The organism is Bacteroides mediterraneensis, assembly GCF_025993685.1.
Classification (GTDB): Bacteria; Bacteroidota; Bacteroidia; order Bacteroidales; family Bacteroidaceae; genus Phocaeicola; species Phocaeicola mediterraneensis_A.
In genome coordinates this window covers 4,203,505-4,413,267 of record NZ_DAJPEN010000001.1, presented here as the reverse complement: position 1 = coordinate 4,413,267, position 209,763 = coordinate 4,203,505, and the positions used below count along the sequence as shown (strand labels likewise).

Below are 209,763 nucleotides of genomic sequence, written 5' to 3'. Positions count from 1 at the left end.
TCATGGTCGTACACAAAGATATTGGCCCCCGCAATCATCTGCCCGTAGAGTTTTCCCCATACGGCCTTTCCCCATCCCGTATCGGCAATAGTGAAATGCAGGCTGTCTTCATGGAGGTTATGCCAGAAACATCCCGTGGCGATGTGTCCCAACGGATACGTGAAATCATGGGCCACCATCTTCGGCTCACCGGTCGTACCCGAGGTGAAGTACATCAGGGAAATGTCGTCGTTGGTATTCACATGAGCCGGACGCACGAAAGGAGGTGCCGCTTCCATCCCTTTATGGAAGTCTTCAAAACCTTCCGGATATTCTGGGCCCACGCTCACCAGCCGTTCCACCGTCGGCGATTCCGGCATGGCGTCCAGAATATGTTTCGTGATGACCGGCTCCCCTGCAGCCACAATTGCCTTGATACCCGCCGCCTGGCAACGGTACACAATGTCTTTCTTGGTCAGCAAATGCGTGGCCGGAATGGTGATGGCCCCGATTTTGTGCAAAGCAATGATGGAAAACCAGAACTCATACCGGCGTTTCAGAATCAGCATCACCTTGTCGCCATACCCGATACCCAGGCTTTGAAAATAAGAAGCCGCCATATCGGTATATTTCTTCAAATCCGCATACGTAAACTGGATGTGCTCGCCCTTGTCGTTGGTCCAAAGCAACGCTTTCTTTTCCGGACGTTCTGCCGCCCAGGCATCCACCACATCATAGCCGAAGTTAAAGTTCTCCGGCACCTTTACCTTAAAATGCGCGATAAAATCCTCCTGCGAGGTAAAATGTGTCTGTTCAACAAATCTTTCTAACATATATCTCTTCAATCTTAATTTCTACATTACAATTGCCAGGAATTTCACGGCCTTCCCGTCGAGGGCCTTCATGCCGTGCGGAAGGGAAGAATCAAAATAAAGGCTGTCGCCCTGCTCCAGAATCAGGTCTCTTCCATTGATGCTGAGCAACATCCGGCCTTCCAACACCATGTTGAACTCCTGACCGTAGTGAGTATTATAATAAATAGGTGTATCTTCCGGCTTCGGTTCCACGGTTACCAGAAAAGGATCGGCCTTGCGGTTCCGGAAACCGGAAGCCAGTGCCTGATATTTGTAAGCCTTCGTACGTTCCACCGAGATGCCGGTTCCCCAGCGGGTCAGAAAATAAGAATTCATCTTGGGCTCTTCCCCGAACATCAGCACATCCAACGGAATGTCAAATTTCCGCGCAATCTGCTGCAAGGTGCTGACGGCAATGTCAAACTCTCCCGACTCAATCTCACGATACTGTTCTACCCGCAGCCCGCAGCGGTCGGCCATTTCTTCCACACTCAGTTCCAAGGCATCGCGCAACCCACGGATGCGTTCCCCTATTTGTCTTATTTGCTCGTCCATAGTTCGATTTTTTAGTTCTTCGCTCAAATTTACGAAAGATTATGAAAAAGCAAGAAAAATATTTCGAACTTTGCAACCGAAAACCTAAAAACCATGATTCGACAAGATTATCTCATACGCATGATCCAGGAAATCTTCGCCGCCATCGCGAACCTGCTGCTCCGCCGGAAACGCATCAGCCAAACGGACTGGGAAGAATATGAAAGCACAGCCCGGCAAATACTGGGAGTGACACCCGAACAATTGGCACAAATGGAATGTGAAGAACTGCTTGACCAATACCACGAAGACAAAGACGGAATCGAGAAAATAGAACTGGCTGCCATGATGATGCTGAAAATGGCGGAAGACACGAAAGACATCGTGCCCAAAGCCCGCCTGCAACAAGAAGGAGTGGCCCTGCTGAAATACGTGCAAGCGCACGGAAACACCTACTCCCTGCCTCGCGAACTGCTCATCCAGTTTCTGGAGTCCAGACACTGATCCGTATTCACCCTACCTAACCTTTCAATCGATGGAAACGCTCAAAATCGCTTATATCGGCATGGGATACCGCGGCAAGCAACTGCTGGCCCTCTGCCGTCACATTCCTTATTTCCAGATTACCGCCATTGCCGACCCGGAAGCCCGGGAAGACGTGTATGGCGTGCCTTGCTACCACCGGGGAGGCGACGATTACCAACGGATGATTGACACGCACGCCCCGCAACTGGTGTTCATTGCCTCACCCTGGCAACTGCATGTGACGCATGCCTTGTATTGCCTGAAGGCCGGTTGCCATGTGGCGCTTGAAATCAAAGGAGGGCTTTCACTACACGAATACCAGCCTCTCCTGGAGGCTGCCGATGCCAGCGGGAAAAAGGTTTTTCCGCTGGAGAACACGCTTTTCCGGCAAGAAGTACTGGCCATGTACAACCTGGTCCGGGAAGGGGCGTTAGGGGAAATCGTACACCTGCGCGGCGGCTACCGCCACGACCTGCGCAACCTCCTGCTGGACGACAAGGGAAATATGGGCAACCGGAAAAAGACGGAGAGCATCTGGCGAAGCAAGTTTTACCTGCAAGAAAACGGGGACCTCTATCCTACCCACGGACTGGCTCCGCTCTGCCTCATCGCCGGCATTCCCCGCAAAGACCGAGTGGTCTACCTGACTTCCTTTTCTTCTAAAGCAGCCGGACTGCACCAGCGCATCCGGGAACTGGGAGGAGACGAACAGCTCACAGTCACTCAAGGAGACATCGTCTTGACACAGCTGGAAACGGCTTCCGGCATACTCATCTCGCTCACCCACGACACGACCTTGCCGCGTCCCCGAAGCCTCGACCTGGAGGTACAAGGCACCAAGGGTATCTGGCAGGGGGAACTGCGACGCATCTACCTGGAGGGCAGGAGTCCACAAGAGACCTGGGAGCCGGATACGCCTTACCTGCAACAATACGCACATACATACTGGAAACGCTGGGGAGAAGAAGCGCTCCGCCTGGACACACACCACGAGGGTATGGACTACATCATGCTCAAGGCGCTGGAAGCGGACCTGAAACAGGAACTCACTTACCCGGCCGACCTGCGCGACCTGGCGCTTTGGACTTCGGTCACTCCGTTATCCATCCAGTCCATCGCCGAACACAAGACCATTTGTCTGGAATGAGGACGATTCAACCTCACTCCAGATAAAGATAGTCATAGTGTACCAGCGGTTTCTGTCCGTGACGGCCGACCAGCAATACGGCCTCGGCAGCATCGGCCGACACGCGGCCTACCCCGATTTGCTGTCCCTGTTCGTCCATAATACGCACGATGTCGTCTTTCTCAAAATCACCGGCCACCCGCGTCACCCCTACCGGAAGGATGCTGGTCGCCTTACTGCCCCTGACGGCCTCTACCGCCTGCCGGTTCAGGTGCAGCTCACCTTTGGCAAAACCTTCACTGTGGGCAATCCATTTCTTGACGCTCGACACCTCTGCCGGAGCCGGGAGGAAACGCGTACACACCGTCGTTTCAGGACGGTACAGCAAATCGAGCAGGATATTCTCTTTCTTTCCGTTGGCTATAATTACCGTAATGCCTTCATCGGCCACCTTGCGGGCAATGGTACTCTTGGTGAGCATGCCTCCTCTGCCGAAACCGGATTTCTCGGTCTGGATGTAGTCGGAAAGGTCTTTCCCCCGCTCCACGGTACGGATGACCGAAGTGCCCGGCTGCGAAGGAGAGCCGTTGTAGATGCCGTCGATGTTACTGAGAATAATCAGTGCCTGCATGTCCATCATCGAGGCAATCATGCCCGAAAGCTCGTCGTTGTCGGTAAACATCAGTTCGGTGATGGAAATCGTGTCATTCTCGTTCACAATGGGAATCACCCCGTTTTCCAGCATCACCCGCATGCAGTTGCGCTGGTTCAGGTAGTGGCGGCGGGTGGAAAAACTCTCCTTGGTGGTCAGCACCTGCCCCACCGTAATACCGTGTTCGCGGAACAGTTCGTAATACCGGTTAATCAGTTTGGCCTGCCCCACGGCAGAAAAGAGCTGCCGCTGGTCCACACTGTCCAGCTTTTTCAACGGTTTCAGCTCGCTTCTTCCGGAAGCCACCGCTCCGGATGACACCAATACCACTTCCACTCCGGCCTTGTGCAGTTCGGCCACCTGGTCAACCAAAGCCGACATACGGGTCACATCCAGTGTGCCGTCACGACGGGTCAGCACATTGCTGCCTATCTTTACGGCAATCCGTTTATATTGATAAGTTCTGTTTTCCATGATTCTTTCTATCTCTACAAAAGTGTTTTTCTGAAATTACTTTCAAACACTCATTATTTTCTTTACTCTGCGCAGCAAATGTAATAAATACATCGGAGAAACAAAACAAATTATCACCCTAAAAGGATATTCGTGTGAAAGGTTGTCTTCCCCCCTGCCCACCGGTTGGAAAAAACGCAAGCCCGTAAATACCAATCTTTCTCTGATTCCTTTACGTTTCCGCACCGGGAAACGTAGGTTTTCCAAAGCGGAAACGTAGGGTTTACGGGTGGGAAACATAGGGTTCCGTCATGGAGAACGTAGAAAACAAATGAAAGGTTAATGATTATCGAACCAAACTTTTCATAATTACAGGCCTTTTTTACGATAAATACAAATGCAAAACAATTCATATTCCAAAGGCTCAAACTTACTTTTAAAGAACAGGAATAAGCTAATAATCAGAATATTACCAATATGATAATTTACTATATACTTTTACCCTTCTATCCAGCCTATACAAAAACGATTTATCTTTGTCGTATCAAATTTTAACCCATTGGGGAAAATAAACTTTCTCACCTGATACTCTACATAACAAAAACACTTTAATATTCTAGATAATATGAATCCCACTAAGTTAATAACTGCAACCCTGATCTCAATATGTATCGGGAGCTGTTCGTTACAAAAGGAAGCACAGCCAGGAATTGTCATTGAGAATAAAATTGACAGTTTGCTAAATCAGATGACCTTGGACGAGAAACTGGGTCAGATGAATCAGTTAAGTCCTTATAACTTTGAGGAACTGGCCACTCGTGTGCGCAAAGGAGAAGTCGGTTCTATCCTGAACGTGGTAAACCCGGAAGAAATAAACAAAATCCAGAAAATTGCAGTAAAAGAATCACGTTTGGGAATTCCTATTCTTGTGGCCCGCGATGTAATTCACGGCTATAAAACCATTTTTCCTATCCCATTGGGACAGGCAGCGACTTTCAATCCGGAAATCGCAGAACAAGGTGCTCGTGTAGCAGCTATTGAGGCCTCAGCCGATGGAATCCGCTGGACCTTTGCCCCGATGATTGACGTATCTCGTGACCCTCGCTGGGGACGTATTGCAGAAAGTTGCGGAGAAGACCCTTACCTGAATGCCGTTATGGGAACTGCCATGATAAAAGGATATCAGGGAGATTCACTGAATGCCCCGACAGCCATTGCCGCCTGTGCTAAGCACTTCGTTGCATACGGAGCAGCAGAAGGAGGTAGAGATTACAACTCCACATTCATACCGGAACGCGTGCTGAGAAACGTGTATCTTCCTCCTTTCAAGGCTGCAGCAGATGCCGGATGTGCCACCTTCATGACTTCATTCAACGACAATGACGGCGTACCCTCTACGGCCAATAGTTTCGTTCTGAAAGACGTACTCCGCAAAGAATGGAAATATGATGGAATGGTCGTAACCGATTGGGCTTCTGCATTTGAGATGGTAAATCACGGTTTCTGCACCGATGGGAAAGATGCTGCCGAAAAATCTGTCAATGCAGGTGTAGATATGGAAATGGTGAGTGAAACGTTTATTCAGAACCTCAAGCAGTCCATAGCCGATAAAAAGGTATCAATGGAAACAATCGACAATGCCGTACGTAATATTCTGCGCCTGAAATTCCGGTTAGGTTTGTTTGACAATCCTTATATTGTAACTCCACAATCCGTAAAATACGCCAAGAAGCATCTGCAAGCAGCCAAAACGGCAGCTGAGCAGTCGGTCATTCTGTTGAAAAATGAAAACCAGACATTGCCGCTTACTGATAAGATAAGAACCTTGGCCATAATCGGTCCCATGGCAGATGCTCCTTATGAGCAAATGGGAACCTGGGTGTTCGACGGTGAAAAAGAACATACACAAACACCTTTGACTGCCATCAAAGAAATGTATGGCGACAAAGTTAAGATAGTCTTTGAAAAAGGACTCGACTACAGTCGCGACAAGAATACTGCCGGTATTTCTCGTGCAGTAAGTACAGCTCGTCAAGCCGATGCTGTAGTGGTATTTGTGGGAGAAGAATCCATTCTTTCCGGTGAAGCGCATTCTTTGGCCAATCTGAATCTTCAAGGGGCACAAAGCCAACTTATCAAAGAACTGGCCGCCACCGGAAAACCGGTAGTTACGGTAGTAATGGCCGGTCGTCAGCTAGCCATTGCGGATGAAGTGAAAGTTTCGGATGCAGTGCTCTATAGCTTTCATCCGGGAACAATGGGCGGCCCGGCCATAGCCGATATTCTTTTCGGAAAGGTAAACCCAAGTGGCAAGACTCCAGTAACTTTCCCACGCATGAACGGACAAGTACCTATCTATTATGCACAGCACAACACAGGCCGTCCAGCCAACCCTACCGAAATGCTGATTGATGAAATTCCTGTAGAAGCTGGACAAACCTCCGTAGGATGCCGTTCTTTCTATTTGGATGCAGGCAATTCACCATTGTTCCCCTTTGGCTACGGACTCTCTTACACAACTTTTGAATACAGTAACCTGAATCTTGCATCAGACAAGCTGACCGCCAAAGATACCTTATCCATCAGTTTTACACTGAAAAATACAGGCAAATACGATGGGACAGAAGTGGTTCAACTTTACGTACAGGATAAGGTAGGGTCAGTCACCCGTCCGGTGAAAGAGCTCAAACGCTTTCAGCGTGTCACTCTGAAAGCAGGAGAATCTACCCAAGTATCCTTGCACCTTCCGGTCTCTGAGCTAGCCTTTTGGGGATACAACATGAATTACACCGTAGAACCAGGCGACTTCAGGCTTTGGGTAGGCACCAGCAGTGCAGAAGGATTAACAAAAGATTTCTCTGTGTCTGCCTTGTAAATTCCAAATGGCCATAGGTTGTCATTAAGCTGAATTTATTCAATCTATCACGCTGTTTAAACCACCTTATAAGTGTGTTTAAACAGCGTTTTGCTCTTTTTTATAGGAAAATCTCTCTCCATACAAAAATTCTGTGTAACTTTAAAAATCCAATCTAAATGTATTTCCCACTTTTATTGAGCCAGTATGATGCCATATAACCTTATAAAAAATCTTACATTATTTAGTGTACTCCTTTTTGGAACCGTCTTCTGTATAGCCGCTCGAAATAATCCACAAGAAGAACAACTTCTCACCGAGCTGGATGCGGCATTATTGAAATACCCAAAATACATCCGCCAGAAAAAAGCTCAGATTCTTGAGCTACACAAATACGAAACATCTACAAGAGACAACGAACAGAAATACTGGATCAATAAGCTTCTTTATGAAGCCTATGTATCTTTTGAAGCAGATTCTGCACTGATTTATGCACAAAAGAACCTGGAATTATCTCAAAGAATGGGAAATAAGGAACGGGAGACATTATGGAAAATCTATAAGACCTATATGGCCGCATCTACAGGTCTAGTGTTAAGTGCCTCCAGCGATTTGGAACAACTCCGCCCGGACATAACCACACCCACTCTCAAAATAGAATATTATGCTCATCAAATATTTCTGGCCGGCCATATCCTGCAATATGCGGCTGCCCCTATTGACTGGGATAAGCATGTGCCGCAAAGTGTGCGTGAACAAGTAAACTATTATGCCCGACAAGAACAAATCTATAGAGACTCACTCGCCTTATGCCTGCAAACAGGAAAAGAGCAAATGTCCTTGTGGTATCAAGGCATGGCATTGTTTGACACAGATTCTCTTTTCTCACTTAAAGATACCTTGGAGAGCGTGGTTCATAAATCACAAATGGACACCCGCCATGATGCCATGAACGCCTACTTGTTATCTAAAATATATCAAAAACAAGGTATTAAGGAAAAAGCTAAATATTATCTTGTACAATCAGCCTTGGCAGATATAAAATCGGCCAATCAAGATGTAGCTTCGCTGGAAGAACTAGCCCAGATAGAATTCCAAGAAGGGGAAATCGAACGAGCTTACCTGTACATTTCCAAATGTCTGGAACTTGCCCAATCGTATTGCAACCGTGTACGTCTCGTAAGTATTTCCAAAACCCAGCATAATATACTGACAGCCTATCAAAATCTTGACAAATCTCAAAAATCAAAGCTAAGAATATCTGTTTTCTGTCTTGGCATTTTAACCTTTTCACTGATTATAACCATCTTCATGTTAAAGAAACAAATAGACAGAATAAACAAATCCCGTATGCAAATCAATCAGACCAATCAACTTCTACATGAACAAGCTATTGAAATGTCGAAAATATATGAAGATTTGGAATATGCTCACAAGAAAGAACAAGAATTGAATGCTTGTTTAAAGGATACTAATCAGAAACTACAGGCTTCTAATCAACTGAAAGAAGAATATATAGCTTATGTACTATCCATCTGTTCCAATTACATAAGCTTGCTAGATAAGTTTAGAGGAAAACTCAAGTGTAAACTCAAAGTGCACCAATATGAAGACGCTTTGGCTCTGGCCAGTAACCAAACAATGACCCAGATGGAACTAAAAGAATTCTATCGCACGTTCGATACAATTTTCTTACACGTGTATCCGTCGTTCGTAGATGAGTTCAACCAATTACTTCTGCCAGAAGAACGCATCACTCTGGCAGAAGGAGAAAAATTAAATACAATGCTACGCATTTATGCCTTGGTCAGACTAGGCATTAGTGAAAGTGTAAAAATAGCTGAATTTTTGCATTGTTCTACCCAAACAGTATACAACATACGCCTTAAAACACGCAATAAACTGATTGTGCCGAAGGATGACTTTCTGAGACTGGTTCAAAATATCGGAAAAGCATAAGCATTTTTAATTCAAGTTTCCACACAAATAAAAAATATCTTCCTTTTTACGTCATACTTGCCGTGATAAAATATACTGGTTCCGTTCAGAAAACTTACTCTTTCAGAATGGAACCCGCAACCATACATCTAATAATCAACACATTACACAACAACAAGACTTACTTTCTGTTTTTACTGTAGATAGTATTCTACTTATAATTACAATAAATTTGTGGCAAGAATTAATGAAGACAATCTTTCTTCATCTTAATCTAAAAAGCATTTTTATTCAATTCACAGTTTCAAGATTATTCATGAAATATAATCAACACTTTAATATATGAGAAACATAATAGGACTATTTGTACTGTTGTTTATGACCATATCGACCAAAGCACAACAGTCACACATTTCAATCGTGAATACCCCTCATGGAAGTACACTGACAGTAAACGGAAAACCTTTCATGATTAACGGTATGAACTGGGATTATTACCCAGTCGGTACAAACTATTCATATAGTTTATGGAACCAGCCGGATGATGTAATCAGAGCCGCACTGGATTCTGAAATGTCCCTGCTAAAGTATATGGGAGTAAATGCCATCCGACAATACTCAGGTGTACCTCCCAAATGGGTTCAATACATCTACGAGAAATATGGCATCTATACCATGATTAATCATTCTTTCGGACGCTACGGACTGACAATCAATGGTACATGGAAACCCAATACAGACTATTCCGACCCTGAAGTACATAAATTATTGATGAAGGAAATAGATGAATTCATTCATACCTACAAAGGAACTCCGGGAGTCTTGATGTATTTACTTGGAAACGAAAACAACTATGGTTTATTCTGGGAAGGCGCTGAAACCGAGAATATCCCTGTAGAAGAGCGTAAATCTACTATTCAGGCAAAATTTATGTACCAGTTGTTCAATGAAGCTGCTGTAAAAATAAAATATATGGATTCCTCGTGCCCTGTGGCTATCTGTAATGGAGACCTTTTGTTTCTAGACATCATTGCCAAAGAATGCCAGGATGTAGACATTTTGGGAATAAACTGCTACCGTGGAGAATCATTCGGTGATTTGTTCAGCAGAGTCAAGGCTGAATATGGAAAACCTGTCTTGTTCACCGAATTTGGTTCGGATGCTTTCAACGCAATCACCAAAAGTGAAGCACAGAAAGAACAGGCAGACATACTGCTCAGAAACTGGCAGGAAATCTACCTGAATGCGGCAGGAGTAGGAAACAGTAACAACTGTATTGGCGGTTTTACTTTCCAGTTCAGTGACGGATGGTGGAAATACGGTCAGACTTCTAATCTTGACAAACATGACAGTAATGCCTCATGGAGCAACGGGGGCTATCTGTTCGATTACACTCCCGGAGAAAACAACATGAACGAAGAGTGGTTCGGCATCTGCGCCAAAGGAACAGCCGACAGCCGGGGACTGTATGAATTATATCCGCGTGCAGCATACTATGCACTCAAAGAAGTACATAAAATCAATCCGTATGCCCAATCCGCCACTGCAGCCTCTATCATCCAGCAGTTTCAAGGAATAAATACCATGGGAGCTGTACTCTCTGCAAGAAGTGACAAGTCTACCCTGTTTGGTGAAATTTCCAAACGCATCAGCTTAAGTGAATTAAGGGGAGAAATTTCGACATTCTATACTGGTGGGAAAAACACAACCACCCCCAGCGAAAAACCCGAAAATCCGACTTCATTCCCTAGTTCCAAAGGATTCGACAATATGGAATCCTTCTATATTGGAGTGACCGCCAAACCTGCCGAAAATGTGCAGGCAGATGTAATGGTCAACATCCTGGGAAATGTTGCGGAAAACCCAATTGATGAAGTCTTCTATGAAAACAGAGGACGAAGCAGAAACATCGTAGATGAGAACGGTGAACTGGTTGATCTTTCTCCACTGGAAAGAGTAAAACTATACAGTGCAAGCTTCGACTGGGACGGAAAGTTTTTCCACATGAATACATTCTTTCGTAAAGGACATTATCACTGGGGATACGAAGGTGACTTCTTCGGGCTTTACCCCGAAGCAAACTATGGTCCGAACATGGACATCTACAACGGAGCTGCTCCTTTTGGATCTGAAATTGAAGGGAAAAAGTTTCTGAAAGGACTAAAAGTGGCATTTGGTCCGGAACTATGGTGGGGAGCTAATCCAGCCATATTGATCAAATACCAGCGAAACATTGGAAAATTCAATGTAGCAGGAATCTTCCACCACGACATTGCTAAACGGGAAGAGACGACTAGCTCATACGCCATCCCTGTCCCTAAAAACACCAGAGCCTCACTGGCTGTCTCAAGAACATTTGGTCGCTGGGGAGTACAGGTAGGAGGATTATGGTCGGGTACCACACAAGTAGGAAGAAGTTTTCAGGCTACCACAGAGGATGCCCCGGATGCTACAGTGTATTCCGATGTCATAAAAAACTCGGACACATTCGGTGGGAAAATGAAAGTTACCTATACTGGAGGAAAATTCAACGTATATGCACAAGGAGCCTATATGGGACTGGTGGCCAACGGTGGAGCTGACTTCACCCAGACTTTCACCGGCTGGAAACTTAAAGACAGCGGAAGCGGCAACCAGACTAATTTCCTCGCAGGATTTACATGCCAGTTAGGAGATTTTCAGATTGCCCCTAACTTCCTTTGGCAAAAACCCCTCGTCGGCCCCATGCCCCAAGGTATCAATGCTCCGGGCAGACTCCGTAACATCCTTGACGACCCGTTCGCAGTAAGAAGCAACAGAGAAACTACTGCCGGTGAGTTATTGCTGACCTACGACCCAACCCCAGAAACATGGATGTATAGCTGGGACAGCGACGAAAAAGAAGATGCACCCTTTGCAGCCTCTCTTGGATTCATCTACCGTCACCACCCTACTTCACAGGATGCTGCTATCGGCATCATGGCCAACGGACGTACCATCTTCGCCTTTCCTGGAGCAGCCCCTGCACACGATTTGTGGGAAGCAAACTTAAAAATTGCATCCAGAGTTTCTAAAGATTTTGGTATCATCTCAAGTATCTATGGAGGAACCGGACAGGCTAACGGAAGTGATGCACGCCTCATAAAAAGAATCGGCGGAGAAGCACGAATGATTTACAAACATATAAAGCTGAATGCCGCCTTGAAATTCAATGACTGGGGACCGTATGACTATCATAGAGACTTTAACCTGACATTCCCTTTCCAAGGAATCATTGATTTGTCCACCACTCTCAACAAACCGAAGTTCCTTGACTTCGTAACAACGTGTGTGGGTATCAGGGGTACATACAGAACACTCAATCAATATTCCCCTCGTTATACCTCAGGAAATATTCCCGACGGCGCAGGAAATTTTGAACCGGGTACAGACATTATCGGAGCCGGCTATGGCAACGAATGGGAAATAAGAACCTACATCACTTTCAGTCTCTTTTAATATAAACCATTAAACCAAAAACCTCATGAAGAGTTTTCTATATAAATTAACCTGCCTTTCCATCCTGTCGCTTACTGTAGCAGGATGTGAAAGAGAAATCAATACCGAAAACCTGGCCTCTTTTCCAGAAAATCCGGATGTATTTATTGACGAATTTACCTCCGACCTGCAATATGCAGCATGGGGAAAAGTAACCAGCTTCGATGTCGACCAAAAAGAGGTATACAGCGGTACGGCTTCCATGCGTATTGATGTGCCTGACCCCAACGATCCGATGGGAGACTATGCTGGCGGAAATTTCTACTCCACTACAGGACGAAACCTTTCGCAATATAATGCTTTAACTTTTTATGCAAAATCCACAGTCGCTACAGAAATAGAAGTGGGGTTAGGTGATGGCGGTCAATATAGACTAAGTCTGACTGGACTAAAATTAAACACGAGTTGGAATAAATATATCATTCCTATTCCCAACTCAGCCAAACTGATTGCAGAAACAAGTCTATTCTATTATGCAGCAGGTGCCGTTGACGGAAAAGGATATACCATCTGGTTTGACGAGGTTCGTTTTGAGAATCTGGGAACCTTGGCTCATGCAAAAGTTGGAGACATGGAAGTAGCTGGATTTCCGGGTAACTTGCCAATCGGTAATCTTACCTATACCGTAAATCTGCCCAATGCCACCAATCAGCAGGTAACAGCCTCCGCTTCTTATTTTACATTCGAATCTTCCAATCCGGAAATTGCCTCAGTGGCAGACAATGTAATCACCGTACATGGGAATGGAGAAGCAACAATCACTCTCAAAGAAGCGGAAGGTACAATAAAGGTGAATGGTGTGGACCTGGCTCCAACACCAGAAATTGCTCCTGAAAAGGTCGTTTCGCTATTTAGTGACATATATAACAATGTAACCACAGCCAACTGGAACCCTCGTTGGGAATATTCCACTACCGAATATGCAGAAATAAATGCAAATGGCAATAAAATAGTACATTATACAAATCTGAATTTTGTAGGAATTGTATTTGACTCATCCATCAACTGCAGCCACATGAACACACTGCATTTCGATGTCATGACACTTAATGAGATTCTGCCCGACTCAGAACTAAAAATAGAAGTACACAACATGCCTGTCGGAGAGGCTTCCAACTCAATCAGTTATAGTCTGGCTCCTTCTACTCACGAGAATTTACAGAAAGGCGTATGGACTTCAGTGGATATTCCCCTGATTTCTTTGAACAAGAAAGAAGACATTGCACAGCTGGTACTTTCCTCTGTCAACATGTCGGATGTGTACATTGACAACATATTTTTCTATCAAGATGAAAGCACTGTTGCTAATGAACCTAATATCCCCGCACCAACCCCCACACACGCAGCAGACAAAGTAGTATCTATCTATAGTGATGCATACGATAACGTACCAGTCGCTACCTGGTCAGCCGACTGGGATATGGCTGATGTAAGCGATACACAAGTAACTGGAAACCCAGTAAAGAAATATACCCTCAACGGATTCTCCGGAATAGAGCTGGCAAGTCCTTTCGCGGATGCAGGAAACATGTCTCATTTCCACCTAGATGTGTGGGTTCCAGAGCAAATAGCCGGAAACTTAAACATTAAACTGGTTGATTTTGGAGCAGACGGAGTCTATGGTGGAGGAGATGATGTGGAACATGAACTCACACTGCCTGACATCATCCCGGAAGAATGGAACTCTATAGATATCCCTTTCACTGATTTTACCAATCTTACAACCAAGAATCATTTAGCACAGATTCTTCTTATTGGGAATGTGACTACTCTATATTTAGACAACCTATATATGTATAGTGATAATTAAAAAACAAAAAACGACCCATGAAACAACATAAGATTTTCTATCTCGCTTTATCAGTTTTTACCTTGCAATTATTCACAAGTTGCGAAAAAATGGAAACAGTGGACAATACAGCCTGGGTATTGACATGGTCAGATGAATTCAACGAACCCACTCCAGACAACCGGCCGGACCCCAATAAATGGATGTATGATTTAGGACACGGAGAGAACGGATGGGGAAATAATGAATTACAGAACTATACCGACAAAGTGGAAAATGCCTCCTATTCAGAACATGAAGGAAGAAGCTGCCTGAAGATTACCGCTACAAGAACTGGAACCGGTTATGAATCGGCCCGAATAAAAACCAAAGGAAAATTCGAACAACAATACGGACGCTTCGAGGCTTGTATGAAGTTGCCCTACGGAAAAGGTTACTGGCCTGCCTTCTGGATGCTCGGAGCAGACATAGACCAAAACCCCTGGCCTGCTTGTGGTGAAATAGATATCATGGAGAATAAGGGGTATCAGCCTAATATCGTCTCGGGTGCATTACACTTTCCCGGACACTCGGGAAGCAATCCCATTACTCACTTTTATGGATACGAAGACAAGCGATTTGATACCGATTTCCACCTGTTCGCTATAGAATGGGATGAGGAAAAAATTGATTTCTTCGTGGACAATGTGCTATACAAAAGAGTCAAAGCTAAAGATGTGACTGACGGAGAGTGGGTGTACAATCACTCTAATAAACCATTTTTTATCTTACTCAACCTGGCTGTAGGAGGTAATTTCGGTGGCAATCCCAATGATAATACCGAATTCCCGCAAAGCATGTATGTGGACTATGTAAGGGTCTATAAAAAAGTAGACTAACCCCTCACTTACTTTTTCAGAACAATTAATATTAAGAAGGAATATGGAAATGTCTCAACAGTTTCCATATTCCTTTTATTCCTTATCTTTGCACGGATTTTTAATGCACAAGACAAATGATAAAAGCGATATTCTTTGACATCGACGGCACACTGGTTTCTTTCCAGACCCACACCGTACCAGCCTCCACCCGCAAGGCCTTGCAACTTTTAAGAGAAAAAGGCATCAAGGTATTCATTGCCACCGGACGCCCCAAATCGTTAATGATGGAGGCCGTGGGCGACCTCGACTTCGACGGATACGTCACCCTGAACGGAGCCTACTGTTTCACCGCCGACCTGCAGGACATCTACAAAGGCTGTGTACCGCAGGAGGACATCGAGCGCCTCATCCGCTACCAGCACACTCATCCGGAAATGCCTTTCGTCTTTGTGCACGACAATACCTGGTTCCTGACCCACGAAAACGAGGCGGTCCGTGAGATTGCCCGACTCATCCACATCGGCATTCCGGAAATCCTCCCCATTGAAACAGCCAGAGACAAGGAAATCCTGCAAATCATGGGCTACTTCCCGGAAGATAAGGACGAAGAGATTTTCGGCACCGTACTTACGCACTGCGAACCGATGCGCTGGCATCCGCTCTTTGCCGACATCATTGCCCGGGGAAACAGCAAAAGCCACGGCATCGACCAGATGCTGGCTTTCTACGGCATCGACCTGCAAGACACCATGGCCTTTGGAGACGGCGGCAACGACATCCCGATGCTGAAACACGTAGGCCTGGGAGTTGCCATGGGAAATGCAGCCCCTCATATTCAGGCGGTAGCCGACTACGTAACCGCCTCTGTCGATGACGCCGGCATCCTGAAAGCCCTGCAGCATTTCCATATTTTATAAAGTACACACTACTGTAATTCGTTCTGTCACAGGATATGCAGGCCTGCAATACCCATAAGTAGGTATTTATACGCTGTCTAAATTACCCACTTTTGGCGATTGCCTTCTCCGCACAACCAAGCTAATTTTGCAGGCAGAAAATTAGTGCGAAACAACAAACACGAATTACAGAAAATGAGAAATTCAGCATTTTCGCGGGGAAGCGAAAACTTAAAATGGGGTGTATTCTTTGTATTGTGCTGGTGCATCGGCGTGGGAGTTTCTGCCCAAGGCCGTGCCTTGCTGTCCGGAAAAGTGCTTTCCTCGGACAAAAGCATCATCGACTTTGCCACTGTGTACTTGAAAGGTACGCAATACGGTTGTACGACCAATGAAAAAGGCCTGTACCACCTGAAAGCACCCGCCGGAAAATATACATTAATCGTTTCGGCCATCGGTTTCGAAACGGCAGAAAAGGAAGTGGAAATTCTTGCCGACGGACGCAGCCGGCAAAACATGGTGCTGAGGCCTTCCGTCACCGAACTGGACGAAGTAGTGGTGGTTTCCAACGGAGTGGGACGCGTCAAGCGTTCGGCCTTCAATGCAGTGGCCGTAGATACCAAGGAACTGCAAAACTCCACCCAAAACCTGAGTGAGGCGCTCCAGAAACTTCCGGGAATGAAACTGCGTGAATCGGGCGGCGTGGGTTCGGACATGCAACTGATGCTCGACGGCTTCAGCGGCAAGCACGTGAAGGTGTTCATCGACGGCGTACCACAGGAGGGAGCCGGAACCGCATTCGACCTGAACAACATTCCGGTGAACTTTGCCGAACGTATCGAGGTGTACAAGGGAGTGGTACCCGTAGGCTTCGGAACCGATGCCTTGGGAGGAGTCATCAACATCGTGACCAACAAACAGAGACGGAACTGGTTCCTGGACGCATCGTATTCCTACGGTTCCTTCAATACACACAAATCGTATGTCAATTTCGGACAAAGTTTCAAAAACGGACTGACGTATGAAATCAATGCATACCAGAACTATTCGGACAACAATTACTACATTGACAACTGGGTGGAGGAGTTCAACCACGAAAACAATACGTCCATCAGCGACGAAAGCCACATCCAGCATGTAAAGCGTTTCAATGATACTTTCCACAACGAGGCGGTCATCGGAAAAATCGGCGTGACAGGCAAGAGCTGGGCCGACCGGCTGATGTTGAACGTGGCCTACTCGCATTTCTACAAAGAGATACAGAACGGCGTGTACCAGGAAATCGTGTTCGGACAGAAACACCGTCACGGCTTCTCGGTCGTACCTTCAGTGGAATACCGTAAAAACAACCTTTTCACCAAAGGACTGGATGTGACGGTGACGGCCAACTACAACCATAACCTGACCACCAACGTGGATACGGCGATGTACAAATACAACTGGTTGGGCGACCGCATCCCCCGTTCGACCGCCGGCGAACAGAACCACCAGTTCAGTGAGCAAATCAACACCAACTGGAACGCCACCTTTACGGCTGTGTACCGACTGGGCAAAATACATTCTTTTACGTTCAACAATGTGTTCAGCACCTTCCGCCGTACAGGCCGGAGCCTCATCGAAAAGAACTCGGTGCTGGAGGACTTTGACGACCCGACCAAAAACCGGAAAAACATTGCCGGTCTCTCCTACCGCCTGATGCCTTCGGAAAAGTGGAACTTGTCGGCCTTCGGAAAACATTACAGTTCCTACAGTGAGGGTACGGTACAGATAAGCGACAACAGCGTAGGAAACAACACCCGGGTGTCACAAAGTGTCCGTTCCTTCGGATATGGAACGGCCGGCACGTATTTCCTGGGGAAAGATATCCAGCTGAAACTGTCGTACGAGAAGGCACTGCGCATGCCCAGCACCCAGGAATTGTTTGGTGACGGCGACCTGGAAGCGGGAAAGGCCGACCTGAAACCGGAACGCAGTGACAATGTGAATCTCAATGCCAGCTACAGCAAGCAATGGGGCAAACACGGACTGTATGCAGAAGGAGGACTGATTTACCGCAACACGCAGGATTACATCAAACGTGACCTTTCTACCGTAGGTGGAACCAGCTACGGCAGCTATACCAATCATGGCCGGGTAGAAACCAAGGGATTCAATGTGTCCCTTCGCTACAGCTACAGTAACTGGTTCAGCATGGGCGGCACCTTCAACAACCTGGACATCCGCGACAAGGAAAAGAAACGGGCGGCCAGCAGCGGACAGAATGCCCTGACTTACGGACAACGTATTCCGAACCTGCCTTACCGTTATGCCAACCTTGATGCCAATTTCTACTGGCACGACCTGTTTGCCAAGGGAAACACCCTTACATTGGGGTGGGACTGCTTCTATCAGCACGATTTCCCCCTGTACTGGGAAAAGTTCGGTGACCCTACCACGAAAATCCGGGTACCGGAACAGCTTTCACACAACCTGTCCCTGAGCTACAGCATCCGCAACGGACGCTACAATCTCTCGCTGGAGTGCCGGAACCTCACGGATGAGAAGCTGTACGACAACTTCAGCCTGCAAAAAGCCGGACGGGCCTTCTACGGCAAATTCCGGGTATATTTTGGAAATTAATGACCATTCATCATCAAAAATACAAGTATATGACCACAAAAAACTGGATGCTGGGCCTAGGCATGTTCTGCATGGCAGGCCTGTTCACAGGGTGTCAAAAAGAAAACAATGACCCCACCTTCAACAACCACAACAACTTCAAGGGGAATTATGTCATTCCGGTCACTGCCGGAGGAACTTCCTACCTGCTCACGGCAGAAAGCCTGGATGAAGGAAAAATCTCGGTGCTCAACAACGGAAAAGAGTTTCAGGAACAGATTTCCTATTGGATTTTCTATGACCAGAATTACTTTTTCGGCATCAAATACAACGACGGTTCGCAAGGTACCGGAGGCTGCTATTACCTGGATGCGAACAACGTACCCCAGAAAAAATACAGCTATACCTTCAACCGCTTCACGACTTACGGCACCTGGGGCGACAACGTGATTACCGTATCGACCGGCAATACCAAACAGACCGACAGCAAGGGCAATGCGGCCCAAGGCTTCCTGTTCAACTACCTGAATGCCAAGAACGGTACGACCAGCACCAATCAAAAAGACATCCTGGCAGAAAATTATCTGGGCAACGGCGAGAAAGTGACCATGGCCGGATTCGTGGAAGCCAACGGAAAATTATATACATCCATCATCCCGATGGGAATGAGCCACTACGGAGTGAACACCTGGCCCGACAAGGTGCTGAGCCAGGATTATGTGGCCACCGGTGACGGAGGCTCAGGCAGCGGTAAATACACCGCCGGACAAATTCCATCGACCCAGTACCCGGACAACGCCTACATTGCCATCTACAGCGGAAGCAGTTTCGATGAAACCCCTGTCATAGCCCAGACGGATAAAATCGGTTTTGCCTGCGGACGCATGCGTTCCCAATATTACCAGACCATCTGGAGCGACGACGACGGCAACCTGTATGTATTTTCCGGGGGATACGGACGCACGGCCACCCAGCCGGCAGCCGACGCCAACCTGAAAGCCAAGGTGCAAGGCAAACTACCTTCGGGAGTGGTCCGCATCCCCGCCGGAAGCACCCGCTTCGACGAGTATTACTGCAACCTGGAAACCATGGAAGGTGCCAGCGGACACCCGCTGTTCCGCTGCTGGCATGTGGGTGGCGACTATTTCCTGCTCAACAACTACGGATGCAGTATAGAAGAAGTAGCTACATTAGGTACCAGTGCACCCAAAAATGAACTGGTCCTCTTCAAGGCCAGCGAAAAGAAACTGATTTCTATCACAGGACTGCCCGACAAGAGCCTGATTTCTTCTTTCGGCAATTCGCCTTATCTGGAAAATAAGTATTTTTACATCCCAGTACTAACCACTGAAGAAGGTGCCACTCCTACATTCTATAAAATCAACCCGGAAACAGGAGAAGCCGTAAAAGGGCTGGAAGTAGAAGCTGACGAAATCACCACGGTAGGCAAAATCGCATTAACCGCGCAATAACATAAAAAAATGAGAAAATTATTTGGAAAAATACACCGCTGGATTTCCATCCCATTGGGAATCATTCTTTCGGTCATCTGTTTCTCGGGGGCCACACTGGTCTTCGAGAAGGAAATCACCCAGTGGTTGAATCCCCATATATATAAGGTGAGCATTCCCGAAAAAGGTGCCGCCCTCCTGACTCCGTCGGAGCTGGTAGCCTGTCTGAAAACACAGGTCGCCGATTCGTTGAGGCTGAGCGCCCTCCAATACGGGGGTACAGCCGACGAACCCATCATGGTCACCTTCCAAAATGCCGGAAAGAAAAACCTAAGTGTGAATCCCTATACCGGAGAAGTGAACGGATGGACCAAAAGCTATCCGTTCTTCCAGACCATGCGGAAACTGCACCGCTGGCTGTTGAACCCTCCTCCTCAAAAAGGGGCTTCTTCTGTCGGAAAAATGATTGTCGGCATCTCCACCTTACTGATGGTTGTGATTCTGGTAAGCGGGCTCGTTATCTGGTGGCCACGTAGCCGGAAGGCCCTGCGCAACCGACTGCAAGTGTCCTGCACCAAAGGCTGGCGCCGTTTCTGGTACGACAGTCACGTAGCCCTGGGGTTCTACTCCACCCTTTTCCTGCTGGTCATGGCCCTTACCGGTCTCACCTGGTCGTTCGGATGGTACCGCTCGTTTGCCTACGGGCTTTTCGGAGGAACCCCCTCCTCGTCTGCCCACGCAAGCACCTCTTCTTCCCAGCCAGTCCCCCACGGCGCCCATACAAAAGGAAAGACGAAAACAAAAACAGACTATACGGCATGGGATAAAGCGTTCCAGCACGTACAGACCCAGTATTCCGATTATGCCTCCCTACGTATCGAAAAAAACAAGATACAGGTGAACCAAGGCAACTACCTGCGGCGTACGGATACCGTAGAATTCAACCCGGCAAACGGGGAACCTACACGGGTCATCTCCTCTGCGGAAACACCCCGTTCGCAAAAACTGAAGGGCTGGTTCTATGCCTTCCACACCGGAAGCTGGGGTGGAACCTACACCAAGGTACTCTACTTTCTGGCCGCCTTTATAGGAGGTGTACTTCCACTTAGTGGGTATTACCTCTGGTGGAAAAAGAAACGAAGAGCTACAAGGTAAGTCGGGCCAGGTAGTCGTAATGACTGCCTTCCTTCACAAGCTCGGCCTTGAAGCCATATTGGGAAGCATACAGACGCAATGTATTGAAATCCACATACAGCCAGTCGAATGCTTCCCCTTTTATTTGTTTGTACTGCATCCGGAAGTCCAGCTGTCCGTAATAATCGGCCGCCAAATCCACCACGAAACTCCCGTCCTCTTCCTCAAACAGGTATCTCAGGTCACTGGAATCCATCAGGATGGAACCTCCGGGATTCAGCAGCAGCTTTATCCGCTGGAAGAAAGTCCCGAAATTTTCCACCCGTCCAATGATGCCCGAACCGTTCATCAGCATCAGGATGGTATCAAAACGCTCCACAAAATGCGGGTCGAACAAATTCACCAGCCGTGCATCCACTCCGCGGGCCTGCATCACCTCCACCGAAAGCGGCGAAATATCGATGGCCACCGGCTTCTTTCCCATTTCCTGCAAAGCCAGCGAATGACATCCGCTGCCTGCACCTACATCCAGAATCTTTCCTTCCGCCAGTTCCAAAGCCGTCTGCTCCAGCAGAGGCATGTGGTCATACGTGCGGAACAATTCCTTCACCGGAATCTCATCTTCTTCGAACTGGGAAGAAAATACCCTCAATTTTCCGGCTTTTCCGGTCTTGAAATACTCGTATATGGCAGCCCCCATCGGGTCTTTCTCTTTTGGCAAAATTGCAGTATTCATTATTGTCTTCTTTTCTATAAACTGCACAAAGATACAAAACAAAATCCATTGTGGTTATTTATTCATTATATTCATGCATTTTTCAGAAAAATCGCATAAAAAAATAAGAATTTATGCATGATATTCAAAATATATCCGTATTTTTGCAGCCGTAAAAGAATAATTATACAATGAAGAACAAGAATAGCAGACTTGATTCCATTAAAATGATCATCTCCAGCAAGGAGATTGGAAGTCAGGACGAACTCTTGCAAGAGTTGACGAAAGAAGGATTCCAATTGACACAAGCCACTTTGTCACGCGACTTAAAACAGCTGAAGGTGGCCAAAGCCGCCAGCATGAACGGAAACTATGTGTATGTACTTCCCAACAACACGATGTACAAACGCATGACCGAACCGCAGAAGGCCAGTGAAATGCTGCGCCACAATGGCTTCATCTCTATCGAGTTCTCCAACAACATCGCCGTAATCAAGACTCGCCCCGGTTATGCCAGCAGTCTGGCTTACGACATTGACATGCACAACTTTCATGAAATCATCGGTACCATTGCCGGCGACGACACCATCATGCTCGTGATTCGCGAAAACTGCAGCCGTACGGAAGTCAAGCATGCTCTTTCTACTATCATCCCGAATATAAACCAACTATAATAACCGAATAAGAACAAGAATGGAACCTACTAAACAAATTGATGTAATGGTAGCCGACGCCTCACACGAGGTTTATGTTGACACAATATTGGACACGATTAGAGAAGCAGCCAAAGTCCGCGGTACGGGAATTGCCGAACGTACACATGAATATGTGGCTACCAAGATGAAGGAAGGGAAAGCCATCATCGCCTTGTGCGGCGACGACTTTGCCGGATTTACTTACATCGAATCATGGGGTAACAAACAATATGTGGCTACCTCCGGACTGATTGTCCATCCGAAATACAGAGGTCTGGGACTGGCCAAACGTATCAAACACGCTTCGTTTACACTGGCCCGCCTGCGATGGCCGAAAGCCAAGATTTTCAGCCTGACTTCAGGAGCTGCCGTCATGAAAATGAATACGGAACTGGGATATGTACCGGTCACCTTCAATGAACTGACAGACGATGAATCGTTCTGGAAAGGATGCGAAGGCTGCATCAACCATGAAATCCTGATGGCCAAGAAGCGTAAGTTCTGTATTTGCACCGCCATGCTCTACGACCCGGCCCTGCACACAGATGACAAAGTAAACAATTTCTAAAATACAAAAATAACTGAAGACGAAGCCTTCTTCTCCTGAACACCAGTCTGGAAGACTTCTCCCAAATAAAGATAAGCACCATGGAAGAAAAGAAAAAAGTTGTCGTTGCTTTCAGCGGCGGATTGGATACATCCTTTACCGTGATGTACCTGGCAAAGGAAAAAGGATATGAAGTATATGCGGCATGTGCCAACACCGGCGGATTCAGTCCCGAACAGCTGAAGAAGAACGAAGAAAACGCATACAAGCTGGGCGCCGTAAAATATGTCACACTGGACGTCACACAGGAATACTACGAAAAGAGTCTGAAATACATGGTATTCGGTAATGTGCTCCGCAACGGAACCTACCCTATCTCTGTAAGTTCTGAACGTATCTTCCAGGCACTGGCCATTGCCCGCTATGCCAATGAAATCGGTGCACACGCCATTGCACACGGTTCTACAGGTGCCGGAAACGACCAGGTTCGTTTCGACATGACCTTCCTGGTAATGGCTCCGGGAGTGGAAATCATCACTCTGACCCGCGACATGGCTTTGAGCCGTGACTATGAAATCAACTACCTGAAAGAACACGGATTTGAAGCCGACTTCACCAAACTGAAATACTCCTACAACGTAGGTATTTGGGGAACTTCCATCTGTGGCGGCGAGATTCTGGACTCTACACAGGGATTGCCGGAAAGCGCTTACCTGAAACAGGTGACCAAAACAGGCAGCGAACAGCTGAAACTGGAATTCAAGAAAGGTGAGCTGTATGCCGTCAATGGAGAAGTTTTTGAAGATAAGATTAAAGCCATCCAGAAAGTGGAAGAAATCGGTGCGGCTTACGGTATCGGACGTGACATGCACGTAGGCGACACCATCATCGGTATCAAGGGACGTGTGGGCTTCGAAGCTGCCGCTCCGATGCTGATTATCGGCGCCCACAAATTCCTGGAAAAATATACCCTGAGCAAATGGCAGCAGTACTGGAAAGACCAGGTGGCCAACTGGTATGGCATGTTCCTGCATGAAAGCCAGTACCTGGAACCTGTGATGCGCGATATCGAAGCCATGCTGCAGGAATCACAGCGTAACGTGAACGGAACTGCCATTCTGGAACTTCGTCCGTACTGCTTCTCTACCGTGGGCGTAGACTCTAAAGACGACTTGGTTAAGAACAAATTCGGTGAATATGGTGAAATGCAGAAAGGATGGACGGCTGAAGATGCCAAAGGTTTCATCAAAGTGCTTTCCACTCCGCTTCGTGCGTATTATGCAAACCATAAAGACGAGGCCAATATATGATTAAAGTAGGAATTATAGGAGGCGCAGGATATACGGCAGGCGAACTGATTCGCCTGCTCATCAACCACCCGGATGTAGAAATCAAATTCATCAACAGTTCCAGCAATGCCGGCAACAAGATTACCGATGTACACGAAGGACTGTATGGGGAAACCGACCTGGTATTCACCGATGAACTTCCGCTCGACACCATCGATGTGCTGTTCTTCTGTACGGCACACGGAGATACAAAGAAGTTCATGGAAAGCCACAACGTGCCCGAGAACTTGAAGATTATCGACCTCTCCATGGACTACCGCATCAAGTCGGACGACCACGACTTCGTATACGGTCTGCCGGAACTGAACCGCCGGACTATCTGCCAAAGCAAGCACGTGGCCAATCCGGGCTGTTTTGCCACTTGCATCCAGCTCGGACTGCTGCCGCTGGCCAAACACCTGATGCTGAACGACGACATCATGGTCAACGCCATTACGGGAAGTACCGGAGCCGGTGTCAAACCGGGAGCCACCAGCCACTTCAGCTGGCGCAACAACAACCTCAGCATCTACAAACCGTTTGCACACCAGCACGTACCGGAAATCAAACAGTCGCTGAAACAGTTGCAGAACAGCTTCCATTCTGAAATCGACTTCATCCCTTATAGAGGTGATTTCCCGCGCGGCATCTTCGCCACCATCGTGGTGAAAACGAAAGTGGAACTGGAAGAAATCGTGAAAATGTACGAAGAGTACTATGCAGAAGATTCTTTCACCCACATCGTGGACAAGAACATCGACCTGAAGCAGGTAGTCAACACCAACAAATGCCTGATTCACCTGGAGAAACACGGTGACAAGCTGCTCATCGTTTCCTGCATCGACAACTTGCTGAAAGGAGCCAGCGGTCAGGCAGTACACAACATGAACCTGATGTTCAACCTGGAAGAAACCGTGGGACTGAAACTGAAACCGAGTGCATTCTAAATCAATGAATAATAAATAATGAATAATTAAAAATGAATGCCCAAACAGAATCCGTTGATTCCGTCTTTTAATTATTCATTTTTAATCTTAATATGAGTATGAAACTATTCGATGTATATCCCCTCTTCGATGTCAACATCGTCAAAGGAAAAGGCTGTCATGTATGGGACGACAAAGGCCAGGAATACCTCGACCTCTACGGAGGCCATGCTGTAATCTCCATCGGTCACGCACATCCCCACTACGTGGAAGTCATCAGCAAACAAGTAGCCACATTGGGATTCTATTCCAATTCTGTCATCAACAAACTGCAGCAGGAAGTAGCCGACCGTCTGGGAGCCATCAGCGGCTACGACGATTACCAGCTTTTCCTGATTAACTCCGGCGCAGAAGCCAACGAAAATGCCTTGAAACTGGCTTCTTTCTACAACGGACGTACCCGCGTCGTTTCTTTTGCCAAAGCGTTCCACGGACGTACTTCATTGGCGGTAGAAGTGACCAACAACCCGAAAATCATTGCTCCTATCAATGACAACGGTCATGTCACCTACCTTCCGCTGAACGATACCGAAGCTTTGAAAGCCGAACTGGCCAAAGGTGACGTCTGTGCCGTGATTATTGAAGGAATCCAGGGCGTAGGTGGTATCCAGGTACCCGACACCGATTTCATGAAAGCCATGCGCCAGGCCTGCGACGAGACCAATACCGTGATGATTCTCGATGAAATCCAATCCGGTTACGGACGAAGCGGTAAATTCTTCGCCCACCAGTACAACGGCATCCGCCCGGACATGATTACCGTAGCCAAAGGTATCGGCAACGGTTTCCCGATGGCCGCCGTATTAATCAGTCCTAAATTTACCCCGGTGTACGGACAGCTGGGAACCACCTTCGGAGGCAACCACTTGGCTTGTGCAGCCGCCATCGCCGTACTCGATGTGATGAAGGAAGAGAATCTGGTAGAGAATGCAGCCAAAGTCGGTGCCCACCTGCTGGAAGAACTGAAAAAGTTCAAAGGCATCAAGGAAGTACGCGGACGTGGCCTGATGATTGGACTGGAATTTGAAGAACCTATTAAGGAACTCCGCAAGCAATTGCTGTTCGAACAGAAGGTATTTACCGGAGTCAGCGGCACGAACGTCATCCGTCTGCTTCCTCCGCTCTGTCTGAGCATGCAGGAAGCCGATGACTTCCTGACCCGTCTGCAACACGTCATGAAATAAGAAACAAAAAAATCTCCTTATTCTGCCGAAACCGCACGAATAGGGAGATTTTTGTTTTAACTCCCTTCAAATTATTCCCAATCATCCGTACGGAACGGATACAAAGGAAGCTCACGCAGATTGGCCACGTTACCCGGCTGGAAGTCACGGAAACAATAACGCACGGCTACGGGCTGTGCCACTTTGTCGCAGGTCACCTTTATCTGCAGGTTGTTGAAAACTTCCGCTTTGGCCGGATAGAACACCTTGTCGCTTCCGGCCACTTCAAAACCTTCCATCCCCGACAAGCGGTTGAAGCCCTCCCCCGCATGCTCAAACGAGAGAATCACCGCCCCGTCTTTCACTTCCATCGACTTATAAACCGGTCCGTATGCCTCAATTCCCGGCACATGATACGTCTTGTTCAGCGCCATATAAGCCAGACGCTTTCCGACATCCGTCTTGTTTTTCGGATGAATGTTCTTCATCTCATAAGGTTCCACCAAATCGTTGGTTGAAATCATGCCACTGTTCGGGATGAGCGCCTGTGCCTTGAACTGTGCTTCACGCAACAAGGCACAATCTGTCGTCTCCGTAGAATTGAACGGAGCAATCTCCACATAATAGAACGGAAGCTCTCCCAGCCCCCATTCCTTGCGCCAGAGTTCCACCATGGTTTTCAATCGCTCCCCATACGTCTTGTGCTTTCCGACATTCGATTCGCCCTGATACCACAGGAAACCTTTAATCGTATAATTCTGCAACGGCTTGAGCATACCGTTATACATCAACGTCGGACTCAGGTAATGCCACCAGTCGTGTCCGTCTTCCTTACGGATATCCTTCTTCAAATCAATATCGGGATACTGCGACACGATTTCACGGGGCAACCAGCCTTCTACTGTCGACCCGCCCCAACTGCAATTGATAATGCCCACCGGAATATCCAGCACCTGGTTCATCATCATGGCAAAATTAAAAGCCGTGGCACTGAAGGCAGGCGCATTTTCCGGACTGCTCACCTTCCAGCTGCCCTTACACGCATCAACGGGTTGCAATTGTCCGTTCTTTTCCACGGTGGCTACCCGGATACCTTTCCACTTCGAGGCAGTAGCAATGGTTTCATTGGCTCCGGCTATCGGGCAGTTCCAGAACCCCCGGAGAGGCATCTCCATGTTCGACTGTCCCGAGCAAAACCACACTTCCCCCACCAGCACATTGTTCAGTTTCACTTCCTCTCCATCGGAAATAGAAATCGTATAAGTCTGGTAACTGGCCGTCGGTGTCTGGATTTTAACCACCCATTTCCCTTCCGCATCCGCGGTCACCTTATATACCTCCCGGTTCCACGACGGACGGACGCTCACTTCGGCATTGGCATCCGCCTTTCCCCACAAACAAGCCTCGGTCTGCTGCTGCAGCACCATATTGTCACTCACAATGTCGGGCAACACAACCTTGCCCCATGCACCTGCCTGCATCAGCAACAGGCAAGCACTTACCATCCATTTCTTCGTTTTCATGATAGATTCATTCAGGTTCTCAATCTCGATATGTATCCGCAAAAGCAAGCGCCCGCTTTCGGGATAGCCTGACAAAGTTAAAGCTTCTCATGAGATAATGACCATACTTTTCACTAAAGTTTTCCCTACCGGGCAAAGAAATGACTACGCCTCCCCGACTGTGAATCAAGTCTCACCGAATGACATTTTCCAGACACCCCCTTCCAATTCTCTATTTCTTCCTGCATTTTCTACGTTTCCCGAAGCGAAGACATACATTTCCCGGTACGGAAACATACGTTTCGGCCAAGGGAAACGTACGTTTTCCTCAAGGAAAACATAAAAAACCAACGGGAAATCACGTAGAAATGACCGTATGTTTCACAAAATGGCGACGTTACTTCCCCCAAACAGCCAAAATAAATTCCATTATATAGCCAGACTCCCATTTTTAATTATAACTTTGCGGATATAGAACTCAAACTTGAAAAATATGAAAGTAGCAATCATCGGAGCCGGAAACATGGGAGGTGCCATTGCCCGTGGTCTGGCCAACGGACATTATATTCAGGCACAACAGATAGCGGTATCCAATCCCAGTGCCGGAAAACTGGAAGCGCTGAAAGCGGAATTTCCCGCCATCCACGTAACTCATTCCAACAAGGAAGCGGCAGAAGATGCCGACATCGTCATTATCGCAGTAAAACCCTGGAAGGTGGAAGAAGTGCTGAAACCCTTGAGACTGCGGCAACCCCAGGCACTGGTGTCCGTAGCTGCCGGACTGACGATTGAAGACCTGGCCCACTTCGTGGACCCGGAAATGCCGATTTTCCGCGTCATCCCGAACACAGCCATCTCGGAAGGAGCCAGCATGACCCTGATTGCCGCACGCAATGCTTCGGAAGAACAGGTGGCAGGCATGACTGCCTTGTTCAACGAGATGGGGCGTTCCATGCTGATTGACGAAAAGCTGTTTGCGGCTGCCACCTCACTGACTTCCTGTGGCATTGCCTACGTGCTGAAATACGTGCAAGCCGCCATGCAGGCAGGAGTGGAACTGGGCATCAAGCCCCACGACGCGCAGACCATGCTGGCACAGACACTGGAGGGAGCCGCCCAACTGCTGCTGAACAACGAGCATGCACATCCGGCTACCGAAATAGAAAAGGTAACCACTCCGGGGGGAATCACCATCAAAGGCATCAACTCACTGGAACACGACGGCTTCACATCGGCCATCATTCGTGCCATCAAGGCCAGTTTATAAACGAATTCTACAGGGGGCTTCGTGCTCCCTGTTTTCCTCACCTAACCTGAATCGACATGAAAAACAACATTCTTATCACCATGGGCATCCTGGTATTGCTGGGTGTGGCCATACAAGGCTTGTTCGGAATCGTGGCAGGCGTCTTCCTTTCCGCTATCCTGGGCATTGTGTACGGGGCTGTCAAAAAGAACAAGCGGTTCCTACGCTGGTCGGTCATCGCACTGACCATCGACATCATCTGCATCATCCTTTTCTATCTCTACCTGATGTGACGCCCGGTGCAGACCTTTTTTATCTCACAAACCCCTTCTTGGCCCACTTCAGACTGTTCCAACGTTTCACAAAGATAAGGGCACGGATATTCTCGTCGAGCAGGAAGGCACACCACATACCTACCAGTCCCCATCCCCAATGGATACCGAACAGATAGCTCAAGCCCACGGAAACCGTCCATTGCACGACCAGTCCCACATAGAAAGGGAAATTCACGTCGCCCGCCGAACGCAGAGCATTCGTGGCATAAATGTTCACGGCACGTCCTATCTCCACAATGACATCGACAATCAGGATGGTCACACCCAGGCGGATGATGTGCTCGTTATCGGTGAGCAGGCTGAAAATGGTATGGCCGAAGATAGCCCAGATGCACGAAAGCCCCAACGACACCAGAATGGACAGGCGCATCACGTATTTTCCCAGCAGATAGGCCGCGCGAATCTTCTTCTGTCCCACCAGATGCCCGATACTGATGGCTCCACCCTGTGCCATGGCGATGGCAAACAAGTAGACGAACATGGTGGTATTCACCGTATAGGTACGGGTAGCCAGCGAATCGTTTCCCAGGATATTAATCAGATAAGTAATCACCACCTGCGAGAAACTGTACGACATATTCTCGCCTGCCGAAGGCAATCCTACTTTCAACAGATTTTTCAACTCTTTCCACGGGAAAGGACGGAACAGGGCCAGCGGGAAAGAAGGAATATGTTTTCTGAACAGGATGACAAACAACACAATCATGCTGACGCCTCGGGCAATGGAGGTAGAAATAGCCGCTCCTTCAGCTCCCATGGCAGGCAGACCGAACTTACCGAAAATCAGGGAATAGTTTCCGATGATGTTCATCACATTGACCAGCACGGTGACCAGCATGGGATAGATGGCCTTGTTCGCACTACGGAGCGAAGCGGAAATGGTCAGCGAAATAGCCTGAAAGAAGGCAAAGGCTCCCACAATCTCCATGTAACCGATACCGTACTTCAACAGTTCCGGACGCAGCCCCATCCAGCCCAGCAAGGTGGTAGCCCCATAATGCAGAATGGCACTGACCAGGATACCTACCACCAGGTTCAGCAACAGAGACACCCCGACCACCTGCACCATCTTGTTCTTCAGTCCGGCACCCAGATACTGCGAACACAGCACCGACGTACCGATATTGATGACCTCGAAAATGAGGAAAGCAAACATTACAATCTGGTTTACCACACCTACCGCTGCCACACTCTCGTCGGAGTACTGGCTCAGCATGATGGTGTCTACTGCCCCCAGCATCATAATCAATAAAGTCTCAATGAAGATAGGAATCACAAGCTTCGTCAAGCCCTTCCGGATGTTCGTCTGTTGAATTGTCTGTTCCACGTGTTAACTCTCTAAAAACATTGCAAAAATACGATATTTGCCTTAGAGAGTGTCTTGACATAAATCAATTTCAAGTAGCAAGCCTAATAATGCACTATTTTCCCCCTTTTCTTGACTATTTTCCCCCTTATATTACGTATAAAATATGAATTTTGTAACACTTAAAAATGAATATTATGAAAACCAGACGATTTCTACTTCTCATTTTAGCATGTGTTTGTATTCCATTCAGCCTGTTATGGGCCAATCCTGTTGACGGACTTCTGGAAAGAATCTGTCCGGGAGCATCCCACAAGTTTATCATACAATTGCAGAAAGGCGGAAACGACTTTTTCGAGCTTGACCAGAAAGGAAACAAGGTCGTCATCCGGGGAAACAATTACGTGAACATTGCCACCGGACTCAACTGGTACCTGAAATATTACGCAGGTATCCATCTTTCCTGGAACGGGATGACTGCCCAGCTGCCGGAAAGTCTGCCGAAAGTAGACACACCGGTCCGTAAGGAAACCAACCTCTCACTGAGATACGATTTCAACTACTGCACCTACTCTTATACCATGGCATTCTGGGACTGGAACCGTTGGGAAAAGGAAATCGACTGGATGGCATTGCACGGCATCAACCTTCCGCTGGCAGCCGTAGGTCAGGAATGTGTGTGGAAGAACATGCTGGCCAAATTAGGTTACACGAAAGAAGAAATCAACAAGTTCATCGCAGGGCCGGCCTTCCTCGCCTGGTGGGCCATGAACAACCTGGAAGGATGGGGCGGTCCCAATCCGGACAGCTGGTATACACAGCAGGAAGCCTTGCAGAAAAAAATTCTGAAACGAATGCGTGAGTACGGCATCGAACCGGTATTCCCCGGTTATTCCGGAATGGTACCCCACGATGCCAACCAAAAACTGGGACTGAACGTGACAGAACCGAAGTTATGGAACGGATTTACCCGCCCGGCGTTCTTGCTGCCCACCGACTCCCGCTTCAAGGAAATTGCCGCATTATACTATAAGGAACAGGAAAAACTGTTCGGCAAAGCCAACTACTACTCCATGGACCCGTTCCATGAACTTGAAGATGCAGGAAGCGTAGATTTCGATGCTGCCGGAAAAGCCGTGCTTCACGCCATGAAGGCAGTCAATCCGAAGGCCACATGGGTCATTCAGGGATGGACAGAAAATCCGCGTCCGGAAATGATCAAGAACCTGAACAACGGCGACATCCTGATTCTGGATTTGTTCAGCGAATGCCGCCCGATGTGGGGTATCCCTTCCATCTGGAAACGTGAAAAAGGTTATGAACAGCACGACTGGCTGTTCTGTATGCTGGAAAACTTCGGAGGCAACATAGGCTTGCACGGACGTATGGACCAGCTGCTGAACAATTTCTATCTTACCAAAAACAATCCGTTGGCGACCCACCTCAAAGGTATCGGCCTGACCATGGAAGGCAGCGAAAACAATCCGGTGATGTTCGAACTGATGTGCGAACTTCCCTGGCGTCCGGAGAAATTCACCAAGGAAGAATGGCTGAAAGGCTACATCAAGGCCCGCTACGGCACGTACGATGAAACGGTGGCCAAAGCATGGGACATCCTGGCAAACGGCATCTATAACTGCCCGTTCGGCAACAACCAGCAGGGTACTCACGAATCCATCTTCTGCGGCCGTCCGAGCCTGAACAACTTCCAGGCTTCCAGCTGGTCAAAAATGGAAAACTATTATGACCCGACTACCACGGAAGACGCTGCCCGCCTGATGCTGGAAGTGGCCGACAAATACAAAGGCAACAACAACTTTGAATACGACCTGATAGACATTGTCCGCCAGTCCTTGTCCGACAGAGGACGTATCGTCTACAACCAGACGGTAGCCGACTTCAAGAGCTTCGACAAGAAAAGCTTTGCCGCCCACTCTCAGGAATTCCTACACATTCTACTGGCGCAGGACCGTCTGCTGGCTACCCGAAGCGAGTTCCGCGTGGGACGCTGGATTGAACAGGCCCGCAACCTCGGAACCACTCCGGAAGAAAAAGATCTGTACGAATGGAACGCCCGCGTACAAATCACCACCTGGGGCGACCGTGTATGTGCCAACGACGGAGGTCTCCGCGACTATGCCCACAAAGAATGGAACGGGATACTGAAGGATTTCTACTACAAACGCTGGGCAGCCTATTGGCAGACACTTCAGGATGTATTGGACGGAAAACCGATGGTAGAACTGGACTATTATGCCATGGAAGAGCCTTGGACACTGGCTCACAATCCCTATCCGGCAAAAGGAGAAGGAGATTGCATTACTGTAGCAAAAGAAGTTTTCAACAAGGTATTTAAAAATAAATAAAGAATCGGGAAGTAACCTTAAAACAGAAAAACACCATGAAACGACTCTTGTCACTCGATGTATTACGCGGCATTACGGTATGCGGCATGATTCTGGTAAACAATGCCGGAGGCTCCGTTTCGTATGCCCCGTTGCGCCACTCCGTATGGAACGGCCTGACTCCGTGTGACCTGGTCTTCCCGTTCTTCCTGTTCATGGTAGGTATTTCCACTTACATTTCTCTTCGGAAATTCGACTTCAGGCCCTCGCACGAAGTCGTCAAAAAGATTTTCCGGCGGACTTTCCTCATCATTCTCATCGGACTCGGCATCGAATGGTTCGGCTATGCCTGCAAAGGAGAATTTTTCCCGATAGACACACTTCGCATCCCCGGTGTACTGCAACGTATCGGTTTGTGCTACGGAATTGTATCACTGATGGTCATCTACATCCGCCACAAATATCTCCCTTGGATTGCGGGTGGTTTGTTGGTAGTTTATTCCATTCTCCTGCTGGTGGGAAACGGCTATGCCTGCGATGACACCAACATTCTGGCCGTTGTCGACAGAGACATTTTCGGAGAGGCCCATCTTTATAAGAAGAGTCCGGTCGATCCGGAAGGACTGATGGCCACCCTGTCCGCAGTAGCCCACACCCTCATCGGCTTTTTGTGCGGCAAGCTGTTATTGGAAAAGATTCCCGTAAGCCAACGGGTTGTCAAACTCATCACAGTGGCAGTGATGATGCTGGCAGCCGGTTATATCCTTTCCATCTGGATGCCTCTCAACAAACGGGTCTGGTCTACGAGTTTCGTCTTCGTAACCTGTGGATGGGGTTCCTTGCTGCTTGCCTTGCTCATGTATGTAATCGACGTAAAGGAAGTGAACAAAGGCTGGACTTTCTTCCTGGTTTTCGGCATGAATCCGCTCTTTCTCTACGTGCTTAGTGAAGTGGTAGCCATCGCCTTTTCCGAATGGGGTATCCGAAAAGTAATTTATCAGAGCATTCTGGTCGTATTTACGGATCCATATTTTGCCTCTCTCATCTATGCGTTGCTTTTCTGCTCCCTCATGTGTATCACGGGCTACATCCTACATCGGAAAAAAATATATATCAAGATATGATTTTAAAAACTAACCTTTTAAAAATCTAAGTTTATGTGTAAAGTACAATTGAAAAATGCAAGACTAAGGCCATTCGTTTTATTTATGGCTCTTTTTCTGATGAATGTCTCATGGGCATTCGCGCAACTCACAGTTACAGGACGTGTACAGAGCAAATCAGGCGAACCACTGATTGGCGTAAACGTCATTGAAAAAGGTACCACCAACGGTACGGTTACCGACTTGGATGGTAATTACTCTCTTCGAGTAGAGAAGGGTAAAACACTTGTATTCTCTTATATTGGTTTCGTGGCACAAGAAAATGTGGTGAAAGGTGCCAGAATGAACGTAACTCTTCTGGAAGATACGGAAACCTTGGATGAAGTGGTAGTCATCGGTTACGGTAGCATGCAGCGCAAGGATGTGACCAGCTCCATCACTTCCGTCAAGGCGGAAGACCTGAACGTGGGTGTCGTAACCAGCCCTGCACAGATGCTGCAAGGTAAAGTTCCGGGACTGACAGTGGCCAACACCAGTGACCCGAACGGTTCGGCTTCCATCTCTTTGCGTGGTGCTTCCTCACTGCGTGCAGGTGAAGCCATGGAGCCGTACTATGTAATCGACGGTGTGCCCGGTGCCAGCCTGTCACTCATCGCCCCGGATGACATCGAAAGCATCGATGTGCTCCGCGATGCCTCTGCCACCGCCATCTACGGTTCGAAGGCTGCCAACGGTGTAATCATCGTGACAACCAAGAAAGGAAAGAAGGACGGACATACCAGCGTAAGCTACAGCGGCTACGTGGCATGGGACAAGACGATGAACACTCTCGACATGATGTCGGCAGACCAGCTGCTGGACTTTGCAAGCAAGAACAACATCGACCTGTCTCCGTATTATGACGTCAACAACCCGGCCAATACCAACTGGCAGGACGAGGTGCTCCGCACCGGTTTCAGCCACAACCACAACGTATCCATCAACGGAGGTAACGAGAAGACCAGCTACAGCGCCTCCATCAACTTCATGGACCGTCAGGGTGTGGTACGCGGCACCAGCATGGACCGTCTCAACGCCCGTTCTTTCGTACAGACAAAGGCTCTGAACGACCGCCTGGAACTGGCCTTCAGCGTCAATGCCAGCGTACGTAACAGCTCTACAGGTCCTACCGGCGGACAAGGCCAGAGCGTATTGGATGCCATGTACTACTACAGCCCGCTGGTTCCCGTGAGAAACGCGGACGGTTCCTGGTACGGCAACACACAGATTTCACAGAACTTCAACCCGGTCCGCATGATCAGCGAAGACCGTTATGACACGAAAGAGAAGCTGCTGCAGGGAACGGCACAGGCCACACTCCACATCCTCGACGGTCTGGACTGGAACCTGAACCTGTCTTACCAGAACCAGCAGTACATCTACAGCAACTACAACAGCAGCAAGACTGAATTGCCGAGCGTGGCTTCACGTAACGGACAGGCCGACCGCAGCACACTGGAAAACACCCGCAAGCAGATGGAGACCTATCTGAACTGGAATCATACCTTTGCCGATGCGCACAAGGTGGGCGTCATGCTGGGTTACTCCTGGGAACAGGCCGACAACAGCGACGGTTTCGGCTTGAAGGTGTACAACTTCTACAACGATGACCTGACTTATCACAATCTGGGCGTGGCCAACAACATCTCCATCAACGATGTGATCAGCAACAACCTGTCCACCCTGCGTATGATTTCCTTCTACGGACGTGTCAACTACAGTTTCAACAGCAAATACCTGTTGCAGGCCACTGTACGTCGTGACGGTTCTTCCGCATTCGGTGTCAACAACCGCTGGGGTACCTTCCCCTCTGTATCTGCCGCATGGCGTATCACGGAAGAGGAGTTCATGAAGAGCCAGAGCGTGTTCGACGACTTGAAGCTGCGTGTCGGCTACGGTGTCAGCGGTAACTCACTGGGATTCGATGCCTTCTATTCACGTCCTATCTACGGTTCTACCGGCTGGTTCACTTACGTGGATGCCAACGGTACTTCCTCACAATACCGTATCCTGGGTGCTACCCGTAACTCAAACCCGGATTTGAAATGGGAAACCACCGGCATGTTCAACATCGGTGTGGACTTCGGCTTCCTGAACAACCGGCTGACCGGTACCATCGAATATTATGACAAGCGTACCAGCGACCTGATTTTTGACTATGCGGTTTCCACCAACCGTTATCCTTACGGATGGATGACTGCCAACGTAGGTGACATCAGCAACAAAGGTGTGGAAATCACCATCAACGCCGTTCCGGTGAAGACACACAACTTCACATGGAGCACCACGCTTAACCTGTCTCACAACAAGAACGTGGTAGAGAAACTTTCAAACGACACATATTCTGTAGAATACAGCGACCGTGCCAATCCGGATGTAGGTGGTTACACCAGCACACAGGTACAGCGTATCATGGAAGGTGCCCCGCTCGGACAGTTCTACCTGTACGAATGGGCCGGCTACGATGAAAACGGAGGCTCCATCTTCAACGACTACGATGCCGACGGCAACCTGATCGGTACTACAGACGCTCCGGCAGACGAAGACCGCCGTCCTCACGGATCAGCACAGCCGAAACTGACTTACGGATGGAACAACGACTTCACATGGAAGAACTGGACGCTGACCGCCTTCTTCCAGGGTGTGGCCGGTAACAAGATCTTCAACGCCACCCGCTGCTACTACAACAACGTGAGCCTGGTAAGCAACGGTAAGAACGTGCTGGCAGAAGTGGCTGAAGGACAGAACGCACACGACTCACGTGCACAGGCTCCGTCTGACCGCTACCTGGAAAACGGTTCCTACCTCCGTCTGTCTACCTTGACCTTAGGCTATAACTTCGGCAAACTGGGCAACTGGGTCAACAACCTGCGCCTGTATGCCACTTGCAACAACGTATTCACCATCACCGGTTATAAAGGTGTAGACCCTGAAATCAGTCTGGGCGGCCTGGAACCGGGTATGGACTGGCGTAATACCACTTACCCGCGTACACGTACCTTCATGGTGGGCGTAAACGTGAATTTCTAACCCTTAACACAGGAGATTTTAAGATATGAAAACAAGAAATATATTGACTGGTGCCTTCCTGGCACTTACCGCATTCGGTTGTACCGATCTGGACGTTAATATTGAATCCCAATACACCGAGATGCCCAATTCGGAAATCGCCATAGAGGCCCAGATGAGCAACGCTTTCTATGGATTCCGCAACGCCATCGGCCGCCGTTTCGACGAGGGCGTGTCCTGCAACTCGGATGAGTATACAGCCGTCAGCTTCGACGGTGACTACCTGAACGGCCGTGATATGGCAAACTTCTCACTGCACATGATCGACCCGACCAACTCAAAGAACCAGCTGAACGTGTTCGATGAGCTGCAGAGTGCCATCACCAACTGTAACCGTGTCCTGTTCGACCTGAAAGATGCCGGAGTTGCAACTGATGAGGATTTGGCACCAGTACGTGCTGTACGAGCTTTCTATACATTCATGATTATGGACCACTGGGGTGATACTCCTATCATCGACCACCTGCTGGCCGACGACGAAAAGATTGACCGTTCCCCGCGTGCCGACGTGGCCAAGTGGATTGAATCGGAACTGCTTGCCGTACGCGACAACTGCTACGAGAACGTGGATGCCTCCACTTATGGCAAGCCGACCCGCTGGATGGTGGATGCCCTGCTGGCCAAGCTGTACATCAACTGGAACGTCTATACCAAGGACGTGACCAGTTCAAGCTGGAACGCCAATGACAAGAATGAGAAACTGAATGAGTGTATTAAAGCCTGCGACCGTGTCATCGCTTCCGGCCATTTTGACCTGAGCGACGACTACAAGACCAAGTTCATGTATACCAACGGCTCACAGATCAAGGACTTCATCTACGCCATGCCGTATGATGCCGAAACAGTGCAGGGCATGACCTTCGCCCGTTTCCGTACATGGCGCCGCGGTCAGAACAGCAACGGTTTCTACAGTATCGAGATGAGCAACTCCGTGGGTGGCAACATGGCACTGACTCCGGAATTCGTCGAACTCTTCTGCCTGCCGGGCGACCGTCGTAACGACGTGATTGCCGGTAGTACCGGTGAGAACATCGGCCTGCCTTCCTTCGACGTGTACCAGTATGACAATGCCACCGGTGACCCGACCAACATCCGCAACACGTATGGCGGTGAGAACGTGACTTTCACCAAGGCCATCACCTTGAAGGAAGACCTGACAGCCAATCCTCCCGTCGTGCCTAACGCCGACCTGAACTGCGGTGCGGACCTGAAGGGCTGGACACAGGGCTACCGTTCCATCAAGTTCTTCCCGGACATCAACGACTATAACAACTTCAGCCGTAACCAGGATAATGACGTGCCCATCTTCCGTTATGCCGATATCATCCTGATGAAGTGTGAGGCCATCGTACGTGGTGGAACAGCTACCAACGGGGATACTCCGATGAGCCTGTTCAACCAGATCCGTGCGTACGTGAACGCTCCGCTGCTGGACCACGACCCGAGCCTGCAGGAAATCCTGGATGAACGTGGACGTGAATTCCTCGACGAGCACTGGCGTCGTAACGACCTGATTCGTTTCGGAAAATTTGAAGAGCCTTGGGGCTTCAAGGATCAGTTTAACCCGAATGCAAGGAATCCTCAATACCGCTTGTGGCCGTTGAGCATCGATGCGTTGAACAACAATACCAACTGGAAACAGAACCCGGGTTATTGATCACTTTATAAAATATCGGTGAGGGCCTTCCCTCACCGATATTTTCCATTCATTTTATCATTCAGTTTTCAAAGGTAAATTCTATAACAAAATATATAGATAATGAGTTGAATAGTCTTAAACCCATACAAATCATATAATTGCTATGCTTATTTTTGCAGAAAAATAGCAATCACGTAGATTTAAGATTCATGAAGACACATTTTACTACATTACTCAAATCCCTGATTTATGGAGCGGTTGCTCCATTCATTGTTTCGTGCGCTAACGGTCATACTTCCGAAAACTTGTTGTCGTACATTGACACAAGGATAGGTACTGCCGCCAGCACGACTCATACTGCCGGTATGTTTGGCAAGCACACCGAAGAATACGGACAAACCTTACCTGCCGTACTGGAACCCAACGGCATGAATTTCTGGACCCCACAGACACAAGACACTGAACTGAAATGCATCGCACCATATTATTATCGTGATTCCTTGTTTCAAGGATTCCGCAATTCTCATTGGATTGTGGGAGGATGCACCCAAGACTATGGCTCCATGACACTAACGGCTTCGTTCGACACTTTACGATGCCTGCCGGAAAAAAGAGCCACCCGATTCTCACACGAGCAGGAAACTGCTACTCCATCTTATTATGCTGTAACTTTGCCTGACGAACATCTTCAGGCTGAAATGACAGGCCGTTCACGGTCGGCCATTTTCCGTTTTTCCTACCAAAAGGAAGGAAAGGCTTATCTCATCGTCAATCCTAACAGTGACGAAGGAGAAGGATATATCGAAATTGATACCCTTCAGAAACGTATTTACGGCTACAATCCCGTACATCGCATTTATCAAGGCTGGGGAGAACCAGCCGGATACAGCGGACATTTTATTATAGACTACCAGAAAGATCCCTGCGACTTTGGAACTTTCCGGGAAGACAGTCTGTTCCCTGGACAGACCAAAATCGGTCATGAAAAAAATATCGGAATCTATATAGGCTTTCACGTAAAAAGCCATGAACAAATATTGGTCAAAGCGGCTTCTTCCTTCACCGATAGAAAAGGAGCCGAACAAAATCTGCAACAGGAAATTCCACACTGGAATTTCGACCAGACCCGAAAGGAGCTTACCGCAATCTGGGAGAAGCATCTCTCGGCCATCAAAGTGGAAACACCTGACCAGGAAGCCAAAGAGAAATTCTACGGAGCCTTCTATCGGGCTTCTTTCCTTCCCCGCACATTCAACGACGTGGATGGAAGATACCCGGCTTTTGCACAGAAAGATTCCATTCTCCAGCTGGCCCAAAACGAAACTTATTATGATGATTTCAGCATGTGGGATACCTACCGTGCCTTGCATCCGCTCATCAACCTATTATACCCCACGCGAGGAGGCCAGATGATGCAGTCGCTCGTCCACAAATACGAGCAGGGTGGCTGGTTGCCCATCTTCCCGTGCTGGAACAGCTATACGGCAGCCATGATTGGCGACCATTGCATAGCAGCCATAGGGGATGCCTACGTGAAAGGTATCCGCAACTTTGACATCGAAACGGCCTATAAGGCCATGCGGCAGAATGCTTTTGAATCGCCCGTCCAGGAAGCAGACTACCGGAACGGGATGGGACGCCGGGCCTTACAGTCATACCTGGAATACGGCTACATCCCACTGGAGGACAGTGTACCCGATGCCTTCCACACCAAAGAGCAGGTGTCGCGTACCTTGGAATATGCCTACGATGATTTTGTTCTTTCCCAAGTAGCCAAACTGCTTCAGAAAGAAGAAGATTACAAATTATTGGCTGCCCGTGCCCTGAACTACCGTAACGTCATCGACCCTGCTACAGGATATGCACAGGGACGGCATGCCGACGGCACTTTCCTGAAAGAGGCAAACGCCTTCCAGTTTGCCAAGTTCATCACCGAAGGGGCACCCTGCCATTATACCTGGTACGCGCCACAGGACCCGTATGGACTCATGGAATGTATGGGCGGACAACCGCATTATGTGGAGAAACTGGACTCCATGTTCAGCGCACAAAGATACTGGCACGGCAACGAACCTTGCCATCAGGTAGCTTTCATGTTTAACTATGCAGGCGAACCATGGAAGACCCAGCAGACCGTACGTCACATCATGGAAACGGAATACCTGAATGCCCCCGGAGGCTTGTCGGGCAACGACGATGCGGGACAAATGTCGGCCTGGTATATTTTTGCCTCTTTAGGTTTCTATCCGGTTTGCCCGGGCTCCCCCTATTATGCGCTGGCCAGTCCGTCTTTCTCCAAGGCGACGCTGCACTTGGAAAACGGCAAGACTTTTACCCTACAAGCTGAAAAGGCCTCCAAGGAGAACATTTACATACAACAAGTAACCTTGAACGGAAAGCCTTATACCCGAAACTACATTACGCATAAAGATATTATGGAAGGAGGCAAGATGGTATTTGTCATGGGAAATACGCCCGATAAGACATGGGGAAGTGCTCCGGAAGACTGTCCCCCTTCACTGATTGAAAAATTCTGAATAAGAACATAAATCCCATATACATTATGAAAACAAAAAATATTCTACTTGCACTACTCAGCATCTTCCTTCTCGGAGCATGTCACTCGCAGCAAACGGGGATTTACAACATTATGGACTACGGGGCTACCGGTGACGGGGAAACGGACGATGCCTCAGCCATCCAAAAAGCTATCAACGCCTGCTCGGAAGCCGGAGGTGGTACGGTTCTCGTACCTTCAGGACATACCTTCCTTTGCGGACCGTTCAAACTGGCTTCTTACGTGGAATTACAGCTGGCCCCCAATTCCCGGCTGCTGGCGAATCCCGATGAAAGCATCTATACCGAGAGCGCTTTTGGTGCCAACCGGGGAGAAGGTATGATGTGGATCAGCGGAAAAGACCTGAAAAACGTGTCCATCACCGGTACGGGAAGCATCGACGGCAACGGAGTGGCCTTCATGGGCAAGGAGCTGGACGATTCCTACGAGCTGAAACCGGTCACAGACTTTGACCCGCGCCCGCATGTACTCACCCTGACCAATATCGAGAAGCTGGTGATACGCGATGTGAACATCTGCAACAGTGCCTACTGGACAGTCCATCTGATAGGCTGCCGCAACGTCATGATTGACGGTATCAGTATCCTCAACAACCTCAAAATCCGGAACGGTGACGGCATCGATGTAGACCATTCAAAGGATGTGCGCATCTCCAACTGTTTCATTGAATCGGGCGATGACTGCATCTGTCTGAAAAACCGAAGAGAATTTGAGGAGTATGGAAGCTGCGAAGATGTGGTCGTGACCAACTGCACCATGACTTCACGTTCCTGCGCCGTAAAAATCGGTTCGGAAAACATGGACAAAATCAACAACGTTCTGTTCAACAATTGCATCATCAAGGACAGCAACCGGGGAATCGGCATACAGAACCGTGACGAAGGTACGGTGACCAACGTGATTTTCTCGAATATGATTGTCGATTGCCGCTTCTTCTCCGACGTATGGTGGGGCAAGGCTGAACCCATCTATGTCACCTCCTATCCACGTGCTGTAGGCAACCACAAAGATGCGGGATGGCGTTTCCCGAAAGGAGCCGTGAAAGGTGCCTGCGGGGAAGTAAGCCGCATTTATTTCCACAACATCAAGTGTACGAGTGAAAACGGAGTCTTTGTGGGTGGCGATACCCCCGACAAAATCAACCGGATTTACTTCGACCAGGTAGAAGTGAACCTCCACAAACGGACTACTTTCGAAGGAGGAATCTACGACAAACGCCCGTGCGACGGAGAAGGTTTCCTGAAAGGCAAGACCTACGGATTCTTTATCCACACGGCTTCTGACATTCAGATGGAAGACTGCATGGTAAACTGGGGAGACACACGACCCGACTATGCCGCAGAAAACGTACACCTGGAAAATACAGCCAGAATCACCCAAAAATGACACTAGCTTAGTGCTCATAAACCCGTTGTGAAACGGTACATTTCTAAATTTCTTTTTTTAAGCCGGGACTCCGCAATACCTTGCGGGTTCCGGCTTCTTCTTTTCAGATTCAGGAATGTCCTACCGAACTTGGCAGGCAACCGAAACGCTGCTTGAAACATTTCGTGAAATACTTAGGGTCGTTGAAACCTACCGCATAAGCTACTTCCGATACATTGGCCTCTCCTTTTCCCTGTTCCAGCAACTGATATCCCATATCCAAACGGAAATTTTTCATGAACTGCCCAATCGGCATCCCGGCCAGATTCTGCATTTTCTGGTTTACCAGTGTCTTGCTATATCCCATATCGCGGATAAACGCATCCAATCCATACTCGGAATCGGCATAATGCCGCTTCATCAGCTCCATCGCCTTATCCATGAATGTCTTGTCTCTGGACTCTTCAATCAATCCCAGCTCACTCACATCTGCCAGTGCAGCGGGTTTGGAGAATCTTTCCCGATACCCCCGACGCAAAGCCAGAATGTTACGGATACGATACTTGAGCACCTCCGCATCGAAAGGCTTGCACAAATATTCATCCACCCCTACCGAGTAACAAATCTTTTCATTCTCTTCCGAACGGACAGCTGTCAGAATCAGGAAAGGAATGTGACTGGTTTCCAGATTCTCCTTCACCCGTTTCGACAATTCCAGTCCGTCCATCTCCGGCATGAGCAGATCGCTGATAATCAAGTCTACGGAATGTTTCTTTATCACCTCCAAAGCCTTCACTCCGTTTTCGGCTTCCAGCAGCTTATAGTCTTTTTTCAGAAGCGAACGGATGTAACGACGCATGTCATGGTTGTCGTCCACAATCAATACAGTAGCCTGTGCTGCCGAAACAGCCTCAGCCGAAGAAGCATTTTTATCGGCAGCCTCCGTTGCTGAAGCGGATAGTTCATCTGCCGGCATTTCCTTCATAGGCAGCTGAATACGGAAAGAAGAGCCTCCGGCACGATTGTTACGAGCATAAATCACCCCACCGTGAAGGGCAACAATACGCTTGCATACGTTCAAGCCGATGCCCGTTCCACTCTGGCCGAATACCGGATAGACCACTTTGTTTTGTGCCTGGAAAAAACTGTCGAAAATCTGAGGAAGGTCTTTTTCCGGAATACCACACCCTGTATCGGACACGGACAGATAAAGCTGTACCTTCCCCTCCTCGTCCACCAGTCGGGCCGCATACAGGCGGATGGTTCCGCCGTCGGGCGTAAACTTCACCGCATTGGCCAGAAGATTCGTCAATACCCGGTGAAGATACTGAGGGTCGGCACTGACAGAAAGTCCCTGCAAGTGATAATAAGTCTGCAAGGTAATATGGCGGTCTTTCACAAAAGCAATGAAAGGCAACAGCAAATCTTCTATCATGGCCACCAAATCGAACGGATGCACATTCAACTTCACCTTTTCCGTATCGAGTTTCCGGAAATCCATCAGTTCATTCACCAAGGAAAGCAAATCCTCCACATTCCGTTCGGCGATTTGCAGCTGCTCTTTCACCTCCTCATCGGAAGTGAGCGACAAAGCCTGCTCAATGGGGCCGTGAATCAACGTGACCGGCGTACGGAACTCATGGGTGATGTGCGTAAAGAAACGGATTTTTTCCTCGGCCATTTCTTCCACATGATGCGCCATGACCTCCAGGCTGTGATTCTGTACCTCCAGTTCGTGTGTACGCTGTGCCACCAACTGTTCCAAAACAACCTGCCGGCGTTTCAGCCGACGTACCTTATAACGATAAAAGGGAACAGAAAGAGAACCTGCGGCCAGAAGAATCAGCGACCAGAACCACCACGACTTATAATAATACGGACGTACCTGCAAGTCCAGCCTCAGCATCTCCTGCTGCCATTCTCCCTCCTGATTAGTGGTCTGTATTTCCAGCCGACAGTTTCTCGACGGAAGCGAGGGCAGTACCACCACTGGATTCTGTACCGGAAGTTCCGTCCATTTTCCACCGTCTTCCTCCACTCTGTAACGGATACGGACCGTCTCATTGTAGCCATATTCATGCGTCGTCAGAGCCAGTTCCAGTTTGTCTCCCTCCTCCAGGCCGTCTACACATTTCCGGGTCCAATACTCCCATTCTCCGTCATTGATACGGCATGAAGAAATAGCGATTGAACGTTCGTTGGCATGTGGGGGAATTCGTTTAAGGGATACCTCATACAAGCCATGATCTTTCCCACAATATAAACGATTGTGTCTCAACGAAAAATACAAGGTGTTCACATCATAATCACTATCCACGAGACCGTCGGACTTGCCGTAGGAGACAAACGTGCCTTCCGCTACCCGCAAACGGGACAGCCCGTTGTCCGTCGCAATCCACAGGTTCCCCTTGCTATCTTCCGACAATCCATACACCGAATTCTCCGCAAAGCCCTCTTCTTTGCCATAATGTTTGAACCGGAAACGGTTTCCTTCATCCGAAACCAAGCGATACAGTCCCGTACCCTTTCCTCCCAGCCAGATTCTTCCCTGACTGTCCTGAAAGACCACGTTGATTCGTTCTACTTGCGTAGACTTTGCATCATCAAGTTTATAGCGCAAATAAATATAATTGAAATGTCGACGAGAACGTGCAAAAGAAAACAAGTCCACCACAAACAGCCCCTCGGAAGTACCTACCCACAGGCGTCCCTTGTAATCGACACACAACGAACCGATTGACTTGAACTCTGACACCTCGGCATGAAAATCCACCCGGCGGAACCGCTCTTGCCCTTTGTCATAAAAGACCAGCCCGTGCGTGGTGCCAAACCAGATACCCCGGTTGATGGAATCTTCGGCCGCACTCATGATAAAATCATCCTCCAGACCAGGCACCTTTCCATTGGAGTGCTGACGGAACGACGGTTGCGGCTTATTCAAATCCAGCTCACTGATACCCGCTCCCCACGTATATACCCACAGGTGATTGTCTCTGTCAATCAAGAGTCCGTTCACATTGTTCGAAAGAATAGACGCCGGATTCTGCGGTATGAAAGCATAATGCCTTACAGCCTCTGTCGCCGGATTCATCTGATAAAGGCCTCCTTCAATCGTTCCCACCCACAAGTCTCCCGTTTTGTCTTCCGTGATGGCACTGATTTGAGGAGTACGCCCTTCCGACAATTTCCAGGGAATATCCCCCAGTCGGGATACCCCCAGCCTGCGCGAACGGTACAAGAAATTCACGCCCCCGTCCTGTGTACCGGCCCAGATGTCCTGTCCGTCGATAAACAGACAGGCAATGATATTAGAGTTCAATCCGCCCTCATCCGGAGCCTCCAGACGACGGATAAAGGAAAACGAGTCGGAAGCCCGGTTATACACGTTCAGACCGTTAAAGGTAGCGACAATCAGATGCCCGTCCGATGTCCGCTTGATGTCTGTAATGTAAGCCTGACTGAGCATCCCTTCCCGGTGTGACGAATATCGATAACGCTTCAGGCTCCTTGTCGCCCGTCCGTAGCGGAAAAGTCCGCGGTTACTTCCTATCCACAGGAAATCGCCATCCACCTGCAAGCAGGAAATACGCCAGTCGTCGCTGAAAGGCACGATGTCGTCCGAAAGCAACTGCTTTTCGAGCACACTGCCTTCCTTTTTCATGATCCAGTAAAGCTGGTTCCCGATACCGGCACAAAGCCCTCCTTCCAGTTCTGCAATGGCGGAAATGGAATTATCCGTCTGTCCCTGCATCCGATAACATCCTGTTATCTTCCCGCCGTCACCCAATTCCAGGCACCACAGCATCTTGTCGGTTACCACCCAGATATCTCCATTCGAAGCCTGCACGACAGAACGTACAAACGAAGCAAACAATGAGGAAAGTCCCGGAAACTCCTCTCCACCCAAATGAGACAAAGGCAAAGGAATCCCCGTCTGCAAGTCAATCAAATCCAGTCCGGCATCCGACCCCACCCACAATCTTTTGTAACGGTCCTCACACACGGTGTACACATAATCTCCTTTCAGAGGATACAACGCCTTTTCCGCCCCATAACTCAGGAAACGGTAGCCGTCGTAACGTGCCAGTCCATCCTGAGTGGCAATCCAGATATAACCGAACGAATCTTTTATCACGGAAGTCACCGAGTTATTGGGTAAGCCCGACTCTTCCGTAAGATGATAAAAATTGTATTGCGAGAAGAAATTATCCTTTGCCTCCAGACGAAAAGGATATCCTCCGAGCCATATTATCAAAGTCAACAAAAGCAATCTCATAGTATATTGTTTTATGATACAACCGTATCTGTCGTTTTTCTTTTCAGAAGGCACCTGCGCTCCCGCCTGATATACCAGGTGACGCAAATCCATCCCAAGGCCACCACAAAGACTCCTACCAGTGCCGGATAGCGGTAACCCAGTCCGGCATCAATCGGCAGTCCTCCGGCGTATGCTCCTACCGCATTTCCCAGATTGAACGCAATCTGCACGCAGGCGGCTCCCATCATCTCACTTCCCCGGGAATTCTGCAACAGCAACAGCTGCTGGGGAGGTGACACGGCAAACAGGGCAGCCGCACAGACGAACATCAGCAAGACGGAAAGCCACGGCACTCCCGCAAAGAGGAAAGTACCCAGCAAAGCCAGCATCATGAACACTTGCGTGAACTGTACCACAGGGGCCAGCCCGTACAAATCACCGCAACGTCCGCCAATCAGGTTGCCGAGGGTCATTCCCAGTCCGGCCAGCATCATAATCCACGTCAGACTTTCCGGCTGGAACCCAGCTTCGTGCAGCATCTGCGGAGTAACATAGCTGAACCAACAGAACACCCCTCCGTTGCCGAACATCGTGGTCAGAATGATAAGCCACGGAGCCAGATTACGGAGAAAGCGGAACTGTCCTTTCAGTCCCGTATCGGGCAAAGCCGGCAGCGAAGGAATCCACTTCCACACCAGATAGAACACCAGCAGTCCCCAACACGTGTTGAACAAGAAGGGGAAACGCCAGGAGAACAATGTGCTCAGCAACGTGCCGAAAGGCACACCGAACAAATTGGCTATGGTCATACCCGCAATCATCAGTGCCACAGCCTGCGAAGTCTTTCCCTTATCGGCCACCTTCTCGGCTACAATGGACCCCACTCCAAAGAAGGCTCCATGGGGAAGTCCCGACACGAAGCGCATCAGCAACAGCATCCAATAGCCCGGCGAAAGTGCCGCACAGAGATTTCCTATCACATAAATGGCCGCCAGCCCCAGCAATATCTGCTTCAGGGGCCGTGTACGGGCAATCAGCACCGTCAACGGAGCACCCACACACACGCCGATGGCATACGCCGAAATAAAATGTCCCGCCTGGGGAATACTAATACCTAAATCACGAGCTACATGGGGAAGGATTCCCATCATGACAAATTCGGCGATGCCCAGTCCTAACGTACCGGAAGCCAACGCCAGCAAACTCTTTTTCATTCAAACAATCTTTTTTACCTAACCTTTTCCGATGCAAATTTACATCAAAAAAGTGTATAAAAGACACAATATCCCTTCTTTTTAAATGTCTCAAAAAGAAGGATGAAACCGACGGAGTTCCGCACGCAGACGCAAGGCCTGTCCCGCCGTCATATCGTTCAGCAGTTCCCAGAAACGGGGACCATGGTTCATCTCCCTCGTGTGGGCCAGTTCGTGCAGGATGACATAATCAATCAGGTGAGAAGGTACCAGCATCAGATAGCAAGAGAGACTGATGGTGCGGGCCGACGTGCAACTGCCCCACCGCGAACGGGCACCCGTAATCCGCACCTTCCGGTAGGTGAGGCCGAAACGTTCGGCCCATACTTTCAGCAAGGGAGGCAGAAATTCTGAGGCCACTTTCTTCAGGGCCCGCACAATGGCTGCCCGTACCAGCTTCTGCACGGCCTCATCCGAAAAATCGGTGTGTGCCGGACAAAATACGGTCACCTCGCCCGAGGGCCGTAGCCGCACGGTAAAACATTTCAGCTGGCTGGGTTCCAGCGACAAGCGGAAACAATCGGCTTCTATCCGGAAATTAAAGTCCAAGGTCTGCTGGGCCACCCGGCGGAAACGCTCCAGCAAATCAGCCCGGAACTGTTCCAGCGTAGCCAGCACTTTATCGGTCTTGCTGTAAGGCGGCACCGTAAGATACAGGCCGTCGGGCTTCACACGCATCGTGATGTTTCTTGCCCCGCGGCGGGTGGCAATCACAATGCGACGGAAATCTTTATCTTCTATCACTCGTTTAGTTGACATAGCCTTGCAAAGATAACAAATAAATTATCAATAGAATAAGTACAAGGAAACAATAAAAGCCGTAACTTTGCACCCCGAAAAAAGAAGAATCCGTAAAAACAAGTTCAGAATATGGAATTACCCAAAGACCCGATGATGCTGTTCAGCTTCATCAACATGAAATTGAGAGACTATTACCCTTCACTCGACGCACTCTGTGCCGATTTGAACGTGAGCAAGGAAGATATCGTGAACCGTCTGAAAGCGGTGGGGTTCGAATACAACCCCTCGCAGAACAAGTTCTGGTAAAAAAGAACGCAAACAAATGAAAAGGCTGCCTCCCGAAAGGAAAGCAGCCTTTATTCATTTTATCAGGTGTGATAAGTATCAAACACGATTAGCACTGAGCCAACTTGTTGTCAGAACCCAATACGTTGATGATTTTGTGCTTGTAAAGTTTTTCCATGTTGTCACGAGCCGGGCCCAGGTATTTACGCGGGTCGAATTCAGCCGGTTTTTCAGCGAATACTTTACGGATAGCAGCAGTCATAGCCAGACGAGAGTCTGAGTCGATGTTGATCTTGCAAACTGCAGATTTAGCAGCCTTACGCAACTGGTCTTCAGGAATACCGATAGCAGCTTCCAGCTTGCCACCATATTTGTTGATAGTGTCCACTTCTTCCTGAGGAACTGATGAAGATCCGTGAAGAACGATAGGGAATCCCGGAAGTTTTTCCATTACAGCGTCCAGTACAGCGAATTCCAATGGAGGAGGAACCAGACGACCAGTAGCCGGATCTACGTGGCACTGTTCAGGTTTGAACTTGTAAGCACCGTGAGAAGTACCGATTGAGATAGCCAATGAGTCGCAACCTGTACGAGTAGCGAAGTCGATTACTTCTTCAGGGTTAGTATAAGTGTGGTGTTCTGCAGAAACTTCATCTTCTACACCGGCCAATACACCCAGCTCACCTTCAACTGTTACGTCGAACTGATGTGCATAGTCAACTACTTTCTTAGTCAAAGCTACGTTTTCTTCGTATGGCAGATGAGAACCGTCGATCATTACTGAAGAGAATCCCATGTCGATGCAAGACTTGCACAGTTCGAATGAATCTCCGTGGTCAAGGTGAAGCACGATTTCAGGATGTGCACAACCCAGTTCCTTTGCATATTCTACAGCACCTTCTGCCATGTAACGCAACAAAGTCTGGTTAGCATAGTTACGAGCACCTTTAGAAACCTGGAGAATTACCGGAGATTTTGTTTCTACAGCAGCCTTGATGATGGCCTGCAACTGTTCCATATTATTGAAATTGAAAGCAGGGATAGCATATCCACCTTTGATTGCTCTGGCAAACATATCTCTTGTGTTCACCAAGCCTAACTCTTTGTAATTAACCATTTTTGTAAGTTTTATAATTGTTAGTAATTAATTCCATCTGCAAAAGTAACAATATAAAAAGAATTAGCAATATCCTGAATCGGAGATTTTCTGTCTTTTCTTGAGGCAAATCAATTTTAACCGGAATATTTACCAAAAGATGCGGCAAGGATGCAAAGTAGATGTGACAAAAACCGCCCACCTATATTATAAAAGCCTTTGACTGACAGAATAATTTTTTCGGCTATTTCTTTTTAGTTTCAAAGAAATAGCGTATCTTTGCAACCCGAAATAGACCATTACACACTTTATCGGTGTTACCACATATTTATTTGTCAATAATAACAACAAAAAGTATATACTAAAATGAAAAAAGGCATTCATCCTGAAAACTACCGTCCGGTAGTATTTAAAGACATGTCAAACGGCGACATGTTCCTGTCTCGTTCAACTTGTGCTACTAAAGACACAATTGAATTCGAAGGAGAAACTTATCCGTTGGTTAAGCTGGAAATCTCTAGCTCATCTCACCCGTTCTACACTGGTAAGTCTAAACTGGTGGATACTGCAGGACGTGTGGACAAGTTCATGAGCCGTTATGCAAACCACAAGAAAAAATAATTGATTATTTTTCGGGAAAAATAAAGAAAAGCCTTTCCATCGCGACGATGGGAAGGCTTTTTTTGTAGACTTTCGTCGACCTCTGAAGACTTTTGACATCCCGCCAAAAACGCCTTTACGTTTCGGTCAAAACGCACTTGTGTTTTCCTTCAAACGCACTTGCGTTTCAAGTCAAACGCAAAGGCGTTTTTTTCACCCCTTTTTTCCATGTTTCAGGCCAAGTTTTTGCCCGTACGGGATTTTCTTAATAACTTGCGGTTGTTAATTTTCTTTATTCACACATACACTATGAAAAGTTTTTCTATCCGTAAATGGAAGGGCATTGCGGTAATGACCTGTACCATTTCATTACACGCATTCTCACTTTCCGCACAAAACCGGCTGGTGCTGCACTACGACCGGCCGGCGGAATATTTTGAAGAGGCTCTGGTCATCGGAAACGGTACGATGGGAGCCATTCTTTACGGAGGCACGGACAAGGATGTCCTCTCCCTGAACGACTTGACACTATGGACCGGCGAACCCGACCGGAAAGTCACTACTCCCGATGCCCACAAGGCAATTCCCGAAATACGGGCCTTGCTCGACAAGGAAGACTACCGCGGCGCCGACCTTGCCCAACGAAAGGTGCAGGGACATTACAGCGAAAACTACCAGCCCTTGGGGCAACTCTCCCTCACGTATCTGGACGAACCGGCACAGGTGACCGGCTACCAGCGGAGCCTGGACATCCGGCAAGCCCTCGCACGGACCAGCTACCAGCGGAACGGCAAAGCTTTCTCCTGCGACTATTTCGCCTCGGCTCCCGACTCCGTGATTGTGCTCCGCCTGCAGACAGAAAGCGAAAAAGGCATTCAGGCACTTCTCTCTTTCACCTCACTCCTGCCCCATGCCACCACGGCTTCCGGCAATGAAATCTCGGCCGAAGGCTACGCAGCCTACCATTCGTATCCGGTATATTTCGATGACGTGAAAAACAAGCACCTGTACGACCCGGAACGGGGTACGCATTTCCGCACGCTGATTCGGGTCATCGCCCCGGAAAGCCAGGTAAAGAGCTTCCCGTCGGGGGAACTGAAGATAGCGGGCGGAAAAGAGGCCCTGATTCTGGTAGCCAACGTGACCAGCTTCAACGGTTTCGACAAGGACCCGATGAAAGAAGGCCGTGACTACCGGAACCTGGTGGCACAGCGTATGGACCGGGCGGCACGGAAATCGTTCGAGACACTCGAAAAGGCGCATGTGGCCGACTACCAGTCGTTCTTCAACCGCGTAGAGCTGAACCTCGGAAGCACGGACAAAGCCATCGCCAACCTGCCCACCGACGTACAGCTCCTGCAATACACGGACCAGTCGCAGAAGAATCCGGAACTGGAAGCCTTGTATTTCCAGTATGGCCGCTACCTGCTCATCTCCAGCTCGCGCACACCGGGTGTGCCGGCCAACCTGCAGGGATTGTGGAACGAACGGCTCCTTCCGCCCTGGAGCTGCAACTATACCAGCAACATCAACCTGGAGGAGAACTACTGGGCTGCCGAGACAGCCAACCTGAGCGAGATGCACCGTCCGCTGATGGAATTCATTGCCAACCTGCAACATACGGGAGAAGCCACAGCCAAGGCGTATTACGGTGTACAGAAGGGATGGTGTCTGGGACAGAACACGGACATCTGGGCCATGACCTGCCCCGTGGGACTGAACGTGGGCGACCCGTCGTGGGCCTGCTGGACCATGGGAGGCGCCTGGCTGTCGACTCACATCTGGGAACGTTATGCCTTCACACAAGACAAGGCGTTCCTGCAACAATATTATCCGGTGCTGAAAGGGGCGGCTGAATTCTGCTTGAACTGGCTGATTGAGAAGGACGGCAAACTGCTCACCTCACCGGGCACTTCGCCGGAGAACAAGTTCGTGACACCTGACGGGTATGTCGGTGCCACATCCTACGGCTGTACGGCCGACCTGGCCATGACCCGCGAATGCCTGATTGATGCCGCCAAGGCTGCCGAAGTGCTCGGTACGGACAAGGACTTCCGGAAACAGATTGACAAGACCCTGGCCCGTCTGCTGCCCTACCGGGTAGGAAAGAACGGCAACCTGCAGGAATGGTTCCACGACTGGAGCGACGAAGACCCGCAACACCGTCACCAGTCGCACTTGTTCGGTCTGTATCCCGGTCGCCATCTGTCGGTAGAAAACATACCCGACCTGGCCAAGGCTTGTGCCCGTACATTGGAAATCAAGGGCGACAACACCACCGGTTGGAGCACCGGTTGGCGTGTCAATCTTTATGCCCGCCTGAAAGACGGCAAGAATGCCTACCACATCTACCGCCGTCTGTTGCGTTACGTCAGCCCGGACGGTTACAAAGGGAAAGATGCCCGCCGCGGAGGAGGAACTTATCCGAACCTGCTCGACGCCCACTCTCCGTTCCAGATTGACGGCAACTTCGGAGGTTGTGCCGGCGTGATTGAGATGCTGATGCAGTCGTCCGAAAACAGTATCACCCTGCTTCCGGCTCTTCCGGAAGAATGGAAAGACGGCAGCGTGAAAGGAATCTGTGCCCGTGGAGGTTTCGTGGTCGACATGGAATGGAAAGACGGCAAGGTGACTTCCCTGTACATCCAGGCCCGAAAAGGAGGCAAGACAAAAGTCTGCTTCAACGGAAAGGCCCGAACCGTCAACCTGAAAGCGAACAAAGGTATCCAGCTCTTGTAAGCTGAAAGTATCAATACGCAGAAAGCCGCACTGGAATGTCCAATGCGGCTTTCTTTTTATCTTTTGAGAATGATTTCTCTGACAGATATATCTTATCAAGCTTTTACACGACCTACGTATGAACCGTCACGAGTATCCACTTCGATAATTTCGTCCTGGTTGATGAACAACGGCACACGTACAGTAGCACCTGTTTCTACAGTAGCCGGTTTGGTAGCGTTGGTTGCCGTATCACCTTTCAGACCCGGTTCAGTGTAAGTCACCTTCAACTGTACTTTTACCGGCAGTTCAGCGAACAAAATAGTTTCAGTAGAAGCATCAGAAACCACTTCCACCACCATTTCTTCTTTCAGGAAATCCACACCTTCAATCAGGTCGTGAGCGATGGGCACCTGTTCGAAAGTTTCCTGGTTCATGAAGATATAGTCTTCACCTTCTTTATACAGATACTGGTAAGGACGGCGTTCTACACGTACATCTTCCAGTTTTTCACCGATGTTGAAACGACGTTCCAATACGTATCCGTCTACCACATCTTTCAGCTTTGTACGCATGAAAGTGTTTCCTTTACCCGGTTTTACATGCAGGAAGTCAATGCAGAAATACAATTTGCCATCCATACGGATAGCGGTTCCGATTTTAATGTCTTGAGCATTAATCATAACTTAAATCCTTTTATTATTATGTTATAGTTGATTTATTCTCTGAATACGGTTGCAAAATTAATCTAAATCACGAAAAAACGCAAAAAGATTTGTCTAAAAATGATTTAGCACTTTGATTATTAAAAAAAAGTCACTAATTTTGCAGCCCGAACGCATGGAATAATAACATAAATAGTATATACGAAAATGAAAAGAACATTCCAACCCTCTAACAGAAAGAGAAGAAACAAACACGGTTTCCGTGAAAGAATGGCTACCGCTAACGGTCGCCGAGTATTGGCAGCACGTCGCGCTAAAGGCCGCAAGAAATTAACTGTATCTGACGAATACAACGGAGTTAAAGCTTAATCAAGCGCTCTGTTTGACAGAAAAGCCGCAAAGTAATCCTTTTTTTTTTACTTTGCGGCTTTTTATTTTCTTTCCTGTCAGATTCCGGCAAGAAAACAACCGACAGTCTTCCAGGCTATACATTTGTACGTTCTCCTTCTTCTACCCTGTTTCCGCGAAAAACCATATCGCCCACACTCATCAGGCAAGAACCGCACATCGCCTCCAGAACGGTGAACCATCCACTGCTTCCGCTATCCTTTCCCCATCCACAAAATCTCATCAGGCATACGGTGTGACCACAAGGCATAAAAAAACGGACTCCACCACTTTTCCGCAGTGAAGCCCGACTTTTTATCTGATTCTCTTGAGGATTCCCAGACAGCTTATTTAATCAGGTCATGACCTGTCATTTCTGCCGGCTGAGCCATACCCAGAATGTGCAGGATAGAAGGAGCTACATCGGCCAATACACCGTTTTCTACCTTGGCATTCTTGTTTTCAGTTACGTACACAAACGGAACCGGGTTCAAAGAGTGAGCTGTGTTCGGTGTACCGTCAGCGTTCAAAGCATGGTCGGCATTTCCGTGGTCGGCAATGATAATCACTTCGTAACCGTTTGCCTTGGCAGCTTCTACTGTATCTTTCACACAGTTGTCGATGGCAACTACTGCTTTTTCGATGGCTTCGTAGATACCTGTGTGACCTACCATATCACCGTTGGCATAGTTTACTACGATGAAATCATATTTCTGTGTACCGATGGCTTCTACCAGTTTGTCTTTCACTTCGTAAGCACTCATTTCCGGTTTCAGGTCGTAAGTGGCTACTTTCGGAGACGGAACCAGAATACGGTCTTCATTGGTATATGGAGTTTCACGTCCACCGTTGAAGAAGAAGGTAACGTGTGCATATTTTTCTGTTTCGGCAATGTGCAACTGAGTCTTACCGTTGTTGGCCAGGTATTCGCCCAGTGTGTTCTGTACATTTTCCTTGTCGAAAAGAATGTGTACACCTTTGAAAGAAGCATCATACGGAGTCATACAGTAGTACTGCAATCCCGGGATGGTCTTCATGCCTTCTTCCGGCATATCCTGCTGAGTCAATACGATAGTCAGCTCTTTCGCACGGTCGTTACGGTAGTTGAAGAAAATCACTACATCGCCTTCCTTGATGGTACCGTCGAAGTTGGCATTGACAATCGGTTTGATGAATTCGTCGGTCACACCTTCGTCGTATGATTCCTGCATGGCCTGTACCATGTCAGTAGCCTTCTTACCGATACCGCTTACCAGCAAGTCGTATGCTTCTTTCACACGTGCCCAGCGTTTGTCACGGTCCATCGCATAGAAACGTCCTACGATAGAGGCAACCTTTCCGGCTGATTTCTCACAATGCGCAGTCAGCTGTTCGATGAATCCTTTACCGCTCTTCGGGTCAGTGTCACGACCGTCCATGAAGCAGTGGATGAATGTATTTTCCAGTCCGTATTCTTTAGCAATGTCACACAATTTGAACAAGTGATCCAAAGAGGAGTGAACGCCTCCGTTAGAAGTCAGCCCCATGAAGTGCATGTTCTTGCCATGCTCTTTTGCGTATGAGAAAGCAGACACGATTTCTTTGTTCTTCAGGATACTGTTGTCGGCACAAGCACGGTTAATCTTCACCAAGTCCTGATATACGATACGTCCGGCACCGATGTTCAGGTGGCCTACTTCAGAGTTACCCATCTGTCCGTCGGGAAGACCTACATTTTCACCACTGGCCTGCAGCTGTGAGTGAGGATAGGTAGCCAGCAGACTGTCCCAGTAAGGAGTCGGAGTATTGAAGATTACATCATCTTTCTGATGGTCGCCACATCCCCAACCATCCAAAATCATTAAAAGCGCTTTCTTTGCCATAATCTATTTTGTTTAAAAGTTAGAATTTCATTCTATGTTTTCCGACAGCAAAAATACAAAATATCCAGCTTGAAAGATTACTTTTCCTGATAATAATCAATAAAAAACGGCTGCTTGAAACAAACAGCCGCAAAACAAATCGGGCATGCAAAACTGCATGCCCGAAAAAGGATATCGAATAATGATTATTCAGCACGTAAAGTGAAACGCTTGAATTCTGTAATAGCCAATTCAGGATCAGCTTCCTTCAATACATCAGCTACAGTCTTCTTCGGTTCCATGATGCTTTCCTGGTTCAACAGACAAACTTCTTTCAAGAATTTGCCCAGACGACCTTTCGCAATGTTCTCAATCATAGCCTGCGGCAGGTTGGCAGCCTTTTCAGCAGCTACAGTTTCTTTGATTTCCTTAGCCTTAGCTACGTCTTCAGCAGAAATCCAGCCCTTTGCCATGTTGCTTTCCATGTGCTCTTCGCTGTCTACGTGAGCCGGGTTGATACCAGCTTTCTTCAAAGCAGCTTCTACAGCCTTCTGAATCTGTTCAGCTTTAGTCTTTTCAATAGCCACGTTGATTTCTTCCTGTTTTACAGCTTCAGGTACACCGGCTTCATCGATAGCAATCGGGTTCATAGCTGCAATCTGCATACAGATTTCGTGAGCGATTTTTTCGTCACAAACCTTGTTGAAAGCTACGATAGTGCAAAGCTGGTTCTTGTTCATGTGGTTGTAAACAGCTGTACAAGCGCCAGATACAAAGTTATAGCCATCCAATTCAGTTTTTTCACCTGTGATACCGCTGCGTTCTACGATTGCGTCAGCAATTGTACCGCTACCCATCGGCAGAGCTTTTACTTCATCCAAAGTCTTGCATTTGTTAGCGATAGCCGCATCCAGGATAGCCTGAGTCAGCGCTACGAAATCAGCATTCTTAGCCACGAAGTCAGTTTCACACTTCAAAGCAATCATTGCCGCATAGTTGCCAGTTGATTTAGCCAGCACGCAACCTTCTGAAGTTTCACGGTCAGAACGTTTTGCAGCTACAGCCTGTCCTTTTTTACGGATAATTTCTACTGCTTTGTCGAAATCGCCTTCAGCTTCTGTCAAAGCATTTTTACAGTCCATCATACCAGCTCCCGTCATTTTACGAAGCTTGGTGATATCAGCCATACTTACAGCCATAATAATATCTTTATTTTGAGTTAATAATATGCATAAAAACAAAGTTGAGAATTGAGAATTGAGAATCGAGAATACAGTCTTCCCAATTTTCAATTTTCAATTCTCAACTTACTTTATATTAAGCTTCTTCTTCGTCCTTGTTCATGAAGGCAGCTGCTTTAGAAGCGTTGATGGCTTCTTCTTCAGCCTTGTCCATGCGAGCCTTAGTAGATTTTTTCTTTGCAGCTTTCGGTGCGTTTTCACCAGCAGCTTCCATATCTACTTTTTCAGCTTTTCTTTCTTCCAGACCTTCTGCCATTGCAGCGCAGCAAGCATCCAAGATAACTTCTACAGACTTAGTAGCGTCATCGTTTGCCGGAATAACGAAATCAACGTTTGTCGGATCAGAGTTTGTATCTACAATAGCAAATACAGGAATACCCAGTCGGTTAGCTTCGCGAACTGCGATATTTTCTTTCATTACGTCGACTACGAACAATGCAGACGGCAGACGAGTCAAATCAGCGATAGAACCGAGGTTCTTTTCCAATTTAGCGCGCTGACGAGAAATCTGCAGGATTTCTCTCTTTGACAAGTTAGAATAAGTACCATCGTTAGTCAGTTTATCGATAGTAGCCATTTTCTTCACAGCCTTACGGATTGTCGGGAAGTTTGTCAACATACCACCCGGCCAACGTTCGATAACGTACGGCATGTTTACAGAAGCAGCTTTCTCAGCTACTACCTGTTTAGCTTGTTTCTTAGTAGCAACGAACAGGACTTTCTTTCCTGATTTTGCGATTTGTTTCAAAGCTTCAGCAGCTTCATCAACTTTGGCAACAGTTTTGTTCAAATCAATGATATGAATACCGTTGCGTTCCATGAAAATATAAGGAGCCATTGCAGGGTTCCACTTTCTTTTAAGGTGTCCGAAGTGGCAACCAGCCTCCAATAATGTATCAAAATTTACTCTTGACATTGTTTTTAATTTTAATCGTTTACTTTCTTTTTTGTTTATTGAACCAACTGTCCGGTAGTCTTTCCGACAAATGCTTGCAGGAAGAATCCTGGCAGTTTAGATACTAAACGCTTCTTTAGGTGTCGAGGTATCAGTTGACGAGGCAACAAGGAAATAATCCATAAGAGAGTATCCTTGCCAACTTGTCCCTTATCCAACTTGTCCCCTCGTTAACGTTTACTGAACTGGAATCTACGACGTGCTTTCGGACGTCCCGGTTTCTTACGTTCAACAGAACGAGAATCGCGAGTCATGAAGCCTTCTGCACGAAGAGCTTTCTTGTCTTCGGGGTTGATTTTAACCAGTGCACGAGCGATAGCCAGACGCAAAGCCTGAGACTGGCCAGTGAAACCGCCACCACACAAGTTTACTTTGATATCATATTTTTCAGCCACTTCCAATTTGTTCAACGGCTGTTTAACTACATACTGCAGAATAGTTGATGGAAAGTACTGTGCAAGGTCTCTCTTGTTAATAGTAATCTTTCCTGTACCTTCGCTTACGAAAACGCGAGCAACTGCGCTTTTACGTCTGCCTAATGCATTTACTACTTCCATTCTTTATTATTTAAGTGAATTAATATCGATTACTTTCGGAGTCTGAGCTTCGTGTTTGTGTTCACTTCCTTCGTAAACATACAAGTTGCCCAGCAACTTAGCTCCCAGACGATTCTTAGGAAGCATACCTTTAACTACTCTCTTCATCAATTTCTCAGCGCCATTCGGTTTTGCCATCAGACGAGCCGGAGTAATTTCACGCTGACCACCAGGATAACCTGTATAGCTCAGGTAAATCTTGTCAGTCATTTTCTTACCTGTAAATTTCACTTTGTCTGCGTTGATGATGATTACGTTATCACCGCAGTCTACATGAGGGGTGAAGTTAGGTTTGTACTTACCTCTCAACAACTTTGCAACTTTTGCACCGAGACGGCCTACAACCTGGTCGGTAGCATCCACAACAACCCATTCTTTCGTTGCTGTTTCCTTGTTTGCAGAAATGGTCTTGTAACTTAAAGTATCCACTCTTAAATCTTTTTTAAAATGTTAACTACTAAAAAACAAATTCCTCCCGCCCTACTCTTCCCGGACAAAGAAGAATAAAGCACTCAGAATTAAAAATTTATCACTAGTTGATAATAATCGGCTTGCAAAGGTACGGCTTTTCTTTTAACCGACAAAGATTTTAAGTTTTTTTTTCGCGGGATAAACGGTTGATTATGAATAGCGACTCTACGCCCAAAAACAAGGAAGGCGGCATCAGGACCTCGCCCCGGAACCGCCTTCCTTCATTATTCTTCATTTTCGGTTTTCCTCATCGCAGTTCATCACCCGGGTAAACCGGTGACATCTCCACTCTTTTCCAGATTTCATGACACCACGAATCAATTTCGTTTCCATTGGCGTCATTTTTCAGGAAATATTTCACATACATCAACGTTCCGTTTTCCTTCAGCTCAAAATGCATTTCATTCTTTCCTCCGTTTAACTGTGGAAGATGTACGTTTTTCTCCACATATTCCGTATAGAGACCTTCATTATTGATTTCATAAGTTCCATACCCCAAAATGACCGCCCCTGTCTGCATCATCAACAGATTCGTAAAGCGTCCGTCATTGGAAAGGATTTTCAACGAATTACTTGTTTTAAGTTCACCGGGGATATCCGGAGAGTTAGAACGATAAAAGCACATCTGCCAAACCCCTTGCAAATTAATCGGAGTCTTCTCCTGCACGTCCTGAGCCATCGAATTGCCGACAGCCAAAAGCATCAGAAATGCCATCAGAAAGAAATAACGTATTTTCATAACTTAAAGTATTAGAATTGCCCGTTAGGTTATTCACAAAATTATAAAATAATTTGAAAATCACGCATTTTATACACCTTTTTCTACCCTAAAACATAAAAAAAAGTCATTCCGACGGGAATGACTTTTTTCTTCTTGCACGTATATTATCTTCTTTTAGAATTCGGCATTACGCGGAGTACGCGGGAACGGAATCACGTCACGGATGTTCGACATACCAGTCACAAACAACAGCAGACGCTCAAAACCCAGTCCGAAACCAGAATGAGGACATGAACCATACTTACGCGTATCCAGATACCACCACATGTCTTTCATCGGAATATGCAACTCCTGAATGCGAGTCAGCAGCTTGTCATAATCTGCCTCACGCTCTGAGCCACCGATAATTTCGCCAATTTTCGGGAACAATACATCCATCGCACGCACGGTCTTGCCGTCTTCGTTCTGCTTCATATAGAAAGCCTTGATTTCCTTCGGATAATCCGTCAAAATAACCGGACGTTTGAAATGTTCTTCCACCAGGAAACGTTCATGTTCTGAGGCCAAGTCCACACCCCAGTAAACCGGGAATTCAAACTTGTGTCCGTTGGCTACCGCCTCTTCCAGAATCTTGATACCTTCCGTATAAGGCAGACGTACGAAAGACTCTTTCAAAACTCCTTGCAGACGTTCAATCAAGCCCTTATCAAACATGTCATTCAGGAACTTCACATCGTCGTAACAGTTGTCCAAAGCCCACTGCACGCAATATTTGATGAATTCCTCTGCCAAATCCATGTTATCGTTGATATCATTGAAAGCCACTTCCGGTTCAATCATCCAGAACTCAGCCAAGTGACGCGGCGTATTGGAGTTTTCCGCACGGAAGGTCGGTCCGAAAGTATAAATAGCTCCCAAGGCAGTAGCTGCCAGCTCACCTTCCAGCTGCCCGGAAACCGTCAGGCTGGTCTGTCTTCCAAAGAAATCATTGTCATAAATGATAGACCCGTTTTCATCCTTCTTCAGGTCATAGAGGTTCATGGTCGTTACCTGGAACATCTGTCCTGCCCCTTCGCAGTCGGAAGCGGTAATCAACGGAGTATGGAAATAGAAGAAACCTCTTTCATGGAAGAACTTATGAATGGCAATTGCCATGTTATGACGGATACGGAATACGGCACCAAACGTATTCGTACGTGGACGCAAATGAGCGATTTCACGCAAAAACTCCATGGAGTGTCCTTTCTTCTGCAACGGATAAGTATTGTCGCAAGTACCCAGTACCTCAATTTCACGTGCCTGGATTTCGGCAGCCTGACCGGCACCGACTGACTTCACCAGTTCTCCGTTCACGCTCAGACATGCACCGGTTGTAATCAGTTTCAGCAATTCCTCGTCGAAATTAGCCAGGTCGACCACAATCTGCACATTATTTATAGTAGAACCATCATTCAATGCAATAAAGTTTACTTGCTTGCTACCACGGCGAGTACGCACCCAACCTTTCACATTGACCATCGCGCCAAAATCTTCACGCTTCAGCAGGTCAACAATTTTTGTTCTACGAATTGTTTCCATTTTGATTCTCTGTTTTATCAATTAACCTAAAAAACACAGAGATATTTGGTGTCCGCCTATCCCTGTGTTCCATTTATTTCTCATTATTCAAAAGACCCCATGCGCAACATGGCCACTTCCTGTTCCGTCAAGTAGCGCCAGTCACCCCGGCGAAGTCCTTTCTTGGTCAGTCCGGCGAAATACACACGGTCCAGTTTCACTACCCGGTATCCCAGCGATTCGAAAATACGACGCACGATACGGTTCTTTCCGGAGTGGATTTCAATGCCTACCTGCGACTTGTCCGTGTCCGATGCATAACTGATGGCATCGGCATGGATTTCACCGTCGTCGAGTGTGATACCCTGTACAATCTGATCCAAATCCGCCTTAGTCACGTTCTTGTCGCAATATACATGGTAGATTTTCTTCTTCAGGAACTTCGGATGCGTCAGTTTGGAAGCCAAATCCCCATCATTCGTCAACAGAAGTACACCTGTAGTATTGCGGTCCAGACGTCCCACCGGATAAATGCGTTCCTTGCAGGCACCTTTCACGAAATCCATCACCGTCTTGCGTTCCTGAGGATCGTCGGAAGTCGTCACACAATCTTTCGGTTTGTTGAGCAACACATAGACCTTGCGTTCAATGTTCACCGGCTGGTCGTGGAATTTCACTTCATCCGAACGTTTCACCTTCGTACCCAGTTCCGTCACGATTTCACCGTTCACTGAAACCACTCCGGCAGTGATGAATTCATCCGCTTCACGGCGAGAGCAGATTCCCGCATTGGCCAGGAACTTGTTCAAACGAATCGGTTCATCCGGGTCGGTCAGCACATCCTTGTACTCAATCTGCTTCTTCATGCTGTATTTCGCATTCGGATTGTAGTCGGCCGTACGCGGACGGTACCCTCCTTGCGGACGTCCATAACCACCTTGCTGTCCACCGTTATTGAAACGCGGACGATAGGAACGCTGTTCACCACCCTGCTGTCCGCCATTGTTGAAGCGCGGACGATACGGGCGCTGCTCACCCCCCTCATTGTTGTTATTATACGGACGGTTGCCGTAAGAACGCTGGGGACGTCCTCCATTGTTGTTATTGAAACGCGGGTTGTAAGAAGAGCGCTGTTCGCCTCCTTCATTGTTATACGGACGGTTGCCATAAGGACGCTGCGGACGATTGCCGTAGCCACCTCTCTGCGGACGGTCCTCCCCGTTGTTGTTATTGAAACGAGGATTATAGGAAGAGCGATAACCCTCTCCCCCCTCTCTATTGTTGTTATACGGACGGCGACCGTAGCTGTTGCTTTTCTCGCCTCTACCGTACTTATTATACCCTTCTCTGTTATAAGACTTGTAACCATCGCGGCCAGACTGGCTGTTTTCGCCTTCCTGTCTGAATTCTTTTTCTGCCATAATTTTTCTGTTTAATGCTAATTAATACTCTGACACCCTCTCGGGCGATATTTATTGTTTTAAGTTATACTCCAGTATAGTTGTGCGGAGTAATCGCACGCAATTCTTTTTTGATGTCTTCACTCACGTTCAGTGTCTCGATAAAGTCCTTGATGGATGCTTCCGTAATAGCCTGGTTCGTACGAGTCAAAGCCTTCAGGGCTTCATACGGATGCGGATAAGCTTCGCGACGCAGAATCGTCTGAATAGCTTCAGCCACTACGCTCCAGCAGTTATCCAGGTCTTCATAAATCTTATGCTCGTTCAGCAGCAATTTGCCGAGGCCCTTCAAGGAACTCTGGATGGCAATGATAGTATGTCCGAACGGTACACCGATGTTACGCAATACCGTAGAGTCGGTCAAGTCACGCTGCAGACGAGATATCGGCAGCTTGGAAGACAGATGTGCAAAAATGGCGTTGGCCATTCCCAGATTACCTTCCGCATTTTCAAAGTCAATCGGGTTCACCTTATGCGGCATGGCACTGGAGCCCACTTCGCCCGCTTTGATTTTCTGCTTGAAGTACTCCATGGAGATATATTGCCAGAAGTCGCGGTTCATGTCAATCATGATGGTATTGATCCGCTTCATGGCATCAAAGATAGCTCCCAGTCCGTCATAGTTAGAAATCTGTGTGGTATATTCTTCCCGTTCCAGCCCCAGTTTTTCCGATACAAACTTGTTGCCGAATGCCTTCCAGTCATACTCCGGATAAGCCACGTGATGGGCGTTGTAGTTGCCGGTAGCCCCACCGAACTTCGCGGTCAGCGGACAAGCTTTCAATACGGCCAGCTGACGGTTCAGACGATACACAAAGACCATGATTTCTTTTCCCAGACGAGTCGGGGAAGCCGGCTGTCCGTGTGTTTTTGCCAGCATCGGAATGTCCTTCCATTCTTCCGCATACGTTGTCAGCTGGTCAATCAGCTTCTGAATCTGCGGATAATAAACTTCTTCCAGCGCATCTTTAATCGACAAGGGGACAGAAGTATTGTTGATATCCTGGGAAGTCAGTCCGAAATGGATGAATTCCTTGTAAGGTTCCAGTCCGCCCAGTTTATCAAACTGCTCCTTGATGAAATACTCTACAGCCTTCACATCGTGGTTGGTCACACTTTCGATTTCCTTGATACGTGCCGCATCAGCTTCCGAAAAGTTGCGGTAAATATCACGGAGAGACTCAAAACGAGCCGCGTCGAATGAACTCAACTGCGGCAACGGCAGCTCACACAAGGTAATGAAATATTCAATTTCCACCCGCACACGATATTTCATGAGTGCATATTCAGAAAAATAAGCAGCCAAAGCTCCCGCTTTGCTTCTGTACCGCCCGTCAATCGGCGATACAGCTGTGAGTAAATCAAGCTCCATCATTGTCGTAAATTATTTTTGGTATCTAATTTCTACACTTTCCTTTGAATTCGCGAAATTAATGCTTTTTCCTGAGTTATCAGGAGATACCGCTTAAACTTTAGTATTTATTTTATAATTAGGTCATTCACTCAATAATTTTATGGCATCCACATACTGCGCGATGCCCACCGCCACACTCTTGGCCGCCTTCATGGCCATCACCACAGTCTGCGGCCGATGGACCACATCACCTCCAGCAAAGACTCCCTTGCGACTGGTCATGCCAAACGGACGTTCCTTCACCAGTACATAGCCGTTATCGTCGGTGTCAATGCCTTCGGTCGTAGATACAATCCGGCTGGCCGGACGAGAACCTACCGCCAGGCAGATGCGGTCAAAGGCATATTCCTTGACACCCTCCGGGGTGTTGGCCCGCAAGCCGACAACCTTTCCTTCCGCATCGCCCATAAATTCTGTAGTAGAGGTCTGCCACAGGAATTTCACTCCCTCCTGCAAGGCCGCCTGATACTCTGCCTGGATGGCCGGCATGTCGGCTTCCGTGCGACGGTACACAATGGTCACACTAGCAGCTCCCATACGTACAGCCGTACGGGCTGCATCCATGGCTACGTTGCCGCATCCCATCACGGCCACATGCTCACCTTCAATGACCGGCACCTTGTCACGTCCCACTGTACCTTCGTTGTAGATATTAGCCATGTGCAACAGGTACGTGGCTTGAATGACACCACGCAGTCCGGCCCCCGGAATATCCAGTGACTTCGGCAACGCCGTACCCGAACCGATAAAAATGGCATCATAGCCTTGTGCAAAAATGTCATCGATGTTCAATTGTTTCCCCACCACACAATTCAGTATAAAAGTAACTCCCAGCGCTTCAATCTTCTGGATTTCCTGACGTACCACCTGTTTGGGCAAGCGGTATTCCGGAATACCGTACATCAAGACTCCGCCGGCTTCCGCCTGACTTTCAAAAATGGTTACATTGAAACCCTGGCGGGCCAAGTCGCCCGCCACAGTCAGTCCGGCAGGGCCCGAACCGATGACGGCCACCTTTCCACGGGTTTTCTGCGGCAGTTTCTCACGAATCAAATTCATCTCCGTATCAAAATCAGCGATGAAGCGTTCCAGCTTTCCGATTTCAATACCTTTCCCTTTCGGATAGAGCACACAATGTCCCTGACACTGTTTTTCATGCGGACAGACACGGCCGCAGATAGCGGGCAGATTGCTTTTTTCATTGATAATCGCCATGGCGTTTCCCATGTTTCCCTTCGACAGTTCATGGATGAATTCCGGAATGTCATTCTCAATCGGGCATCCCTTCTTGCAGGAAGGATGCTTGCAATTCAGGCAACGCTTGGCTTCCGCAATGGCCTCTTTTAATGTATAACTTTCGTTTATTTCCTTAAATGTCGGTTTTGAATCGTTCATTCTTTCATCTGTTATCCGATGCAAACTTTCCTTGCATACCTAATTTCACATTGGGCGGCAAAGTTCGTAAAAAAATGTCATAAAGACATGGAATAAAGGGATTTTTCTTCCATCAGACAAAAAAATATCCCGCAGACTTGCTGTCCGCGGGATATCCCTCCTGAATTACCTTAAGTTCTATACGAACTGAAAATCAATATGTAAAATCTGCTTTCTTTACATATACTTTGTAATCCTTTATCAAACCTGGCGCACCGGCCTCCGCGCGAGGCAGCATACGGAAACCTGTCACCTGATATTCTTTTCCTAAATCTATGACAATCTGATGCGGATAAGCGGTATTGTCCACCGTCTGCCAGAAGGTACTTTCCTGTAAATCGAACACCTTGTCGGCTGTACGGTTACCACTGCGGGTTTCTTCACTGTCGGCATAGACAATCTTCCAGCTTTCGCGGGAAACCGGTTTTCCGTCTGCACCCAACACATCCATCTCTGCCACAGCGGCAATGTTGGTACCGTCGTAGTTGGAAACACCTTCCAGACAGAAGTAACGTCCGGCTACCGGCTGTGCAAAGCGTACTTCCTGCCAGCCGTTGCCTGCCTTGAACGTACCTGTCATCACCGGCTTCTCAGCTTTCAGGTTCAGGTTCTGACCGTCTTTACGATGGGTTTCCGGAGCCTTTTCACGCAACATGTCCAATATCGGTTTTTCCACGCCGACCACTTTGGCTTCGGCCGGGCCCTTCAAATCGAGCACAATGATTTCATTCTCGCCTTCCTTCAGCCAACACCCCGGCATGTACAGGGTCTGCTGTGGACCGATTTCCCAGAAACGTCCCATGGCATGTCCGTTTACCCAGACCATTCCTTTCCCCCAGGTCTGCATGTCCAGGAAAGTATCACCGGTCTTGTCCAGATGGAAAGTGGCTTTATAATAGGCAGGACCCTCCACCGGTTTACCTGCCTGATAGTTTTTCTGACTCACAAATTCATAGAACGGAGGTAAGTTATACACGGTCCAGCCCTTCAGTTCCTGTGCCTGGTCGCCATTGACCACCTCTACCTTCTTTGAGATTCCTTTCCGGTCGTGGATAGATTTGTCAAAATTCACACGTCCCATGGCTTCTACCAGAATGTCCAGCTGGGTACCTTTCTTCAAGGTTTCCTTTAACGGCAAGGTAAATTCACCGTGACGACGGTCCAGACGTCCCAACAGTTTACCGTTGGCAAACACCTGTGCCCAGTCGTGTACTTCGTCGATGTGCAGGGTACCTTTCACATCTTCTTTCAAAGTCGTGCGATACAGAATCGTTCCCCAGCCCTGGTCGAACATTTCCATCGGCTGGATATCTTCCGACTGCTTAGGCTGCGGCAGATTGTTGAACAACGGAGCCACCTTCCAGTCTGTAATGGCCGGCACGGAAATCACCGGATACTGTGCCGGAGGTTCAGGCAGGGTTTCTCCTTCCGGAAGATATTGCTTCAACAAGTCGCGCAACTGGAAATATTTCGGAGTAGTCCATCCGGCCTCACTGATAGGCGCATCATAATCGTATGAACTGCACATGGCCGAATAAGCCGGATTGTTGGCACCGCCCCACCAGCCGAAGGTCGTACCTCCGTGGGTCATATACAAGCTGAACGAAATGTTCCGGTCCAGCATGTCCTTGATACCGCTCACCATGGTAGCCGCATCACGGGTCTCATGCTTCCGTCCCCAGTGGTCAAACCAGCCGCTCCAGAACTCGCTGCACATCATCGGTGTTTCCGGACGCAACGATTTCAGCTTCTTGAACTGCTCGTCAATATTGGCACCCGTACCGAAGTTGACCGTCCATAACAAATCATCCAGCGCATTGTTGGTGAAGTTGGAACTCCAGTCACACTGGAAGAGTGGCACGTCGGTGAAGCCCGCCTTCTTCACGATGTCGCGGATGGCCGATACGTAAGGCTTGTTGATGCCATACGAACCGTATTCATTTTCCACCTGTACCATGATGATGTTTCCCCCATGGGAAAGCTGCAAGTCGGCCAGCTGTTTGCCTACCTCGTTCATAAAGATACCTACCCGTTCCATGTAGTAAGGGTCGAGTGTACGCAGCTGCACATCTTTTTTCTTCAGCAACCACCAAGGCAGTCCGCCCATTTCCCATTCTGCACAAACGTACGGTCCCGGACGTACAATGACATACATTCCGTGTTTTTGTGCCAGACGGCAGAACTTGGCAATGTCCTTATTTCCTGAAAAATCAAACTCTCCCGGATGCTGTTCATGCAAGTTCCAAAAGACATATAGACAAAGCGTATTCATGCCCAATGCCTTGCACGAAAGGATACGCTGTTCCCAGTAAGGTTCCGGAATACGCGGATAATGCACCTCGGCAGCCTTTACCACAAAAGGCTTCCCGTTCAACAGAAATGTTCCCTTCCCCACCTCAAAAGTTTCCTTTACGGTAGTTTCTTCTCCTGCCGGCGCAGCCGCCGAAGCAGAAAGCATTCCCCAAGAGAACAATAAAGAAAGGCCTACGCCCCATAATGTGTGTTTGTATTTCATGATATACTTCATTAATGTTTGAGGCAAATATAGACCTTTCCTTCTATTTTAATCTATCAAAAATCTGTCAAAAACGAGATAAGAATCAATCAGTTCCTTTCTTTTTCCGAATGAATGCGGATTACGCTCAAAGAATAGGCAGGCATCTCATATTGAGACAAATCCGCCACCGGGATCTCCTTCTTCACAGGACGGGCCTGCCGGTCGGTCGGACTTCCGGAAAGTACGTGCAGGGTAGCCTGTCCTTCCTGCAATGTCAACCCATTCAACTGAGTCTTGACTGGAACCGGCAGCAGGTTGACCAGCTTCACAATCACATCGCCCGTCTTGCTGTCGCGTACCACCGACGTACCGATCCGGCGCTGTACATCCTGACGGGAGTTGTCTATCCGCCGGTCGGCCGGCAAATACATGTCACCGGCATTCTGCCCGTAAAGCTGCTGGACGTAATAACCCACGGTCGGTTTCACTTCCTTGTTGTTGAAATAAATCAAGTCGGGATTCCACTGGGTATGTCCTTCCTTGGCCAGCAACGGCGCATACGAAGTCATGGATACCACATCGCCGTTCCGTTCGACGGACGTCAGGTACAAGGCCTCAGCCAAGGCCGTTTCAATGTTGTTCGGACGACCGGGCAAGTGAGCAGCATACTCTCCCAGGTATACTTTGGGTTTGGAACGGTCGTAACGGTCGTAATAGTCCTGATTATTGATAAACCAACCCGGTGTATTATAATAGTGTTCGTCTACCATCGGCACCTGCAGGCGGGTAGCAAATTTCCATCCCGCTTCGTAGTCTGAACCTTCATAGAAAGGACCTACCGTACCGATGACAGTGATTTCCGGATAGTTTTCTTGGATGGCCTTGAAAATCATCTCAAAGCGTTCTTCAAAAATCGGAGTAATCAAATCTTCGTTGCCGATGCCGATGTATTTCAGGTTGAACGGTTTCGGATGTCCGGCTTCGGCCCGCATCCTGGCCCATTTGTTGGTCTTCGGGTCGCCGTTGGCATATTCAATCAAGTCCAGGATGTCCTGCACGTAGGCATCCATTTCCTCCATGGGGATACCTCCCTGCTGTCCGCCGCTCAAAGGCTTGCCCGGGATACAGGCTGAATTCTGGCATGGCACTCCAGCGGCCAGGACTGGCAACGGTTCTGCCCCTATATCTTCGCAGAACTGGAAATATTCGAAATATCCCAGCCCCAGCGTCTGATGATAACCCCACAGGTTCCGCATCGGCTTGCGGGCTTCCAGCGGACCGACGGAATTTTTCCAACGGTAAATATTGTCAATTCCGTTTCCATGGGCCACACAACCGCCCGGGAAACGCATAAAACGAGGATGCAAGTCGGCCAAAGTCTGGGCCAAATCGGCTCTCAACCCGTTCTTGCGTCCTTTGAAGGTCTTTTGCGGGAAGAGTGAAATCATGTCCAAATGCAGTTCTCCCGTCAGTTCCGGCTCCAGTGAAAGGACCGCTGCCTCCACATCGGCCTGTGCCGTCAGCACCGCAGTCTGCTTCTTCCAGTCGCCCGCCTTCACCTTTACGGAAGACTGTGCCACTTCCTTGCCTTGGGCATCCAGCAAACGCACCACTATCTTTCCACCCTTGCTGCCCTCCGGTATAGAGGCAAAGAGAGAGAAATCATATTTCTCACCTTTTTTCAGCGTAATCCCGTCGAAGCCGGTATTGCGGAGAGACATTCCCGGTTTGGCCTGCCACACCACATAATGCGGATTATTGGCATGCAAGGGATGCTCCGTGCCCACCTGTACAGCCGACGACTGCCCGTTCTCCCATATACTCCAGGCATAACCACTGTCAAATCCTTGAGGGGCCCCATCTTTCGAAGAATATTCAAAATCACGGTTCTGAACCAGTTCGGCATAGAGCCCGCCATCGGCTCCGTAGTTGATGTCTTCAAAGAAAATCCCCATCAGTTTGTCACTGATAGGCTTGGCTTCTTCCGCACGGACCTTCAGCTGCAAGGATACAGGAGCCAACCCTGCAAAGCGTTGGCCATCCTGTTCCGTCCGTTCATTGTGCAATTGGTCTCTATAGGCCCGGTAGTCGACAAACTTCAACAGTCGGTCCACTTCCTCCCAGGCCACTTTCTGCATATATCCTTGTTCTACTACACCGTCCACAACCGCTTTCTTGCGGGTTTCACTACCCCGGATTCCAGTTCCTTCTCCCGGCGTCTGCAGGTAATACGTCTGCGGATTCCATTTCATCAAGTCTGGCGAAGTGGCCTGTCCCCACTCCTTTCCGCTTTCGTTCAACTGCCAGACACAATGCCATACGCCTTTTGCATCCCGCGTCAGATGAGGATTCAGCATGCGCTTCTCGGCCCCCCAGGTCCCGTAATCGCATTTCACATAGCCATACCCGTTGCCGATACTGAACCAACGGTCGGCATCCGGACTCCACGCCAGTTTCAACCCGCTGCGTCCCGCATCCTTTACAGTGGCATACGAGAACAAGTAGACCGAATCCGGTTCGTTCATCACTTCCTGCACGTGTGCCGATACAGGAAGACTGGTAAGGCAGACGCACAAAGCTGCCAAGTGTGTCAGGTGTTTCATAGAGTAAAAGATTTAATGAGAATAATTATTTGGATACTTTCACACGCTGGATGGTACCGTCGGCGTTGAACTCCATCCGGTCGATGCATACCTCGCGGTGTACGCCCGGACCTTTATCCTTGTCCAAGTAATTCTTGTTGATGCGGTGATAGACGATATACCATTCATCGGTTCCCGGTTTACGTACCACTGAATTATGTGCGGTCCCATAGATTTCCTGTGACGGGTCCTGTATCAGCACCACCGGGTCTTTGGCCACCTTAACCGGTCCCAGCGGAGAATCCGACGTACCGTAAGCCACATGATAGTTGGCTGAACCCGTATCATCTACCGACCACATGAAGTAGTAAGTACCCTGACGATAGAACACATAGGGAGCTTCACGGTACGCATAATCTTTCAGTGTCCCTCCCTTCGGAGTCAGCACTTTCAGGGTTTCCTTCTTGATGGATACCATGTCGTCGTTCAGTTCCGCACCGGCCATGTATCCGTTGCCCCAGTACAGATAAGACTTACCTGATACCGGATCAGTGAACACATCCACATCAATTTGCTGTCCATGTCCTACCGGAGAATCCGTCACAATGGGTTTGCCCATATCCTTGAAAGGACCTACCGGAGAATCGGCTACGGCCACGCCGATTTTCTTACCGGAATCGTCGTTCGGGTTACCGCTGTAATAGAAGAAATATTTGTATTTCCCGTCAATCAGTTTTTCCTCAATGGCCGGCGCCCAGGCATTTCCGTTGGCCCATGGTACCTGCGGTGAACGCAAGTCCAACATCACCCCTTCATACTGCCAGTCCTTCAGGTCGGCAGAAGAGAATACGGTGAAATACCATCCTCCCCATCCGGGCTGTCCGTCGGTGGTAGAATAGATGTAATAACGCTGCGTCTGATGAGAATACAGCACTTCGGGGTCGGCATGGAATCCCGGCAATGCAGGATTCACCGGCAATTCGCCCAGCTCGGCAGGCTTACCCCACTTGTCCGTGATGCGTTTCAGTTCGGCACGGGTAATCGGAATGATGGTACCGTGACGCGGATGGAAGTTCATCTTTACCGCATGGTCTATCACCTTGAAATGCTTCAGGTCGGTGGTTTCCGTAAACTGGTAAGCACCTTTCATATACACATCATACATCAGAATGTATTTGTCCTGTCCAATCAACTTGAACGTACCGGCACCTTCCACGGCTTCCTTGGTCTGCTGCTTGTAGTCCGGTTGTTCTTCCCACTTGCCGGAAGTCAACGCCCGGGTAGTTGCTACCTTGATGCCGTTGCCATGGCCTTCGGTCTTATAGAAGAGATGATATACCCCGTCTTTGAATACGATGTCCCCGTCGATGCAAGAGTTCTTGTCTTCCGGAATGAAAAGCGGTTTCGGTTCTCCTTCCAAGTCCGTGAAATCGTCATTGGCATACGCATAATAGATGACGTCCGGTCCTCCGGCATACTGCATGGAGAAATAGACCATGTATTTTCCTGCCTCTTTGTCGAAAATAGTCTGAGGTGCCCACACCCGTTTCAGTTTTTCCTGTCCCGGATAACGTTTCTGTATGTTCACCACCGAATGCGACCAGTTGACCAGGTCTGTCGATTTCAACAGCACCATCGCCCGGTTGGAATCCCATCCGTTATCGGAAACCATGTCGGTCACCACCATGTAAAACGTCTGGCCGTCTTCCCCTCTCAGAATGTGAGGGTCACGCACACCCCCCGTAGAACTGATTATCTTCGAATCAATCACCGGTTTGTTGTGATTCAAGGCATAGTAGGTATATCCATCCATACTTACCCCATAACATACCGCCTCTTCACTGATGTGGTTTCCCGTGAAATAAGTGAACAAATACGCGACATAATCTTTTTCATCCACCAGGGCGGCAGACAACGATTCCGAGATGAACGGAAGCAAAAACAATAAAGACAGGATTCTGTTTCTCATATACTTTACATGTTAACGTTTGGTGCAAAGATAGGAAATTGGTGTATTACATACAACAATTATTCATGCAAAAAAGAGAAGAAAATCATGCATTTCCCTCTCTTGTCTTTCTCTTATATTTAAAACGACAAATTTCGGTCTTTGCATATTCTTGCTTATATTTGCGACCAACAAACGGAAATAAAAACGAACCTAATTATGTGGATGAATTTACTTTTATTACTCGGCGGATTAGCCCTGATTCTGGTGGGAGCCAACGGGCTGACGGACGGAGCAGCTTCCGTTGCCAAACGCTTCCGCATCTCCGACCTGGTCATCGGACTGACCATCGTAGCCTTCGGCACTTCCGCTCCCGAACTGGTCATCAGTGTACTGTCCGCCTTGCAGGGAAGTGCGGAAATGGCCATCGGCAACGTAGTGGGAAGCAACATCTTCAATGTACTGATGATTATCGGATGTACCGCCTTGGTCCTTCCTATCCAGGTGGGACAAGGCACCCTGAGCAAGGAAATTCCGCTGGTCATCCTCTCGGCCCTGGTACTGACCTGCTTTGCCAACGACTGTCTGCTGGACGGAGGAAGCCAGAACATCATCAGCCGGATAGACGGTCTGGTGTTGCTGGGATTTTTCCTGATTTTCATGCGCTACACTTTCGCCATTGCCCGCAACGGGAATGAAGAGGACGACGAAGTACAGAAAGTGAAGGAACTGCCGGCCTGGAAGTCGGCGGTATATATTCTGGGAGGACTGGCCGGACTGATTTTCGGCGGACAGTTTTTCGTGGACGGAGCCAGTGGCATTGCCCGCTCCTTGGGGGTCAGCGATTCCATCATCGGCCTGACACTGGTGGCCGGAGGCACCTCCCTGCCCGAACTGGCGACTTCCGTCACGGCAGCCTTGAAAAAGAATCCGGGTATTGCCATCGGAAACGTGATTGGCAGCAACCTGTTCAATGTGTTCTTCGTGCTGGGATGCAGCGCCACCCTCTCCCCTCTCCCCATGGGTAATATCAACAACATCGACATGGCGGTCCTGGTAGGCTCTTCCATCCTTTTCTGGCTGGTGGGCTGGTTCTTCAAAAAACGGACCATCACCCGCATAGAAGGAGCCTTGCTGGTGATATGCTATGTAGCCTACACCGCTTTTCTTATTTCACAACAATAACCCTTACACAACCTACTTGAATCATGAAAAAAATCATTTACCTTTTGGGGCTCAGTCTGCTGGCCGCCTGTGGCTCAGGCCCCCAGAAAAACAGGGAAAATTCCGTGGAAGCCGTATCCCCCGACTCCATACGGATAGTACATGGCCAACTGCTGATGGGACACGAAGCCCAGAGTTTCACAATCGACGGAGATACCACGGCCTACTGGGTCAGTGACCCTTCGGGCACACTGGAAATCCGGTACAAGGCGGATCTTTCTCCAGAAGCTCCTCCGTATGCAGCCATACCGGCCCAACTGAAAGTACGTCTAAAGGGGCGTGCCACCGAAGGCTTTGCCGCTGAATACGACGGCGTGATGGAAGTGGTGGAAATACTCAGCGTAGGAGAATAAACGCACAGGATGGCTTCTGTGAAGAAATACTTCTTGCACGGCAAGCCATCCTGTTCCATCAAAGAAAATCCCGGAGAATTCCGGTCATTCTATTCCAAAAAACGCTCTGCACGCCCCGGTGACAGCAGCTCCCACAAAGAAGCGACCACCCATCCGGGCGCAAAGATATCATTGTAATACCCTTTGCCATTCTTTCCATAATCCCAGTTGGTATGCTGCACCACTTCGGGATAGAATCCTTTCTTGGCGATTCCACACAAATGGCCCTCGTAGGGCAACAGCTGCCGCATCGACGTACTGATGACATTCGAAAATGCAGTGAAACGAGGCTCATTGAATTCTTTCGCCAGCCAATGCAGCACATCGGCAAAGTCGAAAACGAACACATCAATGTGATTGTTTTCCACCGACACATTTCCCCAACCGCGTGTTTTCAGTCCCAAGTCGCCCAACATCTGTCCTTTGGCAAACGGTACGTCCCAGGTATAATACCACGACAAAGCAAAATAAGCCGCCTTTCTTGCCAGTTCGGCATAATGCGCCTGTTCCTTTCCTTTGGTCACCAAGGCCAGATAGTAAGCTGCCGTAGAAGCATACAAGGAAGCCTCCTTGTCCTCACAGTTCGCATCCAATGTCGAAGAAAAATAATCCGCCTTGGAAATCAGTTCCTTTTCCAAGTAGCCGACAGAGCGCTTCGCTGCTTCCAGATAACGTTTATCCTTAAAATACTTATACCCCATCACCAATGGAAGGGTAGCAGACGGAGTGCTTCCTCCGGAAGCATCCACAAGAGAGAAATCATCCTTGAACTTGCGCGGGAAACTGCCGTCGGAGTGCTGCAGACGCAAAAAGGCATCGAGCATGGTCTTCAGACGTGTTTCCCATTCCGGATGTTTCCGTCCCTGACGTTTTTCGTAATCCAGATAATACAACACCGCATACACGCCTTCCGACTGACGACGGATGCTATGGATGCTTTCCACAAAATTACGCTTGAAATGTACTACCTCGTTGAAAAATCCAGCCGCAGAAAATCCATGCTCCAGATAAGAATCAAAAATCTGGTTGGCATTGGCCACCAAATCCGGACGCTGCTTTTCTTCCCCATATTCCAAGGCATTAAACGCATTCAATAAGGTACGGCCCACAAAACCCACTTCGGCCACATCCAGCTTGTCGCACGTAGCCGTCTGCAATTCCACCCCGGAATAGTATTTCGTGACAGCATCGTCCACATAACTCTCCACAAAGAAATTACTCAACACCTCTTTCACAAAGTCGGTCGTATAAGGTGTTTCCACCGGAGCCGGCTTATACAAATCATAGCTGTATTCCCAAGCCTGCTTCACACAATCCGAGAAATCCGTTGCCTCCGTTTCGTGAATTTCCCAAGTCAGCGTCAAAGTCTCTCCTTTCTTCAGAAACTGATAGGCCTCGACCGAGGGAGCCAGCGTCAGCTTACGGATATAGGTTTTAGGAGCCTCCTTATAAGGATAACCGAAAGCCAGTGTTGCCGTACCCCCTACATTCTCAAATCCCGTATAACCGATGGAAGTTCTCCCTGAAAGAATCACCTCTCCCTCCTTGTGTGTAGTCAGGGCTTCCTCTCCAAAGGCTGACAGGCGAGTCACAGAGAGAGATTTCTTATTTTTCTCATCAAAAATCGTCGTCATCGGGGTACTCAAACGGTCTTCACGCACCACCCAGCTGTCTGAAGTATGGAAGGAAGGGGCCTCTTTGGGCGACCGCAAGTTCCGCCGGTACCAGAAGCCCGGCATGTAGAACAGACAGTCTTCATGGCGTGCATCCGACTTGAGCTGTTCGCCAAAATTAAAATAGACATCCTCCAGGGCCACAATCCATACGTGCACCTGCTTCGTCTGTCCCTCTCCCGTCACATTCTGATACAAGAGGACGGGCAACTTATGATGGCTTGACAACTGATAATCAAACTCACTCTCCGACAACGCATTTAACGTCAGCGGATACTGCACAGCCTTATTCCCCGGCACTTTCAAGGCTATGGAAGCCGATACATTCGACGGGCCATACTCAAAGGCATGTACCCCCAATACTCCCATCCCCAAAGCCATTACTGATAATAATCTTCTTAGGTTCATTGCATTATTCTTTAGTCTTAAAAAATGGTTTTTCCGCAGAAATAGAAGGACTCTGCCCGTCTACCACAGGCCATCCGTCCTTCCAGGAGACCTTATCGAGCATCAGGACCCGTCCGTCGGGATGCTTCACGCTCACCGCATGATACAGAATCCAGTCGTTCCCGGCCTCATCGGTCACGATTTCCGAATTGTGTCCGGTTCCCACAAACTGCGCATTCTTATGAATGAGCACCTCGTGATGATTGTCCAGCATGCCTTCTCCCTTTCTGTTCTCATAAGGGCCCAGCAAGTTTGCAGACCGTCCCACCACCGTCGTATAGGTGCTCTTCAATCCTTCACAGCAGCTTCCAACCGAAGCGAAAAGATAGTAATACCCGTCGCGTTTGTGAATATAAGTTCCCTCGTAAGCGGTTCCTGCCACCTGCTTCGGGGCTGCCCCCTCCTTCACCGCCAATCCGTCTTCGCGCAGTTCCACCGCATAAATACCGCTGAAACTTCCAAAGAACAAATATTTCTGTCCGCCTTCCTCCATGTAAAACGGATCGATGCAGTTTTGCACCTTCATGCCATTGCTCCGAAACATCATGCCGCAGTCCTTGAACGGTCCCTCCGGACGGTCGGCTACCGCACAACCAATGCCGCAAGTCCACTCTCCTCCCCAGACAGACATCGAGTAATACAACACATATTGATTGCCTATCTTGTTGATGTCGGGCGCCCAAAGCCCTCCGTCCGGTTCAAAATCAGGACGCGTGGCATCAGTAAACGCAGTCCCCACGAATTCCCAGTTCACCAAATCCCGGGAACGGTGAATCGGTAGATTACGGATATCCTCCGTGGCATAAAGATAGAAATAACCGTCATCCCCTTTGATAATGGAAGGGTCGGGCAGACTGTAATCAATCACCGGATTGGAATACTTGTCAGCCGCATACAGGCTGGATGAAAGAACGAGCCCCAAGAATAAACACTTGATTTTCATTTGTATCTCAAATTTAAAGTATATACGTGTACTTTTTGATTCCACACAAAGGTAAGCTCCTTCCTCCAAAAACTATCCCACGATACAGCCAGTTCATAGCACAATTCAATCAAAATGCCCGAATTCCTGCCCTACCACCTTATTTTTCACTCAGGAACTCTTTGGGCAGCATACCAAACTGCTTCTGGAAACATTTGGCAAAATAAGAAGGAGTATTAAAGCCAACCATGTAGCACACCTCGTTAATCTTACAGTTGCCTTCCTTCAAAAGCCGGGCCGCTTTCTTCAAACGCTCAATGCGGATGTAATCATTCGGCGTGACATTCAGGATGCCTTTTATCTTGCGGTTCAGACTGGAACGGCTCATGCAAAGCTGGTCGGCCATGTCCAGCAAACTGAATTCCGGATTCTGCATATTGGCCTGCACCACCTCATTCATTTTTTTCAGGAATTCCTCGTCGGCTTTGGTGATGGCCATGCTGTTTGTCTGTACAAAAGGCGCATGCATGAAAGCTGCCTGCAGCTGTTCGCGATTCTTCAGCAAGTTCTGAATACAGGCCCGGAGAAATTCCATGGAAAAAGGTTTGTCCACGTAGGCATCCGCTCCCATCTGCATGCCTTCAATCTTCGATTGCAGGGTAGTCTTGGCCGTCAAGAGTACCACCGGAATGTGACTGTAATCCAAATCGGACTTGATGACATTGCACAATTCCATTCCATCCATCTCCGGCATCATCACATCCGAAAGTACCAGATTCACGATGGCCTCCTTCAGTACCTTCAAAGCCTCCACCCCGTTGGCAGCCGTCAGCACTTTATAGGTATCCGAGAGCTGCTTCTGCAAAAACCTGCGCATCTCGGCATTGTCTTCCACCACCAGTAAAGTATAGCAGAAAGTGTCGGGTTGTGCAGGCGGTCGCATTTCTTCCGATGCAGGTACAGGCATCTTTTCCTCTTCCCCTTCCGCCTCAGGCAGACTCAAGGCCTGCGCATGCCGTAAAGGAAGCTGAAGCACGAACCGGTTGCAGTCCAGCTCCTTATCCATCCACAATTTTCCACCATGCAATTCGGCCAGGGAACGGGCCAGTGCCAGCCCGATTCCCGTGCCTTGCACCTGTGCATTGCCCTCCCGATATTGCTTGAAGGGCTTAAAAATCTCTTCCCGCTCATTCAGGGGAACCACCGGGCCATCATTTTCCACCGACAACCGTAACCAGTCCTGGCCTTCCTCCACCTGCAGTTTCACCTGAATATAAGTGGCACCGTATTTGATGGCATTGGTAAACAGGTTGCTGACAATCTTCGTAAACCCTTCTTTATCGACCGAAGCATGCAGGTCTGCCGACATGTCAAGAAGAAACTTCAGGTTCTTCCCGCGCGCCAAGGGTGTAAAGCGTTTATACATCTTCTGCAACAAGCCCGACAGGTCATAATCCATGAAGTTCAGCTTGAAACCATTTGTCTCCGTCTTGCGGAAATCAAGCAACTGGTTGACCAAATCCAGCAGACGGTTGGTGTTCAGGTCCATAATCTCCAAATCATCCTTCACACTTTCATCCAGGTGTGAGGAAGACAACACATTTTCCAAAGGGCTTTTTATCAGGGTCAAGGGAGTACGTATCTCATGAGCCACATTGGTGAAGAAATCAATCTTTGCCGTATACAGCTCACGCTCTTTCTCATACTTCAAGATTTCCATCGCCCGCACATGCTTGCGCTGGTTCCGCCGGTAAAAATAATAGACAGTCAGCAGCACCCACCCGACGAGCAATACCCCGTAAATGACATAGGCCACCCACGACAGATAGAAAGGAGGATGTACCTGTATCTTCAAGATACGCTCCTGAGGATTCCACACACCGTCGCTGTTGGCACCTTTCACCCGCAGGGTATAAGTGCCATAAGGCAAATTCGAGTAACTTATTTTTGAGTTTCCCCCTTCCAAGGTGTACCATTCCTTGTCGAAGCCCTCCAACTTATACCTCACCACGTTCGACAAGGGAGCCTGATAACTCAATACCGATGCCCTCAACGAAAACGAATTCTGCCCGGCATTCAGGTCAATCACGTCCGAATACGTAATGCTCTTGGCAAGAGGAGACGACTTTTCACCTACCGGCAGACGCTTGTTCCACAAGAAAAAGTCGGTCAGCACCACCGGAGAGACCTGTTTGTTTTCTCCAAATTCGGACGGATGAAAGACGATAAACCCGTCTACGCTTCCCATGTAGATGGCACCGTCGCGGCCCTTCAATCCAGACTGGTAATTAAACTGGTTGCTCAGCAGCCCGTTGGCCGTTGTATAGACATGCTTGCTACCCGTTTCGGGCTGGAAAGCCACCAACCCCTTGTTTGTGCTCAGCCACAACTTTCCGTCGTTGTCTTCCACCATCCTATACACGATGTTGCTGGGGAAACCTTGCGACATGTCATAACGGACAAAGTTGTCCGTCTCCGGACAGAAACGGCAAAAGCCGGCCCCCTGCGTCATGAACCACAGCCGCTTATGGCTGTCCTCAAAGATACTGATGACCTTGTTATAAGGCAAGGAAGCGGTATCTCCCGGCACCCATTGATACTGTTTCCAGTGCTTGCGGGGCAAATCATAGCAAAAAACCCCGTCGGAATAGGTGGCCATCCATAATCTGCCCTGACTGTCTTCCAGAATGTCGTACACAAACACGTTCTCCAGCTCCTCAATCCGCAGGAAATCATCGGTCGCACGGTTATAGCGGAGCAGGCCAGAGGTCGTTCCAATCCAGATATCCCCTGTACTGGCCTTGCATATCGAGAAGACATTGTCGGAGTTCAACGTAGTGGGAGCACTTCCCCTGCTGTAATGCGTCAGCGACTTTGTACGCAAATCTATACGGTTCAGTCCGTTGGCAAAGGTTCCCACCCATAAGGTGTTCCCATCCAGGCACAAGCCATGTATGTTATGTCCCAGTTCCGGATGAGAAAAAGGAACAATCTCCCCCTTGGAAGGATTGAAATGAAACAAGCCCTTGTCTTCCGTACCTATCCACAAAGTGCCATCATCCCCCGCACAAAACTCCCGTACCCGTCGTCCCATGTGGCGCAGGTTCTCCCGCGGATAGTATTTCTCAAAATACGTGTACGGATACGGATAGTAATTCACTCCGCCAAAATAAGAGCCTACCCACATGCCTCCTTCACGGTCTTTACACACGCTGTAAATGGCATTGTCGGAAAGTGCATACCGCTCATCCGTCTCCGGCACGGTCAGATGTACATATTTATCGGTGGTCACCTCGTAGATAAACAATCCCTGTTCCGTACCGACCCACAAGTCCGTATCCGACCGGAAACAAATGCTGCGCACATATTCGTCCAGCAGTTTCCGGACCTTACGAGTCGTCAGGTTTATCTCCATCAACCCCTTGGAAGAACCTACATACAGATTATTATGCAGTCCCTTCGTGCAGGAATTGATGACCATCCCTTTGAAATCTTCTTTTCCATCTGCATCCCGGAATGCCTGAAAAGAGACATAATCTTCCGAATAGTACAGGTTGTCTTCATAACGGCCCACCCACAGCTTGCCGCCTTCAAACCAGAAATGCGTCACGTTGGCGGTTCCCGGCTCCCCACAGGCAATGCATCTCTTCAGGTGCTTTTTCTGTTTCTCGTAGCAGAACAATCCCTGATTGTCGGACGAAATCCAGACATTTCCGTGCGCATCGAGGGTAATCCAGGTGACTGAACGGGTAATATTTTCATCCCCCGATGCCGTCACCTCGTCCAAGCGCAGGAACGTTTCCCGCACCGGCTGGTAAATATAGACTCCGGCATCGGTACCGACCCATATACATCCCTCGCGGTCCTCGCACAATGCCGTAATAAAATTATTGCCCAATGAAGAGTTCTCCTTCTGGAACACCCGGAACTCTTGTCCGTCGTACAGGTTCAACCCGTCTTTCGTTCCCAGCCACATGAAGCCGCGGCGGTCTTGCAAGATGGCATTCACGGTACTCTGTGAAAGCCCGTCGTTGATGCCTAATGTCCGGAAATAATAGGAGGAAGGAGCCGGGAACGCCCCTTCCAATCCACAAAAGAACAATAATGCGGTCAATATACCATATAAAACAGCTTGTTTCCTCCTCATAATGACAAAGGTACTATATTTTTATTTACCGCCTCTATTTTTCACGCAACGCCCCGCAGAGCTTACGGTTGACGGCATTGACCCGCTTTTCGTCCACTTTGATGACTTTACGGTCGTAGGTCATCAGTCCGTTTACCTCTACCTCCACATCCGTGGTCTGGGTGTACACGGCAGCCGAGAAGCCTCTCGGAATCAGGTTGTACAGTTGTTCCGCGTATTTCACATATTCGTCGGTCACTTCCTTGGAAGAATTGAACTGGATATAGCCCCAGTTGCGGTCGGGTTCCCAGATATGGCCCGGCACTACCCAGCCAATACCTCCATACTCTCCCAGCACCGTAGCCCGCTGCGCATCATACAAGTACAGCTCCGGAGCCGGATAATTGTGCAAATCCAGCATGTCACCGCAGGTGTAGTGGTTTCCTCCGCTGGCCGGATTGACCAGGCGGGTCGGGTCGTATTGCTTCGTCCATTCCACAATCTCCGGCGTCTTGAACTGCCCCCAAGCTTCATTGAAAGGAATCCAGGTAGCGATACACGGATAGGAGTACAAGGCATCCATGATTTCTTTCCACTCTTTCCGGTAGCAGGCTTCCGATTCGGCACTCCGCTTCATTTCCGTGCCTTCAAAATATTTCCGGTTCTGCCATTCTGGATTACGGTCGCCGCTGGGCATGTCCTGCCATACGATGATTCCCATCTGGTCGCAGTAGGTGTACCAGCGGGCAGGCTCTACCTTGATGTGCTTACGAATCATATTGAAACCGAAATCTTTTGTCTTCTGGATGTCATAGCGCAAAGCCTCATCCGAAGGAGCGGTATACAGTCCGTCCGGCCACCAGCCCTGGTCCAGCGGACCGAACTGGAACAACGGTCGGTTGTTCAGTTCCAGCCGCACAATCCCGTTCGCATCACGCCGGGAAGAATATTTCCGCATGGCGGCATAGCTGGCTACCTCATCTTTCACCTTTCCACCCTGTTTCAAGGACACCTTCAACGTATAAAGGAAAGGACTGTCCGGCGACCACAGCTTGACCTTCTCGGGCATTTCAATCTGTACACACTCGCCACTGAGGCTCTTTCCCTGTGCCACCAGTTCCTGTCCGTCAAAAACCTTCACCTCTACCTGGCCTTTTGCCGAGGCTTCATTCACCGCCGCCTGCACAAAGAGCAGCGAACGGTCGATATCCGGTGTGATACGCAGGTCTTGAATATAAGATTCACTGACAGGTTCCAGCCAGACCGTCTGCCAGATTCCGGTGACAGGAGTGTACCAGATTCCTTCGGGACGGGACACTTGCTTTCCCCGCGGCTGATAGCCTTGGTCGGTCGGGTCCCATACTCTCACCATGACCGTATTCTTTCCTCCCTGCAAGGCTTCCGTGATGTCGAAAGAAAAAGGAGTAAAACCTCCGGTGTGACTCCCCACTTTTACTCCGTTCACCCATACATCCGTTTTCCAGTCGACCGCACCAAAGTGCAGGAGCACCTTTTTGCCTTTCCACGAAGAAGGAATGTCGAACGAACGGCGATAAATCAATTCCTTTTCCGCACCGACCGTCTTGCCCACTCCCGACAAGGCAGACTCTGCGGCAAAAGGCACCAGAATTTGCCCGTCGAATGTAGCAGGCACATGTTTGCCTCTCTCTACAATGGCATAATCCCACAGTCCATTCAGGTTTTTCCAGTCTTCCCGTTCCATAATGGGACGCGGATATTCCGGCCACACATTCTCGGGCGTCACCTGTTCGGCCCATTGCGTACGGATTTTTCCATCCACCATTTTCCATTGTGCATGCAGCTGCACTGCAAACGCTCCCCAAAGGGCGAGCAATAACCATACATTTTTCATCGATATTATTTTTAAGATGTACAAAAATAGGATATTACCACCGATTCAAATAGAACAATCCTTCCAAAAAATAGGAAATATGTAGCAAAACGCTCCAGATGAGAAAACCTCCCGACACCTATCCGCTTCCGTCCCGAAGTTTTTTATGTTTCCCTTGTGGAAAACGTACGTTTCTCATGGGGGAAACCTACGTTTCACATAAGGAAAACCTACGTTTCCGCCTCGGAAAACCTAAAACAAGGAAAGAGGTTCTCAGCTCATCCCCCTTGCATTCTCATCTCCCTGATACAAGGTTGCCCGGGGAAACCTTACAGCCTCCTGCTAAAGAGTCCGGACTACCCCACAAAAAAAGGTGAAAGGACCTCACGGACCTTTCACCCCACTTAACTTTAAAAGAGATTTTCTATATTTTATTTTTTATAAATGTGCTTTCCTTCTTTTGTCACCTGCGAAGGGTTACCGGCATACACCAAGTTGCCACTGCCATAGGATTGTGCCGTAAGTTTTTGGGAGGCCCGGCAAGACAAATCGCCGGAACCATGGACGGCTGCATCCACTTCCTCGGCCTTCAGGCTGCCGGCATCCAAATCACCGGAAGCGTTGTCACGAAGCACGGCCTTCAGGCAACGGCCCGATACCAACATGTCGCCACTGCCGTTGACCGTACCTTCCAAGGTTTCCTGGCACTGCAGATTGGAGAGAATGAAATCGCCGGACGCATTGACCGCCAAAGCAGCATCGCGGCACACCGCTTTATTGATTTTCATATCGCCGCTGGCATTGATGCGAGCCTGCAACTTCCTGCAGTTGACTTCCTGCACTTCCACGTCTCCACTGGCATTGATATCGGCCTCGAAACTGCCGCACTGCACCGTGGGACATTCAATGTCACCGCTGGCATTCGTCTGGAAACGGATGCTTCCTTCCGTACGTAGTCCTTTGGGAATGGCGATGTCGCCGGAAGCCATCGTCGTAAAGCGACTGACAGACGGCGCATATACATCTACCCGGCAACGGTTCTCTCCCTGGATACTGGTTCCATCCTGATAATACACGCTCAGCGCACCTTTCGATTCCTTCAGCACCACGTAGGGCATCACATTGTCGGATGCATAAATTTCCGCATACGGCTGGCCGGAAGTCTGGTGATACACCACATCGATGGAAGAGAGCGTAGACACTTCCTGTATATTCCCGATGGTACGACGTTCCGTCTGATAGTTTTTACTCGGTTGAACGGTATGGGCAGTTCCCATACAGCTGAAACATGCCATGACATAGGCCAATGTAAGTATATTCATTCCAAATTTCATAAGTCTTTACCTCCAATTATTTTTTACTTCATATTATCATTCTGTTCTTAAATTCTCCATGGGATTGGCCCGGGCAGCTTTCCACACCAGTCCGAAGGCCACCAGCCAGACAATCACGCAGACAAGCAGCATACATCCGGCAAACAGGTACCAGGTGAGGTCGATTTTCACTGCAAACAGTTGCAAGAGCTGTTCGCCGACTTTCCAGGCACACAAGGCCCCAATCACTACAGCCGGAAGGGCAATCTTCAGCAAATCGAGCAGGAAGATTTTCTGCACGTCGGCCATCGAAGCCCCGTGGATGATGCGGATGGCGATTTCCGCCCGGCGGCGTGACACTTCGTCGCGCACATAGGCCACCAGTCCTGTCAGGGCAATAATCAGAATACACAAGCCTGCAAAGAGTACGCTGTTGCGTACGTGCAACACGGCATTGTACAGGTTTCCTATCTCCAGCGACAGGCTGTACACCTTCAGCTGCTGGGAAGCAACCGCCCGGTCGACCACCTGCTGCACTTGCTTCATGGCCTCGGGCGACATCCGGTTCAACGCTACATATAAATAACCCGAAGGTCTATTTCGATAGAACATCACCGTAGGACGCTCGTCATGCTCTTCCAAAACCTGAGAGCCCAAATGGATTTCTTCGTACACCCCGCAAACAATGGCTACCGTTCCACGTTCGGTATGTTCGGTAATATATACCGACTTCCCAATGGGAGAGCCTGTCCATCCGGCCAGTGTTTTCATGCGTTCCACGAACTGACGGCTCACCATCACCTGCTGCGACAAGGAATCTGTCAGCGTAGGGGTAAACAAATTTCCTTCGATGACCGGAATCTGGAAAGCCTTGTGATAATCGGGACCCACATAATACAGGTCGGCAATGTTCATGTATTCTTCTCCTGTTTCCGGATTGTACACATTGTTTCCACTGCAACGCTCCGACAGGAGCTGGTAGCCCCAGGTAACTGCCTTTACCTCCGGCAGTTTCTTCAGTTCCTGCACACAGCGTTCCCGCTCCACCATCTTGCTGCCCGACAGGTCGGCATACAAGGTGTTCCGGTATTCAAATCCGGGATTGAAATTCATCAAGGTGTTATACTCCAAGCCGATGACCGTCAGCAGGCAGACAAAGAATGTGGTCAACGCGAACTGCAAGCACAGCAGTCCCAGTTTCCACCTCCGCTTGTTTTCCGTGTAGCGGCGATAAGCGTAGGTCACCGGTATACGGGTATAGAGATACCCCGGCATCACTCCGCAAAGCAGAATCACTCCGGCCGTCACTGCCAGACAAACCCATACGGTAGACAAGGGGAAAAGCGACTCCAGACTGTGTCCGACCTGTTCTTGCAGGAAATCCTGCAAGCCGAAAATAATCAATACGGCCAGAGCCAGACTGATCAGTCCGTGCAGCAACGACTCGGAAAGAATCATCCGGTAAATGTCGCCGCTCCCGGCCCCGTAGCAACGGTAAGTGGCAATGGCCTTGGCACGGCTCACCATGGACGAAACCACCAGCAGAATATAGTTCAGTACAGCCACCAGCAACATGATAATCGCAAAACTCAGAAACACGATGTTCATGATGCGGTTGTAATCGGACGAGGTGAATATTTCGGCTACGGGGCGAAGAGAAAATTCAAGATTCGTCCCCGACTGAGACAGTTCTTCCGTCACATGATTCGCTTCCAGCATGCGGTCCATACCTTCCTTCAAGTCATCCGGAGTGCTCCCTTTCCGCAAGCGGACATAGGTCTTGTAGCGGTCATTTCCCAGCCAGTTGTTCGTTCCATCGTAAGCCACCTGCCCGATGGTCGGCAGGGCAATGAGCACATCCATCTGTGGCAGATGGGTATTCTCGGGAAAAGCCTCAAACACCCCGACCACGGTCACATGGAACTCGGGATATTGTTTCCACGACAATGTTTTCCCGATAATCTGTTCGCCTGCCACCTCCAGCAGTTTGGAAGAGATATACGCATTGTTGGCCTTTTCCAACCCCGTATAAGGCTCCTCGCCCATCAGCAGTTTCCGCGGGAAGACCCGGAAGAAGGTACTGTCGCAGAAATAAGCCTGTCCATCCAGTTCTTTATGGTCTTCCGTCGTCAGCGTCATCGACCCAATCCCCGTGAAACGGGTGGCCACTTCCACCGCCGGGCAATAGCGCTGTAACCCCGGTCCGATGGCACCGGGAGTCTGCGCGTGCTCCCTCCAGTCGGTTCCTTTCTGTTTGTAGCGTTCTTCCACCCGGTAGGTTTCTTTCAACCCCGGCAGGAAGTTATCGTACGACCGTTCGAAAATGACCTCCGCCAGCATGACCAGGCCGATGGCCAGCCCCACACTCAGGCAGACAATCTTGACCACATTGGCCTCTCCTTTTCGAAACAGTCCTTTCAATGCACGTTTCATAAGGCACCGTTTTTACATTTCCGCAATAGAAGCCACAATCTGGCCATCGAACAGGTTGATGACACGTCCGGCAAAACCTGCGTCACGCTGGCTGTGTGTCACCATCACAATGGTGGTTCCTTCCTTATTCAGTTCGGTCAGCAGTTCCATCACTTCCTGTCCGTTCTTGGAGTCCAGGTTACCGGTCGGCTCGTCGGCCAGGATAATCTTCGGTCCGGAAACCACGGCACGGGCAATGGCCACACGCTGTTGCTGACCACCGGAGAGCTGTTGCGGATAGTGCTTTGCACGGTGGCTGATGTTCATCCGCTGCATGATTTCATTCACCCGGCGTTTCCGTTCTTCAGAAGGCACCTTCAGGTACGTCAGCGGAAGTTCGATGTTCTCAAACACGTTCAACTCGTCAATCAGGTTGAAGCTCTGGAACACGAAACCGATGTTTCCCTTGCGCACGTTGGTACGGTCTTTTTCTTTCAGACTGCCCACTTCCTTTCCGTCGAGGAAATAGCTTCCCGAAGTCGGATTGTCCAGCAGCCCCATAATATTCAATAAAGTAGACTTTCCGCATCCGGAAGGTCCCATGATAGCTACAAACTCTTTGTCTCTTACCTCCAAACTTACTTTATTCAGTGCCAGTGTCTCTACTTCCGTGGTACGGAACGTTTTTGTCAGGTTTTCAATCTTAATCATAATTTTATCGTTTTATAGGATTCATATTTTCATTTTGGAGTTTTATTTTCCACTAAATCCTATACAAAGTCCGTGCCAATCTTTTAAACAGCTGATTATCAACAAAGAATGAAATGCCTAAAAAAAGCGGGTGTCTAAAAATTAGACACCCGCTGTATGATTTTTTGACAATTTCCGAGTAGAGGCCTATGCCTTGACACATTTGATGACCACGTGCCGGTCGCCTTCCAAAGTGGTGGCAAACAGATACACATCGCCTCCTTCCTTCAATTTCCATTTTTTCCGGAGTTCCGCCACCGACGCCGGGAAATTACGCACCGTCAGGTTGGCCTTGTCCACTCCTTGCAGCAACTGTTTCAGTTCTTTCTTCCCAAACCCCGACACTTCCAGCACCCGGAAACGACGTCCCGGAAAGTCGACCAACGCCTCCGACGTATACAAATGACTGTTCACATGCAGTTTCTGGAGACCGAAACGCGCTCCCAACAAGCGGTAAGGTCCTGCTTTCAACAAGGCTGCCCCCGGTTCATAAAGGTAATTCCCCACTTCTTCCGCCAGCGGACAACGGGCTTCTTTCTCCTGTGCATAAGTGAAGACAAACGGTTCCGTCAAAAAGTTATTAACAGCCTGTTCACAACTTATCCACACCTCTCCTGAGGCTTCTGAAGCCGATTTTTCCGGTTTTTGGAGTACTACGAGCAACTCTTTGCACTCGTTATTCACAGCCACTACGTGAATCTGACGGATGTATTTCAACTCCCGCAGCGAAGAAAAAATGTCGAGCATGGGCGAAAGTTTCACCACCACCGTGCGTCCTTTCTCTACCAACAACGGTTCCAGTTTCTGCACATCCGGTTCACAGTCGGCAATGGCCACAGTTTTTCCTCCCTGACTGTTGCGACGGGCCGGGTCCAGAAACAGGCAGTCCACCGGTTCCATCTGTCGCAGATAATCCACTCCATCCGCCTCATGCACCGTGACCTGCGGCAAACCGAGCAACGGGAAATTATGGCGGGCCAGTTCACAAAGCACTTCCTGCCGCTCCACATAGTCCACTCTTTGGAAGTTTCGTGCCAGGAAAGAACAGTCTACCCCCAGTCCGCCCGTCAAATCGGCCATCGTATCGCCTTTCAGCCACGAAGCCTTGTAGCGAGCCGTGATTTCCGAAGAACACTGTTCCATAGACAGGTGGGCCGGATACCGGATACCCTCGGTCTGCGCCCAAAGGGGCACTTTCTTCTCGGCAATCTGCCAGCCGGCAATCTGCACCACAGCCGCCGCCATATCTACCTGCGGATATTTACGGGCCTGCAAGGCCAAGGTACGCACATCCTCTGTACGATGTGCACGGATAAACTGTAGCGTTTCGGGTGAAAGTTCGGCCATTCTTCTGTATCTTAATAAGAGTCTATACAAGCTGTCGTTTTTCCTGTCGTTCAGATAAAGGCATAAAAAAAGGAGTTCCGCTGAACTCCAACCTTTGTTAACCTTAAATCTAATACTATGAAAAACACGATGCAAAGGTACGGACTTTCTGGAATTATGCAAGTATTGTGCACGTTTACGCATGTTTTATAACATAGATTAAGAAGTTCCCCGTCTGCTTTAAAAGGCATTAAGAAAAAGTCCTCCTCCCTCATGCATTTTCTCTCCACACCTTTCACGCCCCTCACCCGTACCCTTTCTGTGGCAAGTGTCTGTTTTCATGTTAAAAAGACATAGGTTTCACCGATTACTCCCCCGTATTCCAACAAAATGTTATATCTTTGTCCCAATTATAGACTTTGACGTAACATGATAACCCTGAAAGAATTCTTTTCATTCAAACAGAACCGTTTTTTCTGGCTGAACCTGATAGCCATGATTGTGGTTGTTATCGGTGCATGCTGGGGCACACTGCTCTGGCTCGACCACTATACACACCACGGAGAAGCCTACGTGGTGCCCAATGTCAAAAACAAGTCGCTGGGGGAAGCCCAGCTGGCGCTGCATAACCAAAAGCTGGAAGGACTGGTAGTAGACTCCAGCTATGTGAAAGGACTGCCCGACGGTATGGTACTGGACCAGAATCCGGCAGAAGGGGCACGCGTAAAAGAAGGGCGTACCATCTACCTGACCGTTACCACTTCGAAGGTGCCGCTGGTGAAGCTGCCCGATTTGGTTGACAACAGTTCCCTGCGACAGGCAGAGGCCAAACTGAAAGCCATGGGATTCCGTTTGACGGAACCGGAATATGTTTCAGGGGAACAAGACTGGATTTACGGCATCAAATATCGTGGCAGAAGTCTGATGAGCGGGGACAAGGTTCCCCACGAGGCCATGCTGACCTTATGCGTGGGCAACACGGCTATCCGCGATTCGCTGGCCATGGATTCTACCCAAATAATGATAAGTGAAGGAGTACCTGAAAACAGCGAAGCTGAAGTGGATGACTCCTGGTTCTAACCTCCTAAAGTAAAGATGGCAGAAGATTTGATTGATTACGAGCTGGACGGCGAAACGCCAGACGATATTGAACCGATTGGAGGAGAACCGGAACTGTACGAACATTTCCGTACAGTGGTAGACAAGGGACAGGCTCCTGTCCGCATCGACAAATACTTATTCGAACGCATCGTCAATGCGTCGCGCAACCGTATCCAGACGGCGGCCGACAATGGCTTTGTCATGGCCAACGGAAAACCGGTGAAGAGCAGCTACAAGGTAAAGCCGCTGGATGTGCTGACCGTGATGATGGACCGTCCGCGTTACGAGAACGACATCATCCCGGAGGATATTCCTTTGGACATCGTGTATGAGGATGACGACCTGATGGTCATCAACAAACCGGCGGGACTGGTAGTACATCCGGGCTGCGGAAATTATCACGGAACGTTGGTCAATGCCATCGCCTGGCATCTGCGCGACGTGCCGACCTATAATCCGAACGACCCGCAAGTGGGACTGGTGCACCGCATCGACAAGGATACGTCGGGCTTGCTCGTGGTGGCCAAGACACCGGACGCAAAAACCAACCTGGGATTACAGTTCTACCACAAGACCACCAAGCGTGAATACAATGCTTTGGTGTGGGGCATCGTGGAACAGGATGAAGGCACCATCGTGGGCAACATCGGACGAAACCCGCGCGACCGGATGCAGATGGCCGTCATGGCCGACCCGACTCAGGGGAAACATGCTGTCACTCACTATCAGGTGCTGGAACGGCTGGGCTACGTCACGCTGGTGAAATGTGTGCTTGAGACCGGACGCACCCACCAGATTCGCGTACACATGAAATACATCGGCCACACCTTGTTCAATGACGAACGCTACGGCGGCCATGAAATCTTGAAAGGAACTCATTTCAGCAAATACAAACAATTTGTAAACAACTGTTTCGAAATCTGTCCCCGTCAGGCCTTGCATGCCAAGACACTGGGGTTTGTACATCCCCGCACGGGAGAGGAAATGTTTTTCACTTCCGAACTGCCCGAAGACATGACCTGTCTGCTGGAACGATGGAGAACGTATATCAGTAACAGAGAATAATTATGAAACGTACAATTGCGATTGTAGCAGGAGGAGACTCTTCCGAACACGAAGTCTCCATGAAAAGTGCAGAGGGTATCTACTCTTTTATCGACCAGGAAAAATATACCCTTTATATTGTGGAACTGACCAAAGCACACTGGGAAGCCATCCTTTCCGACGGAAGCCGCGCCAAAGTGGACAAGAACGACTTCAGCTTTATGGACCACGAAAAGAAAATCATCCCCGACTTTGCCTATATCACCATCCACGGAACTCCGGGAGAAAACGGTATCCTGCAGGGGTATTTCGAACTGATCGGCATCCCTTACTCTACCTGCGACGTACTGGTATCGGCCATGACTTTCAGCAAGTTCACCCTAAACCAGTATCTGAAAGGTTTCGGCGTACGGGTAGCTGAGTCCATGCTGGTGAACAAACGCCATGGCATCAGCGACGAGGAAGTCATCAGCAAAATCGGACTGCCTTGCTTCATCAAACCCAACGCCAGCGGTTCCAGTTTCGGCGTAACCAAGGTGAAAACCAAGGAACAAATCCAACCGGCCTTGCAAGAAGCCTTCAAGGAATCGGACGACGTGATGATTGAGGCCTTTATGGACGGTATCGAACTGGCCAACGGATGCTACAAGACGAAAAAGGACTCCGTAGTCTTCCCGATTACCGAAGTGGTCAGCAAGAACGAATTCTTTGACTACAACGCCAAATACAAAGGAGAAGTGACGGAAATCACACCGGCACGCCTCAGCCCGGAACTGACCAGCCGTGTACAGCAGCTCACTTCCGCCATCTACGACATTCTGGGCTGCAAGGGCATCGTCCGCGTGGATTACATCATCACGGAAGGCGAGAAAATCAACATGCTCGAAATCAATACCACTCCGGGAATGACGGCTACCAGCTTCATTCCGCAACAGGTACGTGCCGCCGGACTGGATATAAAAGATGTAATGACCAACATTATTGAAGACCATTTCAATTAATTTTGTATCTTTGAAGAGAACAAGCCATTCTATATCATGAACATACCTGCTGAATTCGACGACATTCGTCCGTACACCCCCGAAGAGCTTCCGCAAATCTGTGAGGAACTGCTGGCCGATAAGGACTTTCAGACTGTCATTCAGTCTGTCATGCCGGGTATCCCCATGGAGATGCTTGCAGCACAGCTACGTCACTGCAAGACCAACCTGGACGTCCAGAAAACGTTCTTTCACAAGCTGCTCCACGACATCATGCAACAACATAGTGACGGCTTCGACCTGGATACCTCTTCCCTTCCCGACAAACAAAAGAGTTATACGTTTATCTCCAACCACCGGGATATCGTACTCGACCCGGGATTTCTATCCGTCGGCCTGCTGGACAATGGTTTTCCCAATACCGTGGAAATCGCCATCGGCGACAACCTGCTGATTTACCCTTGGATAAAGAAGCTGGTCCGGGTGAACAAGGCCTTCATCGTGCAGCGTGCCCTGAGCATGCGACAGATGCTGGAATCGTCGGCCCGCATGTCACGCTATATCCATTTTGCCGTGACTCAGAAAAAGGAAAACGTGTGGATTGCCCAGCGTGAAGGAAGGGCCAAGGACTCCAACGACCGTACCCAGGAAAGTGTGTTGAAAATGCTGGCCATGGGAGGAGAAGGCGACATCGTAGACCGGCTGAAGGAACTGAATCTCGTGCCTGTGGCCCTGTCGTACGAGTATGACCCGTGTGACTTCCTGAAGGCAAAGGAGATGCAGCAAAAACGGGATTCGGAAAACTTCAAGAAAAGCCAGGCAGACGACCTGACCAACATGCAGACAGGTATTTTCGGCTACAAGGGACGCGTGCATTTCCAGACGGCTCCGTGTCTGAACGAGGAACTGGAAACGCTGAGGGGACTGCCTAAGACGGAAATCTTCAACCGTCTGGCCACACTGATTGACCGTCACATCCATCGCAGCTACCGGATATATCCGGGAAACTACGTGGCCTGTGATTTGCTGAACGGCACCGATACCTCCGCCGGCAAATATACACCGGAAGAGAAGCAACGTTTCGAAGCCTACCTGCAACAGAAACTGAGCCTGATTCAGCTGCCCAACAAAGACGAAGATTTCCTCCGTCGGTGTATCCTGCAAATGTATGCCAACCCGGCTATCAACTACCTGAAAGCCATCGAAGCATGAAACGGGTTCCCCTTCTTTTAAGCACATTCTTCTGCCTGCTCTTTCTGGGAGCATGCAAGGAGGATGAGTACGTCTACCCCAACGTGATAAGCACTTTTATCGATGTAACGACCGATGCGAGCGGAACCCTTCAGGACCTTATCACCGACAAGGGAGAGACGTTGCAGATTCTCAACCGGGAAGGGCTGGACGGACTGACACCCGATTCGACTTACCGGACAGTATCCATCTATGAGCCCAAGGAAACAGACACACAAGGAAATGCAACAGCCCTGCTGTATTCCTGCCAGCTGATTATTGCCGTGAAGCCGGTGACAGCCAACAAACTGCCAGACGGCATCGCCAAAACCGATCCGCTGAACGTTCAGAGCGTATGGAGATCCGGGAACTACCTCAACCTGATTCTGCTGCCTATGGCCAAAGAAAAAAGCCATATCTTCCATTTCATTGAAGACGGAATCACCGACAATGAGGACGGCAGCCGGACACTTCACCTGACACTCTATCACAACCAGAACGGTGATTATGAGGCGTTCACCCGCAAGAGCTATCTTTCCATACCCTTATGGGCTTACGAAGGACGGCTTGCACAAGGCGACCAGGTGATTCTCCGCATCAACACGTACGAAAAAGGCTTTGTAAGCTACGAATTTACTTACTAATACTCTACTTTATGATTAAGACGATTTATTTCATGTTCTTTATATGCATGTTTGCCGTAGCCATGGTGGCATGCAAAGGAAAGTCAAACGACGATTTCAAGAATCTGTCCGCCGACGAGTTTGAACGCTTCATCAGCGACGACCAAGTGCAGCTGGTAGACGTACGGACCGTGGCTGAATACAGTGAAGGTCACATTCCGGGCAGCATCAATATCAACGTGCTGGATGAGAAATTCTCGGCCAATGCCGATGAACTGCTGAACCCGGAACAGCCGGTAGCCGTCTATTGCAAGAGTGGCCGCCGCAGCCGGAATGCCGCCAAGCTGCTGGTCAAGAAAGGTTTCAAGGTGTACAATCTTGACAAGGGTTTCGAAAGCTGGAAAGAACTGGGAAAAGATATCGAGCAATAAGACAGACCCCAAGCAATTCACACCGATAAAACAGATAAGATAAAAGAATGCCGTGACCGACAAGAGGGAATATCCCTCCGCCCGTCACGGCATTTATTTTAGTGCTGATTATTACAAACTCTGGAGCATACGCTTCAACACTACCGTAGCCGAAATCTCCCGGTTGGCAGCTTCCGGAATGACCAGTGAAGTCGGAGCTTCAATCACGTCATCTGATACAATCATATTACGGCGTACCGGAAGACAGTGCATGAAGAATGCATTGTTGGTCCACGACATGTGCTCCGTATCTACCGTCCAGCTCATATCCTTACTCAGAATCTTTCCGTAATCTTCCGGACAAGTTACCCCCGGACAAGCCCAGTTCTTCGCATAGATGAATTCCGCTCCTTCAAAAGCCTTCTTCTGGTCGTATTCCACTTTCGCACCACGCACGAACTTCGGGTCGAGTTCATAACCGTGCGGATGGGTAATTACGAAATCCACGTCGGCCTCGTTCATAAAGTCCGCAAAAGAGTTCGGAACGGCCTGTGGAAGAGCCCGCGGATGTGGTGCCCATGTCAGGACTACCTTCGGACGTTCGGTCCGCTTGTACTCCTCAATCGTTATCAAATCGGCAAAAGCCTGCAAGGGATGTCCCGTAGCCGCTTCCATGGAAAATACCGGCTTGCCGGAATACTGGATAAACTGGTTCAGAATCTTCTCGGTATAGTCGTCCTCCCGACTTTCGAAACGGGCAAACGAACGTACGCCGATAATATCGCAATAAGAAGCCATTACCGGAATAGCCTCCAGCAGATGCTCACTCTTGTCGCCATCCATCACCACGCCACGCTCGGTTTCCAGCTTCCAGGCACCCTGATTCACATCCAATACAATGACATCCATTCCCAGGTTGCGGGCTGCCTTCTGCGTGCTCAGTCGCGTACGCAAACTATTATTAAAGAATATCAGCAGACAAGTTTTATGCTTGCCCAACGCTTCGTATTTATAACGGTCTTTCTTAATCTCGAACGCTTCATCCAAGGCGGTCTTCAAGTCGCCCAAATCGAATACATTGGTATAAGTCTTCATACGTAAAAGTGTATATAAATTTATTTTTCCTCGCAAATATACTATAAAAATACAATATCACCTCTCTTTTATTCATTTTTTTCGAATCTGCCCATCGCCTTCCACAATCCATTTATAGGTAGTCATCTCCCGTAATCCCATCGGGCCACGGGCATGCAGTTTCTGGGTACTGATTCCGATTTCGGCCCCCAAACCAAACTGAGCTCCATCGGTAAAGGAAGTTGGCGCATTGACATACACACAGGCTGCATCCACTGCCCGCGTAAAGAAGTCGGCCGCTTCTTTATCTTCCGTTACGATACATTCACTGTGTCCGGAGCCGTATGCATAAATATGCGATACAGCTTCCGCAATATCCTCCACCGTCTTGATGGCCATCTTGTAATCCAGGAACTCCGTTCCGTAACTCTCCGGTGTGGCAGGACGAAGCAGTTCCACCGGATACCGTCCCGACAAAGCCTCATAAGCCGGCTCATCGGCATACAGTATCACCCGGCTTTCCTGCAACGGTGCGCACAGGTCCGGCAAATCACCCAGCCGTGCCCGATGTACAAGCAGACAGTCGAGGGCATTGCAGACACTTACCCGGCGCGTCTTGGCATTGTGGACAATAGCCGCCCCCTTATCCAGGTCGCCCGCCTTGTCAAAATACGTATGACAGATGCCAGCCCCCGTTTCAATGACCGGCACGGTAGCTTCCTCACGCACATACCGAATCAGGTTACTGCTTCCACGGGGGATAATCAAGTCCACCCATCCTTCGGCATGCAACAATGCCGCCGTAGCCTCCCGGCTCGAAGGAAGCAGCTCCACCACGTGCGGGTCTGCCCCGAACTCCTCCAGCACTTCCTGGATGAGCTGCACGATAGCCCGGTTGGAAGCATCCGCATCACTCCCTCCTTTCAGGATAGCAGCGTTCCCAGTTTTCAGGCACAGCGCAAACACATCGAAACTCACATTCGGACGGGCTTCATAAATCACCCCGATTATGCCGAAAGGCACACTCACCTTTTTCAGCCGCAGCCCGCTCGGCACCGTATAACTCTCCAGGACACGCCCCAGCGGGGAAGGAAGTGCAGCCACCTGACGCATGTCGGCCGCAATCCCCGACAACCGTTCCTTCGTCAGCTTCAGACGGTCATACTTCGGATTGGAAACTTCCATCCGCAGCAAGTCCTCCCGATTGGCCTCCAGGAGGCTGTCTGTTTGCTCCTCTATCTTGTCGGCCACCGCACACAAAAGTGCATTCACCGTTTCCACATCCCACATTGCCAGTTTACGGGATGCAGCCCGAACGGATTGAAATATTTCATTCAGATTCATTTTCGCCATTTTCAGATTACAGTTTATCGCAAAAATACAATTTCAGGCAGATATTCAAAACAATCAGAAGGAAATAATCGTCACTGCCAAAGAAATATATGCCCGAAAGCATGTTTATTTCCGAAAGTTTGTTATCTTTGACATAGAATATATGAGAGAAACGAACTTCTAATTATTAACCCTTAAAACAAAAGACTATGGAAGCAAAAGATTACGATTCATTGATTGAAGTTTTCAGAGGAGACCTCTGGGAAGCTGAATTGATAAAGGGCTTGTTGAGATCAGCCGGTGTGGATGCCATGCTAAAAGATGAAACACCACTGTCTGCCATGACTTCTTCCTATGGAGGAGGTTCCGTATGTGTACTGGTTAATAAGGAAGAAGAAGTTTACGCACGAAAGGTAGTAACAGAACGAAAAGCATGAAACAGTTATTCTTTATCCTGATTGCATTCTTTACCGTAGCCGTTCCGGCAGTCGCACAACAGTTGAAAACCACCCGATGGGATTCGTATGGAGTATCCTTCAAGGCTCCGTCCGACCTCACCGTGGAAGATGATTCTTCCGAAGGCTATCTGGCCGGGAACGACACCTACTACCTCACCATTCAGCTGCTGGAAGGAGAAGGCATGAAAAAAGAAGAATTGGGACAAGAACTGAAAGCCATCGCCACAGACGATGAAGTGACCTCACAAAGCGAAGTGCAACCTTTTGAGCTGCCACAGTTTCACGGCGTGCAGCTCAAAGGGAATTGCGAAGAAGAAAAATGCGTCTATTGCTACCTGCTGGCCAAAGACGGAAGCTGCGGCTTCTATATTTCCATTGTATACCGCCAGGAAAATGACAAAATTCCAGAGACCATCCTGAAAAGTTTCAGCATGGAAGAATGAACTTTCAGAGAACTGCAATTTTGTGAAATAAATTAAAAAGGTAGCGTTTCCCAAAAGTTTATTTCGTATTTTAGAGCGATTTTTAAACAAAGAGCTGTTGATTTTTTGTGCCCTAAAGGCTCAAAATAGCACAACATATGCATAGCCAAACGGGGAATTAAGTAGACTCAAACCAGTTTTGAACGATTTTTACTTGACTTTTGCCTAAATTATACCCCTGACTTACATAAATAAGTCCTTATTTTTGCCACAGATTCACAAAAGACCGACAGTTACAAGAAAGCCTTGAATATGAAATTGACAAAACGCTTATACACTTTATCACTTACAACCGCTCTATTTGTAACCGGTTTTTTGTTACCCGGTTTTTCCACCTCCTGCACTGCACAGACAGAAACAGCCTCGTCCCCTACTTACAGCTGCATTGAAGTTCCCAAAAGCATTAATTTCTGCGGCATCGACATCGACCTGACGCGCTATGACCGGCGCGAACGTATGGACCGGGAACTGATGGCGTTCACTTACATGCACAGCACTTCGCTGCAAATCATCAAGCGGGCCAACCGCTATTTCCCTATCATTGAACCCATCCTGAAGGAACAAGGGGTTCCCGACGACTTCAAATACCTGATGGTCATCGAAAGCAACGTCAATCCGCTGGCCCGTTCGGGAGCCGGAGCCGCCGGACTGTGGCAGTTCATGAGCGGCACCGCCCGCGATTTCGACCTGGAAGTGAACCACCACGTGGACGAACGCTACAACGTGGAAAAATCCACCGTGGCTGCCTGCAAATACCTGAAACAGGCTTACCGCAAGTTTGGCAACTGGGAAACTGTGGCCGCTTCCTACAACGCCGGACAGGGAAGAATCAGCCAGCAACAAGACAGACAATATACTGACAATGCCCTCGACCTTTACCTGGTGGAGGAAACCTCGCGCTATGTGTACCGCATCCTGGCCGCCAAGATGCTGCTGACCGACCCGAAACAATTCGGTTTCTACCTGCGTTCCAGCGATTTATATCCTCCTATTCCTTATCGGACCGTCAAAGTGACCGAAGACATTGACGACCTGGCCCGCTTTGCCAAGGGACAAGGCATCAACTTCAGCCTGCTGAAAAGCATGAACCCCTGGCTACGGGGAACTTCCCTCCCCAACCACAGCGGAAAGGAATACCTCATTCGAATTCCCGATAAAGAAGAAATGTATTACAACCCAAGAGTAATCCTCCCGCACAATCCGGCGTGGGTGGTGGAATAAGAAAATCATTATCATTTTAAATATAATAATTATCCATGAAAAAACAACTCGTGTTAGGAATCTTAGGTGCTTGTGTGCTCTCGGCCAGCGCACAGACGTTCAAAGAATGGCAGGACCCCGAAGTCAATGCCATCAACCGGGCACCGATGCACGCAAACTTCTTTGCGTATGAAAATGCAGAAATGGCCGCCAAGGCAGTCAAGGAAGACTCCAAGAACTTCATGAGCCTGAACGGCACCTGGAAGTTCTTCTGGGTACGGAACGCCGATGCCCGCCCCACGGACTTCTGGAAGGTTGGCTTCAACGACAAAGGCTGGGACAACCTGCAGGTGCCAGGCGTATGGGAAACGCAGGGATATGGCGATCCTATTTATGTGAATACCGGATACCCCTGGCGAGGCCGTTTTGAGAACAATCCTCCCCACGTGCCGACCGAACAAAATCATGTAGGCTCTTACCGTCGGGAGATTATGGTGCCGGCCGACTGGAGCGGCAAAGACATCATCGCCCACTTCGGGGCTGTCAGCTCCAACATGTACCTGTGGGTGAACGGCAAGTTTGCGGGCTACAGCGAAGACAGCAAGCTGGAAGCCGAATTCAACCTGACCCCGTACCTGAAACCGGGACAGAAGAACCTGATTGCCTTCCAGGTGTTCCGCTGGTGTGACGGTACATATCTGGAAGACCAGGACTTCTTCCGCTATACCGGCGTGGCACGCGACTGCTACCTCTATACCCGCAACAAGAAACGCATCGATGACATCCGCGTCACTCCCGACCTGGACAGCGAATACAAGAACGGCTCACTGGCCATCACCCTGAACCTGAAAGGAAACGGCAATGTCAGCCTGGAACTGCTGGATGCAAAGAACCAGACCGTGGCTTCTACCGAGGTGAAAGGTTCCGGCAAGGTAGCCGCCACCCTGCAAGTGGAAAACCCGCAGAAATGGAGTGCGGAAACACCTTACCTGTACACCTTGCGTGCAACCCTGAAAGACGGCAGCAAGACCAGTGAGGTGGTACCGGTGAAAGTCGGTTTCCGTAAAATTGAACTCAAGAACGCACAGATTCTGGTCAACGGCCAGCCGGTACTCTTCAAAGGAGCCGACCGCCACGAAATGGACCCCGACGGCGGATACGTGGTTTCACGGGCCCGTATGATTCAGGATATCCAGATTATGAAGCAGCTCAACATCAACGCGGTGAGAACCTGCCACTATCCGGACGACAATTTCTGGTATGACCTCTGCGACAAATACGGTATTTATGTCGTAGCCGAAGCCAACATCGAATCCCACGGAATGGGTTACGGCGAAGAGACACTGGCCAAAGAACCCAGCTACAAGAAAGCCCATCTGGAGCGCAACCAGCGTAACGTGCAGCGTGGCTTCAACCATCCGAGCATCATCTTCTGGTCACTGGGTAACGAAGCCGGCTACGGTCCGAACTTCGAAGCCGCTTACGACTGGGTCAAGGCTGAAGACCCGAGCCGTGCCGTACAGTACGAACAGGCCCGCATCGACGGAAAGACGGATATCTACTGTCCGATGTATGCCGACTACAAGTGGTGCGAAGAATACAGCAAGAACGACAAATACCAGAAACCGCTGATTCAGTGTGAATATGCACATGCCATGGGTAACTCCGAAGGCGGCTTCAAGGAATACTGGGATCTGGTCCGCAAGTATCCGAAATACCAGGGAGGATTCATCTGGGACTTCGTCGACCAGTCTATCCGCTGGACCGGCAAGAACGGTAAGATGATTTATGCCTATGCCGGCGACTTCAACCGTATGGACGATTCCGGCGACAAGAACTTCTGCGACAACGGCCTCATCAGCCCCGACCGCAAACCGAACCCGCACGCCTACGAAGTACAGTACTTCTACCAGAACATCTGGACTACGCCGGGCGACCTGTCAAAGGGAGAAATCAAGGTGTACAACGAGAATTTCTTCCGCGACCTGTCGGCCTACGCACTGGAATGGGAAGTGCTGAAAGATGGAAAAGCCATCCGTAGCGGACGTGTGGACAACCTGAACGTGGCTCCGCAGCAGACTGCTGCCGTGAAACTTGACTTGGGCAAGATCTGCCAGTGCGGCGAATGGCTGCTCAATGTGAAATACATCCAGAAGAACCGCGAAGGCTTGCTCCCGGCAGGCTCCGTGGTGGCCAAAGACCAGCTGGTACTCAATCCGTACAAAGCTCCGGCCATGGACCTGAAGAACGTAACAGCTACCAACCAGCAGGTGGTTGAACCGCAAATCAACCCGAACTATCCGGACTACATCGCCGTGGAAGGCGACGGATTCTACATGGAATTCAGCAAACGCAACGGATATCTGGACAAATATGATGTAAATGGAGTAAGCATGCTCAAAGAAGGGGAAGCCCTGACACCGAACTTCTGGCGTGCCCCAACCGACAACGACTTCGGTGCCGGCCTGCAAAACAAGTATGCGGCTTGGAAGAACCCGGGCATCAAGCTCACCGACTTCAACTACAAGGTAGAAAACGGACTGGCAGTGGTAAATTCCACTTACGACCTCACAGAGGTATCGGCCAAACTGTATCTCACCTACCAGATTAACAACGAAGGTGCCGTGAAGGTAACTCAGAAAATGGTGGCCGACAAGAACGCCAAGGTATCGCCGATGTTCCGCTTCGGTATGCAGATGGTCATGCCGAAATCCTTTGAAAAGATTTCCTACTATGGCCGCGGCCCGATAGAAAACTACATCGACCGTAACCACTGCACCGACCTGGGCATCTACAACCAGAACGTAAGCGACCAGTTCTATCCGTACATCCGTCCGCAGGAAACCGGTACCAAGACCGATATCCGCTGGTGGAGACAGTTGAACATGGCTGGCAACGGACTGATGTTCGTGGCTGAAGCACCGTTCTCCGCTTCTGCCCTCCACTACACCATCGCTTCTTTGGACGACGGCACGGAAAAGAAACAGAGCCACTCCTTCGAAGTAGAAGAAGCCGACCTGACCAACCTGCTGATTGACAAGGCACAGATGGGTCTGGGTTGTGTCAACAGCTGGGGTGCCCTGCCGGAAGCCCAATACATGCTGCCTTACGGAGACTATGAATTTACTTTCACCATGACTCCGGTGAAAGGCTACATTGCGTGTGAATAAGACGAACTGATTTTTCCTTATAAAAGAATCCTATTATCATTTCTGAATGGTGATAGGATTCTTTTTTTATGAACCTCTCAACAAATAAAAGTTAAAGTCGTACACAACGCATATATTTTGACAAAAAACTGTAATTTTGTGGATAACCTAAAAAATACGCCATGAAAAAACTTCTTGCAACCCTTTGTTTCCTTGTGGCCGTTGCCTATGGCAAAGCACAGGATACCGGTTCAGCCACTTATGAACCTGAATTTATAGGAGAAACTAACCTGTTGTGTATTTCCGGAACAGACACCCTCGCCCTCCCTCTGGAAAAGAAAAGCGGAAAAATCAAATCCAAGGCTGCCGCATCCCTGTATCTGACAGGCATAGGTTCCGTCAAGACCCGTATCCATGTAGAAGGAAAAACTTCCACCTGCATCGCCAAACCCGACTGTGAGTACAGACTCATCGTCAAAAGCTCCAACAATGACCAAGACCCGAATTCTTTCATCCAGCTGGTCAGATTTGAAATCAAGAAAAACGAAAGACGCTGCGAAATCGGACAGGTCAACACCTTCAGAGGAAGTTCCGCCGGTACAGAACAACTGGTGGACTACAAAGCCAAGCGCTATGGAGAAAGTTCCTATCTGCTGTCTTTCGAGCCGACTCCGGGAGAGTACGGTGTCTTCATGTCCAACCCGGATTCCAGAGATGAAAAAAGAATCATCGTCTATTGCTTCACTGTGGAATAAGCGGTTTTACTGAAATACATTCTTTTTTACGCCACAGGAGCTATGTCATTCCCCTGACATAACTCCTGTGGCGTTTTTTCATCTGCCTGCACGAAAAACCACAAATGTCCTAGAAATCATGTGAAAACCCCTCACCGGTTTCTACGTTCCCCAACCCGGAAACATACGTTTCCGCACCGGGAGCCGTATGTTTCCGGACTGGCAAACGTACGGTTCGGCCCTGCGAAACGTAAAAAGCCCCCCAAAAATCCTTACAAATTCCCCATACAATACACCAAACACCCCAAAATCAAGCTCTCCATAAATTAAGCTTAACGGAAGAATTTCCCTAATAAGCTATATTTCAGAATCTTAAAAGAATCCATTTCTAAATACAAACTAGAGAAAGGCCATCAGCTTCAGCTGTCCCACCTTTTTAATTATCCTACCCTAAACCTAATTAATCGCCATATATACTTATTTTTTCACCATGTAAGCTCAAAACATACAGGAAACGACCTTCTGCCATTGTTAAGGATTCTGTAATATTTTATATTTGCAGATGAAAACAGCAGCATAAAAAGCCATTCCAAGGCTAGGCCGTTTGATTTGAAAGATATTGATATATGAAGAATTTTGTGAACTCTTTTTGCAACAACCGTCTATTCATTTTATGTAGTTTATTATTATGCACACTGGTCTCATGTGCACCTGAACAAAAGGCAAATCAGACACAACACCATACCATAGATACTTTTCTTATCCATCGTTATGACTCCCTTTATACTTATCCAGGACTCATGAGACAGCGCTTTCGTACGGCTCAGGCAAGACTGACGGACAGCGCATCGTATTACAAGCTGGAATTATTCTCAGGCTATTGCCTTTTTTTGCAAGGACAGACAGACAGCGCATTATGGATGAACCAGCGAGTGGAAAATTACTGCCTGACACACCCCCAACATAAAGAGCTAGAAGCCCAATGCTGGAACCACCGCTTCGCCATACTTCAGGCACTGGCACAACGAGACTCAGCCATCGCCTGCCTTCACCATGCATATCATGCCCTGATGCAAACAGATAACCGCTCGGAATTAGAAAACATCTGTATCAACCTGGCAGACCAATACCGCCAGAAAGGTGAACTGGCCAATGCTTCCCGCTATTATAGACGTGCTTTATGGTTGGCCGATTCTCTGAATTCAGAACGCATCCGGTTCAGCATCTACACTGGACTGGCACAAGTGTATGCCGATCTTCATAACTTTCGCCAAGCCCATCACTATTTCGACATGGCAGAACGTAATCCGGAACCTCGACTGAATTATGAAAACTATATCTACTTCAACGCCAAAGGAAACTGCTATTACTTTGAAGAGAAATATCCTGAAGCCTTGAATTGCTTCCAACAAGCCTATAAAGTGTGCCGCAAGTTTAACCAACCGTCGTATGATGCCCTCATCGAAGCCAATATCGGCGAAGTGTACACATTGATGAACCGTAACGATTCAGCCCACTTTTATCTAGACAAATCATACACTTACTTTACAAATGATTCGACTACCAGTGAAGAAGTTATGTTTTACCTTCATAGCCTGCAAGCAGCATTAGCCTTGAATGAAAACCAACTGGACCGCGTAAACTATTATTTATCCCAGCCATACGACTCCTTAAAAATAGGACCGCTCTACATGTATTTGCACAACAAGCGTTTCATGGAATATTACGCCCGAAAAGGTGATTTCACCAATGCTTACCGCTATCGCGTAGCCATGAATGAATATGATGACTCCATACGCAATCTACGTCATATCAATAACATTACAGAAATCGACTACCGTTACCGCCAAGATACCACTCTATTAAAACGAGACGTAATGATAGCCCACAACCGCGAACAGCTTTCCGCCCAACACAACACACTCATACTTGTGTTGTCATTATTGGTCATCTCCATCTTAGGTGCAGCACTTATTATTGTACACATTAACCGTAAAAATGAGCGCAAATATGACCAACAGTTGGCACTCGTTTCCCATTTACGTATGGAAAACGTAAAAAACCGCATATCCCCACACTACGTATTCAATGTGCTTAACACTATCATGCCCATGTTCAAACAATATCCCGACTTGTCGCATTTACTGCAACTTTTCATCCAAGTATTACGGGGCAATTTAATTGTATCCGACCAAATTGCTGTATCATTGGAAGATGAAATAAACCTCGTAAAGAACTATGCTACCTTACGCCAGGAAACCACCCCCAATACTCCTCCCACCCAATGGGAAATCAATCCTGACGTACCCATGCAAATGCTTATCCCTTCCATGAGCATACAAATACCGGTAGAAAATGCCCTCAAATATGCTTTCGGCAGTGAACCTCCAGCCGATGCCTACCTTCAAGTGCGGATTGACACAACAAGAGACGGAATACGAGTTCATATCTACGACAATGGTTGTGGATACGACCCCGGGCATGGCGATCATTCAGAACGAGGTACAGGCAATGGATTAAAAATGCTATTCCGTACCATAGAACTACTCAATGGGAAAAACACGGAACCCATCAAATTCAATATTGAAAACCTTTCCGCGCAAGGAAAAAGAGGAACGCTAGTCAGCCTTTACGTTCCATTCAACTATCAATTCAAACTTTAAACAAATGACTACAAACATTACTACTATTGTCATTGACGATGAACCAAATTCCATCCGTCATCTGGTAGACGACTTGACCGCCTATCCAGAAATAACCATCTTGGACACCCAAACATCTTCACAAAAAGCAAAAAAAAGCATTATACAATACCAACCCGATTTGCTTTTCCTCGATATCGAACTTTCCATGACGAACGGAATCGATCTATTGCAGGAAATAAAACCTTATATACACCATAACATGCACGTCGTATTCTATACTGCATTTGACAAATATATGATTGATGCCCTCCGTGCCTCTGCCTTTGATTACCTGTTAAAACCCTACCAAACAGAGGAACTGCACCAGATTATAGAACGCGTGAAACTTGAAAAAAGCAATGACCCGGTTAATTTTGAACAAGCCATACACCAACTTCTTAGCAAAGACCACAAGTTCGCCGTACAAACTGTCAACAATCTTTTGCTGCTTCGTGACTCTGAAATACTATATTTTCAGTATTCCAATGAAACCCGATGCTGGAACATGACATTAACCAACATGAAGCAACACCGCTTACGCCTCAGCACCAAAGCCCGCGATATCTTAAACTTACATTCATCTTTTATTCGTATCAACACCGACTGTATCCTTAACATTGATTATCTGTCTTCTATTGAAAACAGTACATTACGATGTAATTTGTACGCTCCTTTCAATAATTTGGAACTGACAGCCAGCCGACGTCATTACAGCAAAATTAAAGAAGCCCTGAAACTGTTGTAAAAAAACTACCACCTAAACAGTATTCTCAACCGATTGAATCTCAAAAAAGTACATTCAATCGGTTTCTTTATTTTTCACTATTTCACATTTATTTTCTGTTTTCTACTTTTGCGAGACGAAGCCTGAGATTAAAAGCCTATTTTCTTTTTACCATGAATAAAGCCTTTATCTCCCCTTTGCGGAAATGAGTATCCTGAGAGTTCCACGATATAAACAAATAAGAACCCTAATGGAAAAATTAAATATGCGCTAATTCAATTCTTCCAACAAGCTAAATATATTAAATAATGAAATGTAAAGGTAAGAAAAAAACTAGCATGATTCCAACGATATGTTGCGCTTCTATGCTTATGTGTGGAATGACTGTATATGGACAGAAATCTTCTTCCATAAATCCAATAAAAACATCAGTCCTTCCTAATGTAGGTTGGCGGGATATCCAGTCAGACAAAGAAACCTCCTTTGATATGAATAATCCTAGCTGGCCCAAAGTCACTGCCAATCTGAACCAAAAAGATTTAATTTCCGTTTTACCAAAAAGCTACTGTGTGATTTCTGGTTTTGGAAGAAAACCCAATCGAGGAATGATGACATTCCTACTTGAAGTAAAACTGCAAAAAGGAAATGATATAGCATTCGATGCAGAACAGAACATCGTATTGGAAATTGAAGGAAAAACCTATAAAGCCCTACCATCAAAAGCTTTAACCTTAACAAAAGGTAGAGTTCTGAAAGGAGAAATAAACATTCCACTCAGAAAATCATTAAAAAAGAACCGCACAGCTACTCTTTATGTCACAATAGGGAATGACAAACATCGTTTCGAATTAGGTGGACGTGCCTACGGAGATACCCAAGAATTAGCATTGGTTCCCTATAATCCTTTATGGATGGATGTCAAGAGAAAAGAAGAACCCCAAAAAGAAATAGAAACTGTTGAAAAAGCTGTCAAGAAAGCAGAAGATGTAACAAATGAAATCAAAGGAGACCTAAAAGAGCTTTTAGCAACCATGATTTCAGAATTACGTGCACAGAAGAAATTAACAGAAAACACACAAGTAGATGTCAATGCAGAAGTAATGCCTGAAGTAAAGAAAGATGGACAGGTAGAGTATAATATGAAGGTTCGTTATGATGTGCAGGTCCTCTCTGAACATTTAAAGAAACTGAGAATCGATGAAGGCACAGAAGACTGGCCATCAGGGAAATATCGGCTGAAGGATTCCCAAGCAGCCCTTCAAACAGCAGGTATTATTAAGAGTACAATTGAATCCAAACTGGAACAATATATCGCACCTGGAACAGAAGTAACAGTAAAGATTATTGGAAGTACAGACGCTAGCCCATTCCGTAACGCAGTTGCCTATGACGGGACATTTGGAGAGATTAAAGATGCTGAGTATTTTGTAAACGGTTCATTCGGCTATGTATCAGTCAATACCAAAGACGGTATCAGCAGCAATGAACAATTAGCCTATCTACGTACACTAGATATCAAGAATTTTATGCAAAAACATATTGGTGCATTTCGTGTAGCAAATGTACATTATGAGCATTTCGCAGAAGTAGCAGACAAAGTAGGAGCTGAATATCGCCGTGTAGCTGTAGAAGTAACCATCCATAATGCATTCCAAAAAGACTATCCGGAAATCGCATCATATAAAGAAAATGTATATGAACGAACATCAGAGGTAGATACAAACATTCCTGAAACAACAGCTAAATCAAACGCAGTAGCTGTAGTAATCGGTAATACCGATTATCAGGTAGCAACAGGAAAGCAAGGAAGCACGAAAGTTGGTCCTGTAAAATATGCAGTGAATGACGCGACTACCATGCGAGATTATTTGGTTAAAACCCTCGGATTAGACGAGAAAAATATTCTATTTAAAACAAATGCTGATAAAAAAGATTTTGATGATATTTTCGGAACAGACAATCAAGAAGGTGAATTGGCTAAATTAGTTGCATCCACAGGAAGTAAAGAAGTATATTTCTATTATTCCGGACATGGATATCCTTTCATGGGAGAACCCTATTTATTGGGAGTTCGTTCCAATCCGAAAAGTTGTAAAGAACAAGCCACCTCATTACAAAGCATCTACCGTATATTGAGTGCACTACCAGTAGATAAAGTAAATGTCATTACAGATGCTTGTTTCTCTGGACAAGAAATCTCCATGGAAGCATCTGCCACAGAATTCGTACGCCGTCCCAAACCTGATAAATTGGCTAAATTTGTGATACTTTCAGCGTCAGGTGAAGACCAATATGCCAATTGGTACAAGGAAAAGAAACACGGTTTGTTCTCTTACGTCTTATTCAAAGCAATGCAAGATAAAGCAAAATCAGACTTAAATGGTGATGGAGTGCTTTCTTTCGATGAGCTATATAAATATTTATCTGATAATCAAAGTTCTGGCGTACCTTATCTGGTAAAAGAGCTGGAAGGTAATCAGGTTCGTCAAGATCCTGTCATTCAGGTCAGTGCACGTAAAAATGATGTATTTGTAAAATATTAAGTTCAATAAAAATAAGTTTGAAAACAATGAAGAAAATATATATAAAAATCGTATGTATATTGTGTATGATATGGGCTTTTTCTTTGAATGCCAATGCACAATGGCGTTTTGGAATTGAAGGAGGAGGAGGGGTACACACTGCCTATCATTACGACTATAATGGATTTAACACAGGCAAGGACAATACGGGACGCACCATGTATCAGGCTAATTTTGTGGCCGACTATTTATTACCTCGCCATTGGACTCCCAATTGGCTTACTCTTTCATTACGAACTGGAATAGGTTTTATGCAGATTGAAGACAATAGTAAGTTTAACCCCAATAACTATACATTTATAAGCGATGAAAACCGTACAGAAGCTTGGGAAAGAGGTGTGGATTTGCTTTTTGAAATAGAGGCAAAATACCTAATTTCAAATAAAGCCCGTATCTACCTCAATGGTGGCGTAACACCTATCTTTGCTTTCAATGGAACAGATGAGCATTATGACAATAATCTCTATACAGAATTTATTTATAAAACGGGAAATATCGGATACCAGTTTGGCATAGGCTTTGAAATCGGGAACTTCCGCATAGGATATAAGAATTTTAATATGACAAAAACCATCACGGAAGGAGAAAGGGGAAACAGGTTGAAATCAGCCCACTGCCTTTCGATTGGATTTTGGTTCAATGGAAATCGTTTCTTGAAAAAACAGTCTAGTTTAAATGCCTTCTAACCAATATATATGCGGCAACTAACTAATAAAATAATACTTTGGGTAGCGTGTGTAACAGTGTGGAGCAGTTACACACAAGCCCAAGTATTTCAAGGTACTCCTCCATCCGACTGGGTAGTAGTAGAAGGCACCACTTCTATTAAAGTTCCCGACGGAGAAGATTTCAAGCAATCAGATTTAATCAATATGGCCCAACAGGAAGCCATTGAGAAAAAATTCGGTACCTCTATCACATACGGAAACTTTATGAAAAGTTATGAAGGCGAGTTAGATAATTATGAACATTATCTGGATTTAACCTCCCAGTTTCCACAAGGTATCTGGAAGGCAAATCTGGCAGAACCCAGTTTAACTTCCCATGAAACAGAAATTCTTCGAATGAATCGTTGGGGACGTTTAAAAAAGAAAGTTTCCGCAACGGAATGGACCTGCCGAGTTAAAGGATATGCGCAACCTCTTAATCAGATACTACCTCAATTTGAGTTTCAGATACTGAATGGACATAAACAAATCATTGCAGAACAAAAAATTCAAGACTCTGAAACTCATCTGACGGTGGGGAATGATTCGGTCTTCCATCAAGGAGATATATTCATTACCCGCTTTCGGAGTACAAAATCTGGGCACCTTGTCTTATTTATGGATAATGGAGAGAATGCTTTTCGAATGTTGCCTTATGCTGCTTTTGACAAAGACGACGACGTAAAAATTGAGGCAAACCAATGGCATTCATTTTTTGATCTTTCAGCCGTTCCCGATAAAGACCGACAAACAGTTGACGAATTGGAACTGATGACCGACCAAGAATACGATGCCATACGTATTTATTACCTTTTCTCGGAAACTCCTTTTACAAAGGATTTCTTTTTCAGCATGGTAACAGACACAGGAAATGAAATTCCCAAAGGATATAGCCAACTTCCATCAATAACTTCTGCTCAGTTCGCAAAATGGCTTCAACAAAATAAAGTAAGAAAAACAGATTTGCAAATAAGCGTAGTTGATTTAATAATAGATAATTTAAACAAACCTGAATATGAAAAATAAATTGATCTATTTAGCGTTTATGTTTCTAATATCGCTACACTATGCCTTTGCTACAGATGATAACAATAATGCATTTGTTTGTACACAAAGTGCAACCGCACCAAACGCAGCGATAGCCAGAAAAAAAGCCCTACTACATGCCCGCAATTTTTTGGCAACAATGGTTAACGGAAAAGTTAAAAATGTTTCGGAAAGCTATATAAGCAATAACTCACTCACAGGAGAAAGTATTGATGAATTCATAACCGAAACTAAAACTACAGCATCTGTCTTACTAAGTAACGTAGAAGTGTCGAACGAATCAGTTATTAAAGAAAAGAAAAACAAATATACTGTATATGTGACATTGAAACTTGACAAAAATAAAGTACTTAATTCTTTATGTAAGAATATCCTGGAAAACAAATCACTCAGCAAGAATTTTGACGAGAAAAAGTTTACTGAAGAATGGAATAAAAACGAATAAAAAATAACTTAATATGAAACAATCAATTTTTAAAATAGCTTTTACTGTATTATCTGTAATATTATTTTATGGATGTTCAACTGAACCATACGACTGGAGTCAGGAAAAACCGACTGAAATCGAAATGATAGAAGTTAGCTTTCCCTCTATAAAAAATGAATCAATACAAGTTGGAAGTTATATTAAAACAATAGGAAAAGAACTTGAAAAAATAGAATTTATTCTACAAAAATACAATGGAACAGAATGGGTAGAAATTGAAAAGAAACAAGGTATAAAAAGTGATAAAGAAGAAGACTATTATGTATGTGATTTTAACAACTTAACAGGCTTCACTAATTACATAGTATTAGTAAATGTTTATTCTAGTTTTTCTACAAAACCCATATATTCAAATGAATTTAATATAAAAACAGCACTTGACGAATATCTTTTATCAACTGGAGACGCATTAGATATTACTGACAAAACCGTAACCTTAGTGACAGAATTTAGCTCTGAAAAGATTAAGCCGGGAAGAGAAGAAATAGGAATTGTATATAGTAAAAATGAAAATGAAGTCAAGAACAATAAAAGTACGTTTATACCTTATACTAACAATAATGACTATCTCTATCTTACAAGTTTATCAGGGCTAACACCAGCCACAACTTATTACTATTGTTCTTGTATGATAATAGATGGTCAAAGAATTTTTTCCGACAACATAAGAAGTTTTACTCTTAATGAAATAGAAATAACACAAGGAGAAGTCATTGATTTAGGCCTTGATGTAAAATGGGCCAGCTGTAATCTAGAAAGTAGTACGCCTGAGAGAGAGGGGAGATATTATGGATGGGGAAATCCTCTAGATAATTCAAATTCTAAGAAAGCATTTAAAGTCATTAGCGGAACTGGATATGATGCAGCCTTTTATTCATTAGGGAACGGATATCGTATTCCTACAGAAGATGAATGGAATAAACTTCTCCAAGAATGCACATGGGAATGGATTATCTACAAAGGAATAAATGGCTACAAAGTAACAGGTAAAAATGGCAATTCTATTTTCCTTCCAGCTATTGGTTATGATGGGAGTACTAATGGTTATTATTATGTAGGTACCCAACATAGTTATGCATATAGCTATACAGCTCAACGTATAACTCTTTCAGAAACCAAACACATTTTTGAGAATAACATGTCACAGGCTATGTTTTCTATACGTCCAGTAAAAGATGAAAGAGTTTATTGTGAAACTAGTCGAGAAGTTCAAAATATCACAACTAATTCAGCACATGTTACAGGGCTTATTAAATCATCTGTAGACATAACTGAACGCGGAATTTGGTATGGAGAAAAGGAATATCCACATCCAGAAGAAGGTATGATGCAAAAAATGGAGGGAGAAGAAGAAACAATTGCTGTCACCCTATCCGGTTTATCTTCTCAAACAGTGTATTATTATGCCACTTACGCAAAGGTTGGAGAATTTACTTATTTTAGTAATGTAGCAAAATTTAGAACAGAACAGGAGAAATAAAATATCTATGAAAAATATTTCTAAAAAATATTGTGAATATGCATGGAAAAAAGTACAAATAAAGAAATCTATCTCGATATTACGATAAAGAATATATACACATCTGAAAAGGAATCAACACAACATAGTATGATGTAGCCCACCTTAGATAGGAAGGAAACTAGAAATCTCAACAGACTTGAAAAGTTATGATTATAGTTACCTATAAGTACATAGACATCTTATTATGCAGACTCCTAAAAATAAAAATAATATGAAACACTTGATTACATTTCTGCTAGCATTGTTATTAATGGTACCAGCAGCTGAGGGACAAGCTCAGAACAAGGCACTGGAAAAAGCGTTGAAAAAAGAGTTCAAAGCCAAACAAAAAGAATTCAAAAAAGGTGGATGGAAAATCTACGGTACATCACGCAGTGAGGACGTTATTTTGCTAAAGCATTTTGACAAACTTTCCAACATGGGAGAAGATGCGGTGGAAGTTGTAGGAGTAGCCTCCAATTTTAAATCAAAAAATGTTGGTGTACAAATGGCATACAACAATGCTGTCGTAACGTATGCACAACGTGCAGGCAGCCAAGTAAAAGGACGTGTGGTATCCGACATCTCAGGAGATGGGACCAATGCGGAAAGCGAATTTGAACATTTTTATGCAGCCTACGAACGTGAAGTAGAAAAAGAAATCAAAGGAGAACTTGAGCCCAGTTTTTCTGTCATACGTGACAACGGAAATGGTACATTCGAAATGCAAAGTTATTTTATTGCAAGCGAAAGCGCCGCTACTAAAGCTCGTATCCGCGCTTACGAAAATGCAATGAAAGAATCGGCCGCAGCACAGAAATATGCAGGAAAAATCAGTGAATTTATAAAAGAAGGAGTAAACGGGGAATAATCCTAACAGGTTATAAATTTAATTTATGCGTCGGGAAGTATTGAAACGTTTTTCTTAGAACAATCATACATCTCGACGCTTTTTTAATATCACAAAAATGAAGCAGAAAATATATATAGGGATATTTATCATGTTATGTTTTATAGGAGAACTCTTTGCACAAACCCCCAATAACTCATTTCAGGAATTTCGCGAAGGTGTATTAGGACGTTATTCAGCCCATCGCACCCACGTTCTCAACGACTATGCTAAATACTTGAAAGGAGTATGGCAGGAATATCAAAGTTTTCGTGGTATCACCTCGGATTCTTGTCCCAAGCCTAACAGACAACCCCAGTTCTCCCCTAAAGCACAACCATCCGTTCCAATACAATTGAATCCTGTCTCCTTTCAAATACCCAATCCAGACAAACAACCTACGCCTCCTATATCTCAACCAAGAAAACCCAAACATGATGATTCTCAAAAATATTTCGAGTTATCCTTCTATGGAATTCCCATTCAATTACCAGAACCCGACAAACCTTTTTCACTTACTTCCTATACACCAGAAGCAATCAGTGATTACTGGGATAAACTTCTAAAAGAAAACGACTACAAATATTTAATTTCTGAACTGAAATACATAGCTGACCAGCTTGTCTTAAATGACTGGCTGAGAACTGAGCTGATTCGCTGTTATATAGATCAATGGTTAGCCTCTTACACTCCGAATATACGCATAATTTTTCGTCATTTTATACTCACATACATGGGATATGACATCAGATTAGGACTTACAAAAGAAAAACAACTCGTGCTAATGATACCTTTTGAACAAACTGTATATGCACGAACATATCTTCAATTAGGAGGAAATAAATATTATATATTTTACGATTCAAAAGCAGAAGAAAAAAAACTTCCTTCCATCTCTACTTGTAATCTTCCACAACGATTTTCTACCAGGAAAAGCATAGATTTGTCATTTCAGACTCCTCTTGCTCTTCCCAATATTCAACCCATCGAATTCCAATTGACAGACGGCAATTTATCTGTTAACGGAACAATATCAAAAGCCTTAATCAGCATGTTAACACATTATCCTCAAATGCCAATACCTACTTATGCAACGTCCACCCTATTAAATGATGTACGGCAACAAATCGTAAAACAACTAAAGACACAATTAACAGGATTTGAAAAGTTGGAAGCATTAAATGCATTACTCCATTTCGTTCAATATGCCTTCCGCTATGCAACCGACAAACAGCAATTCGGTTATGAAAAGCCTTTTTTTCTTGAAGAGATTTTATATTATCCAGCATGTGATTGTGAAGACCGTTCCATATTCTTTGCGTATTTAGTGAGAAATGTATTGAACATTGACTGCCACTTGATAAACTTCCCAGGACATGAATGTACAGCCGTTGAACTTTCATATCCTATAAAAGGGGTCAGTTATTCATATAAAGGAAAAAAATATTATATTTCAGATCCAACCTTTATTGGAGCTGCGGTAGGAATGTGTATGCCGGACTATCTGCAAATACAACCTGTAATTGAACTCTGGTAGGACTGGCAACAATTACTAGCATAATGTACATAAATGCAGATTACATAGTCTTTACATGCACTTAAGAGAAGTAATTTGGGGATATATACCTCAAAACAAAATGGTCCATGAACGGATTCTCTCCTCCATGAACCATTTTCTTCATTTATACACCCTCAGCGGTCAGCTGATTTATCAGTTCTTTTCTTCCATCGACTTGGCGATACCCATTTCCAGTCCTCTCAGTTCGGCCAGTCCTCTCAGGCGGCCCAGGCAAGAGTAACCCGGATTGGTTTTCTTCTTCAAGTCGTCAATCATCTGATGGCCGTGGTCCGGACGCATCGGGATTGAGACCTTGCGGCGCTGCTGCATGAGCAGGAAGTTCTTCATCACGTGATACATGTCCACATCACCCTCCAGGTGGTTGGCTTCGAAGAAGTTGCCTTCGGCATCACGCTGTGTGCTGCGCAAGTGTACGAAATTGATGCGGTCGCCCCAGCGCTCCATCATGCCGGCCAGGTCGTTCTTGGCACTGACGCCCAGCGAACCCGTGCAAAGACACAAACCATTGGACTCGTTCGGCACGGCTTCCACCAGCTTGCGGAAATCCTCTTCCGTACTCATGATACGCGGCAAGCCCAGAATCGTCTGTGGCGGGTCGTCCGGATGGATGACCAGTTTCACCCCTACCTCATCGGCTACCGGACAAATCTGTTTCAAGAAGAAAATCAGGTTGGCACGCAGCTTTTCGGCATCGATGTCCTTGTAACGGTCCAGTTCATGCTGGAACTGTTCCAGTGTGAAACTCTCTTCCGAACCCGGCAGTCCGGCAATCATGTTGCGGGTCAGGCGGTGGATTTCTTCTTCATCCATCTGCTCATAGCGTGCCTTGGCCTTAGCTTTTTCTTCCTCGGTATAATCCTTCTCTGCTCCCGGACGTTTCAGGATAAAGAGGTCGAAAGCCACGAAGGCCGCCCGTTCAAAGCGCAAAGCCTTGGAACCGTCGGGCATGGTATAAGCCAAGTCCGTACGGGTCCAGTCGAGCACCGGCATGAAGTTGTAAGTCACAATATAGATGCCGCATTTGGCCAGATTACGCAGGCTTTCCTTGTAGTTCTCGATATATTTCATGAAATCGCCGGTCTGCGTCTTGATATGTTCGTGTACCGGCACACTTTCTACCACACTCCACTTCAAGCCGACTTCCTCAATCATCTGCTTGCGTTTCATGATTTCCTCTACCGTCCACACTTCACCGTTCGGAATGTGATGCAAGGCATTGACGATACCTGTGGCACCGGCCTGCTTGATGTCCCACAAAGACACCGGGTCGTTCGGACCATACCAGCGCCAGGTTTGTTCACATAAATACATAACGTTTCTTTTTTTAAGGTTCGTACTCGATTAAATAGAGAAAGCATCAAAGCCACCGTCGATGACGGCTACCGTACCCGTCACGAAACTGGATGCATCGCTGATAAGGTAGTGGATGGTACCATACAGGTCTTCCGGTTCACCGAAACGTCCGAACGGAGTGTGAGCCAGAATCGTTCTGGAACGGTCGGTCAGTGAACCGTCCGGATTCGTCAGCAACGTACGGTTCTGTTCGGTCAGGAAGAAGCCCGGAGCAATGGCGTTCACGCGCAAGCCGTCGCCGAACTTGATGGCCAGTTCGCCAGCCATGTATTTCGTGAAGTTGGCAATGGCAGCCTTGGCAGCCCCGTAACCTACCACACGGGTCAGCGGGCGAAGGGCAGACTCAGAACAGAAGTTCACGATAGCTCCTTTTTTCTGTTTCACCATGACATCGGCAAAAACCATGGTCGGCAATACCGTACCGAAGAGGTTCAGGTCGACCACCTTCTTGAACGCATCAATCTGCAAGTCGAAGAAAGTCTTGTCTGGGGCGATAGTGGCACCAGCCATGTTTCCACCCGCTGCGTTCAGCAACACGTCAATGCGGCCATACTTTTCCAGAATGTCTTTCTTGTTCTGTTCCAGCACTTCCTTCTGCATCACATCGGTGTACCAGAAAGTAGCCTCGTGACCCTGTGCCACAATTTCTGCGACCAATGCTTTTCCCGCTTCTTCACTACGGTCGAGGATGACCATTTTTGCACCTTGTGCAGCCAAATACTTGGAAATACCTTTTCCCAACACACCGGCTCCCCCGGTCATGACGACTACCTTGCCGTCTACATTAAATAATTCGTTTGCCATAATAATTAGATTAGCAATAAATTCGATACTTTATTATAAAACCGATAATTCTCTTTCAACAAAATGTCTATCGGCAACAGGTTCACCACGGGCGGGCGTTCATCGAAAAGGAGCAGCCGGCTCAGCGCCTTCACCCCGTTGTAGCCCTGCAACTCCGGACGCTGGGCAATCAGCGCCTGCACATAACCTTCGTTCAGCAGCCTCACGTTCGGGTCAATCAAATCATATCCCACCAGCCGGATGTCTTTCCGGCCCTGTTTTTCCAGGTATTCACCGAGAATGTAGCAGGAAGAATTGAAAGTCACCGCTCCACGGATGTCCGGATAATGCCGGAAAGCCTCGTCGAGCACCTGCCTGTTGTGTGCCTCATCCCCTATCCATAAATCCACCTCCCGCAGCGGCATGGAGCAACATTGCTGCGCCAGGTAGCGCCGGAAACCGAGATAGCGTTTCTCTCCCTGTGTGGAAAGTCCGCCTTTCCCGTGCTGAATCCGGGCCACCAGGATATCGCCCTGAAAGGCCATGGAAGCCAACAGCATCCGGGCTCCGATTTCACCGCCAGCCACGGAATCCGTACCGTAATATGCCAGCCGATGCTGTTCCTCGATGTCCGAATCCACATACACATACGGGACTTCACGCGCATCGAGCAAAGCCGACAGACGGATGACCGCCTCCTTGAACAGGGTTCCCACCACCACGCCGTCCACCGCCTCCGGCAGGCTCAGCAAACGGGAGGCCGTCTCCTCGAAACTGCTTTCGCTGTATTGGTCGAAAGTCAGTACCGTGACCTTCACCCCATAACTCTCCAGCTCTTCCTCCGCCCGGCGGATACCATATTCCATGGCGCTCCAATAGTCGCCCGCCCGGAAGTCCGGAATCAAGGCTACCAGGTGGCAAGGCTTCTTGACAGCCAGCGAACGGGCAATCAGATTAGGCTTGTAGCCCACCTGTTCCATGATTTTCTTCACCCGACGGATATTCTCTTCCGAAACACGTCCCCGGTTGTGAATCACACGGTCGACTGTACCCACCGACACATTGGCCAGACGGGCAATGTCGGTCAGCCGCATGTTTTTGTTCTTCTGCATAGATAGGTTCTCAAAAAAATGTGTGTGCGAGCACGCATTTCCACTAAAAGAAAACGCGTTACCGCGCACACTTTTTATAAATACATTTTGATTTCCTTGCAAAGAAGACATTTATTCATGAAAAACACAAACAGATTCAACCTTTTAACAGATTTTTCAGCCGCAATTTTACACTTTTTCGTTCCTTTGTCGTGTTTACACAAATACAGACGTATGAACCCTGAAAACTACTACCAAGAACGACTGGCCTCGGCAGAAGGTCAACTACGCAAAGTCAAACAACAAATCGCACGCGTCAGCACCCTCCGCGTGGGGCTGTTCGTAGCCGGACTGGCCGGAATCTATTGTTTTTTCCACCAGCCCGCATTGCTGACAACCAGTATCTGCCTCACCTTCCTCCCTTTTTTCATCTTCGTGAAACTTCACAGCCGACTCTTCCACCGGAAAAAATGGCTGGAAACCGAGGCATGTGTCCAGAAAGAAGAATTACAGGCGCTCTCCGGCGACTACAGCAGCTTCGACGACGGAAAAGCCTATATCAACCCGTCACATCCTTATACCTTCGACCTCGACGTGTTCGGACGCCACTCCCTGTTTCAGGCCATGAACCGCACCTGTACCATTTTCGGGAAAGACTGTCTGGCTTACTGGCTGCAACACCACCTTTGTGAGCCTTCCGCCATCCGCGTACGCCAGCAAATGGTACAGGATATGAGTCGCCGTCCCCTGTTCCGGGAACAGTTCCGGGTAACGGGACTCGTACATCAGGGTACGCCGTCCGATGGAGAGAAATTACGCGCTTGGAGTCAGAGCCCGTCGCAATACCTGCATGCCGGATGGGTAAAAGCCCTTACGTGGGGAGTCCCCCTTATCAACGGACTGCTCCTAATTACTTCGCTGGCCGGATGGGCCTCCTTCACCTGGCTGGGACTCTCGTTCGGCCTTTTTCTGATTCTCAGTTTCGGCATTGTCAAACGGGCTACCTACGTGCAGGAAACCTACGGCAAACAACTGAAAAGCCTGAACGGATATGCACAACTCATTGCGCTGGCCAAGAAGGAACAGTGGGAAGCCCCCGCCCTGAAACAGCTGATGAACCGGTTGGATATGGACGGCAAATCACCCGTTGACGCCTTGCAACAGCTCTCCAGGGAACTCGACCGGCTGGACTTGCGCAACAACCAGTTTCTGTACATCCTGCTGGAGGGAAGTCTTTTCTTCCAGCTACAAGAGATTGTCCGCATCGAACGATGGAAAGCCCGCTACGGACAGCACATCACCGGCTGGCTGGAAACCATCGGAGAATTGGATGCCCTCTGCTCGCTGGGCACCTTTGCCTATAATCACCCCACTTACACCTATCCCGAACTGGCCGAGAAACCGTTCTGTTTCCTGGCAACCCGGATGGGACATCCGCTCATGCCGCCTGCCCAATGTGTGAAAAACGACGCCACTCTCCCGTCGCGCCCCTTCTTCCTCATCATCACCGGTGCCAACATGGCCGGAAAAAGTACCTACCTGCGTACCATCGGGGTAAACTACCTGCTGGCCTGTATCGGCGCTCCCGTGTGTTGCGACAAGCTGGTGCTCTATCCCCATCAGCTGATTACCAGCCTCCGCACATCCGACTCACTGTCCGACAACGAGTCGTATTTCTTCGCCGAGCTGAAACGGCTGAAACGCATCATCGACCTGCTGAACCAAGGCCAACAGCTCTTCATCATTCTGGACGAGATTCTGAAAGGCACCAATTCGCTGGACAAACAGAAAGGCTCCTTCGAGCTGATTCGCCAGTTCATGCGCCTGAAAGCCAACGGCATCATCGCCACCCACGACCTCCTGCTGGGCAGCCTCATCGAACAGTTCCCCGACGAAATCCGGAATTACTGCTTCGAAGCCGACATCAAGGACAACGAGCTGACCTTCTCTTACCAACTGCGGGAAGGAGTGGCACAAAACATGAATGCCTGTTTCCTGATGCGGAAAATGGGCATAACCCTGCCGGAATAAGGCAAAAAGAAAACGGCCTTCCAAAAGTATATGGCATACTTTTTAGAAGGCCGCTCTTATCAAGAAAAGTGTATTAATCTTCTACTACCTGGAAATCTTCTTTTCCGACTCCACAAACCGGGCAAACCCAGTCTTCTGGAAGATCTTCAAAAGCCGTACCCGGAGCAATACCTCCGTCTGGATCACCCACTTCTGGATCGTAAACCCAATCACATACTGTGCAAATGTACTTTTTCATAATCAGTCAATTCTTAATTAGTTAGTATTTGTTCTTAGTTTAAAATGATAACAAATATAGAAAGAATTTGTTTACTTTGCTTCATTCAATAACATTTTTTTTAATTCTTCCATCCCTTCGGAAGCTCCCTTGCGGATGACGTGTACCGGACGCCCGGAAACGATACGTACTTCTTTCGGGTCAATCAGATAGACCGGCACCCCGTCGCGCACGTAATTCAGCAGGCCTGCCGCCGGATAGACGTTCAGGGAGGTCCCGATAATGACAAAGATATCGGCCTTCTCCACATACTCCACGGCTGTCTCAATCATGGGCACCGCCTCACCGAACCAGACGATGAACGGACGCAGCTGGGAACCGTCGCCTGCCTTGTCGCCCATCTTCACTTCATATTCATCCGGACGGAGTTCCTTGATATAACGCGGGTCATTGGGATTGTAACTGGAAGTCACCTTGGTCAGCTCACCGTGCAGGTGAATCACCTCATGGCTTCCGGCACGCTCATGCAGGTTGTCCACATTCTGTGTGATGATGGTGACATGGAAATTCTTCTCCAGTTCCGCCAATAACTCATGACCGCGGTTCGGTTTCACCTCCAGCAACTGCTTGCGGCGGTCGTTGTAGAAATTGATGACCAGTTCCGGATTGGCCGCATACCCTTCGGGAGTGGCTACCTGTTCCACCGGATACTGGTCCCACAATCCTCCTGCATCGCGGAACGTGCTGATACCGCTTTCCGCACTCATGCCGGCCCCTGTCAATACAACCAGATTTTTCATATTCTTCTCCTCCTTATTTTAGATACATGATTTAGAAACGTGTTCACCCGCCAAAAATAAGAAAATTTATCAATCAAAATTCCTCATATTCACAGAAAAAAGATACCTTTGCTCCCCGTTAATTCACATTTTAATACAAGATTTATTTATGGATAAATTTAGTTACGCCATTGGTCTGGGGATTGGCCAAAACCTGTTCAGCATGGGCGCACGCTCCATCGATGTAAATGACTTCGCACAGGCTATCAAAGACGTATTGGAAGGAAATCAGACTGCTATTTCTCATACAGAAGCACGTGAAATCGTGAACAAGTTCTTCATGGAACTGGAAGAGAAAACCAACGCAGAAAACATAGCAAAAGGGAAAGCATTCCTGGAAGAGAACAAGAAAAACCCGCACGTAGTAACCCTGCCTAGCGGATTGCAGTATGAAGTAATCAAGGAGGGCAACGGCAAGAAGCCGAAAGCTACCGACCGCGTACGCTGCCACTACGAAGGTACGCTGATTGACGGAACGCTGTTCGACAGTTCCATCAAGCGTGGCGAACCGGCTGTATTCGGTGTAAACCAGGTCATCAAAGGTTGGGTAGAGGCACTGCAGCTGATGTCGGAAGGTGCCAAGTGGAAACTCTACATCCCGTCGGAACTGGCATACGGCGCACAAGGAGCCGGCGAAATGATTCCGCCCCACAGCACCCTGATTTTTGAAGTAGAATTAATTGAAGTATTATAAATAACGAAGCAAATGAAAAAAGGTACATTTTTTATGATGCTTGCCGCTGCAGCCAGCCTGGCATCATGTACAGCACAAGGCCCGAAAGCCAACCTGAAAAGCGACGTAGACTCTTTGTCTTATATGATGGGTGTAACCAACACTCAGGGTTTAATGGAATATGTACAAGGCCGTCTGGGCGTTGATTCAGCATACGTAGCCGACTTCATCAAAGGTCTGGAACAGGGCTGCAAGGAAACAGATGCCAAACAGAAAGCCTATCTGGCAGGTATGCAGATTGGCCAGCAAATCAGCGGTGACATGTTCGACTACAACAACCGTCAGATTTTCGGACAGGACTCTACCCAGTCACTGAGCAAGGAAAACTTCCTGGCTGGATTCATCGCTACCGTAAAGAAACAGGGCTTTGTTTCAGTAGACTCTGCAGCTGTGTATGTACGCTCAAAAGCTGAATTAATCAAATCAAAAGCTTTGGAAGCCAAATATGCGGACTACAAGAAGCAGAACGAAGAATTCCTGGCTAAGAACAAAACAAAAGAAGGTGTTCAGACTACAGCCAGCGGATTGCAATATAAAATCATCACCAAAGGTACAGGTGCCATTCCGGCCGATACTTCACGCGTGAAAGTGAACTACAAAGGTACCATGATTGACGGTACAGAATTCGACAGTTCTAAAGAACCCATCACATTGGCTGTCAGCCGTGTGATTCCGGGATGGACAGAAGCCCTGAAGATGATGCCGGTAGGCTCTAAATGGGAATTGTACATTCCGCAGGAACTGGGATACGGTGCACAGGAAGCCGGCAAGATCAAACCGTTCTCTACTTTGATTTTCGAAGTAGAACTGGTAGACATCGAGAAATAATACACTTCCACCGTTATAACATTGCTTCGGGAATCCCTCGCTTGCCCTGAAAAAGGAACAAGCGGGGGATTCTCATTTTCTTTCCTCCATATACATATTCACACAAGAAAGGCCATCCTCACCCGGAGAACGGCCTTTCTGTATGGAAAAAGATTCATCATTTTAAATCTTTCCGTATGCCTTGAAGTAAGATACCTGACAAACTCCAGTATCGTTATTGGTTTCTGTGATAACCAGTTTGACATAACGGGCTACTACCGGTTCAGTCAATGAGATGACCTCTTCGGCCGGAACCAACGGACTGTTTCCTGTCACGATAGTGCCATCAGGAGCTTCCCACGGCAAAGCGAACGTAAATCCACCCACTTGAGTGAACTTCTCATTGTCCGTGCTGACCCACAATTGCAAAGTCTTTACCGAAGGATAATTATTTTCCCCGTATGCACGACGGCCGATAGCAAAGCTTATGCATTCCAGTTCTTCCTGCATATCGATGACCAATGTGTGAGGAAGCGGTGCATTTCCTCCGGAATAAGCACTGTGCCAGAACTGAGTACGGTCATCGGTGAACAGGCTAGGATAACCTCCTCCGTCACCAGCCTCAACATCAGAGCCTGTAGCTGTCCATTTGGTCCAGTCGTATTGCAATGTGGTCTGACCTTCATACTTCTGCAACACCGTGAAAGAAGTGGTACGATAACCGCATCTTACCTGAACGGTGGCAGTACGATAATTGGAAGGATCCGGATTGGCCTGAGTGGCTTTCACGGTAATCTCTTTACCGGAAGCAGACACCGTACACCAATCCACTCCGTCTTCCATGGTAAAAATCATTTCAGAAGGAATATCCGTATCAGCCGTTATTGTCGTGGTAGCACCTTCGGCTGCATCGAGTACAGCCCGTTCAATGATAATGTAACCCACATAAGGTTGTTCTTGTTCCTTACAGCCACAGAACAATGCCAGTAAGAGAAGTGACAAAAAATATGATATTTTTTTCATTTTACAGTTTCTGTTATATATAAATAAATATGATTTCCAAATGCCGCCTGCCTCTCTGCGGGAAAGGCAGGCAAGCCCTATTCTCAGTCTACCAGTTCATTCAATTAGGGGTTCTGTCCTAAATCGTAAGGATAGGCATCATACTGAGCCTGCGGGATAAACTCGCATACAGAAGGAGAGTTGTAAGGAATCTCCAAGTAACGGTCACCCTGTCGCAAGGTGTGTCCACCTGGATATTTGCGGTCGAGCGTATGACGCCAGCGGAACACGTCGAACCGACGGAGACCTTCCCATGCAAATTCCAGCATACGTTCTTCTTCAATGATTTTATGTATATCCTTCGGCTGGCCGTTTTCAGCAGTCTGGATATTTGTCAATGTCCATTCAGGAATACCGGCTCTCCGACGAATTACGTTCACGTCGTCGAGAGTGGTCTGTGTAGAACCACCTTTCTCCAGATTAGCCTCTGCACGAATCAGGTACATTTCAGCCAGACGAGAGATAATGGGCGACCACAAATGGTAATACTGTTCCTGATAAGAACATTTATTAATGGCATATACCAAGAACATGGCCTCCTTTTGGTGAAGCGTTCTGGCATCGTATACACGCGGTTCGATACGGCCTATATATTTTGTACCGTCCTGAGCCTGCACATAATAGCGGGTTCCCAGGTTATAAGGTTCCGACTGGATGGTCGCACTCCGGAAATTGGCCGCATCGTCCGCACCCATGGCATACGTTCCATCGTTCTGTTTGGTAACAGAAATCTGACGGTATTCATAATTAGCATTGGCACCTGCCTGCTTGGCAGCATACACAAAGGTCCAATCCTGATAGTTCCGTTCGGGGTTGCCGGTAATGGGATATTTGGACGTATCCGTTCCATCCTCTACATAACGTTTGGTAATGAAACCGCTACGCAAGTCCTTGGGATAACCCTGGTTGTCCAAATACAACTCCAGCAAATTCAGGTAAGGAGCAGAAGCATATACTTCTTCCCAACCGCTGTTATCCACCTGAATGTACAGACCTCCCATTCTTCCATATCCACCGTCGTCTTTCAGTTTTGTACGACGTACGGCAAAAATGGTTTCAGAGTTGTCCTCAGGAACAAACTGAGAGTAGATTTTATAGTCGTCGCCCTGCAACAGCTGGAAACGACCTGAATTAATAACCTCATTAGCCATATCCCAAGCACCGTCCCAATTTTCCATGTACAGATACACGCGAGCCAACAACGCCTGAGCAGCTTCCTTGGTAGCATAGCAACTGTTTTTCGGAGACATACCAGACGGCAGTGTCATATAAGTAATGGCTTCCTGCAAATCTTTTACAACCTGATCGTAGATTTCAGCCACCGTAGAACGAGATTTAGGCAAGTCATCAGGATCGCTGGTCAGCTTCAACGGCAGACCGGGGTTCTGTGTAGGATTATTGGAATAAGGCTGAGCAAATTCATTCACCAGCAGAAAATACGACAAGGCACGGAGGTAATAGTTCTCACCTACAATGACCTTTTCCTCGTCGGTGATGTTCGCACCCAGTTCGGCTCCCATCTCAATCACCTTATTGCAATTACCGATGGTACGATAGCCCAACTCCCAGGCATATTCCGTAACTGAACTATTAATATTACGGCTATAGTCATAAATATCAAACTTCGCATCGGTCGAAGTACCTCCCCATGAAAGGTCGTCAGCACCGTAAGCCCAGAAAAAATATCCATAATCAATCAGTCCGCCATCGTATTTCAACATGCTGTAACTGCCTTGCGACAATTCCACAATGTTACGGGCTGTCACGTCCTCACCCGTCACCCCGTCGTACATATTCACGTCCAAGCTACAGCCTGCCAAGGCAAACGCAGCCGACAAGGCACCTAATGTATATTTCAGTTTCATAGTTTTATCTTATTATTTATCATTACTTAGAAGTTAACATTCAATCCTATGGTGAAACGTCTTACAGTAGGATAGCCGAAACTGCCGGCACTACCGTTGTAAGAAGAGGACAACAGAATTTCAGGATCCTGACCAGAGAACTTAGTAATCGTAAACAGGTTTTCTCCGCTCAAACTGATATTGGCTCCCGAAATCTTCAACGAATGCAACCATTTCTTGGGAAGACTGTACGATAGTGTCAAAGTCTTCAGTTTAAAATAGTCGCCATTTTCCAGGTAACGGGTAGAAGTGTTCGAAGCACCATTGTTACCACCGGCTTTCAACTGCGGATGTGTAGCGATATCACCTGGTTTTTCCCAACGGGTCCATCCGTCAGCCAATCTCATAGCTGGCTGAGAAGGACGTTCTGCATCACGGTCAAGTGCACCGGCACGCATACCGTTGTAAATCTTGGCACCGGCACTGAAAGTGAAGTTCGCGTTCAGTGACAAACCTTTCCAGCTGAGATTGGTGCTCAAACCACCGTTTATCTTCGGCGTAGGAGAAGCATCGAGCAGTACGTTGGTAGCTTCATTGTAGTTACCGGTTACGGTCTTGATACCGGTCTCAGGATCTACCTTGAACCAAAGCGGTGTACCTGTCATGGTATCTACTCCGGCCCATTCTTTCATATACCAGTTCATATAAGGATAACCTACTGCAACTGCCTGCATCGTCAAGTCATCGCCATCGGGCAGGTAAGTCACCTCATTGCGGTTATAACCCATGTTAAAACTGATATCCCAGTACCAGTCTTTAGTTCTAATCAGTTCAGGAGTAATGGTCAGTTCCACACCGGAGTTTTCCATCTTACCGTTGTTGGCTGTCTGACGGTTGAAACCCGTTACAGCAGACAAGTGACGCAGGTAAATCAAGTTCTTCACTTTCTTCAGATAATAATCAAAAGTAATGTTCACACGGTCGAACAGGCGGATATCGATACCGGCATCGAAGTTAGCAGTTTCCTCCCAAGACAAGTCGGGGTTACCCTGATAGTTGGACAAGAAAGCGATTTCGTTGGCATACTGAGAAGTATAGCCGAAGATTGTAGCCCACTCGTAAGCACCACCCGGCTGGTTACCACTGATACCGTAAGACACACGTGGCTTCAATTCGTTAATCCATTCTACCCCGCTGAGGAAGTTTTCCTTGTGCATATTCCATCCGGCACCGACTGACCAGAAGGTAGCCCAACGCTTGTCACTACCAAATTTAGAAGAACCGTCTCGACGAATCATACCCTGAATCAAGTATTTGCTATCGAATGAATAATTGACATTCAGATAAATAGCCGCATTCTTCGATTCCGTCTTCGTACCACTGGCAGTAGGATCATCCGCACCTGCATTGATGATTTCGGCTCCCTGGAAAATCTTGTAAGCTGTAGCCGCAAGATCCCAGTAACGATATTCATCGTAATCATAACCCAAATAAGCATTGATTTCGTGTTTTTCACCGAAAGTCTTCAGGAAACGAAGCAACTGGCTGGTATAGATAGAACGGGTATTTGACTGTCCGTCATAGTAAGAACCATTGGTTCCCGCACCCGAACGGCTGTTAGGATCCACGTAGGAATTAGAATAATTATTACTGAAACCAACACGGTTGTTAGATTCAAAAGTCAGTCCGTCGATAATCTTGAAATCAAGACCAAGGCCCAAGTCTAGACCGTTGCTACGGGTCTTTCCCCAGTTCAAGGCTCTATCATACAAGAAGTTGGAACCTCCATCGGAATACCAGTAGTCATCCGGGTTGGCAGTTGGAGCATCTGCAGCTGTCGGTACCCCCTGCGTACCATCCTTTATGTTTCCATGTGAATCCCAAGGAGTATCCCACGGCGTATAGCTGGTATGTACCAAAGAGTATTCCTGGTTGTTAGTTTCCTTGTAGCTGGCAGAAATCTTTGATTTCAAAGTCAAGCGGTCATTCACCACATAATCAGTGTTCGAACGGATGGTGAAACGGTCGTAATCGAATCCTTTGATGGTACCTTCTTCAGAATAATAATCGGCCGACAGATATGCCTTGATTTTTTCATTACCGTAACGGTAGCCAAGGTTGTAATTCTGTGTCAATGCATTCTGAGTGGCCAAATCCCACCAGTCAAAGTTCCGGTCACGCAGATAAGGCTGCAACCAACCCTGTGCATCCAGTGTTCCGGCATTTTCGTATGCCGTACGCACATAGTCGTAATACTCCGCACCCGACATCATCTCCAGATTACCTTTCTGCAACTGAGAGACACCGAACTTAACCGACAAATCAAATTGTGAAGGCCCTGTAGTAGCACGTTTGGTAGTCACCTGAATGACACCGTTCGCACCACGAGAACCATAAAGAGCTGTAGCCGAACCGTCTTTCAGGATAGAGATGGATTCGATATCATTCGGGTTCAGGTCGGCAGAAGAGGCTCCCACAACCCCATCAATTACCCACAAGGGCTCTACATTACCACGGATAGAACCAATACCACGCACACGGATACTCACTCCGTCGCCCGGACGACCAGAAGTAGGAACCACTACCGCACCGGCGATTTTACCCTGCAGCATATTGGCCACACTCGGTGTAGTGATATCTTTCAATTTATCCGCTTTAATAGAAGAAATAGAACCAGTGATGGAGCTTTTACGTTGCATACCATAACCCACTACTACTACTTCATCAAGTGCCTCCGAGTCTTCACTCAGCTTAATAGTCTGGTTATGGGCCGTCGCCGTCACTTCAATAGACTTGTAACCCACAAAAGAAATGACCAGTTTGGCACCTACCGTACCTTCAAACTCATACTCTCCATCGAAGTTAGTAATCGTACCGATGGCCGTACCTTTGATCAATACATTCGCCCCGATAATCGGTTCACCTGTCTTTGCATCTAATACAGTACCCCTAAGTTTGGTTGTTTGTTGAACAACCGAAGCCATTGATTCCGGTACAGTGGATGTAGCAAATGTTGGAAGAGATGCGCAATAAAAAACACTTGCTAACACCATCAGCCGGCTAACATTGTTTGTTTTTCTCATTTTCATAATATTAAAATTGAGATTAGTAGAATATACTTATATTTAATCCTCGCAAATTTATAGAAAAAAATCAAATACTTCCATAATAACTATAAAATATTTTAGTATTTAACTATTCAATTTCATTTTAAGTTCATCTTATGAATAAAATAAATGAAAAAGTTTATTATATTTCATTGTTTATATACTCCTACATCAAGCATAAAAGCCATTCTGCGATAACAAAAATCATTTCTGCTCCTCACACTATGCCAATAAACTATCCTACTAGAATTTACAATAAAAGAAGAAAACATTTACCTTTGTCATTAATTATTCCAAACACTTAATTCATAAACTATGAGAAGAAAACTAGGATGTCTGCTGCTGGCCACGGCCCTCTGCCTGCCTGTATGTGCCCAGCAAGTGTATAACATGGCCCGGTTCGGCATTACTCCCGGGAAGAAAAGCAACATGTCGGCCCGCATGGAAAGAGCGCTGGCCAAAATCAGGAAAGAAGCCAAGAAAGGCGAGACACTGATATTACGCTTCCAAAGTGGAACGTATCACTTCTATCCGGAAGAAGCGGCAGAACGCACATATTATATTTCTAACCACGACCAAACCAATCCCAAGAAGGTAGGGCTGGCACTGGAAGACCTGCAATCCGTCACACTGGAAGGAAACGGAGCAAAATTTATCTTCCACGGACAGATGATTCCGCTTTCCTTGCTGCGCAGTACAAACTGTACGCTGAGGGACTTCAGCATCGACTTTGAAAACCCACACATTGCCCAAGTACAGATTGTGAAAAATGAAGGCGACAAAGGCATCACTTTCCGCCCCGCTTCATGGGTGAAATACCGCCTGACCAAAGACTCCATCTTTGAGACCTACGGCGACGGATGGACCTTGCGTCCGATGTCGGGTATCGCCTTTGAAGCGAAAAGCCACCACATTGTATATAATACCAGCGACATAGGCTGCCCCACCAAAGGCTGCGTCGAGGCTGGTGAGGGACTGGTGTATGCGCCCCGATGGAAGGACAAGCGACTTCCCGAAGGTACGGTGGTAGCCATGCGTTCCTGGGACCGTCCCACTCCAGGCATCTTCTTGTCGCACAACACGCACACCACCCTGAAAAATATCCAGGTGCACTACGCACAGGGCATGGGACTGCTGGCACAGCTTTGCGACAGCATTTACATGGACAGCTTCAGTGTCTGCCTGAAAGGAGAGAATGACCCACGCTATTTTACGACACAGGCCGACGCCACTCATTTCTCGCAATGCAAAGGTGAAATCGTATCGGTGAACGGAGTATATGAAGGGATGATGGACGATGCCATCAACGTGCACGGCACCTACCTGAAAGTAACAAAACGGATAGACGACCACACGCTTCTGGCACGCTACATGCACGAACAGGCCTGGGGATTCGACTGGGGGTTTGCCGGCGACGAGGTACAGTTCATCCGCTCACAAACCATGGAACTGCTGGACGGGACCAACCATATCGAAAGCATCACGGCCCAGGACCAGCCGACTGCTCATGGCGCCAAGGAGTTCCGTATCCGTTTCCAGCAACCGCTGCCCGAGGAACTGAACAACCAGGAAGCCTTCGGCATTGAGAACCTGACCTGGACGCCCGAAGTGTATTTTGCCCACAACACCATCCGGAACAACCGTGCCAGAGGTTCTCTTTTCAGCACGCCCCGAAAGACCGTGGTAGAACACAACCTGTTTGACCACACCTCCGGAACCGCTATCCTGCTGTGCGGCGATTGCAACGGCTGGTATGAGACAGGAGCTTGCCGCGAAGTAATTATCCGTCACAACCGGTTTGTAAATGCCCTGACCAACATGTTCCAGTTTACCAATGCCGTGATTTCCATTTATCCGGAAATTCCCGATTTGGAGCATCAGGTGAAGTATTTCCACGGAGGAAAACCGGGAGCCATCCAGATTACGGACAACGCATTTGAGACCTTCGACCTGCCCATTCTCTATGCCAAGTCGGTAGACGGACTGGTCTTCAAACGCAACCGTATCCACACCAATACCGACTACAAGCCCTTCCACTGGAACCAGAACCGCTTCCTGCTGGAGAAAGTGAACCGGGTGGAAATTGCCGAATAACCCCCTAAAAAGCCTCATCCCCGCCACCGACGTATACCGTCTGTAGCGGGGATGAGATTCTTATATATCCGGGCTTCTTTCTCAAGCCTTCTTTTCCTTCACGTCCCGATGGGCCTCTACCACATTCACCACATAGTCACCCAGTTTCTCACACTCGGCAATGATATCCATGTAGTGTACTCCCATCTGGTAATCGTATTTCTTTTCGTTGACATCAATCACGTTCTGGTTCTTCAGCTGGTTCCGGTAGTTGTTGATTTCCGTCTCAATGTTGAACGACTTGTTCACATCCACCTGCTGATGGGTATCTCTCACCAAATCAAGCATCTGTGTCAAGGCATTGTCCGTCAGCTGGAACATCTGCGCGATGTGCTCATACTGTGCTTTCGTGAAATCTTCGTTCCCCCGGCGCTTCCGGTTAATCGTGCGGGCCAAGTTGTAACAGCTGTCACCGATGCTTTCTATCTCTGTCACCTCACGGAGCATCCCCCGGATTTGCAGTTTACTTTCCGAACTCAACCGGCCTTCGGACACTTGTGTCAGGTAGTTTGCAATCTCCAGTTCCATGTTGTCACTGATGTTTTCGTATTTCTCCACCCGGCTGAACAGCTTGTTGAAATCATTCTCATTCTCGGTATGAAGCAAGTCGCGTACCATGCGGAACATGCGCTGGATACGTTCGGCAAACAAGTTGATTTCTTTCCGGGCCTGCAAGATGGACAATTCTGCCGTAGAAAGCATACCGCCGGTGATGAACTGCAGGCGATATTCTTCCTCCTGTTCCTTCTGCGGGATAATCTTGCACACTGTCTTTTCGATAAAGTGTACGAACCATATCAGAATCAACACGTTGCACACATTGAAACAAGTATGGAAAGCCGAGAGTTTAAAGGAAACAGCCACTCCGTCCGCCTCACTCACATTCATGAAATCGGAAATAATCCAGTCTACCATTGCCAGGAAAGGCTTGAATAGAATCAATACCCAGATAACCCCAAACACGTTGAACATCAAGTGCGCCATGGCCGCCCGCCTCGCCTGCGTATTGGCCGTCAGGGCCGCCAGGTTGGCCGTAATCGTGGTTCCGATGTTTTCACCCAGCACCAAGGCCGCTCCCAGCTCAAAACTAATCCAGCCGTTGGCACACATAATCAACGTAATCGCCATCGTAGCCGCCGAAGCCTGCACAATCATGGTCAATATCGTACCGATGAAGACAAACAACAGCACGGAAAGGAATCCCATATCCGTATAGTTCTGCACAAAGGCCAGCATGTCCGGATTCTGACTCAAGTCGGGTGCATTGGTCTTCAGCAAGTTCAAGCCCATGAACAAGAAAGCGAAACCGAAGATAAATTCCCCGATAGATTTGCGGGTACTTTTCTGCGAAAAAAGTAAAGGAATACCGATGGCCAGAAGCGGCAGGGAGAAAGCGGAAATGTCTACCTTAAAGCCGAGAGCCGAAATAATCCACGCTGTCACGGTGGTTCCGATATTGGCTCCCATAATCACCCCGATAGACTGAGAGAGTGTCAACAAACCGGCGTTTACGAAACTGACCACCATCACGGTAGTGGCAGACGACGACTGAATCAAGGCAGTAATCAGCATTCCGGTCAGAACTCCAGTGACACGGTTCGTAGTCATTGCGGTTAAAATACTGCGAAGTCGGTCGCCCGCAAACTTCTGAAGTCCCTCACTCATGATTTTCATTCCATAAAGGAAGAGCGCCAACGAGCCGAGAAGCGCTAAAAAATCATAAAAAGAATATTCCATTTGTAATTAGTTAAATAGGAAAGAGGCTTTTAATTGTTTAATGAGTAAATTAACTGCCTATTCACAAGGTTAGTAACACATATTACATTTATGCTACAAATATATTGCAAAAATAATAATTTAACAAAAGATTTCCCCGAGGGATGTTCACTTTTGGATATTTATAACGGTTTTAATCTGTCCATGCCTTACGGTCCGGTCAGTGCCAAAGTCAATAATAAGGTTGAAAGTCTCGACTTCCGGGTGTACTACAACAAAGACGTGGAATTTCTGGACATCACCAGTCCGTCGGGCATGCGGACCTACGTCCGTTCGCTGTTCTTCATCCTGGTCAAAGCAGTGGAAGAACTTTATCCTCAGGGAAGTATTTCCTTGGAACACCCCATTTCGAAAGGCTATTTCTGCAAGCTCCACATCGACCGCACCATCGGACTGGACGACGTGCAGCGCATCAAGCAGAAAATGCAGGAAATCATTGCGGCCGACATTCCCTACGTACGTACGGAAAGTCACACCGACGAAGTGGTACGCCTGTTCGAAGAACGGGGTATGGGAGACAAGGCCCGCCTGCTCGACACCTACGGACAGCTCTACTCTTACTACTACCGTCTAGGGGATACCGTGGATTGTTACTACAGCAGCCTGGTCCCCAGCACCGGATACATCCGCCTGTTCGACATCGTGAAATACTACGACGGGCTGCTGCTGCGGATTCCCAACCGTGCCAACCCGACCAAGCTGGAAGAGGTGGTGAAACAGGAAAAGATGCTGGAAGTCTTTCAGGAATATCACCGCTGGAACCAGATTCTGGGCATCAGTACGGTGGGCGACCTGAATGTGGCCTGCAACGAAGGACATGCCACCGACCTAATCAACGTATCGGAAGCCTTGCAGGAAAAGAAAATCGCACAGATAGCCGATGAAATCACCCATTGCAACCAAGACGGCAAACGGGTGAAGCTGGTACTGATATCCGGCCCTTCCTCTTCCGGGAAGACCACCTTCAGCAAGCGGTTGAGCATCCAGCTCATGACCAACGGCCTCAAGCCCTACCCCATCTCTTTGGACGATTATTTCGTGAACCGTGAAGATACTCCGCTGGACGAGAACGGAAAGCACGACTTTGAATCCCTCTATGCCGTAGACCTGCCTTTCTTTGAGAAACAGCTCACCGCCTTGCTCCACGAAGAGGAGGTGGAATTGCCCCGTTACAACTTCACCACCGGCAAACGGGAGATGAGCGGCAAGAAGCTCCGGATAGACGAACATACCATTCTGGTGATTGAAGGTATTCATGCCTTGAACCCGGCCCTGACCTCGCACATTCCGGCAGAGAATAAATACAAAATCTACGTGTCGGCCCTGACCACCATCCTGCTCGACAACCACAACTACATCCCGACCACCGACAACCGGTTGCTGCGGCGCATCATCCGCGACTACAAGTACCGTAACTACTCGGCAGAAGAGACCATCGCCCGCTGGCCAAGTGTAAGAGCCGGAGAAGAGAAATGGATATTCCCCTATCAGGAAAATGCCGACGCCATGTTCAACTCGGCCCTGCTTTTCGAACTAGCCGTACTGAAAGACTATGTGGAACCTGTCTTACGGAAGGTGCCTAACCGCTGTCCGGAGTACTCCGAAGCCTACCGACTGCTGCGGTTCCTGAACTATTTCGTATCGGTGCAGGATAAGGAACTTCCGCCCACTTCCCTGTTGAGAGAGTTCCTGGGAGGCAGCAGCTTCCAGTATTAAAAAATTTTCCTTTTGCTGTGTTGTTCATTTAAATTATTATTTTTGCACGCAGTTCATTAGATTTAAATAGAAAAATGGTACAAGGTTCACGTCAAGTACAAACACAAGCGCAACAACAGGTACAGACCCTGTCTCCGCAACAGATACTGGCTGTCAAGCTGTTGGAACTCCCTACGCTGGAGTTGGAAGAACGGATTCACGCAGAGTTGCTGGACAATCCGGCACTGGAAGAAGGGAAAGAAACGCCCGACACTTCCGATGACCTCAACGAGGATTACAACACCACCGACGAGGACGGAGAACCGAATACCGACACGGGAGAGGACATCTCGCTGGGGGATTACCGCACGGAAGACGATATCCCTGACTATAAACTGCAGGAAAACAACCGCTCGAAAGAAGACCAGGCAGAAGACATTCCGTTTTCGGATAACGTGTCTTTCTACGAAACGCTGAAAGAGCAGCTCGACATGCAGCACCTCACGCCGGAAGAGAAACAGCTGGGAGAATACCTCATCGGCTCGCTCGATGACGATGGTCTGCTCCGCAAATCGACCGACACCTTGATCGACGAACTGGCTATCTACCAGGGCATCTACACCACTGCCGAGCAACTGGAGCACGTGCTTTCCATCATCCAAGACTTCGACCCCGCCGGCATCGGCGCCAGAAGCCTGCAGGAATGTCTGCTCATCCAGATTCGCCGGAAAGAAGACTCCCCCCTGAAACAGATTGAGCTGGACATCATCGGAAAATGCTGTGACGACTTCACACGCAAGAACAAGGAGAAAATCATTCAGAAACTGAATATTACTGAAGAACAATATAATGCGGCTACGGCCGAACTGACCAAGCTGAACCCGCGTCCGGGTAGCTCCATGGGAGAAGCCATCGGGAAAAACCTGCAACAGATTATACCCGACTTCCTGGTGGAGACGGAAGACGACGGCACCATCCACCTGAGCCTCAACAACCGGAACGTGCCGGAACTGCGGCTGAGCCGGGAATTTACGGAACTGCTCGACGAGCATACCCGCAACAAGCAGAACCAGAGCAAGGAATCGAAAGATGCCCTGATGTTCCTCAAGCAGAAAGTAGACGCCGCACAGGGATTCATCAACGCGGTAAAACAACGCCAGCAGACCTTACTGAGCACCATGCAAGCCATCATCGACCTGCAACGTCCGTTCTTTGAGGAAGGCGACGAATCCTTACTCCGCCCGATGATTCTGAAAGATGTGGCCGAACGTACCAAACTGGACATCTCCACCATTTCACGTGTGAGCAACAGCAAGTACGTGCAGACCAACTACGGCATCTATCCGCTGAAATTCTTCTTCAGCGACGGCTATACCACCGAGAACGGGGAAGAGCTTTCCGTCCGCGAAATCAAGCGCATCCTGAAAGAATGTGTGGATAGCGAAAACAAGGAAAAGCCCTACACCGACGATGAACTGGCCGACATGCTGAAAGAAAAAGGCTACCCCATCGCCCGGCGTACCGTAGCCAAGTACCGTCAGCAACTGAACATTCCCGTAGCACGATTAAGAAGATAACTGATTTATATGGAAGAAACCAGCATCCCTGATGAACTGACTTACCATGACCCGGTTCCCCGCGACCCGGAAAGACCGAAGGGTGCCCTGTTCACCACAGCCCGCATCATTTCGATGGTCTTTACTCCGTTCATGGTACCCTTTGTGGCATTCTGCCTGCTCTTTTTCTTTACGTATCTGAGCATCATGCCCTTCCAATACAAGCTCACCATACTGGGACTTGTGTATTGCTTTACCATCCTGATGCCGATGCTCGGCATCTACCTGTTCCAGAAAATCAACGGATGGACCCTCCGCGAACTGGGACACCGGGAAAAACGCTTCATCCCCTATGGCATGACCATCCTGAGCTACATGGCCTGCCTGATTACCATGTACCATATCCACCTGCCCCGCTACATGAGCGGCATCATCGTGGCCACCCTGATTTGCATGGTCATCTGCACCGTCATCAACACCCGGGTCAAAATCAGCACCCACATGGCCAGCGGAGGACTGATGGTAGGCGGCCTGCTGTCCTACAGCTTCATCTTCCAGTTCAATCCTGTGGAATGGCTCTGCGTGTTCATCCTGCTGTCCGGCATGCTCGGTTCGGCACGGATTATCGTCAAACAACATACTTTAAAAGAAGTGGGCGGCGGGTTTTTGGTCGGTTTATTTTGTGGTATCATCGGAATTTTGTTTATTTGAAGACTGATTATCTTAAACTTTAAATTTATTCAATATGGAATTCCCAACTAACATCAAGTACACCAACGAACACGAATGGATTCGATTGGAAGGCGACACTGCCTACGTAGGTATCACAGACTATGCACAGCAGCAGCTGGGCGACATCGTATTCATCGACGTGACCACCGAAGGTGAGACTTTAGACAAAGGTGAAGTGTTCGGTACGGTCGAAGTGGTAAAGACTGTTTCCGATTTGTTCCTCCCCATCGGAGGCGAGATTCTGGAAGTCAACCCACAGCTGGAAGAACACCCGGAACTGGTGAACCAGGACCCCTACGGCGAAGGCTGGATTATCAAACTGAAACCGACGGATGCCGGCGAAATGGACGAACTGCTGGATGCCGCAGCCTACAAAGAGATTATTAACGAATAACTAAAATAAAAACAACGAATGAAACCAATTGTAAGTATCATTATGGGCAGTACTTCCGACCTTCCCGTCATGGAAAAGGCCGCCAAACTGCTCGATGAAATGCAAGTCCCGTTTGAAATGAACGCCCTGTCGGCTCACCGCACTCCGGCTGAAGTGGAGAAATTTGCGAAAGAAGCTGCCGGACGCGGCCTCAAAGTCATCATTGCAGCTGCCGGAATGGCTGCCGCACTGCCGGGAGTCATTGCAGCCAACACCACCCTTCCGGTCATCGGAGTTCCCGTAAAAGGTTCTGTACTCGACGGTGTAGACGCACTCTACTCCATCATCCAGATGCCTCCCGGAATCCCCGTGGCTACAGTCGCCATCAACGGTGCCATGAATGCGGCTATCCTGGCCGTACAGATGCTGGCCCTGAGCGATGCGGAACTGGCCCAGAAGTTTGCAGCTTACAAGGAAGGTTTGAAAAACAAAATCGTAAAAGCCAACGAAGAGCTGAAAGAAGTCAAATACGCTTATAAGACCAACTAACTGAATGAATTACTTCAACTATTCTCGCCGACAGGCGAACGAGGTATATGTGGGCGCCACTCCTATGGGTGGCGCTTATCCTATCCGTATACAGAGTATGACGAACACCGTCACCATGGATACCGAGGCATGCGTGGAGCAGGCCAAGCGTATCATCGAGGCGGGAGGTGAATACGTGCGGCTCACCACACAAGGTGTGCGTGAGGTGGAAAACCTGAAGAACATCAACGCCGCCCTGCGTGCCCAGGGATACCAGACCCCGCTGATTGCCGACGTGCATTTCAACCCGAAAGTGGCTGAAGTAGCGGCCCTGTATGCCGAAAAGGTACGCATCAATCCGGGTAACTATGTAGATGCTGCCCGCACCTTCAAGCAACTGGAATATACGGACGAAGAGTATGCAAAAGAAATCCAGAAGATACGCGACCGCTTCATTCCCTTCCTGAACATCTGCAAGGAGAACCACACGGCCATCCGTATCGGTGTGAACCACGGTTCGTTGTCCGACCGCATCATGTCGCGCTACGGGGACACCCCGGAAGGCATGGTAGAATCGTGCATGGAGTTCCTGCGCATCTGCGTGGAACAGAATTTCACGAACGTGGTCATCTCCATCAAGGCCTCGAACACGGTCATCATGGTACGTACCGTCCGCCTGCTGGTGGAACAAATGGAAAAAGAGGGCATGGCCTTCCCGCTCCACCTGGGAGTGACGGAAGCCGGTGACGGAGAAGACGGACGCATCAAATCGGCCCTGGGCATCGGTGCCCTACTGTGCGACGGACTGGGCGACACCATCCGCGTATCCCTGAGCGAAGCCCCCGAAGCCGAAATTCCGGTGGCCCGCAAGCTGGTGGATTACGTGCTGAAACGCGAAGGACACCCTTACATTCCGGCCACCGAAGCTCCGGAGTTCAACTACACGCATCCCAGCCGCAGACAAACCGTAGCCGTAGGTAACATCGGAGGCGACCAGCTTCCCGTGGTCATCTCCGCCCGTCTGAACAACGACCTGGAAGTGAGCGAACAGTTCAAACCCGACTACCTATACTGCGGACAGCGCTTGCCGGAAAACCGGAGAGCCGACATCGGCTACATCGTGGATGCCTGTGCCTGGGACGGCAGCGAACATACCTATCCGGCTTTCAACTACCAGCAGCTCATCGAACTGCATCACCATCCGGCCAAGATGAAATTCCTCTTCACTTCCTACCTCGGACTGAACGAAGAGGTGATGGCGTGTCTGCGCCTGCATCCGGAAGTAGTTATCGTGGCCCAAAGCAACCATTACAACCGTCTCGGTGAGTTCCGTGCATTGGCCCATCAGCTGATGAACCAAGGGCTGAAAAACCCGCTGGTATTCTTCCAACTTTATCAGGAAAGTGAAACGGAAGACCTGCAAATCAAGTCGGCCGCCGACATGGGTGCCCTGATTATCGACGGGCTGTGCGATGGTATCCTGCTCTACAACCACGGCAACCAAATCAGCAACCTGAAAGTAGATGAAACCGCCTTCGGTATCCTGCAGGCAGGACGTATCCGTACTTCCAAGACCGAATATATCTCCTGTCCGGGCTGCGGACGTACCCTGTACGACTTGGAATCGACCATCGCCCGTATCAAGGCAGCCACTTCCCATCTCAAGGGACTGAAAATCGGTATCATGGGCTGTATCGTCAACGGCCCGGGTGAAATGGCCGATGCCGACTATGGCTATGTAGGTGCCGGAAGAGGTAAAATCAGCCTGTACAAAAAGAAGGAATGCATTGAAAAGAACATTCCGGAAGAACAGGCCGTGGAAAAACTGATTGAACTGATTAAGGCAAACGGAGATTATAGAGACTGATTCTCCCCGGTCTACAAATAACAACCGTCTGCATGCATCGTGAAGATTTCCTTCAAGGCATGCAGACGGTTTTGTTTTAGACATTCTGAATCAGACTCCTTTTATTGCGCCTGTACGATATCTGCCGGATACAAAATCCTGGCAGCTTCTTTGTTTTGTGGCTCGTTCTTTAAGAACAGAACAATATGTACGCTTTGTCTTTTTTTTATAAAAGGCAAATACTTTATCTTTGCTTCAAGAGAATTTACAAGCCTGAGTGCATCTTCCTTGTTAGTCCATTTACATTCTCCTATGAGGATATGCTTTTTGTCCATTGATTCAGCTACCACATCAAGCTCTATCATCTCACCTTTTTTGTCCTCGCCAGTAAAGATTTTGCCCCACCATCGTGAAGCCATATTGTATGCTATACCATCCACAATGTTGCCACTTACATATTGCCGGCAAAGATGTTCCCAACAATGACCCACATACCCCGAGAACTGTGCCTTTATAAGGTTTAATACAGCCTCCGTACGTCCCAATTCAAGAATAGATTTATAGGGCGCAACAAATCTATAATTAAACCCCAGTAAACTGTCGTTGATAAGGTATATTCCTTTTTTACTTTTCTTTTCCTCTTCACCGAAGGGTACTTCCCGGCGTATATACCCTAATTCTCTCAGTTTGCCTAAGGGCTCGGTTATCTGAGTAGCTTCTTTCCCCACCCGTCCAGCTATTTCCGAAAGACGGTTAGCGCCATTACCTATAATGGAAAGCAAGGTAGACGCCTGCACAGTATCACGCATATCATCCCTTAACAAACGTATCGGTTCGTCTGCCAAAAATCCTTTGTTGTCCAACAACAATTTTTCTATTGCCGTTTCATTGTCCTTGTAGTCGGCTCTCAATTCCCAATACCGGGGGATTCCTCCCCATACCGCATACTCTTCCACTGCTTGTTGCGCATCACAGCCAAGTGCCTCCCCAATATACCGTACCGGTATGGGGGCAAGACGTATGATTTCATCAGCCAGTCCGTATAGCGGTTCCTTCCGGTCGAGTATGTATCCTTGCATCAGTTGCTGTGAAGAACCGCAAATGATGAGATTAAATTTCAGACATTTTTCATTCAGCAACTTTTGTATGACAGACGGCAGAGAGGGGCAGCTCTTGACAAGATACGGAAATTCATCCAGACAGATGGTACTCTTCTCCATAACCTGACGGTTTAACGCCCGAAAAAGTGTTTCCCAGTCCGGATATGTCACTTTATCAAAGTCTTCTATACCTCCCAATGCAGCTGTCTTTGCAAACAGCATACGCTGATTTGCCTCGTTCGTCTGATCACTTAAAAAATAAACATCTTTCCGCTCCCAGTCCATGACTTCTTTGATAAGTTTAGACTTACCTATCCTTCTACGTCCATAAATGACGATGAACTGTGGCTTTTCTCTTTGTAAAGCATTTCCAACTCTTTCAAGATAATCTTTTCTGTCAATAAAACTCGCGAATTCCATACCTTCTTAAATATATCTTTCACAAAGATAATCTTTTTAATATATATATCAAGAAAAGCAAATCTATTTTAGATTAAAAATAACAGATTCGAAATATCCACTTCAACGGTTTCATTATTTCTTTCTATCTTCAATTGCCGCCATCTGAAATGAAATTATCACTACATTATTTGAGGTTAATGCTTCACTCCGTCCAGATACATAATACCTGACAAACCTAAAAAGGGAAGAGCCGACATAGTCCATGTGGCCCTTCCCTTTGAAAAAATATCCTACTTACTCTTCAGGCATCATTACCAGAACCCTATAGTTATTCTGCTTCATTACTTCATTCACATAACTGGAGATTTCTTTCGGGGTGATGGACTGGATGACCTGTTCCGCCTTCACACAGACTTCAGAAGGCAGAAGCTCGTTGCCGGCCATCATGGAGCACCAGTAGCTGTTGGTTTGTTCGTCTGAAGTTATTTGCTTCACCATAAACTCCTTCACCTTGTCAAGTTCTTCCACGGGCGTTTCCTTTGCCAGTTTCTCAAACTCGCTGCGGATGATTTCAAGCGCACGGTCTTTCTTTTCAGGCTTCACCTGGAATATGGTCTGATAGACAACAGACACTTCAGACAACCGGTCCTGAGAGCCCTGCGTATATATACTGTAAACAGCTCCCTCTTTCTCACGGACTTCACTCAAAAGACGGGCAGAGATAATCTGTGCCGACATGGAAGCCATCAGCCTGTTCTTGAACGAGTAAGGCATCTTTCCGCTAATGATAACCGCCGCACTACCCTGAGGCACTTCCATCTTCAGGGAAAATTCCTTTTCCTCGTTGCCCGACTTGATTTCAACCGCAGGGTTATGCTTCAATTCCTGTTTCTTTCCCTTCACCGACGGCAAGGTGGCGATGTACTGCTCAACCAGTGCCTTTAATTCCGCTTCATCAAAGTTTCCACTGAATACGAAGGTAAACTCGGCTGCATTGGCAAGCTGCTCACGGATGATGGAAAGGATATCCTCACGGTTTGCCTTCTCAATGTCACTCACACCGAACACCTGCTTGTTGGGCGAAGAATAAAGGAATTCCTGCACCTTCTTCTGGAATACGAAGTTCGGATTCTGTTCCTGATTCTGAATAACTCCTTTATAAAGATTCTGCATGGCGACAAATTCATCCGGTGTTACTGTAAGTCCGGTGAAGGTCATGTATATCATCTCCATATAAGTCTTCAGGTCCTTTGGCGTAGTGTTTCCTGACAGACTGCGTACATAGTCATCCAACGTAATTTTCAGAGAAAGCTGTTTTCCGGCAAGTAGTTTTGAAAGATCGGAATTAGTAAAATTTCCCAATCCATGCTGTTCCAATACAGCAGGCATAAACATCAAGTCCGCAGCCTTGTCGTTTCCATAAACCGAAGTACCGCCTTTTGCCACGGCCATCATATTGATTTCATCCGCCTTGAAGTCGGTCTTCTTCAATATCACCTTGGCACCGTTTGAAAGAATCCATTCCTTGGCCCCGAAATCAGAAAGCATGTTTTCCTTCACCACCTTTCCGGCTGCCGGCAACTCGCTTACCAGAGGTTCATCCTTCACATTGTCCACGTAAGGAGCAATGTTTTCGGCTTCCACCTGAGAAAGCAATGCGAGAATATCTTCATCCTTGGGACAGGCCTCACCTTCGCGTGCAGGCATCATACCGAGAACCACCAGATTCTTGTCCGAAACAATCTGCGAGAACACCTGATTGACAGCTTCCACAGGAATCTGGTTCACAATCATGCTCATCATCTGATATTCCGTCTCGATACCCGGTATCGGCTTCTTATCGATGAAATTACGCACATACGATTCTGCCAGTGTCTTGTTCTCCTGCTGGTTCCGGTTATTGTATGCCTTTTCAAGCTGAGACAGGTATTCCGTGCGGCAACGCGCATATTCAGTGGCGGTAAATCCTCCCCTCTTGGCACGGAGAGCCTCACGATAGACAGCCTTCAGTCCTTCGTCGAAACTGTTACCTTTTGGAAGCATAGCAAATTGGAAAGCCTGTTTCGTCTTTGCCATAATAAACTCACCGTAAAATGCAGAAGCCGCCGCAAACGGAGCATCAGCTTTCTGTCCCAGTTCGTTCAGTCTTATCTGAAGCATCATCTGGGCCATATCGAGCAGATAAGCGGTTGTGATATCCGCCATTGTGCCCTTCAATGAATCGGGCAAGGCATCATACTTGAACATGATCTGAGCCACATATTTATCCTGCTCCTTATCCGAGCCGAAAGCTACAATCGGCTTTTCATTGTCGGCCACAGGGTAGTAAACCCTCTCTGCCGGATTGACAGGCTTCTCAATCTTTGAGAACAGTTCCTTGATCTTGCCTTCTATGCGGTCCACATCAATGTCACCCACCACGACTATTCCCTGAAGGTCCGGGCGGTACCACTTTTCATAATAGTCGCGCAAAGCCTGATGCGGAAAATGGTCCACCACTTCCATGGTTCCTATAGGAAGACGGTGTCCGTATCTGCTGTCCGGATAAAGCTCCGGAAGCAGTTTCTCCAAGATTCTCATATTTGGAGGCAGCTGGCTTCTCCATTCCTCATGGATAACAGCCCTTTCCTCGTCAATGTCCTTGCCATTCAGCAACAGGCCGTCAGCCCAGTCGGACAGAATCATCAGACAGGAGTCCTGCACCCCGATACGTTCCGTAGGTACACTGGAGATACGATATACAGTTTCATCAATACTGGTATAGGCATTCAGGTTATAACCGAACTTCACACCTACAGACTCCAGCCACTTGACCATAGAGTTTCCCGGAAAGTTCTTGGTCCCGTTGAAACACATGTGTTCAAGAAAATGCGCCAATCCGCGCTGGTCGTCCTCTTCCAGGATACTACCCACCTTCTGGGCGATATAGAAGTCCACCTGGTTCTTCGGATATTCATTGTGACGGATATAGTATGTAAGTCCGTTATCCAGTTTACCGATTCTCACTTCCTTATCTACCGGTACCGGAGGCATCTGCTGTGCCCTTACAACTGCCGGCAAGCAGGCAAATCCTGCAATGGCTACAAAAGCCAGTCTCATTATTCTTCTCATAATTGATATTTTAATGTTATTTCGTTATTTCGTTATTTCTTATGCGGCAAAGGTAGGCGCAAAGTGCAAGAGTTTATGTTATCGCTACGTTATCTTTAGGTTAATACAACCTTCAAAAAAATATTCAATCTCCTTTCCATAATGTTACATCTGAATATATCCATTCACTGTTCCAAACAATCCATTACCCCACCTAAATCTCTCTGTTGTGCAATAACCACTCTGACAATAGGCCAAATAATAGATAACTATATAAGATTCGTTCCGCCCATTCACTCCTCAAAAGATAATTCACTTACATTTTCTTTCTGTTTCCATATAATATCAATTTCTAATGTTACCTTTGTAAAGGTAAAAGTTAAACTTTCTACGCCAAGTAACTTCTCGTTATCACAATGCTTTCTGTTAATTATGCAACGTATTTATATTAGAATTATAACCATCATAAGTATATTTCTTGCATTAACACTCCAAGGAATATGGCTTAGAAACTCCTTCTATCTATATAAAAACCAATTAGAAAAATCCATCAATAATTTGTTTGCAAAAGCAACATTAGAAGAAGCGACATCGCATTTTTCAGAACTCCCCAAAGGAACAAAATTTCTCGGTGCTCCAAGAACCAAGAAAACAGGAACATACCCAGAGGTAACTTATTTATTAGAAAGCTTAGGAACATATGGCATTACTAATAATATTAATCGTCTGGATTCTATTTTTAAAGAAATGCTTTTTGAGCATAAAATAAAAACTGATTTGTATATCGAAAAAATAAAAAACGGAAATATTGTAGAAACAACACGTCAAGGGAATATTAAACGATTTGGCATTATTAGGACACAACCAATACCGATAAAGCTAGATAATTCATCAAACGTACAAGCCATTATCACAATTCCGTATTACAATATTTTTAGACAAATGTTGATACTCATTATTGCAACAGCAATCATGATGATTTTTATAATAGGATGCATAGTATATCAAATAAAGATCATATCAAAGCTAAACAAAATCTCCCAAATCCGTGAAGACTTCTCATACGCCATGGTGCATGACATGAAAACACCTCTAAGCACTATTATGATGATACAGGATATGCTGGAAAGCGGAAGGCTTGATAACAGACCGGAGATAAAGAACAAATATATGAGTATAGCAAAAAGCGAAACAGACCACTTGTTTGCTCTCACCAACAAGATACTTACAATTTCCAAACTGGAGAACCATAAACTGGAGATGAACAAAACAGAAATCGAGCTTACACCGATAATAGAGAAACTGACTGAAAAATTCAAGGCCAAAGCACAGAAACTTGTAAACTTTATCATCAGCTTGCAGGCCAAAACTGCTTATGCCGACAACGATTACGTGAGTGAAGTATTAAGCAATCTGATTGACAATGCCATCAAATACTCCAAGGAGAGTGTGGAAATACACATCACCACTGAAGAAAGCGAACGCTACACCATCCTGAAAGTGCGTGACAATGGGCTGGGCATATCCGAAGCCGACCAGAAAGTCATTTTCCAAAAATACGAACGCGCAGCAGCGGCAAAGCGCAGCCGCCGAAACGGAGCTTCAGGCTTCGGACTGGGCCTGAACTTTGTTGACCAGGTGATAAAAGCGCATGAGGGAAGAATATTCGTCAACAGCACAGAAGGAGAGTTCACGGAATTTACCATCTATCTGCCGCTTGAAACTCCAAATGACAGACACAATCGGTAAAACACAAAAATATTTAAGTGTAATTGCTGCTTTCCAGATAAGCCGTGTGTCAATGTAACGAGAACGATTGACACACGGCTTACCTTATTCTGAATTCATCAGACTTACTCTAATTTTAACAACAAATGCTCTATCGAACCTTTCTAATATGTTTAAGTAAAAAAATCACTATCAATGAGATAAATGAACCTGCTGAAATCCAAGCGATAGCAGCTAACGCTTTTTCCGGGTTAAAGAAATACCATAGGAAGGAATATAAAACAGCAAAAATTGTTGAAATCAACCATCCCCTGTAAATATTTCGTTTTTCAAAAATCATTCCTAGTAATAAAATAACAGGAACGAAAACAATATAACTTATATTAGATATATTGATATTCTTTAATAGGATTCCAATAACTATCAACATAAAAATTGATGCAATTATTTTCCAGGTTTTAGTCTTATCCATTGTATAACTTATATTTTTAGGTATATTGATAGAACATGCGAAACTTTTATAAGAGAGAAGTTGAAGGATTTTATTTGGAAAACTTCTCAGTATCCTTCAATATATAACCGGAATTTCTTTCATCCCACTGATAAGTATTCTTATTTGTAACCTCACCCTCTGCATTATAAATAAAGTTTATCTTATACAGACGCTTAAGATATTTACCTTCACTTACCGAATAGGCCTCAATATTTGTCACTTTCTTATCATCTGAGGATACATTATAAACGACCTTTGGTGTTGACAAAGACACTGATGCTACTGCTGAAACGATTAATTCTGCTATCATAATAATTTAATTTTCAAATTATACTTGATTTGTTATTTCTTATGCTGCAAAGGTAGGCGCAAAGCACAAGAGTTTATGTTATCGCTACGTTATCTTTAGGTTAAATACTATAGTGTCTATTTACTCCGTGAAAACAATGCTGTCCAATAATTATATGTCAATTTTCAAATATCTCTATATTTGCAATAAGCAAATACAATATATATGAAATACAAGAATATTAGCGTCTTCGTTTTTATCGGAGCATTTGCAATAATAATACTTCAAATATTATGGCTGTATAATACATACGTAGCTCTGGAAAATAATTTATATAAAGAGAGTAATTCCATACTGATAAAAGCGATAAGAAGAGAAATATCAATTAGATTTAAAGAAGCACCTAAGGGTACTGAGATTGTGGGTGTAAGTATTCCAGCAGATGCTAAAAAAAATGATTTGGCACCTGAAATAGTCAGTCTCAACGAAGGCTTGTCTAATATAGGCTTAAAGATGTCTTTATCAAAAATAGACTCTATAGCATCTGATATGTTTAATGACATTGATTTGCCATGTTCGATTTCCGTACATAAAATAAGAATTTCCGATAATAAAATATTATCTTCAAGCAATCCCAATCCAAGTGCTTTACCATGGAGGGAAATAAAATCTGAGATCATAAATATTACAGCAGACTCATCACAAGGTGTTCAACTTGTAATCCTAAATCCATACAAGTTTCTTTTCGAGAAAATAAATTTACTTATTATAATCACCATCATTGTACTAAGCTTTATAATAGCGTGTATTATTTTCCAAATAAAAATCATCTCAAGGCTGCAAGTTATTTTACAAATCCGCGAAGACTTCTCATACGCTATGATACACGATATGAAAACACCTCTAAGCACAATTATGATGGTGCAGGATATGTTGAAAAGCGGAAGACTGGAAGGCAAACCGGAGATAAAGAACAAATACATGAACATAGCGGAAAGCGAAGCAGAACATCTGTTTGCTCTCACCAACAAGATACTGACCATTTCAAAACTGGAGAACCATAAACTGGAGATGAACAAAACAGAAGTTGAGCTTACTCCAATAATAGAGAAACTGACAGAAAAATTCAAGGCCAAAGCACAGAAACCCGTAAACTTTATCATTAGCCTGCAGGCCAAAACAGCTTATGCCGACAAAGATTATCTGGGTGAAGCATTAAGCAATCTGATTGACAATGCCATCAAATACTCAAAGGAGAGTGTGGAAATACACATCACCACTGAAGAAAGCGAACGCTACACCATACTGAAAGTACGTGACAATGGTCTGGGCATATCAGAAGCCGACCAGAAAATCATTTTCCAGAAGTATGAACGCGCAGCGGCGGCAAAGTGCAGCCGCCGAAACGGAGCTTCAGGCTTCGGACTGGGCCTGAACTTTGTTGACCAGGTAATAAAAGCGCATGAGGGAAGAATATTCGTCAACAGCACAGAAGGAGAGTTCACGGAATTTACCATCTATCTGCCGCTTGAAACTCCAAATAACAAGCATATCCGATAAAACACAAGGCTGCTTATTATTATGGCAATAATATCATATACATCGAAGGTGCCATGTATATGAAAAAGACCGAGAAACTCGTATGCAATATAGACTACTGCAGCCCCAATTGTGTATTGCTTTATCGAATATCTGTTATCAATGCCATAGACGCATAATACCGCAGCCGGTACGCAAACGATACTGCCTATCACATCTGCCAGATGATAATCATTGATATGGTTCTCATATACATACGGACGATATGTGTGCGACAGTACCAGTCCGATAGCGACAATCAGAATGCCTGAAATTATAAACTTCAGTTTCAAATCATTCATTTTCATTAAGATTCTTAGATACAAGTTTTATTAATACAAAAACAGAAGGAAGTAATAATATCGTACATATAATAGAACCTTTATATCCAAATAATCCACCATTTATTAAATTGTAAGAAGGGTATTCTAATGTTATAAGTGATTGATAAAATGCTCCACCACTGACATTGAAACCAAAAATAGAACCTTGTAGCCAATTTCATGCACAATGTGAAATTACAGCCGTCCAAAGACTTCCGGTCAATAAAAAATACAGCCATCAAAAAAAACACCTAAAAAAGGATTAACAGCTGAACAGATACTCATATCAGGATTTGCTAGATGTAAAGCAGAAAATATGAGAGAGGTTATACTTAAACTTATCTAGATATTCAAACCAGACCGATATAAACGTGTCAACAAATAACCTCTTATAAGAATTTCTTCATAAAAAGCACCAAAAATGAACATTATCAGACTTAAAAATAAATCTTTCCAATGTAATTGAACTGCTGATATATTTGCTGAACCACTCAATATACAAATATTATCAGTCCGAGAGTGAATACTATAACAGTCCACAATATAATAATCTTAGAAAATTTTCTTAACTTATTAAAAGAACACAGGCCTAGTTCGCTTAAAGGACGTCTGTCTATGATACAATGCAAAAACAAGACAACGAAAGACACCATTGAACTAGACAGTATAGCAGACAACAAATAATATTGGTCGTTTTCATAACCAGTTGAGCCCAATAAAGACAAAGTGCATTCCTCTGCTATCAAGGCTCCAAAAAAGAAACCCAAAATTAAAAGCAGCAAATCACCCCAAAGAGGTATTCTATTTTTCTTTTCAATATAACACATAAACATAACCTTTTTATCCTCCATTATTTATTCAACCAAAGACAAGTTAGATACTTATCCTTTTCCGCATGATAACAAATATCTTCCTTTCCCCATTACGCTCTATCTCCAAAGCAAGGCTCTTTGCTTGTCGGATATATGATTCTAATCTGCCGCTTGAAACGGACATTATGTCGAATTCGATTGCTCCTTTATCAATAGCAATAACCTTATCACCTAACATTAACCCTGCTTTTTCTGCCGGCCCATTTATTTCCAATGCCGTAACACAAATAGTATTGTTGCGGACATTAAGGCGTAAACCGAGTGAAGGCAGCCCGTCTTTAATAGGCTGAAGTGCCCCATCAGTACGTTTTTTGATATATAGATCTCCATTAGCAAGTATGAAATTGATCTTTCCGGCAAAGATGTTGCCAGCAACATTTCTGTCAATCGATGGTATGTAACTTAACGTACAGTCTGGTATGGCTATCCCATTACAAAACATGGTAATGTCATGAAACTCTGCAATGGTATCGGTTAGCCCCTCTCTGCGATAGTTGGTATACATTCTCGGTGTTTGGCGTTTTCGTAGCTTCTCATAAACGGTCTTGTCTATTATGATGTCATAATTCGAACCCAAATCAAACATCACGTTCAAAGTATCGGTCTGTTCACTATACAGCTGTAAATCATTTACGCCTTCTTTTGCAAGAGTAAACTCTTTACTCTCATGTTGCAACAACTGTTCATTGTCTGGTGCAAACATGACTATTTCATTGCTATCCAAGTCAAATTTCCAACCTATGTTTTCCATGATGGCCCGTCCTAATACCGGTCTGTAAAGCGCATTATACATACCGTTATCTTTCGGGACTGACGTGAAAATAACTCCTTCCAATTTTCCATTTCCAAGAGTGATATCATTCACTTTATATAGTTTTGAGAAATAGACTTGTTTGTAGAAGTTAAACGTTGGCATAGGCTTTCGCTTCCAGTATTCCGCTTCATATCGGTCAAGAACTTCTTGCTTGGCAAGCGAAGTAGATGCTTGTGTATCAAATAAGAGTGTATCAGTATATTGATCGTTTACTGTAGCAACGACTCCAAAACAACCGTTCGGATCACGGATTATCGGGAAGGTCTGGTGTAAATCTACACTTATATTTTCAACAGCTTTGCTTTGTTCTACATTGAAGTTTCTAATCCAAAAGATTATGTAAACAAGATATATAAGCACACAAATAAATAGGATTGACAGTATGCGGAATATATAACGAAAGTATTTTTTTATCATATAATTAGAATTTGTTTTTTGCTCAATTATTCTCTCACTTTCAGATAGAGATCTTTATTCGGCTTGCCATGCTCATCAAGAGAATAATGTAATACAAAATTGCAATGGTGCATAAATTCGGCTCCGATATAGTTGGCATTCACAATGCGGCTGTTCACAACCTCGCAAGAATCAATCCGTGTTCCGGCAATCGTAACAGGGATCTTGAAAATAGAAAGTGTATCAGTTAATTCTTCTCCGTGCTTCGTGATTTCTTCTTTATAGTGAAAATGCGTTTTAAGCCGATCTGCAAGAGCGTTATTTATTTCTAATACTCCAGCATAACCCATATCGAGTGTAAAGCATACTTTATCATTTATTCCTTCAATATAAATCGGAATGGAATCTTCACGAAGACCTTGAGGATAATAAATCATACCTATAGTTTCCTTTGCCAACAGGTCTTTATTATTGGAATGAAAAAGTGTCATCATTCCAGTTTCTGTATCAAATTTCCATGTGCCGATAGCCAACATTTCAGTTCCGAAAATGCCTTCATCTATTACGTTGTATATTATATTATCCTTACTGATGCTGTTAAACATTGGTTCTTGTATGCATGCATCACCAAAAGAAATAGAAGTAAATGTATACAACTCAGGCGAATCTTTTTTCTGATAAGCATTGGTACTTTTAATAGGCAGATTTCCCCAGTATTCGCCACTATACGCATGTATGGAATCTTCTCGCATAAGACTCGTTGCTTGCGTGTCGATGCGGAGAGGTACTTTATATTTGCCGTTAATGACACAATCAATCAAAAACCACCCCTCTTCACTGTATTGAATTGGATATTGATAGCAAGCATTTTCCGGTAGAGTTGAACGGTAAGCAAGTGTATGTGAACTATAACGGACGAACGGATAAGCAAACCAAGCAATTATTGCACTGATTAATACTATTAATATCGCCGTGATAATCAAATTACGTTTTGTCTTTTTCTTCATTGCTTTATTTTTTTATATAAATTCATTGAAAAGAATTATCTTTAAGTTGAGTAAACAGGGTAATTTGTCAATATATATTTTACAACAAATTTGCTATATTCACTATAATAATGTTGCTACATAAAATCTATATTACAGATAAGTTCTGCAAGATAAATGACTTATGCTGCAAAGGTATGCGCTAGGAACAAGAGTCTATGTTATCTTTAGGTTAAGAGATTCATTTTTCTCTATACTCCAATATATCTCCAGGCTGGCAGTCAAGTTCCTTACAGATAGCCTCCAAAGTAGAGAAGCGAATAGTTTTGGACTTTCCAGTTTTAAGTATGGAAAGGTTTGCCGGAGTAAGGTCTATACGTTCTGCCAGTTCACCAAGCGAAATCTTACATTTCGCCATCATTACATCCAAGTTTACTATTATAGGCATATATGTCAGTTTTTAATCTATCAAATGTCAATTCCTGTTCTTCTTTCATACGTATCCCTATCTCAAAAATATAGGCTATAAGCACAAACATCATACCTAATATTATAAACAGTACACATACTTCAGTAGGCATTTCAAGAGGACTTAAATGAGATATAACACTTATCAGTACTCCAGATAATGTAGTTGAAATTCCTATAGCATTCAGGATACGTTTATTTACCCTGCTGAAAATGTTTCCTTTTCTTACATTATATACCATAACGTATGAAAGAACACCAATAAACATTATGGCATAGCTTTCTATACCCACTACGATGGCATGCCATATAAATGTGCCGCTATCATCTTTTCCCATCTCATAACAAAGTTCCAGTATATTAGGAAATCCGTACATAGCTGCGGCTATTATTGTTATCATAGAAATAACCTCGCAATACCTTACTAGTTTTTTATCAGGCTTAATCTTATTCATAATTCTATTTATATTAAATAGTCAAATTTGATTACTTCTTTTTTGTATAAACAACCAGGAAAATGGACAATGTACTAATAAGAACTCCGACGAGTATTCCAAAGGCTATTCCTATTTTAATGTTTCCAACATTTGCTCCGATTGCTGCACCGAGCATAAGGCCTAAGGCTAAAATCGGTCCACTGATCAAATAGTATTTATATTTATTGTTCATACTTTTTAGTTTTTCCAGTTATTATTATGCAACAAAGGTATGCGCATAGAACAAGAGTTTATGTTATCGCTACGTTATCTTTAGGTTAATGTTTCCTGTTAAGAATATCCTGCTCAATCTTATCTATTGATGCATGAATATATCTTTTCCGAATGGTATGATCATCCAGAAAATCAATCTCATCACACAGTTCATGTAACGTATTGATAAGATGCGATGAAATTATGACAGTCTTTCCTTTGTCCTTCAGTTCGCGTATGATTCTTTTAAGTTGGATACATCCGTAAAGATCTACCCCGTTGAAAGGTTCGTCAAGGATGTACAGGTCATTGTCTTGAAGGAGCAGGGACATAAGCGCAAGTTTCTTCTTCATCCCGGTAGAATAGTCCGAAGCGAATCTGTCCAGTGGCAGTTGAAAGACTTCATTCAATGAATCTATGACTTTAGTATCCATCTTCTTCCCTTTGGCTTTGATACAGAATTCAAGATATTCTTTTCCGGTAATAAGGGAATAGAAGAAGTTTTCAGCCGACATATAACCAACAGTCATTGGTGATGACTTCCTTATCTCACCGTCGTAATCGGTCACTCCCATAATGCAATTGAAGAGTGTAGTTTTCCCGGCTCCGTTTTCTCCCACTAGTCCGTAGATCCTCCCGGATTTGTAAGAGACGGAAAGGTTGTCAAGCACTCTCGTCTTACCGTATGCCTTGCTCAAATCTTTTATATATATCAGTTCCATATATGTTTATATTTTTTCTTTACAGAAAGTGTAAGGCCTATATTCAAAGCCAAATAAGGAATCAATACGACTGGGGTTATAATCGAAACTAAAAATAACGGCAACGGGAAAAGCAGCCAGTAAATTCCCATTACTGTTTGTGTCTCAAAGGAGAATCTTGCCATGCCCATATTCCACTGGTATAGCAATGTCGAAGAAAACAATACAAGACAGAAAAGTATAGCTTCTGTATCTTGTCTCAGTACATGCATAAGTACAATGAGCGGGAACATGGTTATAAAGATATTCCTCAGCCCTGATTTGACCAGTATCAGCTGATACATGCCGAAACTGTTATAGACAGAGAGTTCATGCTTCGGTGGCGTCACCATATATGCAGTTCCATGAATAGCTCCCCACAGTATCAGGCATACTTTACAGAGGTTGATATTACCATGCAGTACTCCCATGAAAGACAGAAAGAGCAATACCGCATACAGTGGTACTTGTTTCCGGAACATCCTTCTATACAGCAAATCCCCACTGTATAATAAAGGCACAGGCAGAACTATAGAATGAAACCTGACAGGGTGAATCCACGGCATAACTAACGCAATCAGTATGATAACCGGTAAAGAAATGTAATTTGCAGCAATTATCCCCGAAATAATAAACGGTAAACCGAGCAATAAATATTCTGCCGTAAACAATCCTTTGATTCCTTGCACCTGTAAAGACAGAAACTCCTTGTCTTTTCTGCTGTTATGATACAGCCAGAGCATAAGCAGATAACACACCGGCAATACCCATACGCTCGTTACTTTCGCAAAAGCATAAAACAGGATGGCAGCGATACCGATAAGAAACAGACACCGGAACAATCCGATGCCTGCAAGTATACGCACAATCTGTTTTAAGCGTAGATTCATATAGAGTAATAAACTCTCTGTCATAATCTCCTTGGTTATTCTTCATCTGATTTATAACTGCACAAAGTTTGTCCGCTGTAACGGCGCAGTCTCCATACAAGACTGGTTTCATCAAAGAAGAACATGATTGACAAAAGACCAAAGTAACATATAGAAATATCCCCTATAATAAAGCCCAACAACAAAGGGATATATCCACATACCCAATGCGCAAGAATATTAGCTATACGGAAATGAATTATTCTCATATCTCCTTTATAAAAAAAACGTATGGTATGATTTCGCTTATTATGTATTACTGCAAATTTACTATATGACCGAGGATTGATTATAATATAAACGACGGCCTGAATTAACCAGTTTAATAAAATACCACAAAGTACACTGGAGAATATTACATACCGGCCTTTACTGAAATAATTCTCTGATGTGACATTCAGACTGTCAATTCCATAAATGACAGAAAACAGCCACATCATCACTAGCAGGATAATAACGAAGGCCACAATGGTTTTTACATTTATCCGTTTAGGCTCCGTGATGTCTATCATCACTTCCTCACCTTCAGGCCCTCTTCCGTATGAAATCAATGCCTTCCGCTGAACTGATTCTTTATTAATTTGTTTATCTGATGTTTTCATCTTGATTATTTTTAATGTAGTTTTATCGTAAAACCATACTTAATATTGAAATAAGAATAGACAATATAAACAGTGTATATTTCAGTTTCTTATTTTTTATCATACAAGCTATTGCTATTTACGATTCTTTTTATACCCATATCCTACTTTTTTTAATGATGATCTTAACTAAAATCTGTATTGAACTTTCCACTTCTCCACTGGAGGAAAATCTCCATTTATATTAAATGCTTTTCAAGCCTTCCTTTGTTTTACTGTTGCAAAGGTAACCAAGCATCGGCAAACATTAAGTTATCCTTATGTTATCTTTACGTTAATACTTCAGTGTTTCGATTTATGTTCATAACCCAATTATTATATTTGCATTGAAAAACCATTAAAAAGTCATATAATATCATATATGGAGACTTCAAAACGTAAGAAAAACATATTATTCATTACCATACTGTCTGTCGTAGGACTTATCGGGGCTATGGCTTTGCAGATGATATGGATATACAATTCGTATGAACTGATAAGAAACGACATTCTGAATGAAGGTTATGCTACCATTGAAAAAGCCTTGGAGGAAGAGGGAAATATGAGATTCGGGCAAACTCCCAAAGGTACAAGAATTAAGAGTGGTCCAACAAACGACACAATTCCCCCTATGACATATTTTTATGAACGGCTTTCAGACATGGGATATCCGATGTCGTTACACAACCTTGATTCCATTACTGCTGAATTATTAATACAAAACGGATTAGGAAACCACTATTATATTGACATTATAAATCTAAGAACTGGAGAAAAGATAAACGGTATTGGTACTCAAAAAGAACCGTCCTTTATGGCTGTCAAACCCAAATACTTTCCTATCCGATCAGATTATACCCAGGTTGTCCAGCTCATCATAACCAATCCCAATAAGACTTTCTTAGAGCGTATGGGCCTGATGCTTGCCGGCACATTCATCATCATGCTGATTGTAATCGTATGCATCAGCTATCAGGTAAGATTCATTTCACGCTTCGAGAAGATTTTCCAGATTCGCGAAGACTTCTCATACGCCATGATACACGACATGAAAACACCGCTCACGTCCATCATCATGGCGCTGAATTTCCTCAGAAGCGGAAAGCTTGACAACAGGCTGGAAATGAAGAACAAATATTTCGACATTGCCGAGAACGAGGCAGACCACCTGCTTACCCTTACAAATAAAGTGCTGACCATATCCAAACTGGAGAACCATAAACTGGAGATGAACAAGACAGAAGTTGAGCTTACTCCTATAATAGAGAAACTGACCGAAAAATTCAAGGCGAAATCGCAAAAGACGGTGAATTTCATTACAGATATAAAAGCCGAAACTGCCTATGCCGATGCTGAATATCTGGAAGAGGTACTAAGCAACCTCATAGACAATTCCATAAAATATTCGGGTGAGAGCGTAGAGATAAGAATAAGCACAGCGCGGGATGACAGATATACCGTTCTTAAAGTTCATGACAATGGTTTTGGGATATCCGATAAAGATATTCATCTTATTTTCCGAAAGTATGAACGTGCATCAGCCGTTAAGCGTAACCGCCGGAATGGTGCTTCCGGTTTCGGCCTCGGACTGAATTTCGTTGATCAGGTGGTTGAAGCACATCACGGAAAAATATTTGTCTCCAGCATAGAAGGTGAGTTCACGGAATTCACAATCTATCTGCCGCTGGCTGAAGATAAGAACCCGATGCAAAATGGCTGACAAAGCGTTTCACAAGTAAAGACTGACGATATACACAAAATCTGTTTCTGAGATGCCGTATATTCCACATATTTCCATACATTTGTTTCATAATTGCAAAAACAATGATAAAACTGTTATTGGTAGAAGACGACAAGAATCTGTCATACATCGTACAGTCCGGCCTCCAGGACATCATCGGGGGATATGAGGTGATTACCGCTTGTAATGGGGAAGAGGGATTGGAAGCCTGGAAGGCACATCGCCCCGACATCATCATCTCCGACATTGATATGCCGGTGATGGATGGCTTTGAAATGGTGCGGCGCATACGGGCAACCGACGTGGATACCCCCATTCTTTTTGCTTCCGCACTTACCTCTCCCAAGGATGTCAGGAAAGGATATGATATCGGCGTCAACAATTACGTGAAGAAACCGTTCATCCCCGATGAACTGGATGCACATCTGCACGCCATCCTGAAAATGAAGGAAGGAAGCAAGACCCGCAACGAAGAAGGATTGTGCAAGTTCGGCCATTATACGCTGGACGCCGAACATGCCACACTCTATAATCACGAATCGGGCGATAAAACGGATCTTACCGTAAGAGAAGCTCAGATTTTACAGTTGCTCGCACAAAATAAAGGTGATGTGGTAACAAGAGAGACCATTTTGGGCCGTTTCTGGAATACTGACAAGGATTATTTTGCCTCACGCAGCCTCGATGTGTTCATCACCAAATTAAGAAAGCTGTTTGCGGAAGACCCTCATATAGAGATTGTCACCAAAAGAGGTACAGGGCTTATACTTATGGTCAATAACTGAGTTTATATCCTTTTCAGAGATTACCGTTCACTGGGAAATTGGCTAACTCTACTTATAAACTGAAAGAGATAAAATTGTCTTGTAACCATAAAAAAAGGACTACCCTATAGGGCAGTCCCTTATCAGTTCCTTTTATAGTGCAGTATGAAAGCCTATAGCTGACAAGTGCACTTTATCTGGGACAAAGATAAAAAGAATTTCTTTTGCCACCAAAAATTAACTTATAAATCATTTGGCCTGAATCCAGAGTTGTTATATATGATATCCTTCACAGTTGGATATGTAACACGATTAAATGCCTTTAACAACTCCGATTTCATCTCTGTAACTCTATTTTGTGATATTCTGCCCAAGAAGTAACAAAATACCTTATAGGCACCAACCAATATGTTCTTTTGATTACCTAAATACCCCAGAGGTCCATTGCTGATTGCTTCGGGAAGTGTCATGTCAAAAAGAACTTTTCCATGAGCACAATAATTCCTGAGTCTACGCACTGTATTGATATAATTTGAAAACTGAGATGGAGACTGCATTCCATAAGCAACTGAAATACCATGTTTCAAACCACCATCCAGCAGATTATCATATATGGAAATGACAACACCAAAACTCATATATTCAATAGCTTTCCATGCAGGAGCATATTTTCTTTTATGCGTTTTTAAATCCTGTTTTATCACAGGCTCGCTATTCACATCTTTAATGGACTTCTGAAAAAGGTCACTATCAATAAAGTCCTGCTTTAATACCTTTGGATTGATGTACCAGAATGAATCGTCCTTGTACTTATTCGAAATCATATAAATTAAAGTAGTCCTGAAATTTATTTCAATTCTACTTATATAACGCAAGAAAAGGTTTCTCAAATCAAAATCAAAGTAATAAAGCTTTATGACATAATCAAAATTTGTTCCCTCTTTGAATGTATGATCTCTTTGTTCCTTTCGTGGATATGTTTTCTCAAAGGGAAACCAATAAAAACCTAACCGATAATAACCGATGTCAGAAAGATTCTCAATGGCTTTCCCTTCATCGTCAATACTCATACCTCTTTCCCTTAAAGTCTCAATCTGTTCTTGTATAGTTGTGGCTGTTTTCGAACTTTCCATACGTCATATATTTTCTACAAAAATACAACAAATCTTCTTTGATAAACTAATGTGAGTTTTTTTTAAAATTTAGTATGGAACAAACTGTACATGAGACAAATAAAAACGCCGAAGCGTTTCAACTCAAACGCCTTTACGTTTTCTCCAAAACGCAAGGACGTTTCAATCAAAACGCAAGGACGTTTTACTCCAAATGCACTTGCGTTTGAAACAAAACGTCCTTGCGTTTTCCGGGCCTTTCCTGAAGGCCCTCCAGAAGCCCTTCTGAGGCCTTATTTCTTCGGTTCTTCCTTCTTGGCCGGTTCGTCTGTCTTTATCGGTGCCGAAAGAATTTCCCGGTAACGGACGGGATTCTGCAATACTTCGATGGCTTTCTCCAGGTCGGCATCGTCTTTCAGCCGTTCCATCACGGCTCCACGCTGGTAGAAATAGCGGGTCACGATTTCCTGTGAAAGATATTCCTTAATCGGTTTGGCGAAATAGTCCAGGTCGCGGTCCAGGTTGTGGTTGAGTTTCTTCTCCAAGGCCTTGAATTCTTCGGATGCTTCGGTCATGTAGCCCTCGAACTCGGCCACTTCCTTCAGGCTCTTCAACAGCTTCTCGCTCTGACGGTCATAAGTAAAATTACGCGACTTCACCAGTTTCTTGAACGCCTCATAGTCGGCATCGGTCAACTTGAAATCGTCTACCGAAGCCAGTGTGGGATGATCCCAGCAATATTGGGTGGCGTAATCGAAAATCAGGTCGTCGTTCATCAAATAGAATACGATGTTCGGAATCTTATCGCCCTTCACTTCGATGTCGGGACGGATACCTCCCCCGTCGCGTACCTCACGTCCGGCGGCAGTGTGGAATACGGTGGTCAGACTGTCGGGCGTACGGGCTACGGAACCGTCGGCGTTCTTCTTGGCATAGTCGATGGCTTGGATGCAACGTCCGCTGGGAATATAATATTTGGAGGTAGTCACTTTCAGCGTACCGTTGTAGGGCAACGGACGGATGGTCTGTACCAGTCCTTTTCCGAAGGTGCGCGTACCGATAATCACCGCACGGTCCAAATCCTGCAACGAACCGCTCACGATTTCAGAAGCCGAAGCCGTGGAACCGTTCACCAGAATAGCCAGCGGAATCTGGGTGTCGACCGGCTCGTTCTGGGTCTTGTAGGAACCCTGTGCCTGACGCAGCTTGCCTTTGGTCACCACAATCTCCTGTCCTTTCGGCACGTAAAGATTGACGATGTCTACCGCTTCCGACAAGGAACCTCCTCCGTTGTCGCGCAGGTCGATAATCAGCGACTTGGCGCCTTTCTGTTTCAGTTCGATGAAGGCTTTCTTGAAGTCCTTGGCTGAATTTTCGGTAAAGCTGGACAGGGCCAGATAGCCGATGCTGTCTTTCACCATGCCGTAATAGGGCACGGGATTGGTACGGATGTTCTTACGGGTGAGCTTGAACTCCATCACCGTGCTGTCGTTCTTCAACGGGCGCAGCACTTTCAGCACGAACGAGGTGCCCGGCTCTCCACGCAGGGCTTCGCTCACTTTCGAAGAAAACTCCTGGGGCTTCATGTTGCCGCGCACCATCTCCTTTCCTCCCACCGAGAGGATGATGTCGCCCGCCTTCACGCCAGCCTCAGCTGCCGGCATGCCCTCGGTAGGCTCTACCACCGCGATGCGGTCTTTGGCTTCATAGTAGCGGATGGCCGCTCCGATGCCCCCGTATTTTCCGGTCGTCATCTCCTTGAGGCTGCTCACCTCTTCTTCAGGATAGTATTCCGTATAGGGGTCGGTCAGCGAAAGCATGCCTTCCACCCCGGTCTGAATCATTTTTTCGGCATTCACGGTATCGACATAGAACATGTCCAGTTCCTTGAAAATGGAGTTGAAGATGTCCAGATTTTTCGATATCTGAAAATTGCGGTCGTCTTCCTTGAAACTGGTCATCCCCATGCCCAGCATCACAATGAAGGCTCCGGCCAGCATTTTTCTTGCATTCATACGTCGTTTGTTTTCAATTTATTTCTTCCTGCAAATAAACACATTATTCCGGTCAGACTTGCAGAAGTGCGTCAATATTTAACTTAATTTCGTCCCATTTCTTTCCGGGCAGGGTGGTGCCTACCTCCTGAATCACGGCCGTGGCCAGGATGGTGCTGATCTGCACGCATTTTTCCAGCGAATAGCCGCAGGTCAGGCCGTACATGAAACCGGCGGCATAGAAATCGCCGGCACCGGTGGTATCTACCACGCCCTCAATCGGACACGACAGCAGCTGGATGACTTCGGTGCCTTTCTTCACGAGGGAGCCTTCTTTTCCGGTCTTCACCACGGCAATGCTGCACTTGGAGGCGATTTCTTCCAAGGCCTCATGGGGTTCCTTGCCCGTATAGGCCCGCGCCTCGCTCTCGTTGGCAAACACGATGTCTACGTATTTCACAATCAGATGGTCGAAGAAGTCGCGCTCGGCTTCCACCACATTGTAGCTGGCCATGTCGAGACATACCTGAAGACCTTCTTCCTTGGCCAGCTGCATGGCCCGCAGCATCAAGTCGTGGTCTTGCAGCAGATAGCCTTCGATATAGAGATAATCATAACCGGTAAACATATCGCGCGACAAGTCGTCGGCATGCAGGGTGGCAGCTGCCCCCAGACAGGTGCCGAACGTGCGTTCCCCGTCGGGCGAGATGAACGTGGAGGCAATGCCGGAAGGCAGGTCGCAGGTTTTCAGCGCGGTTTTCACTCCCCGCTGCCGGAGGGTGTCGTCGAAGAACTGCCCGGTCTCGTCCTTTCCGATTTTCCCGATAAATCCGGGAGTGGCTCCCAAAGCGGCCAAGGCACTTACCGTGTTGCTGGCCGAACCGCCCGTGGCCCGGTGTATCTTCATGCCGGCGGTGGATTTACGTATCTCGGCCAGCGTATCTTCCTGTATCAGCTGCATGCTTCCTTTGGGCAGATGGAGCTTCTCCAATAAAGAATCGTCATCAATTCTCACCAAAACATCTACCAACGCATTGCCCATTCCTAATATTTTATCCATTTTGCTTTATTTTTTTTGCAAAGATATTGCATAATTCAAAATATCCTACTACCTTTGCAGCGCAATTAAGGAAAAACCTTCTTCAGTAGCTCAGTCGGTTAGAGCATCTGACTGTTAATCAGAGGGTCGTTGGTTCAAGTCCAACCTGAAGAGCTCCTTTTTTGAAAAAACATGTTTGAACCTTCTTCAGTAGCTCAGTCGGTTAGAGCATCTGACTGTTAATCAGAGGGTCGTTGGTTCAAGTCCAACCTGAAGAGCTCCTTTTTAGGAAAACATGTTTAAACTTTCTTCAGTAGCTCAGTCGGTTAGAGCATCTGACTGTTAATCAGAGGGTCGTTGGTTCAAGTCCAACCTGAAGAGCTTGAGAGTTCGTTTGCTAAAAACGAACTTTTTTTATACCCTAAAACGAAACGATATGGACGATTCTTACTCGCGAACGTATTATCATTATTTTAACCACTTCCTGAAGGAGTGTCGTGAGTAGATTGTACCTTACTCTGAAGATGCTCCTCCGGGCTTAAAACGAAGGAAAGGAGCAGAAACATGAGAAAGTATCTTTTTTGTGAAGCAGGTTTCGTAGAAAAAACGAACTGGCAGCCCAACTGCTGGATTAATGTGGAGTGTCCCGATGAGTCGGATTTCCGCTTCCTGCAAGATGAATTGAAAGTTCCCCGATCTTTCTTGAACGATATCGCCGATACGGACGAAAGGCCGCGTACGGATACGGAAGGCAACTGGCTGCTGACCATCTTGCGTATCCCCATGCAGACGCCCGATTCGAAGGTGCCGTATGTCACGGTGCCCATCGGCATCATCACGAACAATGAACTGGTGATTTCGGTGTGCTACTACTCTACGGAGATGCTGCCCGACTTCATTGAACATACGCAGCGCAAGGGCATCAACGTGCCCAACAAATACGAACTGATTCTGCGGCTGATTTACTCTTCGGCCGTGTGGTTCCTGAAATACCTGAAACAGATTAACAATGAGGTGAACTGTGCGGAAAAGGAACTGGAGCGGAGTATCCGTAACGAGGACTTGCTCCGGTTGATGAACCTGCAGAAGAGTCTGGTGTACTTCAACACGTCCATCCGTGGCAATGAGGTCATGATAGGCAAGCTGCAGAACATTTTCAATGAACAGGATTACCAGAACGCGGAACTGACCGACGACGTGCTCATCGAACTGAAACAGGCTCACAACCAGGTGAACATCTACAGTGACATCCTCACGGGTACGATGGATGCCTTCGCGTCTATTATCTCCAACAACGTGAACACCATCATGAAACGCATGACCAGTCTCTCCATCATCCTGATGGTGCCTACGCTGATTGCCAGTTTCTACGGTATGAACGTGGATATTCACATCGAAGGCTTGCCCCATGCGTTTGCCCTGATTGTCTGCTTCTCGATTCTCTTGTCGGCAGCCGCATTCGTCATTTTCCGGAAAATCAAATGGTTCTAAGCTAAGATGAAGTACGGAGTTTCTTCCAATACCCTGTTGCTGACGGCTGGCGTGGTGTGGCTGGTGGCGGGCCTCAACATTCTGCAAATTGGCCTCTCCTGCTGGATTACAGACACGCACTACTGGCTCCTGAAGGTCTGTGAGGCCAGTCTGGTGTTCCTGCTGTTCTTCTGCATGGTTTTCCACAAGCTCTACCGCAAGCATACGCAGCGTATCACTTCGGGAAAGCGGGAAAGGCATTGTCCCTTCTCTTTCTTCGATGTGAAGGGGTGGATTGTCATGGCGTTCATGATTGGGATGGGCATCACCATCCGCAAGGCACATTTGTTGCCGGAAAGTTTCATCGCCGTGTTCTATACCGGACTCTCTCTGGCACTCATTGCCACCGGAGGGCGTTTTATCCGGCTCTTCTGGAAAAGGAAACGAAACTGCTGACGCAGCATGACAAGCATAAAAAAAGCCGCCTCAAACGAGACGGCTTTTCTTTTTATATTCGGTTGAGTTATTCAACTTCGCTATAGTCCAACACGTTCTTCTTGTTCGCCAAGATGCGGTCGTATTCTTCTTTAGAACCTACCACAATCTTTTCAAACTCACGCTGACCGGTACCAGCCGGAATCAGGTGACCGCAGATCACGTTCTCCTTCATACCTTCCAGCTTGTCCACCTTACCGTTGATAGCAGCTTCGTTCAATACCTTCGTTGTTTCCTGGAAGGAAGCAGCCGACATGAAGCTTGAAGTCTGCAATGCGGCACGTGTGATACCCTGCAGAATCTGAGTAGAAGTAGCAGGCACTGCATCACGTACTTCCACCAGTTTCAGGTCACGACGCTTCAACATACTGTTTTCATCGCGGAGCTTGCGGGCTGTGACAATCTGTCCCGGTTGCAGGTTCTGAGAGTCACCGGCATCTACTACCACTTTCTTGCCCCAGATACGGTCGTTTTCTTCATTGAATTCAATGCGGTCAACTACCTGCTGTTCCAGGAAGCGGGTATCACCCGGCTCGTCAATCTGTACCTTACGCATCATCTGACGAACGATAATTTCGAAGTGTTTATCGTTGATCTTCACACCCTGCAGACGGTACACGTCCTGAATTTCATTTACGATATATTCCTGAACGGCTGTAGGACCTTTGATGGCCAGGATATCGGCAGGAGTGATGGCACCATCAGACAACGGAGTTCCGGCACGTACGTAGTCGTTTTCCTGAACCAGAATCTGCTTGGACAATGCAACCAAGTACTTGCGTACATCACCAGTCTTGGAAGTCACGATGATTTCACGGTTACCACGTTTAATCTTACCCATTGTTACCTCACCGTCGATTTCAGATACGACTGCAGGGTTAGACGGGTTACGGGCTTCGAACAGCTCGGTTACTCGCGGAAGACCACCGGTGATATCACCTGCCTTACCAACGGCACGCGGAATCTTCACCAGAATATCACCCGCTTTCACGGTCTGCTTGTCTTCAACCACTACGTGACCACCTACCGGCAAGTTATATGTACGGATAATTCCACCATTTTCATCCAAGATGTGCAATGAAGGAATCTTGTTCTTATCCTTAGACTCAGTGATGATGATTTCACGCAAACCGGTAGCTTCATCGGATTCTACCTTGTAAGTGACGTTCTCAATCACAGATTCAAAGTCAATCTTACCGGCAGCTTCCGTCACGATAACGGCGTTGAACGGGTCCCACTTCGCAATCAGCTTGCCCTTTTCTACGACTTCACCGTCTGAAGCATACAACTTAGAACCGTAAGGTACGTTGTGTGTAGACAATACGATACCGGTATTGACATCCACGAAACGAACTTCCGCCAAACGGCCTACGACAATCTTCACTGGTTCGCCTGTTTCTTCTACAGCATCTACTGTACGCAATTCTTCGAATTCCAGACGTGCATCGTTCTTCGCTACGATACTTGCATTGGCTGCCATGTTACCGGCGATACCTCCGGCGTGGAATGTACGCAGAGTCAGCTGAGTACCCGGTTCACCGATTGACTGTGCAGCGATTACGCCGACAGCCTCACCTTTCTGCACCATACGGCTGGTAGCCAAGTTACGTCCGTAACATTTCGCACATACACCCTTTTTAGACTCACAAGTCAATACGGAACGGATTTCTACGCTTTCAATCGGAGAGTTTTCGATTTCTTCAGCAATGTCCTCCGTGATTTCTTCACCGGCAGCCACAATCAGCTTACCAGTAGTCGGGTGGATGATATCGTGTACAGATACACGGCCCAAGATACGTTCGTACAACGTAGCGATTACTTCATCGTTGTTCTTCAACGCTGTACAAACCAGGCCACGCAATGTACCACAGTCTTCTTCATTGATGATGACGTCGTGAGAAACGTCTACCAAACGACGAGTCAGGTATCCGGCATCGGCTGTCTTCAACGCGGTATCGGCAAGACCCTTACGAGCACCGTGGGTTGAGATAAAGTACTCCAACACCGAAAGACCTTCCTTAAAGTTAGAAAGAATCGGGTTTTCAATAATCTGAGCACCTTCGGCACCGGCTTTCTGCGGCTTGGCCATCAAACCACGCATACCAGACAACTGACGAATCTGTTCCTTAGAACCACGGGCTCCGGAATCCAGCATCATGAATACAGAGTTGAATCCCTGGTCGTCGTTCTTAATTGTTTTATATAGAATGTCTGACAAGTCACTGTTTACGTGTGTCCAAGTATCAATTACCTGATTGTAACGTTCGTTATCGGTGATGAAACCCATGTTATAGTTCATCATGATTTGTTCGATTTCTTCGTTACCACGTTTTACCAGTTCCTCTTTCTCCTTCGGGATAATGATATCGCCCAAGTTGAATGACAGACCACCTTCGAATGCTTTCTTGTAACCCAAGTTCTTGATTCCATCCAGGAATTCACAAGCACGAGCCACACCCACAGCCTTGATTACGTTGCTGATGATGTCACGCAAAGACTTCTTGGAAATGATGGTATTCAAATAACCACATTCATCTGGAACCAGCTCGTTGACAATCACACGACCTACAGAGGTTTCCTTGATCATCTTCTTCACGATGTTGCCGTTCTCATCCAAGTCATTGGCAACAACACTGATGATGGCGTGGATATCTACCTTTCCTTCGTTGTAAGCAATCATCGCTTCTTCCGGTCCGTAGAAAATCAAACCTTCACCTTTGGCACCCTTACGCAGTTTGGTAATGTAATACAATCCCAGAACCATATCCTGTGCAGGCACGGTGATAGGTGCACCGTTGGCCGGGTTCAGAATATTGTGTGACTGCAACATCAACATCTGAGCTTCCAATACAGCCTCATTGCTCAACGGCAAGTGTACGGCCATCTGGTCACCATCGAAGTCGGCGTTGAATGCGGTACAAGCCAACGGGTGCAACTGGATAGCTTTTCCTTCGATCATCTTCGGCTGGAAAGCCTGAATACCCAGACGGTGCAATGTCGGCGCACGGTTCAGCAATACCGGATGACCTTTCATTACGTGTTCCAGAATATCCCAAATCACAGGTTCCTTGCGGTCTACAATCTTCTTTGCAGATTTCACGGTCTTCACGATACCACGTTCAATCAGCTTGCGGATGATGAACGGCTTGTACAATTCGGCAGCCATCAGTTTCGGAATACCGCATTCACCCATCTTCAGTTCCGGACCTACGACAATTACGGAACGGGCTGAATAGTCGACACGCTTACCCAACAGGTTCTGACGGAAACGTCCTTGCTTACCTTTCAAGCTGTCTGACAAAGATTTCAACGGACGGTTGGCATCTGTCTTCACTGCACTCGACTTACGAGAGTTGTCGAACAATGAATCGACAGCTTCCTGAAGCATACGTTTCTCATTACGCAAGATTACTTCCGGAGCCTTGATTTCAATCAGTCGTTTCAGACGATTGTTACGGATAATCACACGACGATACAAATCGTTCAAGTCGGAAGTGGCGAAACGTCCACCATCCAGTGGAACCAACGGACGAAGTTCGGGAGGGATAACCGGCACGATACGTACAATCATCCATTCCGGTTTGTTGCGGCCACGTGAAGCACGGAAAGATTCCACTACCTGCAAACGTTTCAAAGCCTCGTTCTTACGCTGCTGAGAAGAATCGCTGTTTGCTTTGTGACGCAATTCGTATGACAACGCATCCAAATCCAGTCCTACCAACAAGTCGTAGATAGCTTCTGCCCCCATCTTAGCGATGAACTTGTTCGGGTCGCTGTCTTCCAGATACTGGTTGTCCTTTGGAAGTGTATCCATGATGTCCAGATATTCTTCTTCAGACAACAAGTCGTATTTGCTTACTCCGTCTTCAGCCTTCACACCCGGCTGAATAACGACGTAGCGTTCGTAGTAAATAATTGCATCCAGTTTCTTGGTCGGCAAGCCCAACAGATAACCAATCTTATTCGGCAAAGAACGGAAATACCAGATGTGAGCCACCGGCACTACCAGCTGGATATGTCCGCTACGTTCACGGCGAACTTTCTTTTCCGTTACTTCCACACCGCATCGGTCGCAGACGATACCCTTGTAGCGAATACGCTTGTACTTACCACAATGGCACTCATAGTCCTTTACCGGACCGAAGATACGTTCACAGAACAGACCGTCACGTTCCGGTTTATAGGTACGGTAGTTGATGGTTTCCGGTTTCAACACCTCACCATAAGAATTTTCCAGAATCTCTTCGGGTGATGCCAGACCGATCGTAATCTTTGAGAAATTACTTTTTATCTTAGTATCTTTTCTAAAAGCCATACTTTCTATTTTATGATAATGAAGAATTTAATCAGGAAGAATGGGAGTCGATACCCCATTCTTCAGTTGAAAAAGTTATTCCAGCGTAATGCTCAAGCACAGACCTCTAAGTTCGTGCAACAATACGTTGAGAGATTCAGGAATACCCGGAGTAGGCATTGGTTCACCTTTCACAATTGCTTCGTATGCCTTAGAACGTCCAACCACGTCATCCGACTTGATTGTCAGAATTTCCTGAAGTACATGAGCCGCACCGAAGGCTTCGATGGCCCAAACCTCCATTTCTCCGAAACGCTGACCACCGAACTGAGCTTTACCACCAAGCGGCTGCTGCGTAATCAAAGAGTACGGACCGATTGAACGGGCGTGCATCTTGTCTTCAACCATGTGACCCAGTTTCAACATGTAAGTCACACCTACCGTAGCCGGCTGGTCGAACTGTTCACCTGTACCACCATCATACAAATAAGTCTTGCAATAACGTGGCAGTCCGGCTTTGTCTGTCCATTTATCCAAATCTTCCAAGGTAGCACCATCAAAGATAGGAGTAGCAAACTTCACGCCCAATTCTTTTCCGGCACGTCCCAATACAGCTTCGAAAATCTGACCGATGTTCATACGAGAAGGCACACCCAACGGATTCAATACGATATCTACCGGAGTACCGTCAGCCAAGAACGGCATGTCTTCCTGACGTACTACACGTGAAACGATACCCTTGTTACCGTGACGACCGGCCATCTTATCACCGACACCAATCTTACGTTTCTTGGCGATGTAAACCTTCGCCATCTGAATAATACCTGAAGGCAGTTCGTCACCGATAGTCAACGCGAACTTCTTACGCTTCAGTTCGGCATCCAACTCCTTGTATTTCTTCAAATAATTCATGATAAGGTCACGGATCATGTCGTTCTTGTGCGCATCTGCTGTCCATTTGCTCAACTGAATCACAGTGTAATCCAATGACTCCAGATCATATTTAGTAAACTTGGCTCCTTTGGCAATGACTTCTGTTCCCAGATAATCTTTCACACCCTGAGAAACCTTATCGGCAGTCAAAACCAACAATTTGTCAATCAGGATAGTCTTCAGAGCCGCAGCTTTTTCTTCAAATTCTTCATTCAGTTTCGGCAGGATTGCCTTGTCTGCATTCTTTTCGCTACGTGTCTTGATTACACGTGAATACAGTTTCTTGCCGATAACCACACCACGCAGTGACGGAGAAGCCTTCAGAGAAGCATCCTTCACGTCGCCAGCCTTGTCACCAAAGATGGCGCGCAACAGTTTCTCTTCCGGAGAAGGATCTGATTCACCCTTCGGAGTAATCTTACCAATCAAGATGTCACCCGGTTCGATACGAGCACCGACACGTACGATACCGTTTTCATCCAAATCTTTGGTAGCTTCTTCGCTGACATTCGGAATATCAGAAGTCAGCTCTTCCATACCACGTTTGGTTTCACGTACTTCCAAGATATATTCATCCACATGTACAGAAGTCAGGATATCCTCACGTACCACACGTTCGTTCAAAACGATGGCATCCTCGTAATTGTAACCCTTCCACGGCATGTAAGCAACCAACAAGTTCTTACCCAAAGCCAGTTCACCGTTCGCAGTAGAGTAACCTTCAGTCAGGATATCACCCTTCTTCACGCGCTGTCCCTTGTTACAGATCGGGCGCAAGTCGATGGTCATGCTCTGGTTGGTCTTACGGAATTTCGGAATACGATATTCTTTCAACGCCGGTTCGAAGCTTACGAATTCTTCATCTTCCGTACGGTCATACAGAATACGGATAGTCGTTGCATCTACGAAGTCAACCACACCGTCACCTTCTGCGGCAATCTGCGTACGTGAATCTTCACACAACTGTTTTTCAATACCTGTACCCACAATCGGAGCTTCTGTCTTCAACAAAGGAACCGCCTGGCGCATCATGTTAGAACCCATCAATGCACGGTTCGCGTCATCGTGTTCCAAGAACGGAATCAAAGAAGCGGCGATAGAAGCAATCTGCTGAGGAGCCACGTCCATCAGTTCTACCTGGTCAGGTGTAACCACCGGATAATCGGCATCACGGCGTGCCTTTACTTTATCGCGGATGAATGTACCGTCATCGTTCAACGGTGCATTACCCTGTGCAATAATCTTGTCTTCCTCTTCCTCTGCAGAAAGGTATTCGATACCTTCATTTGACAAATCTACCACTCCGTCCTTCACCTTACGGTAAGGAGTCACGATGAATCCCAGTTCGTTAATCTTTGCATAGACACACAAAGAAGAAATCAAACCGATGTTCGGACCTTCAGGAGTTTCAATCGGACACAGACGACCATAGTGAGTGTAGTGTACGTCTCGCACCTCGAAACCGGCACGGTCACGTGACAAACCACCAGGACCCAAGGCAGACAAACGACGTTTGTGTGTAATTTCAGCCAGCGGGTTGGTCTGGTCCATGAACTGTGACAAGGCATTGGTACCGAAGAATGAGTTGATGACAGACGAAATTGTCTTCGCATTGATCAAGTCAATCGGAGTGAACACTTCGTTGTCGCGTACATTCATACGTTCACGAATCGTACGAGACATACGAGCTAGACCGATAGCGAACTGATTTGACAACTGCTCACCCACCGTACGAACACGACGGTTGCTCAAGTGGTCAATATCATCCACGTCTGCCTTTGAGTTAATCAACTCGATGAGATATTTGATAATCTCGATAATATCTTGTTTTGTCAACACTCTGACATCCATCGGAGTATCCAGATTCAACTTCTTGTTGATCCGGTAACGACCCACATCACCCAAATCGTAACGTTTTTCAGAGAAGAACAGGTTGTTGATTACCTCACGCGCACTTGCATCATCTGCAGGGTCTGCATTACGCAACTGACGATAGATATACAACACCGCTTCTTTTTCCGAGTTACTCGGGTCTTTCTGCAAAGTGTTGAAAATAATTGAATAATCGGAAGCATTCGCCTCTTCATTGTGAACGAGGATATTCTGTACACCCGATTCAATGATCAAGTCGATGTGTTCAGGTTCAATGACCGTCTCACGGTCGATAACCACCTCGTTACGTTCAATAGAAACTACTTCACCAGTATCTTCATCCACAAAATCTTCCGTCCATGTCTTCAACACACGGGCAGCCAGCTTACGTCCGATGATTTTCTTCAGGTTCGTCTTGTTAACCTTTACATCCTCAGCCAAGTTGAAAATTTCAAGGATGTCCTTGTCATTTTCAAATCCTACAGCTCTCAACAACGTAGTTACCGGAAGCTTCTTCTTACGGTCGATGTACGCATACATCACATTGTTGATATCCGTAGCGAACTCAATCCAAGATCCTTTGAATGGGATAATTCGGGCAGAATACAATTTCGTTCCATTCGCATGGATGCTTTGTCCAAAGAATACACCCGGTGAACGATGAAGCTGAGATACTACAACACGCTCTGCACCGTTAATGACGAAAGTGCCTTTCGGAGTCATATAAGGGATAGGACCCAGATACACATCCTGAATCACTGTATCAAAATCTTCGTGATCGGGGTCGGTACAATAAAGCTTCAGTTTGGCTTTCAAGGGAACACTATAAGTCAATCCACGTTCCAGACAATCGTCGATGGTATAGTGAGGCGGATCGATATAGTAGTCAAGGAACTCGAGCACGAAGTTGTTGCGTGTATCTGCAATCGGGAAATTTTCCGCAAATACCTTATACAAACCGTCGTTCTTTCGCTTTTCGGGTGGGGTATCTAATTGTAAGAAGTCCTGAAATGACTTCAACTGTACTTCCAGAAAATCCGGATACTGCATCGGATTCTTGATAGAAGCAAAATTAATTCGTTGATTTTGAGTTTCTGAAGACATCTGTATGGAGTTTAAAATGTAAAACCTAGGATAATTACAGTCGGGGAACTCTCACAGTTCCGACAATTGAAACCTAGTGAACTTAATATAGACGCAAAAAGGTTAAGAATCCTCTTTACAGAGGACTCTTAACCGAACTACCTGATTTACAGGATAATCTTATTTAAGTTCAACTTCAGCTCCAGCTTCTTCCAAAGTTTTCTTCAAAGATTCAGCTTCGTCTTTAGCCAAACCTTCTTTTACTGTGCTAGGAGCACCGTCAACCAAGTCTTTTGCTTCTTTCAAGCCAAGACCACAAGCTTCTTTCACTGCCTTAACAACCTGCAGTTTAGCAGCACCTGCGCTCTTCAAAACTACATCGAATGAAGTTTTTTCTTCAGCAGCAGCTGCACCAGCAGCAGCAGGACCAGCAGCAACAGCTACAGCTGCAGCAGCAGGTTCAATACCATATTCTTCTTTAAGGATAGTTGCAAGTTCATTAACTTCTTTTACTGTCAAGTTAACTAATTGTTCTGCAAAAGCTTTCAAATCTGCCATTTTTGTATGAAATTTAATTGTTTGTACTATTTAAATATTAAAGTTGTTTTGGTTTCTTGACTCATGCGCAGCGTGCCATTATTCTGCACGTTCTGCCAAAGTCTGAAGAACACCGTGAATGGTGTTGCCACCTGATTGAAGAGCCGAGATAACGTTCTTTGCAGGAGACTGCAGCAAAGCCACAATGTCTGCAATGACTTCGTTCTTGCTCTTGATTGTTGCGAGAGCTTCCAACTGATCTGCACCCACATAGAATCCTTCTTCTGCATAAGCAGCTTTCAGGGTCGGAACGCTGTCCTTATATTCCTTCAACAGTTTTGCAGGCACATTAGCTGTTTCGCAAAACATTACTGAAGTAGTACCCTTCAAAGAATCGAACAAGGGTGAGTAGTCTACATCCAAGCTCATCAAAGCTTTGTGAAGCAAAGAATTCTTCACAACCATCAGTTTGATACCTGCTTTGAAACATTTCTTACGAAGGTCACTGGTAGCAGCTGCATCCATTGCAGTTGTGTCTACCAAGTAAAAATGTCCGTATTGCTTTACGGTATCAGCCAACTGACCAATAATTACGCCTTTATCTTCCTTTCTCATGATTCCTCCTTAATTATTAGATTTCGTCTACTGATTTCGGGTCAATCTTGATACCCTTACTCATAGTACTTGAAAGATAAATACTCTTAATATAAGTACCTTTAGCTGTGGTCGGTTTCAGTTTGATGATAGTAGCGATAAATTCTTTCGCATTTTCACGGATCTGGTCAGCAGTGAAAGACACCTTACCGATTGAAGTATGAACGATACCGCTCTTGTCAACCTTAAAGTCAATCTTACCTTGCTTAACTTCCTTAACAGCTTTAGCTACATCCATAGTTACAGTACCGCTTTTCGGGTTCGGCATCAATCCACGAGGACCGAGCACACGACCCAGCGCACCAATCTTACCCATGATAGACGGCATAGTGATGATCACATCAATATCAGTCCATCCACCTTTGATCTTTTCAATATATTCATCAAGACCAACATAGTCAGCACCAGCTTCTTTTGCAGCAGCTTCAGCATCCGGTGTACACAGAACAAGCACACGTACCTGTTTACCTGTACCATGAGGAAGAGATACCACACCTCTTACCATCTGGTTAGCCTTACGAGGGTCTACACCTAAACGTACGTCAATATCTAATGAAGCGTCAAACTTGGTGAAAGTGATTTCCTTTACCAGTTCAGAAGCTTCCTTCAGTGAGTATGCTTTCCCTGCTTCAATCTTTTCTGCAGCCAACTTTTGATTTTTTGTCAGTTTACCCATTATCAATTGAAGTTAATTAGTTATTACCCGGGAAGTCACCTTTTACAGCGATACCCATACTTCTAGCTGTTCCTGCTACCATTGACATAGCAGATTCGATAGTAAAGCAGTTCAAGTCAACCATCTTATCCTGAGCGATTGCACGAATCTGATCCCAAGTCAGTTCAGCCACTTTCTTGCGGTTCGGTTCTGCAGATCCACTCTTGATTTTGGCAGCCTCAAGCAACTGAATAGCTACAGGAGGAGTTTTGATTACGAAATCAAAAGACTTGTCTGTGTAGTAGGTAATGATTACAGGTAATACCTTACCTGCCTTGTCCTGGGTTCTGGCGTTGAATTGCTTGCAAAATTCCATGATATTAATACCCTTAGAACCCAAAGCAGGTCCAACGGGAGGTGATGGATTTGCAGCGCCTCCTTTAATCTGTAATTTGATTAGTCCAGCAACTTCTTTAGCCATTTTCTTTTGTAATTTTTATATAAGTATTTAACGAATGGAACAACAGCACGTAACAAAATGCATTATTCCTTTTCTACATCCGTAAAGCCTAATTCCAACGGAGTTTTCCGTCCGAATATTTTGACCATTACTTTCAGTTTGCGTTTTTCCGCATTCACTTCTTCAATGAGTCCACTGAATCCGCTGAACGGTCCCACGCTAACTTTCACTGTTTCTCCAACGGTGTAAGGGATATTCAAGTCCTCACCACCTTCTTGAAGTTCATCCACCGTACCCAGAATACGATTCACTTCCGACTGTCTCAGAGGGACTGGATGATCCATTCCTCCTAGAAAGCCGATTACGTTCGGGGTGTTTCTCAAATGATGAGCCACCTCACCGACCAAAGCAGCTTCCACCAGCACATAACCAGGAAGGTAAGTTCTCTCTTTTACAATTTTCTTACCATTGCGAACCTGATATGTCTTTTCGGTAGGAATCAACACCTGAGATACATAATCGCCAAGGTTACCATGCTTGATGTCTGCATCAAGATATTCTTTTACCTTGCTCTCTTTTCCACTTACGGCACGCAATACGTACCATTTTTTTTCAATCTCAGACATTCTTTTTACTGTTTATTAGTGCGGATAGATAACATCTTCCATGATGAACTGGAAGGCAGAATCCATTAGAAAAACGACGAGTGCAATGAGGAGGGAAGCAGTTAAAACAACCACTGCACTGCTAGAAAGTTCTGAACGAGTAGGCCATGATACTTTATGGACTAGTTCGTCATAAGATTCCTTACAATAATTCGTTATCTTCTTAAACATATTCCTTTAATTTTGGCACGGGAAGAGAGACTCGAACTCCCGACACTCGGTTTTGGAGACCGATGCTCTACCAACTGAGCTATTCCCGTAAAAATAGTTCCCGAATGACTCCGGGAACTATTAAATATTTATTCAGAGATTGTATTAGTCGAGAAGTTCAGTAATCTGACCAGCACCTACTGTACGACCACCTTCACGGATAGCGAAGCGCAGACCTACGTTCAATGCAACCGGGTAAATCAATTCTACAGTGATTGTTACGTTATCACCCGGCATTACCATATCTGTACCTTCCGGCAAAGAGATTTCACCTGTACAGTCCATAGTACGCAGATAGAACTGAGGACGATATTTGTTGTGGAACGGAGTGTGACGACCACCTTCTTCTTTCTTCAGGATATAAACCTCAGCTTTGAATTTAGAGTGAGCTTTAACCTGACCCGGGTGACACAGAATCATACCACGTTTGATTTCGTTCTTATCGATACCACGAAGCAGCAAACCTACGTTATCACCAGCTTCACCTTCGTCCAAAATCTTACGGAACATTTCAACACCAGTTACAACTGATTTCTTATCTTCACCAAGACCCAAGATTTCAACTTCGTCACCAACTTTTACGCGACCAGCTTCGATACGTCCTGTTGCTACAGTACCACGACCTGTGATTGAGAATACGTCTTCAACCGGCATCAAGAAAGGTTTATCAACATCACGCGGAGGCAGAGGAATCCAGTTATCAACTGCGTCCATCAGTTCGATAATCTTATCTTCCCATTCTTTTACACCGTTCAATGCACCCAGTGCAGAACCGCGGATGATAGGAGTATTGTCACCGTCGAAATCATAGAATGACAGCAATTCGCGCATTTCCATTTCAACCAATTCCAACATTTCTTCATCATCAACCATATCACACTTGTTCAAGAATACAACCAAGCGCGGTACGTTTACCTGACGAGCCAACAAGATGTGTTCACGAGTCTGAGGCATCGGACCATCAGTTGCAGCAACTACGATGATCGCACCATCCATCTGAGCAGCACCAGTAACCATGTTCTTTACATAGTCGGCGTGTCCCGGACAGTCAACGTGAGCATAGTGACGATTTGCAGTTTCATACTCTACGTGAGAAGTATTGATGGTAATACCACGTTCCTTTTCTTCCGGAGCGTTATCAATCTGATCGAAAGACTTGATTTCGTCAGCTTTAGTGAAACCTCTTTCTGCCAATACTTTAGTAATAGCAGCAGTCAAAGTTGTTTTACCGTGGTCAACGTGACCAATCGTACCAATGTTCACATGCGGTTTGGTGCGTTCAAATTTCTCTTTAGCCATAGCTTTACTTATTTATTTTGATTAATAATCAGCTTTACAATTTCACGAGCTGTTACCGGGACTTGAACCCGGGACCTCTTCCTTACCAAGGAAGTGCTCTACCGCTGAGCTATAACAGCAAAAGAAGAAAAGAGAGCGGAAGACGGGACTCAAACCCGCGACCCTCAGCTTGGAAGGCTAATGCTCTATCAACTGAGCTACTTCCGCAAATCAAGTGGGCAAAGATGGATTCGAACCACCGAAGGCGTAAGCCAGCAGATTTACAGTCTGCCCCATTTGGCCACTCTGGTATTTGCCCCACTCTCAAGTTAGATGGTTAACACCACCTCTTTTTCTTCGAGCCTCTTGTCGGATTCGAACCAACGACCCCGAGATTACAAATCACGTGCTCTGGCCAACTGAGCTAAAGAGGCGAGGTTTAAAAAGCTTTGCAGCCGCTTTATTTTCCACGACTTAGCGGCTGCAAAGTTAGCTATTATTTTTTAATCACAAAACTTTTACGCAACTTTTTTATTTCCCTTGAAGTTTTTCTTTGGCTTTCATCAGTTGCTTAGACAGTGCATCCATGCACACGTCTATTGATTCTTCGAATGTATCACTTACTTTTTCTGCGTAAAACTCTGAATTAAGCGCCAAAATACGCACACCGGCCTCTTTATTCATCGCCGTTTCAGGTTTCACTACTTTCAAAGACACCTCTACTTTCTTTATATTGTCACAAAACTTCTCGAGCTTCTCGGCCTTCTTCTGAATAAAAGCCTCTAATCTTTCAGATGCATCGAAATGAATGGATTGAATTCTTACTTCCATAAAAACCTCCTTTTCTTTACGCTCTAGGATGAGCTTGTTCATAAACTTGTTTTAACTCCTCAAAAGTGGTATGCGTATACACCTCCGTTGTAGTCAAGCTTTCATGCCCCAACAACTCCTTCACAGCTTCCAGCTCTGCATGATGATTCAGCATCGTAGTTGCGAAGGTATGCCGCAGCACATGCGGGCTTTTCTTCTTCAGTGTCACCACCCTCGACAGGTATCGCTTCACAATATAGTTTACAGACGACGGAGACAATGGTTCTCCTTGTTTTCGGATGAAAAATGCCTCACACCCCCCTGCATAAAAACGATTTCTTTCTGCCAGATAAGACTCCAGCACCTCTTTCAGCCTAATCCCAAAAGGAATCAGACGCTGTTTGTTTCTTTTCCCCGTCACCTTTATCACAGAGGAAGAAAAGTCCACATCCGCATCCTTTAAAGCAATCAATTCCGCCCGACGGATTCCTGTTGAATAAAACACCTCCAGCATCGTCCTGTCACGAATTCCTTCAAAGGTTTGTGCAAAGCCATCTTCTTCAAGTAACGAATCCATATCTTCATCCCTCAAGAAAACCGGCAATGGCTTCTTCTTCTTCGGACCTACCACTTTCGCAGCCGGGTCCACCGCTACCGCCTTTTGGCGCAACAGATAGCGATAAAATGACCGGAGCGAACTCAGCTTCCTGTTCACCGTTGTTTCTGCACAACTTTCTTCCATCAACGAGAATACCCATCCACGGATTAAATCTGCATCCACTTTTGTGAAATCAAGTTCCTCATCCACCCCTTTGAAATATGCTTCAAATTCGTCCAGATCTGTTCCGTAACTTATAATCGTTTTCTCCGAATAGTTCCTTTCGAAAAGAAGATACTTCAGAAAAGAATCTTTCCACATAGAGACATCGCTTTTATTCTCAGCAACGAATTTATGAAAAAGAATTCAATAATTCAAATGTTTCGTGAAATTATTAATCTTCGTTCTGATGCATTTTCTGAACGTAAATCGCACGTTCCATTTTAAGTCTCTTCAAAACAGACGGTTTGTCATACTGCTGTCTGCTTCTCAGTTCTTTTACAACACCTGTTTTTTCAAATTTTCTTTTGAATTTCTTCAGCGCTTTTTCAATGTTTTCGCCTTCTTTTACTGGTACTACAATCATGTTTTTAAAATTAAGTATGTTGTTATTAAATTATTCCGTAGTCAATTTGCGGCGCAAAATTACACATACTTTCTTTATTTACAAAACTTTCCAGTATATTTTATTCAAAAATCGAAGATTAAGAATACACTGAAGCGTCCCTTTCTGACAGATTTATTATTTTTGCCTGATAGGTTTATACTTTTTATTTAATTCATTTACACCATGAATCTTATAGCTGAAAGAATTAAATCCTTACGCCAGCAAATGGCTGCGGAAGGAATTTCCGCCTTTATCGTTCCCAGTACTGACCCTCATTCGGGCGAATATGTGCCGGCACATTGGGAAAGCCGGAAATGGATATCCGGCTTCACTGGTTCCGCCGGTACTGCAGTCATCACCCTCTCCGACGGTGGATTATGGACTGATTCCCGTTATTTTCTGCAAGCGGCCGACCAACTTCAAGGAAGCGGTCTTACCTTATTCAAAGACCGACTGCCGGAAACACCCTCCATTGCCGAATGGCTGGGAAGTGTATTGAAAACAGGCGACAAGGTCGGTATTGACGGATGGGTCAACAGTATTTCCGAAGCCATGCAGCTGAAAAAGGCTCTTCAATCATACGGGTTGGAACTGGTAACCGTGGACGACCCGTTCCATACGCTATGGAAAGACCGTCCTTCCCTGCCCCTCGACCCTCCTTTTATTCTTCCTCTGGAATACAGCGGCGAACCGTGCAAGCAGAAAATCGGCCGGATAAGAAAGGTTCTCCAAGAGGAAGGGGCAAAAGGTCTGTTGATTTCAGCCTTGGATGAAATTGCCTGGGTCTTGAACATGAGAGGCACGGACGTACATTGCAACCCGGTCTTCGTCGGCTACCTGTTGATTACAGCTGATGCTGCTACCCTCTATATTCATCCCGACAAGCTGACAGCAGAGACCCGCAGCTATCTGACTGAAAACCAGATACAGGCCAAAGGATATTCCCAGGTGGCCCAAGACTTGGAAGAATATAAGGAAGAAAATCTGCAACTGTCTGGTTCTACCAATTATGCACTATATCAGGCAGCCAGCCTCCACAGCAAAGTCCTGCTCCACGATTCTCCGGTTTTATATATGAAGGCCATCAAGAACGAGACTGAAATTGCCGGTTTCCATCAGGCCATGCTCCGCGACGGTGTAGCCATGGTGAATTTCCTTTGCTGGCTGGAAGAAGCGGTAAAGAGCGGAAAAGAAACTGAAATCACTATCGATCGGAAACTGTATGCTTTCCGCGCGGCTCAAAAGGATTTCAAGGGCATCAGCTTCGATACGATTGCCGGCTATCAGGCACACGGAGCCATCGTACATTATGAAGCGACAGAGGAAACAGCCGCCACGCTGCAGCCGGAAGGATTCTTGTTGCTCGACAGCGGAGCGCAATACTTGGACGGTACCACCGACATCACCCGCACCATCTCCCTAGGCCCCGTCACCGAAGACCAGAAAAAAGACTATACCTTGATTTTGAAAGGATTCATCCAGCTTTCCATGGCACACTTCCCGTATGGCACTTGCGGCACGCAACTGGATGTGCTGGCTCGTCAGTTCATTTGGAAGGCAGGTATGAACTACGGACACGGAACGGGTCATGGAGTAGGGCATTTCCTCAACGTACACGAAGGGCCTCATCAGTTCCGCATGAACCACATGCCGGCCCTGCTCCTGCCGGGGATGACGGTGACCAACGAACCGGGCGTGTACAAAGCCGGACGCTACGGGGTACGTACAGAAAACACCATGCTGATAGTCAAAGACCAGACTACTGAATTTGGAGAGTTCTACAAATTCGAACCGCTCACTCTGTGTCCGATTGACCTCAAGCCGCTCTTACCGGAATTACTCAGTCCGGAAGAAAAGGAATGGTTGAACAGCTATCACCAGCAAGTGTACACATCACTCTCTCCGTTCCTGTCTCAGGAACAAAAAGAATGGCTGGCAAAAGCCACGATGGCTGTCCGCTGACAGCCCCACATAAAAAAATCTCCCGACCGATTTTCCTTTCTAAGAAAACCAGCCGGGAGATTTTATTTTTTCATTCAAGACTTCTTCACTCAAGCAAACATCTGGCTCACACGCTGAATGCCTGCCACCAGGGCATCTACTTCTTCTTTAGTATTATACAAGCCGAAAGAAGCACGTACGGTACCTTCAATGCCTAATCTATGCATCAACGGTTCCGCACAGTGATGTCCGGTACGTACGGCAATCCCCAAACGGTCGAGCAGCGTACCCATATCAAAATGATGGATGTCACCCACCAGGAATGAAATGACACCACCTTTCTGCTCCGCTTCTCCAAAAATCCGCATGCCCGGGATTTCCTTCAAGCGTTTCATTGCATACTGGGTCAGTTCGTGCTCATAGGCTGCAATATGGTCCATGCCGATGGCCGACACGTAATCCAACGCTTTTGCCAATGCCGTAGAACCAATATAGTCTGGTGTACCTGCCTCAAACTTGAACGGAAGCTCATTAAAGGTCGTCTTTTCAAACGACACATTCTTGATCATCTCCCCTCCTCCCTGATAAGGAGGCAGTTTCTCCAGCCAGGCTTCCTTTCCATAAAGTACACCGATTCCCGTAGGGCCATACACCTTATGTCCGCTGAACACATAAAAATCGACATCCAGTGCCTGCACGTCCACTGTCATGTGAGGAATACTCTGTGCACCGTCCACCAGTACAGGAACCCCCTGTGAATGGGCAAAGTCAATGATTTCCTTCACCGGATTGATGGTACCCAGCACATTCGACACGTGCGCCACGGAAACCAGCTTCGTCTTTTCCGAGAAAAGTTTCTTGTACTCATCCAGCAACAGTTCACCGCGGTCGTTCATCGGAATTACTTTCAGCACAATCCCCTTCCGGACTGCCTGAAGCTGCCATGAAACAATATTGCTGTGATGCTCCATGACTGAAACAATCACCTCGTCGCCTTCTTTCATCTGGCTGTCCACAAAGGAAGAAGCCACCAGATTGATGCTCTCGGTCGTTCCACGCGTAAAGACAATCTCCGAGGTGCTGCGCGCATGGATGAACTTACGCACGGTCTCGCGCGAAGCCTCATGCAGGTTCGTGGCCTGCTGGGAAAGGAAATGTACCCCACGATGCACGTTGGCATTCACCGAATAATATTCGTCTGTAATGGATTCCACCACACAACGAGGTTTCTGGGTAGTGGCTCCGTTATCCAGATAAATCAGCGGCTTTCCATACACGGTCCGTGAAAGGATGGGGAAATCTTCCCTTATCTTGTTGACATCGTACTGCATAAATTCTCGCTTAAATATAATTATATTCGTCTGTCCCTTTATTTACAGATGGCACATCCCTGACATTTGTTCAGTTCACCACGGAAGCGTTTCTCTACCAACAGATGCAGGCGGTCTTTCAACGCATCCATACGGATATGGTCAATCACCTCGTTCACAAACGCAAACATCAGCAACAGGCGGGCTTCTTTCAGACTGATGCCTCGCTGCTGCATATAGAACAGGGCATTCTCATCCAGCTGGCCCACTGTAGCTCCATGCGAACATTTCACATCGTCGGCATAAATCTCCAACTGTGGCTGAGTATACATCCGTGCTTCACGGGTAGCACACAGGTTCCGGTTGGTCTGCTGGGAAGAAGTATGCTGCGCACCTTCACGAACCAGCACTTTTCCGGCAAATGCACCTACAGCCTGGTCATCAAGCACATATTTAAACAGCTCATTGCTGGTACAGTCGGACACCTTGTGGTCGATGAAAGTATTGTTATCCACCTGCTCATTCGCGTCGGCAATGGCCATTCCGCACAAGTTGATTTCCGCTCCTTTTCCGGCCAGCGTAACTTCCGTCGTATTGCGGGTGGTTCCGTTGTGCAGGGTCATTCCGTTCAACAGCACATTGCTTCCGGCCTCCTGATGTACATACAGGTTGCTGAAGCGCACCGTACTGTTATGGGTTTCTTCCAGCTCATACAGGTCGAACACCGAATTTTCTCCGGCAAAGACTTCCACCACTTGAGTAGAAAGGAAGTTCACATTGTCCATGGCATGGTCACATACCAACAGCTTGGCCTGTGCACCTTCTTCCAGAATAATCAGCACCCGACGGTTCACCATAAAGTCCACGTCCGCACGCAGGATGTTCACCAGCTGTATCGGACGTTCCACTACTACGTTTTTCGGCACATACATACACACGCCGTCCTGAGCAAACATGGTATTGAAGGCAGCCAGCGCATCTTTCGACGTGTCGGCCAGCTTTCCGTAATACTTTTTCACCAGTTCCGGATGCTGCTCGGCCATGTCTTTCAGACTACCGAAGTACACCCCCTCCGGCAACTGGGCAGAAGGATGCACATGTTTGTCAAACGCATCGTTCACCACGAAATAGAGCGACGTACTCATGTTGGGCACATCACACTTGAACACTTCATACGGATTGACCGGAATCTCCAGCCGGTTCAGGTTCAGTCCATAATTCGGAGCAAAATACTTGCCTACCTCCGTGTATTTATACTTTTCCTGCTTACGAGTGGGAAAGCCCAGCTGTTCAAAGTCGGCAAAAGCTTTGGCACGAGGCGCATTCAGCACCTCCGCACTCTGCCGACAAATCATCGCCTCGCATTGCGTGAAAAGGTCTATGTATTGCTGTTCTGCTTTCATGCTTATTCTCCCAGTTCTTTCTTAATCCAATCGTAACCTTTTTCTTCCAGTTCCAGTGCCAGTTCAGGACCTGCCGTTTTCACGATACGGCCTTTGTAAAGCACATGCACGATATCCGGCTTGATGTAGTCGAGCAGACGCTGATAGTGCGTAATCACGATGCAGCTGGTTTCCGGAGTTTTCAACTTGTTCACTCCTTCAGCCACAATGCGCAGAGCGTCGATGTCCAATCCGGAGTCCGTTTCATCCAGAATGCTCAGCTTCGGCTCCAGCATGGCCATCTGGAAAATCTCATTCCGCTTCTTCTCTCCACCTGAGAAACCTTCATTCACGGAACGGTTGGCCAGCTTGCTGTCCAGTTCTACAATTTCTCTTTTCTGACGCATCAGTTTCAGGAACTCGCTGGCAGTCAGTGCCGGAAGTCCCTTGTACTTTCGCTGCTCATTGACTGCCGCACGCATGAAGTTCACCATGCTGACACCCGGAATCTCCACCGGATACTGGAACGACAGGAACAATCCTTCGTGGCTGCGGTCGGCCGGAGTCAAGGCCAGCAAATCCTTGCCGTCGAAAGTCACCGAACCTTTTGTAACTTCGTAAGCCGGATGTCCCACCAGAACATTGCTCAACGTACTCTTTCCTGAACCGTTCGGTCCCATAATCGCATGAACTTCTCCCGACTTCACGGTCAGGTTAATTCCTTTCAATATCTCTTTGCCATTGATGCTGGCATGTAAATTCTTTATCTCTAACATAATACTTTAATTTTATATTTATCCCACACTGCCTTCCAACGATACAGACAGCAATTTCTGCGCCTCTACAGCAAACTCCATCGGCAATTTATTGAGCACTTCCTTTGCATAGCCGTTCACAATCAGCCCCACGGCATCCTCGGTAGAGATTCCTCGCTGGTTGCAATAGAAAATCTGGTCTTCCGAAATCTTCGAAGTAGTTGCCTCATGTTCCACTACTGCCGTCTCATTGTGAATATCCATATAAGGGAAAGTATGTGCCCCGCACTGACTACCCAGCAGCAAAGAATCACACTGACTGTAGTTTCTGGCGTTGTCCGCCTTTTCCGACACACGCACCAGTCCCCGGTAAGAATTCTGGCTCTTTCCGGCACTGATACCCTTGCTCACAATCGTAGAACGGGTATTCTTGCCCAAGTGAATCATCTTGGTACCCGTATCGGCCTGCTGATAGTTATTGGTCACGGCCACGGAATAGAACTCTGCCGTAGAATTATCCCCGCTTAAGATACAGCTCGGATATTTCCACGTAATGGCAGAACCCGTTTCCACCTGCGTCCAGGAAAGTTTGCTGTCTACCCCTTTGCAGTTGCCTCGCTTGGTCACAAAGTTATACACACCTCCCTTGCCTTCCGCATCTCCCGGATACCAGTTCTGCACCGTAGAATATTTCACTTCCGCACGGTCGAGCACCACAATCTCCACGATAGCGGCATGGAGCTGGTTTTCGTCACGCATCGGCGCCGTACAGCCTTCCAGATAGGACACGTAACTGTCGTCGTCGGCTACAATCAGGGTGCGTTCAAACTGCCCCGTATTGGCTGCATTGATACGGAAATAAGTAGACAGCTCCATCGGACAACGTACTCCTTTCGGGATGTACACAAACGACCCGTCACTGAACACCGCCGAATTCAATGCGGCAAAAAAGTTATCCCGATAGCCCACCACCGAGCCCAGATATTTCTTCACCAAATCCGGGTGTTCACGCACCGCTTCACTGATAGAGCAGAAAATAATGCCTTTTTCCATCAGCGTTTCCTTAAAAGTGGTCTTTACAGACACCGAGTCCATGACCGCATCCACGGCCATACCGCTCAGGGCCATCCGTTCCTCCAACGGAATACCCAGTTTGTCGAAAGTCTTCAACAGTTCCGGGTCCACTTCATCCAAGCTTTTGGGCCCGTCTTTCTTCTTCGTCGGGTCTGCATAATATGAAATGGCCTGATAATCTATCTCCGGAATATTCAAATGTGCCCATGTAGGCATTTCCAGCGTCTGCCAGTAGCGGAACGCCTTCAATCGGAACTCCAGCAGCCAGTCTGGCTCTCCCTTTTTGGAAGAAATCAGCCGCACGACCTCCTCATTCAGTCCCTTCTCTATGATATCTGTGTGTACGTCCGTAGTGAAGCCATATTTGTACTTCTCCTGCGTCAGTTCCTTCACATATTTGTTGGGTTCTAATTGCATATCAAATCTGATTATTATCTGTTTCTATAAATTTCTCTCTTAGGTTTTCTATCACCGGATAAAAGAAGCCCGAAAAATCCTTTATCGGATAATATAACAACGAACTCCTTTTAGTGGTTGAATGTATTAAGTTATCTTTAGAGTCTGCAAAATCGATAAAATGAATGACCAGGCTGACTATCAGGGCATATTTAAGCCCCCCAAGTACGGCTCCCAGCCAGCGGTTGACAAAACCCAGCCTTGCCCAATCCACTATCCTGGTCAATGCCGAAGCAAACAGAGACAACACCAGCGGCACCACCAACCCAATCAGCAGGAAGGCCAATATCTGCCCGAAAGTCACGGACGTTCCAACCTTCACTGCCAACTGTTCGCCCAAGCTGGCAAACAAGGCACGTGCCACCAGCAATCCGGCCACCAGCCCCACAATGGAAGCCAGCTGTTTGAAGAAGCCCTTCATGAAACCTGAAATAGCTCCCATTGCCAGTACCGCTACTATTATCCAGTCAAGTGTCTCCATCCCTACGCATAAATCAACAAACAAAGCGAAGAACTTGTGCCCATACCTGATGGGTGAATACAAGATTCTTCGCTTTGCTCTGAATGACAAATGTATTTATTTGCACCCAAACAATGGTCAGACGCTATGTCTTTACAATGTCTGCTTTACTTCCACTTCTTCGTATGTTTCAATCACGTCACCTACCTTCAGGTCATTGCAGTTCGTCAAGCTGATACCGCATTCAAAGTTGGTACCCACTTCCTTCACATCGTCCTTGAAACGTTTCAGGGCATTGATTGAACCCGTAAAGATGACGATACCGTCGCGAATCAAACGGGCTTTGTCGCTACGTTTCACCTTACCGGTCTTTACTACCGCACCAGCTACCATACCCACCTTACTGATATTGAACACTTCGCGTACTTCGATAGTAGCAGTCACCTGTTCTTTCAAGGTCGGAGCCAACATACCTTCCATGGCCGACTTCACTTCTTCAATCGCATCGTAAATAATAGAATACTTGCGGATATCCACACCTTCCTGTTCAGCCAGTTTCGCGGCATTTCCTGACGGACGAACCTGGAAGCCTACGATAATGGCATTGGAAGCGGCAGCCAATGACACATCCGATTCGGAAATCTGTCCCACGCCTTTGTGGATGACATTCACCTGAATCTGTTCAGTAGACAGTTTGATCAACGAATCGCTCAAGGCTTCTACAGAACCGTCCACGTCACCTTTCACAATGACATTCAGCTCGTGGAAATCACCCAGTGCCAGACGGCGGCCCACTTCGTCAAGAGTCAGCATCTTCTGGGTACGTAAGCCCTGTTCACGCTGCAACTGTTCACGCTTGTTCGCAATCTCACGGGCTTCCTGGTCTGTGTCAAACACATGGAATGTATCACCCGCAGCCGGCGCACCGTTCAATCCCAGAATCAGCACCGGTTCAGAAGGACCGGCTTCTTTCATGCGCTGGTTACGTTCGTTGAACATCGCCTTTACCTTACCGTATGAAGTTCCGGCCAGCACAATATCGCCTACATGCAAGGTCCCGTTGGAAACCAGCACAGTAGCCACATAGCCACGTCCCTTGTCCAAAGAAGATTCAATGATGGAACCTGTAGCCTTCCGGTTCGGATTAGCTTTCAAATCCAGCATTTCGGCTTCCAGCAACACTTTTTCCAGCAATTCGTGTACACCCGTACCCTTCTTTGCCGAGATATCCTGTGACTGGTACTTTCCACCCCATTCTTCCACCAGGAAGTTCATGGCAGCCAGTTCTTCCTTGATTCGGTCCGGATTGGCATTCGGCTTATCAATCTTATTGATGGCAAACACGATAGGCACACCTGCCGCCATGGCATGGTTGATGGCCTCTTTGGTCTGCGGCATCACGTTGTCATCGGCAGCTACGATAATGATTACCACGTCGGTCACCTTCGCACCACGGGCACGCATGGCCGTAAAGGCTTCGTGTCCCGGCGTATCCAAGAAAGTGATACGACGTCCGTCTTCCAGTTTCACGTTATAGGCACCGATATGCTGGGTAATACCACCGGCTTCACCGGCAATTACATTCGCCTTACGGATGTAGTCCAGCAAAGAAGTCTTACCGTGGTCTACATGTCCCATCACCGTCACAATCGGTGCACGCGGCTGCAAGTCTTCTTCGGCATCGGCCTCTTCTTCTACGGCCTGTGCCACTTCGGCGCTCACATATTCTGTCTTAAATCCAAATTCTTCGGCTACCAGGTTGATGGTTTCCGCATCCAGACGCTGGTTGATAGACACCATGATACCCACGCTCATACAAGTAGAGATAACTTGCGTAACAGGTACGTCCATCATATTGGCCAGCTCGTTGGCCGTCACGAATTCCGTCAGCTTCAATACCTTGCTTTCTTCCTGTTCCAGTTCTTCCTGTTCCAGCTGGCGGTTCTGGATATTCTCACGTTTTTCCTTACGGTACTTGGCAGCCTTGTTCTTTCCTTTGTTGGTCAGGCGGGCAAGCGTTTCCTTCACCTGTTTAGCTACATCCTCATCGCTGACCTCCTGTTTTACCACCGGTTTCTTGAAACGGTCCTTGTTATGCTTTCCGCCTTGTGACTGGTTCTGGTTCGACTTGCCACCCTTCTCATTGCGTGGAGCACCACCTACATTGGCCGAAGCATTGTTGATGTCTACACGTTCCTTGTTGATCCGGTTACGTTTTTTCTTTTTCGAAGCCTCATCGTTCAGGCCACCCTTGTCTGTTTTATCATCACTTTTCCGGATTTCCTTGATAATGGCATCTTTCATTTGCTTGCGCTGTTCCTGGCGCAACTTATCCTTTTCCTCTCTCTCTTTCTTCTTCTCCTCCTTCGATTTCTTCTTCGGGCGGGTTGACTGGTTCAATGCAGCCAAATCGATTTGGCCTACTACATTAATCTTTGATTTAAATTCTGTCGGGCGAATTTTAAAAACTTCGTCTTCTTTATTTTCCTGAACGGATTGTTGTTTTTTTTCTTCTTCCATCGGCGCTGATTTCAATTCTTCTGCCTTTATCTCCGGCTGTTTCGTTTCTTCTTTTTCTACTTGCTGAGGTTGCTGGGGGGTAGAAACTTCCACCGTTTCCACCTTTTCCACTTTCTCTACCTCAGGTTCTTTATTTTCAGGTTCTGGCTTAGCTGGCCCTTCCTGCGCGGCAGGAACTTCAGCAGGCTCAACCACAGCCGGTTTCTTTTTTCTCTTCAGGGTATCCAAGTCTATCTTTCCTACAGGCTTGAATTTAGGGCGCACATCATCCGGAACCACTGTCTCTATCACCTCCGTTTTTTTCAGTTCCGGGTGGATATCTTCGATAGAAACAGAAGCCTTGTTTCGGTCTTTATTTTGCCGCTCCTGAATAATTTTCTCCGACTCTATTTTCAAATCTTTGTCCTTGCTGAACTCTTTCACCAGCACAGCATACTGTTCCTCGGTAATTTTGGTATTTGGATTAGCCTCGACCGTATAGCCTTTTTTCTGCAAAAAGTCTACCACCGTGGTTATTCCGACATTCAAATCTCTTGTTACTTTATTCAATCTTATAGTCATAATTCATCACATTTTAATAGAGTTCAGGGGAAATATTATATCAGTCACAGATAAATAAGCAGACGAGAATGAAATTCATTCTCCTCTGTTTACCGCTTCAAAGCGTTATTCCTCAAACTCTGCTTTTAAAATTCTCAGGACATCGTCCACCGTATTTTCTTCCAGGTCTGCCTTTTCAATCAACATCTCACGCGGAGCATTCAATACCCCCTTCGCTGTATCGATGCCGATACCCTTGATGGCATTGATAACCCACTCATCGATTTCATCCTTGAACTCATCCAAGTAGATATCCTCGTCGGTACCTGCATCCTCGCCCAGTTCACGATATACGTCAATCGTGTATTCTGTCAGCATGCTGGCCAACTTGATGTTCAATCCGCCTTTACCAATGGCCAAAGACACTTCTTCCGGCTTCAGATAAACTTCAGCTCTCTTTTCATCCTCGTGCATAACGATGGAAGAAACTTTAGCCGGGCTCAAGGCACGCTGGATAAACAGCTGCGTATTGGATGTATAGTTAATGACATCGATATTTTCGTTACGCAGTTCACGGACGATACCATGAATACGGGAACCCTTCACACCTACACAAGCACCTACCGGATCAATCCGTTCGTCGTATGACTCTACGGCAATCTTGGCACGTTCACCCGGGATACGGGCAATTTTCTTGATGGTAATCAGCCCGTCGTTGATTTCAGGTACTTCCTGTTCGAACAAGCGCTGCAGGAACACCGGAGAAGTACGGCTCAAAATAATCTTCGGATTGTTGTTCTTGTTGTCCACACGGGCTACCACAGCACGGGCTGTTTCTCCCTTCCGATAAAAATCGCTCGGAATCTGTTCTGTCTTCGGCAACAGCAGTTCGTTACCTTCATCGTCCAGCAACAGGATTTCCTTCTTCCATATCTGATAAACTTCCGCACTGATGACGGTACCCACTTTATCAATATATTTGTTGTACAAGCTGTCTTTTTCCAGTTCCAGAATCTTCGAAGCCAGTGTCTGGCGAAGATTCAGAATCGCGCGGCGGCCGAATTTCTCAAAAATCACTTCATCGGTCACTTCCTCACCCACCTCGTATGATGCATCAATCTTACGTGCTTCCGACAGAGTAATCTGCAGGTTGGGATTCGTCAGTTCGTCATCTGCCACCACTTCACGGTTACGCCAGATTTCAAAGTCCCCCTTATCCGGATTTACAATCACATCATAGTTTTCATCTGTACCGAACATCTTCGCAATCACGCTGCGGAATGATTCTTCCAACACGCTCACCATGGTGGTGCGGTCAATATTCTTCAACTCCTTAAATTCCGAGAATGTGTCAATCAAGCTGACTGTTTCTTCTTTTTTGGCCATAATTATTTAAAGCTAATTAAGTATTTGGTGTATTTTATCTCATCATACGTAAAAGTTACATTCTGTTCCACCAGCTTCGGGCGTTTGGCTCCTTCCGGTTTTACCTTCACCTCTACCGTAAGGGTAAAGTTCTCTTCATTGGCATCCGTCAGCACGCCGGTCCATTTCTTGCCGGACTTGTCCATCACTTCGACCTCGCATCCCACATGGGCCAGATACTGCTGCAGGACCTTGAACGGCTGACCGATTCCCGCAGAACCGACCTCCAGTTCGTAATCTTCTTCTTCACGACTTAATTTTGACTCGATGTAACGACTCAATTCCACACAGTCGTCTATCCACACGCCCTCTGCGTGGTCGATTTCCACTACAATCTTGTCATCGGGGCTCACATTCACGTCGACCAGGAAATAGCTTTTGTCTGCCAGCCATTCCTCTACAATCCGAGCTACAACGTTTTTATCTATCATGTATTAACTATTAAGAACAAAAAAAGGAGCTTAATCGCCCCTCCACCTTTTTCATCCAATCACTTGCAAAGATATAAATAATCTCATGTCACACAAAATAATCACCGAATTATTTATACAGGGAGAGTAGTATGAAAAAGCGGCAAATGATAAAAATCATCTGCCGCTTTTCGTCGGAATGAGGCGACTCGAACGCCCGACCCCTACGTCCCGAACGTAGTGCGCTACCAACTGCGCTACATTCCGATTGCAACGTTTGTTTGTCGTTTGCGGTTGCAAAGGTAGATATAATTTTAATACCTGCAAAAGAAAAACGGTTTTTTTTCATAAAAAATTATTTTTTCTCTTTTTCGCCCCGATTATTTTGGAGATTCAAGTTTTTGACCTATCTTTGCACACGCAAAACCACGGTGCCATAGCTCAGTTGGTAGAGCAAAGGACTGAAAATCCTTGTGTCACTGGTTCGATTCCCGTTGGCACCACTTTTAACAATGAAAAATCATGAAAACCGCTGAATACAGTTATTCAGCGGTTTTTTTCTTTTACAAATAATAAAACTTATATTTGATACTATTTCCTTTTTCTCCGTATGTTTTTCCGAATCGTACCCGACACGCTCAATACCGGCAGATAGATAAAGATACCGATCACCGACATCACCAGTCCGCCGATGGTTCCGGCGGCCAGCGGGAACCAGAACGGTGTCTTCTCGCCTATCATGAACGGCACGAATCCGAGGATGGTCGACATCACCGTCAGGAAGATGGGAATGACCTTCACGTTCCAGGCCTTGGTATAGGCCCTCAGCGGTGACAGTCCCGGAAAATTCCTGCGGATGGCATTATACTCGTTCAGGATGTAGATGCTTGCGTTCACCGTAATGCCGCACAGCAGCACGAAGGAAGCGAAACCTCCCTGGTCGAAGTTCAGGCCGAACAGATAGAACGTGAGGAACACCCCGATATACGACACCGGAATCACGAAGATGATGGCCAGCGGCTGGCTCAGCGAGTTGAAGAGGATGGCCGAAATGAAGAAGATGATGGAAATGACAATCAGCAGCAGGAAATACTGGCTGTGGTCTTCCTTCCCCCAGCTCCAGTAGGCACTGTCACTCTCCACGGTATACCCCATCGGAAGGCGTTTCCGGAGGGTCTCGATGTCCTTCTCCAGCAGTTTCTTGCCCTGTTCCGACGACCCGATGTACTCATATTGCAGGCAGAGCCTGTACTGCTGGTTCTCCTTGGCCACCTGTTTCGGGGCCTGCCCCTTCGCCAGCACGGCCAGGTCGGAGAGCTTGTACTGCTTGCCCTTCACCAGGAACGGCACCGACATGAAAGCCCATACATCATAGTCCCGGCTCTGGGCGGACGACAGCCGCAGATACTCCACGCCGTTGTCGTAAAGGATGCTGCCCGCCAGCTGGTCGCGCATGAATACCGGACGCAGCACCGCAAACAGGTCGTAGGCCGTCAGGTTCTCCTCCGCCATCCTGCGCTTGTCAAACTCCAGATAGAACTCCGTATAGTCGTCCTTCCACCACGAGAACTCCGAGCTGACGGTCACCTCCTTGATGCGGCGGTGGGAAAGCAGCAGCTTCTTCATCTCCTCCGCCCAGCGGCCCAGCTCGTCGTAGTTGTAGCCGTACATCTTTACGCGGAAGCTGCCGGCACTCTCCCGCACGTCGTTGCTGAAGCCCTGGTCCTGCAGCCCGTACACGCTCCAGCTTCCACCGCCCAGGGTCAGCGACTTGCTCACCACGTCCGACTTCAGCACGTAGGGAAAGCCCGTATGGCCGTACTCCTTCCTGAAGAACACCTGGATGCTCGCCCGGCGCGCATTGTACACCGATGTCTGGAACTGGCGTATCTCCTTGAACCCGCTCAGGTAGGTCTCCATCTTCTTGATCAGCACGTTCATCTGCTCCAGCGTACTGCCGTTGGGAAGGGTGGCGTTGATATACAGCACCACCTCGCTCTCGTCACGGTTGAAGTAGCTGCCGTCGTACACCTTCTCGGCAAAAAGACGGAGAGAACCGCCCAGCACCTTGTCCACTACAGGCTTGATGTCTTCCCGGCAGGCCGTATTGTCGAAAATCTTATTATACCACTCCGCCCAGGCTCCTTTCTGCTCCGCGTCCTCTATCTTCTCCGGGAGCATGAATACCGGAAGTCCGAAACCGAGCACCAGCAGAAGGAAGGCGACCGCCCGATAGCGGCTCAGCAGCACGACCATCCCCCGGTAAAAGCGGGTGAAATGCACGGCCCCCCGCTTCACCCACAGCCGCGGATGCGCCGGCTTTCCCCTTTGCAGACCGGTTTTCTCTATCATCGGAGGCACGAAGAACAGGGCCACCAGCAGCGAGATGCCCAGGTTGACAATCACCACCGCCGCAAAGTCCTGCAGGTTCAGGCGTATCTTCTCGTCGAGGAAGAAGATGATGACCAGCGCCCCGATGGTGGTCAGCGTGGCCGCCAGCACCGACATGAACGCCTTCAGGTTGCGCCTTCTCAGGATATGGTCGGTCATGACGATGATGTTGTCTATCACCAGGTTCAGCGAGATGGTGATGCCCGCCAGCGAATAAAGCTGGATTTCCAGCCCCAGCGCATAATACAGGATGACGGCCACGGCAATGTTCACCGCCAGCCCGGCCACTATCAGGAAGAGATACCGCAGGTTGCGCGTAATCACCGCCACGAACAGCAGCAGGATCAGCACGGTGATTCCCGTACGGAAATAAATCGTGTCCAGCTCCTTCGAGATGTATTCCGTGGCATCATAGCCCGTATGGATTTCGTACCCGGCCGGCATCACGGCCTCCGCTTCGGCTATCACCTTCCTGACCTTCTCCGCCAGGGCCAGCTGGTTGGCCGTTTCCGAGGCGGTGACGGACAGATACACCGAGTTCAGCCCGTTGATGCGGTAGTACGATGTGGGCTCCTCCTCCGTGCGCGTCACCCTGACCAGCCGGTCCAGCGGCACCATGCTCCCGTCGGCCGCCTTCACCGCAATCTCCGAGGGGACAAACCCCTCCGGACTGCCTTCGGTGGTACGCACCAGCCGTATCCATTCCGTCCCGCGGGCCGTCTCCAGCTCACAAATCCCCAGAAACTCACGGCCGTACCTTTCCTCAATGGCGGTCAGGATATCCTGTACCCCCACCCCGATGCGCTCCAGCTGCACATTGTCGTACACGATGCGCCACTCCATGGGCGTGGCACCGCTCAGCTCCACCTTATACACCCCGTCCAATGCCGCAACCAGCGGCTTGATGTGCTCCTCGCCATACTTCTGTATCACGATGGGCGTGGCGGGAGCGTTCAGCGTGTAGGTCATGAAAGGACGCGAGGCGTTCCCGTCGCTCCGCTGCGTGGAGATGAGCGGATAGCTCACCCCTTCAGGAAGCTGCGTCCACAACTGCCGGATAAGGGTGGACACCTCAAAGCGGGTCACCCCGATATCCGCATGGCGGTCCAGCTCCATGTCGATGCGCCCGCCCCCGTTGTCGGAAGTGGAACTGATGCTACGGATGCCGTTCACCCGGGCCAGCATGCCCTCCAGACGGCTGGTGACCTCCGTCTCCACCACCCGGGCCGAATTGCCAGGCATGGAGAACGACACCGACAGCCCCGGCATGTCGCGCGAAGGCGAGAGCTTCACCGGCAGCAGAGGCGCCAGCGCCAGTCCCACCAGCGACAGGCACACGAACGTCACTATCAGGGTGAACGACGACCAGACCAGCGGCCGGCCTTCTGTTTTCTCTTTCCTGCTCATGGCCCCTTCATCTCAAACGGTTCTCAAAATCAAAACGGTCGGAAAGCGACATGCCCGTCTCAAAGTCGTGCAGCGTGAGCTTGCGGATCTTGTAGTAGTTCAGCCAGTAGTTCTGGAGCGCCTGTATGTAGTTCTTCCGCGCCTCCTGCTGGCGGTTCAGGGCCAGCGTCAGGCTGCTGATATCCGACTTGCCGATGATGAAACGCCTGCGCGTCTGGTCGTAGGCCAGCTCCGCCAGGTCGAGCGCCTCCGAGGCGCTGGCTATCAGGTCCTGCTGCACGTTGAAGTCACTCACCGTCATCATCACGTCCTCCTCCAGGCTGATTTCTTCCTGACGGGCGGCAATCTTCACCACATTCAGGTTGTTCCTGGCCATGTTGTACTTGCCCTTTCTCACGCCCCAGTCTACCAGCGGAATGGAAACAGTGAACGACACCAGGTCCTGCTGAAGCAGGTTCCGGTACGCCGCACTGAAGTTGTCGGCCACCTGGTTGAAGCCCACGCTGGCATTGAAGCTGGCATTGAAACGCGACTCCTTCCGCGTGCGGTCCACCTCACGCTCCGCCTCCAGCACGTTCTGGCGCTGTTCCAGGTACGTCGGATTGTTCTCCCGCGCCAGCACCATGGCCCGGCCGGCCGGCACGTCAACATACCGCGGACGCGACGGAAGCTCCAGCTCGATGTACGCGTTGCGGTCCAGGTTCAGGAAGGTGGCCAGGGCCGACATCGCACGCTTGCGGGCTATCTCCGCATTCTTCAGCGTGTTGCGCGCGTTCACCTTGTCCAGCTTCAGCGTCAGCAGGTCGGCCTGTGAGATGGCCGCAATCTTCTGGCGCTGCTCCCCGACGGCATACAGCGTATCGGTGGTGGCCACATTGTCCCGCGCCAGCTCATAATCGGCCTGCGCCATGGCAAGGGTAAAGAAGTAGCTTACCGCCTCTTCCGACACGCTTTCTGCATTGTAGAGATACTGCTTCTTCACCTTCTCGAACTTCAAAGGCTCTATCTTCCGGTCCCAGCGGAAGGCATTGAAGCCCAGCAGTTCCTGCTGGTAGCCTATACGGAAAGGGATGCTGGAAAACTGCGTCGACTTCGTGTCGCCGAAGTTCCGCATGTAGTCCAGCTGCGTGTCCACATAGAACGTACCGCCCAGCAGGTCGAAGTTCTGCGCCACGCTCAGCCCCGCGCTGGCGCTCAGCATCTGCTGCTCGCGGTACACGTCGACATTCTCCTGCGAGTCGTAACGCTGCGTGATGTAGCGGTAATACTGCGCCGGGGTCATGTTCAGCGTGAGGCTCGGCAGGCGAGCCGCCTTGTAGCTGCGGTACTCCCAGTAGCCCGACAGGTACATGTTCTGATAACGGAAAGCCGACAGCGAGCTGTCGTTGGCCATCGTGATGGTCTCCTTCAAATCCAGCCGCAGCACACGCTGGGCCTTCATTCCCGCCGCGCAGAGCAGCAGCAGGAACAGTATGCTAAATCTTCTTGACTTCATGTTTTCTATAGATAAACCAGTAAATAAGAGGGATTACAAAAAGGCTGATGACGAGGCCCACCATCATGGTGCCGATCATCGCCACCGAAAGCGGACGCTGCATCTCCGAGCCCAGGTCGGACGTGAAGAGCAGGGGCACCATGGCGAACACCGTGGTCAGCGTCGTCATGATGATGGCCCTCAGCCTCCGGTGACCTGCCGTATGGATGGCCTCCAGCAACGGCATGCCTTCCCTGCGCAGCTCGTTGATGGAGTCCAGCTTCAGGATGGAGTCGTTCACCACGATACCGCAGGAAACGATGATGCCGATGGCCGACATCAGGTTCATGGTATGCCCCGTGGCCCACAGCAGCACCAGTCCGAAGGCGATGTCCATCGGAATCTCCGCCAGCACGATCAGCGGCTGGAGGAAGCTCTCAAACTGGGCGCAGAGGATGAAATACATCAGCAGCACCGAGATGAACAGGATCACCGTCAGCTCTCCCATCATCTTCCTGTTCGAAAAGAAGCTTCCGCCGAACGACACCTCCCAGCGGCTGTCACCGTCGACCGCCCTGCGTATGCCGTCCATCACCTGCGGCACATCCTTCACCTCATAGAAATTCACCGGGATGTACTCCCCGTTGCGTCCGGCAGTGATCTCCTTCAGGTCCTCCCCGGGAACGATGCGCACCAGCTCGCGCAACGGGATATAGTTCCTTTCTCCCGAAGCCGCGTCCGTCCGGGTCTCCACCAGCGTCTCCGCCAGGATACGGTTCACGCTCATCTCCCTTCCGGCGATGCCGATGGGCAGATACTGCTGGTACGAACGCAGGGTAGAGACCTGGTTGTCCTTCAGGGCCGTACGGAGCACCCTCACCACCTCGTCATAGTCCACATTGTACAGGAGCAGGCGGCTGCGGTCCACCTCCAGGTCCAGCTGGCTGCGGAAAGGCGTGCCCTCGGGCGCACAGCCGGTCTCCCGGGCCATGGCATCCTCTATCGCCCGCACTTCCCCCGCCTCCGGAACCGATGCGCGGTCGGCCCTGCGGAGCTGCGCCACCAGATCGGGTTCCCCCGTGACGAAAAGCTTCTCGAAGATGGTCACCGGCGGCGAGAAAGTCACCACAGCCGAAGGGTAATCCTTCCGGACGGCCTTTTCCAGCAGTCCGGTCAGTACCGGAATCTGCTCCGGCTCAGCCGTCCGGAAATACAGTTCCGCCTCGGAAGTGGAAAGCTCGTTCTCCGTGCCCAGCAGATAATCCTGCATGCCCACGTAGGCCGTATGCTCCACCACCAGCGAATCGGCCAGGGCCAGCATGGCGTTCACCCTGCGGTTGTTCTCGTCCACATGGATGTTCTCGTTCCATTCAATGCCCACCACCACCTCGTTCTGGTCAATCTCCGGCATACGCTCCTTGTCAATCACCATGAACATCAGCACACACAGCGGCAGCGACACGATGGCAAGAAACATGGTAACAGTCTTATGTGCAAACACCCACTCAATACCCGCGTCATAGAACCGTGTCAGCCATTCGTTCTTCAGCAGGTTCTTGAAGTTGGCGGTAAACCAGTTGTGCTTCCTGATGCCCGTACGGTAGAACAGCACATACAGCACGGGCAGCAGCATGATGCCCGTGAAATACGACACCATCAGCCCCGACGTGATGGAAAACGCCTCGTCCATGAAGATGGCCCCGGCTATCCCGCTCATGAACACCAGCGGCACGAACACCGCGATGGTGGTGAGCGACGAGCTCAGCATCGGCGTGATCATCTCCGAGGTTCCCGCCACGGCCGCACGCTTCAGCGAATACCCCTTCTCACGGTACTGCGACACGTTCTCCGTCACGATGATGGCATTGTCAATCATCATGCCCACCGCCAGGATCAGTCCCGAAAGCGAGATCACGTTGAGCGAGACCCGGCAGAGGTAGAAAAAGAAGAACGTGATCACCACCGAGGCAATCATGGTGATGCCGATGACCAGCGGCGAACGCACGTCGCCGATGAAGAACACCGCCACGATGAAGATGAACAGGAAGCCCAGCGTGAAGTTCTGCTGCAGGTTCGATATGGTATAGTCCAGCAGCTCCGTCTGGTTCCGGCTGATGCTGAACTCAATGTCGGGATAGATGCGGGAGAAATAGTCCGTGGTCTCCTTCAGCTCACGGCGCAGGTTGTCCATGTTCTCCTCGCCCTGCTTGATGATGGCCAGCGTCACCGCCCGCTTCCCTCCTGCCAGCGAGCGCCCCGTCTCGTTGCGGGTAACCGTCTGCACGTCGCAGATGTCCCCCAGCCGCCTCACCTGTCCGTTGCGGTTGAACCAGATCTGCCGCACGTCCTCCGGCGTACGGAGGATGGAGGCGATGCGGATGTTGTATTCATAATACCCGTCGCGCACCAGCATGCTCCCCGGCTCCACGTTGTTCGACGAGAGGATGGCCTCCAGGTCGGCAATGCCCATGCCCAGGCTCTCCATCCTGCCCATATCCGGCACGATGCGCAGCATCTTCTGCGGCACCCCCGTCATGTCGGCCATGGCCACCTGCGGCAGCTGTTCGATGCGCCGCTTCACCACGTTCTCCGCCAGCGTGCACATCTCCAGAAAGGCGTCCCCGTCCGTTTCCCGGTAAGGCACATCCTTCCTCAGCGTCATGTTCAGGTAGAACACCGGGATGTCCGTCGCGCTCGCCTTGACGGCCTTCGGCCTTGCCGCATCCCTGGGCAGGCTGTTCATGGCCGCGTCAATCTTCTCGTTCACCTCGATGAAGGCCAGGTCGGTATCCGTGCCGAAATCGAACGACAGGCGGATGATGCCCGACCCGTCGCGCGTCTCGCTCCGCATCTCGCTGAGCCCCGACACCTGCATGAGCTGCCTTCTCAGTGGAGCCACCATGGTATTCTCCAGCTCGCGGGCCGACGAGTTCTCCCCGCTCACCTGCACGGTGATCTGCGGAATGTCTATGTCCGGAAGCAGCGATACGGGCAGCGAGAAGTAAGTCACCAGCCCCACGATGAAGCAGGCGGTGAAAGCCATGAGTACCGCTATCGGTCTTTTTATCAGAAATCTTACCATAGTACGGACATGTTTTAAGGTATCACTTTTACAGGAGCCTCATGCGCAAGGTTCACGTTTCCGGTCACGATGACCTGTGCCCCTTCCTCCATGCCGTCACCTGTCACGGTATATTCGGTCATGTTCTCCAGTCCGGTGGTCACATAGTTCCACACCGCCCTGCCGTCCTTCAGGGTAAACACCACCTGCTTGCCCGTGCGCAGCACCACCGCCGTCTTCGGCACCACAAGCTGGCCGGGAACGGAGCGTTTCACGCTCACACGCACGTTCATGCCGTCGAACAGTCTTGCACCGCCGTTCACCCTGGCCCTTACGCTCACCAGCCCGTTTTCGTCCACCAGCGGGTTGATTTCCGACACCGTACCGCTGCATGCCCCGGCTGTCCCGGCAAACGGGGCCACCTCCACCCGGTCTCCCCGCCTGACAAGCGGCAGCTCGCTCTCCAGCACCTTGAAGGCCACCTCCATGCCCCCGCTTCCTATCACGCGGCAGAAGGGCTTCGTCCCGTCCGGACGGTTGAAACCCCGCGTCTCCAGATTGGCCACCACCCCGTCGAACGGTGCGGTGATCACCGCCTGCTCCAGCTCGAACTTCGCCAGCTCGTATGCCGCACGGCTCTGGCCGTAGCCGCTCTTCACCTCGGCAAGCCGTACTATGTCTTTGGGGATTGACTGCATGCGGTCGGGCGCATACCCCTGCCCTATCAGCACGTCCTTCATCTCCAGTTCCGACTGGCGCAGGGCTATCTCCGCCTTCTCCAGGCTGTTCTTCAGGGTGAACAGGTCGAGTTCGGCTATCTTCTGACCCTTCTTCACCGCATCGCCGTTCTTCACATAGATGTGCGCCACAGGCTCCGATGTGAGGCGGAACGAAAGGTCGGCATACTGTGAGGCCGTCACCTTACCGTTGCTCACCAGCTCATGGTTGAACGTGGTCCTCTTCAGCGTCATGACCGTCACCTCGTTCGCCTGTGAGGGCAGAACCGTTTCCACTCCTTCCTTTTCCTTTCCGAAAGTGTCGTCTTTTTTCTCGCTGCAGCCGGCCCACATTCCGGCGGCAAGCAGCAGCACATATACGTAGTGTGTTCTCATATTAAATATATTTCCTCAATAAATATTTTTTTCCAATATGGCAAACTCAAGTGCCCTATATGAAATCAGAATTAAACCATTGTCTGTTATTCCTGTAGATAAATACCTGTTCTTCATTTCCTTTGGTCTTGTCACGCAACCATAGCAAAGCATTCTTCGGTGCAGAGAATGTGATGTCCTTGCCGGAGGCAGTCCTTGTTCCCAAAGATTTCCATCCGTTCACACCGTCATTGTAAAACAGTTCATATACATCCCCCTTCCATACATAATTATCATCGGTTCTCGGGATGTAATACACCTTCTCTATCCGTGACGGTCTGTCAAGTTCAAATACCAGTGGAGAAGAGACCGTACCGGTTTTACGATATAAGTGCGACAATATATTGCCATCTGTCACATTTTCAATATAAGGCAAATCTGTGACCGGACTGAGTTTTATTTCCCTTTCCATCTCAGAATCATCATACATTCTAAGTTCAGCAATCTGTGTCAGTCCAAAAGGCGGAACATACCTTACATATTTGACAGGAACATGACAGCTGCTTTCAAATATTCCGAATGTATAATCAATGGTATCTTTTATTTCGGCTATCAGCTTAGGATTGCCAAAGTCAACATTTACATCACCTTCTATACGTGCCCCGATCTGAGAGTATCCCCATGCTGCCACTCTTGGTATCAATGCCATTTTCCTGCTGAGCACCACCTTCTCTTGGTTTACTGTATCGGGCACAAACTCCTCCACATGCCCGTCTCTGCAAAGCATGAAAGGATATCCTGCGGGATGTACGTTGGAATCTAAAGTAACAGGCATATAGATTATAGATGGCTCGATATTCCTGAAACAGACCCTATTGCCACTTTTACGTATCCCTTCGCCTATAACCTTCCATCCACCGGTAGAAAAGACGGCCAGTCCTACCGGTGAATTCACATTAGCAGACAGCCCGACCACTGCCTCATTTTCGCCGAAATATCCGGACGTAACATCCTTCCAGTACTTCCCTTCCATACCTCCGGTATTCCAACCGGCTGCATTGCAGGTTTCCTCCCTCTCTTTCTGCATGGCAAAACAGTAGCGGAAAACCTTTCCTTTCTTCCGTCCGTCACTCTGGGTATTGTTGCGTAATGGGTCAATCCCATCATAGCCGAACTGGATATATTTTCCCGTGGTATCGCGTACCACATTCCATTCGTGCGAATAGCGGTAATCGGGAGAGTATGGCATAAAATCGGCGGCTACGGGTATGCCGCACGAACGCATGGCATACTGTATCAGGTCACTGTTTTCCCTGCAATAGCCTATTCTTGTATGAAAAAGATGGATTGCGTCATGGTGTGGAACATTCCAGTCCACGCAATACCTGCAGTCCTGTCTTGCCAGCTCATCATTTATGATCTTACATGCCTCAAGCACATCACTGCCTGTATACAGTGAATCCAGTAAACGGCCGTAATACGACCTGTACAGCGTGCGCCACTCCGTCAGTCTCTCATTGCCTATACGATAAGGAAGTATAAGCTCACAGAAATCTTCAAACGGCAGTGTGCGGTTCCACGGCCTTTCCTGCCATTCCCTGAATGACATCTCTATATTACGGATAAGATAGTCCGATGTAATCACCCTTGCATCATAAACCTTTTCAAGCGTGTGGTAGTCAAACCCGTGCCACATCCTGTCCGATTCTCTCAATGTGCCTGCCAGCTGCCTTTCCAGAAGAGCATGAAGGGTATCCAGCTGCCATCCGTCGTATGAATACCACCGTGGCATGTTCTCTATCAGGAAACATGCCGCACGGTATTTCATAGTGTCTCCTTTATAATGCTCAAGAACCTTTTCAAGTTCCACTCTGTTCTTTCCCGCAAACTCCAGGGCATATTCCAGCCTGTCCGGTCTACTTACGCATCCTGACATCAGAAACAGAACCACCGCACCTTGAATAACGATTAACCTTAATTTTATTGCTTTTACATTAATCATATAAAGACTTCATTAAACATTAATATAGCATCTATCTGTCATGCACAATACTTAATACCTGAACGATTTATTTTATCAATTTAATTCCGCCAACGGGTTATAAATCACTCTTATAGTGTAAATCCATAACCATAACAAAAAAACAGACATCATTAGTGTCCAATAAAAATGGACGAGTTAAAAATTTAATCAAATAGTCCTTCAAAAAGGGGACAATCGAGTTCTTTGACATCATTGAAATTAGTCTTATCGAACAGGTCACGTAAGTGGGTTTTGTCCGTTAGAGAGATACTTAGAATCTGCAAAACTTCGTAAGTTGAGCGTTTCAATTGCATATCGTGTTGAACTATAGCTACGAGACAGTAAGTAATGATCGCCACACTGATTTGAATGCGGACAGCGTTTTCTGTTGTACCCCAGAACCTCTTTATTTTAAGGTGTTGCTTTAGCCATTTGAAAAAGAGCTCGACCAACCACCTTTTCTTATAGAGATTGGCAATATCCAATGCAGAGACATGTGTTGCATTCGTTAGGAAAATAAACTCACGGTCATCCTCTTCATCGTAGTAACGAATGACTCGGGATATTTCTTCTCTGAGAGATATCCCCTCAGTTTCACTTCAGCATCGGTCAGTACATACTTAGGCATCCTGCGCTTCCATTTAACCGTTGTACATTTCAAGTTCGTCTTAGCTCTTACAACGAAAAAGGAACCTGTCAGGTGAATCCGATATAGTTCCTTAAAAGAGTCATAAGCCCTGTCGAATATATAATAAGCATTTGGTTCATAATGGATTGAGTACATCGCCGTAGAGTCATGTTTCGATGCTGCGGTTACAGTATAGAAGGCAGGAACTTGTGCTTCAATGTCATATAAGACATGAGCTTTGACACCTCCTTTCTTTCTTCGGAACTTCGCCCATGGAAATGTGGCTAGACACAACGGAATAGTTGTTGAATCAAAAGCATACTTATCTCCTGGAATTTCCAAGATATTGGTTGCTCGCTTTTCGCAAGCTTCCTTCATCATATAGAATGCGAAGTCTTCAAAGATTCTGTAGTCACGATTCTGGTTAGCATAAGCGAGGGTGGCTTTGGCTATTGGATTGCGTCCCAAGCCAAGATGATATTGCTTGGAACGATGCGCTTCAAAAGCTACAATTAGGTCGCGAAGGCTCTCACGATTGCTCAGTTGTCCGAACATCATAGCAAGTAACTGATTCCAGCAAGTGAATTGCTTCACATAGCGATTACCATCATACTTGCGAACGAAGTTGTTGAACTGTGTTCTGTTCAGAAAAGCGGTAAGTTGAGCGAATACGTATTTATCTTGGTTCATAAGCGGTCTTCAATTTGACCGCTAAGCTACAAATTCAAATCCGTTTCATTCAGAAATACCACTTAAAAGACTGTATTTCAATAATTTCAAAGACCGATTAGCCAACTTTTATTGGACAGTAGTGTTATTACTTATTAGATGAAAATAAACCTCTATTCTCTCAATTCTGATTTTATTATAATTAACTTTGCATCGGTAACACCTCCTTTGACTTCGTTGATTTTCAATTCTTCAATCGGATGGGTTTAACATGGAGTGGAACATGATATTCATTGTTTACATGCACGTAATTCATGTTTCCACTCCTTCCTTTCCGGAAGTATCATCTTTCTTCTCGCCGCCGGCCAATATTTCGGCAGCACATATCCGTAGTGTGTTCTCATAAATACTTCATTCAAATATGACTTATATTTTATTATTACAAATTATCTACTTTCTGACTCCTTCTAAAGAATAAATGTACCTAAATTATATCTATACCCAATTCTCCTTACCGCTAATGCCCCAAATGAGAAATGATGAAATTCTATGTAATCAGATATCCCGTTATTCAGTGTTATAGGCCTGATGGTAAAACCGCAGAATGATTAATATTATCTACTTTTCTATTCCTCTTGAAACTTAAGATTTTTTGAAACAGACACATTCTTCAAATCATATCTGATTATAGAATCAGAATCTGTTACTGCATACAGGAATCTTTGATCTTCATCTACCGTAAACATCCTTATGTTATCACCAAATGGATAATTATATAATAAATTCCCGTTCCAGTCATAAACCCTCAAAGAACAGTTTTCATTAAACCTTGAATCATTCTCCTTTAATACACTTAACCCACCTGCATAAAGACCAAATATATAATCATCCGTACATTTACCCATTTTATAGTATAGACAACGTGAATCAATGTCTTTTACTATACTTGAGTTTATAGATTTACCCTCCGGGATAATCTGTACAACATTTCCTGATTTTAAATCAGCTATGGAAACCATATCGAAAAATCTATAGAATAATGCAACCTTTGAGCGATCTGGTTTTAATGCCCTGTAAGATTCCTTCAAAAAAGAATTTATATAAGGAAAATCTTCATATTTCAACCGTTGGGTTATAATGTCCTTATCCGTATTATAAAACTCCCAAAAGAAATTGTTGTCTTTCTTAACTCCAGAGCGTAAAGGGTCTTTTGTCATCATCAGATTTAAAGAATCCAAAACATAGACACTATGTGAGGCTAAAAACAGTTCTTTCCCCAAACGGGTCTCAAATTTATATTGTTTATCATATACCGTCTGTCCTGATTCAAGAGAACGTTTTATGTCAAGAACACCCAGATAATTAGGGTAGGACTGTATTATAACTTTGGGATTTCCCGACTCTGTATACGATTGTGCTATCAATCCGAAAGTCATAACCTCATTTGGCCCGCTTCCCTTTTTAAGGAAACTTCCCAGATGTTTTAATGACAAAGTGCTATATGCCTGTATAATATTTTCATTATGATGTTGTAAAATCAGCAGGAATGTATCCACAACCTGAATATCTGTAGGATAAAGCAAATCTATAGGTAATTCCTTCTTTTCAAGTGAAATGACTGTACATGAATCTGTAATATATTTCTGAGCGATATTAGAAGATTTTTCTGTAACTCTATCACATGAAACAGTAAAAAAGGATATAAGCAGAACTAATAATATAATAGGCTTCATCTTTCTTTAAATGATAATGTTAAATAAAAATTTTAAAATAACTTGCGCACTTTGGATCTTACCGAATGCGCAAGTTGTAAATAGATCTTCTTTAAATCATTAAAACTGTTTTTAAAGTTATTAAATATTCTAATGAGAATAATTTAATATTCACGTATACATTCTAGACATTCACTAATTATTGACATACCAGCAGGTTTATGAGATTCTATAGCTCCACATTCTCCGATTCCACCCATTGTAGTTTCAGGACATGTAGCATAATAATCAATTCCATAATCGGTAGTAAAAACTAAATAACATTGTTTTTTTATCCACTCAGCACAATTAGATTCACTTTGTGCCAATGCTTCTACATTAGCCAAAGCCAAGTCTGACATTTCAGCATCCTGCTGTGAAGAATAAACACTATAACCAGCTACCAATGTAAATGCTGTTGCAAATAAAAATTTAAAAACAGACTTTTTCATAAAAATTTTTTATTATAGTTGTTTTTATTAATACATTAGAGGAAATAAACCTCAATTCTCTCAATTATGATTTTATAATTAACTTTGCATCGGTAACACCTCCTTTCTTCGATCGGATGGGTTTAACATGGAGTGGAACATGATGTTCATTGTTTGCAGACACGTAATTCATATTTCCACTCTTTTCCATATCCTACCCGATTTTATATTATTCTTTTATTTATTCTTCCACAATTTTTTATTTTCCAAAAGCTTCTCCACCTTCTGCCGCATTTCCCTTATAGCGGTAGAATTCACCTTAGGTTCAGCGTTAAGCACATACTCTGCCTCCCTGACAAGCTTTACCCTGTCAAAATACTCGGGTTCAGCATAAAGCTTAACCAGCAGATAGTGGGGATATACGCGCTCCGGCAATCTGCGGGTGGAACGTAGCAGATACATCTCCGCTTTCCCATACTCTCCGCTCTCCTGCGCACTGCGTCCCAGAATATTCAATATCATCGGATCTCCGCTCACCGTCATGGCTTTCAAAAGAACCTTTTCTGCTTTGCCGTAACTTCCGGTTTTGTATAATGCCCTTCCGTACTCAAAACAGAAATCTTTATGCCAGGACATTTTATCATAAAGCTTTCCATATTCTTCCACTGCCGCCCTAAATGCTCCGGAATGATACAGAACCCTGACAGGCATCCACTGGCGAACAGCCCGTGTGCGTGCGGAGTACATACCATACCTATTCACCGAAGCTGTTAATCCGGCCACAACAACCGATAGCAGGACTGCTACAGCATACCTTTTACGCCTTATCATAACCAGGCCCTCGCCACTGAGTACAATTACCGCCAATAGCCATACAGAAACAATAGCCGGGATATGCAGCGGATAGGAAAAGCATGCAAATACCATCAGCGATACAAGGCATCCGCCCATTCCCGCAAGAGATTTACGGCTCCCGGCTATCTTCAACAACACAAGTACTAAAGTTATAAACAATACGGATACCCACACACCATATTCAACTGCAATCTGCAGATATTCATTGAAGGCAAAATCGGGTGTTCCGGCCACCCATGCCTCCGACTCCGAATATTCACAATCAGTGAAGTATCTTTCCTGGGCATCACCGTAAATGGCGGAAAATGTCCTTCCATTTTCTTCACCCCAAGGATTGCCGGCAATGGCCTGGGAAGTTATCTTTCCTATCAGCAAACGGCCGTCTGCCGAATCACGTTTCATGAAATACGCACCGGAGGCAAACAGCGCACCGACAATAAGCACGCCTAATACGGCATATCTGTGTTCCGATACAAACGATTTTACTTTCACACGGTAAACCCTGAGAACCACATATCCGCACGAAATCAGGGAAGCAAACCATGCCGCACGGCTCATGCCCGCCGGAAGCACACAGCATATCAGCAACAGCACACACATCGATAGATAATACTGCACAACCGAAAGACGGTCTTTCTTCCCGTTCAATATTAATATCCGGTACAGGGCTACCGGAAGAACTGCCGCCAGATAGCCTGAATATGGACCCGGGTTATAGAATGTTCCCGTAAGGACAAAAAGCGAATGGTTTGACGGATATATACCTGCAATCTGACCAAGACCATGCAGAGCCTCCACTGCCCCGAATCCCATCAGCACCCATTGTACTGTCTCCGACACAATACGGACAGTCCGCTGTGGATTCACAATATATCCGGCAAGCCACAAAGGCAATACAACAGTCATCACGGCAGAAAGCCACATCCACTGCGTTCCCTGAAGGTCGGACGGTAAACTTCCGTCTGTCACCAGCACGGTTCCACCCGCAAGTCCTGCAAGCAGTAGACCTGCCAACCACGGTATGACCCTGCATAACCATTTCCTTAGTTCAACATTCATAATATGCATAGCTCGCTCAAAAAAGTTCCATATTCCTTTTTATTCAATCTTCTTCCATACCCTGTCCCAGCAAATATCGCCTGTATAGCTGTCCACAGATTTCCATACCCTTGAAGCCACCCCCACGATATACTCCTCCGGAAGCAGCCCCCAGTAACGGGAATCCTGTGAGTTCTCCCCACGGTCTCCCGCCACGAAATAATAGTTCTTACGGAACTGGTAAGAAGTTATCACACTGTCGTTCAGCAGTACTGTATCTCCCTTTATATACATCTTCTTTCCTTGTTCCCATTCAATGAGTTTGCGGTACAATACTCCACCCGTACGGTCCATCTTCACCACATCCCCCTCTCCGGGAACAAACAGAGGTCCGAACTCCTGTATATTCCAGTCCAGCAGGGAGTCGTATGGGAAACACCTGTACACGCCCTCCGGAAAATCCTCGGGACGCGTCAATCCTATGTGCTTCTGTGAGGCTACGTTCCCCAAGGGCATGTCTACACCTTTCACCTTGAACATCCCCTTCCTTATGGAGAGCGTATCTCCGGGCAATCCGATACAGCGCTTGATATAATACTTCATTATGTGCATCTCTATATGGCTCCAGTCGTTTGGATGCGGGAAATTGAAAACTACCACATCATTGCGCTTTATATTTCTGAATCCCGGTAAGCGGTAAATTTCTGTCTGTTCTAAATTGAGAGATTTGTTCAGGTTAAACAGACGTGCCCCAACGACAGGTTTCCACACAAGCACGAAATCCCCTTCTTTGAGTTCCGGCGACATAGAGTCACTTGGTATTCGGAACGATGAAAACACAAACACTTGTGCCAGAATCCACATTAAGAATAAACTTACACATACAAAAGCAATATTCATTATTATATCAAAATATCTCTTCATAATCTCACAACCATGATTCACTATTGAACATACCATTCATCACTATCACTACTGATGTATAATGCTTCTTAGCATTGGGACATTCAGCAATAGAGCTTTTCCTATGAGGAATCGTGCCATACACAGCTTCAGGCTGACACACTCGTAGTATCCCATACC

Annotated in this window: 157 protein-coding genes, 10 tRNA genes and 1 pseudogene; 71 read left to right on the top strand and 97 right to left on the bottom strand. The window is 47.1% G+C overall.

Annotated features, from left to right (window positions below; all coding sequences use genetic code 11):
* Together OIM59_RS18645 and OIM59_RS18640 are read right to left on the bottom strand one after the other, a co-directional pair.
* The coding region (locus OIM59_RS18645; protein WP_303898118.1) for an AMP-binding protein at window positions 1-812 on the bottom strand (812 nt) is incomplete at its 3' end.
* A gap of 21 nt (window positions 813-833) precedes the next feature.
* Entirely contained in the window at window positions 834-1,388 is a 555-nt protein-coding gene (locus tag OIM59_RS18640; protein ID WP_148327712.1) for a helix-turn-helix domain-containing protein, read from the bottom strand.
* Between the two features lie 93 nt (window positions 1,389-1,481).
* On the opposite strand from OIM59_RS18640, the gene OIM59_RS18635 reads away from it, so the two are divergent.
* Both OIM59_RS18635 and OIM59_RS18630 read left to right on the top strand, forming a co-directional pair.
* The gene (locus tag OIM59_RS18635; protein WP_299170481.1) at window positions 1,482-1,871 is read left to right on the top strand and encodes a hypothetical protein; all 390 of its coding nucleotides are present in this window, start codon (window positions 1,482-1,484) and stop codon (window positions 1,869-1,871) included.
* Window positions 1,872-1,902: 31 nt separating this feature from the next.
* Window positions 1,903-3,039 carry a Gfo/Idh/MocA family protein gene (locus tag OIM59_RS18630; RefSeq protein WP_303898115.1) on the top strand — a complete coding sequence of 379 codons (1,137 nt, stop codon included), beginning with the start codon at window positions 1,903-1,905 and terminating at the stop codon, window positions 3,037-3,039.
* A 13-nt stretch (window positions 3,040-3,052) separates the two neighbouring features.
* Here the strand turns inward: OIM59_RS18630 and proB are convergent, their stop codons facing one another.
* Complete coding sequence (proB, locus tag OIM59_RS18625; RefSeq protein WP_303898113.1) at window positions 3,053-4,144, bottom strand: glutamate 5-kinase; 1,092 nt, start codon at window positions 4,142-4,144, stop codon at window positions 3,053-3,055.
* A 604-nt stretch (window positions 4,145-4,748) separates the two neighbouring features.
* Between proB and bglX the strand changes: the two genes are divergently transcribed.
* The 9 genes from bglX (at window position 4,749) to OIM59_RS18580 (ending at window position 21,180) form a co-directional block, all read left to right on the top strand.
* Window positions 4,749-6,998, top strand: coding sequence for a beta-glucosidase BglX (gene bglX, locus OIM59_RS18620; protein ID WP_303898111.1), 2,250 nt, complete (start codon window positions 4,749-4,751; stop codon window positions 6,996-6,998).
* Window positions 6,999-7,184: 186 nt separating this feature from the next.
* Window positions 7,185-8,936, top strand: a complete 1,752-nt coding sequence (locus OIM59_RS18615) for a DUF6377 domain-containing protein (RefSeq protein ID WP_303898109.1) — start codon at window positions 7,185-7,187, stop codon at window positions 8,934-8,936.
* A gap of 321 nt (window positions 8,937-9,257) precedes the next feature.
* Entirely contained in the window at window positions 9,258-12,392 is a 3,135-nt protein-coding gene (locus tag OIM59_RS18610) for a glycoside hydrolase family 2 TIM barrel-domain containing protein (RefSeq protein WP_303898107.1), read from the top strand.
* 25 nt (window positions 12,393-12,417) lie between these two features.
* Window positions 12,418-14,241: a hypothetical protein gene (locus tag OIM59_RS18605; RefSeq protein ID WP_299170492.1), complete on the top strand. Its 1,824-nt coding sequence runs from the start codon at window positions 12,418-12,420 to the stop codon at window positions 14,239-14,241.
* Window positions 14,242-14,330: 89 nt separating this feature from the next.
* The gene (locus OIM59_RS18600) at window positions 14,331-15,098 is read left to right on the top strand and encodes a glycoside hydrolase family 16 protein (protein WP_299170494.1); all 768 of its coding nucleotides are present in this window, start codon (window positions 14,331-14,333) and stop codon (window positions 15,096-15,098) included.
* Between the two features lie 116 nt (window positions 15,099-15,214).
* Window positions 15,215-15,997 (top strand): Cof-type HAD-IIB family hydrolase, encoded by a 783-nt coding sequence (locus OIM59_RS18595; protein ID WP_299170496.1) that lies wholly within the window; start codon window positions 15,215-15,217, stop codon window positions 15,995-15,997.
* 174 nt (window positions 15,998-16,171) lie between these two features.
* The gene (locus OIM59_RS18590; protein WP_299170498.1) at window positions 16,172-18,595 is read left to right on the top strand and encodes a TonB-dependent receptor; all 2,424 of its coding nucleotides are present in this window, start codon (window positions 16,172-16,174) and stop codon (window positions 18,593-18,595) included.
* Between the two features lie 29 nt (window positions 18,596-18,624).
* Window positions 18,625-20,046: a DUF4374 domain-containing protein gene (locus tag OIM59_RS18585; RefSeq protein ID WP_299170500.1), complete on the top strand. Its 1,422-nt coding sequence runs from the start codon at window positions 18,625-18,627 to the stop codon at window positions 20,044-20,046.
* A gap of 9 nt (window positions 20,047-20,055) precedes the next feature.
* Window positions 20,056-21,180: a PepSY domain-containing protein gene (locus OIM59_RS18580; protein WP_299170502.1), complete on the top strand. Its 1,125-nt coding sequence runs from the start codon at window positions 20,056-20,058 to the stop codon at window positions 21,178-21,180.
* Here the strand turns inward: OIM59_RS18580 and OIM59_RS18575 are convergent.
* A complete protein-coding gene (locus tag OIM59_RS18575) occupies window positions 21,170-21,895 on the bottom strand; it encodes a bifunctional 2-polyprenyl-6-hydroxyphenol methylase/3-demethylubiquinol 3-O-methyltransferase UbiG (protein ID WP_299170503.1) in 726 nt (241 codons plus the stop codon). The genes OIM59_RS18580 and OIM59_RS18575 overlap by 11 nt on opposite strands.
* Window positions 21,896-22,065: 170 nt before the next feature.
* Between OIM59_RS18575 and argR the strand changes: the two genes are divergently transcribed.
* From argR to OIM59_RS18550, 5 genes are all read left to right on the top strand, one after another.
* Window positions 22,066-22,548, top strand: coding sequence for an arginine repressor (gene argR, locus OIM59_RS18570; RefSeq protein ID WP_299170505.1), 483 nt, complete (start codon window positions 22,066-22,068; stop codon window positions 22,546-22,548).
* Window positions 22,549-22,567: 19 nt separating this feature from the next.
* Window positions 22,568-23,137: a GNAT family N-acetyltransferase gene (locus OIM59_RS18565; protein ID WP_072541565.1), complete on the top strand. Its 570-nt coding sequence runs from the start codon at window positions 22,568-22,570 to the stop codon at window positions 23,135-23,137.
* Between the two features lie 80 nt (window positions 23,138-23,217).
* Window positions 23,218-24,426, top strand: coding sequence for an argininosuccinate synthase (locus OIM59_RS18560; RefSeq protein ID WP_177867307.1), 1,209 nt, complete (start codon window positions 23,218-23,220; stop codon window positions 24,424-24,426).
* Entirely contained in the window at window positions 24,423-25,391 is a 969-nt protein-coding gene (gene argC, locus OIM59_RS18555; RefSeq protein WP_303898101.1) for an N-acetyl-gamma-glutamyl-phosphate reductase, read from the top strand. The genes OIM59_RS18560 and argC overlap by 4 nt, the downstream gene beginning before the upstream one ends.
* 98 nt (window positions 25,392-25,489) lie before the next feature.
* A complete protein-coding gene (locus OIM59_RS18550; protein WP_303898099.1) occupies window positions 25,490-26,614 on the top strand; it encodes an aspartate aminotransferase family protein in 1,125 nt (374 codons plus the stop codon).
* A 71-nt stretch (window positions 26,615-26,685) separates the two neighbouring features.
* Here the strand turns inward: OIM59_RS18550 and OIM59_RS18545 are convergent, their stop codons facing one another.
* A complete protein-coding gene (locus OIM59_RS18545; protein ID WP_299170514.1) occupies window positions 26,686-28,116 on the bottom strand; it encodes a sialate O-acetylesterase in 1,431 nt (476 codons plus the stop codon).
* A 472-nt stretch (window positions 28,117-28,588) separates the two neighbouring features.
* On the opposite strand from OIM59_RS18545, the gene proC reads away from it, so the two are divergent.
* Complete coding sequence (proC, locus tag OIM59_RS18540) at window positions 28,589-29,362, top strand: pyrroline-5-carboxylate reductase (RefSeq protein ID WP_299170516.1); 774 nt, start codon at window positions 28,589-28,591, stop codon at window positions 29,360-29,362.
* Window positions 29,363-29,418: 56 nt separating this feature from the next.
* Entirely contained in the window at window positions 29,419-29,634 is a 216-nt protein-coding gene (locus OIM59_RS18535; RefSeq protein ID WP_299170518.1) for a hypothetical protein, read from the top strand.
* 19 nt (window positions 29,635-29,653) lie between these two features.
* Here OIM59_RS18535 and OIM59_RS18530 read toward each other — a convergent pair whose 3' ends face one another.
* Window positions 29,654-31,003 carry an MATE family efflux transporter gene (locus OIM59_RS18530; RefSeq protein ID WP_299170520.1) on the bottom strand — a complete coding sequence of 450 codons (1,350 nt, stop codon included), beginning with the start codon at window positions 31,001-31,003 and terminating at the stop codon, window positions 29,654-29,656.
* A gap of 176 nt (window positions 31,004-31,179) precedes the next feature.
* On the opposite strand from OIM59_RS18530, the gene OIM59_RS18525 reads away from it, so the two are divergent.
* The 6 genes from OIM59_RS18525 to OIM59_RS18500 all read left to right on the top strand — a co-directional run bounded on the left by OIM59_RS18525 (window position 31,180) and on the right by OIM59_RS18500 (window position 43,141).
* Window positions 31,180-33,348, top strand: a complete 2,169-nt coding sequence (locus tag OIM59_RS18525) for an alpha-N-acetylglucosaminidase (protein ID WP_299170522.1) — start codon at window positions 31,180-31,182, stop codon at window positions 33,346-33,348.
* A 35-nt stretch (window positions 33,349-33,383) separates the two neighbouring features.
* Window positions 33,384-34,451, top strand: a complete 1,068-nt coding sequence (locus tag OIM59_RS18520; protein WP_299170524.1) for an acyltransferase family protein — start codon at window positions 33,384-33,386, stop codon at window positions 34,449-34,451.
* Between the two features lie 33 nt (window positions 34,452-34,484).
* Window positions 34,485-37,499, top strand: a complete 3,015-nt coding sequence (locus OIM59_RS18515) for a TonB-dependent receptor (protein ID WP_303898094.1) — start codon at window positions 34,485-34,487, stop codon at window positions 37,497-37,499.
* Window positions 37,500-37,524: 25 nt separating this feature from the next.
* Window positions 37,525-39,195: a RagB/SusD family nutrient uptake outer membrane protein gene (locus tag OIM59_RS18510; RefSeq protein WP_303898091.1), complete on the top strand. Its 1,671-nt coding sequence runs from the start codon at window positions 37,525-37,527 to the stop codon at window positions 39,193-39,195.
* A gap of 191 nt (window positions 39,196-39,386) precedes the next feature.
* Window positions 39,387-41,714, top strand: a complete 2,328-nt coding sequence (locus OIM59_RS18505) for a GH92 family glycosyl hydrolase (protein ID WP_303898089.1) — start codon at window positions 39,387-39,389, stop codon at window positions 41,712-41,714.
* Window positions 41,715-41,740: 26 nt separating this feature from the next.
* Window positions 41,741-43,141 carry a glycoside hydrolase family 28 protein gene (locus OIM59_RS18500; protein WP_303898087.1) on the top strand — a complete coding sequence of 467 codons (1,401 nt, stop codon included), beginning with the start codon at window positions 41,741-41,743 and terminating at the stop codon, window positions 43,139-43,141.
* A 109-nt stretch (window positions 43,142-43,250) separates the two neighbouring features.
* On the opposite strand, the gene OIM59_RS18495 is transcribed toward OIM59_RS18500, so the two are convergent.
* The 3 genes from OIM59_RS18495 to OIM59_RS18485 all read right to left on the bottom strand — a co-directional run bounded on the left by OIM59_RS18495 (window position 43,251) and on the right by OIM59_RS18485 (window position 49,390).
* Window positions 43,251-47,396, bottom strand: a complete 4,146-nt coding sequence (locus tag OIM59_RS18495) for a two-component regulator propeller domain-containing protein (protein ID WP_303898085.1) — start codon at window positions 47,394-47,396, stop codon at window positions 43,251-43,253.
* A gap of 11 nt (window positions 47,397-47,407) precedes the next feature.
* Window positions 47,408-48,592 carry an MFS transporter AraJ gene (gene araJ, locus OIM59_RS18490; RefSeq protein ID WP_022353502.1) on the bottom strand — a complete coding sequence of 395 codons (1,185 nt, stop codon included), beginning with the start codon at window positions 48,590-48,592 and terminating at the stop codon, window positions 47,408-47,410.
* A gap of 90 nt (window positions 48,593-48,682) precedes the next feature.
* The gene (locus OIM59_RS18485; protein ID WP_299170589.1) at window positions 48,683-49,390 is read right to left on the bottom strand and encodes a M48 family metallopeptidase; all 708 of its coding nucleotides are present in this window, start codon (window positions 49,388-49,390) and stop codon (window positions 48,683-48,685) included.
* A gap of 111 nt (window positions 49,391-49,501) precedes the next feature.
* On the opposite strand from OIM59_RS18485, the gene OIM59_RS18480 reads away from it, so the two are divergent.
* Window positions 49,502-49,678, top strand: a complete 177-nt coding sequence (locus OIM59_RS18480) for a DUF4250 domain-containing protein (RefSeq protein ID WP_022353504.1) — start codon at window positions 49,502-49,504, stop codon at window positions 49,676-49,678.
* A gap of 88 nt (window positions 49,679-49,766) precedes the next feature.
* On the opposite strand, the gene OIM59_RS18475 is transcribed toward OIM59_RS18480, so the two are convergent.
* Window positions 49,767-50,774: a class II fructose-bisphosphate aldolase gene (locus OIM59_RS18475; protein WP_022353505.1), complete on the bottom strand. Its 1,008-nt coding sequence runs from the start codon at window positions 50,772-50,774 to the stop codon at window positions 49,767-49,769.
* A gap of 345 nt (window positions 50,775-51,119) precedes the next feature.
* Here OIM59_RS18475 and OIM59_RS18470 point away from each other — a divergent pair, with 345 nt between their 5' ends.
* Window positions 51,120-51,374 (top strand): type B 50S ribosomal protein L31, encoded by a 255-nt coding sequence (locus OIM59_RS18470; RefSeq protein ID WP_007564320.1) that lies wholly within the window; start codon window positions 51,120-51,122, stop codon window positions 51,372-51,374.
* Window positions 51,375-51,662: 288 nt separating this feature from the next.
* Entirely contained in the window at window positions 51,663-54,092 is a 2,430-nt protein-coding gene (locus tag OIM59_RS18465) for a glycoside hydrolase N-terminal domain-containing protein (protein ID WP_303898082.1), read from the top strand.
* 95 nt (window positions 54,093-54,187) lie between these two features.
* On the opposite strand, the gene efp is transcribed toward OIM59_RS18465, so the two are convergent.
* Complete coding sequence (gene efp, locus OIM59_RS18460; RefSeq protein ID WP_072541553.1) at window positions 54,188-54,754, bottom strand: elongation factor P; 567 nt, start codon at window positions 54,752-54,754, stop codon at window positions 54,188-54,190.
* Between the two features lie 189 nt (window positions 54,755-54,943).
* Between efp and rpmH the strand changes: the two genes are divergently transcribed.
* On the top strand, window positions 54,944-55,105 hold the full coding sequence (gene rpmH, locus OIM59_RS18455; RefSeq protein WP_007564314.1) for a 50S ribosomal protein L34: 162 nt from the start codon (window positions 54,944-54,946) through the stop codon (window positions 55,103-55,105).
* A gap of 115 nt (window positions 55,106-55,220) precedes the next feature.
* Here the strand turns inward: rpmH and OIM59_RS18450 are convergent, their stop codons facing one another.
* The 14 genes from OIM59_RS18450 to OIM59_RS18385 all read right to left on the bottom strand — a co-directional run bounded on the left by OIM59_RS18450 (window position 55,221) and on the right by OIM59_RS18385 (window position 73,861).
* Window positions 55,221-55,367, bottom strand: coding sequence for a hypothetical protein (locus OIM59_RS18450; RefSeq protein WP_299170594.1), 147 nt, complete (start codon window positions 55,365-55,367; stop codon window positions 55,221-55,223).
* Between the two features lie 103 nt (window positions 55,368-55,470).
* Window positions 55,471-56,985 carry a 2,3-bisphosphoglycerate-independent phosphoglycerate mutase gene (gene gpmI, locus OIM59_RS18445; RefSeq protein WP_148327689.1) on the bottom strand — a complete coding sequence of 505 codons (1,515 nt, stop codon included), beginning with the start codon at window positions 56,983-56,985 and terminating at the stop codon, window positions 55,471-55,473.
* 185 nt (window positions 56,986-57,170) lie between these two features.
* The gene (gene tsf, locus OIM59_RS18440; RefSeq protein ID WP_299170599.1) at window positions 57,171-58,163 is read right to left on the bottom strand and encodes a translation elongation factor Ts; all 993 of its coding nucleotides are present in this window, start codon (window positions 58,161-58,163) and stop codon (window positions 57,171-57,173) included.
* Window positions 58,164-58,281: 118 nt separating this feature from the next.
* A complete protein-coding gene (rpsB, locus tag OIM59_RS18435) occupies window positions 58,282-59,121 on the bottom strand; it encodes a 30S ribosomal protein S2 (protein WP_072541549.1) in 840 nt (279 codons plus the stop codon).
* 209 nt (window positions 59,122-59,330) lie between these two features.
* Window positions 59,331-59,717, bottom strand: coding sequence for a 30S ribosomal protein S9 (rpsI, locus tag OIM59_RS18430; RefSeq protein WP_072541548.1), 387 nt, complete (start codon window positions 59,715-59,717; stop codon window positions 59,331-59,333).
* 6 nt (window positions 59,718-59,723) lie between these two features.
* The gene (rplM, locus tag OIM59_RS18425) at window positions 59,724-60,185 is read right to left on the bottom strand and encodes a 50S ribosomal protein L13 (protein WP_072541547.1); all 462 of its coding nucleotides are present in this window, start codon (window positions 60,183-60,185) and stop codon (window positions 59,724-59,726) included.
* Between the two features lie 289 nt (window positions 60,186-60,474).
* A complete protein-coding gene (locus OIM59_RS18420; protein WP_299170602.1) occupies window positions 60,475-60,966 on the bottom strand; it encodes a DUF4488 domain-containing protein in 492 nt (163 codons plus the stop codon).
* A 156-nt stretch (window positions 60,967-61,122) separates the two neighbouring features.
* Window positions 61,123-62,526: an asparagine--tRNA ligase gene (gene asnS / locus OIM59_RS18415; RefSeq protein WP_022352836.1), complete on the bottom strand. Its 1,404-nt coding sequence runs from the start codon at window positions 62,524-62,526 to the stop codon at window positions 61,123-61,125.
* Between the two features lie 83 nt (window positions 62,527-62,609).
* Entirely contained in the window at window positions 62,610-63,926 is a 1,317-nt protein-coding gene (locus OIM59_RS18410; RefSeq protein ID WP_299170605.1) for a pseudouridine synthase, read from the bottom strand.
* A gap of 64 nt (window positions 63,927-63,990) precedes the next feature.
* Window positions 63,991-65,337, bottom strand: a complete 1,347-nt coding sequence (purB, locus tag OIM59_RS18405) for an adenylosuccinate lyase (RefSeq protein WP_299170710.1) — start codon at window positions 65,335-65,337, stop codon at window positions 63,991-63,993.
* 123 nt (window positions 65,338-65,460) lie between these two features.
* Entirely contained in the window at window positions 65,461-66,774 is a 1,314-nt protein-coding gene (locus OIM59_RS18400) for an NAD(P)-dependent oxidoreductase (RefSeq protein ID WP_303898076.1), read from the bottom strand.
* 193 nt (window positions 66,775-66,967) lie between these two features.
* Window positions 66,968-69,271 carry a beta-galactosidase gene (locus tag OIM59_RS18395; protein ID WP_299170712.1) on the bottom strand — a complete coding sequence of 768 codons (2,304 nt, stop codon included), beginning with the start codon at window positions 69,269-69,271 and terminating at the stop codon, window positions 66,968-66,970.
* A gap of 146 nt (window positions 69,272-69,417) precedes the next feature.
* Entirely contained in the window at window positions 69,418-71,913 is a 2,496-nt protein-coding gene (locus OIM59_RS18390) for an alpha-L-arabinofuranosidase C-terminal domain-containing protein (RefSeq protein WP_303898074.1), read from the bottom strand.
* Window positions 71,914-71,938: 25 nt separating this feature from the next.
* Window positions 71,939-73,861 (bottom strand): family 43 glycosylhydrolase, encoded by a 1,923-nt coding sequence (locus tag OIM59_RS18385; RefSeq protein WP_303898073.1) that lies wholly within the window; start codon window positions 73,859-73,861, stop codon window positions 71,939-71,941.
* Window positions 73,862-74,065: 204 nt separating this feature from the next.
* Between OIM59_RS18385 and OIM59_RS18380 the strand changes: the two genes are divergently transcribed.
* Both OIM59_RS18380 and OIM59_RS18375 read left to right on the top strand, forming a co-directional pair.
* Window positions 74,066-75,025, top strand: a complete 960-nt coding sequence (locus OIM59_RS18380) for a calcium/sodium antiporter (protein WP_072543855.1) — start codon at window positions 74,066-74,068, stop codon at window positions 75,023-75,025.
* 23 nt (window positions 75,026-75,048) lie between these two features.
* A complete protein-coding gene (locus tag OIM59_RS18375; RefSeq protein ID WP_303898072.1) occupies window positions 75,049-75,417 on the top strand; it encodes a hypothetical protein in 369 nt (122 codons plus the stop codon).
* An 89-nt stretch (window positions 75,418-75,506) separates the two neighbouring features.
* Here the strand turns inward: OIM59_RS18375 and OIM59_RS18370 are convergent, their stop codons facing one another.
* From OIM59_RS18370 to OIM59_RS18335, 8 genes are all read right to left on the bottom strand, one after another.
* Window positions 75,507-77,537: a hypothetical protein gene (locus OIM59_RS18370; protein ID WP_303898071.1), complete on the bottom strand. Its 2,031-nt coding sequence runs from the start codon at window positions 77,535-77,537 to the stop codon at window positions 75,507-75,509.
* 4 nt (window positions 77,538-77,541) lie between these two features.
* Window positions 77,542-78,519: a family 43 glycosylhydrolase gene (locus OIM59_RS18365; protein ID WP_303898069.1), complete on the bottom strand. Its 978-nt coding sequence runs from the start codon at window positions 78,517-78,519 to the stop codon at window positions 77,542-77,544.
* A gap of 139 nt (window positions 78,520-78,658) precedes the next feature.
* Window positions 78,659-82,645, bottom strand: coding sequence for a two-component regulator propeller domain-containing protein (locus OIM59_RS18360; protein WP_303898067.1), 3,987 nt, complete (start codon window positions 82,643-82,645; stop codon window positions 78,659-78,661).
* Window positions 82,646-82,679: 34 nt separating this feature from the next.
* The gene (locus OIM59_RS18355; protein WP_299170619.1) at window positions 82,680-84,497 is read right to left on the bottom strand and encodes a glycoside hydrolase family 2 protein; all 1,818 of its coding nucleotides are present in this window, start codon (window positions 84,495-84,497) and stop codon (window positions 82,680-82,682) included.
* 410 nt (window positions 84,498-84,907) lie between these two features.
* On the bottom strand, window positions 84,908-85,798 hold the full coding sequence (locus tag OIM59_RS18350; protein WP_299170621.1) for a GIN domain-containing protein: 891 nt from the start codon (window positions 85,796-85,798) through the stop codon (window positions 84,908-84,910).
* A 48-nt stretch (window positions 85,799-85,846) separates the two neighbouring features.
* The gene (locus tag OIM59_RS18345; protein WP_303898066.1) at window positions 85,847-88,222 is read right to left on the bottom strand and encodes an ABC transporter permease; all 2,376 of its coding nucleotides are present in this window, start codon (window positions 88,220-88,222) and stop codon (window positions 85,847-85,849) included.
* Window positions 88,223-88,234: 12 nt separating this feature from the next.
* The gene (locus OIM59_RS18340) at window positions 88,235-88,912 is read right to left on the bottom strand and encodes an ABC transporter ATP-binding protein (RefSeq protein ID WP_022352824.1); all 678 of its coding nucleotides are present in this window, start codon (window positions 88,910-88,912) and stop codon (window positions 88,235-88,237) included.
* A gap of 186 nt (window positions 88,913-89,098) precedes the next feature.
* Entirely contained in the window at window positions 89,099-90,298 is a 1,200-nt protein-coding gene (locus OIM59_RS18335; RefSeq protein WP_303898064.1) for an SAM-dependent methyltransferase, read from the bottom strand.
* A 408-nt stretch (window positions 90,299-90,706) separates the two neighbouring features.
* Between OIM59_RS18335 and OIM59_RS18330 the strand changes: the two genes are divergently transcribed.
* From OIM59_RS18330 to OIM59_RS18305, 6 genes are read left to right on the top strand one after another with little or no spacing between them, the layout of a single operon-like run.
* The gene (locus OIM59_RS18330; RefSeq protein ID WP_072541525.1) at window positions 90,707-91,357 is read left to right on the top strand and encodes a PASTA domain-containing protein; all 651 of its coding nucleotides are present in this window, start codon (window positions 90,707-90,709) and stop codon (window positions 91,355-91,357) included.
* A 15-nt stretch (window positions 91,358-91,372) separates the two neighbouring features.
* Complete coding sequence (locus tag OIM59_RS18325; RefSeq protein WP_072541524.1) at window positions 91,373-92,443, top strand: RluA family pseudouridine synthase; 1,071 nt, start codon at window positions 91,373-91,375, stop codon at window positions 92,441-92,443.
* 2 nt (window positions 92,444-92,445) lie between these two features.
* Window positions 92,446-93,423: a D-alanine--D-alanine ligase gene (locus tag OIM59_RS18320; RefSeq protein WP_299170629.1), complete on the top strand. Its 978-nt coding sequence runs from the start codon at window positions 92,446-92,448 to the stop codon at window positions 93,421-93,423.
* A gap of 36 nt (window positions 93,424-93,459) precedes the next feature.
* Window positions 93,460-94,614 carry a 1-acyl-sn-glycerol-3-phosphate acyltransferase gene (locus tag OIM59_RS18315; protein WP_303898063.1) on the top strand — a complete coding sequence of 385 codons (1,155 nt, stop codon included), beginning with the start codon at window positions 93,460-93,462 and terminating at the stop codon, window positions 94,612-94,614.
* The gene (locus tag OIM59_RS18310; RefSeq protein ID WP_299170633.1) at window positions 94,611-95,276 is read left to right on the top strand and encodes a NigD-like protein; all 666 of its coding nucleotides are present in this window, start codon (window positions 94,611-94,613) and stop codon (window positions 95,274-95,276) included. Before OIM59_RS18315 ends, OIM59_RS18310 begins: the two co-directional genes overlap by 4 nt.
* A gap of 11 nt (window positions 95,277-95,287) precedes the next feature.
* Window positions 95,288-95,686: a rhodanese-like domain-containing protein gene (locus OIM59_RS18305; RefSeq protein ID WP_072541520.1), complete on the top strand. Its 399-nt coding sequence runs from the start codon at window positions 95,288-95,290 to the stop codon at window positions 95,684-95,686.
* Window positions 95,687-95,797: 111 nt separating this feature from the next.
* Here the strand turns inward: OIM59_RS18305 and OIM59_RS18300 are convergent, their stop codons facing one another.
* Window positions 95,798-96,760: an acetylornithine carbamoyltransferase gene (locus OIM59_RS18300; protein WP_303898062.1), complete on the bottom strand. Its 963-nt coding sequence runs from the start codon at window positions 96,758-96,760 to the stop codon at window positions 95,798-95,800.
* Between the two features lie 72 nt (window positions 96,761-96,832).
* Window positions 96,833-98,083: a glutamate-5-semialdehyde dehydrogenase gene (locus OIM59_RS18295; protein WP_303898315.1), complete on the bottom strand. Its 1,251-nt coding sequence runs from the start codon at window positions 98,081-98,083 to the stop codon at window positions 96,833-96,835.
* A gap of 197 nt (window positions 98,084-98,280) precedes the next feature.
* Here OIM59_RS18295 and OIM59_RS18290 point away from each other — a divergent pair, with 197 nt between their 5' ends.
* The 14 genes from OIM59_RS18290 to OIM59_RS18225 all read left to right on the top strand — a co-directional run bounded on the left by OIM59_RS18290 (window position 98,281) and on the right by OIM59_RS18225 (window position 116,252).
* Complete coding sequence (locus OIM59_RS18290; protein WP_299170638.1) at window positions 98,281-98,508, top strand: DUF2007-related protein; 228 nt, start codon at window positions 98,281-98,283, stop codon at window positions 98,506-98,508.
* Window positions 98,505-98,972: a hypothetical protein gene (locus OIM59_RS18285; protein ID WP_072541518.1), complete on the top strand. Its 468-nt coding sequence runs from the start codon at window positions 98,505-98,507 to the stop codon at window positions 98,970-98,972. Before OIM59_RS18290 ends, OIM59_RS18285 begins: the two co-directional genes overlap by 4 nt.
* A 291-nt stretch (window positions 98,973-99,263) precedes the next feature.
* Complete coding sequence (locus OIM59_RS18280) at window positions 99,264-100,232, top strand: lytic transglycosylase domain-containing protein (protein ID WP_299170641.1); 969 nt, start codon at window positions 99,264-99,266, stop codon at window positions 100,230-100,232.
* Between the two features lie 35 nt (window positions 100,233-100,267).
* The gene (locus tag OIM59_RS18275; RefSeq protein WP_303898061.1) at window positions 100,268-103,381 is read left to right on the top strand and encodes a glycoside hydrolase family 2 TIM barrel-domain containing protein; all 3,114 of its coding nucleotides are present in this window, start codon (window positions 100,268-100,270) and stop codon (window positions 103,379-103,381) included.
* A gap of 161 nt (window positions 103,382-103,542) precedes the next feature.
* Window positions 103,543-104,115 (top strand): hypothetical protein, encoded by a 573-nt coding sequence (locus tag OIM59_RS18270; protein ID WP_303898060.1) that lies wholly within the window; start codon window positions 103,543-103,545, stop codon window positions 104,113-104,115.
* A gap of 779 nt (window positions 104,116-104,894) precedes the next feature.
* Complete coding sequence (locus tag OIM59_RS18265; protein WP_303898058.1) at window positions 104,895-106,757, top strand: tetratricopeptide repeat protein; 1,863 nt, start codon at window positions 104,895-104,897, stop codon at window positions 106,755-106,757.
* A gap of 4 nt (window positions 106,758-106,761) precedes the next feature.
* Complete coding sequence (locus OIM59_RS18260; RefSeq protein WP_303898057.1) at window positions 106,762-107,523, top strand: LytTR family DNA-binding domain-containing protein; 762 nt, start codon at window positions 106,762-106,764, stop codon at window positions 107,521-107,523.
* Window positions 107,524-107,840: 317 nt separating this feature from the next.
* Window positions 107,841-110,045, top strand: a complete 2,205-nt coding sequence (locus OIM59_RS18255) for a caspase family protein (RefSeq protein ID WP_303898056.1) — start codon at window positions 107,841-107,843, stop codon at window positions 110,043-110,045.
* A 26-nt stretch (window positions 110,046-110,071) separates the two neighbouring features.
* The gene (locus OIM59_RS18250; RefSeq protein WP_303898055.1) at window positions 110,072-110,770 is read left to right on the top strand and encodes a hypothetical protein; all 699 of its coding nucleotides are present in this window, start codon (window positions 110,072-110,074) and stop codon (window positions 110,768-110,770) included.
* Window positions 110,771-110,779: 9 nt separating this feature from the next.
* On the top strand, window positions 110,780-111,817 hold the full coding sequence (locus tag OIM59_RS18245) for a hypothetical protein (protein WP_303898054.1): 1,038 nt from the start codon (window positions 110,780-110,782) through the stop codon (window positions 111,815-111,817).
* Window positions 111,807-112,283, top strand: a complete 477-nt coding sequence (locus tag OIM59_RS18240; RefSeq protein WP_303898053.1) for a hypothetical protein — start codon at window positions 111,807-111,809, stop codon at window positions 112,281-112,283. The genes OIM59_RS18245 and OIM59_RS18240 overlap by 11 nt, the downstream gene beginning before the upstream one ends.
* Before the next feature lie 13 nt (window positions 112,284-112,296).
* A complete protein-coding gene (locus OIM59_RS18235; protein WP_303898051.1) occupies window positions 112,297-113,805 on the top strand; it encodes a hypothetical protein in 1,509 nt (502 codons plus the stop codon).
* A gap of 253 nt (window positions 113,806-114,058) precedes the next feature.
* Entirely contained in the window at window positions 114,059-114,697 is a 639-nt protein-coding gene (locus OIM59_RS18230; RefSeq protein ID WP_303898049.1) for a hypothetical protein, read from the top strand.
* 97 nt (window positions 114,698-114,794) lie between these two features.
* Window positions 114,795-116,252 (top strand): hypothetical protein, encoded by a 1,458-nt coding sequence (locus OIM59_RS18225; RefSeq protein ID WP_303898047.1) that lies wholly within the window; start codon window positions 114,795-114,797, stop codon window positions 116,250-116,252.
* 174 nt (window positions 116,253-116,426) lie between these two features.
* Here the strand turns inward: OIM59_RS18225 and uxuA are convergent, their stop codons facing one another.
* The 3 genes from uxuA to OIM59_RS18210 are packed head-to-tail and all read right to left on the bottom strand — an operon-like array spanning window position 116,427 to window position 119,542.
* Window positions 116,427-117,605: a mannonate dehydratase gene (gene uxuA, locus OIM59_RS18220; protein WP_072541515.1), complete on the bottom strand. Its 1,179-nt coding sequence runs from the start codon at window positions 117,603-117,605 to the stop codon at window positions 116,427-116,429.
* Between the two features lie 30 nt (window positions 117,606-117,635).
* Window positions 117,636-118,451 (bottom strand): SDR family oxidoreductase, encoded by an 816-nt coding sequence (locus tag OIM59_RS18215; RefSeq protein WP_022353349.1) that lies wholly within the window; start codon window positions 118,449-118,451, stop codon window positions 117,636-117,638.
* 5 nt (window positions 118,452-118,456) lie between these two features.
* The gene (locus tag OIM59_RS18210) at window positions 118,457-119,542 is read right to left on the bottom strand and encodes a substrate-binding domain-containing protein (RefSeq protein WP_303898044.1); all 1,086 of its coding nucleotides are present in this window, start codon (window positions 119,540-119,542) and stop codon (window positions 118,457-118,459) included.
* A 213-nt stretch (window positions 119,543-119,755) separates the two neighbouring features.
* On the opposite strand from OIM59_RS18210, the gene OIM59_RS18205 reads away from it, so the two are divergent.
* Complete coding sequence (locus OIM59_RS18205) at window positions 119,756-121,552, top strand: MutS family DNA mismatch repair protein (RefSeq protein ID WP_303898041.1); 1,797 nt, start codon at window positions 119,756-119,758, stop codon at window positions 121,550-121,552.
* 73 nt (window positions 121,553-121,625) lie between these two features.
* On the opposite strand, the gene rd is transcribed toward OIM59_RS18205, so the two are convergent.
* Entirely contained in the window at window positions 121,626-121,790 is a 165-nt protein-coding gene (rd, locus tag OIM59_RS18200) for a rubredoxin (RefSeq protein ID WP_022353352.1), read from the bottom strand.
* A 71-nt stretch (window positions 121,791-121,861) separates the two neighbouring features.
* Window positions 121,862-122,569, bottom strand: coding sequence for an NAD-dependent deacylase (locus tag OIM59_RS18195; protein WP_303898039.1), 708 nt, complete (start codon window positions 122,567-122,569; stop codon window positions 121,862-121,864).
* A 148-nt stretch (window positions 122,570-122,717) separates the two neighbouring features.
* Between OIM59_RS18195 and OIM59_RS18190 the strand changes: the two genes are divergently transcribed.
* Window positions 122,718-123,302: an FKBP-type peptidyl-prolyl cis-trans isomerase gene (locus tag OIM59_RS18190; RefSeq protein WP_072541511.1), complete on the top strand. Its 585-nt coding sequence runs from the start codon at window positions 122,718-122,720 to the stop codon at window positions 123,300-123,302.
* A gap of 12 nt (window positions 123,303-123,314) precedes the next feature.
* Window positions 123,315-124,169: an FKBP-type peptidyl-prolyl cis-trans isomerase gene (locus OIM59_RS18185; protein ID WP_303898037.1), complete on the top strand. Its 855-nt coding sequence runs from the start codon at window positions 123,315-123,317 to the stop codon at window positions 124,167-124,169.
* A gap of 162 nt (window positions 124,170-124,331) precedes the next feature.
* On the opposite strand, the gene OIM59_RS18180 is transcribed toward OIM59_RS18185, so the two are convergent.
* The 3 genes from OIM59_RS18180 to OIM59_RS18170 form a co-directional block, all read right to left on the bottom strand.
* Complete coding sequence (locus OIM59_RS18180) at window positions 124,332-125,171, bottom strand: discoidin domain-containing protein (RefSeq protein ID WP_288352636.1); 840 nt, start codon at window positions 125,169-125,171, stop codon at window positions 124,332-124,334.
* 104 nt (window positions 125,172-125,275) lie between these two features.
* Window positions 125,276-127,075 (bottom strand): RagB/SusD family nutrient uptake outer membrane protein, encoded by a 1,800-nt coding sequence (locus OIM59_RS18175; protein ID WP_299170681.1) that lies wholly within the window; start codon window positions 127,073-127,075, stop codon window positions 125,276-125,278.
* Between the two features lie 26 nt (window positions 127,076-127,101).
* On the bottom strand, window positions 127,102-130,137 hold the full coding sequence (locus tag OIM59_RS18170) for a TonB-dependent receptor (RefSeq protein ID WP_303898034.1): 3,036 nt from the start codon (window positions 130,135-130,137) through the stop codon (window positions 127,102-127,104).
* 339 nt (window positions 130,138-130,476) lie between these two features.
* Between OIM59_RS18170 and OIM59_RS18165 the strand changes: the two genes are divergently transcribed.
* Entirely contained in the window at window positions 130,477-132,255 is a 1,779-nt protein-coding gene (locus OIM59_RS18165; RefSeq protein ID WP_303898032.1) for an alpha-1,3-galactosidase B, read from the top strand.
* A gap of 81 nt (window positions 132,256-132,336) precedes the next feature.
* On the opposite strand, the gene OIM59_RS18160 is transcribed toward OIM59_RS18165, so the two are convergent.
* Complete coding sequence (locus tag OIM59_RS18160) at window positions 132,337-134,031, bottom strand: Na/Pi cotransporter family protein (RefSeq protein WP_072541505.1); 1,695 nt, start codon at window positions 134,029-134,031, stop codon at window positions 132,337-132,339.
* A gap of 81 nt (window positions 134,032-134,112) precedes the next feature.
* On the opposite strand from OIM59_RS18160, the gene OIM59_RS18155 reads away from it, so the two are divergent.
* The 6 genes from OIM59_RS18155 (at window position 134,113) to OIM59_RS18130 (ending at window position 140,821) form a co-directional block, all read left to right on the top strand.
* A complete protein-coding gene (locus OIM59_RS18155) occupies window positions 134,113-135,786 on the top strand; it encodes a nucleoside kinase (RefSeq protein WP_303898313.1) in 1,674 nt (557 codons plus the stop codon).
* Window positions 135,787-135,860: 74 nt separating this feature from the next.
* Window positions 135,861-137,342 (top strand): RNA polymerase factor sigma-54, encoded by a 1,482-nt coding sequence (gene rpoN, locus OIM59_RS18150; RefSeq protein WP_303898030.1) that lies wholly within the window; start codon window positions 135,861-135,863, stop codon window positions 137,340-137,342.
* Window positions 137,343-137,456: 114 nt separating this feature from the next.
* Window positions 137,457-138,032, top strand: coding sequence for a hypothetical protein (locus OIM59_RS18145; RefSeq protein WP_288352677.1), 576 nt, complete (start codon window positions 137,457-137,459; stop codon window positions 138,030-138,032).
* A gap of 34 nt (window positions 138,033-138,066) precedes the next feature.
* Window positions 138,067-138,447 carry a glycine cleavage system protein GcvH gene (gene gcvH / locus OIM59_RS18140; RefSeq protein WP_022354983.1) on the top strand — a complete coding sequence of 127 codons (381 nt, stop codon included), beginning with the start codon at window positions 138,067-138,069 and terminating at the stop codon, window positions 138,445-138,447.
* An 18-nt stretch (window positions 138,448-138,465) separates the two neighbouring features.
* Window positions 138,466-138,975, top strand: a complete 510-nt coding sequence (gene purE / locus OIM59_RS18135; protein WP_022354982.1) for a 5-(carboxyamino)imidazole ribonucleotide mutase — start codon at window positions 138,466-138,468, stop codon at window positions 138,973-138,975.
* Window positions 138,976-138,979: 4 nt separating this feature from the next.
* Window positions 138,980-140,821: a 4-hydroxy-3-methylbut-2-en-1-yl diphosphate synthase gene (locus OIM59_RS18130; protein WP_303898027.1), complete on the top strand. Its 1,842-nt coding sequence runs from the start codon at window positions 138,980-138,982 to the stop codon at window positions 140,819-140,821.
* A gap of 101 nt (window positions 140,822-140,922) precedes the next feature.
* On the opposite strand, the gene OIM59_RS18125 is transcribed toward OIM59_RS18130, so the two are convergent.
* Window positions 140,923-142,320: an ATP-binding protein gene (locus OIM59_RS18125; RefSeq protein WP_299170697.1), complete on the bottom strand. Its 1,398-nt coding sequence runs from the start codon at window positions 142,318-142,320 to the stop codon at window positions 140,923-140,925.
* A 276-nt stretch (window positions 142,321-142,596) separates the two neighbouring features.
* Window positions 142,597-145,413: a pitrilysin family protein gene (locus OIM59_RS18120; RefSeq protein ID WP_303898025.1), complete on the bottom strand. Its 2,817-nt coding sequence runs from the start codon at window positions 145,411-145,413 to the stop codon at window positions 142,597-142,599.
* Between the two features lie 141 nt (window positions 145,414-145,554).
* On the opposite strand from OIM59_RS18120, the gene OIM59_RS18735 reads away from it, so the two are divergent.
* A complete protein-coding gene (locus OIM59_RS18735; protein WP_369695927.1) occupies window positions 145,555-147,141 on the top strand; it encodes a sensor histidine kinase in 1,587 nt (528 codons plus the stop codon).
* Window positions 147,142-147,271: 130 nt separating this feature from the next.
* On the opposite strand, the gene OIM59_RS18110 is transcribed toward OIM59_RS18735, so the two are convergent.
* The 3 genes from OIM59_RS18110 to OIM59_RS18100 form a co-directional block, all read right to left on the bottom strand.
* Window positions 147,272-147,592, bottom strand: coding sequence for a hypothetical protein (locus tag OIM59_RS18110; RefSeq protein WP_299170707.1), 321 nt, complete (start codon window positions 147,590-147,592; stop codon window positions 147,272-147,274).
* 70 nt (window positions 147,593-147,662) lie between these two features.
* Complete coding sequence (locus tag OIM59_RS18105; RefSeq protein WP_072541498.1) at window positions 147,663-147,923, bottom strand: DUF3836 domain-containing protein; 261 nt, start codon at window positions 147,921-147,923, stop codon at window positions 147,663-147,665.
* A gap of 263 nt (window positions 147,924-148,186) precedes the next feature.
* Window positions 148,187-148,582, bottom strand: a complete 396-nt coding sequence (locus OIM59_RS18100) for a hypothetical protein (RefSeq protein WP_223804918.1) — start codon at window positions 148,580-148,582, stop codon at window positions 148,187-148,189.
* Between OIM59_RS18100 and OIM59_RS18095 the strand changes: the two genes are divergently transcribed.
* Entirely contained in the window at window positions 148,470-149,462 is a 993-nt protein-coding gene (locus tag OIM59_RS18095; RefSeq protein WP_303898307.1) for a sensor histidine kinase KdpD, read from the top strand. The two genes, OIM59_RS18100 and OIM59_RS18095, sit on opposite strands and share 113 nt — an antisense overlap.
* Before the next feature lie 683 nt (window positions 149,463-150,145).
* Here the strand turns inward: OIM59_RS18095 and OIM59_RS18730 are convergent.
* The 9 genes from OIM59_RS18730 to OIM59_RS18055 form a co-directional block, all read right to left on the bottom strand.
* Window positions 150,146-150,232: a hypothetical protein gene (locus tag OIM59_RS18730; protein ID WP_367278164.1), complete on the bottom strand. Its 87-nt coding sequence runs from the start codon at window positions 150,230-150,232 to the stop codon at window positions 150,146-150,148.
* Between the two features lie 444 nt (window positions 150,233-150,676).
* Window positions 150,677-151,906, bottom strand: coding sequence for a hypothetical protein (locus OIM59_RS18090; protein ID WP_303898023.1), 1,230 nt, complete (start codon window positions 151,904-151,906; stop codon window positions 150,677-150,679).
* Between the two features lie 26 nt (window positions 151,907-151,932).
* The gene (locus OIM59_RS18085) at window positions 151,933-152,892 is read right to left on the bottom strand and encodes a hypothetical protein (RefSeq protein ID WP_299170724.1); all 960 of its coding nucleotides are present in this window, start codon (window positions 152,890-152,892) and stop codon (window positions 151,933-151,935) included.
* Between the two features lie 220 nt (window positions 152,893-153,112).
* Window positions 153,113-153,319 carry a helix-turn-helix transcriptional regulator gene (locus tag OIM59_RS18080; protein ID WP_299170723.1) on the bottom strand — a complete coding sequence of 69 codons (207 nt, stop codon included), beginning with the start codon at window positions 153,317-153,319 and terminating at the stop codon, window positions 153,113-153,115.
* Window positions 153,276-153,794, bottom strand: coding sequence for a DUF2975 domain-containing protein (locus OIM59_RS18075; protein WP_299170722.1), 519 nt, complete (start codon window positions 153,792-153,794; stop codon window positions 153,276-153,278). Before OIM59_RS18075 ends, OIM59_RS18080 begins: the two co-directional genes overlap by 44 nt.
* A 31-nt stretch (window positions 153,795-153,825) precedes the next feature.
* Window positions 153,826-154,008 carry a hypothetical protein gene (locus tag OIM59_RS18070; RefSeq protein ID WP_204392061.1) on the bottom strand — a complete coding sequence of 61 codons (183 nt, stop codon included), beginning with the start codon at window positions 154,006-154,008 and terminating at the stop codon, window positions 153,826-153,828.
* A gap of 85 nt (window positions 154,009-154,093) precedes the next feature.
* Complete coding sequence (locus OIM59_RS18065) at window positions 154,094-154,750, bottom strand: ATP-binding cassette domain-containing protein (protein WP_303898020.1); 657 nt, start codon at window positions 154,748-154,750, stop codon at window positions 154,094-154,096.
* Window positions 154,741-155,682, bottom strand: coding sequence for a hypothetical protein (locus OIM59_RS18060; protein WP_303898018.1), 942 nt, complete (start codon window positions 155,680-155,682; stop codon window positions 154,741-154,743). The genes OIM59_RS18065 and OIM59_RS18060 overlap by 10 nt, the downstream gene beginning before the upstream one ends.
* Before the next feature lie 11 nt (window positions 155,683-155,693).
* Window positions 155,694-156,299 carry a hypothetical protein gene (locus OIM59_RS18055; protein WP_303898016.1) on the bottom strand — a complete coding sequence of 202 codons (606 nt, stop codon included), beginning with the start codon at window positions 156,297-156,299 and terminating at the stop codon, window positions 155,694-155,696.
* A gap of 400 nt (window positions 156,300-156,699) precedes the next feature.
* Between OIM59_RS18055 and OIM59_RS18050 the strand changes: the two genes are divergently transcribed.
* Both OIM59_RS18050 and OIM59_RS18045 read left to right on the top strand, forming a co-directional pair.
* On the top strand, window positions 156,700-158,037 hold the full coding sequence (locus tag OIM59_RS18050; RefSeq protein ID WP_303898015.1) for a sensor histidine kinase KdpD: 1,338 nt from the start codon (window positions 156,700-156,702) through the stop codon (window positions 158,035-158,037).
* Window positions 158,038-158,141: 104 nt separating this feature from the next.
* Window positions 158,142-158,843: a response regulator transcription factor gene (locus tag OIM59_RS18045; protein WP_022354969.1), complete on the top strand. Its 702-nt coding sequence runs from the start codon at window positions 158,142-158,144 to the stop codon at window positions 158,841-158,843.
* Between the two features lie 221 nt (window positions 158,844-159,064).
* On the opposite strand, the gene OIM59_RS18040 is transcribed toward OIM59_RS18045, so the two are convergent.
* The 3 genes from OIM59_RS18040 to OIM59_RS18030 form a co-directional block, all read right to left on the bottom strand.
* The gene (locus OIM59_RS18040; protein ID WP_299173660.1) at window positions 159,065-159,955 is read right to left on the bottom strand and encodes an Abi family protein; all 891 of its coding nucleotides are present in this window, start codon (window positions 159,953-159,955) and stop codon (window positions 159,065-159,067) included.
* 272 nt (window positions 159,956-160,227) lie between these two features.
* A complete protein-coding gene (locus OIM59_RS18035) occupies window positions 160,228-161,949 on the bottom strand; it encodes a S41 family peptidase (protein ID WP_303898012.1) in 1,722 nt (573 codons plus the stop codon).
* 52 nt (window positions 161,950-162,001) lie between these two features.
* Window positions 162,002-162,988 carry an adenosine kinase gene (locus tag OIM59_RS18030; RefSeq protein ID WP_204434406.1) on the bottom strand — a complete coding sequence of 329 codons (987 nt, stop codon included), beginning with the start codon at window positions 162,986-162,988 and terminating at the stop codon, window positions 162,002-162,004.
* A 79-nt stretch (window positions 162,989-163,067) separates the two neighbouring features.
* Between OIM59_RS18030 and OIM59_RS18025 the strand changes: the two genes are divergently transcribed.
* From OIM59_RS18025 to OIM59_RS18005, 5 genes are all read left to right on the top strand, one after another.
* Window positions 163,068-163,141: transfer RNA gene (locus OIM59_RS18025), tRNA-Asn, on the top strand.
* Between the two features lie 30 nt (window positions 163,142-163,171).
* Window positions 163,172-163,245: transfer RNA gene (locus tag OIM59_RS18020), tRNA-Asn, on the top strand.
* Window positions 163,246-163,274: 29 nt separating this feature from the next.
* Window positions 163,275-163,348 (top strand) — tRNA-Asn (locus OIM59_RS18015).
* A 183-nt stretch (window positions 163,349-163,531) separates the two neighbouring features.
* Window positions 163,532-164,458 carry a magnesium transporter CorA family protein gene (locus OIM59_RS18010; RefSeq protein WP_022354972.1) on the top strand — a complete coding sequence of 309 codons (927 nt, stop codon included), beginning with the start codon at window positions 163,532-163,534 and terminating at the stop codon, window positions 164,456-164,458.
* A 6-nt stretch (window positions 164,459-164,464) separates the two neighbouring features.
* Window positions 164,465-164,893 (top strand): hypothetical protein, encoded by a 429-nt coding sequence (locus OIM59_RS18005; RefSeq protein ID WP_303898010.1) that lies wholly within the window; start codon window positions 164,465-164,467, stop codon window positions 164,891-164,893.
* A 67-nt stretch (window positions 164,894-164,960) separates the two neighbouring features.
* On the opposite strand, the gene rpoC is transcribed toward OIM59_RS18005, so the two are convergent.
* From rpoC to rpsU, 17 genes are all read right to left on the bottom strand, one after another.
* A complete protein-coding gene (gene rpoC / locus OIM59_RS18000; protein ID WP_299169899.1) occupies window positions 164,961-169,247 on the bottom strand; it encodes a DNA-directed RNA polymerase subunit beta' in 4,287 nt (1,428 codons plus the stop codon).
* 75 nt (window positions 169,248-169,322) lie between these two features.
* Entirely contained in the window at window positions 169,323-173,135 is a 3,813-nt protein-coding gene (gene rpoB / locus OIM59_RS17995) for a DNA-directed RNA polymerase subunit beta (protein WP_072541484.1), read from the bottom strand.
* 159 nt (window positions 173,136-173,294) lie between these two features.
* Window positions 173,295-173,672 (bottom strand): 50S ribosomal protein L7/L12, encoded by a 378-nt coding sequence (gene rplL / locus OIM59_RS17990; RefSeq protein ID WP_007564160.1) that lies wholly within the window; start codon window positions 173,670-173,672, stop codon window positions 173,295-173,297.
* 78 nt (window positions 173,673-173,750) lie between these two features.
* Window positions 173,751-174,266 carry a 50S ribosomal protein L10 gene (gene rplJ, locus OIM59_RS17985; protein WP_022354976.1) on the bottom strand — a complete coding sequence of 172 codons (516 nt, stop codon included), beginning with the start codon at window positions 174,264-174,266 and terminating at the stop codon, window positions 173,751-173,753.
* A gap of 16 nt (window positions 174,267-174,282) precedes the next feature.
* Window positions 174,283-174,981, bottom strand: a complete 699-nt coding sequence (rplA, locus tag OIM59_RS17980) for a 50S ribosomal protein L1 (RefSeq protein ID WP_072541483.1) — start codon at window positions 174,979-174,981, stop codon at window positions 174,283-174,285.
* 16 nt (window positions 174,982-174,997) lie between these two features.
* Window positions 174,998-175,441: a 50S ribosomal protein L11 gene (gene rplK / locus OIM59_RS17975; protein ID WP_007564157.1), complete on the bottom strand. Its 444-nt coding sequence runs from the start codon at window positions 175,439-175,441 to the stop codon at window positions 174,998-175,000.
* 62 nt (window positions 175,442-175,503) lie between these two features.
* The gene (gene nusG, locus OIM59_RS17970; protein WP_072541482.1) at window positions 175,504-176,046 is read right to left on the bottom strand and encodes a transcription termination/antitermination protein NusG; all 543 of its coding nucleotides are present in this window, start codon (window positions 176,044-176,046) and stop codon (window positions 175,504-175,506) included.
* A gap of 15 nt (window positions 176,047-176,061) precedes the next feature.
* The gene (gene secE, locus OIM59_RS17965) at window positions 176,062-176,256 is read right to left on the bottom strand and encodes a preprotein translocase subunit SecE (protein WP_072541481.1); all 195 of its coding nucleotides are present in this window, start codon (window positions 176,254-176,256) and stop codon (window positions 176,062-176,064) included.
* Window positions 176,257-176,269: 13 nt separating this feature from the next.
* A tRNA-Trp gene (locus OIM59_RS17960) sits at window positions 176,270-176,345 on the bottom strand.
* Window positions 176,346-176,400: 55 nt separating this feature from the next.
* Entirely contained in the window at window positions 176,401-177,594 is a 1,194-nt protein-coding gene (gene tuf, locus OIM59_RS17955; protein ID WP_299169891.1) for an elongation factor Tu, read from the bottom strand.
* A 47-nt stretch (window positions 177,595-177,641) separates the two neighbouring features.
* Window positions 177,642-177,713, bottom strand: a tRNA-Thr gene (locus OIM59_RS17950).
* Between the two features lie 15 nt (window positions 177,714-177,728).
* Window positions 177,729-177,801: transfer RNA gene (locus tag OIM59_RS17945), tRNA-Gly, on the bottom strand.
* An 8-nt stretch (window positions 177,802-177,809) separates the two neighbouring features.
* Window positions 177,810-177,892, bottom strand: a tRNA-Tyr gene (locus OIM59_RS17940).
* A 41-nt stretch (window positions 177,893-177,933) separates the two neighbouring features.
* Window positions 177,934-178,007 (bottom strand) — tRNA-Thr (locus OIM59_RS17935).
* 97 nt (window positions 178,008-178,104) lie between these two features.
* On the bottom strand, window positions 178,105-178,404 hold the full coding sequence (raiA, locus tag OIM59_RS17930) for a ribosome hibernation-promoting factor, HPF/YfiA family (RefSeq protein WP_177866342.1): 300 nt from the start codon (window positions 178,402-178,404) through the stop codon (window positions 178,105-178,107).
* A 16-nt stretch (window positions 178,405-178,420) separates the two neighbouring features.
* Window positions 178,421-179,302 carry a tyrosine-type recombinase/integrase gene (locus tag OIM59_RS17925; RefSeq protein ID WP_299172405.1) on the bottom strand — a complete coding sequence of 294 codons (882 nt, stop codon included), beginning with the start codon at window positions 179,300-179,302 and terminating at the stop codon, window positions 178,421-178,423.
* Window positions 179,303-179,375: 73 nt separating this feature from the next.
* Window positions 179,376-179,567, bottom strand: coding sequence for a 30S ribosomal protein S21 (rpsU, locus tag OIM59_RS17920; RefSeq protein ID WP_022353311.1), 192 nt, complete (start codon window positions 179,565-179,567; stop codon window positions 179,376-179,378).
* A 204-nt stretch (window positions 179,568-179,771) separates the two neighbouring features.
* On the opposite strand from rpsU, the gene OIM59_RS17915 reads away from it, so the two are divergent.
* The gene (locus tag OIM59_RS17915) at window positions 179,772-181,550 is read left to right on the top strand and encodes an aminopeptidase P family protein (protein WP_303898005.1); all 1,779 of its coding nucleotides are present in this window, start codon (window positions 179,772-179,774) and stop codon (window positions 181,548-181,550) included.
* 89 nt (window positions 181,551-181,639) lie between these two features.
* Here the strand turns inward: OIM59_RS17915 and OIM59_RS17910 are convergent, their stop codons facing one another.
* The 9 genes from OIM59_RS17910 to OIM59_RS17870 all read right to left on the bottom strand — a co-directional run bounded on the left by OIM59_RS17910 (window position 181,640) and on the right by OIM59_RS17870 (window position 192,128).
* The gene (locus OIM59_RS17910) at window positions 181,640-182,860 is read right to left on the bottom strand and encodes an aminotransferase class V-fold PLP-dependent enzyme (RefSeq protein WP_299172397.1); all 1,221 of its coding nucleotides are present in this window, start codon (window positions 182,858-182,860) and stop codon (window positions 181,640-181,642) included.
* Window positions 182,861-182,898: 38 nt separating this feature from the next.
* Entirely contained in the window at window positions 182,899-184,242 is a 1,344-nt protein-coding gene (gene sufD / locus OIM59_RS17905; RefSeq protein WP_299172394.1) for a Fe-S cluster assembly protein SufD, read from the bottom strand.
* Window positions 184,243-184,244: 2 nt separating this feature from the next.
* Window positions 184,245-184,997 carry a Fe-S cluster assembly ATPase SufC gene (sufC, locus tag OIM59_RS17900; RefSeq protein ID WP_303898002.1) on the bottom strand — a complete coding sequence of 251 codons (753 nt, stop codon included), beginning with the start codon at window positions 184,995-184,997 and terminating at the stop codon, window positions 184,245-184,247.
* An 18-nt stretch (window positions 184,998-185,015) separates the two neighbouring features.
* Window positions 185,016-186,467 carry a Fe-S cluster assembly protein SufB gene (gene sufB, locus OIM59_RS17895; RefSeq protein ID WP_299172391.1) on the bottom strand — a complete coding sequence of 484 codons (1,452 nt, stop codon included), beginning with the start codon at window positions 186,465-186,467 and terminating at the stop codon, window positions 185,016-185,018.
* Between the two features lies 1 nt (window position 186,468).
* Complete coding sequence (locus OIM59_RS17890; RefSeq protein WP_299172388.1) at window positions 186,469-186,987, bottom strand: CvpA family protein; 519 nt, start codon at window positions 186,985-186,987, stop codon at window positions 186,469-186,471.
* 132 nt (window positions 186,988-187,119) lie between these two features.
* On the bottom strand, window positions 187,120-190,047 hold the full coding sequence (infB, locus tag OIM59_RS17885) for a translation initiation factor IF-2 (protein ID WP_303897999.1): 2,928 nt from the start codon (window positions 190,045-190,047) through the stop codon (window positions 187,120-187,122).
* A 105-nt stretch (window positions 190,048-190,152) separates the two neighbouring features.
* A complete protein-coding gene (nusA, locus tag OIM59_RS17880; protein WP_177866334.1) occupies window positions 190,153-191,412 on the bottom strand; it encodes a transcription termination factor NusA in 1,260 nt (419 codons plus the stop codon).
* A 2-nt stretch (window positions 191,413-191,414) separates the two neighbouring features.
* Window positions 191,415-191,882, bottom strand: coding sequence for a ribosome assembly cofactor RimP (gene rimP, locus OIM59_RS17875; protein WP_072541471.1), 468 nt, complete (start codon window positions 191,880-191,882; stop codon window positions 191,415-191,417).
* A gap of 173 nt (window positions 191,883-192,055) precedes the next feature.
* Window positions 192,056-192,128, bottom strand: a tRNA-Pro gene (locus OIM59_RS17870).
* 163 nt (window positions 192,129-192,291) lie between these two features.
* Here OIM59_RS17870 and OIM59_RS17865 point away from each other — a divergent pair.
* Window positions 192,292-192,364 (top strand) — tRNA-Phe (locus OIM59_RS17865).
* Window positions 192,365-192,452: 88 nt separating this feature from the next.
* On the opposite strand, the gene OIM59_RS17860 is transcribed toward OIM59_RS17865, so the two are convergent.
* From OIM59_RS17860 to lepB, 10 genes and pseudogenes are all read right to left on the bottom strand, one after another.
* Complete coding sequence (locus OIM59_RS17860) at window positions 192,453-195,659, bottom strand: efflux RND transporter permease subunit (RefSeq protein WP_303897995.1); 3,207 nt, start codon at window positions 195,657-195,659, stop codon at window positions 192,453-192,455.
* Window positions 195,660-195,666: 7 nt separating this feature from the next.
* A complete protein-coding gene (locus OIM59_RS17855; protein ID WP_303897993.1) occupies window positions 195,667-197,154 on the bottom strand; it encodes a TolC family protein in 1,488 nt (495 codons plus the stop codon).
* Window positions 197,135-200,215, bottom strand: a complete 3,081-nt coding sequence (locus tag OIM59_RS17850) for an efflux RND transporter permease subunit (protein ID WP_303897992.1) — start codon at window positions 200,213-200,215, stop codon at window positions 197,135-197,137. Before OIM59_RS17850 ends, OIM59_RS17855 begins: the two co-directional genes overlap by 20 nt.
* A 14-nt stretch (window positions 200,216-200,229) precedes the next feature.
* Window positions 200,230-201,306, bottom strand: a complete 1,077-nt coding sequence (locus tag OIM59_RS17845; RefSeq protein ID WP_303897990.1) for an efflux RND transporter periplasmic adaptor subunit — start codon at window positions 201,304-201,306, stop codon at window positions 200,230-200,232.
* A 55-nt stretch (window positions 201,307-201,361) separates the two neighbouring features.
* Window positions 201,362-203,287, bottom strand: coding sequence for a hypothetical protein (locus tag OIM59_RS17840; protein ID WP_299170104.1), 1,926 nt, complete (start codon window positions 203,285-203,287; stop codon window positions 201,362-201,364).
* A 185-nt stretch (window positions 203,288-203,472) separates the two neighbouring features.
* Window positions 203,473-204,626 (bottom strand): annotated as a pseudogene (locus OIM59_RS17835) (IS4 family transposase).
* A gap of 605 nt (window positions 204,627-205,231) precedes the next feature.
* On the bottom strand, window positions 205,232-206,338 hold the full coding sequence (locus tag OIM59_RS17830; protein ID WP_299170103.1) for a BF3164 family lipoprotein: 1,107 nt from the start codon (window positions 206,336-206,338) through the stop codon (window positions 205,232-205,234).
* A gap of 143 nt (window positions 206,339-206,481) precedes the next feature.
* Entirely contained in the window at window positions 206,482-206,808 is a 327-nt protein-coding gene (locus tag OIM59_RS17825; RefSeq protein ID WP_083581817.1) for an NVEALA domain-containing protein, read from the bottom strand.
* A 216-nt stretch (window positions 206,809-207,024) separates the two neighbouring features.
* Window positions 207,025-208,701, bottom strand: coding sequence for an O-antigen ligase family protein (locus OIM59_RS17820; protein ID WP_303897985.1), 1,677 nt, complete (start codon window positions 208,699-208,701; stop codon window positions 207,025-207,027).
* Between the two features lie 39 nt (window positions 208,702-208,740).
* Window positions 208,741-209,604 (bottom strand): signal peptidase I, encoded by an 864-nt coding sequence (gene lepB, locus OIM59_RS17815; RefSeq protein ID WP_303897984.1) that lies wholly within the window; start codon window positions 209,602-209,604, stop codon window positions 208,741-208,743.
* Window positions 209,605-209,763 lie beyond the last annotated feature (159 nt).

Excerpts from the sequence above, each read along its gene's own strand:
- OIM59_RS18370 (WP_303898071.1), bottom strand. The coding sequence starts at position 77,537 with ATGAACCTAAGAAGATTATTATCAGTAATGGCTTTGGGGATGGGAGTA.
- OIM59_RS17820 (WP_303897985.1), bottom strand. The coding sequence starts at position 208,701 with ATGAATGTTGAACTAAGGAAATGGTTATGCAGGGTCATACCGTGGTTG.
- OIM59_RS18605 (WP_299170492.1), top strand. The coding sequence starts at position 12,418 with ATGAAGAGTTTTCTATATAAATTAACCTGCCTTTCCATCCTGTCGCTT.
- OIM59_RS18185 (WP_303898037.1), top strand. The coding sequence starts at position 123,315 with ATGAAAAAAGGTACATTTTTTATGATGCTTGCCGCTGCAGCCAGCCTG.
- OIM59_RS18595 (WP_299170496.1), top strand. The coding sequence starts at position 15,215 with ATGATAAAAGCGATATTCTTTGACATCGACGGCACACTGGTTTCTTTC.
- OIM59_RS18205 (WP_303898041.1), top strand. The coding sequence starts at position 119,756 with ATGAACCCTGAAAACTACTACCAAGAACGACTGGCCTCGGCAGAAGGT.
- OIM59_RS18385 (WP_303898073.1), bottom strand. The coding sequence starts at position 73,861 with ATGAGAAACAGAATCCTGTCTTTATTGTTTTTGCTTCCGTTCATCTCG.
- OIM59_RS18225 (WP_303898047.1), top strand. The coding sequence starts at position 114,795 with ATGAAGCAGAAAATATATATAGGGATATTTATCATGTTATGTTTTATA.
- OIM59_RS18285 (WP_072541518.1), top strand. The coding sequence starts at position 98,505 with ATGAAACAGTTATTCTTTATCCTGATTGCATTCTTTACCGTAGCCGTT.
- OIM59_RS18525 (WP_299170522.1), top strand. The coding sequence starts at position 31,180 with ATGAAAACCAGACGATTTCTACTTCTCATTTTAGCATGTGTTTGTATT.
- OIM59_RS18170 (WP_303898034.1), bottom strand. The coding sequence starts at position 130,137 with ATGAGAAAAACAAACAATGTTAGCCGGCTGATGGTGTTAGCAAGTGTT.
- OIM59_RS18470 (WP_007564320.1), top strand. The coding sequence starts at position 51,120 with ATGAAAAAAGGCATTCATCCTGAAAACTACCGTCCGGTAGTATTTAAA.
- OIM59_RS18610 (WP_303898107.1), top strand. The coding sequence starts at position 9,258 with ATGAGAAACATAATAGGACTATTTGTACTGTTGTTTATGACCATATCG.
- secE (WP_072541481.1), bottom strand. The coding sequence starts at position 176,256 with ATGTTTAAGAAGATAACGAATTATTGTAAGGAATCTTATGACGAACTA.
- OIM59_RS18005 (WP_303898010.1), top strand. The coding sequence starts at position 164,465 with ATGAAGTACGGAGTTTCTTCCAATACCCTGTTGCTGACGGCTGGCGTG.
- infB (WP_303897999.1), bottom strand. The coding sequence starts at position 190,047 with ATGACTATAAGATTGAATAAAGTAACAAGAGATTTGAATGTCGGAATA.
- OIM59_RS18250 (WP_303898055.1), top strand. The coding sequence starts at position 110,072 with ATGAAGAAAATATATATAAAAATCGTATGTATATTGTGTATGATATGG.
- OIM59_RS18280 (WP_299170641.1), top strand. The coding sequence starts at position 99,264 with ATGAAATTGACAAAACGCTTATACACTTTATCACTTACAACCGCTCTA.
- OIM59_RS18545 (WP_299170514.1), bottom strand. The coding sequence starts at position 28,116 with ATGAAAACGAAGAAATGGATGGTAAGTGCTTGCCTGTTGCTGATGCAG.
- OIM59_RS18240 (WP_303898053.1), top strand. The coding sequence starts at position 111,807 with ATGAAAAATAAATTGATCTATTTAGCGTTTATGTTTCTAATATCGCTA.
- OIM59_RS18235 (WP_303898051.1), top strand. The coding sequence starts at position 112,297 with ATGAAACAATCAATTTTTAAAATAGCTTTTACTGTATTATCTGTAATA.
- OIM59_RS18300 (WP_303898062.1), bottom strand. The coding sequence starts at position 96,760 with ATGAAGACTTATACCAATGTATTCGATTTGGGCGACTTGAAGACCGCC.
- OIM59_RS18500 (WP_303898087.1), top strand. The coding sequence starts at position 41,741 with ATGAAAACAAAAAATATTCTACTTGCACTACTCAGCATCTTCCTTCTC.
- nusG (WP_072541482.1), bottom strand. The coding sequence starts at position 176,046 with ATGTCTGAGATTGAAAAAAAATGGTACGTATTGCGTGCCGTAAGTGGA.
- tuf (WP_299169891.1), bottom strand. The coding sequence starts at position 177,594 with ATGGCTAAAGAGAAATTTGAACGCACCAAACCGCATGTGAACATTGGT.
- OIM59_RS18730 (WP_367278164.1), bottom strand. The coding sequence starts at position 150,232 with ATGTTCATTTTTGGTGCTTTTTATGAAGAAATTCTTATAAGAGGTTAT.
- OIM59_RS18580 (WP_299170502.1), top strand. The coding sequence starts at position 20,056 with ATGAGAAAATTATTTGGAAAAATACACCGCTGGATTTCCATCCCATTG.
- efp (WP_072541553.1), bottom strand. The coding sequence starts at position 54,754 with ATGATTAATGCTCAAGACATTAAAATCGGAACCGCTATCCGTATGGAT.
- OIM59_RS18450 (WP_299170594.1), bottom strand. The coding sequence starts at position 55,367 with ATGAGATTTTGTGGATGGGGAAAGGATAGCGGAAGCAGTGGATGGTTC.
- OIM59_RS18365 (WP_303898069.1), bottom strand. The coding sequence starts at position 78,519 with ATGAAAATCAAGTGTTTATTCTTGGGGCTCGTTCTTTCATCCAGCCTG.
- OIM59_RS18465 (WP_303898082.1), top strand. The coding sequence starts at position 51,663 with ATGAAAAGTTTTTCTATCCGTAAATGGAAGGGCATTGCGGTAATGACC.
- OIM59_RS18550 (WP_303898099.1), top strand. The coding sequence starts at position 25,490 with ATGAAACTATTCGATGTATATCCCCTCTTCGATGTCAACATCGTCAAA.
- OIM59_RS17860 (WP_303897995.1), bottom strand. The coding sequence starts at position 195,659 with ATGAGCAGGAAAGAGAAAACAGAAGGCCGGCCGCTGGTCTGGTCGTCG.
- rpoN (WP_303898030.1), top strand. The coding sequence starts at position 135,861 with ATGGTACAAGGTTCACGTCAAGTACAAACACAAGCGCAACAACAGGTA.
- OIM59_RS18120 (WP_303898025.1), bottom strand. The coding sequence starts at position 145,413 with ATGAGAAGAATAATGAGACTGGCTTTTGTAGCCATTGCAGGATTTGCC.
- OIM59_RS18270 (WP_303898060.1), top strand. The coding sequence starts at position 103,543 with ATGAAAAAACTTCTTGCAACCCTTTGTTTCCTTGTGGCCGTTGCCTAT.
- OIM59_RS17840 (WP_299170104.1), bottom strand. The coding sequence starts at position 203,287 with ATGATTAATGTAAAAGCAATAAAATTAAGGTTAATCGTTATTCAAGGT.
- OIM59_RS18505 (WP_303898089.1), top strand. The coding sequence starts at position 39,387 with ATGAAGACACATTTTACTACATTACTCAAATCCCTGATTTATGGAGCG.
- OIM59_RS17830 (WP_299170103.1), bottom strand. The coding sequence starts at position 206,338 with ATGAAGCCTATTATATTATTAGTTCTGCTTATATCCTTTTTTACTGTT.
- OIM59_RS18055 (WP_303898016.1), bottom strand. The coding sequence starts at position 156,299 with ATGAAAACATCAGATAAACAAATTAATAAAGAATCAGTTCAGCGGAAG.
- rpsB (WP_072541549.1), bottom strand. The coding sequence starts at position 59,121 with ATGTCAAGAGTAAATTTTGATACATTATTGGAGGCTGGTTGCCACTTC.
- rplK (WP_007564157.1), bottom strand. The coding sequence starts at position 175,441 with ATGGCTAAAGAAGTTGCTGGACTAATCAAATTACAGATTAAAGGAGGC.
- OIM59_RS18105 (WP_072541498.1), bottom strand. The coding sequence starts at position 147,923 with ATGATAGCAGAATTAATCGTTTCAGCAGTAGCATCAGTGTCTTTGTCA.
- OIM59_RS18375 (WP_303898072.1), top strand. The coding sequence starts at position 75,049 with ATGAAAAAAATCATTTACCTTTTGGGGCTCAGTCTGCTGGCCGCCTGT.
- uxuA (WP_072541515.1), bottom strand. The coding sequence starts at position 117,605 with ATGTATTTATGTGAACAAACCTGGCGCTGGTATGGTCCGAACGACCCG.
- OIM59_RS18175 (WP_299170681.1), bottom strand. The coding sequence starts at position 127,075 with ATGAAACTGAAATATACATTAGGTGCCTTGTCGGCTGCGTTTGCCTTG.
- OIM59_RS18090 (WP_303898023.1), bottom strand. The coding sequence starts at position 151,906 with ATGATAAAAAAATACTTTCGTTATATATTCCGCATACTGTCAATCCTA.
- OIM59_RS18390 (WP_303898074.1), bottom strand. The coding sequence starts at position 71,913 with ATGAAACACCTGACACACTTGGCAGCTTTGTGCGTCTGCCTTACCAGT.
- OIM59_RS18315 (WP_303898063.1), top strand. The coding sequence starts at position 93,460 with ATGAACATACCTGCTGAATTCGACGACATTCGTCCGTACACCCCCGAA.
- rplJ (WP_022354976.1), bottom strand. The coding sequence starts at position 174,266 with ATGAGAAAGGAAGATAAAGGCGTAATTATTGGTCAGTTGGCTGATACC.
- OIM59_RS18480 (WP_022353504.1), top strand. The coding sequence starts at position 49,502 with ATGGAATTACCCAAAGACCCGATGATGCTGTTCAGCTTCATCAACATG.
- rplA (WP_072541483.1), bottom strand. The coding sequence starts at position 174,981 with ATGGGTAAACTGACAAAAAATCAAAAGTTGGCTGCAGAAAAGATTGAA.
- OIM59_RS18420 (WP_299170602.1), bottom strand. The coding sequence starts at position 60,966 with ATGAAAATACGTTATTTCTTTCTGATGGCATTTCTGATGCTTTTGGCT.
- sufB (WP_299172391.1), bottom strand. The coding sequence starts at position 186,467 with ATGCAATTAGAACCCAACAAATATGTGAAGGAACTGACGCAGGAGAAG.
- OIM59_RS18040 (WP_299173660.1), bottom strand. The coding sequence starts at position 159,955 with ATGGAAAGTTCGAAAACAGCCACAACTATACAAGAACAGATTGAGACT.
- OIM59_RS18535 (WP_299170518.1), top strand. The coding sequence starts at position 29,419 with ATGAAAAACAACATTCTTATCACCATGGGCATCCTGGTATTGCTGGGT.
- OIM59_RS18345 (WP_303898066.1), bottom strand. The coding sequence starts at position 88,222 with ATGAAACGTGCATTGAAAGGACTGTTTCGAAAAGGAGAGGCCAATGTG.
- OIM59_RS18485 (WP_299170589.1), bottom strand. The coding sequence starts at position 49,390 with ATGTCAACTAAACGAGTGATAGAAGATAAAGATTTCCGTCGCATTGTG.
- OIM59_RS18615 (WP_303898109.1), top strand. The coding sequence starts at position 7,185 with ATGATGCCATATAACCTTATAAAAAATCTTACATTATTTAGTGTACTC.
- OIM59_RS18560 (WP_177867307.1), top strand. The coding sequence starts at position 23,218 with ATGGAAGAAAAGAAAAAAGTTGTCGTTGCTTTCAGCGGCGGATTGGAT.
- sufC (WP_303898002.1), bottom strand. The coding sequence starts at position 184,997 with ATGTTAGAGATAAAGAATTTACATGCCAGCATCAATGGCAAAGAGATA.
- OIM59_RS18360 (WP_303898067.1), bottom strand. The coding sequence starts at position 82,645 with ATGAGGAGGAAACAAGCTGTTTTATATGGTATATTGACCGCATTATTG.
- OIM59_RS17915 (WP_303898005.1), top strand. The coding sequence starts at position 179,772 with ATGAATCTTATAGCTGAAAGAATTAAATCCTTACGCCAGCAAATGGCT.
- raiA (WP_177866342.1), bottom strand. The coding sequence starts at position 178,404 with ATGGAAGTAAGAATTCAATCCATTCATTTCGATGCATCTGAAAGATTA.
- OIM59_RS18085 (WP_299170724.1), bottom strand. The coding sequence starts at position 152,892 with ATGAAGAAAAAGACAAAACGTAATTTGATTATCACGGCGATATTAATA.
- OIM59_RS18630 (WP_303898115.1), top strand. The coding sequence starts at position 1,903 with ATGGAAACGCTCAAAATCGCTTATATCGGCATGGGATACCGCGGCAAG.
- OIM59_RS17890 (WP_299172388.1), bottom strand. The coding sequence starts at position 186,987 with ATGGAGACACTTGACTGGATAATAGTAGCGGTACTGGCAATGGGAGCT.
- OIM59_RS18065 (WP_303898020.1), bottom strand. The coding sequence starts at position 154,750 with ATGGAACTGATATATATAAAAGATTTGAGCAAGGCATACGGTAAGACG.
- proC (WP_299170516.1), top strand. The coding sequence starts at position 28,589 with ATGAAAGTAGCAATCATCGGAGCCGGAAACATGGGAGGTGCCATTGCC.
- rpsU (WP_022353311.1), bottom strand. The coding sequence starts at position 179,567 with ATGATTGTAGTACCAGTAAAAGAAGGCGAAAACATTGAAAAAGCGCTG.
- OIM59_RS18080 (WP_299170723.1), bottom strand. The coding sequence starts at position 153,319 with ATGCCTATAATAGTAAACTTGGATGTAATGATGGCGAAATGTAAGATT.
- asnS (WP_022352836.1), bottom strand. The coding sequence starts at position 62,526 with ATGGAAACAATTCGTAGAACAAAAATTGTTGACCTGCTGAAGCGTGAA.
- OIM59_RS18180 (WP_288352636.1), bottom strand. The coding sequence starts at position 125,171 with ATGAAAAAAATATCATATTTTTTGTCACTTCTCTTACTGGCATTGTTC.
- OIM59_RS18520 (WP_299170524.1), top strand. The coding sequence starts at position 33,384 with ATGAAACGACTCTTGTCACTCGATGTATTACGCGGCATTACGGTATGC.
- OIM59_RS18010 (WP_022354972.1), top strand. The coding sequence starts at position 163,532 with ATGAGAAAGTATCTTTTTTGTGAAGCAGGTTTCGTAGAAAAAACGAAC.
- OIM59_RS18320 (WP_299170629.1), top strand. The coding sequence starts at position 92,446 with ATGAAACGTACAATTGCGATTGTAGCAGGAGGAGACTCTTCCGAACAC.
- rplL (WP_007564160.1), bottom strand. The coding sequence starts at position 173,672 with ATGGCAGATTTGAAAGCTTTTGCAGAACAATTAGTTAACTTGACAGTA.
- OIM59_RS18565 (WP_072541565.1), top strand. The coding sequence starts at position 22,568 with ATGGAACCTACTAAACAAATTGATGTAATGGTAGCCGACGCCTCACAC.
- OIM59_RS17910 (WP_299172397.1), bottom strand. The coding sequence starts at position 182,860 with ATGCAGTACGATGTCAACAAGATAAGGGAAGATTTCCCCATCCTTTCA.
- OIM59_RS18295 (WP_303898315.1), bottom strand. The coding sequence starts at position 98,083 with ATGAATCTGAATGAAATATTTCAATCCGTTCGGGCTGCATCCCGTAAA.
- OIM59_RS18195 (WP_303898039.1), bottom strand. The coding sequence starts at position 122,569 with ATGAAAAATCTGGTTGTATTGACAGGGGCCGGCATGAGTGCGGAAAGC.
- gpmI (WP_148327689.1), bottom strand. The coding sequence starts at position 56,985 with ATGGCAAAGAAAGCGCTTTTAATGATTTTGGATGGTTGGGGATGTGGC.
- OIM59_RS18380 (WP_072543855.1), top strand. The coding sequence starts at position 74,066 with ATGAATTTACTTTTATTACTCGGCGGATTAGCCCTGATTCTGGTGGGA.
- OIM59_RS17850 (WP_303897992.1), bottom strand. The coding sequence starts at position 200,215 with ATGGTAAGATTTCTGATAAAAAGACCGATAGCGGTACTCATGGCTTTC.
- purE (WP_022354982.1), top strand. The coding sequence starts at position 138,466 with ATGAAACCAATTGTAAGTATCATTATGGGCAGTACTTCCGACCTTCCC.
- OIM59_RS18145 (WP_288352677.1), top strand. The coding sequence starts at position 137,457 with ATGGTCTTTACTCCGTTCATGGTACCCTTTGTGGCATTCTGCCTGCTC.
- OIM59_RS17855 (WP_303897993.1), bottom strand. The coding sequence starts at position 197,154 with ATGAAGTCAAGAAGATTTAGCATACTGTTCCTGCTGCTGCTCTGCGCG.
- OIM59_RS18100 (WP_223804918.1), bottom strand. The coding sequence starts at position 148,582 with ATGATCTCAGATTTTATTTCCCTCCATGGTAAAGCACTTGGATTGGGA.
- OIM59_RS18515 (WP_303898094.1), top strand. The coding sequence starts at position 34,485 with ATGTGTAAAGTACAATTGAAAAATGCAAGACTAAGGCCATTCGTTTTA.
- OIM59_RS18585 (WP_299170500.1), top strand. The coding sequence starts at position 18,625 with ATGACCACAAAAAACTGGATGCTGGGCCTAGGCATGTTCTGCATGGCA.
- OIM59_RS18410 (WP_299170605.1), bottom strand. The coding sequence starts at position 63,926 with ATGGCAGAAAAAGAATTCAGACAGGAAGGCGAAAACAGCCAGTCTGGC.
- OIM59_RS18210 (WP_303898044.1), bottom strand. The coding sequence starts at position 119,542 with ATGCAGAAGAACAAAAACATGCGGCTGACCGACATTGCCCGTCTGGCC.
- OIM59_RS18330 (WP_072541525.1), top strand. The coding sequence starts at position 90,707 with ATGATAACCCTGAAAGAATTCTTTTCATTCAAACAGAACCGTTTTTTC.
- proB (WP_303898113.1), bottom strand. The coding sequence starts at position 4,144 with ATGGAAAACAGAACTTATCAATATAAACGGATTGCCGTAAAGATAGGC.
- OIM59_RS18600 (WP_299170494.1), top strand. The coding sequence starts at position 14,331 with ATGGAAACAGTGGACAATACAGCCTGGGTATTGACATGGTCAGATGAA.
- purB (WP_299170710.1), bottom strand. The coding sequence starts at position 65,337 with ATGGAGCTTGATTTACTCACAGCTGTATCGCCGATTGACGGGCGGTAC.
- rpoC (WP_299169899.1), bottom strand. The coding sequence starts at position 169,247 with ATGGCTTTTAGAAAAGATACTAAGATAAAAAGTAATTTCTCAAAGATT.
- OIM59_RS17825 (WP_083581817.1), bottom strand. The coding sequence starts at position 206,808 with ATGAAAAAGTCTGTTTTTAAATTTTTATTTGCAACAGCATTTACATTG.
- OIM59_RS18325 (WP_072541524.1), top strand. The coding sequence starts at position 91,373 with ATGGCAGAAGATTTGATTGATTACGAGCTGGACGGCGAAACGCCAGAC.
- OIM59_RS18045 (WP_022354969.1), top strand. The coding sequence starts at position 158,142 with ATGATAAAACTGTTATTGGTAGAAGACGACAAGAATCTGTCATACATC.
- OIM59_RS18735 (WP_369695927.1), top strand. The coding sequence starts at position 145,555 with ATGTTACATCTGAATATATCCATTCACTGTTCCAAACAATCCATTACC.
- OIM59_RS18060 (WP_303898018.1), bottom strand. The coding sequence starts at position 155,682 with ATGACAGAGAGTTTATTACTCTATATGAATCTACGCTTAAAACAGATT.
- rd (WP_022353352.1), bottom strand. The coding sequence starts at position 121,790 with ATGAAAAAGTACATTTGCACAGTATGTGATTGGGTTTACGATCCAGAA.
- OIM59_RS18260 (WP_303898057.1), top strand. The coding sequence starts at position 106,762 with ATGACTACAAACATTACTACTATTGTCATTGACGATGAACCAAATTCC.
- OIM59_RS18035 (WP_303898012.1), bottom strand. The coding sequence starts at position 161,949 with ATGAATGCAAGAAAAATGCTGGCCGGAGCCTTCATTGTGATGCTGGGC.
- OIM59_RS18510 (WP_303898091.1), top strand. The coding sequence starts at position 37,525 with ATGAAAACAAGAAATATATTGACTGGTGCCTTCCTGGCACTTACCGCA.
- OIM59_RS18050 (WP_303898015.1), top strand. The coding sequence starts at position 156,700 with ATGGAGACTTCAAAACGTAAGAAAAACATATTATTCATTACCATACTG.
- OIM59_RS17845 (WP_303897990.1), bottom strand. The coding sequence starts at position 201,306 with ATGAGAACACACTACGTATATGTGCTGCTGCTTGCCGCCGGAATGTGG.
- OIM59_RS18495 (WP_303898085.1), bottom strand. The coding sequence starts at position 47,396 with ATGAGATTGCTTTTGTTGACTTTGATAATATGGCTCGGAGGATATCCT.
- OIM59_RS18160 (WP_072541505.1), bottom strand. The coding sequence starts at position 134,031 with ATGGAATATTCTTTTTATGATTTTTTAGCGCTTCTCGGCTCGTTGGCG.
- rimP (WP_072541471.1), bottom strand. The coding sequence starts at position 191,882 with ATGATAGATAAAAACGTTGTAGCTCGGATTGTAGAGGAATGGCTGGCA.
- OIM59_RS18110 (WP_299170707.1), bottom strand. The coding sequence starts at position 147,592 with ATGGATAAGACTAAAACCTGGAAAATAATTGCATCAATTTTTATGTTG.
- OIM59_RS18640 (WP_148327712.1), bottom strand. The coding sequence starts at position 1,388 with ATGGACGAGCAAATAAGACAAATAGGGGAACGCATCCGTGGGTTGCGC.
- OIM59_RS18125 (WP_299170697.1), bottom strand. The coding sequence starts at position 142,320 with ATGGAATTCGCGAGTTTTATTGACAGAAAAGATTATCTTGAAAGAGTT.
- rpsI (WP_072541548.1), bottom strand. The coding sequence starts at position 59,717 with ATGGAAGTAGTAAATGCATTAGGCAGACGTAAAAGCGCAGTTGCTCGC.
- OIM59_RS18255 (WP_303898056.1), top strand. The coding sequence starts at position 107,841 with ATGATTCCAACGATATGTTGCGCTTCTATGCTTATGTGTGGAATGACT.
- OIM59_RS18265 (WP_303898058.1), top strand. The coding sequence starts at position 104,895 with ATGAGACAGCGCTTTCGTACGGCTCAGGCAAGACTGACGGACAGCGCA.
- OIM59_RS18395 (WP_299170712.1), bottom strand. The coding sequence starts at position 69,271 with ATGCTTTCTGCTTCGGCGGCTGCGCCGGCAGGAGAAGAAACTACCGTA.
- gcvH (WP_022354983.1), top strand. The coding sequence starts at position 138,067 with ATGGAATTCCCAACTAACATCAAGTACACCAACGAACACGAATGGATT.
- nusA (WP_177866334.1), bottom strand. The coding sequence starts at position 191,412 with ATGGCCAAAAAAGAAGAAACAGTCAGCTTGATTGACACATTCTCGGAA.
- OIM59_RS18230 (WP_303898049.1), top strand. The coding sequence starts at position 114,059 with ATGAAACACTTGATTACATTTCTGCTAGCATTGTTATTAATGGTACCA.
- OIM59_RS18130 (WP_303898027.1), top strand. The coding sequence starts at position 138,980 with ATGAATTACTTCAACTATTCTCGCCGACAGGCGAACGAGGTATATGTG.
- argC (WP_303898101.1), top strand. The coding sequence starts at position 24,423 with ATGATTAAAGTAGGAATTATAGGAGGCGCAGGATATACGGCAGGCGAA.
- OIM59_RS18030 (WP_204434406.1), bottom strand. The coding sequence starts at position 162,988 with ATGGATAAAATATTAGGAATGGGCAATGCGTTGGTAGATGTTTTGGTG.
- OIM59_RS18215 (WP_022353349.1), bottom strand. The coding sequence starts at position 118,451 with ATGGCAAACGAATTATTTAATGTAGACGGCAAGGTAGTCGTCATGACC.
- rpoB (WP_072541484.1), bottom strand. The coding sequence starts at position 173,135 with ATGTCTTCAGAAACTCAAAATCAACGAATTAATTTTGCTTCTATCAAG.
- OIM59_RS18290 (WP_299170638.1), top strand. The coding sequence starts at position 98,281 with ATGGAAGCAAAAGATTACGATTCATTGATTGAAGTTTTCAGAGGAGAC.
- araJ (WP_022353502.1), bottom strand. The coding sequence starts at position 48,592 with ATGAAAAAGAGTTTGCTGGCGTTGGCTTCCGGTACGTTAGGACTGGGC.
- OIM59_RS18350 (WP_299170621.1), bottom strand. The coding sequence starts at position 85,798 with ATGAATATACTTACATTGGCCTATGTCATGGCATGTTTCAGCTGTATG.
- OIM59_RS18245 (WP_303898054.1), top strand. The coding sequence starts at position 110,780 with ATGCGGCAACTAACTAATAAAATAATACTTTGGGTAGCGTGTGTAACA.
- OIM59_RS18335 (WP_303898064.1), bottom strand. The coding sequence starts at position 90,298 with ATGGCCGAACTTTCACCCGAAACGCTACAGTTTATCCGTGCACATCGT.
- OIM59_RS18165 (WP_303898032.1), top strand. The coding sequence starts at position 130,477 with ATGAGAAGAAAACTAGGATGTCTGCTGCTGGCCACGGCCCTCTGCCTG.
- OIM59_RS18070 (WP_204392061.1), bottom strand. The coding sequence starts at position 154,008 with ATGAACAATAAATATAAATACTATTTGATCAGTGGACCGATTTTAGCC.
- OIM59_RS17925 (WP_299172405.1), bottom strand. The coding sequence starts at position 179,302 with ATGTGGAAAGATTCTTTTCTGAAGTATCTTCTTTTCGAAAGGAACTAT.
- rpmH (WP_007564314.1), top strand. The coding sequence starts at position 54,944 with ATGAAAAGAACATTCCAACCCTCTAACAGAAAGAGAAGAAACAAACAC.
- argR (WP_299170505.1), top strand. The coding sequence starts at position 22,066 with ATGAAGAACAAGAATAGCAGACTTGATTCCATTAAAATGATCATCTCC.
- OIM59_RS18075 (WP_299170722.1), bottom strand. The coding sequence starts at position 153,794 with ATGAATAAGATTAAGCCTGATAAAAAACTAGTAAGGTATTGCGAGGTT.
- OIM59_RS18310 (WP_299170633.1), top strand. The coding sequence starts at position 94,611 with ATGAAACGGGTTCCCCTTCTTTTAAGCACATTCTTCTGCCTGCTCTTT.
- sufD (WP_299172394.1), bottom strand. The coding sequence starts at position 184,242 with ATGAAAGCAGAACAGCAATACATAGACCTTTTCACGCAATGCGAGGCG.
- OIM59_RS18575 (WP_299170503.1), bottom strand. The coding sequence starts at position 21,895 with ATGAATACTGCAATTTTGCCAAAAGAGAAAGACCCGATGGGGGCTGCC.
- tsf (WP_299170599.1), bottom strand. The coding sequence starts at position 58,163 with ATGGCTGTAAGTATGGCTGATATCACCAAGCTTCGTAAAATGACGGGA.
- OIM59_RS18190 (WP_072541511.1), top strand. The coding sequence starts at position 122,718 with ATGGATAAATTTAGTTACGCCATTGGTCTGGGGATTGGCCAAAACCTG.
- OIM59_RS18355 (WP_299170619.1), bottom strand. The coding sequence starts at position 84,497 with ATGAAAAATGTATGGTTATTGCTCGCCCTTTGGGGAGCGTTTGCAGTG.
- OIM59_RS18305 (WP_072541520.1), top strand. The coding sequence starts at position 95,288 with ATGATTAAGACGATTTATTTCATGTTCTTTATATGCATGTTTGCCGTA.
- OIM59_RS18275 (WP_303898061.1), top strand. The coding sequence starts at position 100,268 with ATGAAAAAACAACTCGTGTTAGGAATCTTAGGTGCTTGTGTGCTCTCG.
- lepB (WP_303897984.1), bottom strand. The coding sequence starts at position 209,604 with ATGAAGAGATATTTTGATATAATAATGAATATTGCTTTTGTATGTGTA.
- OIM59_RS18340 (WP_022352824.1), bottom strand. The coding sequence starts at position 88,912 with ATGATTAAGATTGAAAACCTGACAAAAACGTTCCGTACCACGGAAGTA.
- OIM59_RS18400 (WP_303898076.1), bottom strand. The coding sequence starts at position 66,774 with ATGAACGATTCAAAACCGACATTTAAGGAAATAAACGAAAGTTATACA.
- OIM59_RS18590 (WP_299170498.1), top strand. The coding sequence starts at position 16,172 with ATGAGAAATTCAGCATTTTCGCGGGGAAGCGAAAACTTAAAATGGGGT.
- OIM59_RS18635 (WP_299170481.1), top strand. The coding sequence starts at position 1,482 with ATGATTCGACAAGATTATCTCATACGCATGATCCAGGAAATCTTCGCC.
- bglX (WP_303898111.1), top strand. The coding sequence starts at position 4,749 with ATGAATCCCACTAAGTTAATAACTGCAACCCTGATCTCAATATGTATC.
- OIM59_RS18475 (WP_022353505.1), bottom strand. The coding sequence starts at position 50,774 with ATGGTTAATTACAAAGAGTTAGGCTTGGTGAACACAAGAGATATGTTT.